238 protein-coding genes, 5 tRNA genes, 1 other RNA gene and 2 pseudogenes (1 of these 246 only partly in view) are annotated in these 223,593 nt (G+C 63.8%); 106 read left to right on the forward strand and 140 right to left on the reverse strand.

What is annotated here, in order from left to right:
• Positions 1-373, forward strand: a 373-nt coding sequence (locus B4400_RS10925) for an alpha/beta fold hydrolase (RefSeq protein WP_139361360.1), incomplete at its 5' end; no start/stop codon positions are given.
• Here the strand turns inward: B4400_RS10925 and marP are convergent.
• The 4 genes from marP to nth are packed head-to-tail and all read right to left on the reverse strand — an operon-like array spanning position 347 to position 3,712.
• A complete protein-coding gene (marP, locus tag B4400_RS10930; RefSeq protein WP_078311580.1) occupies positions 347-1,612 on the reverse strand; it encodes an acid resistance serine protease MarP in 1,266 nt (421 codons plus the stop codon). The two genes, B4400_RS10925 and marP, sit on opposite strands and share 27 nt — an antisense overlap.
• On the reverse strand, positions 1,609-2,373 hold the full coding sequence (locus B4400_RS10935; RefSeq protein ID WP_078311581.1) for an NUDIX hydrolase: 765 nt from the start codon (positions 2,371-2,373) through the stop codon (positions 1,609-1,611). The genes marP and B4400_RS10935 overlap by 4 nt, the downstream gene beginning before the upstream one ends.
• Before the next feature lie 3 nt (positions 2,374-2,376).
• The gene (locus B4400_RS10940; protein WP_078311582.1) at positions 2,377-3,030 is read right to left on the reverse strand and encodes a TlpA family protein disulfide reductase; all 654 of its coding nucleotides are present in this window, start codon (positions 3,028-3,030) and stop codon (positions 2,377-2,379) included.
• Position 3,031: 1 nt separating this feature from the next.
• On the reverse strand, positions 3,032-3,712 hold the full coding sequence (nth, locus tag B4400_RS10945) for an endonuclease III (RefSeq protein ID WP_078290137.1): 681 nt from the start codon (positions 3,710-3,712) through the stop codon (positions 3,032-3,034).
• A gap of 283 nt (positions 3,713-3,995) precedes the next feature.
• Between nth and B4400_RS10950 the strand changes: the two genes are divergently transcribed.
• Positions 3,996-4,334, forward strand: a complete 339-nt coding sequence (locus B4400_RS10950; RefSeq protein WP_078311671.1) for a hypothetical protein — start codon at positions 3,996-3,998, stop codon at positions 4,332-4,334.
• A gap of 91 nt (positions 4,335-4,425) precedes the next feature.
• On the forward strand, positions 4,426-5,100 hold the full coding sequence (gene crp / locus B4400_RS10955; protein WP_078311583.1) for a cAMP-activated global transcriptional regulator CRP: 675 nt from the start codon (positions 4,426-4,428) through the stop codon (positions 5,098-5,100).
• Positions 5,101-5,111: 11 nt separating this feature from the next.
• On the opposite strand, the gene B4400_RS10960 is transcribed toward crp, so the two are convergent.
• Genes B4400_RS10960 through sp36 form a run of 4 tightly spaced genes read right to left on the reverse strand, consistent with a single transcriptional unit; the run spans position 5,112 to position 7,383 of the window.
• A complete protein-coding gene (locus B4400_RS10960; protein WP_078311584.1) occupies positions 5,112-5,957 on the reverse strand; it encodes a DMT family transporter in 846 nt (281 codons plus the stop codon).
• Between the two features lie 6 nt (positions 5,958-5,963).
• Positions 5,964-6,752: an MBL fold metallo-hydrolase gene (locus B4400_RS10965; protein ID WP_078311585.1), complete on the reverse strand. Its 789-nt coding sequence runs from the start codon at positions 6,750-6,752 to the stop codon at positions 5,964-5,966.
• Entirely contained in the window at positions 6,752-7,225 is a 474-nt protein-coding gene (locus B4400_RS10970) for a RidA family protein (protein ID WP_078311586.1), read from the reverse strand. The genes B4400_RS10965 and B4400_RS10970 overlap by 1 nt, the downstream gene beginning before the upstream one ends.
• Positions 7,222-7,383 carry a Sp36 family protein gene (sp36, locus tag B4400_RS24375; RefSeq protein WP_005063257.1) on the reverse strand — a complete coding sequence of 54 codons (162 nt, stop codon included), beginning with the start codon at positions 7,381-7,383 and terminating at the stop codon, positions 7,222-7,224. The genes B4400_RS10970 and sp36 overlap by 4 nt, the downstream gene beginning before the upstream one ends.
• A 115-nt stretch (positions 7,384-7,498) precedes the next feature.
• On the opposite strand from sp36, the gene bagA reads away from it, so the two are divergent.
• A complete protein-coding gene (bagA, locus tag B4400_RS10975; protein WP_078311672.1) occupies positions 7,499-8,494 on the forward strand; it encodes an ATPase BagA in 996 nt (331 codons plus the stop codon).
• Positions 8,491-9,612, forward strand: a complete 1,122-nt coding sequence (bagB, locus tag B4400_RS10980; RefSeq protein WP_078290131.1) for an ATPase BagB — start codon at positions 8,491-8,493, stop codon at positions 9,610-9,612. Before bagA ends, bagB begins: the two co-directional genes overlap by 4 nt.
• A gap of 77 nt (positions 9,613-9,689) precedes the next feature.
• Here bagB and B4400_RS10985 read toward each other — a convergent pair whose 3' ends face one another.
• Positions 9,690-10,007, reverse strand: coding sequence for a WhiB family transcriptional regulator (locus B4400_RS10985; RefSeq protein ID WP_078311587.1), 318 nt, complete (start codon positions 10,005-10,007; stop codon positions 9,690-9,692).
• Between the two features lie 258 nt (positions 10,008-10,265).
• Here B4400_RS10985 and ponA2 point away from each other — a divergent pair, with 258 nt between their 5' ends.
• The 4 genes from ponA2 to B4400_RS11005 all read left to right on the forward strand — a co-directional run bounded on the left by ponA2 (position 10,266) and on the right by B4400_RS11005 (position 15,167).
• The gene (gene ponA2, locus B4400_RS10990) at positions 10,266-12,686 is read left to right on the forward strand and encodes a transglycosylase/D,D-transpeptidase PonA2 (RefSeq protein ID WP_139361361.1); all 2,421 of its coding nucleotides are present in this window, start codon (positions 10,266-10,268) and stop codon (positions 12,684-12,686) included.
• Positions 12,687-12,779: 93 nt separating this feature from the next.
• Positions 12,780-13,742 (forward strand): metallophosphoesterase, encoded by a 963-nt coding sequence (locus B4400_RS10995; protein WP_078311673.1) that lies wholly within the window; start codon positions 12,780-12,782, stop codon positions 13,740-13,742.
• Position 13,743: 1 nt separating this feature from the next.
• Complete coding sequence (cds1, locus tag B4400_RS11000) at positions 13,744-14,814, forward strand: L-cysteine desulfhydrase Cds1 (protein WP_078311588.1); 1,071 nt, start codon at positions 13,744-13,746, stop codon at positions 14,812-14,814.
• A gap of 279 nt (positions 14,815-15,093) precedes the next feature.
• Positions 15,094-15,167: transfer RNA gene (locus B4400_RS11005), tRNA-Pro, on the forward strand.
• 384 nt (positions 15,168-15,551) lie between these two features.
• Here B4400_RS11005 and B4400_RS11010 read toward each other — a convergent pair.
• Positions 15,552-16,151 carry an Eco29kI family restriction endonuclease gene (locus B4400_RS11010; RefSeq protein WP_286151356.1) on the reverse strand — a complete coding sequence of 200 codons (600 nt, stop codon included), beginning with the start codon at positions 16,149-16,151 and terminating at the stop codon, positions 15,552-15,554.
• 272 nt (positions 16,152-16,423) lie between these two features.
• Here B4400_RS11010 and B4400_RS11015 point away from each other — a divergent pair, with 272 nt between their 5' ends.
• The gene (locus B4400_RS11015) at positions 16,424-16,672 is read left to right on the forward strand and encodes a hypothetical protein (RefSeq protein WP_078311590.1); all 249 of its coding nucleotides are present in this window, start codon (positions 16,424-16,426) and stop codon (positions 16,670-16,672) included.
• Between the two features lie 14 nt (positions 16,673-16,686).
• On the opposite strand, the gene B4400_RS11020 is transcribed toward B4400_RS11015, so the two are convergent.
• Positions 16,687-17,289 (reverse strand): Eco29kI family restriction endonuclease, encoded by a 603-nt coding sequence (locus tag B4400_RS11020; RefSeq protein WP_078311591.1) that lies wholly within the window; start codon positions 17,287-17,289, stop codon positions 16,687-16,689.
• Entirely contained in the window at positions 17,286-18,467 is a 1,182-nt protein-coding gene (locus B4400_RS11025; protein WP_078311592.1) for a DNA cytosine methyltransferase, read from the reverse strand. The genes B4400_RS11020 and B4400_RS11025 overlap by 4 nt, the downstream gene beginning before the upstream one ends.
• Positions 18,468-18,556: 89 nt before the next feature.
• Here B4400_RS11025 and B4400_RS11030 point away from each other — a divergent pair, with 89 nt between their 5' ends.
• The 4 genes from B4400_RS11030 (at position 18,557) to B4400_RS11040 (ending at position 20,694) form a co-directional block, all read left to right on the forward strand.
• Positions 18,557-19,006 carry a very short patch repair endonuclease gene (locus B4400_RS11030; protein WP_078311675.1) on the forward strand — a complete coding sequence of 150 codons (450 nt, stop codon included), beginning with the start codon at positions 18,557-18,559 and terminating at the stop codon, positions 19,004-19,006.
• A 12-nt stretch (positions 19,007-19,018) separates the two neighbouring features.
• Positions 19,019-19,162: a hypothetical protein gene (locus tag B4400_RS24625; RefSeq protein ID WP_170914978.1), complete on the forward strand. Its 144-nt coding sequence runs from the start codon at positions 19,019-19,021 to the stop codon at positions 19,160-19,162.
• A gap of 69 nt (positions 19,163-19,231) precedes the next feature.
• A complete protein-coding gene (locus tag B4400_RS11035; RefSeq protein WP_078311593.1) occupies positions 19,232-19,816 on the forward strand; it encodes a hypothetical protein in 585 nt (194 codons plus the stop codon).
• Positions 19,817-19,977: 161 nt separating this feature from the next.
• The gene (locus B4400_RS11040; protein WP_078311594.1) at positions 19,978-20,694 is read left to right on the forward strand and encodes a GNAT family N-acetyltransferase; all 717 of its coding nucleotides are present in this window, start codon (positions 19,978-19,980) and stop codon (positions 20,692-20,694) included.
• 7 nt (positions 20,695-20,701) lie between these two features.
• On the opposite strand, the gene B4400_RS11045 is transcribed toward B4400_RS11040, so the two are convergent.
• The 3 genes from B4400_RS11045 to B4400_RS11055 all read right to left on the reverse strand — a co-directional run bounded on the left by B4400_RS11045 (position 20,702) and on the right by B4400_RS11055 (position 23,202).
• Entirely contained in the window at positions 20,702-21,184 is a 483-nt protein-coding gene (locus tag B4400_RS11045) for a hypothetical protein (RefSeq protein ID WP_078311595.1), read from the reverse strand.
• A 15-nt stretch (positions 21,185-21,199) separates the two neighbouring features.
• A complete protein-coding gene (locus tag B4400_RS11050) occupies positions 21,200-21,892 on the reverse strand; it encodes an Rv0518 family GDSL lipase (protein ID WP_078311676.1) in 693 nt (230 codons plus the stop codon).
• 71 nt (positions 21,893-21,963) lie between these two features.
• Positions 21,964-23,202: an acyltransferase family protein gene (locus B4400_RS11055; RefSeq protein ID WP_078311596.1), complete on the reverse strand. Its 1,239-nt coding sequence runs from the start codon at positions 23,200-23,202 to the stop codon at positions 21,964-21,966.
• Between the two features lie 951 nt (positions 23,203-24,153).
• On the opposite strand from B4400_RS11055, the gene B4400_RS11060 reads away from it, so the two are divergent.
• The 4 genes from B4400_RS11060 to B4400_RS11075 all read left to right on the forward strand — a co-directional run bounded on the left by B4400_RS11060 (position 24,154) and on the right by B4400_RS11075 (position 28,702).
• The gene (locus B4400_RS11060; RefSeq protein ID WP_078311597.1) at positions 24,154-25,557 is read left to right on the forward strand and encodes a Fic family protein; all 1,404 of its coding nucleotides are present in this window, start codon (positions 24,154-24,156) and stop codon (positions 25,555-25,557) included.
• A gap of 255 nt (positions 25,558-25,812) precedes the next feature.
• Entirely contained in the window at positions 25,813-26,418 is a 606-nt protein-coding gene (locus B4400_RS11065; protein WP_078311598.1) for a hypothetical protein, read from the forward strand.
• A 38-nt stretch (positions 26,419-26,456) separates the two neighbouring features.
• Positions 26,457-27,281: a DNA-3-methyladenine glycosylase family protein gene (locus B4400_RS11070; RefSeq protein WP_078311599.1), complete on the forward strand. Its 825-nt coding sequence runs from the start codon at positions 26,457-26,459 to the stop codon at positions 27,279-27,281.
• Between the two features lie 92 nt (positions 27,282-27,373).
• Positions 27,374-28,702 carry an HNH endonuclease signature motif containing protein gene (locus B4400_RS11075; RefSeq protein WP_078311600.1) on the forward strand — a complete coding sequence of 443 codons (1,329 nt, stop codon included), beginning with the start codon at positions 27,374-27,376 and terminating at the stop codon, positions 28,700-28,702.
• Here the strand turns inward: B4400_RS11075 and B4400_RS11080 are convergent.
• Positions 28,699-29,397, reverse strand: coding sequence for a class I SAM-dependent methyltransferase (locus tag B4400_RS11080; RefSeq protein ID WP_078311601.1), 699 nt, complete (start codon positions 29,395-29,397; stop codon positions 28,699-28,701). The two genes, B4400_RS11075 and B4400_RS11080, sit on opposite strands and share 4 nt — an antisense overlap.
• Before the next feature lie 308 nt (positions 29,398-29,705).
• Between B4400_RS11080 and B4400_RS11085 the strand changes: the two genes are divergently transcribed.
• The 5 genes from B4400_RS11085 to B4400_RS11105 are packed head-to-tail and all read left to right on the forward strand — an operon-like array spanning position 29,706 to position 34,828.
• Positions 29,706-30,734, forward strand: coding sequence for a glycerophosphoryl diester phosphodiesterase membrane domain-containing protein (locus B4400_RS11085; protein WP_078311602.1), 1,029 nt, complete (start codon positions 29,706-29,708; stop codon positions 30,732-30,734).
• Positions 30,734-31,381 carry a DUF4129 domain-containing protein gene (locus B4400_RS11090; RefSeq protein ID WP_078311603.1) on the forward strand — a complete coding sequence of 216 codons (648 nt, stop codon included), beginning with the start codon at positions 30,734-30,736 and terminating at the stop codon, positions 31,379-31,381. Before B4400_RS11085 ends, B4400_RS11090 begins: the two co-directional genes overlap by 1 nt.
• The gene (locus B4400_RS11095; protein WP_078311604.1) at positions 31,378-32,517 is read left to right on the forward strand and encodes a DUF4350 domain-containing protein; all 1,140 of its coding nucleotides are present in this window, start codon (positions 31,378-31,380) and stop codon (positions 32,515-32,517) included. The genes B4400_RS11090 and B4400_RS11095 overlap by 4 nt, the downstream gene beginning before the upstream one ends.
• Positions 32,514-33,479, forward strand: coding sequence for an AAA family ATPase (locus tag B4400_RS11100; protein WP_078311605.1), 966 nt, complete (start codon positions 32,514-32,516; stop codon positions 33,477-33,479). Before B4400_RS11095 ends, B4400_RS11100 begins: the two co-directional genes overlap by 4 nt.
• Entirely contained in the window at positions 33,479-34,828 is a 1,350-nt protein-coding gene (locus B4400_RS11105; RefSeq protein ID WP_078311606.1) for a DUF58 domain-containing protein, read from the forward strand. Before B4400_RS11100 ends, B4400_RS11105 begins: the two co-directional genes overlap by 1 nt.
• Positions 34,829-34,831: 3 nt before the next feature.
• Here the strand turns inward: B4400_RS11105 and B4400_RS11110 are convergent, their stop codons facing one another.
• The gene (locus tag B4400_RS11110; protein ID WP_078311607.1) at positions 34,832-35,824 is read right to left on the reverse strand and encodes a stage II sporulation protein M; all 993 of its coding nucleotides are present in this window, start codon (positions 35,822-35,824) and stop codon (positions 34,832-34,834) included.
• 125 nt (positions 35,825-35,949) lie between these two features.
• On the opposite strand from B4400_RS11110, the pseudogene B4400_RS24895 reads away from it, so the two are divergent.
• Positions 35,950-36,222 (forward strand): annotated as a pseudogene (locus tag B4400_RS24895) (RDD family protein); the annotation flags it as partial.
• Positions 36,223-36,590: 368 nt separating this feature from the next.
• Here the strand turns inward: B4400_RS24895 and B4400_RS11120 are convergent.
• Together B4400_RS11120 and B4400_RS11125 are read right to left on the reverse strand one after the other, a co-directional pair.
• Positions 36,591-37,862: a cation:proton antiporter gene (locus tag B4400_RS11120; protein ID WP_078311608.1), complete on the reverse strand. Its 1,272-nt coding sequence runs from the start codon at positions 37,860-37,862 to the stop codon at positions 36,591-36,593.
• A gap of 4 nt (positions 37,863-37,866) precedes the next feature.
• The gene (locus tag B4400_RS11125) at positions 37,867-38,241 is read right to left on the reverse strand and encodes a hypothetical protein (protein WP_078299536.1); all 375 of its coding nucleotides are present in this window, start codon (positions 38,239-38,241) and stop codon (positions 37,867-37,869) included.
• 138 nt (positions 38,242-38,379) lie between these two features.
• On the opposite strand from B4400_RS11125, the gene B4400_RS11130 reads away from it, so the two are divergent.
• Positions 38,380-39,105, forward strand: a complete 726-nt coding sequence (locus B4400_RS11130; protein WP_078311609.1) for a PadR family transcriptional regulator — start codon at positions 38,380-38,382, stop codon at positions 39,103-39,105.
• A gap of 36 nt (positions 39,106-39,141) precedes the next feature.
• On the opposite strand, the gene glpK is transcribed toward B4400_RS11130, so the two are convergent.
• The 8 genes from glpK to B4400_RS11170 form a co-directional block, all read right to left on the reverse strand.
• Positions 39,142-40,659, reverse strand: coding sequence for a glycerol kinase GlpK (glpK, locus tag B4400_RS11135; protein WP_078311610.1), 1,518 nt, complete (start codon positions 40,657-40,659; stop codon positions 39,142-39,144).
• Positions 40,652-41,464: an MIP/aquaporin family protein gene (locus B4400_RS11140; protein WP_078311611.1), complete on the reverse strand. Its 813-nt coding sequence runs from the start codon at positions 41,462-41,464 to the stop codon at positions 40,652-40,654. Before B4400_RS11140 ends, glpK begins: the two co-directional genes overlap by 8 nt.
• 91 nt (positions 41,465-41,555) lie before the next feature.
• Positions 41,556-42,434 carry an SDR family oxidoreductase gene (locus B4400_RS11145; protein WP_078311612.1) on the reverse strand — a complete coding sequence of 293 codons (879 nt, stop codon included), beginning with the start codon at positions 42,432-42,434 and terminating at the stop codon, positions 41,556-41,558.
• Between the two features lie 27 nt (positions 42,435-42,461).
• Positions 42,462-43,313 (reverse strand): MaoC/PaaZ C-terminal domain-containing protein, encoded by an 852-nt coding sequence (locus B4400_RS11150; protein WP_078311613.1) that lies wholly within the window; start codon positions 43,311-43,313, stop codon positions 42,462-42,464.
• A gap of 16 nt (positions 43,314-43,329) precedes the next feature.
• Positions 43,330-44,535 carry a lipid-transfer protein gene (locus tag B4400_RS11155; RefSeq protein WP_078311614.1) on the reverse strand — a complete coding sequence of 402 codons (1,206 nt, stop codon included), beginning with the start codon at positions 44,533-44,535 and terminating at the stop codon, positions 43,330-43,332.
• Between the two features lie 177 nt (positions 44,536-44,712).
• The gene (locus B4400_RS11160; RefSeq protein ID WP_078311677.1) at positions 44,713-45,342 is read right to left on the reverse strand and encodes a TetR/AcrR family transcriptional regulator; all 630 of its coding nucleotides are present in this window, start codon (positions 45,340-45,342) and stop codon (positions 44,713-44,715) included.
• Positions 45,343-45,380: 38 nt separating this feature from the next.
• Positions 45,381-46,526 (reverse strand): hypothetical protein, encoded by a 1,146-nt coding sequence (locus B4400_RS11165; RefSeq protein WP_078311615.1) that lies wholly within the window; start codon positions 46,524-46,526, stop codon positions 45,381-45,383.
• Positions 46,523-46,822, reverse strand: a complete 300-nt coding sequence (locus B4400_RS11170; RefSeq protein WP_078311616.1) for a hypothetical protein — start codon at positions 46,820-46,822, stop codon at positions 46,523-46,525. Before B4400_RS11170 ends, B4400_RS11165 begins: the two co-directional genes overlap by 4 nt.
• A gap of 195 nt (positions 46,823-47,017) precedes the next feature.
• Here B4400_RS11170 and B4400_RS11175 point away from each other — a divergent pair, with 195 nt between their 5' ends.
• Entirely contained in the window at positions 47,018-48,493 is a 1,476-nt protein-coding gene (locus tag B4400_RS11175; protein WP_078311617.1) for a glutamate-cysteine ligase family protein, read from the forward strand.
• Positions 48,494-48,508: 15 nt separating this feature from the next.
• Here the strand turns inward: B4400_RS11175 and B4400_RS11180 are convergent, their stop codons facing one another.
• The 9 genes from B4400_RS11180 to B4400_RS11215 all read right to left on the reverse strand — a co-directional run bounded on the left by B4400_RS11180 (position 48,509) and on the right by B4400_RS11215 (position 56,492).
• On the reverse strand, positions 48,509-49,336 hold the full coding sequence (locus tag B4400_RS11180) for a DUF5995 family protein (RefSeq protein WP_078311618.1): 828 nt from the start codon (positions 49,334-49,336) through the stop codon (positions 48,509-48,511).
• 79 nt (positions 49,337-49,415) lie between these two features.
• The gene (locus B4400_RS24630; protein ID WP_170914979.1) at positions 49,416-49,556 is read right to left on the reverse strand and encodes a hypothetical protein; all 141 of its coding nucleotides are present in this window, start codon (positions 49,554-49,556) and stop codon (positions 49,416-49,418) included.
• A gap of 341 nt (positions 49,557-49,897) precedes the next feature.
• Positions 49,898-50,449 (reverse strand): hypothetical protein, encoded by a 552-nt coding sequence (locus B4400_RS11185; protein WP_078311619.1) that lies wholly within the window; start codon positions 50,447-50,449, stop codon positions 49,898-49,900.
• Positions 50,446-51,516 carry an ergothioneine biosynthesis PLP-dependent enzyme EgtE gene (egtE, locus tag B4400_RS11190; RefSeq protein ID WP_078311620.1) on the reverse strand — a complete coding sequence of 357 codons (1,071 nt, stop codon included), beginning with the start codon at positions 51,514-51,516 and terminating at the stop codon, positions 50,446-50,448. Before egtE ends, B4400_RS11185 begins: the two co-directional genes overlap by 4 nt.
• Entirely contained in the window at positions 51,513-52,463 is a 951-nt protein-coding gene (gene egtD / locus B4400_RS11195; RefSeq protein ID WP_170914992.1) for an L-histidine N(alpha)-methyltransferase, read from the reverse strand. The genes egtE and egtD overlap by 4 nt, the downstream gene beginning before the upstream one ends.
• 2 nt (positions 52,464-52,465) lie before the next feature.
• Positions 52,466-53,146 carry an ergothioneine biosynthesis protein EgtC gene (gene egtC / locus B4400_RS11200; RefSeq protein ID WP_078311622.1) on the reverse strand — a complete coding sequence of 227 codons (681 nt, stop codon included), beginning with the start codon at positions 53,144-53,146 and terminating at the stop codon, positions 52,466-52,468.
• Position 53,147: 1 nt separating this feature from the next.
• A complete protein-coding gene (egtB, locus tag B4400_RS11205; protein ID WP_078311623.1) occupies positions 53,148-54,443 on the reverse strand; it encodes an ergothioneine biosynthesis protein EgtB in 1,296 nt (431 codons plus the stop codon).
• Positions 54,440-55,678, reverse strand: coding sequence for an ergothioneine biosynthesis glutamate--cysteine ligase EgtA (gene egtA, locus B4400_RS11210; RefSeq protein WP_078311624.1), 1,239 nt, complete (start codon positions 55,676-55,678; stop codon positions 54,440-54,442). Before egtA ends, egtB begins: the two co-directional genes overlap by 4 nt.
• Before the next feature lie 34 nt (positions 55,679-55,712).
• Complete coding sequence (locus B4400_RS11215) at positions 55,713-56,492, reverse strand: SDR family NAD(P)-dependent oxidoreductase (protein WP_005063198.1); 780 nt, start codon at positions 56,490-56,492, stop codon at positions 55,713-55,715.
• 59 nt (positions 56,493-56,551) lie between these two features.
• Between B4400_RS11215 and B4400_RS11220 the strand changes: the two genes are divergently transcribed.
• Entirely contained in the window at positions 56,552-57,007 is a 456-nt protein-coding gene (locus tag B4400_RS11220) for a nuclear transport factor 2 family protein (RefSeq protein ID WP_078311625.1), read from the forward strand.
• Here the strand turns inward: B4400_RS11220 and B4400_RS11225 are convergent.
• The gene (locus tag B4400_RS11225) at positions 56,976-57,863 is read right to left on the reverse strand and encodes an LLM class F420-dependent oxidoreductase (protein WP_078311678.1); all 888 of its coding nucleotides are present in this window, start codon (positions 57,861-57,863) and stop codon (positions 56,976-56,978) included. The two genes, B4400_RS11220 and B4400_RS11225, sit on opposite strands and share 32 nt — an antisense overlap.
• An 82-nt stretch (positions 57,864-57,945) precedes the next feature.
• Here B4400_RS11225 and B4400_RS11230 point away from each other — a divergent pair, with 82 nt between their 5' ends.
• The 4 genes from B4400_RS11230 to nagA are packed head-to-tail and all read left to right on the forward strand — an operon-like array spanning position 57,946 to position 62,159.
• The gene (locus B4400_RS11230) at positions 57,946-59,340 is read left to right on the forward strand and encodes a sugar porter family MFS transporter (RefSeq protein WP_078311626.1); all 1,395 of its coding nucleotides are present in this window, start codon (positions 57,946-57,948) and stop codon (positions 59,338-59,340) included.
• Positions 59,325-60,239, forward strand: coding sequence for an N-acetylglucosamine kinase (locus tag B4400_RS11235; protein ID WP_078311627.1), 915 nt, complete (start codon positions 59,325-59,327; stop codon positions 60,237-60,239). Before B4400_RS11230 ends, B4400_RS11235 begins: the two co-directional genes overlap by 16 nt.
• Positions 60,240-60,253: 14 nt before the next feature.
• Positions 60,254-61,267: an SIS domain-containing protein gene (locus B4400_RS11240; protein WP_078311679.1), complete on the forward strand. Its 1,014-nt coding sequence runs from the start codon at positions 60,254-60,256 to the stop codon at positions 61,265-61,267.
• Positions 61,268-61,274: 7 nt separating this feature from the next.
• Entirely contained in the window at positions 61,275-62,159 is an 885-nt protein-coding gene (gene nagA / locus B4400_RS11245) for an N-acetylglucosamine-6-phosphate deacetylase (RefSeq protein WP_286151354.1), read from the forward strand.
• Here nagA and B4400_RS11250 read toward each other — a convergent pair.
• The 4 genes from B4400_RS11250 to B4400_RS11265 are packed head-to-tail and all read right to left on the reverse strand — an operon-like array spanning position 62,144 to position 65,132.
• Positions 62,144-62,773: a sensor domain-containing protein gene (locus tag B4400_RS11250; RefSeq protein ID WP_139360339.1), complete on the reverse strand. Its 630-nt coding sequence runs from the start codon at positions 62,771-62,773 to the stop codon at positions 62,144-62,146. The genes nagA and B4400_RS11250 overlap by 16 nt on opposite strands.
• A gap of 18 nt (positions 62,774-62,791) precedes the next feature.
• Positions 62,792-63,454: a sensor domain-containing protein gene (locus B4400_RS11255; protein ID WP_078311628.1), complete on the reverse strand. Its 663-nt coding sequence runs from the start codon at positions 63,452-63,454 to the stop codon at positions 62,792-62,794.
• A gap of 41 nt (positions 63,455-63,495) precedes the next feature.
• A complete protein-coding gene (locus B4400_RS11260) occupies positions 63,496-64,422 on the reverse strand; it encodes a PfkB family carbohydrate kinase (protein WP_078311629.1) in 927 nt (308 codons plus the stop codon).
• A gap of 50 nt (positions 64,423-64,472) precedes the next feature.
• On the reverse strand, positions 64,473-65,132 hold the full coding sequence (locus B4400_RS11265) for a sensor domain-containing protein (RefSeq protein ID WP_078311630.1): 660 nt from the start codon (positions 65,130-65,132) through the stop codon (positions 64,473-64,475).
• A 152-nt stretch (positions 65,133-65,284) separates the two neighbouring features.
• Here B4400_RS11265 and B4400_RS11270 point away from each other — a divergent pair, with 152 nt between their 5' ends.
• Both B4400_RS11270 and B4400_RS11275 read left to right on the forward strand, forming a co-directional pair.
• A complete protein-coding gene (locus tag B4400_RS11270) occupies positions 65,285-65,854 on the forward strand; it encodes a hypothetical protein (RefSeq protein WP_078311631.1) in 570 nt (189 codons plus the stop codon).
• A 92-nt stretch (positions 65,855-65,946) separates the two neighbouring features.
• Entirely contained in the window at positions 65,947-66,561 is a 615-nt protein-coding gene (locus B4400_RS11275) for a methyltransferase family protein (protein WP_078311632.1), read from the forward strand.
• On the opposite strand, the gene B4400_RS11280 is transcribed toward B4400_RS11275, so the two are convergent.
• A complete protein-coding gene (locus tag B4400_RS11280; protein ID WP_078311633.1) occupies positions 66,545-67,870 on the reverse strand; it encodes an ammonium transporter in 1,326 nt (441 codons plus the stop codon). The genes B4400_RS11275 and B4400_RS11280 overlap by 17 nt on opposite strands.
• Positions 67,871-68,041: 171 nt before the next feature.
• On the opposite strand from B4400_RS11280, the gene B4400_RS11285 reads away from it, so the two are divergent.
• Complete coding sequence (locus B4400_RS11285) at positions 68,042-69,175, forward strand: nitronate monooxygenase (RefSeq protein ID WP_078311634.1); 1,134 nt, start codon at positions 68,042-68,044, stop codon at positions 69,173-69,175.
• Between the two features lie 102 nt (positions 69,176-69,277).
• On the opposite strand, the gene B4400_RS11290 is transcribed toward B4400_RS11285, so the two are convergent.
• From B4400_RS11290 to B4400_RS11315, 6 genes are all read right to left on the reverse strand, one after another.
• Positions 69,278-69,925, reverse strand: a complete 648-nt coding sequence (locus B4400_RS11290; RefSeq protein WP_078311635.1) for a sensor domain-containing protein — start codon at positions 69,923-69,925, stop codon at positions 69,278-69,280.
• Complete coding sequence (locus tag B4400_RS11295; RefSeq protein WP_078311636.1) at positions 69,922-70,536, reverse strand: sensor domain-containing protein; 615 nt, start codon at positions 70,534-70,536, stop codon at positions 69,922-69,924. The genes B4400_RS11290 and B4400_RS11295 overlap by 4 nt, the downstream gene beginning before the upstream one ends.
• On the reverse strand, positions 70,536-70,964 hold the full coding sequence (locus tag B4400_RS11300; RefSeq protein ID WP_078311637.1) for an organic hydroperoxide resistance protein: 429 nt from the start codon (positions 70,962-70,964) through the stop codon (positions 70,536-70,538). Before B4400_RS11300 ends, B4400_RS11295 begins: the two co-directional genes overlap by 1 nt.
• Positions 70,965-71,028: 64 nt before the next feature.
• Positions 71,029-72,489, reverse strand: coding sequence for a catalase (locus tag B4400_RS11305; protein WP_078311638.1), 1,461 nt, complete (start codon positions 72,487-72,489; stop codon positions 71,029-71,031).
• Between the two features lie 35 nt (positions 72,490-72,524).
• Positions 72,525-72,953, reverse strand: a complete 429-nt coding sequence (locus tag B4400_RS11310) for a Fur family transcriptional regulator (RefSeq protein ID WP_078311639.1) — start codon at positions 72,951-72,953, stop codon at positions 72,525-72,527.
• Between the two features lie 44 nt (positions 72,954-72,997).
• Positions 72,998-73,348, reverse strand: coding sequence for a DMT family protein (locus B4400_RS11315; protein WP_030095976.1), 351 nt, complete (start codon positions 73,346-73,348; stop codon positions 72,998-73,000).
• 56 nt (positions 73,349-73,404) lie between these two features.
• On the opposite strand from B4400_RS11315, the gene B4400_RS11320 reads away from it, so the two are divergent.
• Positions 73,405-74,238: an alpha/beta fold hydrolase gene (locus tag B4400_RS11320; protein WP_078311640.1), complete on the forward strand. Its 834-nt coding sequence runs from the start codon at positions 73,405-73,407 to the stop codon at positions 74,236-74,238.
• Here B4400_RS11320 and B4400_RS11325 read toward each other — a convergent pair.
• The 5 genes from B4400_RS11325 to B4400_RS11345 all read right to left on the reverse strand — a co-directional run bounded on the left by B4400_RS11325 (position 74,235) and on the right by B4400_RS11345 (position 78,784).
• Positions 74,235-74,720: a tetratricopeptide repeat protein gene (locus B4400_RS11325; protein WP_078311641.1), complete on the reverse strand. Its 486-nt coding sequence runs from the start codon at positions 74,718-74,720 to the stop codon at positions 74,235-74,237. The two genes, B4400_RS11320 and B4400_RS11325, sit on opposite strands and share 4 nt — an antisense overlap.
• Positions 74,721-74,783: 63 nt before the next feature.
• Positions 74,784-75,797 carry a DUF4185 domain-containing protein gene (locus tag B4400_RS11330; protein WP_078311682.1) on the reverse strand — a complete coding sequence of 338 codons (1,014 nt, stop codon included), beginning with the start codon at positions 75,795-75,797 and terminating at the stop codon, positions 74,784-74,786.
• 197 nt (positions 75,798-75,994) lie between these two features.
• Complete coding sequence (locus B4400_RS11335; RefSeq protein ID WP_139361364.1) at positions 75,995-76,390, reverse strand: hypothetical protein; 396 nt, start codon at positions 76,388-76,390, stop codon at positions 75,995-75,997.
• Positions 76,391-76,452: 62 nt separating this feature from the next.
• Entirely contained in the window at positions 76,453-77,490 is a 1,038-nt protein-coding gene (locus tag B4400_RS11340; protein ID WP_078311172.1) for an aspartate-semialdehyde dehydrogenase, read from the reverse strand.
• Positions 77,491-77,518: 28 nt separating this feature from the next.
• Entirely contained in the window at positions 77,519-78,784 is a 1,266-nt protein-coding gene (locus B4400_RS11345; protein WP_078290067.1) for an aspartate kinase, read from the reverse strand.
• A gap of 86 nt (positions 78,785-78,870) precedes the next feature.
• Between B4400_RS11345 and B4400_RS11350 the strand changes: the two genes are divergently transcribed.
• On the forward strand, positions 78,871-79,473 hold the full coding sequence (locus B4400_RS11350; RefSeq protein ID WP_078311173.1) for a nitroreductase family protein: 603 nt from the start codon (positions 78,871-78,873) through the stop codon (positions 79,471-79,473).
• Here B4400_RS11350 and B4400_RS11355 read toward each other — a convergent pair.
• The 3 genes from B4400_RS11355 to B4400_RS11365 form a co-directional block, all read right to left on the reverse strand.
• Complete coding sequence (locus B4400_RS11355; protein ID WP_078311174.1) at positions 79,470-80,114, reverse strand: maleylpyruvate isomerase family mycothiol-dependent enzyme; 645 nt, start codon at positions 80,112-80,114, stop codon at positions 79,470-79,472. The two genes, B4400_RS11350 and B4400_RS11355, sit on opposite strands and share 4 nt — an antisense overlap.
• A gap of 26 nt (positions 80,115-80,140) precedes the next feature.
• Positions 80,141-81,052, reverse strand: a complete 912-nt coding sequence (locus tag B4400_RS11360; protein ID WP_078311227.1) for a hypothetical protein — start codon at positions 81,050-81,052, stop codon at positions 80,141-80,143.
• Positions 81,053-81,162: 110 nt separating this feature from the next.
• Positions 81,163-82,203 (reverse strand): hypothetical protein, encoded by a 1,041-nt coding sequence (locus B4400_RS11365; RefSeq protein WP_078311175.1) that lies wholly within the window; start codon positions 82,201-82,203, stop codon positions 81,163-81,165.
• A gap of 186 nt (positions 82,204-82,389) precedes the next feature.
• Here B4400_RS11365 and leuA point away from each other — a divergent pair, with 186 nt between their 5' ends.
• Both leuA and B4400_RS11375 read left to right on the forward strand, forming a co-directional pair.
• Positions 82,390-84,222: a 2-isopropylmalate synthase gene (gene leuA / locus B4400_RS11370; RefSeq protein ID WP_078311176.1), complete on the forward strand. Its 1,833-nt coding sequence runs from the start codon at positions 82,390-82,392 to the stop codon at positions 84,220-84,222.
• 79 nt (positions 84,223-84,301) lie between these two features.
• The gene (locus B4400_RS11375) at positions 84,302-85,021 is read left to right on the forward strand and encodes an alpha/beta hydrolase family protein (RefSeq protein WP_078311177.1); all 720 of its coding nucleotides are present in this window, start codon (positions 84,302-84,304) and stop codon (positions 85,019-85,021) included.
• Positions 85,022-85,024: 3 nt separating this feature from the next.
• Here B4400_RS11375 and B4400_RS11380 read toward each other — a convergent pair whose 3' ends face one another.
• Positions 85,025-85,270 carry a type B 50S ribosomal protein L31 gene (locus B4400_RS11380; protein ID WP_078311178.1) on the reverse strand — a complete coding sequence of 82 codons (246 nt, stop codon included), beginning with the start codon at positions 85,268-85,270 and terminating at the stop codon, positions 85,025-85,027.
• On the reverse strand, positions 85,270-86,466 hold the full coding sequence (mrf, locus tag B4400_RS11385) for a ribosome hibernation factor-recruiting GTPase MRF (RefSeq protein ID WP_078311179.1): 1,197 nt from the start codon (positions 86,464-86,466) through the stop codon (positions 85,270-85,272). The genes B4400_RS11380 and mrf overlap by 1 nt, the downstream gene beginning before the upstream one ends.
• Positions 86,467-86,587: 121 nt before the next feature.
• On the opposite strand from mrf, the gene rpmB reads away from it, so the two are divergent.
• The 4 genes from rpmB to rpsR are packed head-to-tail and all read left to right on the forward strand — an operon-like array spanning position 86,588 to position 87,540.
• Positions 86,588-86,824, forward strand: a complete 237-nt coding sequence (gene rpmB, locus B4400_RS11390; RefSeq protein WP_005083638.1) for a 50S ribosomal protein L28 — start codon at positions 86,588-86,590, stop codon at positions 86,822-86,824.
• Entirely contained in the window at positions 86,824-86,988 is a 165-nt protein-coding gene (gene rpmG, locus B4400_RS11395; protein WP_078290061.1) for a 50S ribosomal protein L33, read from the forward strand. The genes rpmB and rpmG overlap by 1 nt, the downstream gene beginning before the upstream one ends.
• Position 86,989: 1 nt before the next feature.
• Positions 86,990-87,295 carry a 30S ribosomal protein S14 gene (gene rpsN / locus B4400_RS11400; protein ID WP_078311180.1) on the forward strand — a complete coding sequence of 102 codons (306 nt, stop codon included), beginning with the start codon at positions 86,990-86,992 and terminating at the stop codon, positions 87,293-87,295.
• The gene (rpsR, locus tag B4400_RS11405) at positions 87,295-87,540 is read left to right on the forward strand and encodes a 30S ribosomal protein S18 (RefSeq protein ID WP_078290059.1); all 246 of its coding nucleotides are present in this window, start codon (positions 87,295-87,297) and stop codon (positions 87,538-87,540) included. Before rpsN ends, rpsR begins: the two co-directional genes overlap by 1 nt.
• A gap of 7 nt (positions 87,541-87,547) precedes the next feature.
• Here the strand turns inward: rpsR and B4400_RS11410 are convergent, their stop codons facing one another.
• From B4400_RS11410 to B4400_RS11430, 5 genes are read right to left on the reverse strand one after another with little or no spacing between them, the layout of a single operon-like run.
• Positions 87,548-88,699 carry a serine hydrolase domain-containing protein gene (locus B4400_RS11410; RefSeq protein WP_078311181.1) on the reverse strand — a complete coding sequence of 384 codons (1,152 nt, stop codon included), beginning with the start codon at positions 88,697-88,699 and terminating at the stop codon, positions 87,548-87,550.
• Positions 88,699-89,682, reverse strand: coding sequence for a DEDDh family exonuclease (locus tag B4400_RS11415; protein WP_078311182.1), 984 nt, complete (start codon positions 89,680-89,682; stop codon positions 88,699-88,701). The genes B4400_RS11410 and B4400_RS11415 overlap by 1 nt, the downstream gene beginning before the upstream one ends.
• Positions 89,683-89,731: 49 nt before the next feature.
• The gene (locus B4400_RS11420; protein WP_078311183.1) at positions 89,732-90,913 is read right to left on the reverse strand and encodes an acyl-CoA dehydrogenase family protein; all 1,182 of its coding nucleotides are present in this window, start codon (positions 90,911-90,913) and stop codon (positions 89,732-89,734) included.
• Positions 90,910-91,977: a phosphotransferase family protein gene (locus B4400_RS11425; protein WP_078311184.1), complete on the reverse strand. Its 1,068-nt coding sequence runs from the start codon at positions 91,975-91,977 to the stop codon at positions 90,910-90,912. Before B4400_RS11425 ends, B4400_RS11420 begins: the two co-directional genes overlap by 4 nt.
• 24 nt (positions 91,978-92,001) lie before the next feature.
• Entirely contained in the window at positions 92,002-92,448 is a 447-nt protein-coding gene (locus B4400_RS11430; RefSeq protein WP_078311185.1) for a MarR family winged helix-turn-helix transcriptional regulator, read from the reverse strand.
• Positions 92,449-92,734: 286 nt separating this feature from the next.
• Between B4400_RS11430 and B4400_RS11435 the strand changes: the two genes are divergently transcribed.
• The 6 genes from B4400_RS11435 (at position 92,735) to B4400_RS11460 (ending at position 96,957) form a co-directional block, all read left to right on the forward strand.
• Positions 92,735-93,295, forward strand: a complete 561-nt coding sequence (locus tag B4400_RS11435; protein ID WP_078311186.1) for a hypothetical protein — start codon at positions 92,735-92,737, stop codon at positions 93,293-93,295.
• A gap of 111 nt (positions 93,296-93,406) precedes the next feature.
• The gene (locus tag B4400_RS11440) at positions 93,407-94,687 is read left to right on the forward strand and encodes a Mur ligase family protein (RefSeq protein ID WP_139360208.1); all 1,281 of its coding nucleotides are present in this window, start codon (positions 93,407-93,409) and stop codon (positions 94,685-94,687) included.
• Positions 94,684-95,394, forward strand: coding sequence for a type 1 glutamine amidotransferase (locus B4400_RS11445; RefSeq protein WP_078311187.1), 711 nt, complete (start codon positions 94,684-94,686; stop codon positions 95,392-95,394). Before B4400_RS11440 ends, B4400_RS11445 begins: the two co-directional genes overlap by 4 nt.
• A gap of 166 nt (positions 95,395-95,560) precedes the next feature.
• Positions 95,561-95,767 carry a hypothetical protein gene (locus B4400_RS24635; protein WP_170914980.1) on the forward strand — a complete coding sequence of 69 codons (207 nt, stop codon included), beginning with the start codon at positions 95,561-95,563 and terminating at the stop codon, positions 95,765-95,767.
• A 38-nt stretch (positions 95,768-95,805) separates the two neighbouring features.
• Positions 95,806-96,237, forward strand: coding sequence for a hypothetical protein (locus B4400_RS24900; protein ID WP_286151280.1), 432 nt, complete (start codon positions 95,806-95,808; stop codon positions 96,235-96,237).
• Positions 96,238-96,255: 18 nt separating this feature from the next.
• Positions 96,256-96,957 (forward strand): hypothetical protein, encoded by a 702-nt coding sequence (locus B4400_RS11460; protein WP_078311188.1) that lies wholly within the window; start codon positions 96,256-96,258, stop codon positions 96,955-96,957.
• 15 nt (positions 96,958-96,972) lie between these two features.
• Here B4400_RS11460 and recR read toward each other — a convergent pair whose 3' ends face one another.
• Both recR and B4400_RS11470 read right to left on the reverse strand, forming a co-directional pair.
• A complete protein-coding gene (recR, locus tag B4400_RS11465) occupies positions 96,973-97,581 on the reverse strand; it encodes a recombination mediator RecR (RefSeq protein ID WP_078311189.1) in 609 nt (202 codons plus the stop codon).
• Complete coding sequence (locus B4400_RS11470; protein WP_078311190.1) at positions 97,574-97,918, reverse strand: YbaB/EbfC family nucleoid-associated protein; 345 nt, start codon at positions 97,916-97,918, stop codon at positions 97,574-97,576. The genes recR and B4400_RS11470 overlap by 8 nt, the downstream gene beginning before the upstream one ends.
• Positions 97,919-98,083: 165 nt before the next feature.
• On the opposite strand from B4400_RS11470, the gene B4400_RS11475 reads away from it, so the two are divergent.
• Positions 98,084-98,836 (forward strand): Rv3717 family N-acetylmuramoyl-L-alanine amidase, encoded by a 753-nt coding sequence (locus B4400_RS11475; RefSeq protein ID WP_078311230.1) that lies wholly within the window; start codon positions 98,084-98,086, stop codon positions 98,834-98,836.
• Here the strand turns inward: B4400_RS11475 and B4400_RS11480 are convergent.
• Genes B4400_RS11480 through B4400_RS11490 form a run of 3 tightly spaced genes read right to left on the reverse strand, consistent with a single transcriptional unit; the run spans position 98,833 to position 101,334 of the window.
• Positions 98,833-99,279 carry an SRPBCC family protein gene (locus tag B4400_RS11480; RefSeq protein WP_078311191.1) on the reverse strand — a complete coding sequence of 149 codons (447 nt, stop codon included), beginning with the start codon at positions 99,277-99,279 and terminating at the stop codon, positions 98,833-98,835. The genes B4400_RS11475 and B4400_RS11480 overlap by 4 nt on opposite strands.
• A gap of 49 nt (positions 99,280-99,328) precedes the next feature.
• The gene (locus B4400_RS11485) at positions 99,329-100,141 is read right to left on the reverse strand and encodes an enoyl-CoA hydratase/isomerase family protein (RefSeq protein WP_078311192.1); all 813 of its coding nucleotides are present in this window, start codon (positions 100,139-100,141) and stop codon (positions 99,329-99,331) included.
• Positions 100,141-101,334: an acyl-CoA dehydrogenase family protein gene (locus tag B4400_RS11490; protein ID WP_078311193.1), complete on the reverse strand. Its 1,194-nt coding sequence runs from the start codon at positions 101,332-101,334 to the stop codon at positions 100,141-100,143. Before B4400_RS11490 ends, B4400_RS11485 begins: the two co-directional genes overlap by 1 nt.
• Before the next feature lie 90 nt (positions 101,335-101,424).
• Here B4400_RS11490 and B4400_RS11495 point away from each other — a divergent pair, with 90 nt between their 5' ends.
• The 5 genes from B4400_RS11495 (at position 101,425) to B4400_RS11515 (ending at position 107,072) form a co-directional block, all read left to right on the forward strand.
• Positions 101,425-102,096 (forward strand): TetR/AcrR family transcriptional regulator, encoded by a 672-nt coding sequence (locus B4400_RS11495; RefSeq protein ID WP_176112818.1) that lies wholly within the window; start codon positions 101,425-101,427, stop codon positions 102,094-102,096.
• The gene (locus tag B4400_RS11500) at positions 102,083-103,054 is read left to right on the forward strand and encodes a phosphotransferase family protein (protein ID WP_078311194.1); all 972 of its coding nucleotides are present in this window, start codon (positions 102,083-102,085) and stop codon (positions 103,052-103,054) included. Before B4400_RS11495 ends, B4400_RS11500 begins: the two co-directional genes overlap by 14 nt.
• Positions 103,054-104,328 (forward strand): phosphopyruvate hydratase, encoded by a 1,275-nt coding sequence (gene eno, locus B4400_RS11505; protein ID WP_078311232.1) that lies wholly within the window; start codon positions 103,054-103,056, stop codon positions 104,326-104,328. The genes B4400_RS11500 and eno overlap by 1 nt, the downstream gene beginning before the upstream one ends.
• Before the next feature lie 66 nt (positions 104,329-104,394).
• A complete protein-coding gene (locus tag B4400_RS11510; RefSeq protein ID WP_078311195.1) occupies positions 104,395-105,765 on the forward strand; it encodes an FAD-binding oxidoreductase in 1,371 nt (456 codons plus the stop codon).
• A complete protein-coding gene (locus B4400_RS11515) occupies positions 105,762-107,072 on the forward strand; it encodes a class I SAM-dependent methyltransferase (RefSeq protein WP_078311196.1) in 1,311 nt (436 codons plus the stop codon). Before B4400_RS11510 ends, B4400_RS11515 begins: the two co-directional genes overlap by 4 nt.
• Here the strand turns inward: B4400_RS11515 and B4400_RS11520 are convergent.
• Positions 107,069-109,081, reverse strand: coding sequence for a DNA polymerase III subunits gamma/tau (locus tag B4400_RS11520; protein ID WP_078311233.1), 2,013 nt, complete (start codon positions 109,079-109,081; stop codon positions 107,069-107,071). The two genes, B4400_RS11515 and B4400_RS11520, sit on opposite strands and share 4 nt — an antisense overlap.
• A gap of 284 nt (positions 109,082-109,365) precedes the next feature.
• On the opposite strand from B4400_RS11520, the gene B4400_RS11525 reads away from it, so the two are divergent.
• Genes B4400_RS11525 through B4400_RS11535 form a run of 3 tightly spaced genes read left to right on the forward strand, consistent with a single transcriptional unit; the run spans position 109,366 to position 111,362 of the window.
• The gene (locus B4400_RS11525) at positions 109,366-109,917 is read left to right on the forward strand and encodes a hypothetical protein (protein ID WP_078311234.1); all 552 of its coding nucleotides are present in this window, start codon (positions 109,366-109,368) and stop codon (positions 109,915-109,917) included.
• 29 nt (positions 109,918-109,946) lie between these two features.
• The gene (locus B4400_RS11530; RefSeq protein ID WP_078311197.1) at positions 109,947-110,672 is read left to right on the forward strand and encodes a hypothetical protein; all 726 of its coding nucleotides are present in this window, start codon (positions 109,947-109,949) and stop codon (positions 110,670-110,672) included.
• Between the two features lie 33 nt (positions 110,673-110,705).
• Positions 110,706-111,362 (forward strand): hypothetical protein, encoded by a 657-nt coding sequence (locus tag B4400_RS11535; RefSeq protein WP_078311235.1) that lies wholly within the window; start codon positions 110,706-110,708, stop codon positions 111,360-111,362.
• Here B4400_RS11535 and B4400_RS11540 read toward each other — a convergent pair.
• Entirely contained in the window at positions 111,359-112,642 is a 1,284-nt protein-coding gene (locus tag B4400_RS11540; RefSeq protein ID WP_078311198.1) for an aspartate aminotransferase type Ic, read from the reverse strand. The genes B4400_RS11535 and B4400_RS11540 overlap by 4 nt on opposite strands.
• A 47-nt stretch (positions 112,643-112,689) precedes the next feature.
• Positions 112,690-112,784, reverse strand: an RNA gene (ffs, locus tag B4400_RS11545) — signal recognition particle sRNA small type.
• A 125-nt stretch (positions 112,785-112,909) separates the two neighbouring features.
• Between ffs and B4400_RS11550 the strand changes: the two genes are divergently transcribed.
• Entirely contained in the window at positions 112,910-113,356 is a 447-nt protein-coding gene (locus B4400_RS11550; protein ID WP_078311199.1) for an acyl-CoA thioesterase, read from the forward strand.
• Between the two features lie 68 nt (positions 113,357-113,424).
• Here the strand turns inward: B4400_RS11550 and B4400_RS11555 are convergent, their stop codons facing one another.
• From B4400_RS11555 to B4400_RS11580, 6 genes are read right to left on the reverse strand one after another with little or no spacing between them, the layout of a single operon-like run.
• Positions 113,425-114,375: an amidohydrolase family protein gene (locus B4400_RS11555; protein WP_078311236.1), complete on the reverse strand. Its 951-nt coding sequence runs from the start codon at positions 114,373-114,375 to the stop codon at positions 113,425-113,427.
• 5 nt (positions 114,376-114,380) lie between these two features.
• Positions 114,381-116,237, reverse strand: coding sequence for an anthranilate synthase family protein (locus B4400_RS11560; RefSeq protein WP_078311200.1), 1,857 nt, complete (start codon positions 116,235-116,237; stop codon positions 114,381-114,383).
• The gene (locus B4400_RS11565; protein WP_078311201.1) at positions 116,234-116,869 is read right to left on the reverse strand and encodes an isochorismatase family protein; all 636 of its coding nucleotides are present in this window, start codon (positions 116,867-116,869) and stop codon (positions 116,234-116,236) included. The genes B4400_RS11560 and B4400_RS11565 overlap by 4 nt, the downstream gene beginning before the upstream one ends.
• A gap of 3 nt (positions 116,870-116,872) precedes the next feature.
• A complete protein-coding gene (locus tag B4400_RS11570) occupies positions 116,873-117,631 on the reverse strand; it encodes an SDR family oxidoreductase (protein WP_078311202.1) in 759 nt (252 codons plus the stop codon).
• Entirely contained in the window at positions 117,625-118,806 is a 1,182-nt protein-coding gene (locus B4400_RS11575) for a 3-deoxy-7-phosphoheptulonate synthase (protein WP_078311203.1), read from the reverse strand. The genes B4400_RS11570 and B4400_RS11575 overlap by 7 nt, the downstream gene beginning before the upstream one ends.
• Positions 118,807-118,822: 16 nt before the next feature.
• On the reverse strand, positions 118,823-120,448 hold the full coding sequence (locus B4400_RS11580; RefSeq protein ID WP_078311204.1) for a carboxylesterase family protein: 1,626 nt from the start codon (positions 120,446-120,448) through the stop codon (positions 118,823-118,825).
• A gap of 314 nt (positions 120,449-120,762) precedes the next feature.
• Between B4400_RS11580 and B4400_RS11585 the strand changes: the two genes are divergently transcribed.
• Positions 120,763-122,049 (forward strand): IS701 family transposase, encoded by a 1,287-nt coding sequence (locus tag B4400_RS11585; RefSeq protein WP_078311205.1) that lies wholly within the window; start codon positions 120,763-120,765, stop codon positions 122,047-122,049.
• Here the strand turns inward: B4400_RS11585 and B4400_RS11590 are convergent.
• The 8 genes from B4400_RS11590 to B4400_RS11625 all read right to left on the reverse strand — a co-directional run bounded on the left by B4400_RS11590 (position 121,945) and on the right by B4400_RS11625 (position 133,093).
• Positions 121,945-123,672, reverse strand: a complete 1,728-nt coding sequence (locus tag B4400_RS11590) for a helix-turn-helix domain-containing protein (RefSeq protein WP_078311237.1) — start codon at positions 123,670-123,672, stop codon at positions 121,945-121,947. The genes B4400_RS11585 and B4400_RS11590 overlap by 105 nt on opposite strands.
• Before the next feature lie 240 nt (positions 123,673-123,912).
• Positions 123,913-125,295 (reverse strand): lyase family protein, encoded by a 1,383-nt coding sequence (locus B4400_RS11595; protein WP_078311206.1) that lies wholly within the window; start codon positions 125,293-125,295, stop codon positions 123,913-123,915.
• Positions 125,292-127,232: an FAD/NAD(P)-binding protein gene (locus tag B4400_RS11600; RefSeq protein WP_078311207.1), complete on the reverse strand. Its 1,941-nt coding sequence runs from the start codon at positions 127,230-127,232 to the stop codon at positions 125,292-125,294. Before B4400_RS11600 ends, B4400_RS11595 begins: the two co-directional genes overlap by 4 nt.
• Positions 127,233-128,438, reverse strand: coding sequence for an FAD-dependent monooxygenase (locus B4400_RS11605; protein WP_078311208.1), 1,206 nt, complete (start codon positions 128,436-128,438; stop codon positions 127,233-127,235).
• Positions 128,438-130,003 carry an AMP-binding protein gene (locus B4400_RS11610; protein WP_078311209.1) on the reverse strand — a complete coding sequence of 522 codons (1,566 nt, stop codon included), beginning with the start codon at positions 130,001-130,003 and terminating at the stop codon, positions 128,438-128,440. The genes B4400_RS11605 and B4400_RS11610 overlap by 1 nt, the downstream gene beginning before the upstream one ends.
• The gene (locus tag B4400_RS11615) at positions 130,000-130,548 is read right to left on the reverse strand and encodes an SRPBCC family protein (protein ID WP_078311210.1); all 549 of its coding nucleotides are present in this window, start codon (positions 130,546-130,548) and stop codon (positions 130,000-130,002) included. The genes B4400_RS11610 and B4400_RS11615 overlap by 4 nt, the downstream gene beginning before the upstream one ends.
• A 124-nt stretch (positions 130,549-130,672) precedes the next feature.
• A complete protein-coding gene (locus B4400_RS11620; protein ID WP_078311239.1) occupies positions 130,673-131,647 on the reverse strand; it encodes an NADPH:quinone reductase in 975 nt (324 codons plus the stop codon).
• Positions 131,648-131,713: 66 nt separating this feature from the next.
• On the reverse strand, positions 131,714-133,093 hold the full coding sequence (locus B4400_RS11625; RefSeq protein ID WP_353615249.1) for an alpha/beta hydrolase: 1,380 nt from the start codon (positions 133,091-133,093) through the stop codon (positions 131,714-131,716).
• A gap of 153 nt (positions 133,094-133,246) precedes the next feature.
• Here B4400_RS11625 and B4400_RS11630 point away from each other — a divergent pair, with 153 nt between their 5' ends.
• The 4 genes from B4400_RS11630 to lucA all read left to right on the forward strand — a co-directional run bounded on the left by B4400_RS11630 (position 133,247) and on the right by lucA (position 135,876).
• Positions 133,247-134,410, forward strand: a complete 1,164-nt coding sequence (locus tag B4400_RS11630) for an MFS transporter (RefSeq protein WP_078311211.1) — start codon at positions 133,247-133,249, stop codon at positions 134,408-134,410.
• A gap of 48 nt (positions 134,411-134,458) precedes the next feature.
• Positions 134,459-135,037 (forward strand): hypothetical protein, encoded by a 579-nt coding sequence (locus B4400_RS11635; protein ID WP_286142074.1) that lies wholly within the window; start codon positions 134,459-134,461, stop codon positions 135,035-135,037.
• Between the two features lie 41 nt (positions 135,038-135,078).
• Positions 135,079-135,167, forward strand: a tRNA-Ser gene (locus B4400_RS11640).
• Positions 135,168-135,192: 25 nt separating this feature from the next.
• The gene (lucA, locus tag B4400_RS11645; protein WP_078311212.1) at positions 135,193-135,876 is read left to right on the forward strand and encodes a lipid uptake coordinator LucA; all 684 of its coding nucleotides are present in this window, start codon (positions 135,193-135,195) and stop codon (positions 135,874-135,876) included.
• Here the strand turns inward: lucA and B4400_RS11650 are convergent.
• The 3 genes from B4400_RS11650 to ligD are packed head-to-tail and all read right to left on the reverse strand — an operon-like array spanning position 135,873 to position 138,663.
• Positions 135,873-136,379 carry a hypothetical protein gene (locus B4400_RS11650; protein ID WP_078311213.1) on the reverse strand — a complete coding sequence of 169 codons (507 nt, stop codon included), beginning with the start codon at positions 136,377-136,379 and terminating at the stop codon, positions 135,873-135,875. The genes lucA and B4400_RS11650 overlap by 4 nt on opposite strands.
• Positions 136,376-137,635: a glycosyltransferase 87 family protein gene (locus B4400_RS11655; protein ID WP_078311214.1), complete on the reverse strand. Its 1,260-nt coding sequence runs from the start codon at positions 137,633-137,635 to the stop codon at positions 136,376-136,378. The genes B4400_RS11650 and B4400_RS11655 overlap by 4 nt, the downstream gene beginning before the upstream one ends.
• Positions 137,635-138,663: a non-homologous end-joining DNA ligase gene (ligD, locus tag B4400_RS11660; protein WP_078311215.1), complete on the reverse strand. Its 1,029-nt coding sequence runs from the start codon at positions 138,661-138,663 to the stop codon at positions 137,635-137,637. Before ligD ends, B4400_RS11655 begins: the two co-directional genes overlap by 1 nt.
• An 18-nt stretch (positions 138,664-138,681) precedes the next feature.
• On the opposite strand from ligD, the gene B4400_RS11665 reads away from it, so the two are divergent.
• The 3 genes from B4400_RS11665 to B4400_RS11675 are packed head-to-tail and all read left to right on the forward strand — an operon-like array spanning position 138,682 to position 142,099.
• A complete protein-coding gene (locus B4400_RS11665; RefSeq protein WP_078311216.1) occupies positions 138,682-139,746 on the forward strand; it encodes an ATP-dependent DNA ligase in 1,065 nt (354 codons plus the stop codon).
• Positions 139,743-140,609: a tRNA glutamyl-Q(34) synthetase GluQRS gene (gene gluQRS / locus B4400_RS11670; RefSeq protein ID WP_078311217.1), complete on the forward strand. Its 867-nt coding sequence runs from the start codon at positions 139,743-139,745 to the stop codon at positions 140,607-140,609. Before B4400_RS11665 ends, gluQRS begins: the two co-directional genes overlap by 4 nt.
• Before the next feature lie 44 nt (positions 140,610-140,653).
• The gene (locus B4400_RS11675; protein ID WP_078311218.1) at positions 140,654-142,099 is read left to right on the forward strand and encodes an ABC transporter permease subunit; all 1,446 of its coding nucleotides are present in this window, start codon (positions 140,654-140,656) and stop codon (positions 142,097-142,099) included.
• On the opposite strand, the gene B4400_RS11680 is transcribed toward B4400_RS11675, so the two are convergent.
• Both B4400_RS11680 and tgt read right to left on the reverse strand, forming a co-directional pair.
• Positions 142,096-143,325, reverse strand: coding sequence for a cytochrome P450 (locus tag B4400_RS11680; RefSeq protein WP_078311219.1), 1,230 nt, complete (start codon positions 143,323-143,325; stop codon positions 142,096-142,098). The two genes, B4400_RS11675 and B4400_RS11680, sit on opposite strands and share 4 nt — an antisense overlap.
• Before the next feature lie 47 nt (positions 143,326-143,372).
• Positions 143,373-144,608: a tRNA guanosine(34) transglycosylase Tgt gene (gene tgt, locus B4400_RS11685; RefSeq protein WP_078311220.1), complete on the reverse strand. Its 1,236-nt coding sequence runs from the start codon at positions 144,606-144,608 to the stop codon at positions 143,373-143,375.
• 54 nt (positions 144,609-144,662) lie between these two features.
• On the opposite strand from tgt, the gene B4400_RS11690 reads away from it, so the two are divergent.
• Both B4400_RS11690 and B4400_RS24905 read left to right on the forward strand, forming a co-directional pair.
• The gene (locus B4400_RS11690) at positions 144,663-145,214 is read left to right on the forward strand and encodes a DUF4334 domain-containing protein (RefSeq protein ID WP_078311221.1); all 552 of its coding nucleotides are present in this window, start codon (positions 144,663-144,665) and stop codon (positions 145,212-145,214) included.
• Between the two features lie 72 nt (positions 145,215-145,286).
• Complete coding sequence (locus B4400_RS24905; protein WP_286151289.1) at positions 145,287-145,820, forward strand: SRPBCC family protein; 534 nt, start codon at positions 145,287-145,289, stop codon at positions 145,818-145,820.
• On the opposite strand, the gene B4400_RS11705 is transcribed toward B4400_RS24905, so the two are convergent.
• Positions 145,799-145,889, reverse strand: a tRNA-Ser gene (locus B4400_RS11705). The genes B4400_RS24905 and B4400_RS11705 overlap by 22 nt on opposite strands.
• A 345-nt stretch (positions 145,890-146,234) precedes the next feature.
• Here B4400_RS11705 and B4400_RS11710 point away from each other — a divergent pair.
• Together B4400_RS11710 and B4400_RS11715 are read left to right on the forward strand one after the other, a co-directional pair.
• The gene (locus tag B4400_RS11710; protein WP_070951672.1) at positions 146,235-146,531 is read left to right on the forward strand and encodes an Mtp family mycobacterial-type pilin; all 297 of its coding nucleotides are present in this window, start codon (positions 146,235-146,237) and stop codon (positions 146,529-146,531) included.
• Positions 146,532-146,721: 190 nt separating this feature from the next.
• Entirely contained in the window at positions 146,722-147,054 is a 333-nt protein-coding gene (locus B4400_RS11715; protein WP_078311223.1) for an Mtp family mycobacterial-type pilin, read from the forward strand.
• Positions 147,055-147,113: 59 nt separating this feature from the next.
• On the opposite strand, the gene B4400_RS11720 is transcribed toward B4400_RS11715, so the two are convergent.
• Both B4400_RS11720 and B4400_RS11725 read right to left on the reverse strand, forming a co-directional pair.
• Positions 147,114-147,572 (reverse strand): nucleoside deaminase, encoded by a 459-nt coding sequence (locus B4400_RS11720; RefSeq protein ID WP_078311224.1) that lies wholly within the window; start codon positions 147,570-147,572, stop codon positions 147,114-147,116.
• The gene (locus B4400_RS11725; RefSeq protein WP_057967397.1) at positions 147,569-148,099 is read right to left on the reverse strand and encodes a tRNA adenosine deaminase-associated protein; all 531 of its coding nucleotides are present in this window, start codon (positions 148,097-148,099) and stop codon (positions 147,569-147,571) included. Before B4400_RS11725 ends, B4400_RS11720 begins: the two co-directional genes overlap by 4 nt.
• A 71-nt stretch (positions 148,100-148,170) precedes the next feature.
• Between B4400_RS11725 and B4400_RS11730 the strand changes: the two genes are divergently transcribed.
• A complete protein-coding gene (locus B4400_RS11730) occupies positions 148,171-149,130 on the forward strand; it encodes a prephenate dehydrogenase (RefSeq protein WP_078311225.1) in 960 nt (319 codons plus the stop codon).
• Here B4400_RS11730 and B4400_RS11735 read toward each other — a convergent pair.
• Both B4400_RS11735 and B4400_RS11740 read right to left on the reverse strand, forming a co-directional pair.
• Entirely contained in the window at positions 149,127-149,675 is a 549-nt protein-coding gene (locus B4400_RS11735) for a putative glycolipid-binding domain-containing protein (protein WP_078311226.1), read from the reverse strand. The genes B4400_RS11730 and B4400_RS11735 overlap by 4 nt on opposite strands.
• Positions 149,676-149,774: 99 nt before the next feature.
• Positions 149,775-150,584 (reverse strand): class I SAM-dependent methyltransferase, encoded by an 810-nt coding sequence (locus B4400_RS11740; protein ID WP_286151290.1) that lies wholly within the window; start codon positions 150,582-150,584, stop codon positions 149,775-149,777.
• A gap of 92 nt (positions 150,585-150,676) precedes the next feature.
• On the opposite strand from B4400_RS11740, the gene B4400_RS11745 reads away from it, so the two are divergent.
• Positions 150,677-151,339, forward strand: coding sequence for a winged helix-turn-helix transcriptional regulator (locus B4400_RS11745; RefSeq protein WP_078311242.1), 663 nt, complete (start codon positions 150,677-150,679; stop codon positions 151,337-151,339).
• Here the strand turns inward: B4400_RS11745 and B4400_RS11750 are convergent.
• The 5 genes from B4400_RS11750 to B4400_RS11770 form a co-directional block, all read right to left on the reverse strand.
• A complete protein-coding gene (locus B4400_RS11750; protein WP_078311243.1) occupies positions 151,271-152,029 on the reverse strand; it encodes an ABC transporter permease in 759 nt (252 codons plus the stop codon). The genes B4400_RS11745 and B4400_RS11750 overlap by 69 nt on opposite strands.
• Positions 152,026-152,679, reverse strand: a complete 654-nt coding sequence (locus B4400_RS11755) for an ABC transporter permease (RefSeq protein WP_057967406.1) — start codon at positions 152,677-152,679, stop codon at positions 152,026-152,028. The genes B4400_RS11750 and B4400_RS11755 overlap by 4 nt, the downstream gene beginning before the upstream one ends.
• 1 nt (position 152,680) lies before the next feature.
• Positions 152,681-153,787 carry an ABC transporter ATP-binding protein gene (locus B4400_RS11760; RefSeq protein WP_078311244.1) on the reverse strand — a complete coding sequence of 369 codons (1,107 nt, stop codon included), beginning with the start codon at positions 153,785-153,787 and terminating at the stop codon, positions 152,681-152,683.
• 4 nt (positions 153,788-153,791) lie between these two features.
• A complete protein-coding gene (locus B4400_RS11765; protein ID WP_078311245.1) occupies positions 153,792-154,724 on the reverse strand; it encodes an ABC transporter substrate-binding protein in 933 nt (310 codons plus the stop codon).
• Between the two features lie 63 nt (positions 154,725-154,787).
• A complete protein-coding gene (locus B4400_RS11770; protein WP_078311246.1) occupies positions 154,788-155,408 on the reverse strand; it encodes a TetR/AcrR family transcriptional regulator in 621 nt (206 codons plus the stop codon).
• A gap of 71 nt (positions 155,409-155,479) precedes the next feature.
• On the opposite strand from B4400_RS11770, the gene B4400_RS11775 reads away from it, so the two are divergent.
• The 5 genes from B4400_RS11775 to B4400_RS11795 all read left to right on the forward strand — a co-directional run bounded on the left by B4400_RS11775 (position 155,480) and on the right by B4400_RS11795 (position 159,930).
• Positions 155,480-156,262, forward strand: coding sequence for an SDR family oxidoreductase (locus tag B4400_RS11775; RefSeq protein WP_078311247.1), 783 nt, complete (start codon positions 155,480-155,482; stop codon positions 156,260-156,262).
• Positions 156,259-157,341, forward strand: a complete 1,083-nt coding sequence (locus tag B4400_RS11780) for an NAD(P)H-dependent amine dehydrogenase family protein (protein ID WP_078311248.1) — start codon at positions 156,259-156,261, stop codon at positions 157,339-157,341. Before B4400_RS11775 ends, B4400_RS11780 begins: the two co-directional genes overlap by 4 nt.
• Before the next feature lie 103 nt (positions 157,342-157,444).
• Positions 157,445-157,813: a LapA family protein gene (locus B4400_RS11785; protein ID WP_078311249.1), complete on the forward strand. Its 369-nt coding sequence runs from the start codon at positions 157,445-157,447 to the stop codon at positions 157,811-157,813.
• Positions 157,814-157,820: 7 nt separating this feature from the next.
• The gene (locus B4400_RS11790; protein WP_078311250.1) at positions 157,821-158,600 is read left to right on the forward strand and encodes a hypothetical protein; all 780 of its coding nucleotides are present in this window, start codon (positions 157,821-157,823) and stop codon (positions 158,598-158,600) included.
• Between the two features lie 46 nt (positions 158,601-158,646).
• Positions 158,647-159,930, forward strand: a complete 1,284-nt coding sequence (locus B4400_RS11795; RefSeq protein ID WP_286151292.1) for a threonine/serine exporter family protein — start codon at positions 158,647-158,649, stop codon at positions 159,928-159,930.
• On the opposite strand, the gene B4400_RS11800 is transcribed toward B4400_RS11795, so the two are convergent.
• Positions 159,920-161,155 carry an acyl-CoA dehydrogenase family protein gene (locus B4400_RS11800; protein WP_078311251.1) on the reverse strand — a complete coding sequence of 412 codons (1,236 nt, stop codon included), beginning with the start codon at positions 161,153-161,155 and terminating at the stop codon, positions 159,920-159,922. The two genes, B4400_RS11795 and B4400_RS11800, sit on opposite strands and share 11 nt — an antisense overlap.
• 48 nt (positions 161,156-161,203) lie before the next feature.
• Between B4400_RS11800 and B4400_RS11805 the strand changes: the two genes are divergently transcribed.
• Together B4400_RS11805 and B4400_RS11810 are read left to right on the forward strand one after the other, a co-directional pair.
• Entirely contained in the window at positions 161,204-161,887 is a 684-nt protein-coding gene (locus B4400_RS11805; RefSeq protein WP_078311252.1) for an SHOCT domain-containing protein, read from the forward strand.
• A 17-nt stretch (positions 161,888-161,904) separates the two neighbouring features.
• A complete protein-coding gene (locus B4400_RS11810; RefSeq protein WP_078311253.1) occupies positions 161,905-162,588 on the forward strand; it encodes a histidine phosphatase family protein in 684 nt (227 codons plus the stop codon).
• On the opposite strand, the gene B4400_RS11815 is transcribed toward B4400_RS11810, so the two are convergent.
• The 5 genes from B4400_RS11815 to B4400_RS11835 form a co-directional block, all read right to left on the reverse strand.
• Positions 162,585-163,094: a hypothetical protein gene (locus B4400_RS11815; RefSeq protein ID WP_139360202.1), complete on the reverse strand. Its 510-nt coding sequence runs from the start codon at positions 163,092-163,094 to the stop codon at positions 162,585-162,587. The two genes, B4400_RS11810 and B4400_RS11815, sit on opposite strands and share 4 nt — an antisense overlap.
• The gene (locus tag B4400_RS11820; RefSeq protein ID WP_078311255.1) at positions 163,091-164,989 is read right to left on the reverse strand and encodes an alpha/beta hydrolase; all 1,899 of its coding nucleotides are present in this window, start codon (positions 164,987-164,989) and stop codon (positions 163,091-163,093) included. The genes B4400_RS11815 and B4400_RS11820 overlap by 4 nt, the downstream gene beginning before the upstream one ends.
• Positions 164,989-165,282, reverse strand: coding sequence for a hypothetical protein (locus B4400_RS11825; protein ID WP_078290651.1), 294 nt, complete (start codon positions 165,280-165,282; stop codon positions 164,989-164,991). Before B4400_RS11825 ends, B4400_RS11820 begins: the two co-directional genes overlap by 1 nt.
• Positions 165,283-165,349: 67 nt before the next feature.
• Positions 165,350-166,939: a GMC family oxidoreductase gene (locus B4400_RS11830; protein ID WP_078311256.1), complete on the reverse strand. Its 1,590-nt coding sequence runs from the start codon at positions 166,937-166,939 to the stop codon at positions 165,350-165,352.
• An 89-nt stretch (positions 166,940-167,028) separates the two neighbouring features.
• Entirely contained in the window at positions 167,029-167,253 is a 225-nt protein-coding gene (locus B4400_RS11835; protein ID WP_078290653.1) for a hypothetical protein, read from the reverse strand.
• A 113-nt stretch (positions 167,254-167,366) separates the two neighbouring features.
• Here B4400_RS11835 and B4400_RS11840 point away from each other — a divergent pair, with 113 nt between their 5' ends.
• A complete protein-coding gene (locus B4400_RS11840; RefSeq protein WP_078311257.1) occupies positions 167,367-167,972 on the forward strand; it encodes a TetR/AcrR family transcriptional regulator in 606 nt (201 codons plus the stop codon).
• 37 nt (positions 167,973-168,009) lie between these two features.
• On the opposite strand, the gene B4400_RS11845 is transcribed toward B4400_RS11840, so the two are convergent.
• From B4400_RS11845 to B4400_RS11860, 4 genes are all read right to left on the reverse strand, one after another.
• Complete coding sequence (locus B4400_RS11845; RefSeq protein WP_078311258.1) at positions 168,010-168,507, reverse strand: DinB family protein; 498 nt, start codon at positions 168,505-168,507, stop codon at positions 168,010-168,012.
• A gap of 73 nt (positions 168,508-168,580) precedes the next feature.
• On the reverse strand, positions 168,581-169,012 hold the full coding sequence (locus B4400_RS11850) for an SRPBCC family protein (protein ID WP_078311259.1): 432 nt from the start codon (positions 169,010-169,012) through the stop codon (positions 168,581-168,583).
• 28 nt (positions 169,013-169,040) lie between these two features.
• A tRNA-Arg gene (locus tag B4400_RS11855) sits at positions 169,041-169,116 on the reverse strand.
• Positions 169,117-169,164: 48 nt separating this feature from the next.
• Positions 169,165-169,253: transfer RNA gene (locus tag B4400_RS11860), tRNA-Ser, on the reverse strand.
• A 135-nt stretch (positions 169,254-169,388) separates the two neighbouring features.
• On the opposite strand from B4400_RS11860, the gene hisC reads away from it, so the two are divergent.
• Positions 169,389-170,465, forward strand: coding sequence for a histidinol-phosphate transaminase (gene hisC / locus B4400_RS11865; RefSeq protein WP_286151294.1), 1,077 nt, complete (start codon positions 169,389-169,391; stop codon positions 170,463-170,465).
• Here the strand turns inward: hisC and B4400_RS11870 are convergent.
• The gene (locus B4400_RS11870) at positions 170,462-171,733 is read right to left on the reverse strand and encodes a thioester domain-containing protein (protein WP_078311261.1); all 1,272 of its coding nucleotides are present in this window, start codon (positions 171,731-171,733) and stop codon (positions 170,462-170,464) included. The genes hisC and B4400_RS11870 overlap by 4 nt on opposite strands.
• 417 nt (positions 171,734-172,150) lie before the next feature.
• Between B4400_RS11870 and B4400_RS11875 the strand changes: the two genes are divergently transcribed.
• Together B4400_RS11875 and B4400_RS11880 are read left to right on the forward strand one after the other, a co-directional pair.
• On the forward strand, positions 172,151-173,074 hold the full coding sequence (locus B4400_RS11875) for a family 2A encapsulin nanocompartment shell protein (RefSeq protein ID WP_078311262.1): 924 nt from the start codon (positions 172,151-172,153) through the stop codon (positions 173,072-173,074).
• The gene (locus B4400_RS11880; RefSeq protein ID WP_078311263.1) at positions 173,061-174,950 is read left to right on the forward strand and encodes a family 2A encapsulin nanocompartment cargo protein cysteine desulfurase; all 1,890 of its coding nucleotides are present in this window, start codon (positions 173,061-173,063) and stop codon (positions 174,948-174,950) included. Before B4400_RS11875 ends, B4400_RS11880 begins: the two co-directional genes overlap by 14 nt.
• Positions 174,951-175,026: 76 nt before the next feature.
• Here the strand turns inward: B4400_RS11880 and B4400_RS11885 are convergent, their stop codons facing one another.
• From B4400_RS11885 to B4400_RS11895, 3 genes are read right to left on the reverse strand one after another with little or no spacing between them, the layout of a single operon-like run.
• Entirely contained in the window at positions 175,027-175,362 is a 336-nt protein-coding gene (locus tag B4400_RS11885) for a cupin domain-containing protein (RefSeq protein ID WP_078311264.1), read from the reverse strand.
• A complete protein-coding gene (locus B4400_RS11890) occupies positions 175,344-176,021 on the reverse strand; it encodes a helix-turn-helix transcriptional regulator (protein WP_078311265.1) in 678 nt (225 codons plus the stop codon). Before B4400_RS11890 ends, B4400_RS11885 begins: the two co-directional genes overlap by 19 nt.
• On the reverse strand, positions 176,018-176,818 hold the full coding sequence (locus B4400_RS11895) for a class I SAM-dependent methyltransferase (protein WP_078311266.1): 801 nt from the start codon (positions 176,816-176,818) through the stop codon (positions 176,018-176,020). The genes B4400_RS11890 and B4400_RS11895 overlap by 4 nt, the downstream gene beginning before the upstream one ends.
• A 115-nt stretch (positions 176,819-176,933) precedes the next feature.
• Here B4400_RS11895 and B4400_RS11900 point away from each other — a divergent pair, with 115 nt between their 5' ends.
• Together B4400_RS11900 and B4400_RS11905 are read left to right on the forward strand one after the other, a co-directional pair.
• Positions 176,934-177,455 carry an OsmC family protein gene (locus B4400_RS11900; protein ID WP_078311267.1) on the forward strand — a complete coding sequence of 174 codons (522 nt, stop codon included), beginning with the start codon at positions 176,934-176,936 and terminating at the stop codon, positions 177,453-177,455.
• Positions 177,456-177,955: 500 nt separating this feature from the next.
• The gene (locus B4400_RS11905; protein ID WP_057966339.1) at positions 177,956-178,153 is read left to right on the forward strand and encodes a helix-turn-helix domain-containing protein; all 198 of its coding nucleotides are present in this window, start codon (positions 177,956-177,958) and stop codon (positions 178,151-178,153) included.
• 32 nt (positions 178,154-178,185) lie between these two features.
• Here B4400_RS11905 and B4400_RS11910 read toward each other — a convergent pair whose 3' ends face one another.
• The 3 genes from B4400_RS11910 to B4400_RS11920 form a co-directional block, all read right to left on the reverse strand.
• Positions 178,186-178,497 carry a hypothetical protein gene (locus tag B4400_RS11910; protein ID WP_139361368.1) on the reverse strand — a complete coding sequence of 104 codons (312 nt, stop codon included), beginning with the start codon at positions 178,495-178,497 and terminating at the stop codon, positions 178,186-178,188.
• On the reverse strand, positions 178,494-178,784 hold the full coding sequence (locus B4400_RS11915) for a hypothetical protein (protein WP_078311269.1): 291 nt from the start codon (positions 178,782-178,784) through the stop codon (positions 178,494-178,496). The genes B4400_RS11910 and B4400_RS11915 overlap by 4 nt, the downstream gene beginning before the upstream one ends.
• Before the next feature lie 148 nt (positions 178,785-178,932).
• Entirely contained in the window at positions 178,933-179,883 is a 951-nt protein-coding gene (locus B4400_RS11920; RefSeq protein WP_078311270.1) for a hypothetical protein, read from the reverse strand.
• Between the two features lie 302 nt (positions 179,884-180,185).
• Between B4400_RS11920 and B4400_RS11925 the strand changes: the two genes are divergently transcribed.
• The 4 genes from B4400_RS11925 to B4400_RS11940 all read left to right on the forward strand — a co-directional run bounded on the left by B4400_RS11925 (position 180,186) and on the right by B4400_RS11940 (position 184,417).
• Positions 180,186-180,644 carry a GNAT family N-acetyltransferase gene (locus B4400_RS11925; protein WP_078311271.1) on the forward strand — a complete coding sequence of 153 codons (459 nt, stop codon included), beginning with the start codon at positions 180,186-180,188 and terminating at the stop codon, positions 180,642-180,644.
• Positions 180,641-181,648: a hypothetical protein gene (locus B4400_RS11930; RefSeq protein ID WP_078311272.1), complete on the forward strand. Its 1,008-nt coding sequence runs from the start codon at positions 180,641-180,643 to the stop codon at positions 181,646-181,648. The genes B4400_RS11925 and B4400_RS11930 overlap by 4 nt, the downstream gene beginning before the upstream one ends.
• A 7-nt stretch (positions 181,649-181,655) precedes the next feature.
• A complete protein-coding gene (locus B4400_RS11935) occupies positions 181,656-182,603 on the forward strand; it encodes a hypothetical protein (protein ID WP_078311273.1) in 948 nt (315 codons plus the stop codon).
• A gap of 242 nt (positions 182,604-182,845) precedes the next feature.
• Entirely contained in the window at positions 182,846-184,417 is a 1,572-nt protein-coding gene (locus B4400_RS11940; RefSeq protein ID WP_170914981.1) for a DUF4132 domain-containing protein, read from the forward strand.
• A 408-nt stretch (positions 184,418-184,825) separates the two neighbouring features.
• Here the strand turns inward: B4400_RS11940 and B4400_RS11945 are convergent, their stop codons facing one another.
• On the reverse strand, positions 184,826-185,080 hold the full coding sequence (locus B4400_RS11945) for a hypothetical protein (protein WP_078311275.1): 255 nt from the start codon (positions 185,078-185,080) through the stop codon (positions 184,826-184,828).
• A gap of 145 nt (positions 185,081-185,225) precedes the next feature.
• Here B4400_RS11945 and B4400_RS11950 point away from each other — a divergent pair, with 145 nt between their 5' ends.
• The 3 genes from B4400_RS11950 (at position 185,226) to B4400_RS11955 (ending at position 186,987) form a co-directional block, all read left to right on the forward strand.
• On the forward strand, positions 185,226-185,795 hold the full coding sequence (locus tag B4400_RS11950) for a helix-turn-helix domain-containing protein (RefSeq protein WP_286151318.1): 570 nt from the start codon (positions 185,226-185,228) through the stop codon (positions 185,793-185,795).
• A gap of 337 nt (positions 185,796-186,132) precedes the next feature.
• Positions 186,133-186,297 carry a hypothetical protein gene (locus B4400_RS24640; RefSeq protein ID WP_170914982.1) on the forward strand — a complete coding sequence of 55 codons (165 nt, stop codon included), beginning with the start codon at positions 186,133-186,135 and terminating at the stop codon, positions 186,295-186,297.
• Positions 186,298-186,477: 180 nt separating this feature from the next.
• Positions 186,478-186,987 carry a hypothetical protein gene (locus tag B4400_RS11955; protein ID WP_170914983.1) on the forward strand — a complete coding sequence of 170 codons (510 nt, stop codon included), beginning with the start codon at positions 186,478-186,480 and terminating at the stop codon, positions 186,985-186,987.
• An 8-nt stretch (positions 186,988-186,995) separates the two neighbouring features.
• Here the strand turns inward: B4400_RS11955 and B4400_RS11960 are convergent, their stop codons facing one another.
• Positions 186,996-189,962: a methyl-accepting chemotaxis protein gene (locus B4400_RS11960; RefSeq protein ID WP_286151300.1), complete on the reverse strand. Its 2,967-nt coding sequence runs from the start codon at positions 189,960-189,962 to the stop codon at positions 186,996-186,998.
• A gap of 299 nt (positions 189,963-190,261) precedes the next feature.
• Between B4400_RS11960 and B4400_RS11965 the strand changes: the two genes are divergently transcribed.
• The 6 genes from B4400_RS11965 (at position 190,262) to B4400_RS11995 (ending at position 196,075) form a co-directional block, all read left to right on the forward strand.
• Positions 190,262-191,197 (forward strand): endonuclease/exonuclease/phosphatase family protein, encoded by a 936-nt coding sequence (locus B4400_RS11965; protein ID WP_078311277.1) that lies wholly within the window; start codon positions 190,262-190,264, stop codon positions 191,195-191,197.
• A 636-nt stretch (positions 191,198-191,833) separates the two neighbouring features.
• A complete protein-coding gene (locus B4400_RS11975; protein WP_078311278.1) occupies positions 191,834-192,154 on the forward strand; it encodes a hypothetical protein in 321 nt (106 codons plus the stop codon).
• 15 nt (positions 192,155-192,169) lie between these two features.
• Positions 192,170-193,990 (forward strand): hypothetical protein, encoded by a 1,821-nt coding sequence (locus tag B4400_RS11980; RefSeq protein ID WP_286151303.1) that lies wholly within the window; start codon positions 192,170-192,172, stop codon positions 193,988-193,990.
• Positions 193,991-194,102: 112 nt separating this feature from the next.
• Entirely contained in the window at positions 194,103-194,660 is a 558-nt protein-coding gene (locus B4400_RS11985) for a hypothetical protein (protein WP_286151304.1), read from the forward strand.
• A gap of 26 nt (positions 194,661-194,686) precedes the next feature.
• Entirely contained in the window at positions 194,687-195,289 is a 603-nt protein-coding gene (locus B4400_RS11990) for a hypothetical protein (RefSeq protein ID WP_078311280.1), read from the forward strand.
• A gap of 216 nt (positions 195,290-195,505) precedes the next feature.
• The gene (locus tag B4400_RS11995) at positions 195,506-196,075 is read left to right on the forward strand and encodes a hypothetical protein (protein WP_286151307.1); all 570 of its coding nucleotides are present in this window, start codon (positions 195,506-195,508) and stop codon (positions 196,073-196,075) included.
• 335 nt (positions 196,076-196,410) lie between these two features.
• On the opposite strand, the pseudogene B4400_RS24910 reads toward B4400_RS11995, so the two are convergent.
• Positions 196,411-196,629 (reverse strand): annotated as a pseudogene (locus B4400_RS24910) (hypothetical protein); the annotation flags it as partial.
• Positions 196,630-196,750: 121 nt separating this feature from the next.
• Between B4400_RS24910 and B4400_RS24385 the strand changes: the two are divergent.
• From B4400_RS24385 to B4400_RS12030, 4 genes are all read left to right on the forward strand, one after another.
• Positions 196,751-197,644, forward strand: coding sequence for a hypothetical protein (locus B4400_RS24385; RefSeq protein WP_139361369.1), 894 nt, complete (start codon positions 196,751-196,753; stop codon positions 197,642-197,644).
• A gap of 73 nt (positions 197,645-197,717) precedes the next feature.
• Complete coding sequence (locus tag B4400_RS12015) at positions 197,718-198,077, forward strand: DUF732 domain-containing protein (RefSeq protein WP_078311282.1); 360 nt, start codon at positions 197,718-197,720, stop codon at positions 198,075-198,077.
• Between the two features lie 746 nt (positions 198,078-198,823).
• On the forward strand, positions 198,824-199,516 hold the full coding sequence (locus tag B4400_RS12025; protein ID WP_286151308.1) for a hypothetical protein: 693 nt from the start codon (positions 198,824-198,826) through the stop codon (positions 199,514-199,516).
• A gap of 13 nt (positions 199,517-199,529) precedes the next feature.
• Positions 199,530-199,754, forward strand: coding sequence for a hypothetical protein (locus B4400_RS12030; RefSeq protein ID WP_286151310.1), 225 nt, complete (start codon positions 199,530-199,532; stop codon positions 199,752-199,754).
• A 113-nt stretch (positions 199,755-199,867) separates the two neighbouring features.
• Here B4400_RS12030 and B4400_RS12035 read toward each other — a convergent pair whose 3' ends face one another.
• From B4400_RS12035 to B4400_RS12075, 9 genes are all read right to left on the reverse strand, one after another.
• On the reverse strand, positions 199,868-200,641 hold the full coding sequence (locus B4400_RS12035; protein WP_078311285.1) for a hypothetical protein: 774 nt from the start codon (positions 200,639-200,641) through the stop codon (positions 199,868-199,870).
• Between the two features lies 1 nt (position 200,642).
• Positions 200,643-200,936, reverse strand: coding sequence for a hypothetical protein (locus B4400_RS12040; RefSeq protein ID WP_078311286.1), 294 nt, complete (start codon positions 200,934-200,936; stop codon positions 200,643-200,645).
• 74 nt (positions 200,937-201,010) lie between these two features.
• Entirely contained in the window at positions 201,011-201,424 is a 414-nt protein-coding gene (locus tag B4400_RS12045; protein WP_139361370.1) for a hypothetical protein, read from the reverse strand.
• Positions 201,425-201,561: 137 nt separating this feature from the next.
• A complete protein-coding gene (locus B4400_RS12050) occupies positions 201,562-202,101 on the reverse strand; it encodes an ankyrin repeat domain-containing protein (RefSeq protein ID WP_139361371.1) in 540 nt (179 codons plus the stop codon).
• Between the two features lie 540 nt (positions 202,102-202,641).
• Positions 202,642-203,355: a hypothetical protein gene (locus B4400_RS12055; protein WP_078311289.1), complete on the reverse strand. Its 714-nt coding sequence runs from the start codon at positions 203,353-203,355 to the stop codon at positions 202,642-202,644.
• Positions 203,352-204,614 carry a hypothetical protein gene (locus B4400_RS12060; RefSeq protein ID WP_078311290.1) on the reverse strand — a complete coding sequence of 421 codons (1,263 nt, stop codon included), beginning with the start codon at positions 204,612-204,614 and terminating at the stop codon, positions 203,352-203,354. Before B4400_RS12060 ends, B4400_RS12055 begins: the two co-directional genes overlap by 4 nt.
• A gap of 6 nt (positions 204,615-204,620) precedes the next feature.
• Entirely contained in the window at positions 204,621-204,941 is a 321-nt protein-coding gene (locus tag B4400_RS12065) for a hypothetical protein (protein WP_057965311.1), read from the reverse strand.
• A 47-nt stretch (positions 204,942-204,988) separates the two neighbouring features.
• Entirely contained in the window at positions 204,989-205,753 is a 765-nt protein-coding gene (locus B4400_RS12070) for a chymotrypsin family serine protease (protein ID WP_286151312.1), read from the reverse strand.
• A 254-nt stretch (positions 205,754-206,007) separates the two neighbouring features.
• A complete protein-coding gene (locus tag B4400_RS12075) occupies positions 206,008-207,252 on the reverse strand; it encodes an AlbA family DNA-binding domain-containing protein (protein WP_078311291.1) in 1,245 nt (414 codons plus the stop codon).
• A gap of 133 nt (positions 207,253-207,385) precedes the next feature.
• Here B4400_RS12075 and B4400_RS12080 point away from each other — a divergent pair, with 133 nt between their 5' ends.
• Positions 207,386-208,942 (forward strand): serine/threonine-protein kinase, encoded by a 1,557-nt coding sequence (locus B4400_RS12080; RefSeq protein WP_139361790.1) that lies wholly within the window; start codon positions 207,386-207,388, stop codon positions 208,940-208,942.
• A gap of 62 nt (positions 208,943-209,004) precedes the next feature.
• Here B4400_RS12080 and B4400_RS12085 read toward each other — a convergent pair whose 3' ends face one another.
• The 5 genes from B4400_RS12085 to B4400_RS12115 all read right to left on the reverse strand — a co-directional run bounded on the left by B4400_RS12085 (position 209,005) and on the right by B4400_RS12115 (position 212,808).
• Positions 209,005-209,604 carry a hypothetical protein gene (locus B4400_RS12085; RefSeq protein ID WP_078311293.1) on the reverse strand — a complete coding sequence of 200 codons (600 nt, stop codon included), beginning with the start codon at positions 209,602-209,604 and terminating at the stop codon, positions 209,005-209,007.
• Between the two features lie 152 nt (positions 209,605-209,756).
• Complete coding sequence (locus B4400_RS12090; RefSeq protein WP_078311294.1) at positions 209,757-210,158, reverse strand: hypothetical protein; 402 nt, start codon at positions 210,156-210,158, stop codon at positions 209,757-209,759.
• Positions 210,142-210,426 (reverse strand): hypothetical protein, encoded by a 285-nt coding sequence (locus B4400_RS12095; protein WP_070926324.1) that lies wholly within the window; start codon positions 210,424-210,426, stop codon positions 210,142-210,144. Before B4400_RS12095 ends, B4400_RS12090 begins: the two co-directional genes overlap by 17 nt.
• A gap of 13 nt (positions 210,427-210,439) precedes the next feature.
• Positions 210,440-212,626 carry a hypothetical protein gene (locus B4400_RS24390; RefSeq protein ID WP_139361372.1) on the reverse strand — a complete coding sequence of 729 codons (2,187 nt, stop codon included), beginning with the start codon at positions 212,624-212,626 and terminating at the stop codon, positions 210,440-210,442.
• On the reverse strand, positions 212,623-212,808 hold the full coding sequence (locus tag B4400_RS12115) for a helix-turn-helix domain-containing protein (protein ID WP_078311298.1): 186 nt from the start codon (positions 212,806-212,808) through the stop codon (positions 212,623-212,625). The genes B4400_RS24390 and B4400_RS12115 overlap by 4 nt, the downstream gene beginning before the upstream one ends.
• 293 nt (positions 212,809-213,101) lie before the next feature.
• On the opposite strand from B4400_RS12115, the gene B4400_RS12120 reads away from it, so the two are divergent.
• Together B4400_RS12120 and B4400_RS12125 are read left to right on the forward strand one after the other, a co-directional pair.
• Complete coding sequence (locus B4400_RS12120) at positions 213,102-213,590, forward strand: DUF4365 domain-containing protein (protein WP_170914984.1); 489 nt, start codon at positions 213,102-213,104, stop codon at positions 213,588-213,590.
• Between the two features lie 2 nt (positions 213,591-213,592).
• A complete protein-coding gene (locus tag B4400_RS12125; RefSeq protein ID WP_078311300.1) occupies positions 213,593-214,735 on the forward strand; it encodes a hypothetical protein in 1,143 nt (380 codons plus the stop codon).
• A gap of 121 nt (positions 214,736-214,856) precedes the next feature.
• On the opposite strand, the gene B4400_RS12130 is transcribed toward B4400_RS12125, so the two are convergent.
• The gene (locus B4400_RS12130) at positions 214,857-215,915 is read right to left on the reverse strand and encodes a hypothetical protein (protein WP_078311301.1); all 1,059 of its coding nucleotides are present in this window, start codon (positions 215,913-215,915) and stop codon (positions 214,857-214,859) included.
• Positions 215,916-216,141: 226 nt separating this feature from the next.
• Between B4400_RS12130 and B4400_RS24915 the strand changes: the two genes are divergently transcribed.
• Positions 216,142-218,100 carry a hypothetical protein gene (locus B4400_RS24915; RefSeq protein WP_286151313.1) on the forward strand — a complete coding sequence of 653 codons (1,959 nt, stop codon included), beginning with the start codon at positions 216,142-216,144 and terminating at the stop codon, positions 218,098-218,100.
• A gap of 7 nt (positions 218,101-218,107) precedes the next feature.
• Here the strand turns inward: B4400_RS24915 and B4400_RS12140 are convergent, their stop codons facing one another.
• From B4400_RS12140 to B4400_RS12160, 5 genes are all read right to left on the reverse strand, one after another.
• Positions 218,108-219,478, reverse strand: coding sequence for an RNA-binding domain-containing protein (locus tag B4400_RS12140; protein WP_170914985.1), 1,371 nt, complete (start codon positions 219,476-219,478; stop codon positions 218,108-218,110).
• Between the two features lie 323 nt (positions 219,479-219,801).
• Positions 219,802-220,593 (reverse strand): hypothetical protein, encoded by a 792-nt coding sequence (locus B4400_RS12145; protein ID WP_078311303.1) that lies wholly within the window; start codon positions 220,591-220,593, stop codon positions 219,802-219,804.
• A gap of 849 nt (positions 220,594-221,442) precedes the next feature.
• On the reverse strand, positions 221,443-223,071 hold the full coding sequence (locus B4400_RS12150) for an AAA family ATPase (protein ID WP_139361374.1): 1,629 nt from the start codon (positions 223,069-223,071) through the stop codon (positions 221,443-221,445).
• Between the two features lie 75 nt (positions 223,072-223,146).
• Positions 223,147-223,359 carry a helix-turn-helix domain-containing protein gene (locus tag B4400_RS12155; RefSeq protein ID WP_078311305.1) on the reverse strand — a complete coding sequence of 71 codons (213 nt, stop codon included), beginning with the start codon at positions 223,357-223,359 and terminating at the stop codon, positions 223,147-223,149.
• A gap of 155 nt (positions 223,360-223,514) precedes the next feature.
• Positions 223,515-223,593, reverse strand: partial view of a DUF2637 domain-containing protein gene (locus B4400_RS12160; protein WP_078311306.1) — the 3' end only. It continues 710 nt past the right edge of the window; only the last 79 of its 789 coding nucleotides appear in the window; its start codon lies off the right edge, out of view; the stop codon is at positions 223,515-223,517.

A 223,593-nucleotide genomic window follows, 5' to 3' on the forward strand; every position in this document is an offset into this window, starting at 1 on the left:
GGTGCGCTCGCGGGCCGGCGCACAGTGGACCACCACCGAGGATTTCACCGAGACCATGAAGCAGCTGCGCACCGCGATCTCCATCCCGGGGGTGGCCCATTGCGCGCTGGAGTATCAGCGGTGGGCGGTGCGCAGCCAATTACGCAGCGAAGGTTGGCGTTTCATGCGCTCGATGAACCGCGAACTGTCCGTCCCCGTGCTCCACATGCGCGGCGATACCGATCCGTACGTGCTCGCCGACCCGGTGCACCGGTCACTGCGATTCGCACCCCACGGACAGTTCGCCGCACTGCGCGGGGTGGGTCACTACGGCCACGAGGAAGATCCCGCCACCGTCAACGAACACCTACGGGGCTTTATTGGGCGCCGGTGACTGCGGCCCATTGACGGGCTGCTCCGGCGACTTGTTGGCCTCCGGCGAGGAGATGCAGCTGCCAGTACCGACGGGCTCGACAAGATCGGCCTTGGCGAGCTGATCCTTGACCTGTTTGGCGGTGAGCGCGAATCCGGTGTCGTCATCGTCGATGGCCGCCCCGAAGACCACGCCGAGCACCCGACCTTCCGTGTCGATCAGCGGACCGCCCGAATTGCCTTGGAGCACCGAGCCCCGGACGGTGTACACCTCGCGGGTGACCGTGGTGGACCGGTAGATGTCTGGGCCATTCAGTTCGATGATCTCGCGGACCCGCGCCGGGGTCGCCTTGTAGTTCCCACCGCCCGGGTAGCCCAGCACGATGGCATCATCCCCGGTCTTGGCAGGCTTGGGCGCGAAGACCAGCGGCGCCGCCGGCATATCCGGAACGGCGAGGATCGAGATGTCCGCGCTGGGGTCGTAGGCCACCACGCTGGCGTCGAAGGTCTGCCCCGCCGACTCCACGGTGACACTGTTCGTGCCGGCCACCACGTGGGCATTCGACATCACGCGGTGCGGGGCGATGACGAATCCGGTTCCCTCAAGCGATTTTTGGCAGCTGCGGGCAATACCCTTGATCTTGACGACGCTCGGCTCGGCTCCGCGCACCACCGGACCATCAACCAGTGATGAATCCGGCGCATCAACGGCCGCAATGGGGGTCTTGCCGAACGGCTGCAGCACACTGGTGACCCCAGAGGTGTCCAACAGCTTCGACAGATCGTTGGGCACCTTGCGGAGTTGGTCCGGGGCGTACTTGTCGACCTGGCTGAGCACCTTCGATTCACGTGCTGCCGCAGCGATATTCGGCTGATTCGAGCTTTGCATCGGGATGGACAGCAGCCATGCGGCCACCAGTACGGCGGCTACCTGCAGCACCACCCCCACCGCCGAATCACCGGCGCGCAACGCCCGATTCTTGATGGCGCCGCGCATGGCCCGGCCCAGCACCACGCCGGCGACCTCACCGATGACCACCAGCACGAGGATGAGCAAGAGTGAGGCGAACAGTCGGGTGCGCGCTCCATCCAGGTTGCCCACCACATGCGGAGCGAGCATGACGCCCGCCACCGCGCCCAGAATCACTCCGACGAAGGACATCAGGGAACCCAATGCGCCGGAACGCCATCCGGACACCGCCGCGATGAATGCGACAGCGATGACGCCGATATCAAGCCACTGCGATGGATTCAGGTTCATACCGACCCTCCCAGGTGCTCGGCCAGTAGCTCATCAAGATCACGAAGGTTACGAGTGTCCCACGGCTGCGCCCAGCCGGACACTTCCAGCATCGCCGCGATGATCTGCCCGGTGAAACCCCACACCAGCATCCCCGGAAGCAAGAAGGCCGGGCCGCTGTAACGAATACCAAAAGTCTTCTTGGTCACCATGATCCGATTTGCCGGATTGACGAGGTCGCCGATCTTCACGCGCGAAACCTCGGCGGTCTCGCCCGGATCGACGGCGAGGACCGGACCTGGATCGGGTGAATACGCAAGCACCGGCGAGACGTGAAAACCGGACGGAGGAATGAAGAGCGGCTCCATCACCGTCAGCGGTTGCACCCGGACGGGATCCAGCCCCGTCTCCTCGTGCGCCTCACGCAATGCCGTTCCCACCGGTCCCCCGTCACCGGGATCGGTGGCGCCGCCGGGAAACGACACCTGGCCGCTGTGCTGACGCAAGGTCGATGCCCGCACCGTCAGCAACAGATCTGCCTCGGTGGGGTCGGTGACCGTTCCGTCGGCGGATACCAGCACTAAAACCGCCGCCGGACGCCCGGAGGAAGGCAGCTTGCGCGCCCGAAGCACCGCCTTGATCGCGGGGTGCACGCCTCGGCCGTAGATATCTTTGACACCCGCGGCGTTGTCCACCAGCGGTCGCATCCAGTCAGGAGCGGCGCCGGGCGTCAACGGCGCCGTCGCCAATCCTCTTCGCGCAAGCGGCTCATCGGCAGTCACGACCTAGAACCTCACTCCCAACGCTTGCTCCACCTCGGCACCGATCTCATCCGCCGAAGTGAACGAACGCGGTAGCACTCGGGCAACGCTACCGTCCGCACGAATCAAAATTGTTGTGGGCATGACATTCGGTGACTTCAGCGCGGCCGCGATTCGGCGGGCTCCATCCTGGATCATCGGCAGCCGGACGTGGAGCTCGGCCAGCTTGGCCAGCCCGGCGGCCTCATTCTCGTCTTGGTGCACCGTCACAACGGTCAGCTTGTCGCCCGCGCGGCGCTGCACCTCGGCCATCGCCGGCAGCTCATCGGCACACGGACCACACCAGTAAGCCCACAGGTTCAGCACCACCGGACGCCCGGCGAGCGCGGCACCGACCGGCACGCTGACCCCACTGCATTCCAGAGTTATCCCGGCCAGTTCCGGCATGCCCGGGGCGCTACCAGCGGCCGGACAGGGCGGCAGTTGGGCCTGGCGGCGCAGTTCCGCCAGGGCCTCGGGGGTATCGGCGTCTCGGCGTTCCCGGGCGGCGACAGCTTCCTGGCCCCGCGGCCCGCGCTGCCGCTCATCGTGTTGTTGCGACAACATGACGGTGATCAGCGCGGCGACCAGCACCACCCCGACGATCGTCCACCGTGCCCCGGTGCTGAGCCGAGCCACGTCACAACCCGGCCAAGGCCAGCAAGTGCTCGGTTTCCGGGCCCTTCACCAGCGCGGCCGCCAGCTCCGGATCTGTCGGGCCCAGCCCATACGACGGGCAATCCTTGGCCAGGGTGCACACCCCGCAGGCCGGCTTGCGGGCATGGCATACGCGCCGGCCGTGGAAGATCACCCGGTGACTGAGCAGGGTCCATTCCTTGCGCTCGATGAGCTCGCCGACAATGTGCTCGACCTTGACCGGGTCTTCTTCCTCGGTCCACCCCCAACGCCGAACCAGCCGTCCAAAATGCGTGTCGACGGTAATGCCCGGGATGTCAAAGGCGTTGCCCAGGACAACATTTGCCGTCTTACGGCCAATGCCGGGCAGGGTGACCAAGTCCTTCAGGCGCGGCGGCACCTCGCCGCCGTATCGCTCCACCAGCTGGGTTCCCAGCCCGATGATCGAGTTCGCCTTGTTCCGGTAGAAGCCGGTGGTGCGGATCATTTCTTCGAGTTCGGTCCGGTTGGCCCCGGCGTAGTCCTCCGCCGTGCGGTACTTGGCGAACAATGCGGGGGTCACCATGTTGACCCGAACGTCGGTGCATTGCGCCGATAAGATGGTGGCGACCGTCAATTCCAGCGGTGTGGTGAAATCCAGTTCGCAGTAAACATGTGGAAATGCTTGCGCCAGAGTTCGATTCATCCGTCGCGCACGACGGACCAGTCCCGTGTGCGTCTCGGTCTTCCCGGCCCGGACCGGGGCTGACGTCTTCGCCGTCGATTTCGCTCTGGGCTTAGAGGCCGATCCGGTCACAGACACAAGCCCAGGGTAGCGGGAGCTTGCGACACCGCAGGGGCGAGCACGTCCACCGATTGCACCCTTGCGCAGGACAAACCGGTTGTTTTTCGTGACCTCGTCGAGATCTTGGGCGTGTTTACTTCAACCCGTGTCGGGCCTATTCGGTTTGTTGGTACCCGGACTTCTCATGCTTGCCAGCCTTGGGCTGGGCAGGCTGGAAGCCGGGTTGATGCGGCATACCTTGCAGCCAAGTGAGGTCGCCGATTTCCTGGACCAAGCAAGTCCATCGGATATGAATCGGCTCGCCCGTGACGGCATGCCGTCGGCCATCGAGGGTTTGCACCAGCGTCAGTTGCAACGCATCGAGCCGTCGTTGGAAGCGGTGTACGAGGCCACCACAAACGGCTATAACCAGCCACGAGTCAACGGTTTGTCCATGAATCGCCTGCGTGACGAGGGTGTGCCCTCCATGCGCTCACGGCATTCGGTGGTGGATTCACTGCGTGCCGGTGGGGCAGCGGTGTAGCTTGGATCACGTTCTTTAGCGACTTGGCCTCTAGACTCATGTCGAGCAGGCCAGCGCAAGCATGACCAACGAATTTGGGTAAGGGGCAAACGTGGACGAGATCCTGGCCAGGGCCGGAATCTTCCAGGGTGTCGAACCGAGTGCCATCTCGGCACTGACGAAGCAGCTGCAGCCGGTTGACTTTCCGCGCGGGCACACGGTGTTCGCCGAGGGCGAGCCAGGCGACCGTCTGTACATCATCATCACGGGCAAGGTGAAGATCGGACGCCGGTCACCCGACGGCCGTGAGAACCTGCTGACGATCATGGGCCCGTCGGACATGTTCGGTGAGCTGTCGATCTTCGACCCCGGGCCCCGGACGTCCAGCGCCACCACCATCACCGAGGTGCGCGCGGTGTCGATGGACCGGGACGCGTTGCGCGCCTGGATCGGCGACCGTCCGGAGATCGCCGAGCAGCTACTACGCGTGTTGGCTCGCCGCCTGCGCCGCACCAACAACAATCTCGCCGACTTGATCTTCACCGATGTGCCCGGTCGCGTCGCCAAGCAGCTGCTACAGCTGGCCCAGCGGTTCGGCACTCAGGAGGGCGGCTCGCTGCGCGTGACGCACGACCTGACGCAGGAAGAGATCGCTCAGCTGGTGGGTGCGTCCCGCGAGACCGTGAACAAGGCGCTGGCCGATTTCGCGCACCGCGGCTGGATCCGGCTGGAGGGCAAGAGCGTCCTGATCTCCGATTCGGAGCGTCTGGCTCGCCGCGCGCGCTAGCGGTTCGTGCATCAGCGTGACGCGCTGAACGCCACCACCGCGACGCACACCAGCGTCAACACCGCACCGGCTTGTTGAATCCGGCTGAGCCGCTCATGGAGCACCACGCGGGCGATAAGCACTGTCACCACTGGGTACAGCGAGGACAGCACCGCCGCCACACCCAGGCTTCCGCGCGATGAGGCGTACGTGAACAGCAGGATCGCGGACGTGTCCAGCACCCCTGCGAAGGGCACCACCCCGAACGGCGGGCGCAGGTTCCGCCGCAGGCTCGTCCAGTTGAACGCCCCCAGTACCAGGATCAGCATCACCTCGGTGGCGCGGGAAACCACCACCGCCTCAACGGGGTGATGCCGGCCTGCCTCGGCCAGCAGGATCATGCAGACCCCGAACATCACCATGCAGAAGAACGACCACACCAGCACCTGTCGCCCCGGGCGCTGTCCATCCAAGCCCTGCGAGGCAGAGGCCAACATGACGCCGACGAGTGTGCCGGCCAGCCCCAGATATGTCAGCCCCGAGAGTGACTGTCCGATCATCGCGCCCCAGATGACCGGTACCACTGCGCCCACCGCCGCGATGGGCGAGACGACCCCCATCGGACCGATGGCAAGCGCGCGATACAACGCGTAGAGAGCCGTGAAAGCCGCTGGGCCGGAAAGCGTTCCCAGCAGCGTGCGGCCGTCGAAATGCGTAGACGCGGTAAGCACAGCCACCAAACTCACCACGGCCAGCCCGACGGGCCGGCTCAGCGCAAGCACGGCGAGCGTGGAACGCCGCTTGCTCGCGTGCCCGCCAATGAAGTCACTGATGCCCCAGCTGAGCGACCCCGCGAGGGCCAATGGGATGGGGTTCACCGCTGACTAAACAGCGCGCAGGTAGTCCAGCTGCGCCTGCACCGACCATTCGGCGGCGCCCCACAGCGACGGGTCCACGTCGGTGTAGACGAACTCGACAACCTGCCGGGCCGAGGCATGCTCACCCAATGCGGCCAGCGCCCCGCGCACCTGGTCAAGACGCCGCTCGCGGTGCGCCAGGTACTCGGCCGAGATCGCCGACAAATCACCGTGCTCCGGACCGTGGCCGGGCAGCACGGTGCGCCTGCCCAGGCCCTCGAGGCGTTTCAGTGATTCCAGGTAGTCGCCCAGGCCGCCTCCGTCCTGTGCGATGACGGTCGTGCCCCGCCCGAGGATGGTGTCGGCGGTCAACACCGCGTCATCCAGAACGAAGGACACCGAATCATCGCTGTGCCCGGGGGTGGCGAGCACCGAGATCGACAATCCCGCGACGTCGATGCGCTCACCGTCGGACAGCGCCACCGAATCGCCGCGCAGCCACGCCGGGTCCGCGGCACGCACCGGCGCACCGGTCAGCTCGACCAGACGGTCGACACCACCGGTGTGATCGAAATGCCGATGGCTCACCAAAACCAGAGCCACCTTGCCGATCTTCGCCAGCTCCTCGACGTGCACATCGGGGTCACCGGTGGCGACACCCGGACCAGGGTCGACGATGACGACCTCGTCGCTGCCCGGCGCGCGCAGCACCCAGGTATTGGTGCCTTCGAGCGTCATCATCCCCGGGTTGTTGGCCAGCAGCACCGAAGCGGTCTCGGTGACCGGACGCAGTTGCCCGTAGGCGGGATGGGTCATCAGGCGGAGGCTTCCGCTCTGACTTCCACCACGATCTCCACCTCCACCGGGGCGTTGATCGGCAGCTCCGCAACACCCACGGCCGAGCGCGCGTGCACACCGGCATCCCCGAACACGTCGCCCAGCAGCTCCGATGCTCCGTTCACCACACCAGGCTGGCCGGTGAACCCAGGTGCCGAGGCGACGAATCCGACGACCTTGACCACCTTCACGACGTTGTTGATCCCGACGAGCGCGTCCACCGCGGCGACAGCATTGAGGGCACAGGTACGGGCCAGTGCCTTGGCATCCTCCGGCGTGACCTCGGCGCCCACCTTGCCCGCGGCGACCAGGTTGCCGTCCACAATGGGCAGCTGCCCCGAGGTGTAGACGTGGTTGCCGCTGCGCACCGCGGGTTGATACGCGGCCAAGGGCGCTGCGACGGCGGGCAGTTCGATTCCGAGCTCGGCGAGCCGGGCGCTATGGGTGCTCATTTCGACCTCTTCAGGTAGGCGACGTGCTGTTCACCGGTGGGTCCGGGTAGCACGCTCACCAGCTCCCAGCCGTCACTTCCCCACTGGTCCAGGATCTGCTTGGTGGCATGTGTCAACAGCGGGACGGTGGCGTACTCCCATGCGGTGCGTTCGGTCATACACGCAACCCTAGACAAGCACAGACGTTCTGACATCGGCTCGATCATGGACAGTTAGCATGCGTGCGTGGTGAACACTTCCCCTGACTCCCCCAGCGATGCGGCGGCGGGGCCCTTGTCAGATGCCTGGCCCGCACGAGTCGCGAATGCGCGACTGCACTTTGTGACCGGCAAGGGCGGGACGGGAAAGTCCACCATCGCCGCGGCGCTGGCCCTTGCGCTGGCCGCGGGCGGCCGCAAGGTACTGCTGGTCGAGGTCGAAAACCGGCAGGGCATCGCCCAGCTTTTCGACGTACCTCCACTGGCACCCAAGGAACTCAAGATCGCCACCGCCGAGGGCGGCGGGGCGGTGAATGCCCTCGCCGTCGAGATCGAAACGGCGTTCATGGAGTACCTCGAGATGTTCTACAACCTCGGACTGGCCGGGCGTGCGATGAAGCGCATCGGGGCCATTGAGTTCGCCACCACCATCGCGCCGGGTCTGCGGGACGTCATCCTGACCGGAAAGATCAAGGAGTGCATCGTCCGCGTCGATAAGTCCGGGCGGCATGTGTACGACGCCGTCGTGGTCGATGCACCGCCCACCGGCCGGATCGCCCGCTTCCTCGATGTGACGTCGGCACTATCCGATATCGCCAAGGGCGGCCCCATCCACTCCCAGTCCGAGGGAGTGCGCAAGCTGCTGCACTCGGACCAGACGGCCATCCACCTGGTGACCCTGCTTGAGGCGCTGCCCATGCAGGAAACCGCCGAGGCCATCGCGGAACTGAGCGAGATGGGCCTGCCGATCGGCAGCGTCATCGTCAACCGAACCGTGGTGCCACACCTCTCGCCCGCCGATCTGGATAAGGCCGCCGAGGGCGTCATCGACGCCGACGCGGTGCGTAAGGCATTGACCGATAACAACGTAACTCTCTCCGACGCGGACTTCGCCGGTCTGCTTACCGAGACGATCGAGCACGCGACACGGATGCGTGCGCGCGCCGAGAGCGAAGAGCTGCTTGGCGAGCTGCAGATACCTCGACTGGAATTACCCACGCTGGCCGACGGCGTCGACCTAGGCAGCCTCTACGAACTGGCCGAGAGCCTGGCCGAGCAGGGAGTCCGATGAGCAACACACCTGCCGTCTTGGACATGGCGGCCATCCTGGAAGATCGCAAGAATCGCGTCGTGGTCTGCTGCGGCGCAGGCGGTGTCGGCAAGACCACCACCGCCGCATCGGTCGCACTCCGTGCCGCGGAGTACGGCCGCACCGTCGTGGTGCTCACCATCGACCCTGCACGCAGGTTGGCCCAGTCGCTGGGCATCGAGGCACTGGGCAACACCCCGCAACAGGTGCACGTCGAAGGCATCAAGGGCGAGCTGTACGCGATGATGCTGGACATGCGTCGCACCTTCGACGAGCTGGTGGTCCAGCACGCGGGATCCGATCGCGCACAATCGATTCTGGACAACAAGTTCTATCAGACCGTCGCCACTTCCATGTCGGGCACGCAGGAATACATGGCCATGGAGAAACTGGGACAGCTTCTCCACGAAGATAAATGGGACCTGATCGTGGTGGACACACCACCATCCCGCAATGCCCTTGACTTCCTGGACGCGCCAAAGCGGTTGGGCAGCTTCATGGATGGACGCCTCTGGAAGATGCTGCTGGGCTCCAGCCGCGGCCTGGGCCGGATCGTCACCGGAGCCGTCGGGCTGGCGATGAAGGCGCTGTCGACGGTGCTCGGATCGCAATTGCTTTCCGATGCTTCCCTGTTCGTGCAATCACTGGACTCCACGTTCGGAGGCTTCCGCGAGAAGGCCGACCGCACCTACGAACTGCTGCGCCGGCGCAGCACTCAGTTCGTCGTGGTGTCGGCCGCCGAACCCGATGCGCTGCGTGAGGCGACCTTCTTCGTCGAGCGGCTGAGCCAAGAGGGCATGCCGCTGGCGGGCCTCATCCTCAACCGCACCCACCCCACGCTGTCGAGCCTGACCGTCGAGCGCGCCATCGATGTCGCGGACAATCTCGAGGAATCGGGCGAGTACAGCCTGCCCGGAGCGGTGCTGCGGGTTCATGCCGAGCGCGCGGCGACCGCCAAGCGGGAAATCCGGCTGCTGTCGCGGTTCACGAGTGCCAACCCCACGGTCCCGATCGTCGGAGTGCCCTCGCTCCCGTTCGATGTCTCCGATGTGGACGCGCTGCGCGCCATCGCCGATCAGATCACCGGCGTCGCTTCCTAAAAAACGCAACGAGCGCGCACTCAGGTGCTCCAATCCTCGCGGATCGGCGGGCCTGAGCGCGCGCTCGGCGCTAAGTGTTAGACGGCGCTCTTGTGCTTGCGCTGCGCGGCGAAGAAGTCCGCCCAGGACTCGACCTCGGGGTGAGCTTTGAGCATCGCGCGGCGCTGCCGTTCGGTCAGTCCGCCCCATACGCCGAATTCCACCCGGTTATCCAGGGCGTCGGCACCACATTCCATCATCACCGGGCAATGCCGGCAGATGACTGCGGCCTTGCGCTGTGCCGCTCCGCGGACGAACAACTCGTCAGGGTCGCCTTGTCTGCATCTGGCCTGCGAAACCCAGGCAATGCGTGCTTCTCCACCATCGATCGATCCCACTGTATGTAAAGCACTCATGGCAGGCCTTGAAGCTGACACGGGTTATCCCTTCTGTCACTAGTGGCCCACAAGAGGCGTGGGCCACAGTCCGCTCGGTGTGTAACTTGAATCACACCGTGAGATCAAGCTAGTGGTCAGGGATCTCCAACGCAACACCTGATCCGAATTTTTTGGGACGGTTGTGCCGACAACGTCTTTTCATCGCCCTTTCGGAGCCCCGCGTTACCGATCAACTACCCGCAGACACCCCCCTGGGACGCCAGTTACCCTGTGCGTATGTCAGAACGCCCGCCCGAGACGGTGACCCTCGCCAAGCTCGCGGGCTGCGGGCTTATCGCGGCGGTGGTCTTGGCCGGGCTGATGTTCCCCCTTGCGGGCGGATTCGGGCTCGCATCCAATCGGGCATCCGATGTGGTGGCCAACGGCTCCACCCAGCTGCTCGAGGGTGAGGTACCCGCGGTCACCACGGTCGAGGACGCCAGGGGCAACAAGATTGCGTACCTCTACACACAGCGGCGTTTCGAGGTGCCCGCCGACCAGATTGCCGACACCATCAAGCTGGCTCTGCTGTCCATCGAGGACAAAAGGTTCACCTCGCATAACGGTGTCGACTGGAAGGGCACGCTGGGCGGTCTGGCCGGGTACGCCTCCGGCGACGAGGACACGCGCGGTGGTTCGACCATCGAGCAGCAGTATGTGAAGAACTACCAGCTGCTGGTGGTGGCCAAGACCGACGCCGAACGCAAGGCAGCCATCGAGACCACCCCCGCGCGCAAGCTGCGCGAGATCCGGATGGCGCTGCGGCTGGACCGCACCTTTACCAAGCAGGAGATCCTGACCCGGTACCTGAACCTGGTGTCCTTCGGTAACAACTCCTTCGGCGTGCAGGACGCCGCACAGACCTACTTCGGGGTCGACGCCAAGGACCTGAACTGGCAGCAGGCGGCGCTGTTGGCGGGCATGGTGCAGTCCACCTCCGGGCTGAATCCCTACGTCAATCCCGAGCGCGCGCTGGCGCGCCGCAACCTGGTGCTCGACACCATGATCGCCAACGCCCCCGAGAAGAAGGCCGAACTCGTGGCCGCCAGGGCACAGCCCCTGGGTGTACTGCCCCAGCCCAACGAACTGCCACGCGGTTGTATCGCCGCCGGTGACCGTGCGTTCTTCTGCGATTACGTGCTCGACTACCTGGCCAAGTCCGGGATCAGCAAGGACCAGGTGATGAAGGGCGGCTACCTCATCCGCACCACCCTGGACCCCGACGTGCAGAACTCGGTGAAACAGGCGGTCTCGCACGTCGCCGATCCGGGCCTCAACGGCGTTGCCGACGTCATGAGCGTCATCAAACCCGGGCAGACTAGCCACCCCATCCTGGCGATGGCCTCGAGTCGCACCTACGGTCTGGATGGCGCGACCAACGAGACCATGCAGCCGCAGCCGTTCTCGCTTGTCGGCGACGGCGCCGGCTCGATCTTCAAGATCTTCACGATCGCCGCGGCCATGGATATGGGCATGGGTATCAACACCGTGCTCGACGTGCCGCCCACCTTTGCGGCCAAGGGCCTCGGCAGCAGCGATGGCACCAAGGGCTGCCCCAAGGACACCTGGTGCGTCAAAAACGTCGGCAACTACCGCGGGCAGATGAGCGTGACCGACGCCCTGGCGACCTCACCAAACACCGCCTTCGCCAAGCTTATTCAGTCGATCGGCGTGTCCAAGGCGGTCGATATGGCCGTGAAGCTGGGCATGCGTTCCTACGCGCAGGCGGGCACCGCCAAACCCTATGATCCCGAGGGCGACGAGAGCCTGGCCGACTACATCAAGAAGTACAACCTGGGCTCGTTCACGCTGGGCCCCATCCAGGTCAATGCCCTCGAACTGTCCAATGTGGCAGCCACTTTGGCCTCGGGCGGCAAGTGGTGCCCGCCCAATCCCATCGACAAGGTCTTCGACCGCCACGGCAAAGAGGTGCCGACGACCACCGAGTCGTGCGAGCAGGTGGTGCCCACCGGATTGGCCAACACTCTCGCGAACGCCCTGAGCAAGGACGACCAGCCCGGCGGCACCGCCGCAGGCTCGGCAGGTTCGGTCGGCTGGGGCCTGCCGTTGTCCAGTAAGACGGGAACCACTGAGGCACATCGGTCTTCGGCGTTTCTGGGCTTTACCAACAACTTGGCCGGGGCGAGCTACATCTTCGATGACTCCACCAGCCCGGGCGATCTGTGTTCGTTCCCGCTGCGCAAGTGCGGCGACGGAAACCTGTACGGCGGCAACGAGCCGGCACGGGCCTGGTTCGAGGCCATGAAGCCGATTGCCGAGAACTACGGCCCCACTGCCCTACCGCCCACTGAACCGCGGTATGTCGAAGGAGGCCCGGGCTCCAAGGTGCCCAGCATCAATGGGTTGCGCGAGAGCGAGGCGCGTGACGCCCTCAAGAAGGCCGGCTTCAAGGTGGCAGATCAGGCCAGCGTCGTGAACAGCACCGCGCCGTTCAACGAGGTCGTGGGCACCAGCCCGTCCGGGACCACCATCCCCGGCTCCACCATCACCATCTTGTTGAGTAACGGCATCCCGCCGGCGCCGCCGCCGATCGTCATTCCGGGCTTTGGCGGCCCACCAGGTGAGATGACCACCACGGTCGTCAACATTCCCGGCTTGCCGCCGATCACCGTGCCGGTGCTCGCGCCGCCCCCGTGATCTAGCGCGCGGGGGATCATCCACGACGAGAAATTCGCCACGTTTCGCGCCGGTGATCAGGGGCCACTCAGCTTTCGGAGTTACTCTCGGATGATGAACACGTCGTTCAACACGGTTATCAAGCGGGCCGCGGCGTACTCGGCAGGTTCGGCCGCGCTTGGTATCGGGTACGCCTCGATCATCGAACGCAACGCGTTCACCATCCGTGAAGCGACGATGGATGTACTCGATCCCGGCGCCTCCCCGCTGCGCGTGCTGCACATCAGCGACATCCATATGCGGCCCGGTCAGCGCCTCAAACAGGCCTGGTTGCGCGAGCTCGCGCAATGGCAGCCGGACCTGGTGATCAACACCGGCGACAACCTGGCCCACCCCAGAGCGGTGTCCTCGGTTGTCCAGGCACTCGGTGATTTGCTGTCGATCCCGGGGCTTTTCGTCTTCGGAAGCAACGACTACTTCGGCCCGCGGCTGAAGAATCCGGCCAAGTACCTCTACAAGAGCGACGAGCGCACGCACGGCGAACCACTGCCGTGGCAGGATCTGCGCGCCGCGTTCACCGAGCGTGGCTGGCACGACATGACCCACACTCGTCACGAGCTGGAGGTCGCCGGGGTGCGGATCGCGGCTGCTGGCGTAGACGACCCACATCTGCACCGGGACCGCTACGACACCATCGCCGGAATGCCGAATCCGCTGGCCACTCTGCGACTCGGCCTGACTCATTCGCCAGAGCCGCGAGTGCTGGATCGCTTCGCCGAGGATGGCTACCAGCTGGTGATGGCCGGCCACACTCACGGCGGCCAACTGTGCCTGCCGTTCTACGGTGCCATCGTCACCAACTGCGAGCTGGATCGGTCCCGGGTGAAAGGCCCGTCGCAGTGGGGTTCGCACATGCAGCTGCACGTGTCGGCGGGTATCGGGACATCACCGTTCGCGCCCATGCGGTTCTTCTGCCGCCCGGAGGCGACGCTGCTGACACTGGTGCCCGCACGCATCCGCGGCCAAGGGGCGGACGCCGAATCCGGCGACCGGCTGCCCAGCGCCACCGCGCAGTGACGTGAGCCGTGCGTGGGCCGATAACGCGGTCCGGTTGATCGAGGCGGACGCCCGCCGTAGCGCCGACACCCACTTGCTGCGATATCCGTTGCCTGCGGCCTGGGCCGACACCGTGGATGTGCAGCTGTATCTCAAGGACGAGTCCACGCACATCACCGGGAGCCTCAAACATCGTTTAGCGCGTTCACTTTTCCTGTACTCGCTATGCAACGGGTTCATCAGGGAAGGCACCACGATCGTGGAGGCCTCCTCCGGTTCGACCGCCGTCTCCGAGGCCTATTTCGCGCAACTGCTGGGGTTGCCGTTCATCGCGGTGATGACCGCCTCGACGAGCCCCAGCAAGATCGCCTTGATCGAGTCTCAGGGTGGCCGTTGCCATTTCGTCGATGAGGCACAGCAGGTGTACGCCGAGGCACAGCGACTCGCCGACGAGACCGGCGGACACTATCTGGACCAGTTCACCAACGCCGAACGAGCGACCGACTGGCGCGGCAACAACAACATCGCCGAATCGATCTTCAACCAGATGCATCACGAAAAACACCCGCTGCCAACGTGGATCGTGGTCGGCGCGGGCACCGGCGGCACCAGCGCGACCATCGGGCGGTACATCCGGTACCGGCGCTACCCCACCCAATTGTGCGTGGTGGATCCCGACAACTCGGCCTTCTACCCGTCATACATAGCGGGACATGAAGTGGTGACAGGTATTTCGTCGCGCATCGAGGGCATCGGACGCCCCCGGGTGGAATCCTCGTTCCTGCCGACCGTGGTGGACCGCATGGAACAGGTACCCGATGCCGCTTCGGTGGCGGTGATGAGACACGCCAGCAGAGTGCTGGGCCGTCGAGTGGGGGCGTCGACGGGAACCAACCTCTGCGGCGCGTTCCGGCTCATTTCTGAGATGGCACGTGATGGTGTCCCCGGGTCAGTGGTGACACTGCTGGCCGACACCGGCGATCGGTATGCCGACACCTATTTCAACGACGGCTGGGTCGCCGAGCAGGGCTTCGATCTAAAGGAGCCGTCACAGCGTCTGGCCGAGTTCGAGGACACCGGCCGGTGGGGTTAGGCCAGGCGACGTAATCGTCGCTACGCCGGGACGCGTAGGCGAACTGCCGCCCCTGGGCCGATCGTCTCCGCACGGCGCCGCCGAACCGGGCGTCGGGGCGAGCGCACCTTGGGGGATGTCTACGCCCGAGGCGAGATCACCGAGGCCGAGTACCGGGACCGTCTGACGGTGCTGCGCGGGCGCCCGGCGATAACGGCACGTCACACCCGCTTTGGGACCCTCGATTCAACGCATTCGCGACCGATGGCCTCGATGCGATACCCTTGCAAGGCTTCAAAGCGGGGTGTGGCGCAGCTTGGTAGCGCGCTTCGTTCGGGACGAAGAGGTCGTGGGTTCGAATCCCGCCACCCCGACTCGTTGGTTGAGACGACAGCAAGGCGCTGACCTGGGATTTCCTGGGTTAGCGCCTTGCTTGTATCTATGGTCGAAAGCCGCGCAGAATGCCCCGTTAAACACAGGCTAAACACGACAATGGGTTCAGTCCTCGAAAGGCTTCGGAGTGAGAGCCGCCGCGCGAGCTGAGTGGAGCCGTCCAACTACCTACGCGAGGTCCGAGTCGAATAGGTGCCGCGCGTACCGATCCAGCGTCATCGCCGCAGAGCTGATGACCAAGCGTCCTCTGCAGACCCTTCACGTTTGTCACCGATTACACGGCTAGGACGCTGCTGTGTGCCGTAACGCAAGCAGGGGCGCACGGTAGTCCCTGATGGGGACAACATGCTCCGTGACGCCTCGGGCTAGATGTTCGTCGGGGGCTCGGCAATGGACTCCAAGAAGTGCTCGATCACCGCGTTCCTGCTGGCGACGGGAGGCACCTGCTTGAAGTGCTTCGCGACCTGCGTCTTGAGTTGGGCGGAGGTCTTTTCGTTAGCCTTGAGTGATGCACTGCTGCGCCCTGTGTGGAGGGTGTCCCACTCTGATTGACTTCCAGGCGCACGCCCTGCTCCAGGGTTGTGGTTGCCGAAGCCATGAACTGGCTCAATCCCGTTCCCCTTGTTCCACACGGGCTTGAAATAGCGGATCAGCTCAAGCTCAGCGGGAGACTCCCAGCCCGATGCGACCACCAGAAATCGGAAACTGAATTCCGCGATGTCGAGGTTGCCGACCGCGCTGTTGATCGACAACTTGTGGTCCCGAAGTCGAGCCATGAGCACGTTGTCCTGTTCGATGACCGTGATGGCACCGTCGGGAGGCGAGGACTTGCCCACGTAGATCGGGCTCGCGGAGCCGCTGATCGGCGCATACAACGGAGACTTCCCCGAGTAATAGAGCGCGTAGATCCCAGACCCGTAAATGGATGTGTCGAGGTCGGCAAGTGGCGTCGGTTTTTGAGCCACCAGCGCCAAAGCGGCCACCCTGCCGAACACTCGCGTGTCAGATGGGTCGAAAACGGCAGGCGGGAGTTGCCTCGGATGCAGTGTTGGCCGAAGGTGAGTTCGCAGATCAGATGCTGCGGCTTTAACCTCAGCGCGCTGCCCTGGGGTGAGGGAGCGCCCCACGAGTTTGTCGACGGTCTGGCGGACGGTCGCAATCCCCGCCAGGAGGTCAGCGACATCCTTCTTCACTGTCACATCCCCGACACTAGAGGTGACCATGCGACCATCGACAGATGGGGGATGTAGCTGAGCCCGAGGACACCGATGACGTCACTGCTCTGCCCGTGCGGTCCGAGAAGATCATGTCCGACGCACGTGCTAGCTGGCGGGCGCTCCGCGATGGCGGCGTGATCACCGCCGAGCAAGGCTGGGAGATGGTCAGACAGCAGTGGGACGATGCGCAGTGTCCTTGGGACCCACGCCACCCCGAATGCGGATGGGCCAAGAACACGAGCCAGGACCAAATGAGCGGGCATCAATAAAAATGCGGTACTGATTACAAGCGCGAGCGAAGATACTGCGTCACTTCCTGTCCGATATGTTCGGGCAAATCGGCCCGTTCAGGGTACTTGTCTGCCCATGGACGCCCAGGGTGGAGCGTGTCCCACGCCGACCTCTTGCCATTAATTCGTCCGCTGCCAGGGTCATGATTTCCAAAGCCATCCAGCACGGCATTCCAAACCGGTTTATAGCGCCGAAGCATCGCAGATTCGCCTAAAGCAATCCAGATATCCTCCACGATGAGCCATCGCACCGCGAAGTCCGCGATGTCGATGTTACGGGCAGCCCGCACGCTCGACGCATGCTCACGGATTCTGTCTGCTAACGCCTTGGTGCTTGAGTGATCAGCCGACTCTAAACCACGTCGCCCACCTTTAGGCACCGCCTTGCCAACGTAGATAGGAATTCGAGAATTCTGTTTGTTCAAACAGGACATTTCCTGGTACAACTCAAATTCCCCAGAATAGTAGATCGCATATATGCCAGCTCCCACAAATCGTTTGACTGAATCGAGAGACTCGGGCTCCATCTCTTCGATTCTCGTCACAATCGATTGCGCCAAATTCTCCATACCGAGAGGATTGAACGGAGCAGTCATGCCGTGGCCTCCTTGCGACTACTTCGAGTGCGCCTAGCCCGAATGGACGCCAAATCGAGATGCTCGCGGACTGAGAACGCGACAGTCTCTGCTAGTAGCACCGGAACCGCGTTTCCCAACTGCCGCATCGCTTCACCCCAAGGACCGTGCAAGTGGTACCGATCAGGAAAGGTCTGCAGCCGTGCGGCCTCGCGAACGGTGAAGTAGCGAACCGCCCCGTTGCTATCGCGAAGCATGTTCTCGCCCCCGGGCACTCCATGCACGCCAGCCTTCAGAGCCTTTGCTGGGGCATCTATGTAAGAGCCTGTGTGGCCCGGATAGGAACGGGCACCGGGCTGCAGCACATGGTTAAGAAAAGCGGAGCTCCCAGACTTGGTCGGTGCTGGTAAGTCGCTAATTGCGTCACGCACCGTCCGCCACGGCCGCAGAAGTGAATCCGTACGCACAGCCGAACGCACAGTAGGCACTCGGAACTTCTTGGCGACTCTGTGGCGATCCCAGTAGTCACCTCGCTCCTGCGCTGACCGCAATGAGGCTCCAGAATGCGTTGGTTCAGGAAAGCTCCACTCCGCGTCCACATCTGACCGAAATCCCACAAAGAACACGCGCCACCGTTGTTGCGGTACTCCGTAATCAGCGGCGTTAACCAGAGTGGGAATCACCTTGTACTGGAGATCCGAACGTATCGACGTGTGTTCCGCCTGCAACCTCGCAAGATGTTCGCCCCACGACTCGCCTGGCCGACTGATTAGCTCCGGATGTTCAAGCCGAAGCTGGATGTAGGAGTAGTAGTCAGAGAAGGCGGACCGAGTTAACCCCCGAACGTTCTCAATAATGAACGCTCTAGGCCTTAACGCACGGATGACCTCGGCGGTAGCGGGAAACATGTCCCGCTTGTCATCGGCGGCACCTGCTTTGCCACCTGTGGAGAACGGTTGGCACGGTGGCCCTCCGCTCAGTAGGTCAACACCTTCCGGCACTTCCGACCAGTCGATGCTACGTACGTCACCCTCACGGACATCCATCCTTTGAACGAGGGGATGGCCCGCGTCTCGATTCTCACGCAATGTGTCGCACGCCCAGCGATCCCACTCAGCCACTAGCTCTGTCGTGAAGCCGGCCAGATGAGTTCCGAGAGCCAAGCCGCCGCCGCCCGCGAAAAGCTCGACACTGCGCATTGCCGGATTCTATCCACGCAGGCCGACAACCCCTGCTCGACACGTTGACAAGTATCGACCACAACGGACACACCCGTCACACTGAGGACATGACCGAGAGCTGGGCGTCTAGCGAGGCGACTCGAGCAGTCATGCAAGGCAACCGCAGACGTGACACTGCACCTGAATTAGCTGTTCGCCGCCTCGTTCACTCAATGGGGCTTCGATACCGAGTCGACTACGCCCCGTTGACCGCGCACAGACGCCTAAAGGCGGACATGGTGTTCGCCGGCGCGAAAGTCGCGGTCTTCCTGGACGGCTGCTTCTGGCACGGTTGCCCAGACCATCATCGTCCAGCCCGTGTTAACTCAACATTCTGGGCAAACAAGGTCAAGTCAAACGCGGAACGGGACCTTCGCACAGACGCCCTACTACGCGAATCAAACTGGCTGGTGCTCCGATTCTGGGAGCATGAGCCCCCAGAATCGATAGCTGAGACAGTGCGGCGAGCAGTTACTTCACGAGGAGCGACCGAACGCCGACCCGACCCACCACCGTGACATGGTGGAGGCATGGCCGTCTCTGAAATCGCGTCGAATCCTGTCGCCCTCGCGGCCATCGCCATCGGCCTGCTTCTCGTGTGGAAGCTGCGCAAGGCTGTGATGTTGATCGGTGTGCTGGCCGGGCTGGTGCTCCTGGTCGCGATGTACCGGTAACAGCTAAGCCCGGGCACGCGACATTTCATTCGGTAAGGTTTGACAAAACCCGACGATGGGAGCTTTCAGATGAAGAATCGCCTAGTGGGTGCCGCTGTGATCGCACTGGCAGCCGCACTCAGCGGACCGGCGCTGGCCGCCGCCGCACCTGCCGACGACCAGCAGATCCGGCAGATCATTTCCGGCGAGGCTTCGGCGATCAAGTCGCTCGACAACGCCACGCTCTCGACATTCTTCTGCGACAAGTACCGCGGCACGATCGCCTCGAAGTCTGCTGATGACCAGATCCCCCCGATCGGTCAGGTCGCTGGGTACGGGCCGGGCATGATCAGCGCCGTTGCGTCCGCGGCCGGGGTCTCCGCTCCCACCGCTCAGGCGCTGACCACCGCGATCCAGAACAATGACGACAAGGCCTACCGTTCGTCGTTCCGCGCAGCAGCCAAAGAGGTGCTGTCCGGCGTCACCTACGACGTCCACGACATCAACGTCACCGGACCGACTGCCACCGCCGGGGTCACCGCGCAGGGCCACGACGTGACCGCCAATCAGCAGCGCGAATTCGTGCTGGAGAACGGCAAGTGGAAGGACTGCACCGACCCCGAGAAGCGGGCCGAGACCTCGGGCAATCCGCTGCTCACGTCGTTGATGGGCTGACGCCCTAGAACTCCACACAGATCAGGCCGCCTGTGTCCTTCGGGACGTAGGCGGCCTGATCTGTGGTGACTCGCCGCAATATTTGGTGGCACCCCCTCAGAACGGTCTCTACTCTGGATCCGTTTGTGCCATAACCGATTACCTCACACAAGATACAGCCGATGCCTGACTCCTCCTCCATCATCACCGATTTCTGGCAGGGCTATCTTGGCCGGGGTACCATCCTGCACACCGATGACGATTTCCAACTCGCCGTCTACCCTCACCTCGACGAGGACAGTCGGCTGATGGTGCTACGCACGGCGGACGGCAAGACCAGCGTCGCGCTCGTTCCAGAACTCGCCAAGCGCACGGGAAATGATGGTGCACAACCGATTTCGAGATCCGAATTCTGGGCCAGACTGGACAACGCAGGCATCGCGATGCACGGTGCGGACAACCTGTTCTACTTCACCGACGAGGCCCGCGCCGCACTCGTGGCCGAGGTACCGACCGGAGATGTCCGTCGGCTGACGGCGGACGACGCGGCCATCTTCGCAGCGTTCGAATCGGCTGCCTCGGAACAAGACTTGGATAATGCCCAGGTGGAACTGGATCACTGGGCGGTGTTCGGTTCCTTCGACAGCGGCCGCCTCGTCGCCGTCTCCAGCATCTATCAGTGGGAGGACGCGGCGATCATGGATCTCGGGGTGCTGACGCTGCCGATCTTCCGGGGCAGAGGGCACGCCCGACTGCTGGTGCGTGCCGCGTTTCGGTATGCCTGCGCGCAGGGTTATGAACCGCAATACCGGTGCCAGGTGGACAACGTGGCGTCCAGCGCACTGGCTCCCGCCGCGGGGCTCACGCTGTTCGGCACCTTGGACGTGATCGCCGACTAACGCGCTCCTATTGCGCGGTCATGGGCATATCGATGGTTTCGGCCTTGCCGTCACGGTCCGTGATGATCAGCTTGGTGAACTGCCACCACCCACTGTCATCGGGGAGTGCCTGCGAGGCCACGAAAACCAGTGTTACGTCCCGGCGGGTAGTCCCACCCGTCGCGCAGTCCGGAGCACAGTCCTTCGTCACGCGGACAGCCTTCCCCGTCGCCCGCTGTTGCGCCCAGCTGTCCCAGGTGATGTCCACGAGCATGTCTCCGGCGTCGGCGGGAGTCAGCACGATCTCAGTGGGCTTCGCCTCCGGCTGCTGGGTCACCGGGTTCCAGTAGACACCGCCCGGCGGCACCACCTTGTGCGACGGTTCGGGGACCGATGTCGAGGATGGCGTGGCCGACATGGACCCGGGCTTTTGCTCCGTCGATGTTGAACCACAGCCTGTAAAAGTGAACGCTGCCAAGGTAATTCCGGCTAACCACGCGATCCGCGTCATGCCTGGACTCTACTCTCAGAGCCGACGGGTCAGCCGGGTACCGACGAGCGGGGCGATCTTGTCGGCCATGTACGCGTGCCCGGCATCGTTGGGGTGCACGCCGTCCGAGCCGATCAGCTCCGGGCGCCCCACGAACCAGCGCTCGGCCAGCGGATCCACCCAGGATGCGCCGATCGCACAGGCCTCGCCGTACAGAATGTCGCGCAGCTGCAACACCACGTCGGGCACATCAGCCGTCGGCCAGGGTGGGCCGATCACGAGCAGCTTGGCCGCGGGTGCCATCCGCCGCGCCGACGCCAACGTATTGCGGGTCACCTCGGCGTACACATCCGGATCGACGCCCTGGTCATTGCGTGAACCGAAGAACACCACCAGTTCGTCGTCGGGACGAACCACTCGGTTAGTGAGGTCGGCGAAGACGCTGCCGTGGTCACCGCGCACGCCGTACCCCGCGCGCCCTTCGGCGGCGACGTCGGCGTTGATGCGGACTCCTTCGCGTCCCAAGATCCGCCATGCCAGCGATGTCCACGACTTGGCGCCCAGGCCGCCTTCCTTGGTGCCGGTGGTGTACGAATCGCTGACCACCGCGACATGGTTCAGTCCGGAACCTAAGTAGGCGAGTCGGTAGGGGCGCACCGGCGCGGGCTGCGGGGCAGCCACACCGAAGAGAAACGCGAATGCGATGACGATCGCCGCCAGACGAACCACTACTACCTCCACTGTCCCCAGCATTTTAGGGGCCTCAAACCCGACTGCGGCACAGCGTTATTCGTTTGAAACTATCGGCTCGTTACACCGGTTGACACCGGCTCCCGATCGGAATCCGTCACGTCCGCGGGCACCTGGTGTTTATGGCGATTGTGCGGAACATGGTGATCGGTGATCGCTGGTTTGGTGACGCCGATCATGCGGCGCATCCAGCGCCGTCCGGGTTCCTCCACGCCGTGATACAGCGCCATGGACAGCACCACGGACAGTGCAATCAGGCCGAGCACGATCCAGCCCCCGCCGGGGTCGGTCAGTGAGAGTTCGAACTGCTTGGTGGTCCATGTCCAGGAGACGTGCACGAGCTCATGCACCATGTACAGCCCAAAGGAGATCTGACCGCCGTAGACCATGACGCGCGTAGAGAGCAGTGTGGGTAGCGGGCCGATGCCCACCGCCAGCGCCATCACCAGCGGCACGAAGAGGACATCCACCACCCCGCTGCTATCAGTCACTCCGGAGATCGGATGAGCGTCCAGGAAGTACAGCGCACCCACGATCGCCGCGATGATCGTGATCGCCACATAGCCGGCGATATGGCGAGAGCGGTGAGTCAGCCGCAGCCGACTCACCGCAGCGCACGCCAGCGCGCCCGCAGTGAACTGCATGACGATGCGCGGCAACCAGCTCCACGGGGTGTAGAACTGCCCAGTCAGCAGCAGGAGGATGACCGGTGGCAGCGAGGCCACCACGGCCAGAACCATCAGGCTGCGGGCGCGGGTCGCGCGCGCCATCCGGAAGATGACAAGGACCAGGCCGCCGAAGAGCAGGTAAGCCAGCCATTCGGCGCTGATTGACCACGCCGGACCGTTCCAGCTGGACAGGTCGAAGTACGGACGGAACCACAGCTGCACCATGAACAGCTGACGCACATAGCTCATGGCGTCGTATCCGTTGACGTCCTTCGGCGGTACGTGCCCAACGTGCATGGTGAAGATGACCCACAGCGCGGCCAGATGCATCGTGACCAGGTAAACGGGCCACACCCGGGCCAGGCGCAGCCACAGGAAGTGCAGCGTCTCCCTGGTAGACCAGCGATCGCCCATCCTGTCGAGGTAGTTCCAGGTCAGCACGAACCCGCTCAGAATGAAGAAAAGATCGACGCCCTGAGCGCCACAGTTCAGGACGGGTGCCAGCGCGGAGCGGAATCCGGGAACGGATTCCTCCAGCAGCGGGCGGAAGTGGAAGAGCACAACCCAGAGCGCGGCGATGATGCGAAGTCCCGTTAAGGCCTTGATCTCTCCGCCGCGCACAACTCTCATCTCTGCTCTACCGGGCATTTTTCGTTGCCGGCCGGTCGCGCGCCTCCCCTGCGTCCCCAACAGACCGTCTTCGGAGGGTATCAGCGCGGCCTGGATTCGACGGTATGTGACCGGGCTGCGCAGGCATCTGCCACCATCCGAGCCCAGGCTTCGTCAGAAGTTCTATCGTTGCGGTAATGGCTCTTCACCTGCGCCGGACGAGCGGACCGACACGCTCACCGATGGGTTGGCCGGTTGCTTAGCGCCGACTACGGTGAAGCACTCAGCAAATGTTTCTAAAGCACTAGGCAAGACGTGGTGACCCCCGCTCCCGACCCGAACCACTATGGCGATACCCCCGTATCGAGTCCCAAAGCCCGATCTTCGCGATTAACCCAACCCCAAACCGGCCTTGACCGCTAAGCGGCCTCCCGACGACCGATCCAACGAATACCAGGCAGTTAAGAGTCAACGAAACCAGCTCAATCACCACGCTGTTCGCCAACATCAAGCCGTCAGACCAACATCGTTGAAGCGATCAACATGATCCTTGCATCTACAACATCCGGCGGAGATGCGCGATTGGTCCGGCCTTTAAAGAAGTGAATCGCCACGACCCAGAACTTGCAAACTTAATCAGATACTCGCGCTAGCCTGCCAATGGATGATCGATTGACGTTGAGGGCGGGTGTGTGATGGACCGGATGACGTGGGGACAACTGGGTGGTGTATGGCACAAGTGATTGAGAATCCAATCCCTAATTCGCCACAGTCGCCGCCAGATGGCTACTACGAGATCGGACCAGGCAGTCCGGCTAGCGAACTCAAAGAAGCCTGGAGCACGCCTCGACCATTCAGGGTAATGGGCCAGGTCGTTTGTCCCCCTCTCCACACTCCGCCCGAGGACAGCCGCGTTGCAGATGCCCATAAACGACGACGGCAACCAGGTATTCGAGGTTCAATATGAAACGTCTGGGCCTGATCCGCGAGGGCCTAGAAGGATCACCGTATTCAGTCGACGACTCGATGATTGAAGAGCAGATCGTTGCACTGCTAGATAAAAGCGACGGATTCGAAGCACGATGCCATGCAGTCCGTGAGCACATTGCTTCCGGATTGGCAAGTAAATTGGCCCAAGCGAACCGAACTAGTGAGATCTACGAAAGCAATCGCATCGAAGGAAAACCGGCGACGCTTGAGGAGACCTACCAAATCCTCACGGATCGGAAAATGTTTGATGCAGACCGTGCTATCGCGAGCTATACGCTAACGCAGGCATTCACCGATGAAGCCAAGGTTCAAGATGTCGTCGGGTTGGCAGCGGCCCGCATCTTGGTAGATCAGTTCGTGCGCGATCCGAAACATCCGCTGACCGAAGCGGACCTACGAGCGATGCACGGATTGATAATGAATGGCCTGCCTGGGGCCGGGACATACAAACATGCCCCGAACGAGATTTCGGGGTCGACACACGTACCCGTCCCACCGCTCGAAGTACCGTCGCAGATGAATTCCCTTGTTTCATGGTTCCGAGAGACACCGATTCCGTTGCTGTGGAAGTCAGCGGTTGCACACGCTTGGCTAACGCATATTCACCCGTTCGACGACGGTAACGGTCGCATGGCACGTCTAATTGCGAACTACACCCTCGGGTTTGGAGCGTTTCCACCACTTATTATCAAATCCAGTTCTGACCGAGGCCGATATATAGACTCACTCGAACATAGCGATCAGGCTGGCGATATCATCCCACTGGCCCGGGTTTTCGTCCGTGCCCTCGCGCGTCAGTTGACAATTATGGAAAAGCCAGATTTTGTGTGGGAGCTCTTCCAGAAGGACCTACGGGTCCGTGAGCAGAGCCTCTACAAACGGTGGTCCCAAACTGTGGATGCGTTCATGCAGCAGGTCGAAGGTCAACTACTCCTGTCCAAAGTGGATCTAACTCGAGTCGGAGGCCTGTCGCCGAGTGATTTCGAACTACTCCAGAAAAGAAACATGTCAGGGAACTCCTGGTTTGCGAAAGTCTCACGAACAGGTGGCAGGGACTTGCTCCTTTGGTATGGGTATAGCTCGAACAAACTCACCCGATATCTTGAGCGCGATCAGATCTTTCCATCTGTCTTTATGTCCGAGCGAGACCCGAATCCAAAGCCCATTAGACCGTACCTATCGAGCGTACTTGGTAAACCGGAATTCTTTGACGAACTTTGTCTGATTGCAGATGAACGGCGGGCAATCATTAAACGGGGCGAAGTAATGCAGCGAGTACTGCTTCCGCAGGCAGCTGAACTATGGGCGGCCGTGATTACTAACTACATCGATAGACTCGACGCGACTGATGCCGAGCAAGCAACAAGGGGCACTTAGCCAGTGGGATTTTCCCGGATCAACGACTTAATACGTGTCCGACAGATTGTCGGCACCGACTCTGGCCAGAGGGCGCGCCTTTCCAAGATCGGCAGATGACCATGCTTACGTTCGCGCACATCGCCTGGCGTGCATTCTTGGCCAGCACACCCCCACTTTCACCCAACGGCTATCCGAACTGCACCCACCTCCGGCTCCTCCATCCGGCACACTGGCAGGGAACGCCATGACCGCAGCGCTAGGACAGACACACAGATGACGCAACCGCAGTACCCCCACGGCCAGTTCCAGCAGCCTCAGCCCCAGTTCCCGGGATACCCGCAGCCTGACCAGTACGGCCCGCCTCCTGGCGGGTACTTCCCGACCCCGAAGCCACCCCGGCCACCGATGTCCCCGCAGCAGAAGGCCCTGGCCGTCGTCGGCGGCTCGCTCGGCATCTTCCTGATCGCCCTGCTGGTACTCGGCCTCACCACCACCAACTCCAGCACCCAGAGCACCCGAACGTCCGCCAACGATCAGATCGTCGACGCGCCCCGCTCCTCGGGCGCTAACAAAGACGAGGACATCAAGCAGATCAAGCAGACCATCTCCGGGATGGCCGAGGCCGCCAAGGCGAACGACTTCAAGAAGATGCTCACCTTCTTCTGCGCCAAGTACCGCGAGGCATTCAAGGACATCGCGGGCAGCGGCCAGGCTCCCGATCTCAACGCCTTGACCAAGGCCGACAACGGCCCATCGAAAATCACTGGTCTCGAGATCGACGGCGACACCGCCGTCATTCACATCACCGACGCCAAGGGCAAGCACGACATCGAGTTCAAAAAGGAGACGGGCGGCTGGAAGTTCTGCCCGGGGGCCTAGCAGCGTCACTCACCCGCGAGTGGATTCCACCGTGGCCGTTGGATATTCGCCGCACGCTCGGCATCCATCGCCGCGGGTCAACTGACCCGACGTATCGCGTGTCTTCCGGAGGATCCATTACCCGGGGCTCCTACACTCCGGATGGCCCCGGCGTGCTGACGATCTCGCGTGAAGACAAGACAGTCGTCGGCCGCGCCTGCGGCGACGGGGCCGAATGGCTGCTGGATCGCCTTCCTCGCCTGCTGGGCGCCGACGACGAGCCCGAGGCACTCACACCGAAACACGACGTCATCACCCGGCTGGTCCGGGGCGCGAAAGGCGTCCGTCTCGGCGCTAGCGATCGCGTCTGGGAAGCCCTCGTCCCCGCTGTGCTGGAACAGAAGGTGCCCGGCGCGGAGGCCTGGCGCGCCTGGCGCTATCTGATCAACCATGTCGGCACCGACCTGGTCCGCGCCAAGGTCCCACCGCCCCAACGGGAATGGCTCGACATCCCGTCGTGGGAGTGGCACAGGTCCGGTGCCGAACCGGTGCGCATGCGCACCATCCGCACGGCCGCCACCGTCGACGTGGAAACCAAACCGGGGCACCTGACCTCGATCCACGGAATCGGGCCGTGGACCGAGGCTGAGATCCGAGCACGTGCGCTCGGCGATACCGACGCCGTCCCCGTCGGGGACTACCACATCGCCGGACAGGTGGGCCTCGCGCTCACTGGTCACAAAACGGACGACGCCGGCATGCTGGAACTCCTGGAACCCTATGCCGGGCAACGTTATCGCGTGATTCGGCTCATCGAGCTAGCGGCACCCAAGCCGGAGAGACGTGGTTCACGGATGCCGGTCCGGGACTACCGCAACTTCTGACATCCGACAAGCGGTTCGTCAAACTTGTGGATAGCCATCGCGGTTGTGGATAACCCAGGCCCGCTGTCGGTCGACGTCCATAACCTTCAGACATGAGTCCCATCGGCGATCTACTGACGACGGCCGCAGCCGTCGTCGAGTCGTCATTCGATGAGCTCAACAATCCTGAATTACTCTCGGCACTACGGCAACTGGAAGTCGCACAGCGCAAGATCACCGCGGCCTCACATACGCTGACCGCCCGGCTGGTGGAACGCGGTTCGCCAGTCGCGTTGGGCGGCACGTCATTCGCGGAGGTGCTGGCCCGGCACCTCTCGATAAGTACCGCAACCGCCCGGCGCCGCCTCGCAGACGCCGCACATCTCGGCCCACGGCGCGCATTCACCGGCGAGCCTTTGCAGCCCCTACTTCCGCATGCCGCCCACGCATTGCGAGAGGGCCGCCTCGGTGACGAGCACGTACGGATCATCCGCAGGTTCTTCGACGTCTTACCCGAGGCGGTCGACGCCGACACCCGCGAGGCCGCCGAAGAGCGGCTGGCATCAATGGGAACCGAGTTCGGCCCGGAACAACTCCGCGCTGGCGCCGAGCGGATCGCGGCTCTGATTAATCCCGACGGCCGCTTCTCCGACATCGACCGCGCCCGCAGGCGGGGCATATCGATCGGACGCCAGGGATCCGACGGGATGAGCGCCGTCAGCGGCCTGCTGGATCCGGAGACCCGCGCCTACCTCGACGCGGTGTTGAGCAAGCTCGCCGCGCCGGGCATGTGCGATCCTCGCGATGAATCTCCCATCACCGAGGGTGCACCCGACTCAGCGGCCGCCGAGCGAGACACGCGATCTACCGCCCAACGCAATCACGATGCACTGCGGGCCTGCCTGCGCAGCACCCTGACCTCCGGCAAGCTGGGCTCACACCATGGACTACCCGTCACCGTGGTGGTCACGGCGACGCTGAGCGAGCTGCAGAGCGCAGCCGGGCAGGCGATATCGGGTAGCGGCAACCTACTGCCTATCCCCGATCTGATCCGGATGGCTGCCCACTCCCTGCATTACCTCTCGATATTCGACGACGGCGGCCGTCCCCTCTACCTCGGGCGGTCTAAAAGGATCGCGACTCCCGATCAACGAATTGTCTTACACGCCAAGGATCGCGGTTGTTCGGCGCCTGGATGTACGGTGCCGGGTTATCTCTGCCAGGTGCATCACGTCGACGACTGGCGCGACGATGGGCCCACCGACATCGACAATCTGACCTTCGCCTGCGGCCCGCACCATCGGCTGCTACAACAGGGCTGGACTACCCGAAAACGCCGCAGCGACGGTCTCACTGAATGGATTCCGTCACCGCACCTCGACACAGGCCAGGTCCGCACCAATGCCTACCACCACCCTGAGCGGTTCCTCCTAGACAGCTAGCCCGCCAGGTGCGCCGACAGCAACCACGCCGCAACCGATGCCCGGCCATCGGGCTCGACCTGGTGCCGGGCGAAGCCTTGCGCCACACCCTGTTCGAACCCATTGAAGTTCGCGTAGATCTTCGCCGGACGAATCTCGTCGATGGACCAGTACTTCGAAACCACATCCCGGAGTTCGTTTTCGGTAACGGCCTTGACGGGTGATTCCGCCGGGAACGCGGCCCGATCGAAGACCAACACGTAGTAGCGAGCACCTGGTGCGGCCGCCCGAACGATTGAACGCTGATAGCCCTCGCGCAGTTCGACGGGCATCGAGTGGAACAGCGTCGAATCGATGATGGTGTCAAACCGCCCGTCGTACCCGGTGAAGGCCGAGATATCGGCGACCGCAAAGCTGGCATTCGTCAGACCGCGCTCGGCCGCATAGCCTTTCGCCAACTCAATGGCCTTGGGCGCGGAGTCGAGCCCGACGGTGCTGTGTCCCGCCTCGGCCAGATACAACGAGGTCGCCGCCTCGCCGCAGCCGGCGTCCAACACCTCGCCTCGCACCTTGCCCTCGGCGATCAGCGTCGCGATCTCCGGCTGTGGTTCGCCAATGCTCCATGGCGGCCTCACACCCAGACCGTCGGGACGCTCGCCGCGGTACGCGGCCTCAAACGCGAGATCAAATTCCTCTGTAGCGATCTTCTCAGTCATACATTCAGAATGTCAATCCGCTTGACATATGTCAAGGGTATTGACATGAGAATCAGGAGGCAATTGCCAGAAACTCCCTCAGCCGCCAAAATGGAGTCATGAGCAACGACGAGGGGGGCGTCACTCCGTCTCCGCTACCCCCGGGACCCCCGCCCGCCTACCCTCCTCCTGCACCTGGCTATGCCCCTCCACCGGCGTATGGATACCCGCCACCTGGGTATCAACCGCCGAGCGGATACCCGAGCCCGCCACCTGGGTATCAGCCACCGCCACCCGGATACCCGAGCCCGCCACCGGTTCCCTACTGGGTGACGCCGGTGCCGCCCGCCCTGAAACCCGGAGTCATCCCGTTGCGGCCGTTAGATCTGTCCGCCCTCTACAACGGAGCCGTCGCCGCCATCCGCGCCAATCCCAAAGCAACCATCGGGATCACGGCCGTCGTCGTGGTCATCAGCCAGCTGCTGACCTTCGCATTGCAGGCAGGCCCCATCATCGGGCTCCTGGGCGGCGCCGCCGGCTTCGACGCGAACAGTGACGACGCATTTGCCGCCGCATTCGGAATCGGGTACTTCGGAGGGGCACTCATTGGCTATGTGATCACCATTCTGGTCACCATTGTTCTCAGCGGCATGCTGACGGTCACCGTGGGCCGCTCCGTATTCGGCGAGCACACCACCCCCGCGGCAGCATGGCAGCGCGCCAAACCACGCATATGGGCCCTCATCGGGCTGGCATTCGCCTCGGGCCTACTGCTCGCCCTGCCCCTCGCGATCGGTATCTCCGGCGTAGTCGCGCTAGCGCTCACCGTCGGCCCCTGGGGCGCGGTACCGGCAGGTTTCGCACTCGGGTTCGGCTTCTTGGCGCTCTACTTCTACCTGATCCCGGTGTTCGCCCTCGCCTCACCAGTGCTGATCCTTGAGCGCCAGACCGTCTTCGGGGCGCTGAGCCGCTCGATGTCGTTGGTGCGCAAGAGCTACTGGCGCCTGCTGGGCATCCTGTTACTCACCTCGATCATCGTCGGCTTCGTGGCAGGCATCCTGGGAATGCCCTTCAGCATCGGCGGGCAGATCTCCATGGGCATGGGCACCTCGAACACCAGCAGTACGGCGATGATCCTGGGTCTGGCGCTCACGACTGTCGGTGTGATCATCGCCCAGATCATCACGCTGCCGTTCAACGCCGCGGTGAATGTGCTGCTCTACACCGATCAGCGGATGCGCACCGAGGCATTCGATCTGGTGCTGCAGACCGAGACCAGAACGCGAGAACGCCTCGGCCAGCCGGGCATCGACCCTGATGCGTTGTGGCTGCCCGCGTATCCCCCGGTTCAAGTGTAATGCCAGCCATCGACATCGACCGTGAATCCGCGGCCGAGGCAGCCCAGCACGAACTCGCGAAGCCGATTTACGAGCATCCGTCGCCGCTCGACCGTCTGATCAATTGGATCATCGAGCACCTGGATTACCTGGAGTTCCGGGCCAGCGAGCTTCCCGGCGGCTGGTTCACCATTCTGGTGACCACGCTGATCCTCATCGCCGCCGTGGTGCTGTTGATCCGCATTGCCCGCCGCGCGGTTCGAACCAAGGGCGGCGGCGACTTCGGACTGTTCGAATCCGGCGAGCTGACCGCGGCAGAACACCGGGCGGCCGCCGAACTTGCCGCAGCCCAGGGCGATTGGGCATCGGCCATCCGGCACCGACTGCGTGCAGTGGCACGTCAACTCGAGGAACGCACGATTCTGACGCCGGTGCCGGGCCGTACCGCCAACGAGCTGGCCGCCGACGCCGGGCGCGAATTGCCCTCGTTGGCAGCGGAATTCCGGTCCAGCGCGGAAATCTTCAACGACGTGAGCTACGGCGAACGTCCGGGCACCGAGAAGTCGTATCGCAAGATCGCCGAGTTGGACGACCACATCCGCGATGCCCCGGTCCTCGTCACCTCCGCGGATCCCGCTGTGACGACGGGTTGGGAGGCGGTGCGGTGACCACCAGCACCGCGACATCGCCACGCCTGCGGGACCGCTGGCGCACCTGGGCGTGGATACTCGCCGCCTTGACCGGCATCGTCGTCACCGCCCTGCTCGTCACCAAAACGCCTCGGCCTGAAGGCTACCTCGACCCGGATGCCGTCACCCAGCGTGGCGGGCACGCGCTCGCTCAATTGCTGCGCGACCGCGGCGTCACCGTCACACGCGCCACCACCATCTCCGAGGTCCGTGAAGCGATGCGCCCCGGCAGCCAACTCATGGTGCTGGACAACGGGAACATCTCCGACGAGATACTGGACGTCCTCGTCGAGATTCCGGGGGACCGCCTGCTGCTGGCTCCCTTTTCCGCCACCCGAGAACGACTGGCCGCACAGGTACGCATCACCTCGTATCAAGGCAACGAGATCACCGAACCACGCTGCGACCTACGAGAAGCCCAGCGCGCCGGGGTAATTCAGACATACATCGGCCCCACCTATACATTCACCCGCCCAGGACCGGGCCAGGTCAGCTGCTATGCGGGCACGCTGGTGCGCTATCAGGACGGCAACCAAACCATCACCGTGCTCGGTGATGACACCCCGCTGACCAACGTGCAACTGGCCAAGCAGGGCAACGCGGCGCTCGCCATGAATCTCGCCGGCCGCTCCTCCCACCTGGTGTGGTACGTACCCGAGCGGCCGAAGGTCGGCACCAGCGCCCAACCGAAATCAATGGGCGACCTGATCCCCAACCAGGTGAGCATGGCCATCTGGCAGCTCTGCATCGTCGTGCTGCTACTGGCCATCTGGCGCGGACGCCGCTTGGGACCCGTTGTCGCCGAGAAACTTCCGGTGATCGTACGTGCCTCGGAAACCACCGAGGGGCGGGGGCGGCTGTATCGTTCGCGCCGCGCCCGCGACCTCGCCTCCGACTCCCTACGCGAGGCGGCGCGGTACCGGATCGTGCGCCGGCTCGGCCTTCCCGTCGACGAGATACCACAGGTCATCACCGCCACGGTGGCAGAGCGAATCGGCAGGAATCCCGTGGAGATTCATCATGTGCTGTTCGGCCCCGTCCCGACGGACGACCAGCAGCTCAGCAATCTGACTCAGCAGCTTGACATCATCGAAAGGCAGGTCCGCGACTCGTGACACAGGCAACTTCCAGTGAGGACGCCGCACGCAATGCCCTCGCCGCGTTACGTGAGCAAATCGCCACCGTGGTCGTCGGACAGGACTCGGTGGTCAGCGGCCTGGTCGTCGCGCTGCTATGCCGCGGACACGTCCTGTTAGAAGGTGTACCGGGCGTCGCGAAAACCCTTTTGGTTCGCACACTCTCGGCGGCACTGTCCCTGGAGTTCAAGCGGGTGCAGTTCACCCCCGACCTGATGCCCGGCGACGTCACCGGGTCTCTGGTCTATGACGCACGCACCGCGGCATTCGAATTCCGCGCCGGTCCGGTGTTCACCAATCTGCTACTGGCCGACGAGATCAACCGCACCCCTCCCAAGACTCAAGCGGCGCTACTCGAGGCCATGGAAGAACGCCAGGTCACGGTCGACGGCACCCCACGCCCACTGCCTGATCCGTTCATCGTGGCCGCGACCCAGAACCCCATCGAGTACGAGGGCACCTACCAGCTGCCCGAAGCTCAGCTGGACCGCTTTCTGATGAAGCTCAATGTTTCCCTACCGGAACGTGATCAAGAGATTGCCATCCTGGAGCGGCACGCACAGGGCTTCGACCCCCGCAACCTGTCGCACGTCACCGCGGTGGCCTCGGCCGCCGACCTAGAGGCGGGTCGCGCCGCGGTGGGCCGGGTGCTGGTGGCTCCCGAGGTGCTCGCCTACGTGGTCGACGTCATCCGCGCCACCCGTCAGTCACCTTCGCTGCAGCTGGGCGCCTCCCCCCGTGCGGCGACGGCACTACTGGCGACATCCCGCGCGTGGGCCTGGCTGTCCGGTCGCAACTACGTCACTCCTGACGACGTCAAGGCCATGGCGCGCCCCACCCTGCGCCACCGCATCGGTCTGCGCCCCGAGGCCGAGCTGGAGGGCGCGACCTCGGACCGGGTTCTGGACGGCATCCTGGTCACGGTTCCGGTGCCGCGCTAGTGATTCTCACCGGACGCGCGGGATTGGCGGCGCTACTCAGCGCGCTGCTGATTCTGGTGTCGCCGTGGCCGGTTCGGCTGTTCTGGCTGCTGCTCCTGACGCTCGCGGTGCTGATTGTCGTCGATATCGCCGCCGCCGCCAGCCCACGCCGGCTGACATTTGTCCGATCAGGGCCCGATTCCATCCGACTTGGCGAATCCGCGGATATCGCCCTGCAGGTCCAGAATCCGGGGCGTCGGGCACGCGGATGGATCCGCGACAGTTGGGCACCGAGTATGCGCGCCACCCCGCGTGCGCATCGGTTGGATCTGCGCACCGGCGAACGCAGCCAGGTCGTTACCGCCTTGCGCCCCCTACGCCGTGGCGATCACAAGCCAGCGACCGTGACCGTGCGCACGGTGGGCCCACTCGGGCTGGCCGGGCGGCAGGGGCGTCACGACGTGCCGTGGCGGCTGCGGGTGCTGCCCCCGTTCCTAAGCCGCAAGCATCTACCATCCCGGCTAGCCAGACTGCGCGAGCTGGAGGGCGCCATCCCGGTCCTGATCCGTGGCCAAGGCACCGAATTCGACTCGCTGCGTGAATATGTCGTCGGCGACGATGTCCGTTCCATCGACTGGCGCGCCTCCGCCCGACGCAACGACGTGGTGGTGCGCACCTGGCGACCGGAACGAGACCGCCGCATCCTCGTCGTCCTGGACACCGGCCGCACCTCGGCGGGACGCATCGGCGTCGACCCCACATCGGGCGATCCGTCCGGATGGCCCCGGCTGGATTGGGCGATGGACGCCGCATTGCTGTTGGTGGCATTGGCATCTCGAGCCGGAGATCGCGTCGATTTCCTGGCGCACGACCGTGCGGTGCGCTCGCAGGTATCGGGGGCGTCGCGCAACGAGCTGCTTCCACTGGTGGTCAACGCCATGGCGCCGCTGGAGCCGTCGCTTGTCGAGTCCGATGCTCGCGATCTTGTGGCCACCATCCGCCGCAGGTCCCGCCATCGGTCATTTATCGTGCTCCTGACCGACCTGAACCCGACAGCGCTGGAGGAGGGTCTGTTGCCGCTGCTTCCACAGCTGACCAGCCATCACCACCTGATGGTGGCCGCGGTCAGCGATCCGCGGGTCGACGACATGGTGATGCCCGAAAATGCCACGGCGCCAGGAAATATTCGGTCACTCGATGTCGAACAGGTCTACGACGCGGCCGCGGCCGAACGTACCCGAGGAGAGCGACGGCGCATCGTCACGCTGCTGCGCCGGCAGGGTGTCGAGGTTGTCGATGCCCCGCCGGATGAGATCGCTCCGGCGCTGGCCGACCGGTACCTGTCGTTGAAAGCGTCCGGGCGCCTGTAACGCTCAGGACGCCGGCGCGTAGTCGGGAGCATTTTCGATATCGCCGGATTCATTGGCCGCGACCCCGCGCCTCCCCAGAATCACGACATAGGCCAGGAACAGCACCTCGGCGATCACACCGATCCCGACGCGCGCGAACGTCGGTAGCGGCGATGGGGTGACCAGCGCCTCGATGAGACCGCTGACCAGCAGCACCCCAACCAGTCCGCCGGCCACCGACATGACGGCACGTCCCTGTTCGGCGAGGACCTGTCCACGGGGGCGGTCGCCGGGGTCAATCACTTTCCATCCCAGGCGCATTCCGGCGCCCGCGGCCAGGAACACCGCAGTCAGCTCTAACAGACCGTGCGGCAGGATCAAGCCGAAGAACACGTCTCCACGGCCCGCCGCGAGCATCAGCCCGCCCGCCAGGCCCAGATTCGCCGCATTGAGGAACAGCACAAACGGGATCGGTATGCCCAGCAGCACGGCGAAAATGATGCACTGTGCCGCCACCCACGAGTTGTTGATCCACACGTGCAGCGCGAAGGCCGCCGCGGGATGTTCGCTGTAATAGTTTTCGAAGTCCTCATTCACCAGGTGCGCGATCTCATCGGGTGTCCCGATCACCGATTGCAGCTCGGGTGAATGCATTACCCAGATGCCGACCGCGATCGCCACCACCATCGACCCGACCGCCGCACCCAGCCACCAGCGCCAGCTGCGGTAAGCGACCACCGGAAAGGACACCGTCCAGAATCGGATGAAATGACGCCACAGCGGGGCATGCTCGCCCGTGACGGCAGAACGCGCCCGAGCAACCAATGTCGACAGCCGTCCGACCAAGGCCGGATCCCCCGAGGACGACCGCACGGTCGACAGATGTGTCGACACCGTCTGGTACAGGTCGACCAGCTCATCGATCTCTAGCCCACTCAGGCTCCGCCTGCGCTTGAGCAGCAACTCCAGTCGGTCCCATGTCCCCCGGTGAGTGGCGACGAATGCGTCCACGTCCATCTGGCAAATACTAGTAGTCTCGGGGCATGTCGGAGTTGGTGACGGGCGACGCGGTTGTCTTGGACGTCAAGGTTGCCCAGCTCCCGGTGCGGGTCGTCTCCGCGTTCATCGACATCTTCGTCCAGATGATCGTGCTGTACGCCGGCATCTTCGTCGTCGCGTTCTCGCTCTCGCAGTTCGACGAGGCACTGGCCGGGGCGCTCAGTATCGCCTATTCGGTGCTGGCACTCGTGGGCTATCCGGTCATCTGGGAGATGTCCACCCGGGGACGCTCCTTGGGCAAGATGGCCATGGGATTGCGCGTGGTATCCGATGACGGCGGCCCGGAACGCCTGCGGCAGGCCGTCATCCGCGCGCTCGCGGCCGTGGTGGAGATTTACCTGTTTATGGGCGCCCCGGCCGTCATCACCAGCCTGGTGTCGCCCCAGGGTAAGCGCCTCGGCGACATCTTCGCGGGCACGATGGTGATCAGCGAACGGGGACCCAAACTCCCTCCGCCCCCGGTCATGCCACCGCAGCTGGCTGCGTGGGCGCAGACGTTGCAACTGTCCGGGCTCACCACCGATCAGGCCAACCTGGTCCGCCAATTCCTCAACCGCGCAGGGCAATTGGCACCGCACACTCGAGACCAGATGCTCTATCAGATCTCCACCGACGTGCTCGCCAGCATCGCACCGCCCCCTCCGCCGGGTACTCCCCCACAGTTCATGCTTGCCGCGGTGCTGGCCGAACGTCACCTTCGTGCCCTCGAGCAGATGCAGCCGTCCTATCCCCCAGCCCCATTGCCGGAACCGCCGGTGGACTGGGCGGCACCATCCGCCCCGCCGCCCCCAGCATCAGCAGTGCCGGAGCCCTCCGAGTCACCCCGAGGGCCTTCGGGTTTCGCCACACCTGGCTGATTTCGAGCCGATGTCTTCGCATAGAGCCCGCCGCCCAGAGTCGCCGCGACGACCGTGACAAGCGCGCCCAGGATGAGCGCCGCGGCCTCACCGTGTATCAGTGACTGCTGCTGCTCACCGATCGCGGCCGCGGCGATGGGCACGCCGAGCTGAGCGGCGGCCAAGGCACCCAGCGACAACGGCTGTCCAAAGATCCGGCCCACCACGTGCGCCAACACTGCCGCGCCACCCAGACCCAGCCCGAGCAGCATGAGCTTGGGGTTCTCACCGAGCTCACGCACGTGCAGCGACGCCCCGAGCCAGACGAAGAACAGCGGCGAGAAGAAGCCCTCGGTGAATCCGAAGAGCTGCTTGGCAAGGCGGCGTGGCTCCCCGATACCCGAGACGACGAGGCCCAGGGCGAATCCGGCCAACATGATCGACACGTGGGTCTCCACGGCCAGCGCCGCGAGCCCAAAGACGATGGCCAGGCTGATCCGCAGCTCCATGGCGACCCGGCGCTGCTTCGAATAGTGGTGGAACCGATCGAGCGTTCCGGCTTGATCGAGCGCACGCAGGATCACGAACACAATGCCCGCACACGCTGCGACCGCCACCGCACCGACCGCCGCGCGGGGAGCGTGCTTGAGATCGATGACCAAGGGCAGCAGGATAATCGAGGCCGTATCGGCGATGGCCACCTGCGCGGTGGTGCTCAGCACCTTGGGGCCGTCAAGGCTCAGCGAGTCAATGATGGGCAGTACCAGCGCCGCCGACGAGGAGGCGATGAGCACCGCGTACAGCGGTGCATGCCCCGTGTGGAACGCGTTGGCCAGCAGCACACCCAACACCGCGCCGACCACGCCCACCACCACGGCGCGCAGCGCCGCCCTGGGCAGGGCCGCCACCATGGTCTTATCGCGAATCGGCACATGCGTGCCTGCCACGAACATGACCAACGCGAATCCGACGTCGGCGAACATCTTGAACGTTGGGTCGAAGGCATCGATCCAACCAAATCCGGTGCGGCCGATGACGATTCCGGCGAGAAGTTCGCCGATGACCACGGGGATCCGCAGTCGCGTATTGAGCGCTAACAGCGGCCCCACCATTCCGACGACGACGACGATCGCCAGCGTTGGGAAACCGAAGCCAGTCATGGAGTTACTGCCACGAGACCAGATGGCAGGGAATGTCGGTGTTTTCGTCGGATATGTAGCTCGCGCAGACCCGGTGGTAACCGTCCGCGATCTCCAGCCGCGCCCCGGCACGCGCGTCGCCCCGCACCAGCAAGATGGGGGACAGCGCCTTGTCCTTGGCGATCTTCGCGAGGTCGCGGGCCACGTGGGCATTGGTCTTGGGCAGCATGTCCAGGTGAGCCGCCCGCAGGATGTCCTTGGCCTTGCGGTACTCCAGCGTCGCATTGCGCAGCGCCTTCACGGTCCGCTTCACCACATCGGCTTCACCGACGAGCGTCAGGTAATCCACGGCCGCCGCATAGTCATGGTCCTCGGGTTGTTCCAGCCACTTCACCGTCATGGCGGTCACCCTACGGCGCATAGCTGGCAGCAGCTCGGAAAATCGTCGCCGAAAGTTGTCGTTGCATCACGATCGATTCCGATATATCGTTAACTATCGAGAGGCGATACCGCCTCCCCAAGTACTAAGGAGCAACACATGACTTCCCATGAGGAAAGGGCCGATCAGTTCCGGCCCGACACACCGTTTGGTTTCGGATTCGGTTTCGACCCCACACGTCGCGGACCAGGTCGGCGCCACGGCGGTCGTCAGCACGACTGCGATCCGCGCGGCGAGTTCCAGGAGCAAGCCTGGGCCGGTCGTCGCGGACCCGGCGCGTTCATGGAACGCGGGTTCGGACCCGGGTTCGGACGTGGATTCGGTCCCGGCTTCGGTCCTTTCGGATTCGGTTTAGGTGACCCGCAGCGTGGACGCGGACGGGGACGTGGCCAGCGCGGCGACGTCCGGGCCGCCATCCTGGCGCTGCTCGCCGAACGCCCGATGCACGGCTACGAGATGATCCGCGAGATCGCCGAACGCAGTAACAACATCTGGCGGCCGAGCCCCGGTTCGGTGTATCCGACACTGCAACTGCTCGTCGACGAGGGCCTCATCGTTGAGGCCGAGGGCAGCGGCAGTCGCAAGCAGTTCGACCTGACTGCCGAGGGCCGCGAGGCGGCCGAAAAACTCGACACCCCGCCCTGGGACAAGATCAACGAAGGCGCCGATCCCTCGGTGCTCGATCTTCGTTCGGCACTCGGCCAGCTGATGGGTGCGGTCGCGCAGTCGGCCCACGCCGCCTCAGCCGAGCAGCAGCAGCGGATCATTGAGATCGTCAACTCTGCCCGCAAGCAGATCTACGGCATCTTGGGTGAGACCGACTGAATGAGCCTAGGCCCCCCGTTATGGCAGGCGGGGGGCCTAGCTCACGTCGACCCAATCCAACGTGCGCTGCACGGCCTTCTTCCAGCCGGCGAATCCGTCGGCCCGCTGCTGTTCACTGATCGACGGGCTCCAGCGCTCGTCTTCCTGCCAGTTCCGCCGAAGGTCGTCGGGGTCCTTCCAGAAGCCGACGGCCAATCCCGCCGCATATGCCGCGCCGAGTGCGGTCGTCTCGGCGACAACGGGTTTGACGACATCGACGCCCAACGTATCGGCCTGGATCTGCATGCAGAGCTTGTTGGCGGTGATGCCTCCATCCACCTTGAGTACCTCCAGGTGCACACCCGAGTCCGCCTCCATGGCCTCAACCACTTCGCGGCTCTGATAACAGATCGCCTCGAGGGTCGCGCGCGCCAAATGCGCGTTGGTGTTGAACCGGGAAAGGCCCACAATCGCGCCACGGGCGTCCGAACGCCAATACGGCGCGAACAGACCCGAAAAGGCCGGTACGAAGTAGACACCGCCGTTGTCCTCGACCTGACGAGCCAAGTCCTCGCTTTGTGAGGCACCGCTGATGATGCCGAGCTGGTCACGCAGCCACTGGACCGCCGAACCGGTCACCGCGATGGAACCCTCCAGCGCGTACACCGGCTTGTTGTTCCCGAACTGATAACACACGGTGGTCAAGAGCCCGTTGCGCGAGCGGACCAATTCTTCACCGGTGTTGAGTAGCAAGAAGTTCCCGGTGCCATAGGTGTTCTTGGCCTCGCCGGGACTCAGGCACACCTGCCCCACCATCGCCGCCTGCTGATCCCCCAGGTCGCCGGCAATGGGCACCTCACCGCCGAGCGGCCCCATATGGGTCGTGAAGCCAAACGGCTCGACCGGCGACGACGCCTTGATCGGCGGAAGCATCTGGCGTGGAATGGAAAAGAAAGACAGCAGCTCGTCGTCCCAATCCAGGGTCTCCAGGTTCATCAGCATCGTGCGGCTGGCATTGGTCACGTCGGTGACGTGCACCCCACCGCGAATGCCTCCGGTGAGGTTCCAGATCACCCAGCTGTCGGGGGTGCCGAAGAGCGCATCACCGTTCTCCGCATCGCGGCGCACACCATCGATATTCTCCAGAATCCACTGCAGCTTCCCGCCGGAAAAGTATGTGGCAGGCGGTAATCCGGCCTTTTCTCGAATGACATCACCGCGCCCGTCCCGATCCAGTGCTGTCGCGATCTTGTCGGTGCGAGTGTCCTGCCACACGATGGCATTGCAATACGGCCTGCCGGTGTGACGGTTCCACACCAGGGTGGTCTCGCGCTGATTGGTCACCCCCACAGCCGCGAGGTCCCCGGCCGACAATCCGGTCACGTTGAGCGATGTGGCCAGCACCGACCAGGTGCGTTCCCAGATCTCCACCGGGTTGTGCTCCACCCACCCTGCCTGCGGTAAGAGCTGCTGATGCTCCAGCTGGTGGCGGCCGACCTCCTCGCCCCGGTGGTTGAAGATCATGGCACGCGTGCTGGTCGTGCCCTGGTCGATCGATGCCACGAAATCAGCCATTGGCGAACTCCTCGGTGTGCGACGGTGATTGGGTTTCAGGATCGTCTGCGTACAGGAATGCTTCCACGAGATAGCGATACAGCGCGGCCCCCAGCAGGCCCCCGACGAGCGGTCCGATGATCGGCACCCACCAGTACTGGGCACCGTGCTGGTCCAGAAAGGCCGTATCGAAGCCGGTGAGATAGGACGCCAGCCGCGGTCCGAAGTCGCGGGCCGGGTTGATCGCATACCCCGCGATGGAGCCCCACGCCATGCCCAGAGCGACGACCACCGCGCCGATCGCGAATGGCGAGAGACTCTCGGGCATGCGGATATTGCGCCGGTCCGAGATCGCGAAGATCAGGAACAGCAGAATCGCGGTGCCAATGATTTGGTCGCGCAGGCCGCCCCACAGACTGACGTCGAGCGCACCGTTACCCGGCAGGGTCGAGAAGACCCCTTGCGTCGCGATCGTGTGCCCGGGATCGACGGCGGACAGCACGCTCCCGTAGTTCCACCGAACCAGCAGGGCCGCCACGAACGCACCCGCGGTCTGGGCCACGATGAACGGAATCACCTGTTTCCATGGGAATCCACGAAACGCCGCCAACGCCAGCGTGACCGCCGGGTTGAGGTGCGCCCCGGATATCCGCCCGGCGGCGAAGATGCCGAAAGTGACGCCCATGCCCCAGGCCCAGGCGATCGAGTTGTGATTGCCGTAGTCCTCGTTCCCGGCCGTCACCACCTGCGCGACGACACCCACGCCGAACAGAATCAAGATCATCGTGCCCACGAACTCTGCGGCGAGTTGACCCGTCTGCCTCATACCATCGAATCTAGGGGTGGGTTGCCGTGGGCACACCTGAAAACGCCGAACGGTCCCCCGTTTTCGGAGGACCGTTCGGGTTAGAAGCTTCTTACTTCCAGGGTTCGACGCTCTCGCGCACCAGGTCGATGCTCCACGGTCCGTCGGTCTCCGCGGTATCGGTCACCGACCAACCCTTGAGCCGCTGAATCGAACCACCGGTCACCTTGAACACCTGGCCGGTCCACGGGTTCTTCTCGGTGCTCAGGTACGCGACCAACGGAGAGATATTGGCGGGGCTGAACATGTCGAACTGTCCCTCGTCCACCGGGGCCGCGAAGATCGCACCCATGCCCGGGGTGGCCAGCGTCAGACGTGTGCGCGCAACCGGCGCGATCGCATTCACCTTGACGCCGTACCGCTCCAGCTCGGCGGCTGCGACGCAGGACAGCGCGGCGATACCCGCCTTGGCCGCACCGTAGTTTCCCTGGCCCGGGTTCGGCAGTGTCACACCCGAATCCGATGCGGTGTTCACCACGGTGGCCTTGACATCGGCTCCGGCCTTGGACTGCGCCTTCCAGTACTCGGCTGCGTGCCGCAGCACCGCGAAATGGCCCTTGAGGTGCACCTGGATGACCGAATCCCACTGGTCCTCCTCCAGGCCGGCCACGAAGCCGTCCCGCAGGATGCCCGCGTTGTTCACGACGGCATCCAGCTGGCCGAAGGTTTCGACGGCCTGGTTCACCAGATTCGAGGCACCCGCCCAGGTGGAGATGTTGTCGGTGTTCGCAACTGCTTTGCCTCCGGCCGCCACGATCTCGTCGACCACTTCCTGCGCGGGCCCTGCATCCGACCCGGAGCCATCGTTGGCGCCGCCGAGGTCGTTGACGACCACAGATGCGCCTTCCCGGGCGAAGAGCAGCGCGTGCTCACGGCCGATGCCACGTCCGGCACCGGTGATGACCGCCACCCGTCCGTCAAGTTGTCCCATGTTGATTCCCTCTCCTTCTGCGATGACTTAGGCGATAACGGCGTGGCCGTTTTTGATGACGAGGTCGTCGCCGACGCTGGTCTCGTACGAGTAGGTGCCGGCGGCACCGTTCTTCCAGAAGCTGGTGGTGATGTCCTGGCCGGGCAGCACCGGCTTGGCGAACCGCACCGCGAGCTCCTTGAGCCGCTCGGTGCGCGAGTCGGCGAGCTCGGTCAGGGCCGCCCATGACGTAAATGCCATGGTGCACAACCCATGCGCGATGATGCCCGGCAGTCCGGCCGCCACCGCGGCATCGTTGTCGAGGTGGATCGGCATCGGATCGCCCGATGCCGGGCTGTACCGGAACGTCTGGTCGTCATCGACATGCTGCACCAGGGAGGCCGCCGGCCCGTTGGCCTTGATCGCCTCATCCAGCACAACGTTCGGACCGAGAACACCACGCGTCTCACCCACGTCGTACTTGCGGAAGAAGAACGTCACGTACTGCTCGTTGACCAGATCACCCGAGGCATCGCGTGTTTCGGCATACACCGTGCCGCGGGTGCCGTTCTCCATGCCCTCGTAGCCGGTCATCTTCGACTTGGCGACCAACGTGTCACCGGGCTTGATGGGCCGGTGGAACCTGAAGAACTGCTCGCCGTGCACGACGCGCGGAATCAGCTGGTAGGGGACAACACTCATCGTGGTTCCGACCAGAGACTGGAATATGGGCACCACCGCGAAAACCGGCGGCGCCACCTCTCCCTTCCGATGCTCCTCGATCGGGTCATTGGTGGCCTCGGCGTAAGCGATCAGGCGATCCTTGTCGACCTCGATGGTCTCCTCGGCACCCCACTGATCAAGGCCGTCGTTGTTAAACGGATACTTGTTGTCAGCCATTACTTCCCAGCCCCTTTCAGCGGTTGGCCGGGCGGTATGCGGTGACCACGCAGGCGCCACCGAGGCCGAGGTTGTGCTGCAACGCCACCTGCGCGCCGTCCACCTGACGCTTGTCGGCATCGCCGCGCAGCTGCCAGGTGAGCTCGGCGCACTGCGCCAGGCCGGTAGCACCGAGTGGGTGCCCCTTAGAGATCAGGCCACCCGACGGGTTGACCACCCAGCGGCCACCGTAGGTGGTGTCGCCGTTGTCAATCAGCTTTCCGCCCTCACCCTCGGCGCACAGCCCCAGCGCCTCATAGGTGATCAGCTCGTTGGCCGAGAAGCAGTCATGCAGTTCGATGACATCCACATCATCGGCCGAAATCTGCGCCTGCTCATACACTTTCTGCGCCGCGAGCTTGGCCATGTCGAATCCGACGAGCGTGATCGCCGACTTGGACTCCAGGGTCCCCGGGGTGTCAGTGGTCATCGCCTGGCCGACAATCTCGACGGCACGGTCACCGAGCCCGTTCTCCTCGACGAACCGCTCCGAGGCCAGGATGGCCGCACCCGATCCATCGGAGGTCGGTGAGCACTGCAGCTTGGTCAGCGGTGCGTAGATCTCCTTGGCGTCCAAGATGTCCTGCAGTGTGTATTCCTCTTGGAACTGCGCATAGGGGTTGTTCACCGAATGCTTGTGGTTCTTGTAGCCGATCTTGGCGAAGTGCTCGGCGGTGGTGCCGTACTTCTGCATGTGCTCACGACCGGCGGCACCGAACATCCAGGGCGCGGGCGGGAAGGCGAAATCGAACAACCCGGCGAGTGCTTCGATGTGCCGCTGCATCGGCTGCTCACGGTCGGTGAAGGTCGCACCCAGCGAACCGGGCTGCATCTTCTCGAATCCGAGCGCCAGCGTGACATCGGCGAGTCCGCCGCGGATGGCCTGCGCCGCATTGAACAGGGCGGTCGATCCGGTCGAACAGTTGTTGTTCACGTTGGTGACCGGGATGCCGGTCATGCCAAGCTCGTAGACCGCACGCTGGCCGGAGGTGGACTCGCCGGCGCAGTACCCGACATAGGCGGCTTCCACCTTGTCGTAGTCAATACCGGCGTCCGTCAGCGCATTGGTGCCGGACTCCTTGGCCATGGCCGGGTAATCCCAACCCTCACGTCGTCCGGGTTTCTCGAATTTCGTCATCCCGACGCCGATGACAAATACCTTTTCGGGGGCCTTAGGGGGCATCGTTCCAAGCTCCTTTTGCGCGCACTTCGATGGGGGCGCCGTCAACGTAACATACGTTCTATCCTGAATGTAAGGGTCCAGTACAGATGTATTGCCAGGCCATAGAACGGCCGGTTCATCGAACGAAGTACTTGGTGAACATGCGCCAAACTTGCCCGGAATACCCGGGACACTTACCTACAGTGCAGTTTGTTTCTGCGCATTGGGTGATGGCGCGCGAAGCCGCAGCTCCAGCATCTGCTTGGCCCGGGACCAGCGACGATCGCGGGTTTCCTGAGAAGCGGTCAGGCTGCTGACGAGGACGCCGCGGATGATGTCCATGGCGAGCAGTCCAAAGTCGCGGCGGTCTTTGGGCGAGGTCGGATCCTCGTCGTCGAGCACGTGAAGCGCCGACAGATTGTGCAGCACCATCTTTTCGAACTGGTCCAGGTGTACGCGTAGATCTGGCTCGGTGCGCGCCGCGATGAGCAGCTCCACCATCGCGATGAACAGCGGCCCCTGGTGAATCCGCCAGAGCATGTCGAGGTACCGCTCGACCGGGTCGGCGGACTGATCCATGGACATCAGCTCTTCGAGCACCGCCTGGGTGCGCTTGAACGCGAGATGACGCACCGATTCGGCCATCAGTTCCGACTTGGACTGGAAGTGGTGGATCAGCGCACCGCGCGTGGCGCCAGCGCGGCTCGCGATGCGCGAGGTGGTGGTGCCGGAATACCCGAACTCGACAAGACAGTCGATAGTCGCCTCAAGCAACCGGGACCGCATGGCTGCCGAACGTTCCTCCTGGGTGCGTCTCGGCGTGGGCATGCCCACATTGCACCACAGTCAGTCGAGACGAAGCGCGGCTATCGGCCGCTGATCTGATGGAAAATCTGCGCGGCCTGCGCCTCGTACTTCGCGTATGCGTCGGGGAAAGCCGACCGCTGAACCGCCTGTGCGGCTTGGGCAACGCTCATGTCCTGCCAGCCCGAAACCTTCACCAACTGGTCGTAGAACTTACCCGCCGACCTCGACGGATCCATCAAATCGGCTGTAGCGCCCCAGCTTTGACGCTGCTGAAATGGCCCTACCGAGTCGTGGTCATGTCCCACACCGTCATTGGCCAGCATCATCGAATCGGGCACCGAGGAGTTGGCGAGGCTGCGCAGGCCGGACTCGGTAAGTGCGGTCGCCAACGCAATCTGAATCGCCTCGGGCGAAAGCCCACGACGTAGACCTTCCTCGATGATCTTCCGGGCGACGTCCATCTGACCGGCGTCGAGATTCATAAAGACCGACGGACCCGACGGGCGCAGTGACGGAGCACCCGTGTTGGAGTAGCTCCCGTCGGGCACACTGTGGCCCCCGCTACCACCGCCGTGGCCTCCACCACTGCCGCCGCCGAAACCGCCGCCTCCACTGCCGCCACCAAACCCGCTGCTACCGGCCCTCATTGAGCCACTCGCCGCACCGCCACTGCTGGCCGGCATGAACGCTGCGGGCTGGGTGCTCGCCGCGTTGTGCTCAGCGTCCACTGTCTCCGATGCCTTACGCAGATCGTTCGACGAGGCGCGATCGGCCTCTTCCAGTGACTTCAGCGCCTGGCGAATCGCGTCGGTCAGTCGCCGGGCCTCGGCCTGCAGATCCCTATTGCCCTCGGGAGCGGTGACGGTGCCGTCGTCGGCAACCTGCAGGCCCTTCGCGTTGGCCTCGTCTACCAGCGCCATCACCTTGTCACGCGCCGCGGTGAGGGCCGAGTGCCCGCCGCGGACGGCCTCGGCGACATTGCCGATGGCATACGAAAGCCGGTTGGTCGAAGACTGCTCGCTCGATGCCTGGTCGTAGGCGGACTTGAAGGACTTGCCCTTCCAGAACGACTCTGCCGAGTCCAGATCGCGGACCACCCCGTCGATGGATAGGTCCAGGTTCTTGCTGGCATCCTCGATGGCCTTGGCGGCCGCGTCGAGGTTGCCGACGTTCCACCCCCGCAGCTGCGAAATCGTCGGTCTCACAGGTTGACCTCCGCAACCCTGGACACCTGGCGACGGTTGACGGCGTCCTGGCCCGTCAACGCGCCCGAGCTGCTCTGCACAAAGTTCGAAATGCTCTCGATGCGATCGGACGCGCCGCCCCCGGCACGCTTGAGTGCCGCACTGACCGCGCGCAGCACCTCCGCGAACTCGGTACCGGCGACCGAGTTGGCCGCCGCCTCGAAATCGACGTCAGGAAACGCATCCTTCGCACGTCCTGCCACGCGACTGGCCAGCCGTGACATCTCGGCACCGTTGGCCTTCATGATGTCGCTCATAGTTACCTCCCCAAGGAACCGGTCCTGCGCGCACGTGACGGCGCGGTTCGTCGCCAGATTGTGCCTCTGATCAGATACGACGGGCTTGGTGCTGATTTGGTTCCATGTTTTTCAACCTTTTTTCGCCGAATCGTCCTGCACGCCGTGCGGGCAAACCGCCAGGTCCGAGGCCCCGGTTGAGGAACAATACGACCCATGGGCGACGAGGTCGCACGCACCCAGTTCACCGGTGAGCACCGCCGGGCCTACCGCACCAAGGTGCAGAACTGTCTGGACGTGTTCGAGACCATGCTGTCGGAGTCCAGATTCGACTTCGAGCGACCGCTGACCGGCATGGAGATCGAATTCAACCTGGTAGACGGCGACTACCAGCCGGCGATGACGAATACCGAAGTGCTCGCCTCGATCGCCGATCCGGCTTTTCAGACAGAACTGGGCGCCTACAACATCGAGTTGAATGTGCCGCCCCGCGCGCTTCCGGGGTCGGCCGCCCTCGAACTCGAGCGCGATGTACGGGCCAGCCTCAATGCCGCGGAGCAGCGTGCCGGTGAGCGAGGCGCGCACATCGTGATGATCGGCATCCTGCCGACGGTGATGCCCGAACACCTGAACGGCGCGTGGATGAGTCCGTCCTCCCGGTACCGGGCGTTGAACGACGCCGTGTTCACCGCCCGCGGCGAGGACATGCAGATCGATATTGCCGGTGCCGAGCGCCTCAGCGTCAGGTCGCCCTCGATCGCCCCGGAATCGGCGTGCACCAGCATGCAGCTGCACTTGCAGGTGGCACCCGATGACTTCGCCGCCAACTGGAATGCCGCCCAGCTGCTGGCCGGTCCGCAGCTGGCGCTGGCCGCCAACTCACCCTTCTTCTTCGGCAAGTCCTTGTGGGCGGAGACGCGCATCGAGCTCTTCACGCAGTCCACCGATACCCGCCCGCAGGAACTCAAGGTGCAAGGGGTGCGGCCACGGGTGTGGTTCGGCGAGCGCTGGATCACCTCGATCTTCGACCTGTTCGAAGAGAACGTCCTCTACTTCCCATCGCTGCTACCGGAGATCTCCGACGAGGACCCCGTGGCCGAGCTCGCTGCCGGGAGGGCGCCACGGCTTCAGGAACTGCGGTTGCACAACGGCACCATCTACCGCTGGAACCGGCCGATCTACGACGTCGTCAACGGCACCCCGCATCTGCGCGTGGAGAATCGGGTGTTGCCCGCCGGGCCGACGGTCATCGACGTGATGGCCAACGCCGCGTTCTACTACGGTGCGCTGCGAGCGCTGTCCGAGGATGACCGCCCGGTGTGGACCAAGATGACTTTCGCTGCAGCCCATGACAATTTCCTCGAAGGTGCGCGGCGTGGCGCGGAGGCCCGGATGTACTGGCCCGGCGTCGGTGAGATCACCGCCGATGAATTGACGCTGCGACACCTGCTGCCCATGGCCCATGAGGGGTTGCAACGCTGGGGTGTGGCCACCGAGGTACGCGAACGCTATCTCGGTGTCATCGAGGCGCGTGCGACATCGGGCATCAACGGCGCGGCCTGGCAGACACACACAGTCGGCGCGCTGCAGGAGCGCGGGTTGACGCGCAAGGCGGCGCTCAGCGAGATGCTCCGGATGTATTGCGAGCACATGCATTCCAACGAGCCCGTGCACACCTGGAAGCTGATCTGAACGTGGCGTGCCGCATCACATCACGGTGCATATCGGCGCCGGTGTCGCCGCAATTCGGTCCAGCACCCGCAGGTTCTCCACCACATCGCGGCTCTCTCGTGCGGCGATTGCTTTGACAAACGCGGCGATTGGCGCAGGCGGGCTGTAGGCCAGCGCTCCTTGCTGTGCGACTTGCAGATCACGCGCCAGAATTACGCCTGGATCGAGAATATCCGGCATAGCGGCTAGCACTACGGCGAATCGCCATGCGCTATCACGAAACACTTTGACCGCCTCGTTGATCACTGCGATCTGCTGTTCCTGGAGCACCGCGTACAAGTCGGCCAGCACCGGAGAGAGCTCGTTGATGTCTGCTACCACACCGTTTACCTGACTGGCCAGTACCGCGTTGAGCCGATTGAAATCCTCACGTAACGACGGCAATTGCGTGCCGCCCGCGACACCCTGGGCGACGATTCCAAGATCGAGGCCGATATGTGCATTGACCCCAGCGAGCATGTGCTGCACCAGGATCGGCTGCTCCAGGTGAGCCGCCTCGAATGTCACCTGCCACGAGTGCGCTGGTTTTCCGTACTGGCCTGGGTAGAAGTAGCGATTCAGCGCAGCGAAATAGCGCCCGGCAAACTCCACATCAAACCGTTCCATCCGTGCGCCATCCTGGAACACGTGTTGCTCAATCGCGATGCCGACAGCGAGGGTTATCCGCTTGTAGAGCGCCGCGAAGTACCCGAGGCTGCTAGCCGCCTCCATGGACCACGCGATGATGGAGTCGATCGCCGCGACGACTTCGTCGATCGTGGTGCAGATGGGGAGGGGACTCAGAGGGGACGCATAATCGGGCACGGCTTTGCCTTTCGGGACAGGATGGTGCGATGTTGGATGAGCGACATGCACATAGCGCTATCTGGTTCCCCCGCCTGAGCTATCTGAGGAGATAGAGCCCGACAGTCCCGGCGTCGTTGGCCGCATAGACTGCCTCACCGGCGCCACAGCCCGACTGATTGGCTGCCTCGACCGCTGCGGGTGCGTCCGCGCAATTACCCATCCACTGCCAGTTACTCATGAGAAGTCCTTGCCTGTTCGATAGCTTCGCCCGCACTGCGCGGACGCCACCAACCATGGCATCGACCCACCGACCCCAGCACGAGTAGCGGGCTACCTACATTTCGGGGCTCTACCCAATCGCTGCTCCGGACAGCCCGGCTGTCGTTAAGCGAGAGCACAAAGCCGTGCGTCGTAGTCTGCGTCGGATCTGGCCCGAATCCCTGTGCCTGGCATGCGGTCAGCTGGTCTCGCACGCCGCACTGCATGGGGAGACCGATTCTTCGACCAATTTCATCCCTGAGGGAAGCGGCTTGTAGGCATCTGGACTAAATGTTCGGGTGGGGCCGCCGGGCCCGGAGCTTAGAAGAGCCGGCACCCCTCCGGAGACAGCACAAACCCATGTCGGTCACCATTGGTGGGGTTTTGTTCGGTGACGCACGCGGTCATGTGTGCGTCCACCACACAGGTAGCCGACGACGGGTCATAAATTCGTCCGCCTACAGGCAACGGTTTGTAGTCGCCAGGCTCGAAGGTCTTTTCGACCTCACGCCCGTCCGACCAGACCGAGTACTTATCGAACGTGGCAAGGTCGCGCGTCTCGAAACGAGCCTCCTGAAAATCGGACACGAGGACCACGTTCTCGGTGGTTCCGGGTAGGTTGCCCCAGCATTGCCCAAACTTGTCCGGGTATGCCTTGGCCACGTGGTAAATCCGGCAGCGGTACCCCGCAGGGGAGGTGAACTGATAGCCCTGTGACGTCCCGAGAAAGTCCAGGCCCACCCCGTAGTCCTTAAGTTCCACGGCTGCAAAGGAACTAACGTCGGGGAATTCCGGTTCGGCGTGTGCCGCGGGCGTAGCGGACGCGGCGACCAGAATAATGATCGGTATCACTACCCGCCAAGACCTCGTCATGTCCGGAGGGCCTTGGCCACCAATTCCAGCTCCTCGTCGGTGCCGTCGATATGCGCGCTGATCCGCAGCACCGGCGTGGTCATCTCGAACGGCGCGCGCACCGTCTCGGCAGCGGTCGTCACGATCGAGTGTTCCGCGATGAGGCGCGCCCGCACGGCCACGACGTCGATATCCCCGACGGGCTCCAGTGTCGTAATGGCGCTGGGCTCGTCCACGGATTCCACCACCCGCCAATCCGTGAGATCCCCCAGGATCTTTCGTGCCGATCGTCCCCGCTCGGCCAAGGCGCTCTGAACCTCGGCGGGACCGGCCGCCAGATGCTGCCCCACGGCGACCGACAGACCCACCCAGCCCGCCACATGCGCTTCCACATGGCCGGCCCACTGCGGAATCAGATGTGCAAGATCCGGATTGACGGCAAGCACGCCCACCCCGCGCGGCCCGGCCAACCACTTGCGTGACGGTGCGTACATGGCGTCGGCACCGTAGGTGCAGTCGACATGGCCAAGGGCCTGCGCGGCATCGACCACGACGGGCACCCCGGCCGCTCGCGCGCATGCGACCACCTCCGCACCGGGTTGCACGGTGCCACGGTGGCTGCCGACGACCGTGAAATGCACCAGGTCCACCTTCTCGCGGCGTAGAAACGCCTCGATCCCGTCGACATCGGCGCGGCCATCCCCGTCAACCGGCAGCCACACCGGCGTAAATCCGAAGTGGTTCATGATCATCAGATTCGGGCCGAATTCTCCTGGCAGACAGGCAACAACCCGTCCGGCATCGACCGGCCACGACTGCAGGAGCGTACGCAGAGCATCGGCGGCGCCCGTGGTGAACTGAACCTGCGCCTCGGGCATGCCCGTCAACTTCCGCACCGCGGCACGCCCGGCGTCGAGCACCGGTGTCGCAGCCTCCTGCGCCACGTAGCCGCCGATCTGCGCCTCATGTTCGGCATGCTGAGCCACCGCACGAATGGTCTCGATGCTCTGCCGCGAGCAGGCTGCCGAGTCCACGTGCACGCCGAGAACCGGCGGCCTGCCCTGCCTCCACTGCTCACCCAGGCTCACCGCTTCACTGCCAGCGATAGTCCGAAATCATGGGAATCGTCAGTCCACCAATGCGTCTGATCCAGACCCGCAGCGGCCAACTCGCGCGCGACGCCCTCCTTCCGGAACTTGCAGGACACCTCCGTCAGCATCATCTCGCCCGCCCCGAATTCGACGGCGAGATCCAGGGCCTCGATTCTCACCCGCTGATCACACACCGACCGCAGCCACATCTCCATGCGCTCCTCGTCGCCGTTCCACAGAGCGACGTGTTCGAAATCCTCGAGAGAGAAATCCGCGTCAAGTTCACGATTGATCACTGCCAGCACATTGCGGTTGAAGGCTGCGGTCACTCCGGCGCTGTCATCGTAGGCCCGCACCAGACGCTCGGTATCCTTGACCAGATCTGTTCCTAACAGCAGCATTTCACCGGAATCGAGTGCACCCGCGACATCAGCCAGGAATCGCGCCCGCGGTTCGGTGGTCAGATTCCCGATGGTGGAGCCCAGGAAGGCAACCAACCGCCGCCCTTCCCGCGGGATCCGCGAAAGATCCCTCTCAAAGTCTCCACACACCGCGCGGACCCGCATCCCCGGGTACTCATCGACGAGCGCATCTCCCGCCGCACGTAGCACACCGGAGTCCACATCGAAGGGGATGAAGGTACTGGGAGCCAACGCATCCAGCAGCATCCGGGTCTTCTCGGAGGTCCCGCTGCCGAGCTCTACCAGGGTGTCGGCGCCGGACACCTCAGCGATACTGCCAGCATGGGCGCGGAGCAGGCCCGCCTCGGTCCGCGTCGGATAGTACTCCGGCAGCCGAGTGATCTCATCGAACAGATCGCTGCCCACCTCGTCGTAAAACCATTTCGGGGGAAGCGATTTCGCGTCTGCGGTGAGGCCTCGCCGGACATCGCGCCGTAGTGCTTCTGCTGCCGCTCCAGAGGCTAAGTGATTCTCCAGGGTCATGGTCATAATGGCACCACCTCCACCTTCCCATCGCGTACCCGCACCACTTGCCGGTCCGGGATGTCGACCCAAGACGGGTCGTCGTCGTACGGTTCACTCGCCACCACCACACCGTCGGCAGCCGCCAAGATCGACAGGGTGTCGCCCCACGTCGTGGCGATCAACTCATTTCCGTTGGCCGCCAGAATGTTCAGTCGAGCCCCAGGATCTGCGGCCCCAACGCGACGCACCGTCTCCCCCAGGTTCTCGGGCCCCGCGGCGAAGACGCGTGCCGCCAGCACCGCACTGTCCACCACCGATTCAGCGCCAAAGACTTCACCCACCGCAGCGCGATCGACGATCCCGTTGTGCGACAACAGCCAGGTTCCGTCCGTGAATGGCGCGGCCGCGGACTCGTCGATGGGCATTCCGGCACTGGCGGAACGGACCGCCGCCACCACGCATCGGCTGCGTAGCACCGGGGCCACCGAGGAGAAGGACGCATCGCCCCACAGGGGCCGTGCACCGCGCCACCTGTGGGGCGCACCATCGGCGAAGAATCCGGCGCCCCAGCCGTCGGCGTTTACCAGACCATGCTTTTGACGCCGCGGCGAATATGACTGCACGAGAAGGCCATGCGGCGGTTCGAGTATCAGCGACGCAAGGCTGCGCGGCTCGCCCAGCCAGCCCAGATGACGGCACATGCTAGACGTCCCAGGCCAGACGAACGCCGCTGAATATTTGCCGCCGGATGGGATGATCCCAGTTCCGGAAGCTGGGCCGCATGATCGACGGTGCCACTGCCCACGAACCTCCGCGAAGCACCCGATAGTCGCCGGCCCCCGAACCTTCGAAGAAGGGCTCGCTGTACTGCTGATAGATCATCGGCGTGAAACCGGGCCACGGCCGCAGCGGGGATGTCGTCCACTCCCATACATCGCCGAGCATCTGCTCAGCACCGTAGGCCGATGCCGACTCGGGATACGCCCCGACCGGGGCCGGCCCCAGCGCACCCCCGCCGAGATTGGCCCGGTTTCGGCTCGGCGGATCTTCGCCCCACGGAAAACGCCGTCGCGCAGAAGCTTCCGGATCCCAGACGCAGGCCTTTTCCCATTCGGCTTCGGTGGGCAATCGTGCTCCCACCCAGGCTGCGTAGGCCTGTGCTTCGTGAAAGCTGACATGCTGCACCGGCTCGTCGGGCACGATCTCCACCTCACGACCGAACCGCGTGAGGGTTCCGCCCGAGTTCCAGAACTTGGGCACCGTGAGGTCTTCCGCACATCGGTATGCCCACCCAGCCTCGGTCCAGAATTCCTGGCGCCGGTATCCACCGTCGGCGATAAATGCCGACCACTCGGCGTTGGTCACCGGAACCCGGCCTATCCGGAAGCTCTTGAGATCCACCACATGCGCGGGCCGTTCGTTGTCGAGCGAGAACGGCTCGTCGCTCGCATCGACGCCCAGCACAAATGGGCCCGCCGGCACGAGCACCGAGGTTCCCGCCACCCCGGGACGTCCCGGCGGCAACGGGTCAACACGCTCCAGCAATGCGGCACCACGGCGAATCGACAAGGCCTGCAACATGGTTTCGTCATGTTGATGCTCATGGCTGAGCACCATGGAGTAGATGAATTCGTCCGACCGCGCGGAACCATCGGAGGGCAACGTCTCGAGCCGGTCCAAAACCCGGCCCCGCACCTCGTGACAGAAGGACCGCGCCTGGGCCGGTGAGAGCAGTGGCAACTGCACCCTGCTGGCTCGGGGGTGCTGGAAGGCGTCGTAGAGGGACTCGATGTCACCGGGCAGCATCCCCGGCCTACGCGGATCTCCACCCCGCAGCAGCCACAACTCTTCTTGCTGGCCGATATGGGCGAGGTCCCACACCAAAGGACTCATCAACGGGTCGTACTGACGATGCAGCTCCGCATCATCGTGGTCAGTGATCGTCAACGTGCGCACACGGGCCGCTTCAAGATCCCGCGCTAAATCCTCCCGGATCATCGCGCCGCCCCGGAGAAGGCCCGCTCCACCCCGTACTCGGTGACATTGTCCATGAAGTCGTCTGCTGGACAACGACCTTCCTCGACACGCTCAAGCAGGAACGCCATATCCGCGGCCAACTCGGCCGGCGCCACCGCACATGCCGCCGACACCAGCCGGCGCCCGGCCGCGTGCAGGGCGGGATCCGCCAGGCCGTCCCGCGCCGCTGCCTCCCAGGCGTCGCCAACCGGTTCAACCGTCTCCGCGGCGATATCGGCGACCCGCGGATAGTCCAGCGCCGCGACCGCTGTGAAGGCCAGCGCGGGCCACCACCAGTCCGGTGCGGCATCCAGGTATCGCAGCTCCAGCCAGCGGCGTGGCCGCACCGGCGGAAAGAGAGTGGTCAGATGATAGTCGAGGTCTTCGGTGGTGGGAGCGCGCCCTGCGAGGCGCACGCTCCCGTCGACCCAGGATTGGAACGGCACATGGGTAACAACCGCTTCGGCGCCGTCCTTGTTTCGCACCAACATGACGGGTGCCCGCAGCGCGTACCGGACCCAGGAATCGGTCGGGTCGGGGCCAATCTCAACCGGGGCGCACCGCCGCGGATCCAGGTTGTCCCAGATCCACTGCCTGGTGTTTCGCCGCCCCGTGCGGCGCCCCGCAAGCATGGGCGAGGCCGCCGAAAGCGCCACCATTGTCGGGCCGATCCGTTGTGCCAACGCGAACCTGTCTCGCCACTGACCTGATGTCCCGGATTGCAGATTGACCTGCAATGACGCGGTACAGGTCATCATCTGCAGCGCGGCCTCGCTGAAACCAGCGGCACCGAAATGACTGGCCATCGCGGCGTATCGCGCAGCGGGATTGACGCGCTCGGGGGTCCGCAACGGGTCGGTGCCCAGGCTGGCGAGCGCCACCCCCGCGTCGCGATATGTCGAGGTCAAGATCGCGTGATCGGCCCGCATCAACGAGATCGCGGACAATACATCGGCACGCGGGGGACCGGAGAGCTCGACGGCCCCACCCGGTTCAAACGTGATTGTGCTGGACCCGGGCAGATCGGGAACCGAGTCCGCGATCTCATGCAACCGATTCCAGCTGACCCTGCGGTGCGGGGCAGCCAGCTCGACGCTATGCGACTCCAGCTCCAGCCCGACCGTTCCAACGTGTGCGTCGACGAAGGCCTGCCGAGCGATGTGCTCGGCAGCCTCGTCCGCGTTCGACAGTGTCTCCACTGTCGAAGTGGTGGCCATCTCTCCAATGTTCCATAGGCCACCGACAAGTGGCCTACTTCGGCTGAAGCCTGGCCCCGCCGTCGATGCGAATCGTCTCGGCGTTCATGTAGCTGTTGGTGACGAGCTCGAGGGCCAGCGACGCGAATTCTTCGGGGTTACCCAGGCGCTGCGGGTACAGCACGTTCGGCGCCAGGCGGTCCTTGAACTGTTGCGCGGACTCGCCCTCACCGTAGATCGGGGTGTCGATCAGACCCGGTGCGATGGTGTTCACGCGGATGCCGACGACCGACAGATCGCGCGCGATCGGAAGAGTCATGCCGACGATGCCGCCCTTGGAGGCCGAGTAGGCGGCCTGCCCGATCTGGCCGTCGAAGGCCGCAACGGATGCGGTGTTGACGATGGCACCGCGCTCACCGAACTCGTCGACAGGCTCTTCCTGGCTGATCGCGGTGGCTGCGAGACGGATCAGATTGAACGAGCCGATGAGGTTGATGCCGATGACCTTGGAGAAGATGTCCAGCGAGTGCGCCGAGGCGTACTGGCCGTCCTTGCCGATGGTGCGACCGGGCCAGCCCACGCCCGCGCAGTTGATGAGCACGCGCACCGGGCCGAGCTCCTTGGCCGCGTCGACGGCGGCGATGCCGTCGGCCTCGCTGGTGACATCGGTGTGCACGAAAGCGCCACCGAGTTCCTTGGCCAGAGCCTCACCCTTTTCGTCCTGGACGTCGGCGATGACGACCTTGGCGCCCTGTGCGGCGAGCAGGCGAGCAGTTGCGGCGCCGAGACCCGAGGCACCACCCGTGACGATTGCAGACACACCATTGATATCCATGAGCCGCACCATAACCGATCGGTTGGTTGGGAGGTCCAGGCCCCATAGGCTTTGTATCCGTGACCGATGACCGACTCGCCATCCAGGATCTTGTCGCCCGGTATGCCCGTGCCGCCGACAGCCGTGATCTCGAGGAACTCGTGGCGCTGTTCTCTGCAGAGGCCGAGTTGGTGCGCCCGCCGGCCCTGCTGCGCAAGGGCGATGTGGCCGTCCTGTGCGGTCGGCAGGCCATCGCGGATTCGATTGTCGCCGCTCTCAAACCGCTGCACGCGACGTATCACCTGCTCGGGCAGCAGACGGCGACCGTCAACGGCGATACCGCGACGGGCGAGGTGTACTGCATGGCCCACCACATCTATGTGCGCGGGACGGACGGAAACCGCGACGCGTTTCACGACAATGTGATGGCCGTGCGCTATCTCGACACTTACGAGCGCGGACCCGCAGGCTGGGTCTTCTCCCGCCGCGAGCCGGTCGTGGTGTTCAGTGAGGACCGGCCAGTTCGAGTCGGCTAGCGCACTCAGCCATCTCGTCGAGCACTGCCTCCAGGGTGGTGGCGCGCCGCGAGGCCGAGAGCAACATGCGCCCCGCCCCGATCTGTTGAGCCTGGTCCAGCGCCGCCTGATCCACGCGATGCAGACCATGGCCGAGCACGAGATCGATCTCCGCGGGATCTCGGCCCCTGTCAGCTGCCTCCGCGCGCATGACGGCCACCGCGGCCGACAGGTCCTCACCGACCAGACCCAGCGGCTGAAAACCGTCGCCCAGTCGCCCCGCTCTGCGCGCCGCGGCCTTGCTGTGCCCGCCGATATACAGCGGGACACCCTGCGGCTGTACCGGTTTGGGATACGAATAGGCGTCCTTGAATCGATAGAACTCGCCATCGTATGCCGCGGGACCGTCCGTGGACCACAGCGCACGCATGACCACGATGGCCTCATCGGTGGCTCGGCCCCGACGATCGAAATCGCCGCCGCACGCCTCGATCTCCTCGCGCATCCACCCCACGCCCAGGCATATTCGCAGCCGCCCCCGGCTCAGCCGGTCGAGAGTGGCCAGGCGCTTGGCCAGCACCACGGGGTGGTGGTCCGGTAGCACCAGCACCCCGGTGGACAGCCCCAGGGTTGTGGTGGCGCCCGCGATGAAGGACAGCAGCTCAAGCGGGTCGGGGATATCGACGTCATCGGGCAGGTGCGACTGCCCGGTCGGCGAATAGGGATAGGTGCTCTGCGTATTTCCGATGACGACGGCATGCTCCACCACGGAGATCTCGCTGAATCCCAGGCGTTCCGCGGCACGCGCGAATTCGAGGATCTTGTCTGGTTCTGCGGTAATCCCGAGCTCCACGGGAGCGACAACACCGATCTTCACAGTCATCCAATCTGCTTCACGCAAGCGCTCATCGGCACCTAATCTTCTTCACGCAAGCGCTCATCAGTGTCTAATACGTGGGATGAGCCTGATCACCGACCTCCGCGCAACGTCGCGTCTGGGCCTGATGGTGGCCGTCACCGCCGCAGCGGTTGGCGTTATCTACGGATACGACTCCTCCAACATCGCGGGAGCGCTGCTGTTCCTCACCGATGACCTACACCTGTCCACCCACGACCAACAGGTGGCCGCCACCGCGGTGGTGATCGGCGAGATCGTCGGCGCACTCATCGGTGGGCCACTGTCCAACCGGATTGGCCGGAAGCGGTCAATGGTCTTGGTGGCCGCAACGTTTGGAATCTTCTCCCTGTTGTCCGCGCTGGCCATCGACCTGACAACGCTGGTCGCGGCCAGAACCCTACTTGGGGTGACGGTGGGAATCTCGGTGGTGGTGGTGCCGGTGTTCGTCGCCGAGTCCTCCCCCACCAAGATCCGCGGCTCCATGCTGGTGCTCTACCAACTGGCCTGCGTAACGGGCATCATCGCCGGGTACCTCATTGCCTGGGCGTTGTCGTCCACCGGCAGCTGGCGACTGATGCTGGGCCTGGCGGCCATCCCGGCCGCGCTGGTGCTGATCGCCTTGCGCAAGCTCCCCGACACCGCCCGCTGGTACATGATGCGTGGTGACCGTGCACGTGCGCGTGAGATCCTGGTCGCGGTGGATCCGGATATCGATATCGACCACGAGCTCGACGAGATCACTGAGGCGTTGCGGGCCGAGGGCGGCGGTTCGGTGCTGGCGCGGTTACGAGAGATGATCACTCCGCCCTATAACAGGGCAACGTTTTTCGTTGTCGGCCTTGGCTTTTTCATCCAGATCACCGGCATCAACGCTGTCGTCTACTACGGGCCTCGCATCTTCGAGGCGATGGGCATGTCGGGATACTTCGCCAAACTCGGGCTCCCGGCACTCGTTCAGGTGGCCGCACTACTGGCAGTGTTCGTATCCATGTCGACCATCGACCGGATGGGCCGCCGGCCCATCCTCATGATCGGTATCACCATCATGATCATTGCCGACGCGCTGCTGGTCGGTGTATTCGCAGTCGGCGGATCCTCGTTCGGAGGCGTGCTGACCGTCCTCGGGTTCCTCGGCATCGTGCTCATCGCGGTGGGCTTCACCTTCGGATTCGGCTCGCTGGTATGGGTGTACGCGGGCGAGAGCTTCCCGGCACGGCTGCGCTCCTATGGCGCTAGCGCCATGCTGACATCGGATCTCGTGGCGAACGCCATTGTGTCCATGTACTTCCTGACGTTGTTGACCGCGCTCGGCGGCGTGGTGGCGTTCGGCGTATTCGGCGCTCTCGCATTGGCGGCCCTCGTGTTCGTCTATCTGTTGGCCCCGGAGACCAAGGGCCGCGACCTCGAAGAGATCCGGCACTTCTGGGAAAGCGGGGGCAAGTGGCCCGAGACATAGCAGGCGGCGTGATAGTCGGAATCGACATCGGCGGATCTAAGACCCGCGCGCTGGCCGTCTCGGGTGGCAAGGTGATCGGCGAGGCGCTGGCCGGGAGTGCGAACCTGCAGTCGGTGACCGAAGAACAGGCGAAAACCGTATTCGCCGAAATCTTTTCCCAGCTGAACTACGGCGACATCTCCCGCGTGAGCGCCGGATCGGCCGGTGTGGATACCGAGGAGGGTGCGCAAACCCTGATTCGGCTGCTGCGACCGCACGCACCCCACGCCGACATCACCGCGGTGCACGACACACAGCTGATCCTCGCCGCGGGCGGTCTGACGGCAGGTATCGCGGTGATATCCGGTACCGGGTCAGTGGCGTGGGGAAAACGCGCCGACGGCACCGCGGCGCGGGTAGGGGGTTGGGGATACCTCCTCGGGGACGAGGGCAGCGGCTACGGCGTGTCGAGATCTGCTGTGCGGCACGCGCTCTCCCTGTCAGACAGAGGCGACCCGCCAGATGCGCTGTCGCGGAGGTTCGCCTCTGAGTGTGGCGTGACCGAGCCCGCTCAGCTACTCGACCATTTCTATGCCCACTCCGAACGGCGCTATTGGGCCAAGATGGCGGGGCTGGTTTTCGACCTCGCAGCGGCCGGTGACGAGGCCGCCAAGGTGATCACCAGACAAACAGCCGTCGACTTGGCCGCGTTGATCGAGGGTGTCTGCATACGATTGGGCCCTGGACTGCCCGTGGTGCTCGGCGGGGGCCTGCTGGTCAACCAGCCGGGCTTGGTCGCCGATATCATCGAACGCACACGGACCACCGGCGTTTCGGATATTGCTGTGCTGCAACGTGAACCGGTATTTGGAGCATTGGCCCTAGCCGGGGCCGATGTCGACGGATTGGAGAAGGCATGACCGCGGGGACGCATATGGCTGACGAGATCCGCCAACAGCCAGCCGTGTGGGGGCGGCTGCTCTCTGACGGCCGGGCCGCGATTGCGGAGGTGGCAGCGAAGATCGTCGAGTACCGGCCCCGCTTCGTGCTCTTCGTCGCGCGGGGGACCAGTGACCATGCGGCGCTGTATGGCAAATACCTCACCGAGATCATCCTGCAAGTCCCCGCGGGACTGGCCTCGCCGTCGACCATGACCACCTACGGTGCGCGCCCCGACCTTTCGGGTGTGCTGGTGATCGGGGTCAGCCAATCGGGCGGTTCCCCCGACCTGGTGCAGACGCTGTCGGTGGCACGCGAGCAGGGCGCGCTGACCGTGGCCGTGACCAACGCCCCGACATCCGCACTGGCGACCGCCGCCGAATACCACGTAGACGTGTTGGCCGGACCCGAACTCGCCGTTGCCGCCACCAAGTCGTACACCGCGCAACTGCTGGCACTGTATCTACTGCTCACCGATATTGCGGGCCGCGACAATACGGCAGTCAACCTGCTCCCCGAACGCGGCGAGGAGATCCTGCACAGCGCCGTCGTGCAGCAGCTGGCCACCCGCTACCGCTTCGCGTCACGCTTGGTCACCACCGGTCGCGGCTACTCATACCCGACGGCGCGTGAGGCCGCCCTCAAGCTGATGGAAACGAGTTATCTTTCTGCTCAGGCCTTCTCAGGAGCCGATCTGTTGCACGGCCCACTGGCGATGATCGACCCACAGGTACCGGTGATCGCGATCGTGCCCGACGGAGTCGGGGGACGTGCCATGAATGAGGTGCTGCACCGGCTGGCCGGACGCGGGGCGGACGTGTGCTGTGTGGGGTCGGCGGACGCTGTGGCGGCCACCGGTTTGGGCGTGACGCTGGAGCCGACGCTCGAGGAACTTTCGCCCATGTTGGCCATTCTCCCGCTGCAGCTACTCGCGATGCAGTTGGCGATCGGACGCGGCGAAAATCCAGATGTACCCAGAGGTTTATCCAAGGTGACCGAAACGCTGTGAAGCGACAGTGACCATGCCCGGGTTTTTTGATATGCACGTGCACGGCGGAGGCGGCGCGTCATTCGGAGACGACCCTGAGGCCAATCGTGTTGCCGCAGAATGGCATCAGTCTCATGGAACTGTCGGCATGCTGGCCAGCCTGGTGACCCTGGCGCCCGATGAGTTGCTTGGCGCCGTGCGTGTGCTTGCCGGGATGGCGGGTGCGGATGGCATCGCCGGGATTCACCTCGAAGGCCCCTGGCTGTCACCACGGTATGCCGGTGCTCATGATCCACGCCTGCTGCGCACACCGAATCTCGCCGAGCTGGAGCGGCTACTGGACGCCGGGGCCGGGCACATTCGGATGGTCACCATCGCGCCCGAACTTCCGGGCGCCATCCCGGCCATCGAGTTACTCGTCGCGCGAGGCGTGGTGGCCGCGGTGGGACACACCGATGCTACGTATGAGCAGACATTGCAAGCCATTTCGTCTGGCGCGACGGTCGCCACTCATCTCTTCAACGCCATGCGCCCGATCCACCACCGCGAACCCGGCCCCATCCCGGCGCTCCTGGAAAGCCCAGGGGTGACCATCGAGCTGATCGCCGACGGTGTCCACGTCCACCCCGCGATCTACCGAATGGTGCTGGCCACGGTGGGCCCCGACCGGATCGCTCTTGTCACCGATGCGATGTGTGCGGCCGGAATGCCGGACGGCGCTTATCACTTGGGCCAATTGCCGGTCACCGTCGCCCGCGGCGAGGCGCGGCTGCCGGATGGCACCATCGCGGGGAGCACCGCGAACATGGCCGACCTGTACCGGTTCGCGGTGACCCAGGCCGGTTCTGCGGTGGCCACCCTGCAGACATCGGTCAATCCCCGGCGTGCGGTGTGTGTTCAGGCGGCGTCGTAGCGCGGTCCGATGATCTTCGCGATCCCCAGCAGCCGTTGGTAACTTTCCGGGCCCGCCGAGCATCCGCGTAGATCGGTCGCGGTGTTGCGAACCCTGGCCAGCACACGCGAGCAGGACATGCGTGCTCCGTCGTTCGTAATCATCACGTAGGAACCAACTACCGCGTCATCGTCTCGGTGCAACGAGCCGATCACGTACCTCCATTGCGCGGAGTCGTGCACGGTGTGCTTCGCACACCTCAACCACATGTCCATCTCACTGGAGGCGAAGTTACGTGCCTCGGCATCCGTGGGGAAAACAGCGATGCGTTGTGCAACCTGCACGTTCCACGGTGAGCTGTCCTGCAAGTACTGCTCGTGCGCGGCCATGTACGGACCGCGGTCGTAGGTGGCCACTGACGGGCCGACTACGCTGCCGCAGTCCGGTCTGTCCGTCGTGAGGTCGGAGAGGGCGGTGCGCCGATCGACGACCGGAAAAGCTGCTCCCATAACAGAGGACGCCTCTTCCGGTGTCACCATCAGATCGTCGATCGCGGCGGGCGGTATCGGCGCGCCCTGCTCGGCGGAAGCGGGCGCCGCGAATGCCAGTGCGAGCACCATCAGCACGACCGTCATCGCCGACATTCTCATGACTCAGACCTCCCACACTCGCGGGCCGACAATTTTCATCAATTCGAAGGCGCGCTCACCACCACTCTTGGAAACCGTTGAGCAGGTGCGAATGTCAATGGCGACATTGCGTTCTCCGAGAAGCACGTGCTGGCATGCGGCATACGCGGCATCGTTCCTTCCGTAGACGACGGCCAGAACGTTGTCGACCTGTGTGACGCCCCGGATGTCCACCGTCGCCGTCAGAGTGGTGCCATCGATCGACTGCTCGGAGACGTTGATCGTCTGCTGTTCGCACTTGCGCCAGCGGTCGGCTTCACTCCGCGCGAAGTCTCGGGCCTCCTCATCCGTGCTGAACACCGCCACACTTTGATCGACCAAGGTGAACCAGCCCGGGTGATCCCACAGCGCTTGGGAGTGTGCCGCCACATAGGAGGACCGGTCGTAGCTCGACACAGAAGCCAACACAACGCTTCCGCAATCCGGCCGATCGGTGTCCGATGCGAAGGTCGCACTCTGCCGGTGAATGTTGGGGAGACCGACGCCCATCACCCGTTCCGCCTCGTGCTGCGTGAACATGAGTCGATCGATGGACGCGGGCGGCACGTGTGGTGAAGGTTCGGCGAGGGCGACGGCCGGGTGCACGGCGCCCAGTGCCACCGTCAGCGCCCCCACCACCGATCGCATGCGTTCCCCTCACCTAGGCCTCGGTTGTTCTGTATTGAACTCTAGGGCGCCAGCCGGCGCAGCTCCTTGGTCAGCTCGGCCGCATCCGGCGGTTGCGCCCCGGGCCGGGTACAGGTGATCGCCGCGGCCACCGCCGCGCGCCGCAACGCCTCAGGCAGATCGAGTCGACGCTGATAGAACCCGTCGAGGAAGACGCCGGTGTACGTGTCACCGGCGCCGACAGTGTCGACGACGGCGACCTCGTGGGCAGGGACGTGCAGTGGCGACGGTTCACCCCGCTGGAAGGCCAACGACCCCGCCGATCCACAGGTGACCACTGCGATCTCGAGGCGCGGGTGCTCGTCGAACCAGCGGCCAACCACGCCCTCGACCGACGCGCCCGGGTACAGGAATTCAAGATCTTCGGTGCTGGCCCGCGCCACCTCCGCAATGGACAACCAGGGGGCAATGCGCGCGACGTACGTCTCTCGGTCGGTGACGAGCGTGGGGCGCACGTTCACGTCGAAGGTGAGCGGAATGGCCGCATAGTGCCGCATGATCCACGCGCGTAACTCGTCGCGCTCACGCCAGAGCACGCTGGCGATCGACCCCGCCCAGATGGCCACCGGAACGCGCACCGGATCGGGAAGTGACGAGGGCCCAACATCATTGGCGGTTCCCTGCCAGTAGAACTGATACTGGGCCGCTCCGTGTTGGTCGACGTCGGCGACGGCCAATGTCGTCGGAACGTCATGGCGCATGACCAACGATTCATCGACACCTACCTCGGTCAGATTCTGTACGCACTGACGCCCGAACGCATCGCCGGACACATGGGTGAGAAGCGCGGTCCGAACACCCATCTTCGCGGCGGTAATCGCGGTGTTGTACGGGCCGCCTCCGGGCACCGGGCGCCACAATCCGCCAGCCGCCGGAACCAGATCAACGAGTGTCTCGCCGCAGACGATGAGGCCGTCTCTGTCGGGCACGTTCCCAACGCTACCTGGGACCGGTTTTCTCGCAGCGCCTTTCATTTCGCCTATGCCCGGGCCACCCGAGGCAGAAGACCCAGGATGAGATCGAGGGCTCGGCTGCCGTCCCGTTCCGCGCACGCCCGCACATCGATAGCCACGTTCCGCAGCGGCGCCAGCGCATGCTGGCAGTAGATCACTCCACCGAAATCCGTCGGCCACGCGTAGCCGACCACCAGAACCTCCTGCACCTGAACGATGTTGCGAAGCTGCACCCATTCACGACGCGTGCTTCCGTCCGGCTGCGGCAGAAGCGAAGTGACCCGCTGGTTCTCGCAGGCGCGCCAGCGATCCGCCTCACTAAGCGCGAAGTCCGTCGCATCGGACCACTCGGGAAAAATCACCATGCTCTGGTCCACCAGCCGCGTCCAGCTAGGACTGTCCACCAATGAGCGGTACCGCCCGGACAAGTAATTGGACGATTCATAGCTCGCCGTCGATGCGAAAACCACACTGCCGCATTCGGGCCTGTCGGTCCGATCCGACACCAGCCCTGCCCAATCGCCGGACACATGCATGCCGGCCCCCATAACGGGACTCACGTCCCTGGGCTCGAGCATCAGACCGGGCAGCGCGTCCACCAGCACGGGAAGCTCGCCGGGATCCGCGGATGCGGGTCCCACAGACACCGTCATCGCCATGGCCAGCACACAAAGGAACGACCCCACCCCCAGAACAGTCCTCATATCTGCAGGAGCCTAGAGGAGAGGTGTCACCGCCGAGTGGACAATCGAGACGAGCATTACCGCAGTACCTTTCAGCAACACTGCGGACAAAACTCGGTGGCCCGGCTCCGGGATCGGCGCCTAAGCTGCCACGCGTGCCCCAGTCGCGTATCGATGACGTTGTCGCCGGAGCGCTGGCTTGGACAGAAGTCGACCTCATCGACATCGACGATTCCTCTGCCCGCCCGCTGCGGGATGCGTTGGAGGAGTTTGGGATCAGGGTGCACTACCACCCTGTCGGACAGCCGCGGCATATTGTCGCGGCGCTGGGCAGTGATCGTCAGGTCGCGCCCTTTGCGATCCTGGGATGCCACGGTGACGACGGCCAGATCTTGCTCCCTGAACTCGGCGAGCCGATAGCTTCCGAACAACCGTTTACCGGGCTGATGGGTGCCGACGAGGTCCGCCGGCACCTGCGGCTTACCGGAAGTTTCGTGGTGTCCATCGGGTGCGAAACGGGGAGCCCGGAACTCGCGGATGCGTTCCTGGACGCGGGCGCGGCCGGCTACTTCGCGCCACAAGAAGCACCCGACGGGCATGCCGCATTTCTTGTCGCGGCGCTGTTCTTCTACGAGCTCACCGCGGGCCGAACCGTGGCCGAAGCAGCAGAGCGAGCACGCGGATACGACGCCGCGACCAGCACGTGGCGGCTGTGGCCGCGGTAGGCAGCTAGCCACCTAGAGCCCCCTTCATGGTGTTGACACTCGCGTTTAAATATTGTTCTATGCGAATGTATGCATTAATAGAAGGGAAGTCCATGGCCTCGGCGGCGCTCGTCCTGTATCTGATCTTCATCGCCGCTGGGCTTGGCTGGAAGAGTTACCGACAGTGGCGCGCAACCGGCTCCACCGGGATCCACGGATTCCATGGCCGCGCCGGCTCGCGCGAATGGCTCGCAGGGGCCGGATTCATCGCCGCGATAGTCATCGCCTTCCTAGCACCCATTCTGCAGCTGGCCGGGCTCATCACTCCCCTTGCCGCGCTTGACAACCGGCCTCTGCGGATCGCGGGAATCGCACTAGCCACGGCGGGAATCGTCGCTACGGTCTGGGCGCAACACACCATGGGCGAATCCTGGCGGGTAGGCGTCGACACCCGGGAGACCACCACGCTGGTGAGCACCGGCGTTTTCGGATGGGTCCGCAATCCGATCTTCACGGCAATGCTGACGTTCGCCGCCGGGTCTACCCTCATGACCCCAAACCCGTTGGCCCTCAGTGGTTTCGTGCTACTCGTCACGTCCATCGAGCTGCAGGTGCGCGTGGTTGAGGAGCCCTATCTCCTCGCGGCACACGGCAGGACCTACCGCGACTACGCAGCCCGGGTCGGACGATTCCTGCCCGGAATCGGCAGGTTCAGCGCCCAGGGTTGATGAGCCCACCACCGCGAGTGGTGGCCAGCTCGTAGGCCGATTCCGCATGCTCGGCATCGTCGAGGCCATCGGACTCGTGCTGCGGATGCGACCTGATGCCCATGGAATGCCGCAGGCCCAGCCCGATAAGCCCGGTCACCGCGACCGAGTAGGCGAGCACCGCAACGACCGCCACGAGCTGCAACCAGAATTGATGCAACCCGCCGCCGTACAGCAGCCCGTTGACACCGGCAGGCGCCGCGGCACTGCCGACAACGCCGATCATCAACGTGCCGACGATGCCACCAACCAGGTGCACACCCACGACGTCGAGCGAGTCGTCATATCCCCAGCGGTATTTCAGCTCGATGGCCAACGAGCTGAACGCGCCCGCTACCGCCCCGATGACCAGGGCGCCAATCGGGGTGACCGACGAACAGGAGGGCGTGATGGCCACGAGCCCCGCCACCACACCCGAGGCCGCACCGAAGGATGTCGGCCTGCCGTGCCGGATCTTCTCGACCACCAGCCAGGCCGCCATCGACATTGCTCCCGCACCAAGGGTGTTGGCAATGACAATGGCCGCGGTGCCGTCTGCTGCCAATGCCGATCCGGCGTTGAATCCGAACCAGCCGAACCACAGCAGCCCCGCCCCGAGCATGACCGCGGGCAAGTTATGCGGACGCATCGCCTCGCGCGGCCACCCGTGCCGCTTGCCGAGGATGATCGCCAGCGCCAAACCGGCGGCACCGGAATTGATCTCCACGGCGGTACCGCCGGCGAAGTCGATGACACCCAGATTCGCCAGCCATCCGCCCTTCTCGGCAGTGGTGCCCTTGACCGCGAACACCCAGTGCGCCACCGGGAAGTACACCAGGGTTGCCCACAGTGCCGTGAAGGCAATCCACGGGAGGAATCGCATGCGGTCGGCGACCGCGCCCGCGATGAGCGCCACCGTCACCATCGCGAACCCGGCCTGGAACATGACGAACACCAATGCGGGGATCTTGGTCGGCCCCCATAGCGGAACTGAGGACGCTTTGTAGTCGCCTTCAAACAGGTGCTGCAATCCGGCGAATTGGAACGGATCGCCAAGCAACCCGCCACCAATGTCGGTGCCAAACGCCATCGAGTATCCGAAAGCCACCCAGAGCACCCACACCACGGCGACGGCCGAGAAGCACATCATCATCATGTTGAGGACACTCTTGGCGCGCACCATGCCGCCGTAGAAGAAGGCCAATGCCGGGGTCATCAGGAGTACCAGTGCGGCGCTCGTCAGCACCCAGGCGGTATTGGCCGCGTCGGGCACTCCCATATGCGGAAACATGTGCTGGCTACTCCCGGATCGTGCGATTAGGTCAGCGTGAGTGTAGGGAAGCCGCCGCCCGTGCGCGCAAGACCTGATCTAAACTAGAACACGTTCCAGTTTTCTGGCGTACGATTTCCTTCTCATACCTGTCCTACCGACCGCTTCCCACCACCCACCCAAGGAATGGCCATGCATACCCCCATCTGCGACGAGCTCGGCATCGAGTTCCCGATTTTCGCCTTCACGCACTGTCGCGACGTCGTCGTCGCGGTGAGTAAGGCCGGTGGCTTCGGCGTACTGGGCGCCGTCGGATTCACCCCCGAGCAGCTCGAGATCGAGCTCAATTGGATCGACGAGCACATCGGTGACCACCCTTATGGCGTCGACATCGTCATCCCCAACAAGTACGAGGGCATGGACGCGAACATGTCGGCCGAGGAGCTCACCAAGATGCTCCAGTCGATGGTTCCTCAGGAACATCTGGACTTCGGCCGCAAGCTGCTGGCCGACCACGGTGTGCCCGTCGAGGAGGGCAACGACAACGCCCTGCAATTGCTGGGCTGGACCGAGGCCACCGCGACCCCGCAGGTGGAGATCGCACTGCGCCATCCCAAGATGACGCTCATCGCCAACGCACTCGGCACGCCTCCGCCGGACATGATCAAGCACATCCACGACGCCGGCCGCAAGGTCGCGGCACTGTGCGGTTCGCCGAAGCAGGCCCGCAAGCACGCCGACGCCGGAGTGGACATCGTCATCGCACAGGGTGGTGAGGGCGGCGGCCACTGCGGCGAAGTCGGCTCGATCGTGCTGTGGCCGCAGGTGGTCAAGGAGATCGCGCCGGTGCCGGTGCTCGCCGCCGGAGGTATCGGCAGCGGCTACCAGATCGCCGCGGCGCTGGCCATGGGTGCGCAGGGCGCGTGGAGCGGCTCGCAGTGGCTCATGGTCGAGGAGGCCGAGAACACCGCGGTGCAGCAGGACACCTACGCCAAGGCCACCAGCCGCGACACCGTGCGCAGCCGGTCCTTCACCGGCAAGCCGTGCCGAATGCTCAAGAACGACTGGACCGAGGCCTGGCAGACCGAAGGCAACCCCGAGCCGCTGGGAATGCCCTTGCAGTACATGGTTTCCGGAATGGCGGTGGCTGCCACCCACAAGTTCCCGGATCAGACGATCGACGTCGCATTCAACCCAATCGGCCAGGTCGTCGGCCAGTTCACCAAGGTGGAGAAGTCGGCCGCGGTCATCGAGCGCTGGGTGCAGGAGTATCTAGAAGCCACCAACACGCTCAACGAGCTCAACGAGGCCGCCGCGTCGGTCTAAAGGCTCGGGTCCAATGTGCGGATCCGGTCGAATTTCAACGAGATTTCGACCGGATCTGCACACTCGGCGAATCAACGAGCCTGCGCGGCCTGGTCCAATCCGCTACTGGCCCAGGCCGTTTTGCATCGTGTTGGCCAGCACGTTCACCGCAAGGCTGCCGTTTCCCGGCTGACAGACCTTGGCCTGCAGCAGCACATTCTCGCGCCTGCGGGTCTGGTTGAAGCAGCGTCGGTCGACGCCCGCCTCCTCCTTCATCCACGCGGCATCGGCGGCGCCGGCCGCTGGTCCGGTGAATGTCCACACCTCGCGTCGGCCGTCGTTCAGGATCAAGGTGGCCGTCTGCCCAGAACATCCTTGGGTGCGGTCCACCACCCGATGGAACGCGCGGTCGGCCGCATCGTTGTTGGCGAACACACCGATCGACTGCTTGACCAAATGCGTTGCATCCGTGCCGGAGTCTTGCGTCGCCGCGCCCCGGAACGAGGCCAGATCCGGATCGGCGTACACCTCGTCAAGCCCGATATCCGACCAGTTGTTGCATTCCGGAACATCGACGGAGAACGCCTGGAACGGCTGCGTGAACTCGCTATGCGACCCCAGCTGAGACCCAATGACATTGCTCACCGAACCACGCGCGAGCACCGCGTAATTGACAACCCCCGGATCGGACGGACGGGCGCCCGCCGCGGGGGCCAGCGCGAGCGCGACCACCGTCGCACTAGTCACGGCCGAGGTGATCTTGATGGTCATACTCGTCCCTCCATGGCATCGGCGAGGGCCGCGGCGATCTTCTCGCCATTCTTCGGCACACACGCCTTCACCTGCAATAACACCTCACGCTTGGCGCGCATCTGCACGTAGCAGCTGGTGCCGGTGGCGCTGGTCATCGACCAGGTGGCCGTGGTGTCCACCGACTTGCCCTTGGTGATGGTCCACGTTTCCCGCGCACCCTGGCCGTCGGTCACGTCCAGAGGTACGCCGTAACAGTTGTCCATGAACAGCAGCGCGACAACCGGATCCACCGCGGCAATTGGGCGCTGAAAGACCCCCACCGCCTGCTTCACGGAATACGTTGTGTCCGAATCTGTTTTCTGAGACGTCTGCGCGCGATACTCGGCCAACTCGCCATTACCGTTGAACACCTCGTCCAGCCCCACATCGACAAAACTGAGACAACTCGGTTCACTCACCTGATAACCGGCCGCCGGAGACTCGAGAGTCCGGGTCACGGGAAGTTCGGTACCGACGATCGAATTCACCACCTTGGGCTTGAGTAGGACCGCCTCCGGACCGACAGCCCACGCCGACGGCGCACAGGCCAGGGCTATCCCCGACACCGCCACAACGACAAGGGCACGCATCAGACGCGGGCCTTGACGGTCACCTCAATATTGCCGCGCGTGGCATTCGAGTACGGGCACACCTCATGGGCTTGTTCCAAGAGGTCCTCGGCGACCTCCTGAGACAAACCGGGCAGATACCCGTCCAGCTCGGCGGACAGGTCGAAACCTCCCTCGGCGGTTTTGAAGATTCCCACCTTGGCCGTGATCGATGTCGCGGGATCAAGCTGGACCTTCGCTATCCGGGCGACCAGATTGAGCGCGCTCAAGAAGCACGCCGAATACCCGGCCGCGAACAGCTGCTCGGGATTAGTGCCTTCCCCGTTGCCGCCCATCGACTTTGGGATTCGGGTGTCTAGATCTATCCGGCCATCCGACGAGCGAACATGCCCGTCACGGCCTCCCCCGGTCGACGTGGCTTCTGCGGTGTAGACGGCCTCATTGGACATATGACGAGCATACGGAAGGCGCCGGCTCCCTTGAAGAGAACCGGCGCCATCCCAGAACTGCCTACTACACGCCGAGACCCGCGCGAACGCCCTCTTCGACGGCCTTGCCGAGCTCGGGGTCAACGTTCTTCCAATAATCGAACACCCGGGACAGCACGGGTTCGCTGACGCCGCCCAGCACATGGCCGATGATGTTGCTCGCCAGACGCGCACGCTGATCGTCGTTCAGCACCTCACGCACCAAGGTTCCGGCCTGAACGAAGTCGCCGTCCTCGGCATGCTGGACATACCCGGCACGTACGGCGGTGCCGTCGAAATCCCACGCGCCGCCGTCGCCCGCAGCCTGCGGATCTGCATGCGGACCGCCAAAGGAGTTGGGGGCGTAAACCGGAACCTCGGGCTCATTGAAGTGATACCGCATCGCGCCCTCCTTGGAGTAGGAATTCACGGTGGCGGCCCGCGCCTCGTTAGGCGGCAACTGCGCGTAGTTGGTGCCAATCCGGTACCGATGCGCGTCGGCATAGGCAAAGACCCGGCCGAGCAGCATCTTGTCGGGCGAGAAGCCAATTCCCGGAACGATATTCGACGGTTCGAAGGCAGCCTGCTCGATGTCGACGAAATAGTTCCCTGGGTTGCGATTGAGCGTCCACTTGCCGACCTCGATCAGCGGGTAATCCTTCTTGGACCAGACCTTGGTCAGATCGAACGGGTTGAATCGGTATCCCTGCGCCTCAGCCACCGGCATGATCTGCACATGGAGGGTCCAGCTCGGAAAATTGCCTTGCTCGATCGCGTCCCACAGGTCACGACGATGCGCATCGGCGTCGGATCCGGCGAGTGCATCCGCCTCCTGCTGGGTCAGGAAATCCTGTCCCTGATCAGTCCGGAAGTGGTACTTCACCCAGAAACGCTCGCCCTCGGCATTGACCCACTGATAGGTGTGTGAACCGTATCCATTCATGTGGCGATAGTTCTTCGGGATCCCGCGATCACCCATCAACCAAGTGACCTGGTGCGCCGTCTCGGGACGCAGTGTCCAGAAGTCCCATTGCATGTTGTGGTCCCGCAACCCTGATCCCGGCAACCGCTTCTGCGAGCGGATGAAGTCCGGGAACTTGATGGCATCACGAATGAAGAAGACGGGGGTGTTGTTGCCGACGAGGTCATAGTTGCCGTCCTCGGTATAGAACTTGATGGCAAAACCGCGCGGGTCACGCCAGGTATCGGGGCTCCCCTGTTCACCCGCCACTGTCGAAAAGCGAACCAGCGACTCTGTTTTCACACCCGGTTGAAACAACTTGGCTTTGGTGTACTTCGAGACATCCGCGGTGACGACGAGTTCTCCGTACGCGCCTGCACCCTTGGCGTGCACGATGCGCTCCGGAACGCGTTCCCGGTTGAACTGCGCAAGCTTCTCGATCAGATAGTGATCATGCAGCAGGACCGGACCCTGGATGCCCGCGGTCAACGACTCGTCGTCGCTCTCCACTGCGATTCCGGTGTTCGTGGTTGTTCGGATGGACATGAAAACCTCCTCGATACCTGACTAACTGGGCTGAACTAATGGGGCTGACATTCGGGGCAGAGACCCCAGAAGACGATTTCGGCCTCGTCGACCACGAACCCGGCGGTGCGTGCCGGCTCCAGGCACGGCGCATGCCCAACGGTGCAGTCCACATCGGTGACGGCACCGCACCGACGGCAGACCAGATGGTGATGGTTATCGCCGATACGCGTCTCAAAAAGCGCTGCGGAACCGGCCGGTTCGATGCGGCGCACCAACCCGGCATTGACACAGGCCTTGAGCACGTCATAAACGGCCTGTGTGGACACCTTCCCAAGCTCGGCACGCACCACCATCGCGATGATGTCTGCGGTCGAATGTGGATGCGCCGCAATCGCGTTCAGAACCGCGACGCGTGGGGCCGTGACACGCAGTCCCGCCCGTCGCAATGCTGCGTCTGGGGCGGGGGGCTGTACTACGGTCACTCCACCAGTATGCGCCTTTTCTGGAATGAGTCAAGAAATGGTGTTCAGCCGAACGGGCCGTTGAACACGAAGTAGGCCCCGGCGGCGATCAACACGAACCCGACGAGGTGATTCAGGGTGAGCTTCTCGCCCAGATACCAGACGGCGAAACCAAGGAACACCGTCAACGTGATGACCTCTTGCATCGCCTTGAGTTCCGCGCCCGAATACACCTCACTGCCAAGGCGATTCGCGGGAACCGCCAGGCAGTACTCGAAAAACGCGATAAACCAGCTGACAAGGACAACCACCCACAACGGGTGATCCTTGAACTTGAGATGCCCATACCAGGCAAAGGTCATGAAGATGTTCGAGCAGATGAGCAGCACTGGCGGCAGAAACCGGGCGGCAATCATGTCCACATTCTGTAGATCTTCCCTGTCAACCGTCCACAGACGCTAGCCTGCTGCGCATGGGCGGCGCCGTATTGCATGACCGATACATCCAAAGCTGCCTCGGCGGACTGCACGTGCGGGTAGGCGGCGAAGGGCCTGCCATCCTCTTCTGGCCCAGCCTCCTGATGACGGGGTCCATGTGGGCCGACCAGGCAGAATACTTCGCCGGCCGGTACACGGTGATTGTCGTTGACCCGCCCGGTCACGGCGACAGCCAGGCCCTGCACCACATGTTCCGTTTTGAGGACTGCGCGCAGGCCGTCGAACAGATCCTCGACACGCTGGGCATCGAACGCACGCACGTCGTCGGCAACTCCTGGGGCGGAATGATCGGAGGAACCTTCGCCGCGCTATACCCGCATCGGGTGGGAGCGTCCGTGCTGATGAACGCCACCGCTTCGCGCGCCAACCTACGCCAGACGGTCGAGTTTCGGCTGCTCACCGAGATAGTCCGGCTTCTCGGCCGATTCCGTGAACCGCTCACTACCCGCGCGGTGAAAGCCTTCGTCGGGCCCACGATCATGCGTGAGCGCCCTCAAGTGGAGCAGGCGATCCGCGCGGAATTGCGCGAGCTCAACGTCGACTCGGTCTATTGGGCGGTCAACAGCGTGGTTCCGGCGCGGCCTGACCAACGTGAGCTACTCGGACGCATCACCGCACCCGTCCTGGTCGTGGCGGGCCGGGAGGATCCGACCTTTCCCGTCGCGGAGACGCAGCTCATGGCCGAGGCGATTCCCGGGGCCGAGTTCGTGGTCATGGAGAACACCGGGCATCTGGCCGCTCTGGAACGCCCCGGGGAAGTCAACGCCCTCATCGACGAGTTCCTGAAGCGTCATCCGCTGGAGGACTAGAGGGAGCGCGCCCTGCGCATATCGTCGATGGCCCCGGCCCGGTCACCCAACTCGTTGCGGATCACCGCGCGCAGCGCGAGCGCATCGGCGAACTCGGCATCGATCTCGAGGGCCTCATCGGCCGCCGCGAGCGCCTCATTCGGTTTGCGGGCACCATGGAGAGCCCATGCGTGTGTGTAGTGATTGATGGCGTCACGGCTGCCATATCGCACTGCCGAAAGCGCACAATCGATCGCGTCGAAATGCCGTCCCATGCTGCCAAGGCAGTAGGCCAAGATCCGCCACGACAACGAATTCTTGTGCTCCAGCTCCAGCGCATCATTGGCGAGACGCAGCGCCTCGCTATCGTCCCCGGACGCCAGAGCCTCGCTTGCGCGGGTTGCCAGCTGCTCAGCGTCCACAGAAACGAAGGTACGCGAACCCTCTCCGCCGGTTATCCACTCACCGGCCGCGATGTCGATCGAGGTTACGCTAGCAATCATTGTTACCCATCCTAACCAGCCAGCTCGCATGGGTCGATAACTCTGGTAACAACCGAGTGTTAGTTAGCCCACACTCGCCAGCAGCGGGTTCACCGCGAATTCGATCACCCGATAGGGGGCGTGATCGCGTGAGTCGGTGTTCCACTGGCTGACGTAGATGCTGAGTCGATCGAGCGTGGAGTCCGGTCCGATGTATCCGCCGTACGGCTGAGCCAAGGTGTTGTCCCAGGACTCGGGAAGTTCGTCCGCCATCGCCGGCCAGGCCCCGGCATTCACCACCGTGGTCGCGGGCACCGCACCCAGACGCGTCGGGTTGTCGGCGACCCGCACCTCGACGTTGCCCGTGGTCTGATTGAAGTAGGACAGCACCGCCTGTCCGTCCACCATCTTCATGCTCAGCTCGCCCAGGTGATCGTTGAACAATGGCGTCACGACGGCACCCCAGGCCCACTTCCCCCGCGCGTCTGTTCCCCAGCCCTGCCAGGTCGCACGGTCGGTGAACGTGTCGGGCTTGGCCCGGTACAGGACCGCGGGCCGTGAACGGTCGAAGGCGTCGCTGACGATGTACACCCAGCCCTTCGGCGACTCGGGTGTCCACAGCGGGTCGTAGTAGCCGCTGATCTGGGTCTGTTGGCCGCCCGCGTAGTCCCCAGGTCGGATCGATCCCGGCACGGTCGGCCATCCCGCGCGGAAGGGGTCGGGCTTCACCAGCCGTGTCGACTGGGGGATCAAGTTCTTGGTGACGGCGATGAACAGCCAGTTAGTGCCGTTGATATCGATGACGCCGGCGGGAAGTTGGGAGAAGCCCGGCGGCGTCGGGTCTTCCAGGAGCGGCCGGTCGGTGCCGAGGACACCGGAGTGACGCACGCCGGAGGTGTTCGGCACCGTATCCGTGTCGACGCGCAGCGCCACCGGGGAGTACCAGCCGCCGTATCCCACACCCTGGCCAGCGAAGCTGTCGCCGCAGATCTGCAGCATGCCGCCGGTGAAGACCATGAACTCGCACAGGTCGGTCGCACCGAGGTTGTAGTCAGAAGTCGCGGTGCCGGTGCCCGCGACGGGGCCGATCCGCAGCACCTCACCGGGATCGAGAGCCGGCGGAACGGGACGCAGCGGGTCGGCGAGTGCGACTGGGAGATAAGCCCATTGAAGGATCGTTAAGACCATCGCAGTCAACAGAGCCGCGATGCGCCGCACGCCTCATCTCCCATCCGACGCCACGGCGCCACTAGCCATCCCTGGACAGGGTAGCCAGTGGCGCCGCGGTGGGATCGCTATGGACGAGGTGCGGTCTGGGTGGGCGACTGCGGGGGCGGGGGCGGTTGGCGCCGCTCACCGGGGGCGGACGGGAAGTCCGGCGGCCCTACCTCCGGTCCACGCTGGATGATCACCGGGCCCCGCATCGGCGGCGCGTCGTCACGGTCGAACATCATCACGCGGCTTCGATCGTGCCCGCCGGGTCCGCCGTGTCCGCCATGCCCGCATTGCGAGCCGGCCAGCACGCCAAGACCAAAGGTGACGCCGAGGATCACGAAGGCACCCGCGACGATGCCGACGACGGCGGCGATCTTCACCAGCAGGGTGTTACTCGCCGAACGCGGCACGGGCGCAGGTGCCTGCGGTACAGACACCGGATTCGTGGGTGTATCGGGATTGTCTGGAGTTGTCATGCCCCGAGCATGGCCGAACCGACTGACCGTTACCCAGGGAAAACCCGTGAAGTTCCTGTGAGTCAGCTAGCGACGAGCAATTCGGCGATCTGAATCGTATTGAGCGCCGCACCCTTCCGAAGGTTGTCTCCGGAAATAAACAGCGCCAGACCGCGATTACCCGGCACGCCCGGATCCTGACGGATCCGGCCCACCAGCGAGTCGTCGGCTCCCGCGGCAGCCAGCGGTGTGGGCACATCGGCCAGCGTGACACCCGACGCCGCGGCAAGCAGCTCGGTGGCGCGCGCCGGAGTCAGCTCACGCTCGAATTCAGCGTTGATCGAGAGCGAGTGTCCGGTGAAGACCGGAACCCGCACGCAGGTACCGCTCACCAAAAGCTCTGGAATGCCCAGGATCTTGCGGCTCTCGTTGCGCAGCTTCTGATCCTCGTCGGTTTCGCCGGAGCCGTCGTCAACCAGCGATCCGGCCAGCGGGATCACGTTGAAGGCAATAGGTGCAACGTATTTCACCGGGTCCGGGAAGGTGACGGCGGAGCCGTCGTGTACCAGCCGCTCACTCTCGCCGATACCGGCGCGCACCTGAGTGGCCAATTCCTCCACACCGGCCAGGCCGCTACCCGAGACTGCCTGGTAGGTCGACACAATCAGCCGCTGCAGGCCCGCCTCGTCGTGCAGCACCTTAAGCACCGGCATCGCGGCCATGGTGGTGCAATTCGGGTTGGCGATAATGCCTTTCGGCAGCTTCACACCACGCACATCGCGATCGAAGTTGACCTCCGAAACCACCAACGGCACGGCCGGGTCCTTGCGCCAGGCCGAGGAGTTGTCGATCACGGTGACACCCGCCTCGGCGAACCGCGGCGCCTGCACCCGCGACATGGTCGCACCGGCGGAGAACAGCGCGATGTCCAGCCCGGACGGATCGGCGGTCTCGGTGTTCTCGACCTCGATCTCCTGACCGCGGAACGTCAGCTTCTTGCCCTCAGAGCGAGCCGACGCGAAGAACCGCACCGACGAAGCCGGGAAGTCACGCTCTTCCAGTAGCTTTCGCATGACGGCGCCCACCTGACCGGTGGCACCGACAACACCGATGGAGGTCATGTCCAAATCTCCCGTCGCTGCGCTCGCCTCATCGTCCGGTGCCCCCGTACACGGTGGCTTCCTCTTCGCCGCCGAGATCGAAGGCGTCGTGGATGGCCCGCACGGCCGCATCGAGCTCAGTGTCCTTGACCAGCACCGAGATCCGGATCTCCGATGTGGAGATGAGTTCGATGTTGACCCCGGCCTTGGCCAGCGCCTCGCAGAAGCCGGCGGTGACACCCGGGTGGCTGCGCATACCCGCGCCCACCAGCGACACCTTGCCGATGTGGTCGTCGTAGAGCACCTGCGAGAACCCGATCTCGTTCTTCAGCGAGTCCAGCTTCTCCACCGCGGTGGGTCCGTTCTCCTTGGGGCAGGTGAACGTGATGTCGGTCTTGCCATCCTCGACCTTGGAGATGTTCTGCAGCACCATGTCGATGTTGATCTCGGCATCGGCCACGGCACGAAAGACCTTGGCGGCGTATCCCGGAACGTCGGGAATCCCGACAACCGTGACCTTGGCCTCACCACGATCGTGTGCGACACCGGTGAGAATCGCTTCTTCCACAGGAATGTCCTCCATTGATCCGCTGACGATCGTGCCCGGCTTGTCGGTATACGACGAGCGCACGTGAACCGGAACGTTGTATCGCCGGGCGTATTCCACGCAGCGCAGCATGAGCACCTTGGCTCCGGCCGCTGCCATCTCCAGCATTTCCTCGAAACTGACCTTGTCGAGCCGGGCCGCATTCGGCACGATCCGCGGATCGGCGGTGAATACCCCGTCCACATCGGTGTAGATCTCGCAGACGTCGGCCTTCAGCGCCGCGGCCAGCGCGACGGCGGTGGTGTCGGAACCACCCCGTCCCAGCGTGGTGACGTCCTTGCTGTCCTGGCTCACGCCCTGGAATCCGGCAACCAACACCACCTGACCCTCGTCGAGAGCGGAGCGCAACCGGCCGGGGGTGACATCGATGATCTTGGCGCTGCCGTGCCTACCGGTCGTGATGACGCCGGCCTGCGAGCCAGTGAACGAGCGTGCCGAGGCCCCGAGCGAATGGATCGCCATCGCGACGAGGGCGTTGGACATCCGCTCACCCGCGGTGAGCAGCATGTCCAGCTCACGCGGCGGCGGCGACGGGCAGACCTGTTGGGCCAGGTCAAGCAGCTCGTCGGTGGTGTCACCCATGGCCGAGACGACCACGACGACGTCGTTGCCGTTCTTTTTCGTCTCGACGATGCGTTCGGCCACCCTGCGGATGCGTTCGGCCGTTGCGACCGACGATCCGCCGTACTTTTGGACGACGAGCGCCACGGCATACCTTCCTGCTGTTCGGCCAGGGTCGGGGGAGATCCAGTCATCAGGATAAGGGGTTACGACAACTCGATAACCTGGCCCGTATGGGCAACCCGACCGAACGTACCGCCATCACCTCGGTTCCTATCCAGCCGCTGATCGCCTCGCGCTGGAGTCCGCGGCATTTCGATCCCGGTGCAAACCTGGCTCCCGAGACCCTGACGGCCCTGCTCGAAGCGGGTCGCTGGGCCGCCAGTTGGGGCAAGCGCTTCCCTGTCAGATACATCGTGGGTCTGCGCGGTGACGCCACCTACGAAGCGCTGACTGAGCTGCTCAATCGGGGAAACTCTTACGCAAAAGTTGCGGCGGCACTCGTCCTGGTGAGCACCGATCTGGGTGATGACGACAACACCGCGGTGTATGCGGCAGTCGATGCCGGGCTGGCGATCGCCCAACTGGGTGTGGAGGCGCGCTCCCATGGTCTGCACACCCATCCAATGGCGGGTTTCCGGGTGGACGAGGCGCCTGCTGTGTTCAATATCCCCGAGAACGTGCGGCCCATCGCCGTCGTCGCGATCGGGCCCGTTCTCGAGGACTACGCCCAGGCCGACGAATCGACCGTCGAACGCGATCATGCCCCCCGTCAACGGCCAGCGCTCAGCGATATCGCCTTCACCGAGCGCTGGGGCAACGGCTTGGTCAGCTAGCTCGGGGGCAGAAAGGACACGCCCTCGCCGCTCAGTTGATCTCGGACAGCATCTCCACGGCCCGTCATCAGGAGCAGCAGAGCCGACACCGGCCCCTCGATGACCGCGGCGCCGGTCCCCGCCGACCAGTCAGTATCGGTTGCGATAAGGCGGTGCTCGGCGAACCGCGTGCGGGCTCCGAACAACCGGTCGCGTTCCCACACCCGCGCCGCCGCCAGCCGGGCGGCCCCCACAGGCATACCCTGCTGCCATCCGAGCGGTATCGCGATGTCCTGACCGTGCACTAGATGGTCCATCAGCCGGTCGATCGGCTGCACGCCCGGCGGCTTTCGCCGGGACCCTACGCTGGCGCGCACCAGCGCCAGCAGGTCGGCCGGCGGCACCGACCCCTCCCGCACCCCCGTCGCGGCGATGAATCGATTCAGGTCGCCGCGCGCCCGGATGACATCCACGAGCGTGCGTGGCAGCGAGAACTCGCTTGCGAAGAGGATGTGGCCGACCACGTCGCGGACCCGCCATTCACCACACAACGACGGCCGGTCCCAATCCTGGGCCGAGATCTGGGCCAACTGATCGGCAAGCGTCCCGCGCTCGGTGTCGATCAACTGCCAGATCTCGTCGGTGTCCATATCGCCGTCCATATCGCCATTGTGTCCCGGCTCGCGCGTCAGTCGAACGAACCGCGGAAGATCCGCACCGCTTTGTCGATCATCGCCCGGGTTGATGCACAGTCAGCGTTCTTCAGCGAGAAGCTGAGCACCTCGATGAAAATGCGCTCCGGGGTGCTGTTCTCCTGCATCGCACCGCCCGGAACCTCACGGGCATAGAGCGGCTTGCCCAGACGCACCATGCTGGTACACATGCTGCCGTCCTGGCCGTGGAAGTACTCGATACCGTCGCGGACTTCTTCCCGCAGCCTCGCCGGCGCATCGATACCGGTCCTGATAGACAACTCGAATTGAGTATCGCTGTCTTGCAACGAGAATCGGCATGAGAACGGATCGCCGAACAGTGATGGCCTCAGATCGTCCGCCTTGCCGGGATACTCACCGAGAATCTCACAGGGATCACGTTCGGCGATCTTGATCGGGTAGGCGCTCAGCGCATCGCGCACGGGCATGTCGGCTGGGTTCAGCTTGGCCAATAGGCCAATAACCGGTTGTGCCATTTTACAATTCGGCGCTAGCGCGCTCCGCGAGCCGTCGACGACCACGACGCGTAAAGCCGGCACCTTGGCCCCGTCCAACCTCGGAGCATCCGGAAGCTTGTCCAATGCGATCGGAAACTCGTACAGGCATGTGCCCGCGGTGTGAAACACGGGCGCGCCGCCGATCGTGAATTCGGGCTTCTCACGGGAATAGTCGCCCAACATCAGTGACAGGCCGACACTCGACGGGTTCGCCGTACCCGTCACCTTGATGGAGCCGAAGCAACCACCGATGTCCCCTGACACGTATTCGGGAGCACCAATATCCTTGAGCACCAACAAAAGGCCGCACGGATCTACCCGTCGCAGCGCCCGTAGGTAGGCCAGCAGCGTGGTCTGGTTCTGAGTGAAGGTTTGACCATATGTGGGCACAGCGCCGGAGAACAAGGTCTGGCCGGTGGGCGCGGGCAGCTTTCCGGTCGCGGTACCGGACACGACATCCGTACACCCCGCGATCGCCAGCATGGTGACGACAAGCACTGCTACCGAGCGGAGTTTGCGAATAGCCGCACCGCCTTGTCGAGGATCTCGCTCATCTGCCCACAATTCGATCGCCCCTGCCGGGTGAAGCCACTCGCCACGACTGCCGGGGTGTACGCCTCGGAATCATCGGTGTTCATCGCACCGCCGCCGATATCCTTGGGATACAACGGATCTCCCACCAATGCCAGAGCGTGGCATCCCGTCGGGGTGCTCGTGTCCTCGTTGTGGAAGTACGTCACGCCGTCACGATGCGATTCGACGTATTCATCGGGAAAGTCGTCGACACTGCTGGCGAGTTCCACCGAGTAGTCGATATCGGAATCCGCGAGCGTGAAGTCGCAGCCGAAGGGATCGCCCAGCAGGTCGACGGACACCTTGCGCGCCGTGCCCGGGTACTCCCCAAGGATCTCGCAGGGATCACGTTCGGCGAGTTTGATCGGATATGCACTGAGCGCGGAACGCGGCGGTAATCCCGAGGGAAGGCCCTTGGCGATCGCCGTCACCAATTGCTTGGCCAGTCGACAGTCCGGGTCCGAGTACTCGTCCGACCCATAGAGGTACGCGCTGACCGTCAACACGGCCTGCAGCGTGGGACTCGCGGGCGCTCCCGGTAGCCGTTCCAGGCCAAGAGGGACCTCATATTCACACGCTGACCCGGTGTCGTAGATCGGGACAGAACCCACCTGGAACGCCACGGCGGTATCGCGCTTGTCCTGCATGGAGTACTCGTAGGACACCTCGGTGAGGCCGGGATCACCGGTGACCTTCACGCTGGCATAACAGATCTGAAAGTCGCCGACGACCTGTCCCGGGTCTCCGTACTCCTTCAGGTTGGCCGCGAAACCGCAGGGGTCCACGCGCCGCAGCGCTCGCGCGTAGGTAAGCGTCGTCTTCTCCTGAGCGGTGAGCTTCTGGCCGTAGTCCGGCTGATCACCCCGAAAGAATGAGTCAGCCCCGGGCGCCGGTTCGCCTCCCCGCGCCTGCCCGGTAACGATGCGCGTGCAGCCGGTGGCCACCAGCAGAATCGCCAGCGCAGCCATCCCCCTCCGTACCCACATGCTCTGCGATCGTGCCAGATGATCGGGGTTCGCGCGGCTGGTAGAGTCCCGTCTATGCAGCGGGCGCTCCTCCTCCGACGCCGCGACAGGGTCTGATCCAGACCGGCTTCCTGTCGCGGGTTGTTGGCGTGCCGGTCGAGATACCCCTCAAACTCCCGGAGCCTTCCCATGACTAGCTTTTCCCCAGACGAGTTCAACTACACCCCCCGCAGCATCGTCACCCCGAACGGACCCATTCCGGGCGACCAACCGGCGTGGAACACCCAGAAGAACAGCTCGATGCCGGTACATCGGTACCGTCCCTTCGCCTCGGAAGTTCCCGGGGGAGAACCGACTGCGCCCTTCAACCGCACGTGGCCCGACAAGGTGATCACCCGCGCACCACAGTGGGCGGCGGTCGACCTGCGTGACGGCAACCAAGCCTTGATCGACCCGATGAGCCCCGCGCGTAAGCGCCGGATGTTCGATATGCAGATCCGGATGGGGTTCAAGGAGATCGAAGTCGGGTTCCCCTCGGCAAGCCAGACCGATTTCGATTTCATCCGCGAGCTGATCAGCGAGAACGCCATCCCCGAGGACGTGACCGTCCAGGTGCTGACACAGTGTCGCCCGGAACTGATCGAGCGGACGTTCCTGGCCTGTGAAGGCGCGGCGAAGGTGATCGTGCACTTCTACAACTCGACGTCGATCCTGCAGCGGCGCGTGGTGTTCCGGGGCGAGAAGGACACGATCCAGAAGATCGCCACCGACGGCGCCCGCAAGTGCGTCGAGGAAGCGGCCAAATACCCCGATACGCATTGGCGTTTCCAATACTCCCCGGAGTCTTACACCGGCACGGAGCTGCAGTATGCGCTGGAGGTGTGTAACGCCGTCGGCGACATCATCGAGCCGACACCGGACAACCCGATCATCTTCAATCTGCCGTCGACGGTGGAGATGACAACTCCGAATGTGTACGCCGACTCCATCGAGTGGATGAGCCGTAACCTGGCTCGGCGCGAATCGGTGATCCTGAGCCTGCACCCGCACAATGACCGCGGAACAGCGGTCGCCGCAGCGGAATTGGGCTATCAAGCAGGTGCCGACCGCATCGAGGGCTGCCTGTTCGGCAACGGTGAGCGCACCGGAAACGTATGCCTGGTGACGCTGGGGCTGAATCTGTTCAGCCGCGGCGTGGATCCCCAGATCGACTTCTCGAACATCGACGAGATTCGGCACACGGTCGAGTACTGCAACCAGCTGAAGGTTCCCGAGCGGCATCCGTACGGCGGCGACCTGGTCTACACCGCCTTCTCCGGCAGCCACCAGGACGCCATCAACAAGGGCCTGGACCAAATGAAACGCGATGCGGACGAGGCGGATTCCGACGTCGACGACATCCTGTGGCAGGTGCCGTACCTGCCCATCGACCCCAAGGACGTCGGGCGCAACTACGAGGCCGTGATCCGGGTCAACTCGCAGTCCGGCAAGGGCGGCGTCGCCTACATCATGAAGTCTGATCATGGACTGGTGCTGCCGCGGCGCCTGCAGATCGAATTCGCGCAGTCGATCCAGCGCATCACCGACGGCGAGGGTGGCGAGGTGAACCCCAAGGAGATCTGGGATGTCTTCGCCGAGGAGTACCTGGCACCGATCGTCCCGCTGGAGCGGATCCGCCAGAAGGTGACCGCGTCCGAGGAGGACGGTGGCACGGATTCCATTGCCGCCGTGGTGAAGATCGACGGTAAGGAAACCGAAGTCCACGGTACGGGCAACGGCCCGCTGGCCTCGTTCGTGGATGCGCTGTCCACCGTGGGTTACGCCGTCAACGTCTTGGACTACTCCGAGCACGCCATGAGCGCAGGCGATGACGCGCAGGCCGCCGCGTACGTGGAAGCCATGGTTGTCGGCCCCGATGGCGGTGAGGCACAGACGGTGTGGGGTGTCGGTATCGCGCCGTCGATCACCACCGCCTCACTGCGGGCAGTGGTATCGGCCGTCAACCGTGCTGCGCGCGCCTAGCCCAGCACTTCCCCCAGAATCCGGAATTAGTCTGGCTCCCAGGGAGATTCACATTGACTAATACCAGAGGTACACACCGGTGACGGTGAGCGGCTCCACGAGGTACCAGTACGGAGATGACGCGGGGCAGCAGTACGTGGACATGTGGACATCGCAGTCTGCACGTGGCCTGGCGATTCTTGTGCATGGCGGCTATTGGAGATCCACATATAGCGCGGACGTCATGGAGCCCTTGATCGCAGACCTGGTGGCGCGGGGCTGGGACGTGGCCAACGTCGAGTACCGACGGGTAGGTTCCGGCGGTGGCTACCCGATAACGCTGCAGGATGCGGCTGCCGGAATTGAATGCGCCGTACGAACGCGCGCGAACAGCGTCGAACGCACCGCACTGGTAGGCCACTCGGTGGGCGGCGAGCTGTCGCTACTCAATGCGAAACAGGCAGACCTGGTATTGGCGTTAGCGCCAGTGACCGACGTCCGACGCACGTTCGACGAAGACCTGGGTGACTCAGCCGCCGGACCGTTCATGGGTGCCACACCAGGTGAGAACCCAGCGGGCTACCAGCTCGCATCACCGCGGTGGCAACTACCCATCACCACTCCGGTACTCATCACGCATGGCGTGGACGACGATCGCGTTCCCATCGAGCACTCTCGCAGCTATCGTGATGCCGCCGTCGAATCTGGGTGTGATGTCGAGCTACGCGAGTTCGAGAACCTGCCGCACGGCGACGAAATCGATCCGAACGGCCCCCACTGGCTGGACGCCGTTGTCTGGCTAGCGACAAAGCCGCTGTGACATCTACTTTCTAGTCCCGTAACGCCTACGGAACTTCTCGACCTGGCCGGCGGTATCGACGATCCGCCGGTCTCCGGTCCAGAACGGATGGGAGTCCGCTGTCACCTCGGCGGTGATCAGCGGATACTCCTGGCCCTCGAACTCGACGGTGCGAGTGCTCGTCGCCGTCGAGCGGGTCAGGAACATCTTTCCGGTGGTGGTGTCCTGGAAGACGACAGAGTGATAGTCGGGGTGTATTCCGGGTTTCATCAGTGGTTCCCTTCTGTGTTGTATTCGCCGTAGGAGAGGAAATCCTCAAGCTCGGACCCGTGCTCGCACGGGTCCTCATGCCAATCGCCAAACGGATCGCTGAACTCTTCCCAGCTTGCGGGCCTTGCCATTTCGTCATCGGTGAGCAGCGCACCGCGCAGGGCGTCCAGCACCTCGGCACTCTCTGCGCCGCATACCAGCACCGTCATCGCGGTATGCCGGTCTCCAAACCGGTAATCCCACATGAGGTCGGCAAATGCCCGTCGCTCCAGATCTGCCTGCCGTACCTCCGCCGAATCCATGGCCGCTAGCCACTTCCCGGCCGCCGACACCCTGAGCCCACCACCCGCAGACTCCAGCCACATTGCCTGCCGATCCTGGGTCGCCAGCCACAATCGGCCCCGCGTACGGATCACGCCGTCCAGCAGTAGGTCGATCGCGGCATGCAGCCGCTCCGGGTGAAATGGCCTGCGCGCATTGAATTCCACCAGCGCGATCCGGCCGTCAACGGCCAGGGAGGGCTGCCCCGCGAGTAGCGCGCCATGTGGGTCGTCCGCCCGACCGCACCGCGCGTCGTCCTCCAGATGGTCGAGGGCTTGTTCGACTCGGCCAACACGGGCGGTGATGCGTGCGCGCGGCGCCAAGCGCCGCAGCACCGAAAGCACCTCGGGTTCGGGATTGCGTACCACCAGCACGTCGGCGAACTCGGCCTGACCGATCACCACCTGGGCCACCGTCCGGCCGTCGTCGAGCTCATCATCGCCGAGGGCCTGCTCCAGCCAGTTCGCGGTATCGACACAAGAGACCACCCCCGCGATTTCCACATCACGTGCCGCCGGTCCATCGATGTACCCCGGTCCCATGCGAACGGGCACCGCCTTGATCGCCCAACAGATCGGATCGGCTTCCAGCCATGGCTCCAGATGCAGCACGATCCGTCCCACATCTTCCCGGCGATGCAGCTTGCGCAGCAGCACGAGCAGATCGTCACGGACGGTGCAGGAAACGCAGCCGTGGGCCAGTTCCAGAACGGTCACCTGAGGGTCCCGGACTCCACCGCCGGATACGACGGACCGCTTGACGATGTGCCCGTCAAACCGGTGCGTGACGACGACGGTTCCTGGGTCGCGCGCCAAAACATCCACGACCGCGTCGGTATCGGTCTGTCCGGATACGAGTAGCACCGGCGTGCGCATGACTTCTCCCCCTTGGGGCCTATTGGAAACGATTTTCATTACTACGGGCTTCACGGTACAGTCCAGATCGGCACTTGTCGAAAACGATTCCCATTATCAAATGGGCATGAATGGAGGTCCGTTGTCCGCGCATTGCGAGGTGACCGGACGGTCGCCAGGCTTCGGTAACGCGGTATCGCATTCGCACCGCCGTACCCGTCGCCGCTGGTCACCCAATATCCAGCTCAAGACGTATTACCTGCCCTCAGAGGACCGGCGCATCAAGCTCCGGGTGAGCACCAAGGGCATCAAGGTGATCGACCGCGACGGCATCGAGGCCGTGGTGGCGCGGCTGCGCGCGCAAGGGCGGAAGTTCTGATGGCGCGCAATGAGATCCGGCCCATCGTGAAACTGAAGTCCACGGCGGGCACCGGATACACGTACGTGACCCGCAAGAACCGGCGCAACGACCCGGACCGGATGGTCCTGCGCAAGTACGACCCCGTTGTGCGCAAGCACGTGGATTTCCGAGAGGAGCGCTGAGATGGCCAAGAAGTCTAAGATCGCCAAGAACGAGCAGCGTCGCGTCATCGTCGAGCGTTATGCCGAGCGACGCGCGGAGCTCAAGGAGATCATCCGGCACCCCGCGAGCAGCCAGGAGCAGCGACTGGCCGCCCAGGCCGAGCTGGCCCGCCAGCCACGCGATGCCAGTGCGGTACGGCTGCGTAATCGCGATGCGGTAGACGGGCGACCCCGCGGCTATCTGCGCAAGTTCGGACTGTCCCGGGTGCGGGTCCGTGCACTCGTGCACGATGGGTCGCTGCCCGGCGTCCGGAAAGCGAGCTGGTGATGGCCACCAAGACACCTCGCAATCGTCGGGTCAAGGTCGCCGATACCAAGCCCAAGCCGAATCTCTTTGCCAAATTGGGTCTTTCATCGGTCGACTACAAGGACACCAATACCTTGCGACTCTTCATCTCCGAGCGCGGCAAGATCCGCGCCCGCCGGGTGACCGGTTTGACCGTGCAACAGCAGCGCCAGGTCGCCACGGCGATCAAGAACGCGCGCGAGATGGCGCTACTGCCCTACGCCTGAGCCCGAGTCAGCGCGGCTGCGGAATCGCGTTCTCCAACAGGAAGACGTGCTCCGGGCTGATCACCTTGGTGATCGCCGTGCCGAACAGCGTGCTGGGCTGCGCGGGCTGTTTGGCCACATCGGTGTTGAGCAGCGCCACCACCGTGGTCTGCTCGGCCGGCGAGTAGATGGCCAGTGTCTGGAAGCCGGGGATGCTGCCGTTGTGGCCGATCCATCCTCGCGCGTCGAAAATCCCTAAGCCATAACGGATATCGTCAGGGACTGGAGGCATCGCCACGGCCTGCAGGCGCTGCTCCTGGGTGGCGGGTGTAAGGAGCCTGCCGGTCGCCAGCGCGGGCACCCAGATCCTGAGATCTTCGAGTGTCGAGATCATCGCACCCGCCCATGAGGCCCACGACGGGCTCCAATCGGTGCTATCGACAAGCGGCCCGGTCGGCGTCAGCTGCGTGTAACCCTGCGCGTGCGGATCGGGAAGGGTATTGGTGTCCGGAAAGCTGGTGTGACTCAAGCCGAGTGGCTCGGCGATGTGCTCGCGCACGAACTCGGGCAACTTCTGTCCGCTGACCTTCTCCACCACTTGCCCCAGCAGTACCGCATTGGTGTTGCTGTATTCATAGCCCTGCCCCGGCGGGAAGTTCGGCGGCTGCGTGAAGGCGTAATCGAGTAGTTGTTGAGTGCCGTAGCGGCGCTTCGGATCGGCCTCGAGGTCGCGGTTGAAGGCTAGCGACATCGAATAGTTGAACAGTCCGCTCTGCATCCGGGCGAGCTCACGCAGGGTGATCTTGTCTCCGCCCGGAACCCGGTCCACATACTTGGCAATCGGATCGTCGAGTCCCAGTTTGCCCTCATCGACAAGCTGCAGCACTGCGGTGACCGTAAAAGTCTTTGTCACACTGCCGATTCGGTGATAGAAGTCGGGGCGCATGGGCGCACGGGTCGCCGTGTTCGCGACTCCAAATGCCCGCACATACTGGCCCTTGGGCCCCCACACCCCGACAATGGCGCCGGGCACCGACGCGCTCGACAACACCTCATTGATGGCAGCGTCGAGCCTGGCCGATGTCTCCGCATCCAGATCAGTGACGGTAATGCGCGAGCGCGTCGCACACCCGCCGATAAGCAGCACGAGCGCGAGTACCACGCAGAGGATTCGGCGCATCAGAACAGCGAGTACTGCGCTCCGGCGCGGCTGGGAACCGTGAACTGCTCGATGTCGGTACCGCCGGCCACGCGTCGCACTTCAGTCATGAACGTTTCGTCATCCAACAGCGGCACACCGAGCGACCGTGCATGAAATCCCTTACCTTGCTCAGGGTTTGGCTGATTGCAGATCACCAGCGAGGTGTCCTCGTCAACCGTATCGGCATAGGCGAGGCCAGCCTGCATGATCTGCTCGACCAGCTCCTCGTGGGTGCGAGCGAGCTCCGAACTCAGGGCCACTCGCATGCCCTGCACCAGCGGCTGACCCGCGATGAACGGGCCGGGATTGAGCCAGTGACACGGCTGGCGAGATGCCACGGTCTTGAGCGAGCGCAGCTCGTCGTGTGTCACCCGGCCGTTGGGCCAGCGCTTACGGGTGGTTTCGCGGATAGGAAGCCAGGTTCCGCGTTCCCGCGCCCGCTCAAGCACCTTCGGCAGCACCTCGGCAAGCACCCGGGCATCGTCATAGGCGTCGTGAGCCTTGAGCTGTTCGACGCCCCAGTGCGCGGCAAGGGTTTCCAGGCGCAGGTTCGGCGTCTCCAGGTCCAGACGCCGGGTCAGCTCGACAGTGCACATCACCGCCTCGGTAGGCAGCTCGGCGCCGGCCAGCTCGGCCTCCGCCGCTAGGAACGAATAGTCGAATCCGACGTTATGAGCGACCAATGTCCGGCCCCGCAGCAGCGCGATGAGATCGGGGACGACATCGGCGAACTCGGGCTGTCCCTCCAGCATCTCCGGGGTCAGGCCGTGCACATGCGTCGGGCCCGGATCAACACCAGGGTTGAGCAGACTCACCACACTGTCGGTGATGGTCCCGTCGGCGTCCAGCGCCAACGCCGCGACACTGATGACACGCGCCCGACCTGGCTGAAAGCCGGAAGTCTCCAGGTCAACGACCACCCACTTGGGGCTGTGGTCGGGCGTCTGCCCCCAGATCGGCATGACTCAGGATGGCATGTAGGACCGACAACATCGCGCCCGGCGCGCCGCCCTAGGCGCGCGGGGTGCGGAGAACCTGTCGCCCAATCGCATACTTGTGCACCTCGGTGGGGCCGTCGTACAGGCGGAAGGCGCGCATATCGCGGAAGATCATCTCCACCGGCGTCTCGTCGCTGATGCCGATACCGCCGAGTACCTGGACGCACCGGTCGGTGACCTTGAACAGCTCCTCGGACACGAATGACTTGGCCATCGAACTCTCGTGCCGGCCCTTGGCGCCGTTATCCATCATCCAGCAGGCGTGCCAGATGGTGAGGCGGCATTGATGCAGCGCGATCTCATTGTCGGCGAGCATGAAGGAGACTCCCTGGTGCTCGCCGATGGTCTTGCCGAACGAGGTCCGGGTGCGCGCGTAGTCGACCGCGATGTCCTGAGCGCGGGAGGCGGCCCCGAGCCACCGCATACAGTGCGTCAACCGCGCCGGCGCCAGCCGCAGCTGTGCGTACCGGAAGGCCTGGCCGGTCTCCCCGAGTAGCGCCTCACGCGGCAGGGTCAGATTGTCGAACCGCACCACCGCATGCCCTTCGGCATAGTTGCGGTCCATCGTGTTCATGATCCGTTCGATCACAATGCCTTCGGTGTCGCCATCACATAGGAACAGCGTGGGCCCCTCGGGCAGGTGGTCGTTGGCCTCCAGATTGGCCATGATGATCCACGTCTTGGCGCCGCGTGCTCCGGTGATGAGCCACTTGCGCCCGTTGATGACGAAGTTCTGGCCATCGAAGGTGGCCGAGGTCTTGAGCTGCGACGGGTCCGATCCGGCGCCGTCGGGTTCGGTCATCGCGAACGCCGAGCGCTGATGTCCCTCGATGACCGGGCGCAAGAACTTCTCGGACTGTTCCTCATTGGTGATCTTGCCGAGCAGGAACATATTGCCTTCGTCGGGCGCAGCGCAGTTCATGGCGATGGGTCCCAGGGTGGACCAGCCTGCCGCCTCGAAGATCACCGCTTGCCCGATATGCGAAAGACCCCAACCTCCATAGGATTCCGGCGCCTGCACGGTCAGCAGCCCGGCCTCTCGGGCCTTGCCGACGAGCTCGTTCCGCAGTTCGTCGGTGGGTCCGTGCGCGGTCAGACGAGGGTCGCGCTCGTAGGGAATCACGGTCTCGGTGACGAACTCGCGCACCCGCTGCGCCTTCGCGGCCAGCTCTTCCGGAATGCTGAAGTCGATCATATCTCTCCCTCGGTGAATTGTGTTGCCGCCCAATCAAGGACGGACATGGCAATGTTCTCGAAATCTGCGTATCCGGCGCCGATGAGATCACCGGACTGCCACTTGCGGTACAGCTGCATCCAGGCGACGGCGAGGCGGAGCCGCGCGCAGGCCACATGCCAGTGCAGCGGGCGCGGCTGCGTTCCGGCCGCGGCGAAGTAGGCATCGATAACGTCCCGGCGACTTCCGAATCCGGGTGTTGTGGTGGGCATCTGATGGACAGCACGCACGGCGGCCGGGTCACCCTGCTCCATCCAATACGAGACCAGAATCGCCAGATCAAATAGTGGGCAGCCACGGGTGGTCATATCCCAATCGATGACGGCGTTGGGAGACAACGTTTCCCGGTCGACAAGCATATTGTCGAGCTTGAGGTCCATGTGCAGCAGCGAAACTCCCGCGGGCTCGGGAATCTGCCGCTCCAGCTGTGAGGTCAGCTTCGTGACGACCCCGGGCAGGCCCTCGGGCCAGACGGCATGGGCCCGTCGAGTCCAACCGGTCAGCTGACGTTCCAGCAGGCCCTCGGGCTTGCCGAGTTCGCCCAATCCCACGGACTCGGGTTGCACCCGGTGCAGGGAGGTCATGGCTTCGATGAGGGTGGCGGTGATGCGTTCCGGGGCGTCTCCAGGTAGACCCTGCGGCAGCTCACCGCCGATCGCCAGTCCTTCCCGATACTCCAAAAACTGGAAGGGGGCACCCAGGACGTCCAGGTCGTCGCAGTACGACAGGCCTCGCGGAGCGAGTGTGAAGCCGTCGTTCAGACGCGAGAGCACTCGCCATTCGCGGGCCATGTCATTGGCGCCTTCGGCGATCGGACCCGCCGGCGGGCGGCGAAACACGGCCCGTTGGCCGTCGAGTGTCACCAGATAGTTGAGATTGGCCTTACCGCCGGCGAATTGTCGCGCCGTCGCCGTGTCGAGAGTGCGTCCCTGCCGCGTCGCCCACGCCGACAACGCAGCCCAATCCTGTGGCGTCGTCTCTGCTGTGGCGCGGAACACACGCGTTACCCTAGCCGCGTGCCCCAACCGGCTGGTTGGTTGGGTGGATGGTCACTCGTTTTCGCCGGTAGCGTCGATCAGCCGCCCCAGTATCCGCCGGAGTTCACGCTGATCATCGACACTCAGCCGGCCGAACATCTCGCCTTCCGCGGCCCAGATCGCCGACTCCACGCGTTTGAGTAACGCCTTGCCCTTGGCAGTAACCCGGGCCGGTAGCGCTCGCCCCGAGGCCGGCACCGTCGGCCTGGACACCAGCGAGACGTTCTGCAACCCGTTGAGAACCTGATTCATCGCCTGCGCCGAGACATTGTGCTCGCGTGCCAGCTCGGCACTGGTACGGCCGGGGCTCTCGTTGAGCATCCGCAGGCACATGAACTCCGGCATCCCGAGCCCGAGCGGCCGCAGCGCAGCAAGGACCTGCGGACGCATCACGGCACCGGCCCGGAACATCAGGTACCCCAGTGGCTCGGCCTCATCGGATTCAGTCATCGCAAGCATCCTGGCATGAACCGTCCAGGACGCACGCAGACTCGCGCCCATTGATGCGGCACACGCGAGCGGTGGGCCCGGCCGGAGCGCCCCGTTTGTCGGCCGCGCGCGAGAGCCCGGCGTCAACCGAGCGGGCGAGTCGTTGCCGGGCAATGGATTATCGCCCCACGCGAAATTCTCAGCGTACTCATATCAAGAACCTTGACATGCCTAATTCGGCGCCTGTATCAAGGGAGTTGATACAGATGCAGTCGGCGACAGGCCAGCTGCCTGATCATCAGAAAAGGAGAGTTAGATGTCTGATTCATTTGCAAGCTCCGAAGGTCGCGGCCCCGGTTTCGGTGGATTCGACGGACCTGGGTTTGGCGGACCCGGATTTGACGGACCGGGGTTCGGCCCCGGCGGTTTCGGTCTGCGAATCAAGCGCGCAGTCACCGCCTCACTGCTGCTTGACGGACCGGCCAGTGCCGCAGAGATCGTGCAGCGTGTCTCGGATACGACCGAGGGTGAGATCACCCTTCCCGAGCCCGTGGTGGCGCGAGTCCTCGAACGGCTGGCTCATCGCGGCGTCGTGAAGACCGATGACGGCGTAGCCGGCCTGACCGAGTTTGGCCGGAAGGTGCTCGCGAAGCGGGGCATCACCACGCACACCGCACAGGCGCTCCGAGCCAAGCTCTTCCCGAAACTCATCAACGTTCTCAAGCTCCGCTCGGGTCTGGCCGAAATCGCCGGACTGGCTCGCGTTATCGCCGTGACCGGAACGGACGAGCAGAAGGAAAAGCTGGCCGAGGCCAGCGCCACCCTCCTGACCACAGTCAACGAGGTCAAACGATCGCTACAGAGCGCTGTCGCCTAGGAGCCGTTCAGCACTGCCCGTGTGGCCGTCCCCGCTGGCCGCACGGGCAGTGAACGCCCCCTCGACGACGGTGACATCGTCCTCGATCGAGGCCTCCAATAAACTCCGCGAGTGACCCAAGACCACCTCTCGGTGCGCGGCCGGATCGCACTGGCCGCAGGACGCGCGGCGCGCTGGGCGTCCCGGATCAGCGGTCGCGGCGCGGGCTCCATGATCGGCGGGCTCGTCGCGCTCAAGTTGGACAGCTCGGTGCTGACGCAGTTGGGCCGCGGACGTCGCACGGTCGTGATCACCGGCACCAACGGCAAGTCCACCACCACCCGAATGACCACCGCCGCGCTCGCGACAGTGGGGCCGGTGGCCACCAACACCGAAGGCTCCAACATGGATGCCGGCCTGGTCGCCGCTCTGGCCGGGACCCGCGAGGCCGAGGTCGCGGTGCTCGAGGTCGACGAGATGCACGTGCCGCATGTCGCGGACGCCGTCAACCCAGCGGCCATCGTGCTGCTCAACCTCAGCCGTGATCAGCTGGACCGCGTCGGCGAGATCAACAACATCGAGCGCACCCTGCGCAAGGGGTTGTCCCGGCACCGCACCGCGGTGATCGTCGCGAACTGCGACGACGTCCTCATGACATCGGCCGCATACGACAACCCCAATGTCATCTGGGTGGCAGCGGGCGGCGGCTGGGCCGGAGACTCGGTGAGCTGTCCGCGCAGCGGGGAACTCATCGTCCGCGACGGAAACCATTGGTACAGCACCGGAACCGACTTCTCCCGGCCCGATCCGCACTGGTGGTTCGATGACGATCGAATCTATGGGCCCAGCGGAATCAGCCTGCCGATGTCTCTGACACTGCCCGGTACCGCTAACCGCGGCAACGCCACGCTCGCGGTGGCCGTGGCTGTCGAGCTCGGCGCCCGCCCCGGTCCGGCCGTCGATGCGGTATCCGCCGTCGATCAAGTGGCGGGCCGCTACCGCAGCATCCACCTGGGCGACCACACGGTGCGCCTGCTGCTGGCCAAGAATCCGGCCGGCTGGCAGGAGGCGCTGTCGATGGTCGATACCGACGCCGACGGACTCGTCATCGCGGTCAACGGACAGGTGCCGGACGGCGAGGATCTGTCCTGGCTATGGGATGTCAACTTCGAACATTTCGCGTGCGATAACCGTGCCGACGATGACATGACCACCGTGCCGCCTGTCGTCGCGTCCGGAGAGCGCGGCACCGATTTGGCGGTCCGGCTGACGTATGCCAGCGTCACACACACCCTGCACCATGACCCGGTACAGGCCATCAAGGCCTGCCCACCCGGCAAGGTCGACGTGATCGCCAATTACACGGCGTTCCTCAACCTCAACCGTGCGCTGACCAAAGGTGGTGCGGCATGAGCGAATCCACCGTCCGAGTCGGCCTGGTGCTGCCCGACGTCATGGGCACGTACGGCGATTCAGGCAATGCCGTGGTGCTCCGGCAGCGGCTGCGGATGCGCGGCATCGACGCCGAGATCGTGGAGATCACCCTGGCCGACCCCGTCCCAGACTCCCTGGACGTGTACACGCTGGGCGGAGCAGAGGATTACGCCCAGCGGCTCGCCACCCGCCATCTCATCGCGCATCCGGGATTGCAGCGCGCCGCTGAACGCGGTGCACCGGTGCTGGCGATCTGTGCGGCAATCCAGGTGCTCGGGCACTGGTACGAAACGTCATCCGGGGAGCGAGTCGAAGGCGTCGGGCTGCTCGACGTCACCACCAGTCCGCAGGAAAAGCGCACCATCGGTGAACTGGCCGGCGTGCCCATCATGGACGAGCTCGAAGACACCCTTACCGGATTCGAGAATCACCGCGGCGGAACGGTTTTAGGACCCGCTGCGGCTCCGCTGTCCAGAGTTGCCCGCGGTGCCGGGAACCGTGCCGGTGACGGTACCGACGGCGTGGTGCAAGGCAGCGTGATCGCCACCTACATGCATGGTCCGTGCCTGGCACGCAATCCCGAGCTGGCAGACCTGTTACTCGCTCGTGCCATGGGTGTGCCGCAGCTGACCGCGCTGGATCTGGACGAGGTAGCGCGGCTGCGTAAGGAACGGCTCAAGTCTTGAGCGGCGAGCGCACTCGCCTGTGCGGTTCCGCGGCCACGCCGATCTCCTAGTGCGCCACGTGCCGGATCGTGAATTCGAGTAGTCGATTACTCACGTAGGCACGGCCGTACGCGCAATACGTTCCTCGGGCATTCAAGGTTCATGCCGAACGCCCAAAGGAGCGATTGTGACAAGCGAATCAGTAACACGGTTCTTAAAGGCCGAACGGCGCAGTTTTACTGTGCCAGAAGAGAAATCGGTAATTGTCGATCCCAATGACCGCGAATGGGCGGAGGTGACACACCGCCTGGAAATCGCCGGATTCGACGACCTTCAGGCACTGCGGCTCGTCCCAGAGCGTTTGGGGAGGAGCGCACCGCACGCCAAGCCATAGCGGCCGACGACATCGAAGCACGCGAGATCGCCCGGCGTATGGCCGAAACCGTGGCCGAACACCCCGACGCCCAGGATTCTTGCTGTACACCGTGTGCCAGCAAGAGCGACGGGCGCGCGAGCTACCCAGCACGACTCGGTCAGCTCTACCGCGAAATCCGGCCGGTGACGCACACGAATCTGTCACGCGCAGTTGGCGATGCACTTGGGGTGCCGGTGGAGGTCGACAGTCTGGAGGCGAAGATCACCCATTCATTCGCCCAACGGTTCGCCGCACACGTCACCCACATACCGCTGGTAGTCGTGCTGTTCAAAGACATCGAGATCGGCAGAAACGCCACGCTGACATTGGGATCAAAGGCGAAGAGCCTGTGGGCCAACGACATCCGCATCCATTCCGGAGGGCGACTCGTTATCACTTCCAGCTACATCAAAATTCGCGCGACATCCGTCCGCGGCAACCTGGCCTAGACAGAAGGAAAAACAACCATGGCGAACATCATCAGCAATGGCCCAAACGGCGATGCCGGAGCAACAGGAGCGCAGGGTCCCCAAGGGCCCACGGGCGCGGCAGGGGCCATGGCGAACTGCAATTGGCTTGACGACGACTGTGCCACCCGAGGCGGGACCGGCGGAACCGGAGGCAACGGTGTGGCCGGCGGTCCAGGCGGACCGGGCGGCCACGGCGGCGTGATCGACTTCGAGGTAGAGACCTTCATGGACGGCGTATCGCTGCAAGCCAAGGGCGGCCGTGGTGGGAATGGCGGAACCGGAGGAGTCGGCGGAACCGGAGGCACCGGAGGCAAAGGCGGCGACGGAGACGACTGCGAATTCGGAAGAACTGGCGGCAATGGCGGGACCGGTGGTCGCGGCGGAGATGGAAATTTCGCCGGCCCCGGCGGCAATGGCGGCGTTATTCTCGTCAAGTGCCAGCACGACCTGTCCCTGGGCACTCATCCGATGGACGTGTCGGCGGGCACTGGTGGCAATGGCGGAATCGGTGGCGGCAGCGGTCCTGGCGGATCGGTGGGCGCGAACGGTGCGACGACCGGTGTGTTCTCGTCCTCATCGGACTGCAGTGGACCGGGACCTCAACCCAATCCGGGCGCACCCGGCGATCCAGGGACCTCGGTGACGGTGTCAGGAGCGCAAGGCAACCCCGGTCAGGCGCAATTCTTCATCGTCCCCTGAACGTAAGAAGGCACGTCAGAGGGGGCGGCGTCCGGCGAGGGCGCGCCCCAGAGTCAGCTCGTCGGCGAATTCCAGGTCCCCGCCCATCGGCAGACCGGACGCCAACCGGGTGACGGACAGCCCGGGGAAATCGCGCAGCATCCGTACCAGGTAGGTGGCCGTCGCCTCCCCCTCGGTATTCGGATCGGTGGCGATGATGACCTCCGAAATGGAGACCCCATCTTCTTCGGTTCCTATGCGCGTCAACAGCTCCCGAATGCGCAGTTGATCCGGGCCGACACCCGAGAGCGGGTCGAGCGCGCCACCGAGTACGTGATAACGACCGCGGAACTCTCGGGTGCGCTCGACAGCCTGCACATCCTTGGGCTCCTCGACAACGCAGACCAGTGCGAGATCACGTCGCGGATCCGAGCAGATACGGCAGCGTTCCTTATCGGAAACGTTCCCGCAGACCTCACAGAACTGAACGCCATCGCGCACCCGGGTCAGGGCCGCGGTCAGTCGATCGATATCGGGCGCCTCGACGCCCAACAGATGAAAGGCGATGCGCTGCGCGCTCTTAGGTCCTACGCCGGGCAGCTTGCCCAGTTCGTCAATGAGGTCCTGGACCGGCCCCTCAAACACCGGGCAATCCCAGCCCTCCACCAAGATCACCGAGACCGCCGGCGAGCGGGCCCAACCGCTGGCTTGCGAGTTCCTGCGTCTTCGCGGTCAGATCGGCGAGCGCACCGATGACCAGGTCCTGCAGCGTCTCGACATCTTCGGGATCGACGATTTTCGGGTCGATCTGCACGTTGGTCACTTCGCCGGTGCCCTTGCCGGTGATCCGCACCAGGCCGCCACCGGACTCCCCGGTGACCTCGGCCGCCGCGATCTGCGCCTGAGCAGCCATCAGCTGCTGCTGCATCTGCTGTGCCTGCGCGAGCAGGGCGGACATATCCGGGGCGCCTCCGGGTTGCATGTGTCTCCTTAAACGGCGGGTATCAAGTTGGTCACGCTCGCCGGGCCTCGGCGGGTCGTCAACAAGGGTAGCCGCCGCCCGGGCTACCGTGGCCAGGTGCGAGTGAGTTTTTGGCGTGCCGCGGGCCTGACTGGCGTGACGCTGCTAACGGCGGCATCCGTCACGGTGCTGCCCGCCGTCACACCGGCGGCCTCCACCAGCTTCACCGCCAGCGCGGCACCCGGTATCGCCGGACGCATCGTCGTGCTGGACCCGGGTCATAACGGAGCCAACGACGGCTCGATCAACAATCAGGTACCCGACGGGCGCGGCGGCACCAAGAGCTGCCAGACCAGCGGAACCGTCACCGACGGCGGATACCCCGAGCACACCTTCGCGTGGAACACCGTGCTGCTTATCCGTCAGCAGCTGACCCAGCTCGGCGTGCGCACGGCCATGACCCGTGGTGACGACGACAAGCTCGGCCCGTGTATCGACAAGCGTGCGGAGATCGAGAACAGCTTCAACCCCGACGCGGTGGTGAGCATCCACGCCGACGGCGGCCCGGCCGGCGGCCACGGCTTCCATGTCAACTTCTCAAACCCCCCGGTGAACGCCGTGCAAGGCGAGCCGACGGTGCGCTTCGCCAAGACCATGCGCGACAGCCTGCAAGCCGCGGGCCTGACACCGGCGACCTACATCGGCACCGGCGGGCTCTACGGCCGCTCCGACCTGGCGGGCCTCAACCTGGCCCAGCACCCGAAGGTGCTTGTCGAGCTCGGAAACATGAAAAACGCCCAGGACTCCGCGATGATGACCAGCCCCGAGGGCCGCGCCAAGTACGCGCAGGCCGTGGTTCAGGGCATCGTCGCCTACCTCAGCGGTACCGCACCGGCGCCGGGGGTAGACCCGGCGGCGGCGCCTGCACCCGGCGGTTAGGTCGCCGAACCTTCGACCGTCTTCTTCAGGTTGTCCAACACCTCGGCCTGAATTTTCTTGAGCCCCAACGGCGCAAAGGTCTTCTCGAAAAATCCCTTGATACCGCCGCCACCCGTCCACGCGGTCTTGGTGGTGACGGTGGAGCCGGTTCCGGCAGGCGCGACGGTCCAGCTGGTCACCAGCGTGGAGTTGGCGTCCTTCTCGATGACGGTATGTCCGGCCACGCTGACACTGGACTTGATGTCCCGCACCCGCGACTCCGTGGCCTGCAGCTTCCAGGCTGCGACGGTGCCCTCGCCCTGACCGCCTTCGAGCACCTGGTAGTCGCGGTAGTGACCGGACAAAATCTTCGGGCGCACAGTCTGGTAATCGGCAACCGCGGCGAGCACAGCCTCGGGTGCCGCGTCGATCAACACCGAACTGGACGCACTGACCTGACCCATGAGTTCTCCCTCGCTACGACTTGGTTCTACTACTGGTTGTAGTCGCAGTCTAAGGGTCGCCCACGAGATCGCCGAGGCGACGTTCACCGTCCACCGTCTGGCCACCCCGTTGCAGAAAGAGCGCGATTCTTTGGGTGCTGTGCACGTCGGCGAACGCCGCAACGATGGCTGCCCGCTCCGCGGCCAACCCCGGCTCCAGGTCGGTGACCAGCGCATCTACCGTGCTCTTGGCGCCAGCGATCAGTGCGAGCGGATTGACGGCGATGCGCCGGGCGAGTCGATTCACGAACCGCCACCCCTCATCGGGGTCCAGGGCACGATTCACCCAGCCGTATCGCTCCGCCAGGTCAGCATCGAAATCCTCGTGACCCAAAATCACCTCGAGTGCGCGCGCCCGACCCATGCCCTGGACCAAGTGCTGGGGGCCTGAACCCGCCGGCACGATGCCCAGACCCGTCTCCACCTGATTGAAGACGGCCTTGCCGCGCACCGCGAAGCGCATGTCCAGATTGAGGAGGAATTCGCTTCCCCCGCCCGCGACCCGACCCTCCACGAGGGCGATAGTGGCCTGGCGCAGCGCGCGAAACCTGCCGACCAAGCGTTGGAAGGATTCGACGGACTCGGCAGTACGGGCCGAATCCGTTTGCAGAATTTCGACATTCAGGTGCGCGATGAAGAAGTCGGGGTTGGCGCTGCCGAACAGCACCACCGTCACGTCGTCACGGTCGGCCAGCCATCGGGCCAGGCGCGACAGGCTCGCCATGAGTGGCCCGTCGAGCAGATTGAGTGGGCCGTTGTCGATTGTGACGGTCAAGATTCGGTCCGCGAGCACGCAGTGCAGACCGGTGAGCTCGGGTGGCATCAGAATGCGACGGATCCCGGCGGCAGCCCGAGTTCCACCCGTCCGAACAGCTCGTAGGCAGAATCGGTGTCGTAGACAACATGTGTGGACAGCGTGTTCACGTCACGCAGGTGACGCTGCAGTGGCGAGTCTTCGTACTGCGCGGAGGCACCGCACGCCTCGACGGCCTCGGCGATGGCCTGCTTGCAGACCTCGACAACGTAGGCGCAGTTGCGGCGCACCGCCACCCGATCCTCCGTCGTCAATCCCTCGCCGGAACGCAGCTTGCCCTCCACATCGCGCACTGTCTGCAATAGCAGGGCCCGCGCCGACTCTGCCTGCGCGGCAACATGCCCCATGCGGCGGTGCGCGGTGGCGAGTTTGGACTGCTCCTGCATCGAGTAGCGCATCACCCGGGTCTTGATCTTCTCGGTGAACAACTCCACCGTGCCCAACGCCATGCCCACCGCGGGCGCGGCCGCGACATTGGAGAGGGCACAGAACAGCGGTATGCGGTAGATCGCGGCGCCATGGAGGTCGGCGGACGGTGACTGTCCGCGCGCGAGCGGGCCGAACTCCTGCACCCGATGCTCGGGGACGAACACGTCATTGACCGCGATATCCATGCTTCCGGTGCCCCGCAGGCCGGAGGTGAACCAGGTATCGATGACCTCGAGATCATCTCGCGGAATCATGAAGGTGCGCAGATCCGGATATTTCGGCGCTTCCTCGTGCTGCACGACAGCGGCGACCGACGCCCACGATGAGTGCCAGACACCGCTGCCGAATTGCCAACGCCCACTTATCTTGTAGCCCCCCTCGATCGGTACGGCGACACCCGACGGCGACCAGCTGCCCGGAAACAGCAGGGGCGAGCCGGCGGGCACCGAGCCGAACATCTCGTCCTGCAGCTTCTCGGGGAACAATCCGGCGAGCCAGTTGTGAATTCCGTAGATACAGAATGTCCAGGCGGTCGATCCACAGACCTTGCCCACCTCGATGACCGCGCTGACCAACGTTTCCAGGCTGGCCTCGTCACCTCCGTAACGCCGCGGCGCCATCAGGCTGAACAGACCCGATTGCGACAGTTCGGCAATGGTCTCGTCGGGCATCCGGCGCAAGCGCTCCGCCTCGAGCGCCCGTGCGGCGATGTTGGGTGCCAGCTCGCGTGCCCGCTCCACGGCATCGGTCCGCACTGCTGTCGAACTCGTCATCAAAACCTCGCAACCTGCGTAATCATTAGGGGATGACACGCGATCGGACTGAAACTGAATCTCGATTCAGGTTTAATGTAGCCTTGGCTGGTGGTGATGTCTAGCGATTCCGCGATCCAGCCCGTCCCCGTCGAACAGCCCTCGACGCAACGTGGCCGCAGCACGCGCCGCGCCCTGATGGATGCGGCGCGTGAGGTCATCTCCAGGGTCGGGTACGCCGAGACCCGCGTCATCGACATCACCACCCAGGCCGGGAAATCCGTCGGGGTCTTCTACAACTACTTCACCGACAAGGCTGAGCTCCTGCGCACCATGGTCGACGAGTTCCGGGACGAGGCGTACACCCGCGGCGACACCGTCGAGACGGGTGATCGCGCACCGTACGAGGTGATCCGGGACATCGTCACCGTGTACTGGACCACCTATCGCGACCACGCACCGGTGCTCTCCGGGGTATTCCAGGCGGCGCAGATTGATCCGACATTCGTTGAGTACTGGCGGGACCTGCGTGCCCCGGCCCGCACGATGATCGCCAAAAACATTCGGCGGCTACAGAAACACGAGTACTGCCCGGGGATGGATCCCGATATCACCGCGTCGGCGATCGGGGCGATGATGGACTACTTCTGTTACGTCTGGCTGGTCGAGGGTGGCGAGACCGGGCGCAGCTCGATCACCGATGAGGAGGCCATCGATACGCTGGCCCGCATCTGGTTCAACGCGCTGTGGTGGAAATCCGAAGGCGCGCATGGTGCCACCTGACTGGGTGGTCGAACTTCTCTCCCGCGCAGAACTCGTGCCACTGGATGCGCAACCGGTGACCGGAGGGGTGTCCTCCGACGTGTGGCGCGTACGGCTGAGGTCGGGCGAATCGGTGGTGGCCAAGCGCGCCGTTGAACGGCTCCGTGTGCAGGCCCACTGGATAGCACCCCTGGAACGCAACACCTTTGAGGCCCGCTACCTCGTCCGTGCGTCACGGATCGTTCCGTCTTTCACACCTCGGGTTGTCACGTCCGCCGAGGATCTACACGCGTTCGCGATGACCGATCTGGGGCCAATCCCGTCCTGGCGGGAAGATCTGGCGGGCGGGCGCATCGACCCGGAGATCGGCGCGGTGCTCGGCGCACGCCTCGCCACCGTTCACGCCCAGACGGCCGGTGATGCCACGGTGGCAAGCGAATTCGCAGCCGACAATCTCTTCGAGGCGTTACGGATAGAACCGTACCTGCGCTACACCGCAGAGCGCCTCCCACAACACTCGACGATCCTGATGCGGCTGGCCGACGATCTCGCGGGCACGCACCTCGCGCTGGTTCACGGGGATGTGAGCCCGAAGAACGTCATCGTCACCGCGGACGGACCGGTGCTGACCGACGCCGAATGCGCCTGGTACGGCGACCCCGCGTTCGATCTGGCGTTCTGCCTTAATCACCTACTGCTCAAGCGAATATGGAAACCGCAGCACCGCGAACTGCTGCATGACACAAGCGTGCGACTCTTCGCCACGTACCTACAGGGGGTCTCCTGGGAGCCACCGGACGCGGTGGCCGCACGTACCGCACGCCTCCTGCCCGCTTTGGCTCTCGCCCGCGTCGACGGGCGTTCCCCTGTGGACTACCTATCTGCCGCCCAAAGGGATTCACTGCGCAACCGTGCGGGGCAGGCCCTCCATGAATCGGCCGCCGACCCGCTGGCCATCGCACAACAGTTAGAGGGATGATGACCGGAACACAAATCAGTGAAGTGCACGCACGGCGGGTGTGGGATTCACGGGGGCGGCCGACCCTCGAAGCGGAACTGCAGCTGGCCGACGGCAGCATCGGACGGGCGATCGCGCCCGCCGGAGCGTCCCGAGGCAGCGGTGAGGCCACCGATTTACGCGACGGCGGCCGGCCTTTCGCCGGCTACGACGTGACTTCGGCGGTCGGGGCCGCACGCGGCCTAGCAGAACATCTCGTGGGCGTCGACGCCACCGATCAGAAGGCCGTCGACACGGCGCTCACAGCGGCAGACGGGTCGGACGCGTTCTCCCACATCGGCGGGAACACCGCGGTCGCCATGTCGATGGCGGCCGCGCACGCCGCAGCCGCGTCCCATGGAATTCCGTTGTGGCGGTATCTGATCGGTGACCAAACCGCGGCGATGCCACTGCCGGAGATTCAAGTGATCGGCGGGGGCGCCCATGCCGCGCGCCGCACCGATGTCCAGGATTTCATGGTGGTACCGGCGGCCGCCGATAGCATCGAACAGGGACTCAACTGGGTGGCGGAGATCCATCGCGCTTGTGGGGCATTGCTTTCCGAGCGAGGCCGACTCGCCGGGGTGGCCGATGAAGGCGGCTGGTGGCCGGTGGTGGACTCCAACGAGGATGCTTTGGAACTGCTGGTCGCCTCCATCGAGCGGGCCGGCCTGCAGCCGGGCACCCAGGTCACCATCGCGTTGGACATCGCATCGAGCGAGTTCGGTAGTGGTGGCCGCTACCGCCTCGGGCTCGACGGCACCGAACTCGACTCCGACGCCTGGTCGGAGGTTCTGATCGGCTGGATCGATAAGTATCCGATCGCTTCCATCGAGGATCCCCTGGCCGAGGACGATCCGGCCGCCCTGGCCCAGTTCACCCAAGCAGTGGGACACCGCGTCCTGGTCGTCGGTGACGATTTCACGGTGACCAACGCCGGGCGCGTGCTCCGAGCAACCGCGGCCGGAGCATGTAACGGCTTGCTGGTGAAGCCAAATCAGGCGGGAACACTCAGTGCCGCCAAGTCTGCGCACGACACCGCTCACGACTGCGGATGGGACACCATCGTCTCCGCGAGATCGGGTGAGAGCGAGGACGTCACCATCGCGCACCTAGCGGTCGGCTGGGGTGCCGAGCAACTCAAGGTTGGCTCCATCACCAGATCTGAACGCACCGCGAAGTGGAACGAGCTGCTCCGCATCGACGAACAGCTTGGCGGAGCACCGATTCGGTTAGGACGATTGACCCTGGGTTAGTCGCGCTTGGTCGCCGAATCACGATCTCGGGTGCGCCTGGCCCGGAACCGGGCTAGCGTAGTAACTGTGCCTATCTCATTAGGATCGGCGCACGCCGAGGGAGTGAACCGGCTGCTACGGAGTTACCGGGCCATTCCCGCGACGGCGACCGTCCGCTTGGCTAAGCCCACGTCAAATCTGTTCCGCGCAAGGGCAAAGCCGACTACACCGGGCCTGGATATCTCGGGCCTCACCGGTGTCATTGACGTGGACAGGGTCAACAGGACTGCCGATGTGGCCGGCATGTGCACCTATGAGGACCTGGTCGCCGCGACACTCCCCCACGGTCTCTCACCGTTGGTGGTGCCACAGCTCAAGACCATCACGCTCGGCGGCGCGGTCACCGGACTCGGAATCGAATCCGCGTCCTTCCGTAACGGGCTTCCCCACGAGTCCGTTCTCGAGATGGACATCCTCACCGGCTCGGGCGAGATCATCACCGCATCGCCAGACCAACATGTCGATCTGTACCGCGGTTTCCCCAATTCGTACGGCACCTTGGGCTACTCGGTGCGTCTGCGTATCGAACTAGAGCCCGTGACACCGTTCGTTGCCCTGCGGCACATCCGATTCCACAATCTCGATGAATTGGTCTCGGGGATGGAGTCGATCGTGGACTCGGCGTCCTTCCAGGGCGAACGCGTGGACTACCTGGACGGGGTGGTATTCACGGCCGACGAGTCGTACCTGATCCTGGGCACCCAGACGGATGCACCGGGCCCGGTGAGCGATTACACAGGGCAACAGATCTACTACCGATCGATCCAGCACGCGAACGGAACCAGCAACGATCGCCTGACCATTCACGACTACCTATGGCGTTGGGACACCGACTGGTTCTGGTGCTCCCGCGCGTTCGGTGCGCAGAATCCGCGCATCCGCAGGCTTTGGCCACGAAAATACCGGCGCAGCAGCGTCTATTGGAAGATGATCGGCCTCGACCAACGCTACGACATCGCCGACCGTATCGAGAGATTCAACGGACGCGTGGCCCGGGAACGTGTCGTACAGGACGTCGAGGTGCCGATCACCAACACCGCGGAGTTCCTGCGGTGGTTCCTCGACGAGGTACCGATCGAGCCGGTGTGGCTGTGTCCGTTGCGGTTACGTGATAGCGAGGGATGGCCTCTGTACCCGATACGATCGGGACAGACATACGTCAACATCGGATTTTGGTCTTCAGTGCCCGCGGGCTCCGAAGACGGAGCCGCCAATCGGCTCATCGAATGCAAGGTCAGCGAGCTTGGCGGACACAAGTCGCTGTACTCCGAATCCTTCTACCCCCGTGATGAGTTCGAAGCCTTATACGGCGGCGAGCACTATCGGACACTCAAGAAGACGTACGACCCCGATAACCGATTGCTGGATCTCTATGCGAAGGCGGTGCGGCGACAATGACGACTACTCAGGCCAAGAATGAGCGCGGCGAGAACGGCAGGCTCTCGCTCGCCGAGATTCTGGAGATCATGGCGGCCGGGGACCTGCCGTTGCGCTTCAGCGCGTACGACGGCAGCAAGGCCGGTCCCGAGAATGCCGAACTGGGGCTCGACCTGTTGACACCGCGTGGGACAACATATCTGGCGACAGCTCCCGGCGATCTGGGGCTGGCACGGGCGTATGTCTCCGGCGATATCGAAATGCAAGGGGTGCACCCGGGTGATCCCTACGAACTGCTGAAGGCCATGGCCGACAAGCTGGACTTCAAGCGTCCACCGGCACGGGTACTGGCCAACATCGTCAGGTCGATCGGTTTCGAGCATCTGCGCCCCATCGCGCCGCCGCCGCAAGAGGCCCTGCCCCGCTGGCGTCGGGTGGTCGAGGGGTTCCGGCACAGCAAGACACGAGATTCCGAGGCCATCCATCACCACTACGACGTGTCGAACGCGTTCTACGAGTGGGTCCTCGGCCCGTCCATGACCTATACATGCGCGTGCTATCCAAATGTCGACGCCACCCTAGAGGAGGCGCAGGACAATAAGTATCGGCTGGTGTTCGACAAACTGGCGCTCCGGCCAGGAGACCGGTTGCTCGATGTGGGCTGCGGCTGGGGGTCGATGGTCAGGTATGCGGCGCGGCGCGGGGTGCACGCCATCGGTGTCACATTGTCGGCGGAGCAAGCCGCCTGGGCGCAGAAAGCCATTGCCGATCAAGGACTCTCGGATCTTGCCGAGGTTCGTCACGCGGACTATCGCGACACCACGGAGAGAGGGTTCGACGCGGTCTCCTCGATTGGACTGACCGAACACATCGGCATCGCGAACTATCCCGCCTACTTCCGGTTTCTGCAGTCACGCCTGAAGACCGGTGGCCTGCTGCTCAACCACTGCATTACCCGGCCCGACAACCGAACCTCTGCCGTCGCAGGTTATTTCATCGACCGCTACGTCTTCCCCGACGGCGAGCTGACCGGGTCAGGCAAGATCATCACCGAGATACAAAACGTTGGCCTGGAAGTGCTCCACGAGGAGAACCTGCGTCACCATTACTCGCTGACGCTCGCCGAGTGGTGCGCCAACCTCGTCGAACACTGGGACGAGGCGGTCGCCGAGGTAGGTGAGGCCACCGCGAAGGTGTGGGGGCTGTACATGGCGGGTTCACGACTGGGCTTCGAGCGCAACGTCGTTCAACTGCATCAGGTGCTGGCCACAAAGCTGGATGAACGCGGCGGATCCTCACTGCCGCTGCGCCCGTGGTGGCAGCCCTAACTGGGATCGATCTTGCGAGCGCCCAGCTCGTTCTGAAGTAGTTCCAGCGCAACCTCTTCGGGGTCGCGTCGCGGGCCGGTCTCGCCCTGTCCGGCCTCCGCGAGCATCTGCTCCTCCTCGTCCTCAGGGGACGACGGTTCCGGCTCGGGCTCGGGAGCTGCCTCCGGCTCGGGCGTGGGGCGGCTGGGCCGGGTCACCACCCGCGGCGGGGACTTGCTGGCCTTCTGAGCGGGAGCCGGAGCGCCGGCTTCTCCACTGCCCACCTCGCAGCGGATCTCCCAGTCCACACCGAGCGCGTCCTTCAACGCGTCCCGGATGACCTCGGCATTGCGCGACTCGGTGATGCGCTTGGCCAGCGGCGGCGAATCATGCGACAACACAAGGGTCTTACCCTCGATGGCGCGCACCGTGGCACCGGAGAGCATGACCTCGGTGGTGCGGCTGCGATCCCTCACCTTGGACCGGATCTCGGCCCAGGCGTTGCGGACAGCAGTGGTGTCGAGGGCGCCGGGCTGGTGCGGCGCAGGTGCCGGAGCGGGCTCCGGTTCTGGCTCTGGTTCTGGTTCTGGCTCTGGTTCCGGCGCAGGAGCAGGCGGTACTGGCTCCGGGGTCGGCTCAGGCTCAGGCGCCGGGGTGGGAGGGGGTGGCGCTGGCTCCGGAGTGGGTTCCGGTTCCGGAGCGGGTTCCGGTTCCGGTGCAGGAACGGGTGCCGGTGGCGCGGGGGCTGGTGTCGGCGCGGGAGGCTCAGGCGCCGGAGCCGGTGGCGCGGGTGCTTCCGCAGCCGGTGCCGCGGGGGCCTGCGACCTACGGACAAAGCGCGGCGCCGCGCCTCCCCCATCGGCCTCGGGTACCGACATGTCCAGACGCTTCTCGATGCGTTCGACGCGCTGCAGTACAGCCGATTCCGCATCCGCGGCTGAAGGCAGCAGTAGCCGGGCACACACCACTTCCAGCAGCAGCCGGGGTGCCGTCGCGCCACGCATCTCCCCGAGCCCGGCGTGCAGCACCTCGGCGTAGCGGGTCAGTGTCGCGGGGCCGATGCGCTCGGCCTGTTCACGCATCCGCTCCAGCACATCCTGCGGCGCGTCAACCACACCGCGCTCCGCGGCATCCGGAACGGCTTGCAGGACAATCAGATCCCGGAAGCGTTCCAGCAGATCTGTGCCGAATCGGCGCGGATCGTGTCCGGCATCCATCACGCCTTCGATGGCTCCGAAGACCGCGGCGCCGTCACCGGCGGCGAGGGCGTCGACCGCATCGTCGATCAGCGCGATATCGGTGACGCCCAGCAGCGCGAGTGCCCGCTGGTACGTGACGCGTTCCTCGTCCGCACCGGCAAGCAGTTGGTCAAGTACGGACAGGGTGTCACGGGGTGATCCGGCACCGGCACGGATCACCAGCGGATACACCGGATCGTCGACGGCGACGTTCTCCTGCGCGCAGATGTTCTCGACGAGTGTCCGCATCGTCTTCGGCGCCAGCAGGCGGAAGGGGTAGTGGTGAGTGCGCGACCGGATGGTGGGCAGCACCTTCTCCGGCTCGGTGGTGGCGAAGACGAAGATCAGATGCTCGGGCGGCTCCTCGACGATCTTGAGTAGCGCGTTGAAACCCGCGGTGGTGACCATGTGCGCTTCGTCGATGATGAAGATGCGGTAGCGCGACTGCGCGGGTGCGTAGAAGGCTCTGTCGCGTAGTTCACGGGTATCGTCCACTCCACCATGGCTGGCGGCGTCGAGTTCGATGACATCGACGTTCCCCGAGCCGTTGGGCGCCAGCGCGACACATGAATCGCAGATTCCACACGGCGTCGAGGTGGGTCCCTGCGCACAGTTCAGTGAGCGGGCCAGGATGCGCGCGGAGGACGTCTTACCGCAGCCACGAGGCCCCGAGAACAGATAAGCGTGGTTGATTCGGCCGGCGTCCAGCGCGGTGGTCAACGGTCCGGTGACGTGCTCCTGGCCGATAACTTCGGCGAAAGTCGCCGGGCGATACTTGCGGTACAGGGCCACGGGGAGCAAGGGTACCGGCGAACGCAGACGGTCACATGCGGCCGCCTCCCACACTCCGGTCGCCAAGTTAGAAAAAAGTTTGCTACTGTCCGCTCATGCCTACCTTCAAGGTGAACATCACCACTGTGCTGACTCTGGGCGTCAGCGTCATCTCCCTCGCGTTTACCTCTGCTTGTTCCGGAGAAACTGCCAACAAGCCGTCGGCGGAAAGTTCGCCTTCCGCCAGTGCCCCGACTTCGTCCACACCCGCAGTCAAGTTACCTGCTGTCCCGCTCGAGAGCCTGATGCTCACGCGCGCAGACTATCCCGAGGGGGATGGAAAGTTCGTCGTCCAGGACAAAGCGGACATCAAGAAGGACGACGCGGAACGGCCCGACCCGGTCGTCACCCCGGCGGTCTGCGATGAGGTGATCAACGAGGACAAGAAAAACGACGACAAGTTCGACAAGGCGCGCACCAAGTACTCCACCGATACCCTCGACGCGGACAGCACCGTGTCGATCGGCATAGACGGTTCGTTTGCCAAAGCCGAAGAGGGCGCGAAGAAATGCCCGTCAGTGACATTCGAAATCAACGGCATCACCGTCAACGCCGATGTCACCTTCACCGACGTCCCCGGAGCAGCGGCGGAGGCCAAGAAGCTGGTGCTCGTGGGCCACGCGACGGCACGTGGACAGCAGGTTCCCATCCAGAGCACCATTCTCGGTGCATACCCGCGCGGCACGTCGGTGAAGGTGTCGGTGACCCGTACAGCCGAGCCCTGGACTGACACCGACGATGCCTTTGCTTTAGCGCTGCTCAACAAGCAGATTGCCAAAGTGAAGGAAGCGCCGTAGCCACACGAAATGGCCGCTAAGGTCCGTACATGACGACACGTCGCGTTGATATGAACACTGTGTTGGCGGTTGGCGCGAGTGTCATCGCACTCGCATTCACCTCCGCTTGTTCGAAGGACTCGCCGAGTAATACCCCGGCACCGTCCTCGAGTACCCAGAAGGCCGACGAGCCGAGCGTGAAGTTGCCCGAGGGCCCGGCGACTGCGCTGTTGCTGACCCGCGAGGACTTCCCCGCGGGCAATGGGACGTTCAGCATCGAGGACAAGCTCAAACTCGACAAGGACAAGCAGGGCAAGTCCAAGCCTGAGAAGGTCAACCCGCCCGGATGCTACGAGTTCATTTCCGAGGGAGACGGCGATTACGACAGGGCGCGGGCCAAATACGACTCGGACACCGTGACGGCGGAGAGCAGTGTCGGGCTCGGGATCAAGCAGTCATTTGACGACCTTGCGAAGCGCGCCCAGGAATGCGCGTCGGTCCAGATGGAAGGTGATGGCGTGGCGATGAAGGCGCACGTCTCCATCACCGATTTGCCTGGCGCCTCCGTGGAGGCCAAGTTGGTGAAGGTCGGCGGCCTGCTCGGACCCGAGGGAGATCAGATCGGCGTCGAGTCTCATATCGCGATCGCCCATCCTCGGGGCACGACCGTCAGGATCGAGGTCGATCGATTCATCGATCCGTGGACACCTGATCAGGACACGCTGGTGTTGGATCTACTCAACAAGCAGATCGCCAAGGTACAAAAGGCGCCGTAGGCGAATCCGCACATAATGGATGGGGGATATCCCGTGGCTCGCATGCTGTCTATCGGTGCGATATCCGCTGTGCTGATCTTGGCGTCCGCGTGCACCAGCGTCGTCGAGGGCGAAGCGAAGTCGGATGGCTCGCCCGGGCTGCCCAAGGGTTCTCCCGAAACGCTCCTGCTGCCGCGCGAGGACTTTCCCGACGGCTCCGGCTCGTACGAAGTGGTCGAGCAGCCGGGCGATGACGGACCGAAGGTGAAACCGGTCGAGTGCAACATCTTTGTCAACCATGACACGGTCCCCTTTGAGCAGGCGGCCGCTCAGTACGAGGACGGGGCTCTTCGCGTGGACGTCGTGGTTGGCAAGGGCATTGCCGACTCGTTCCAGACGATCGAGGAGAAGGCCGGACGATGCGGGTCCGTCAAGCTGGATCTCGATGGGATCGACGGGACCGGCAGCGTCAAGATGGAGAAGGTGCCCGGGGCCTCCGTCGACGCGACGGAGACCGTCTTCACCGGCGGCCTGGGCATGGATGGTGAGCAGACCGTGGAAATCACCATCAAGACGCTCACCGCACATCCGCGCGGAACCACGGTGACGGTCAAAGTCCTTCACGCCATGGAGCCCTGGACCAGCGATAACGACAAACTGGCGCTGACGCTCCTCAACAAACAGATCGACAGGGTGCAAAAGGCACCCTAGTCGGCACGCTCCAGTAGCTTCTCCGTTGCCGCCAGCAGTGCGCACGTCGCAAGACCATCGACAGCAGCACCAACGGTCTCCAACGGGGGAAATGACGGCGCCAGTCGAATGTTCTTGTCGTTCGGGTCGTTTCGGTAGGGGAACGTGGCCCCCGCCTCGGTAAGCGCAATCCCGGCCTCCTTGGCCAGAGCCACCGTGCGCTTGGCCGTGCCGTCGAGAACGTCGAGGCTGATGAAGTATCCGCCCTTGGGCTCACTCCACGATGCGATCTTGCTCTCGCTCAATCGGTCGTCCAGGATTTCAAGTGCCAGTTGGAATTTAGGCGCGAGAATCTGCTGATGCTTCTGCATGTGCAGCTTGACGCCCTCGGCATCGCCGAAGAAGCGCAAGTGCCGCAGCTGATTCACCTTGTCAGGTCCGATGCTGCGCTTACCGGCATGCTGCAAGTACCACGCGATGTTGGCCAGCGATCCGCCCATGAAGCTGACACCCGCACCGGCGAAGGTGATTTTCGAGGTGGAGGCAAAGATCAACGGACGGTTCGGATGTCCGGCGGTTTCGGCGATGCCCAGCAGGTCCACATTCCGGACGAAATCATGCGTAAGGGTGTGCACCGCATATGCGTTATCCCAGAACAGCCGGAAATCCGGTGCGGCCGTGTTCATCTGGGCCAGCCGACGAACAACTTCCCATGAGTACACGGTTCCGGTCGGGTTGGAGAAGACCGGAACGCTCCACATGCCCTTGATGGCCGGGTCGGAGGCGACGAGTTCCTCGATGAGGTCGACATCGGGGCCGTCCTCGCGCAGCGGTATCGGAATCATCTCGATGCCGAAGGATTCGGTGATCGCAAAATGACGGTCGTATCCGGGCGCTGGGCACAGGAACTTCAATGTCGGCTCGTCGACCCAGGGCCGGGGCGAGTCGACGGTTCCATGGAACAGCGAGTACACGATCACGTCGTGCATGAGGGACAGGCTGGCGTTGTTGGCAGCGATCAGGTTGGGCGCGGGAACGCCGAGCAGCTCACCGAAGATTGCGCGCAGCTCCGGGAGGCCGTTGCCGCCACCGTAGTTACGGGTGTCGGTGCCATTGCCGTCAAGGAAGTCACCGTCACCGGGCAGCGCCAGCAGGCCGTTCGACAGGTCGAGCTGCTCGGGAGCCGGCTTACCGCGGGTGAGATCCAGCGATAGCCCCTTGGCCTTGAGCTGGCTGTAGTTCTCCTGCTGCAACCGATGCTGAGCTGCGAGTTCGTCGGGTCCGAGTGACAGGAACGACACGGCTTTCCCCTATTCGCCCTACGGGCATCTGGAGGTCGCGATCTTCGGAAAGGGGACCCCGCGCACCCGACAGAGCCCGTTGACCCTTGCTGCCTTCCAGCCCTGGGGGAGTTCACAGGATAGACGCCGCGCGGGGTCCGGCGACCAGTCTAGTGGGTGGGCCGTCCCGCCCCGAACCGTGGTAGGTGTTACCTTCCGATATCGTGAAATCGGATTGGGGCGATACTCTCCTTACCCTCGAATTCACAGCGGAAAGGACCAGCGGAAATGGCTGAAATTCCAACTCTTGCAGAGTTTCCGCTGCATTCACACGATAAGCTGCGTTACGCCGACACGGATCGGCAGGGCCACGTCAATAACTCCGTTTTCTCGACCCTGCTGGAAACCGGGCGAGTTGAGTTTCTACACGACAGCACTAGACAAATCCTGGAGCCGAACAGGGCATTTGTCATCGCGCGTTTGGAGATCGACTTTCTGGGCGAGATGCAGTGGCCAGGCCAGGTAACCATCGGTACGACGGTGGATTCTGTCGGACGCAGTTCACTCACACTTCGCCAGGCCATCTTTCAGGGAAATCGTTGTGTCGCGCAAGCCCGCTCCGTCATTGTTTTGATGGATGAAAGCTCACGCCTCTCGACACCATTCTCCGAGGGGGTTCGCGCCCGCCTCTCCGAGCTAACATCGTTGCTGGACGGGTCTGCTACCGAAAAATGACATAGTGCATGGCAATTATCACGCCAGCCTGACGAATAGCGCGCCGGAACACACTCCGATACAAACGTCTAACCGTCGTCCAGCCCCAGCAGTTCAGCCCCATTGCGGTCGAGGATCAACGACGCGTCCTCGGCCGACAGACCCTCCTGGATGTACGTCGCGGAACTGACGTACCGGGGACCGCCCTGGTACGGGAAATCCGATCCGAACACCAGCCGGTCGGCGCCCAGTGACGCGACAGCAGCCTGCAATGCGGGCGTGTGATCGTGCCCCACCGTGTCGTACCAAATCCGCCGGGCAGCATCCTTGGGAGCCTCCGGACAATGCGTGGCTTCCCATTCGGTCACCTGCCGGTTCGCCCTCTCCAGCACCATCGGCAACGCCCCACCCAGATGACACGTCACGATCTTCATATCCGGATAACGCGACGGGATCCCCGCGACGATGAGATGCATGATCGCGATCGTGTCCTCGATCGGGGCCCCGATGGACCAGGTGAGCGAGTGCTCGGTGATCAACGAGGAATCCGCTCCGCACCCGGCAGGGTGCACGAAAAGGATTGCCCCCCTGCGATTGAGCTCCTCGTACAGCGGATCGAAGATCGGATCGGCGATTGATCGACCTAGCACCGAGGTCGTGATGGCCGCACCGTACATCTCCAGATCGTCGATCGCGCGACTCAGCTCCTCCAGCGCGGCCGGGATATGCGGCAAGGGTAACGACGCCAGCGCCCGGAACCGTCCCGGGTACTCACTAGCGAGCTTCGCGTATTCATCGTTGACAAATCGGGCGCTCTCGACGGCGGCCGACTCATCCTCGAAATGGGGCGATGCCGGTGTCGCCGAGAGGATCTGCAGGTCTACACCCGCCTCGTCCATCAACGCGAAACGCCCATCCAAATCGGCGCGTACCGCCCCGGCCCCGAGACCACGATGGACGTCGGTACCGGCCCGTCCGTGCTCATCAAGCAGCGAGAGATAGTCGTCGGACCACAGGTGAGCGTGAATGTCTATGCGCACACTTGTCATGCTAGTACCGGAACCCCCGTCGCCAGCGGCGTCAGCAGCTCAGCGAAGATCCCTACTCCATCCCGCGTCAGGATGGATTCGGCGTGGAACTGGATCGACGCAAATCGCTTGGCGCGCACCGCGTGAACCTCACCCGTCACGGCATCCGAACTGATCTGCACTCGCCCCGCCGGAGTATCCACCCACTCGCCGCCTGTGACCGCGGCGAAGGTGTTGTAGAACCCGACATGCCGCTCAGTTCCGAACAAATCGATCTGCCGCTGGACACCCTGATTAGGCTGCTCCCGGCGACGGATGGGCAGACCCAATTGCCAGCACAGCACCTGATGACTCAGGCAAATCGACAGAAACGGAATGCGCTGGGTCAGTGCGGTCTTCGTCAACGCCGTCAGCGTCGCGATCTTCGGAACATCAATGGCCGTCGGATCACCCGGACCGGGACCGAGCACCAGAATGTCATGCGAACCGGGCCTGATGTCCTCGTCGAAGCGACGAATATCCACCCGCAAGCCCAAGGCCCGCAGCTGCAATCCGATCATCGAGGTGAACGTGTCCTCGGCGTCGACCACTAACGCGGTCCGGCCGACCAGATTCGCGGCGCTCGCCCCTGAATCGTGCCCCAGCCAGAAGGTCCCTATGCCGGAGTTGCGACTGGCGAGGGCCTCCGTCACGCGGGGATGACTGCGAAGTTCGCGACGTGTCGTCAACGCGGAGAGCAATCCTGCCGCCTTACTGCGGGTTTCGGCGGCCTCACTCGCGGGATTGGAATGCCGAACGATGGTGGCGCCGGTGCCGGCCACAAGTGCTCCATCAGGCGAAATCTCAGCGGTACGGATCAGGATCGCCGAATCCATCTGCCGCACGCCGGCAGTATCGGTACTGATCAGCGCGGCGACTCCGCTGTAGTACCGCCGGCCCTGTGGTTCATACCGCTGGATGACGCGGCACGCATTCTCCAGCGGGCTTCCCGTCACCGTCGGCGCGAACATCGTCTCGGCCAGGATCTCTCGCGGATCACGGTTCGTCACACCGGAAATCAAATACTCGGTATGCGCAAGCCGCGCCATTTCCTTCAGGTACGGCCCCTGCACCTGACCACCATCCGGGCAGATACGGGCCATCATCTTCAGTTCCTCGTCGACCACCATGTAAAGCTCATCGGATTCCTTGGTGTCGGCGAGAAACTCCATCACGGCATCCAGATTCGGGCCGTTGACACCGTACCGATAGGTCCCGCTGATCGGATTCATCACGGCCAACGAATCCTGCACGCTGATATGGCGTTCGGGTGTGGCACCGACGAACACCTGATCCCCGGTGCTCACCAGGAAGGTCCAGTACGCACCCTTCTCTCGCTCCAGCAGCCTGCGAAAGAGCGTCAGTGCCGTGTTGATCGAATAGTCATGCAACTGCACGAGCAGGTTCCGCTTGAGCACGAAGTTGGCGCCGGCACCCTGACCGATCTCCTCGGAGATGATTCCGGCCGCCAGACGTGCGTACTCCTCGTCATCGATGTCGAAATCGCTGTGACCCACCACCACCGGGTACTCAGGAATTCGATCCAGCACCGCAGACAACGGCGCCGGCTCTTGCTGTTCGATGGCAAGTGCCAGCAGCGGAGCACCATCATCGGGCGCCACGAATCCCCGCTCGACGATCTGGCGGTAAGGCACCAATGCCAGTAGCTCATGCCCAACCAATCCATCGCGCAACGGCAGGTCACCGATCCGTTCGACGGACGTCACCTCTCCGGTGAACACATCGACGACATCGGGAGCGCCGGATTCCGGCCGATGCAGCAGCGCGAATGGTCCGGTTTGTCCGGCCAAGACGCGCCCCAGGAGATCACTCATGTCAGCACCTCATCAGTAACGGTCAGCACAGCGCACCGCCGGGCCGCGTATTCGAGTGCCATCCAGTGCGATTCGTCATCGAAGTCGGCGATCGCATCGGCGACCAGGAAGGTCTCGATATCGTGAGTAAACGCGTCCACCGCCGTCATCAGCACTCCCACGTGCGCGTAGACACCGCAAATAATCAGCTGGTCTCGCCCTGCGGCGTGCATCCGCTCCAGCAGTGCCGAACGATGGAAAGCGCTGTACCGCCATTTGGTGAAGACCCAATCACCGGGATCGGGCGCGATCGGATCGACGATCTGGCGGTGCTCCTCGTCCACCCGCATCCCGGGGCCCCAGAAGTCCTTGAGCAGACCGCGCTGTTCCTGAGTCATGCTGCCGGGCTGAGCGGTGTAGGCGATCGGGATTCCCGCGGCCACAGACCGGTCACGGATGGCCGCAACGTTGCTCACCAGCTCCGCACGCAGCGAAGCAGGCAGTGGGGCAAGGAAGTAGCGCTGCATATCGTGGATGAGCAACACCGCGCGAGCCGGGTCGATCTGCCATGTCGCCGTGTTGGCGGGCAGCAGGTCCACTGTCGGCAGATCGTATTCGGCGATGATCGGGATACCGCGTTCAACGGTGGTCATGGGTCAAACCCCTAGCGTCGCGCCGCCGTCGACCACCAGCGTGTGCATGGTGATGTGGGCGGCTTGGTCGGAAAGCAGGAAGGCCACAGCGTCAGCGATGTGTTGTGGTTGGGCGACGCGCCCCAGGGGAATCCCCGGCTTGAAGTCATCCAGACTGCCGGAAACCAGTCCGGAGTCGGAGGAATCTCCCAGCATGGCGCGCAACATGGGGGTGTCCGTAGAACCGGGAGCGACAACGTTGCATCGGATTCCGTGCTCCGCAAGCTCCAACCCCAGACTCTTGGTGAAGGCGTTGGCGGCTGCCTTGGACGCGGCGTACGCCGTCATTCCCTTACGGGCCACCAACGCTGCGTTGGAGGCAATCGTCACGATTGAACCAGCGCGGCGGGGGATCATGTGTCGCGCCACCTCCCGGCTCAGCACAAATGGCGCCCGCACGTTGACATCAAAGGTCCGAGCCCAGTCGGAGTCGGAGAACTCCACCGCCGCCCCTGTTCTCAGCACCCCCGCACCGTTCACCAACGAGGTGATCGGGCCTATCCGAGATTCAATGTCGGCCACCCCCACCGCCACCGCGGTGTCATCGGTGATGTCGAGCACCTGTCCGATGATGTCCAGCCCCTCATCGGCGGCATATTCGACGAGCTGCTTGATGGCCACCTCGTCGATATCCACCGCGATAACTCGCTCGTCGCGGCGAGCCAGGGTCGTCACCACTCGAGAGCCGACTCCCCCGCCAGCACCCGTCACCACCGCTACCATGCCGACACCACCTCGGCGGCCTGAGCGGTGTTGAGACGCGGATCGCACAGCGTCGAATACCGCTGACCTACTTCGTGATTCTGGGAGTCGTCAAAGACGCACTCGACGACATCATCCGGCGTTGCTTCCAGGTGCAATCCGCCCGAGTGCACGCCCGCCGCATCGAGTACCTCACGGAAGCCGCGCACCTCGTCGATGGCCGTCTGGACATGCCTCGTCTTGTACCCGGAGTCGGTGGACACCGTGTTGGCGTGCAATGGGTCGCACAGCCAGATCACGGGGTGCCCGGATTCACGCACCTCCGCAACTAAATCTGGCAGCTTGTTACGCACTGCCGAAGCACCCAATCGCGCGATCAGCGTCAACCGGCCACTCTCATGCTCTGGATCCAGCTTGTCGCACAGCGCGAGCAGCTCCTCGGTCGTCATCGATGGGCCGACTTTGCACGCCACCGGATTGGCGATACGGGAGAACAATTCAACATGCGGGCCGTCCAGATGCCGGGTCCGGTCGCCGATCCAGGGCCAGTGCGTGGACGTGAGCACCATGCGGTTCTCGCCGTCGCGCCGCAACTGCGGTGCCTCGTAGTCGAGCAGCAGCGCCTCGTGAGATGTCCACACCGGCGGTTCGATGACCGACAGCGAGGATGGCACCCGCCACCCCAGGTGACCCATCACCCGGTTCGCGGCCCAGTATCCGGCAAGCATCCGATCCGGATTGGCACGCCGATGTACCGGGTGCGGCTGCGGACCATTGACGAGATGCCCACGGAAAGAGGGCAGTTCGACACCATCGATCATCTCGGTGGGCTTGGACCTCGGCTTGGCATACTGCCCGCCGATGCGGCCCACCCGCAGTACCGGCCGGTGGGTCTTCATCCGCATGGTGCCGGCGAGCACGTTGAGCAGCGCTACCTTGCGAGCCACGTGAGCATTGGTCGACTCCTGCGGATCCTCCGCGCAATCACCCGCCTGGATGATGGTGGCCCGGCCCTGAGCGACGGTGCTCAGCAGCGCACGCAAGGTCCTGATCTCGTCGGCGCCGACCAGCGCGGGCAGCTCGCTGAGCTCCGCCCGCACACGCTCCAGGTGCACGTCGTTCTCCCAGACCGGTTGTTGCACAGCGCGTCCGGTAGTGAGCAGCAGTGATGGCGCAGTCATTCTCGTGATCTCCATTCGATTGATTTCTGATTCACTTGCCCCACTGGACTGCGTCGAGAACGCCCAGCTGTGTGGTCTTGGCAGGAGTGGTGATTGTTCCGGCGCCGTCACGCAGCACAAGCTGCCGCAAGTCCTGGCCAACCGGATCCCATTGAGGAAGCCGCGAGCTCGCCGGTGCACGGCCGTGCGCGAACTCTGTCACCACATCCATAAAGGCGGCAGAGGTTTCACGCTCCTTGGGCCCGTCGCCGAACTTGGCCACATTGGACGGGTGCGCGTAGGTACCGAAGAGGAACGGTGACGTCGACTCATGAGGCACGCCGAAGTACGGCTGCTGTACCGGGTGGGCATATTCCATGAGGTACAGCGGCGCACGCCGTTCAACCGTCGCACGGCGGGTGAAGGCGAGGATGTCGTGGCGAATCAGAGCATCTCCCCACAGTTCGGTCCACAGCGAGAGCGGATCCGCCGGCCGGCCATCCTGCTTAGCCGAATCTGTGTACATGGCAACGGCATGAGCGACAGCCTCATCGGATATGGGCGCGGCTCCCTGCTCGAGAATGTCACGGAAGGCGGCGCGCAGTGAGTCAGCATCGGTCGGCTGCGGTTGCGGGTCGGGCGCATGAGGACCGGTAAAGAACGATCCCTCCGTGCTGGTGTAGATGGAGATGGCAGGGATGTCTGGCATCGGTTGATTGACATCGAAGGCCGGGAGCAGCACCGGGTCGAGGATGGGTCCGCGGTACTGGCGACCGCTCGTGACTATGCGTTGCGACCTCGGCAGAGCGAACTGCGCCACCCACCAGTCGCGTATCCGGTCCGCCGGTACGTCTTTGAGGTTCTTGACCGGCACCCCCTGCGCCGCGGCCAGCGCATCGAACACTGTGGTGGCGTCGGCGGGCGTCAGGCTCAGGTAGGGGCTCCAGACATGTGCCTGACTGATGCTGATGATTCGGCGCAGCAGCGGCCGCGTCTGTGGATGCAGCGACAGCTGCCAGGTGCTGGCACCGCCCGCCGAGGTCCCGACCAGCGTGATGTTCCCCGGGTCGCCACCAAACGCCTTGGCGTTCTCACTAACCCAGCGCAGCAGCGCGATTTGGTCCTGGAGGCCCCAGTTGGTGTGCAGTCCGGTGTCGGGGTCTTCGAGGGCGGGATGACCGCAGAAGCCGAAGGCACCGAGCCGGTAGTTGAAGTTCACGACGACGGCACCGGCACGCTCGGCGAGCGCCGCCCCGTCGTAGACCGGGAGACTGCCCGCTCCCCGGGACCAGCCGCCGCCGTGGATGTAGACGATCACGGGCAGCTTCGCGGCCCCGTCCACCGTGGGCGTCCATACATTGGCATACAGGGCGTCTTCCTGACGCACCGGATCCCCGCCAGCCGGCTGAATGAAGTCAGAGCCAAATCTTGTGGTGTCCAAAGTATTCCGCCAGGGAACTGGCGGCCGCGGGGACCGGAATCGATTCTCTCCGGTCGGCGGCTGCGCGTAGGGGATGCCCCGGAACACATGCACCTTGCCTGCGGTTCCCCCACGGATCGCGCCGCCGGTCACAGAAACTTGCGGATCCGCCGCGCTGGCCTGCGAGCCGCAACCAGCAAGTGCCGCCGCGCCAGCCAACGCAAATGTCGTTCCTAGCAACGCCCGCCGGGTAATCACCTCTCTATCTTCGAGATGGGGCGGCACGCACCAAACAATCGTGAATTCAGTTCGTCAGTTCGAAGGGAATCCGTCAAGTTGACCCCCCTGGTACCCCATTGCGCCACCTAATGACTCAGCCTGCAAACAATGATTTGCAGGTCACGGGGTTGTTCATCAATCCGTCATCTCGCATTAGTCCACCACGGTTGGTGTAGCGGGGCACCCGCATAGTCCGTCACTTTGTGTGGTGCCAATACCTGGCCCTCAGCGCGACTCTGGCCCATTCTTGGGTCGACTCCGAACATCCGCTAACTCATTGAGGTGCTTCAGACATGACATCTGCGACCAAGGCACAGGCCGCGACCGACCTGTTCGATACGCGGCCCCGCGTCAGCTCGGTCGACGCCATGGCTTCCGTGGCCTCGCATGTATGCCCCGAAGTGCTGCGATCCCTGCCGCGCTGCGATCAGCGCGCCAAGGGCGAGGACTACGTCACCGGCCTGCTGAAGGTGCGCGGACGTAAGTCGGCGCGGAACATGGCGGCCAGCATGGGCCAGTCGATGGGCCGCGAAGTGAGCGAGCAGAACCTGCACCACTTCGTGAACAGCTCCACCTGGGACTGGTGGGCGGTGCGCCGGGACCTGACCGCGTACCTCACCAGCGCGTACCACGCGGCCGCATGGGTGGTGACCCCGATGCTCATTCCTAAGGCAGGCGTGCACTCCGTGGGCGTGGACCGGCGCTACTGCCCTCGCGCCGGGCGCGCGGTCAACGGCCAGCTCGCCCTCAGTGTGTGGCTCGCCGCTGACGGTTTCGCGGTACCGGTGAGCTGGCGGTTGCACCTGTCGCAGCCCTGGCTGGAATCGGCCACCAAGAAGACCAAGACCTCGATCCCCGAGGATTACCCCCTGGAGTCGGTAAGCGGATGCGCGCTGTCGTCGTTCCAGGAATTCCTCAAGGTGGCCCGTCCCTCGAAAGCACCGGTGATCTTCGACCTGCTCGGTGCCAGCGGTGCGGACCTGACGCAGGTCTTCGGAACGCTGTCCCATCAGGTGGCGACCACGCGGGTACCTAGCGACCTGCAGCTTCAAGTAGTCGACCCGGCATTCGCCGGCTACCAGGGGCGCGTCCTGCCCGCCGCGCAGATCGTGCAGGCCACCAAGGGCTCGCGGCGCACCGAGCAGTACGTCTACCAGGGACGCCGACACCTGATCAGCATCGCCAAGGTTCAGCTGGCGGACCCGTCCGCAGTGCGGTCACGGACACCGTTGACGCTCGTCGGCATGACCCCGCTGGACCACTCGCGGGCGCGCACCGAACTCTGGTTGACCAACGACCCCGAGTTCTCCACCTCGTCACAGGCACATCAGGTGGCCCTGGCCGATCACGTGCAGCAGGGATACCTGCACCTGGCAAACCGCATGGGCATGCAGGACTTCGCGGGACGGTCGTTCACCGGATGGCATCGTCACGCCACTCTCGTGTCTATCGCCGCGGCGGTGGGATGCCTGGTGTCACCCGGTCTGGCGAGTGAGCAGCGAACCACGAACTTTCCACAACTTGATGGCGAGCTGCGTGTCCAGGAGCCGCTCGGCATCCTGCCACCCGTCACCGAGTAACTCATTCACCCGATCGAGACGACGCACCACCGTGTTGGGATGGGTGTGCAGGATCTTTGCGGCACGGGTGGGGCTGGCGCCCACGGTGAAGTAGACGTCGAGGGTCTGAAGCAGATCGGTATCGCGGTCTTCGTCGTAGTCGATGACGGGCCCGACCATGGATCTGACGAAACCCTCGATGTCCTGGTGACGCGAGAGCAGCACGCCGAGAAATCCGAGTTCGTTTGCGGCGGCTGCGGTTCCGAGAGCGCCCAGGGCACTCATCGCGTCCATGCAGCGCATCGCGTCCTGGTACGTCTCTTCGATGGATTCGACACGGTCCGACGGTCCGGCAGAGGACACCGTCACCGGCATGCGCAGGTGCGTGGTTGTTTCGTCCCAGACCGCCTGGGCGGTCCGCCCCGGGTCCGATCCCGGAACGAGCAGTACCACCACCTCGTCCTGGGTGGCCCGGAGCCCACCCACGCGTGAGGCGAACGACGCCGACCACAGCGACGCGCGGTCCAGTCCGCCACGTTCAGGCCTGAGAATCACCACGACATGGGGTTGATTGAGGTCCAAAGACAAACGACGGGCGTAGGTCTGAACCAACCGACTGTCACGCTGGCGGTAATCCAGCACGTCGTGGAGCAGGTCGTCACGCAGCTGGGCCACCGACAACGACATTCGATTGTCGCCAGACATGACCACCGCAGCCGTGGTGGTGAGATCCTGAATCTTTAACGGGTACACCGAGACTGGGTCGTCATTCAGGCTCGCGACGGACAGCTCGCCGTGGTAGTCATCGCCCACCGCGAGTGCGGTCGTCACGAAGTCTTCCGGATCGGATTCCCATCTGTACGAAGCGATCTCGGCGCCATCGTGGCCAGTAACCCGCATCGCGACACCGAGGTGCTCCCCCGCCGTGAGGACAAAGCTATCCATGCCACCGGGGCCGGCCCCGGCGTTGAGAAGCCTGGTCCGCAGCTCGAGGCGTTGCTCTAGCTCGCTGATTTGTGCTGTGTTGCTGGAGAATTCGTCGGCACGCGCCAACGCGATGCCCGCGAACGAGCAGAGGCTGGCGAAGAGCGCCCGCTCGGCGCCGGTAAAGCTGCGCACAGTGCGGGATCCGACATAGAGGTTGCCGAAGTGCTGCCCCTCATGCTCCATCGGCATGACCATCAGGCTGTGCACACCCTCGGAGCGCATGGCGGCGTCGCCATCGCTGGCCCGGCTAAACCTGGTGTCGGACGGGTAATCCGTGGTCCATACCGGGCCATGGCCGGGACGGTACTGACTGACCAATCCGACGTCGTCACCAATCGGGAAATACAGACCGCGGTTGATCGCAGTGGTAGACCCGTCGACGTAGCGGACGTGGTGCCGCACCTCAGGCCCGGAGTCATCGCGCACCGAAATGAACGCGAAGTCGGCATCGAGCATGATCCGCGCACGTTCCACCAAGGTCGTCGATGCCTCGTCGATATCGCGGCAACCAAGCAGTTCGATGGCCACACCCACGAGGTTGGACAGTCGCGCCTCCCGCTGATTCTGCCCTTCGATAAGGCCGTATATGCGCTCGGCATATCCGCGAGCGCGATGCAGATCCGCAGCGCTCCACGGGGGCGAGGATTCGCGGGCCATCTCCTTGAGCCGGGCCTCGAAGACATCGGGCGCCGTTCCGGAAGCCAACAGCCGCAGCACGGCTAACGCGGTGGGCCCCCCCTCGCGGGCCCCACCAACCTGTATGTCAGTCAATCCCAACTACCCGTCTGCCGTGTGTGCGTGGCAACGGTAAATGTGGGGTACGGCAGCGTCAAGACTCTTACGCGCGAACAGTTCGCAAAGAATCAGCCTGAACGAAAGTTCGCGCAGGTGACTTCCTCAGATCTGTCGCATCGCCGCCGCCTCAGCCAGCTGACCTGCCGCTCCGACATACGTGACGGGGTCCAACAGTTCATCGACCTCGGCCTCGCTCAACCACGCGATGACCTCCGGCCGGGCAAGACTCGCCTCGCGCAAACTCACGCCGCCCGCGACTGCCTCGTCGACGACGGCGGAGACGAGGGCCTTCGCCGGCGCCTTGCCCAACTGCGCGGACAGCGCCGCCGAAAGCCGCTCGGCCGAGGGCTGCCCGCCGAGCAACCCGAGGTTGTCCGACATGCGTTGGCCGCGCACCTGCAGTCCACGACTCAGATCGACGGCCGTCTGCGCCGCACCGCCGGTGAGGCGCAGACATTCGCGCAGGGCCAGCCATTCCGCGTGCCAGCCACCCGCGGACCGCTCGTCCTCGCTGAGCAACGAGTTGGTCAGGATGGTGCTGAGCGCCGGAACCTGCAACGCCGCCGACCTGATCATCGTGGCCAGCACCGGGTTTCGCTTGTGCGGCATGGCCGAGGAGACACCGCGACCCGGTGGTGCCGGTTCGAGTACCTCCCCGACCTCGGTGCGGCTCAAGGTCAGCACATCGATGGCGAACTTGCCCAATGCGCCCGTCGCAAAGGCCGTGGTGCTACCGATATCGGCGATCGGGGCGCGTAGCGCGTGCCAGGGCAGCCCCGAGGCGGCCAGGCCCGTCCTCCGCGCGAAGGCGATGTTCAGCGTCTCGACGAATGCCCCGGGATCTGCACGGTGCGATCCCGCATATTCGAGGTACCCGGCGAGGGTGCCCGCGGCACCACCCAGTGAGACCGGAAGTGCGCCCGCGACTGCGAGCACGCGTGCACGGGCCTCCAGGATCAGCTCCCGCCAGCCGGATGCCTTGAGCCCGAACGTGGTCGGAACGGCGTGAACCGCCAGGGTGCGAGCAGCCATGACAGTGTCCCGGTGTTCGACGGCCAGGATCGCAAGAGCCTCGGCTACGTAACCCAAATCCGTCGCGATGAGCGACAGCACCCGCTTGGCCAGCATCATCGCCGCGGTGTCCAGGATGTCTTGGCTGGTCGATCCGCGGTGCACGTAGTCGGTCGCACTCGGATCGATGTCCCCCACCACCCGAGTCAGTTCTTTGATCAGGCCGACGACGGGATTGGCTGTCTCCCGCGCCGACAACGCCACCGCACGGACGTCAATATCGTGTCCGGCCACAGCCTTGGCGATGACATCCGCGGCGGCCCTGGGCAGAACTCCGATATCTGCCTGCGCGGCTGCTAGCGCCACCTCCGCGTCGAGCATCGCCTGCAGCCACGCCGTATCGGTCAACTCACCCTCGGCGACGGTGCCGGCGCTGACCGGCGAGAGGAGTCCGGTCTCCAGGAAACCGCTCACACCAGCACTCCGTGATCACCCACATCTGCAACCGGAGAGGGTGCACTGGCCAATGCGGCACGCGCGATCGCATCCGCGTCGCCCAGTGTCACCGAATCCACTCCCGGCCTGATTCCCGCCGCGGTAACCCAGTGCACCGACTCAGTGGGCACCCCATAGGCGAACCGGCGCGGATGAACGCGCCCGTCGGCACCGATCAACCGGTACGGGCGTTCGGTGACTGCCAATCCCTTTGTCTGGTAGGCCTTGTGATCATCGGTAGGAATCTCATACGGGCGGCATTGACCGGTCTCCTGCAGGAAGATCAGCAGGGGGTCGCTGCTGCGGCGCAGGTCTGGTTCATGTAGTCGTGCCTCGATGAGGCTGCGCGTCCTGACGGCCGACCCCGGCACAAGTGGCGACTCGATGACCACGGCCGGGTCATGAGTATCGAAGCGCACCTGCATCTGTGGTCCCACCAGATGCATGACCCCGGCTTCCACCAGGGCGATGATCTCCTCGATCCGCTGAGCCGGCGGGCCGATGGACAGGAAGGCATTCAACGGCGTGTACCAGCTCTCCAACTCGTCGCGGTACGACTTACCGTCCAGCCCGCCGTGGTCCACCGCCAGCCGGATCTCATTGCGCAGGTCCCGCAACACATCCAGCGCCGCCTTCACCGGACCGTCGACATTGCCCTCACGTGCCATCACCACATCGGCGCGCAGGTGTTCGAGGATCCACGCGGTGAACTCCGAAGGGCCACTGAACTCGCGGTTACCCCAAGGACGGTCGAGATCATCCCATTCCCAGGCGATCTCGAGCAGGTTGTGATCCGACAAAATCGCCGGCAGGTCGCCCTCATCCGCGGCGAGGTACCGCGCGGCGAACTCTTGGATTGGCACTCCGCGCTGCGTCAAATGCCCTTCGTAGTAGACGCATTCGACTTCCCGAGCGATGAGCGGCCAGAGGTCGCGGCGGAACTGGAGGAGACCACCGAGGTCCTCGCGGAGCTGGGTGATGCGTTCCACGGTGAGCAGACGCGGGAAATAGCGACCGGAGGAACCCTTCTGGTTCTCGCCGCGTGCGTGGTACGGGATGCCACGTCGAGAGCTGGCGTACAGAATCGGCTCTTGCCCCGAGGGGCGGTACACCAGCCGCCCCTCTTCCGTTCCTTGCTCCCGTTCGAACTTTCCGCCACGGCCCACCGTCAACAGAGCCATGTAGTCAAAGAAGTTCAGCCCCAGTCCCCGAACAGCGACCGGTTCCCCCGGTGCGATGGCGGACAAATCGATATCGGCCGGGTTGGCCGGGGTGACGTAGGTCAGTCCGTGGATACGGGCCAGGGAAGCGGCGCGCGCCTCACCGGGGCGCAGGCCTGCGGGCACATGTCCGACGGCGAGAATGACGGCGCTCAGATCATGCAACCTCGTCCCGTTCTCCAGCCGAACCCCCTGTGGCCCATCGATATCGCCATGAGTGTCCGCCAATGCCACTGCACGGGAGCGGTGGACGAGCACGGTCACGTGATCGGGCGCCCACCCGACCACACGCGCGAAACTGTCGCTGAGGTAGTGCCCATAGAGGGCCCGCGTCGGGTACGAGTTGGACCGCAGCGTACGTGCCTCGGCGATCGCCTTCTCGCCGCTACGCGATGGATCACCCAGCAACGCAAGGCTTTGCGCCCACTCGTAGAGCGTCGGCCCCGGTTCAATGGGTCCCTCGATGGCCACGCTGTCGTCAGTGAACACGGTGATTTGCGACGCCACGGTGTTCATCAACAGATGCCAGGACTGATTGGTCCGCCAGACCGATCCGGCGCCCGGCGAGTAGGGATCGACGACGTGCACGACGATTCGGTCCGCGCTGGGTGCGTGGCGCTCATTGGCGCACAGGCGCTCCAGCACTGCCAGACCGCGAGGTCCCGCACCGATGATGCAAATCTGTTGGTCCGACATCTACCGCACCCCTACCGCCGACGTCACCGCGGCCAAGCCGAAATCGGTGTCGCCGTGCATCCACGCCAGCTCGTCATGCAGATCGGAATCTCGCATCGCGCCCAGCTTCTCGTTGCGCTCGACGGCCGCGTCACCCGCCGCATGCCAGATGCCGATGCTGTCCCTGGCCGCCAGCGTCACGTCGGCGGTGCGGTCACGACGTGCCTCGACATACCTGCTGAACCGGCCCGGAAGGCGGTCTGGATCGGCACCGATGATCGCGCCGAGGACCACGGCGTCCTCAAGTGCCTGGCTGGCGCCCTGCGCGGCGTAGTGCAGCATGGGGTGCGCCGCATCGCCCAACAGCACCACTCGACGATCCGACCACTGCCGTACCGGGTCACGATCCACCAGCGACCAGGATCTCCAGTCTTGCCCTAGCTCAAGCAGGCTGCGCGCCGTTCCACGCAATGGCGCCAACTCGCCGCGCACACGCGCCTCACTCACCGAGACCCCGGAGAACGCCTGGGTGACACCGTCCGTGCGGCTCGCCGCAAGATTCAGCAGCGAACCACCCGCGATCGGGTAGGTCACCAGATGGCATCCGGGCCCGGTCCACCAGGTGACCGAATTGGATTGCAGGCTCTCATCGACCTTGTCGATGGGCACCGTGGTGCGGTACACCGTGATCCCGGCCACCCGCGGTTCGCCGTCGTCGAGCAGCACCCGGCGGATCGAAGAGTTGATGCCGTCGGCACCGATGAGGCCGTCGCCGTCCACGCTGGTGCCGTCGGCAAGCAGCGCCCGCACTCCCTCGGCACCCTGCTGGTATCCGAATACCTCACTGCGGCTGAATAATTCAATGCGGCTATCCGAAACGCAGGCGTCGACCAGGATGCGGTGCAGTTCCGCGCGATGCACCACCAGGTAGGGGCTGTCGAACCGGTGCTGATAATCCGCACCCAGGCTCATCGTGTTGATCAGCCGGTCGATGGTGGCGTCGAAAAGCCGCAGCGAGTCCACCTGGACGCCGATGCTCTCGATCTTGTCGCCCACGCCGAGCACGTTGAGAGCATGTAATCCGTTGGGGGCAAGCTGGATACCCGCGCCGATTTCGGCGAACTCGCGCGCCCGCTCCAGGACAACCACCTCGTTACCCGAGGCGGCCGCGCTCAACGCGACGGCAAGTCCGCCGATACCACCACCGACCACAATGAGCCGGCTCATCAGAAGGCCCCCGAGCTGATTCGCGCCGACAGTTCCAGCCTCTTGATCTTCGTGGTAGCGGTCTGCGGAAGCTCATCGAGGCGCAGCTGAAGCGGCGGGGCCATCGGCGGCAACTGGGCCGCCGCGGTGTCCCAGGCGTTCAGATTGAGCGGCACATCGTTTTTGGTGCACACGACCGGCTGCGCGAGACCATTCGGGCCTGCCACGATGATCACCTCAGTGAGCTCGTCCACCGCCAGGAACAGGCGATCCTCGGCGGCCAGGGTGCTGCCGAAGCCTTCGATGAGATCGACTTCGCGGTCAAGGAGGTGAATGCAGCCCCAACGGGTGCGGTAGCCGACATCGCCCATCCGCCACCAACCGTCGTCGAGCTGATTGTCGTAGCGGTCTTGCTCCCCCAGGTAGGTACGAATCCGGCCGTCGGTTCGCACCTCGATGTAACCGGGGTTCTCCGACGACGGCGGCTGCCCGTTGCGGGAAACGATCCGGACGTCCGTCATGCCGGGGAAGGCGTAGCCGACACACCGCCCATCGGAGTCGGCGGACCTCAGGCGGCTGAAGCCGCGCGCGACGATCGGCCCCACCTCACTTTGACCGTATAGCTGCCCGAAAAGCGGGCGCCGGCGTTGTGTCGCCGCCAGCAGGGTGCGCACGGTGCGTGGGTGAATGGCATCGAAGGTGCTGCTGAAGTATTTGACCGAGGCCAGCGGGCGCCGCGGATCTTCGGCCAGCACTTCCCAGTTGATGAAGGTGTTGGGGTGGGCCTCAAGGATTCCCGGCTTCACACGCAGGAAGATCTCCGCCGCGTGTTCGGGTTCGTCGTCCACGAGCACCACCACGGGGAAGCCGCGCAGCATCGCGATCGCCAATGCCGTCACCAGGCGCGAATGCACGAAGGACACGTGGATGACCACGGGCTCGCGACGACGAACCAGCGCGGCGACGGCGGCCTGCGGCCGGTACCGCGCCTCGAAGGTGAAGTTGGTGTGCACGGCGAGCTTGGGTACTCCGGTGGTACCGGAGGTGTGGGTGATGAGTGCCGGATCGTGCGGGCTGGGGATAAAGGCGGGCGCGGGCGCGGCGGGAGTGAGCGCCGACAGCGTCACGGCCTCCGGGTGCTCGCCTTCGGCGAGCAGGATTCGCGAGGTGATTTCCGCGATCGGCTCTCCGGCGAGGTCACCCTCGAGCTTCGCGGCGTCCGTCAGCAAGGCCGGGTTGCCTACCCGCCCAATGAGTGTCGCCACTGTCGCGCCATCTAACTTGGGGGACAACAGCACTGGAACCGCGCCGACTCGGGCTGCGGCACAGGCCGCCAGAGTAATGTCAAATCCGTCGGACTTGTGAATAACCAGTTTGTCTCCGGGCGCGACACCGGCGGCCCGTAGCCGCCGCGCGATATCGTCAACGGCCGCGGCCACATCGACGATGGTCGACGTACCTTCCAGCTGCGGAGCCAACGACGGTCGATGGTCCAGTGTTAGCGTGTTGGAAGCGTGTCTACGCGCCGCGCGTTCGAAGAGTGAGCCGAGCTTGATGCCGCGATTTCCAATGCGCTGCAGAATCATTGGGGTATTCCAGCTTTCTGGGTAGCATGGGCTTCCTCGGTGATGCGCGAGATGGAGTCCACGGTGGCCTGCATATCGGCGCGGAGTTTGTCGCCCCATTCACGGACGAACCGCTCCTTACCTTCTGCGTCGAGATGCGACATGATTTCGGTGATGCCCTCCGTGGGCTTGCCCATCCGGTAGTGGTGACGCAGGATCGACCCACCCTCGGCAGCGTCCACGAAATAGCTCCAGACACTCTCCTGCCGCTCTCCCGAACGGTTCAGGATGGACCAGCTGAACTGCCTCGGAGCTTCGGCGGCCACGATCTCACTCTCGGTCTGCCAGCCTCCGCGCACCACCGGCGCCCATGCGACGACATCGGTCGCGCGATTGTTGTTGCCGCGGAACACCGCGCCAACCTGTCCGGGTTCACCGGATATCCATTGTCCACCAATGCATTCAGGGCTCCATCGACCACTCTCGGGGAGGTCGCTGACCAATGCGTACAGGTCGTCAGGCGATGAGGTGCAGAAGGCGCTGGTTTCGATTTCGAAGAGGCTCACGCATCAAAGGCTGGCACCGGCGACAGGGAGCAGCGATGTATCCGGAGAAGGTCCGTCAAGTTGGTTTTCGGGTCCGTCAAGTCGGTGCGCCGGTGCGGAGTAGACACCAGGTTGCGGCCGGAAATCACGCGGGAAGCAGCACCAGCCGGGTGCCGCCCATAACTTCCGTCTCGATGCGTCGGTGCGCCCGCGCTGTCTCTGAAAACTGCATCAAATCAATAGAATTCGGAACAATATCACCGCCGGCAAGCAGAACCGCCGTGCGCTGGGCCGCATCGGCGAGCTGGCGGGTGGACGCCCTGGACATGACAAATCCGCGAATGGACCCACTCTTGCGATACAACGGACCAAGGGGCACCGGCCGCTGGGTCTCCGGGGTTCCATCGCCGGATATCAGGACGATCCGACCGTGTGGTGCAAGCAGATCCACCGCCGTCATGACATCGTTGACGCCCGAGGTGTCCAAGTAGACATCGACGGCACCGGGGTGCTTCTTACTGACCAGCGGCACCCAATCGGAGGTGTAGTCGTACACCTCGTAGGCCCCGAGTTGCACGCATCGATCCAGGCTGCGCTGCGATGCCACGGCGATCACCCGCGCGCCGGCACCCGCCGCCAGGGAGACTGCGGCCGACCCGACGTTTCCACCGGCCCCGACGATCAGCACCGTTTCCCCGGCTCTGATGTCCCCGTACTCGACGGTCGCCAGATAGGCGGTCGAGGCGGGGTGAGCCACCGCGACAGCGACCTCCGGATCCACATCCGACGGCAGTTCATACAACCTCTCAGCCGGAACCGCAGCGAATTCTGCTGTGGCACCTTGTCTTCCGTCGTAGCCAAGACTGGTGCACCAGACCCGCTCACCGGTGCGGAATCCCTCGGATGCCTGGACAACTGTCCCGACCAGGTCACGCCCCACCACAAACGGCAGCGGAATCGCGGTGGCGTACGAGCCCGAACGCACAAAGGTATCCACCGGGTTGACCGCCACCGCGTCGACCTGGACGAGCACTTCACCGGGCGACGCCACGGGTTCGGGAAGCGTGCCGTACTGGATGTTTTCAGCGGGTCCCCGCTGCTCGATATAGGCGGCGCGCATACGCACATCTTGCGGTATGGCCGCCGCACCCACAACGTGACGGATTACGTTGCCAATGCTTGCAATTCACGACCCGCTGCTGGGCAGCGGCGTGCTCGGCACCCCGGGCGTACCGAGTCTGCCGGCGACCCAGGGAAAGGCCTGTGCGAACGCCTCCTGCGCGTACGCCCAGTCATGGTTGCCACCGCGCCGCACCACCGCGCAGTCGATGCCCGCGGGCAACGCCGCCTCACACAGTCGACGCGCCGCGATCGGACCGGTGAGCTGCTCCTGACCCGCCCTGATTTTCGCGGTCGTCGATACGTCCAGCCAACCCGCCACGTCCTGGTATCGACGATGGCCATGTATCACCGAGAGCGTGTCGAACAGCGCCCATTGCTTCTCATCACCGCCGTAGAGTCGCTCCACCGTCTGTTCCTTAGTGCCCGCATTGGGAGTGAGGTCGCCGGCCATGTCGACGAAGGTATGGAACAGTTCCGGGTGGGTGATGGCAAAATCCGCCGCGCACGTTCCACCCATCGACCAGCCGACGATACCCCAATTGGCGGGGCTCGAACTCGTCCCGAACTCCGAATTGACGTATGGGATAACCTCTTTGGTGACATGCGCGGCGACATTTCCGCGCGGACCATCCACGCATTCGGTGTCGTTGTTGAAGGTCCCGCCGGTGTCGACGAAGACCAGCACCGGAGTGACGCCATCATGCGATTGCGCGAAACGGTCCATGGCCGCAGCCGCGTTGCCCTGACGTACCCAGTCGGCGGGAGTCGACCACGCCCCGGAAATCATCACGACCACGGGAAGTTTCGGGGGTGCGGGCCGCGCGAACCAGGCGGGTGGCAGATACACGTACTCGGTTCGGTGCTGGAATCCAGAGACGTCAGCCGGGATCTCGACGGGAACCACACGTCCAGTTGCCGTGGCACCCTGGCCCTTCAGATCGCGTACCTCCGCCAGCTCCGCCTCGTCGGGTAGTGGCCCGGCGGTCACCGCGGCCCACGCCAGACGCAGCGTGTCGTAGTAGTCGATCCACTGATTGAGCACAGTCAGCGCCGCCACGAGGCATAGCGGCACCGCCAGGACCATCGCACCGCGACGCATCCATGCTGTCCGCATCCAGCCGGCTATCAAGACAACCAATGCCACTGCGGCAAAACCGATCCAGATCCACAGCATGAGCGGTGGCGGGTTGTCCGCCATTCCTTGCGAGGTGATGTACCAGTACGCCAGCGCACCCACACTCATGCCGCAGACAGCGGCACTGGGCACCCACACCCGCAGCCAGCTCCGGGGTCTGCGGTAGAGACCGGCCACCAACGCCAGCGCGGCCAGGACTTGAATCGTCACCGGGAGCCAGCCATGGATGAGCGAAGGGCCGGCGTACAGCGGATTGTTCCGCGCGTAAGCAGGCAGCTCGGCCAGTACCCAGGTCCCCGACGGCGGCACGCCCTGATTGTCCGTGGGATTCCTGTAAGGAGGTTCCGTGCATTCTGGAGAATCGCTGGGAATCGGCCTGTTTGGGTCATCACTGCCCCGAGAGGTGACGGACAACGACGCCGGCGGTTGCCGGTGGCCCCGCGCCCGGCCAATAGTGCAGAAATGACGCGGGTTGTCCTGATCGTGCTGTGTGCACTGCAGGTCACCATGCAGCTCTATGTGTGGATTCCGATTCACGCCGCCGTATCGGCGTCCTACGGCGGACAGAACATGACACCCGCGCTGTCCTCGGCGCTGTTCGGCTACGCCGCGGGGTTCCTGCTATTCGGTCCGATCACCGATCGTTTCGGTCGTCGGCATGTGCTGATCGCCGGGGTATCGGTGATGGCCGTCCTGACCTTGCTGGTGCCCTTTGCCCCCACACCCGCGCTGTTCGGATTGCTGCGAGTTCTTCAGGGCTTCGCCGGCGGAGCGTTCTCACCGTCCGCGCTGAGCTATCTCGGGGAGGCGCTGCCCCGCCGGACGGCGACGACGGCGATTGGCGCGGTGTCCACCGCGTATCTGATGGCCGGGGTGCTCGGGCAGGTGCTGGCCTCCCTCATCACCCAGGCATGGGGATGGCAGTGGCTGTTCTGGGTGAGCGCCGCCGGGCTCGCACTCAATGTGGGGCTGCTGGCGCTCGTCATGCGCGAGGAGCGCGGCGGGGATCCCTCGGCGCGAGTGGTTTCCGGTTTCGCCGCCCAGGCCCGCCTGCTCACTCGCCGGGATATCGCGGTGCCGCTGGCCGCGGTGTTCGTCCTGATGCTGTCGTTCGTCGCGATGTACACGAGCCTGGCGAATCAGCTGGTCGACGAGCTGCGGCTGCCGGAGTCCACCGTCACAACGATCCGGCTAGCGGGCATTCCCGGAATGTTGGTGGCACCGTTCGTCGGATCGTGGGTGGGCAAGGTCGGCACCGAGACCGGGGCGCTGGTGGGGTACGTGCTGGCGGCGGCGGGGTTGGCGGTCGAGGCCCTGGGCGCCGATTCGGTTCCTGTCATCGTCGTCGGCAGCAATATCTTCGTCGCCGGTATCGCCGTCGCGTCGACGGCGATGGTCACCATGTTCGGCGATCGGGCGGCTCCCCGGCGCGGTGCCGGTACCGCCCTGTACGGGTTCACCGTTTTCCTCGGCGCCAGCTCTGCGCCCTACCTCGCGCATGCCCTCGGTTTCCGGCCGCTGCTGGGCGTGCTGGTGGTCGCGCTGATCGGCGGCGCGGCCCTGGTGGCCACCACGCGGCGTGCATCGGGGCCGGTCAAGGCGACGGTAAGTTCCCTCGAGATCTAAGAACTCAATCGCCGTTCGCGCAGCTCAGGGCGTCGTAGGCTACCTCGCATGAGCATGCCGGCACCGCGGCGGCCGCTTCCCCGCTATTGGTATGGCATCGGCGCGGCACTGATCGCGACCGGTGTGATCGGCGGGATCGCACTGTTCATCGCGGGCATCGTCTCCGTTGTTCAGGGACCAACCCACGAATTCGACGGAAATACTTCGGCCACAGTCCCTTTCGCGGCAGGCACTTCGCAGATCATCTATGTCGCCGACGTCAAGGTCGGCACATCGGTAGCAGCGCATACGCGTTGCGCGGCCCGCGACGAGAACAATCGTGACGCGACGCTCCGACGCTACGGGGGCAGCATGTCGATCAACCGATGGAACGCCCTCTATGTAGTTACCGCACAGGAAGCGGGGAACTACACCATCAGCTGTGCCGGACCGGCGGATAGGTACTACGGGGTGGGCCCCAGAGCTGGCACCGCGGCAATCACCGCGACGATCGCGGGGCCGATCGGCGGCGTGTGTCTGGTCGTCGCCGGAATCATCGTCTTGATCGTCACCGCGTCGCGGCGCCGACCCGAATCACCGCCGCATCCCGGCCCTCCGCAGCACCCGTATCCGCACGGCCGCTGGTAGCGGGGCCAGAGCACTCAGCTCAGTCCGCTACCATGACCGACGGAGGATTCGCCTAGTGGCCTATGGCGCTCGCCTGGAACGCGGGTTGGGTTAATAGCCCTCAGGGGTTCAAATCCCCTATCCTCCGCCACTGCAGGACCGCATCAAGGAGGGCAATGGCTGCCGGACGCCGGACGGCGACCATCGTTCTGACCAGCAGCCATGCCGCTCTCTCCTTGATCGCGGGACTGCTTTTTTTCTTCTTCGTGCTGCCCCGCTGGCCCGAACTGAACTGGGCCACCAGCCACGCCTTCGGTACCGGGCTGCGCATCCTCACGGGCCTACTGCTGGCGGCGGCCGGTGTCCCGGCCCTGCTCTCCTGGCGGCGGACTCGTCAGCCCGAGTTCGCGACGCCACAGCTGGCGCTCACGCTGCGCGCGGCCGCCTTCACCGGCCATTTCCTTGCCGGCGCCCTCATCGTAGGAACGGCGATCGCCGAGGTCTGGCTGAACCTGGACCGATTCGGCATCTGGGAATTCGGGGTATACGGCGCGGCAGCGGCCATCGGAATACTGGCCTTCGCGGCGTATCACCTGGCATTCGTGGCCGAGGCCCCAGAAAAGGAACGCACGCCTCGTCCCGCCAAGAAAAAAGCCACCGAGGTCGCGGAACCCAGCACAGGCACCGACGAGACCAAGGCAGCCGACGAGACCCTGATCGAGGAGTCTGAGGAGTCCGAGGCAGTGGAGCCGCCTGTCGATGAAACCGCAGAGGACACCAAAGCCGCCCCAGACATCGAGGACAACGAATCCCTCGAGCCGGCGCGCGGCCTGCGGAACCGTCGCACCCGCAAGTCCTAGGTCACGTCCTTACCCTGAGCGGACAAGACAAGCACCGAACCGTCCTTGGGCGCGAAGGCCTTGACATCCCACCCGCCCTTCGCGGTATTGGTGGACAGCATCCGGTCGAGTTCGTCGCTGCGTTCGAACTGCGCGGAGGAGGGCACACCCGTATCGAGTGTCTTCCACAGACGCGGTCTGGTAGCGAGCACCATGCTGGAGCGGAAGGGCGCGATGTACGCGGACAGCTGTTGCGGCGGCATTTCGATGATCGCGTCGACCCAGTACGTGGTATTCGGACCGGGCAGGGGCTGGTCACCGAAGAAGCCCTGCACCCATTCACCGGTCACCGGTTTCGGGAGCTTGGAGAATCGCTGCTCCAACGGTCCGGAGTCGTAGCGAATTGGCGATGCTCCGGTCTTTTGCGGCGTGTAGGAGGCCTGGGTGGAATCGGGCTCGTTCCATGACGAGCAGCCGCCCACCGCGAGCAGCGCAATGACACAGGTCGCCGCCCACCGCTTCATTCCTGCACGGTACCGGCGCGCCGCGATGTGGTTGCGAGTATCCAGATCGCCATCGCAAAGAACAGCAACGGATAGATGGCCGAGTCGAAGACCCTTTCCGCACGCGACATCTGCGCGATCACGGCGTCCCACGCGGTGATGTAGGAGCCGAAATCGGGGTCTATCCGCATAGCGCGGACGTACAGCACCCAGTACCACCACATGGACACGGTCACTGCGGCGATGGCCGTCATCGCGATCCACTGCCCCCGCTGAGCACCACGAGTGATCAGAACCTGGTTGACCAACAACACCATCAGCGGCACCGTCCACACCCAGTGATGTCCCCACGCCAGCGGGGAGACAACACAGCCGACCATTCCCACCACGGTGACCGCCAGCAGCTCCCGGCCATTCCGGTGGGCCCGCCGTGCGGCGGCCATCCCCAGCAGCGCGGCCCCACCCGCGAGAAGAACCCACAGCCACGTTGGCATGGGTTGTGGTGCATAGATATTCGATAACGCGCCACCGATCGACGCGTTGGCCGGATGGTCCAGTGAGCCGATATGTCCGGTGGTACGCACGGCACCCAGCCAGTAGTCGGACGAATCAGAGGGCAGCAGAATCCATCCCAGCGCCACGGTGCCCACCGCCGTCACCATCGCCGTCACCGCGGCCCGCCACTGACGGGAAATCACCAGGTACGGAACGAAGATGATCGCCGTGAGTTTGACCCCCGAAGCAACACCCACCGACCAGCCGCGCCACCGTGCGCCCTCGGGCCGGGTGAGGTCCCAGATGATGAGCGCGGCCAGCACGAGATTGACCTGCCCTTGCCATAACGTTCCATGGATCGGCTGAATATCCCAGGCCACCAAGTTCATTCCCACACACGCGACGACCAGGCGACCATCCGCCGAGAATCCGGAAACCCGCCAGCATCGCCAGATAATGGCGAAGAGCGCTCCCAGATTCACCAGGAACCAGATGACCTTGGCCACCCCCAGCGGAACGAAACCCAATGGGGCGAAAAGCAACCCCGCGAAGGGCGTATACGTGAACCACCCCGCGTCCGGAATCTCCGTGGCATACAACGGCTCACCGTGCAGAACCCGCAGACCGCCGAACCGGTAGGTCATCAGATCGCCACCGTTGCTGAATAATCCGAAGCTGTTGGGGGCATTCAGCGGAATGAGCCAATGCTGCACCAGCACGGCCACGACCCCGGCCGCGAGCCATGCGCCGGCTGCCCGCCACGACATACTGCGGACCGTCACTACTGCTTCCTATCGGTATCCCGGGATGGCTGAACGCGTTTCGGCTCGCCCGGCATCTTCGGGTAGTTCGGCGGATAGGGCATATCGCCGAGTCCATCCGCCTCGTCCCGTTCTACCATCTCAAGCAGCGGCTCGATCGATTGCGGCGCATCGTCCATATCGGCCATGGGGTCTGGACGTTTCCGGAGCAAATTGGGCACGGTCGCGATGGTGAAGTCGTCGGGCTCGGCGTCGACCAGCTCTTCCCACGTCAACGGGGTGGAAACGGTGGCGATCGGCGTTCGCCGCACCGAATAGGCCGATGCCATGGTGCGATCGCGCGCGTTCTGATTGAAATCGATGAAGATGCGCTCGCCGCGTTCTTCCTTCCACCACGACGTGGTCACCTGCTTGGGTGCACGACGTTCCACCTCGCGGGCCAGCGCGATACCGGCACGACGCACCTCGATGAAATCCCATTGGGTTTCGATGCGCAGATAGATGTGGATGCCGCGGCCCCCGGAGGTCTTCGGGTAGGCAACGAACCCCAGCTCGTCAAGCAGTGGGCGCAGCACGTCGAGTGCCACCGACTTGGCTTCGTCGAATCCGGTCCCCGGCTGCGGGTCCAGATCGATGCGCAGCTCATCGGGGTGATCCAGATCGGGATATCGCACCTGCCACGGATGCAGCGTCACTGTGCCCATCTGCGCTGCCCACACGATCGCGGCGGGCTTGGTCACCCGCAGGACCTCGGCGGTGCGACCCGAGGGAAAAGTCACCTCGCAGCTGTCCAAATAATCGCGATAGTGCTTGGGCAGCCGCTTTTGGTAGATCTCCTCGCCGTCGATGCCGTCGGGAAAACGCTGCAGGTGGGTGGGGCGGTCGCGCACCGCGTTCATCATCGGGCCGAGTGCCACGGTCCGGTAGTACTCGGCGAGGTGACGCTTGGTGCCGCCATCGGGGCCCAACTGGGGGAAATACACCTTGTCAGGGTTGCTCAGCCGGACGGCGATACCGTCGACATCCAGTTCCTCGGCGGGCGTGGGCATTACCGTCATCATATGGGAATGGACCTGCCCGTCATGCCTCCAATCGCCCCAATGCTTGCCAAACCTGTCGCAAAAATCCCGGGCGACGCGTCGTACGAGCCCAAGTGGGACGGGTTTAGGTCGATCGTCTTTCGTGATGGCAACGAGGTGGAACTGGGCAGTCGCAACGAAAAGCCGCTGACCCGGTACTTCCCCGAACTGGTGACGGCGGTACTGGCTGAGCTGCCCGAGCGCTGCGTGGTCGACGGCGAGATCGTGATCGCCACCGAGTCCGGGCTGGACTTCGAGGCGCTCCAGCAGCGGATTCACCCCGCGGATTCCCGGGTGCGGCTGCTGGCCGAGCAGACGCCCGCCTCCTTCATCGCTTTCGATCTGCTCGCGCTGGGCGACGAGGACTACACCGGGCGACCTTTCAGCGAGCGCCGTTCGGCCCTGACGCAGGCACTGTCTGGGGCCGGGACGTCCGTTCATCTCACCCCCGCCACCACCGACCAGGTCCTGGCACAACGCTGGTTCGAGGAGTTCGAGGGTGCCGGTACCGACGGTCTCATCGCGAAGCCGCTGACCATCGCGTACCAGCCCGACAAGCGCGTGATGTTCAAGATCAAACCCGAGCGGACCGCCGATTGCGTCGTGGCCGGGTATCGGGTGCATAAGTCGGGCGATGATGCCATTGGGTCACTGCTGCTCGGCCTGTATCAGCACGATGGTGCGTTGGCTTCGGTCGGCGTGATCGGCGCGTTCCCCATGGCCGAGCGCAAGCGACTCTTCCAGGAGCTGCAACCGCTGGTCACCTCCCTCGAGGATCACCCCTGGAACTGGGCGGCTCACCAGGCCGGTGAACGCACTCCGCAGAAGAACGCGGGCTCTCGCTGGAATGCCGGCAAGGACCTGTCGTTTGTGGCGTTACGTCCGGAGCGGGTAGTGGAGGTCCGCTACGACCATATGGAGGGTGTGCGGTTTCGCCACACCGCGCAATTCAATCGCTGGCGCCCGGATCGCGATCCACATTCCTGCACCTACGACCAACTCGAACGGCCAATCGCGTTCAGCCTCAACAATATTGTTCCGGGCCTGGTGTGACCGGTGCCGGGCGATTCGCGCCGAGTCCATCGGGTGACCTGCACATAGGCAACCTGCGCACCGCGTTGTTGGCATGGCTGATGGCACGCTCGACCGGCCGCAGGTTCCTCATGCGGGTGGAAGACCTGGATATTCGCACCAGCACCGTCGTAGCGGAACGCCAGCTGGCCGACCTCGCCGCGATCGGCCTGGAGTGGGATGCACCCGTGGTGTGGCAGACCAATCGGACCAGTGCCTACCGCGAGGTTCTCGACTCGCTGGACTCTCGCGGCCTGCTCTACGAATGCTATTGCAGCAGAAGAGATATCGCCCAAGCGCCGACGGCGCCGCATGGACCGCCGGGTGCTTATCCGGGCACCTGCCGAGAACTGTCGGAGTCGCAGCGCGCGCAGCGCCGTGCCGAACGCCCGCCCGCGCTGCGGCTGCGAACGGAGAACTCCACCGTCACCGTGTCGGACACATGGCACGGTGAATACACCGGCCTGGTCGACGATTTCGTAGTGCGCCGCGGTGACGGTGTGACCGCCTACAACGTCGCAGTGGTGGTCGACGATCACGCACAGGGCGTCGACCAGGTGGTACGCGGCGACGATCTACTGGCCTCCGCGCCCAGACAGGCCTACCTTGGCGCGCTGCTGGGTTACCCGGTGCCCACGTACGCCCATGTCCCGCTGGTTCTCAATACGGCGGGCGCACGACTGGCCAAACGCGATGGTGCGGTGACCATCGCCGATCTGGGTGCCCAGCGGGCATTCGGCTTGATATGCGAATCGCTCGGATACACGGCCGCGGACGCCGCCGACCTGCTGGGCCAGTTCGGCGCGGAGCGCATCCCGCGCGACCCGTGGATATACCCGGGCTGATCCGAAGCAGCCTGGTTGGCACGAATTCGTGTTAGCCTCCCGCGGTGTTTCGTGCCGTCGCGCTCGCACTTCTGGCACTACTGGCAGTAGCCGGTTGCGGGGGCCCGGCACAGGAAACGCTGCGGGTTGGCACCGAGGGGGTTTATGCGCCCTTCAGTTTCCATGATGAGCGCACCGGAGAGCTGACCGGATATGACGTGGATGTGGCTCGCGCTGTCGGCGAGAAACTGGGCCGTCCGGTGGAGTTCGTCGAGATCCCGTGGGACGCGATCTTTGCCGGATTGGACGCCGAGCGATTCGACGTCGTCGCCAACCAGGTGACGATCACCCCGGAGCGTAAGGCCAAGTACGACCTTTCCACGCCGTATGCGGTGGGCGAGGGCGTGATTGTCACCCGGGCCGACGACCACACCATTCACACGCTGGCAGATGTCCGCGGCAAGGTGGCCGCCGAGAATGCGACAAGCAACTGGTCGCAGATCGCCCGCGACGCCGGAGCCCGCGTGGAGACCGTCGAGGGCTTTACTCAATCCATCACGCTGCTGAGCCAGGGCAGGGTCGATGTCGTCATCAACGACAGCATCGCCGTCTACGCCTACTTGGCCAGCACCGGAGACCCGGCGGTGAAAATCGCGGGGACCACCGGTGAACGCAGTGAGCAGGGGTTCGCGGCCCGGAAGAACAGCGGTCTGCTGCCCGAGCTGGACAAGGCGCTGGATCAGCTGTCGGCCGACGGCACGTTGACCCGCATCTCCGAGAAGTACCTCAAGGCCGATGCCAGCGGCGCCCAGAAACCACAAGCGGGCCAGGGGAATTCCGGCCCGGGAAGGCCCAACACCCGGCTGGTTCTGGACAATCTGTGGCCGATGGCCCGCGCCATGCTCACGGTCACCCTTCCGCTGACCGCCATCAGCTTCACGATTGGGCTGGTCATCGCCCTCGGAGTGGCGCTGGCCCGTATGTCCCATCGGCGCGTGCTCTCCGGCCTGGCCCGGCTCTACATCTCGATCATCCGTGGCACACCACTGCTGCTTCAGCTGTTTCTTATCTTCTTCGCCCTGCCCGAATTCGGACTGAAGATCAGTCCATTTCCGGCCGCGGTCATCGCGTTCAGCCTCAACGTCGGCGGCTATGCCGCCGAAATCATCCGCTCGTCCATCCTGAGCATCCCCCGTGGACAGTGGGAGGCCGCCTCAAGCCTGGGCATGAGTTACAGCACCACGTTGTGGCGCATCGTCATTCCGCAAGCCAATCGTGTCGCGGTACCCCCGTTGTCCAACACGTTGATCTCGCTGGTGAAGGACACCTCACTGGCGTCGGCGATTCTGGTGACCGACGTCATGCGCACGGCACAGGTCGCCGCCGCGCCGACCTTTCAGTTCTTCACGCTCTACGTCACCGCCGGCGTCTACTACTGGATCGTCTGCATGGCGATGTCGGTGGTACAGGACAGGCTGGAGGAACGCTTGGCCAAGTCGGTTGCGCGCTAGGCGATACGCACCGGAAGATCGGCGAGCCCGCGCAGCGTGACATGGGGCTTGTAGCTGGGTTCACCGATCAACCACGCATCAGGGAACCGCGCCGTGATCGAGCTCAACGCCAGCTTGGCCTCCAATCGGGCCAGCGGAGCACCCAAGCAGAAGTGTGGTCCGTGTCCGAACGCAAGGTGCTTGATCTCCGCGCGATCGGGATCGAAGACATCCAGATCCGGGCCGATCTCCGGATCGCGTTGCGCGGCAGCAAGCATCAACAACACCCACTCGCCGTCGGGCAAGGTGAAGTCGCGAATGGTCATGTCGCCGTCGGCGACCCGGGCCACCATATGCACGGGCGGGTCATAGCGCAGCGTCTCCTCGATGACCGCAGGCGCTCGATCAGCGTTCTGCCCCAGCAGTTTCCACTGTGTCGGCGTCTGCAGCATGGCCAATGACGCGTTGGCGATCAGATTGACCGTGGTCTCGTGTCCGGCGATGAGCAGCAGCGTGCAGGTGGAGATGATTTCTTCCTCGGTGAGCTGATCGCCGGCCTCCTCCACCTGGATCAGCGCGGACAGCAGATCGTCACCGAGGTTGCGCCGGCGGGCCGCGATGAGGCGGGCGAAGTAGTCCCACATCCAATGGGCCGCCTGGAATCGTGCGTCCATATTGGCAGGCGCCTGACCGGTCAACGCGAAAACCGGGTCCAACCCCTGCGCGAGCAGCGCTGAGGCCCTGCCGAATTCAGGCTCGTCTTCGATCGGCACCCCAAGCATTCGGCAGATTACCGCGACAGGCAGCGGATAGGCGAAATCCGTGACCAGGTTGAAGGTGTCATACAGGGCGATGTCGTCCAGAAGCCGGTCCACGAGGGCCTGGATATCGTCGGCCATCGCGTTGATCACCTTGGGTGCGAATGCCTTCGACGCCAGCTTGCGCAACCGGGTGTGGTCGGGGGCATCCAGCCCCAGGAACGAGGGCCTGGCGATCAGGTTGGGATTCTGTGCAAGCTGTCGCTGGACGATCTTCGACTTGCGACGATCCGAGGACGCCTGTGGGTGGCGCAGCACGGCATTGCAGTCCGCGAAGGTGGCCAGCACACTGACGTCCATACCCGGCGGGTGCACCGGACCGGCCTGCGTCTGCTCGACCAGCTGGCTGTAGACCGGGTAGGGATTCGCACGATTGGCCGGGTCGAGCACCTGAAGCAACAGGGTGCCCGGGTCAGTCGTAGTAGGCATGTGTCCAGTGTGCGCCGGAATTCTGAGATGTGCCTGAGCTTTTTGGCTCAGCTGTAGTAGCGGCCCAGGGTCTCTTCGCGCAGCTCGGCGAATCGGCCGTCCACGATGCTGGCGCGGATGCGGTCCACCAGTCCGATGGTGAATCGCTCATTGTGGATGGTGGCCAAGGTGGAGCCCAACATCTCCTTGGCCTTGAACAGGTGGTGCATATAGGCCCGTGTGTAGTGCGTACAGGTGTAGCAGTCGCACTCGGCGTCGATCGGGGTGAAGTCCCGGCGGTACCTGGCCCCGGTGATGTTCACCCGGCCGTCGCGGGTATAGACGGCGGCGTTACGCGCGACGCGTGACGGAGACACACAGTCGAAGGTGTCCGCCCCCGCGGCCACCGCGGCGAAGAGATCGTCGGGCTCGCTGATTCCGAGCAGGTGACGCGGTTTGTGTTCGGGCAGTTCGGATGTCACCCAGCTGACGATGGTGCCGAGATTCTGCTTCTCCAGCGCGCCACCGATCCCGTAGCCATCGAAGCCTCGGCCTTCTTCGCTGACAAGCGATTCCAACCCACGTGCGGCCTGACGCCGCAGATCCTCGTACTGTGCGCCCTGCACCACGCCGAACAATGCCTGGTAGGGCTTGTTGGCACGCTCGCGCGTCAGCTTCTCGTGTTCGTCCAGGCACCGCTGCGCCCACTCGTGGGTGCGCTGTACCGAATCTTCTTGATATTCACGGGTGTTGATCAGCGTGGTGAGCTCGTCGAAGGCAAAGATGATGTCGGCACCCAACTGATGCTGAATCTGCATGGACACCTCGGGGGTGAACCTATGCGCGGACCCGTCCAGGTGCGACGTGAACGTGACACCGTCGTCATCGACATGCGCGAGCTTGTCCTTCTTCGCCCCGGTGCCCAGGGCACCCAGGACATCGTCGGAGCGGGCCCGGTCGACGTCCATCGCCATGACCTTGCGCGCCCCCGACCCGAGCGAGAGCACCTGAAACCCGCCGCTGTCCGTGAACGTCGGGCCCGGCCAGTTCATGAACGCCCCAAGCCCCCCGGCCTCGTCCACGATGTCGGGGCCGGGCTGCAGGTACAGGTGGTAGGCGTTGGCGAGCACGGCCTGGGCTCCGAGCGCGGCCATGGTTTCCGGCAGCACCGCCTTGACCGTGGCCTTGGTTCCGACGGCAATGAAGGCCGGGGTCTGGATGTCACCGTGCGGGGTGTGGATCACCCCGGCCCGGCCCGCGGTTCCGGGCAGGGTGGCGTCGACGGCGAAGTACTGATCAGTCATCGGGGGTTATTTTGCCCTGGGCGGGTCGTACCCCTGGGTCGTAGGCTCAAGGCCATGACAACGACGTCGGATCTTCTCGCGCTGGAGCATGGCACCACCACCCCAGAAGCCCTGGCTTTCTTCGACAATCTGGCACCCGTGCGATCAGAGGAATTGATCGGCCAGCGCTGGCATGGCGGTGAGGTGCCCACTGGGCATTCGATGGACGGCATCCTGACCGTGTCGGGCTGGTACGGCAAGCAGTTCGACGACCTGGACCACGTGCATCCGCTGCTGTTCAGCGATGGTGGTGGCGACATCTTCGCGGTGGATCCGATGCTGGCACCGATGGGGCTCGCGGGCCGGATCAGCGGCCTGACCGAGTCCCCGATGGTCAAGCGGACCTCGCCGACAGCGTTGTCCGCGCTCAAGCCACTGATCAGGACCAACAAGCACCGCGCGCGGCTGCGCAACATCGAGTTCCGCGGCGCCGTCAGTGCGGCCATGGTCTACGACCACAAGGCGATCATCGACCACTTCCGCAAGGTCGACGACGCCACGCTGCTGGGCATCATGGACCTGCGGGACATGGAGCAGCCGTACTTCTTCACGTTGCGCCGAGACTGAACGCGGTTGCCCCATCGCCTAGGAGTCCTCGCGGCCTGATCGCGTCTAAGCTGCCTCGGTGAGGGCGCTGAAATGATCTTGTTCGAGCGGTCTTTCGCCTATACACCGCTGCACGTGTGGGGTGTGATGGTCGATCCCGATCTGTGGTCGCTACACACCACCGGGTTTCGGCCCGAGGTCGGTTGCGAGTACCGCATCACCCACCCAGCCATCCTGGGCACTCGGCTACTCGGCACCGGCGACTGCACAGTCGTCGCCGCGGATCCGGGTGCGCTGCTCTCTGTGCAGTTCGTCGGCGCGGTACGAGAAGGCGAATCCGCCCGCTGGACCATCAGCCACCGCCTCACCGCCGAGAATGGCGCGACCACTCTCACGACGTATCTGGAAGGGGTCGACATCAACGATCACTCCGAGAAGGTGCTGATGCGCATCGTGACCGAGAGCACGGCGCGATCCGCACACCTGCTCGGTGAACGGCTGGCGGACCGCTACCGGATACCGGGCAAGGGCACCGCCGCCGGTCAAGCGGCTCCACGCGGCGAGCAAGAAAATACCCCCAAACTGCGTCAACAGTCAGAGGGTAATGGCGGTGGCGGAGGGATTTGAACCCTCGGACGGGGGTTACCCGTCACACGCTTTCGAGGCGTGCTCCTTAGGCCGCTCGGACACGCCACCGCCGAAGAGACTACAGGCAGGCCGGCCCGATCCCCCAATCGGTTGACCCGGCCACCGGCGACAGGCGCGGCTGCCGCCGCAAGCGAAAGCGCTATATCGCGTTATCACCCGGCGGCGTTAGCAACGCGCCAGCCATATGCGTGAAGTCGCATGGCTGGCAGGAAACTCCCAGCGTGCTGTACGAAATCAGCGGCGTGGCTCCAAGGAAAGTGGCCTTCCATCTTGCTTGTGCAGGTTCTCGTTGGCATCGCGATATCCGCCTCTCGGGGCGGGCGGACGCCGCCGGGCCATCAGCGAGACCGGCACGAGGAGATCGACACCATCACGATGGGAAGGCCCTGACCAATGAAAATTCTTGTAGGAATCGCAGCATCCGCGGCCATCGCCGCGAGCACGCTCGGCCTCGCGGCGACGGCCGACGCGGCACCGGCGCTCCCAGCCCCCAACTACCACTGGTGCCCGGGCGAGTTCTGGAATCCGATCTGGGGATTCAACTGGGAATTCGGCGAATGCCACGACGACTGGCATCGCGACCGCGACGGAGACTGGCACGACCGCGACTGGCGCGGCGATCGTGGCGACTGGCATGACCATGACCGCGGCGACTGGGGGCATGGCCACGATCGCGACTGGAGGCCCTAGCCCAACGTCATCGAGAAGCAACCCCGCCCGCCGGACTCGCTCCAGTGGGTGGGGTTGTTTGCCTTGCACCGCCACAACGCAATGGGTGGGCAATAAGATCCATACGAAATATCTTGACTGACAGCAGGTTTACAGCTCACTGTACGCATAGCGCACGTTGATTGCCAGCAAAGAATGCTTTGCTTTCTTTATGAAAATTCTCGTTGGACTTGCCGCTTCCGCAGCCATAGCCGCAGGCGGGCTCGGCCTCGCCGCGACCGCCAATGCCGCCCCGGCTCCAGAGCTTCCGGCGCCCACGTATCACTGGTGTCCCGGCGAGTTCTGGAATCCGATCTGGGGCTTCAACATGAACTGGGGCGAATGCCACGCCGACGGCATCCTCGACCGCGACCGTCCTGGCGACTGGCGCGGCGACGACGGCCGCTGGCGCAACAACGGCCCCGGCCCGGGTGACAACCGCGGACCCGACCGTGGACCCGATCGCGGTCCCGACCGTGGACCCGGCAACGACTGGCACCGCTAAACCTCCTGAATCGGCCCGTCCGGCGTGCGACCCCGACTCATCAGCGCCGGGCGGGCCACTTACCTTTTCGCCGCGAAGAAGCTCTCGAGCAGGGCTGCACACTCGTCGGCAAGCACGCCGCCGCGCACCTCCGGGCGGTGCACCTGCCGACGGTCCCGCACCACATCCCACAGCGATCCCACCGCTCCGGTCTTGGGTTCCCAGGCCCCGAAGACCACCCGGCCAACCCGCGCAAGCACTAACGCACCGGCGCACATGGTGCATGGCTCGACGGTCACCGCCAGCGTCGTCCCCTCCAGCCGCCAGCCGTCACCATGCTTCGCGGCGGCCTCGCGCAACGCGAGAACTTCGGCATGTGCCGTCGGATCACCCAGGCGTTCACGAGCATTGGCGGTGCGGGCCAGCTCTGTTCCGTCTGCGGCATAGATCACCGCACCGATCGGCACGTCGTCGGCACCAGCCTCCCCGGCGGCCACCAGCGCCGCGCGAATCAGCGCCTCGTCATCCGGAAACGTCACCGATCTAGCTTGTCGAGCACCGCACCGAACTCGTCGGCGAAGCCCATGCGCGCCGCGATCATCCCGAGTTGCTCATCGGGATAGAGATCCGTCTCACTGAGGATCACGCTGAGTACCGGCTCGGGCAGCCCGATATCGGAGAGCAGGCCCAGATCGCCTTCCTCCCACGGATCGACCTCGTCCAGCTCATCGGAATCGAGCTCCGGGACAGGAATATTCAGCCGCTCTAACACCTCGGCGGCGATGTCGTAGTCGATGGCCGCCGTGGCGTCGGAAAGCAGCAGATGCGTTCCCGCAGGTGCCGGGCGGATAATGATGAAGAACTCCTCATCCACATCCAGCAGGCCGAACACGGCACCAGCGCTGCGCAATTCGCGTAGCTCGGTTTCGGCTGCCGCCAAATCGGTGAGCGCTCCAGCCTTCAACGATGTCACCCGCCAGCGGCCCTCTTCACGAACGACGGCCACGCCGAAGCCCTCCAGGCTTTCGGCGCTGGGCCCTGCGGCCTTGGCACGTTGTGCGTCCATGGGCAATACGGTAGTGCCCCACCCCGTGTTGTGACCACAAACAACTTGGTCACGTGTGCCAACCTGATGGGATGAACGCCGCCGAACACGACCACCAACGCCCCCCGATCTGCGTACTTGGCCTCGGGCTCATCGGCGGCTCTCTGGTCCGCGCGGCCACCGCCGCAGGGCGGCACGTCTGGGGATACAACCGTTCCGCGGAGGGCACAGACGCCGCACGGGCGGCCGGTTTCGACGCCACCGCCGACCTGGATCTGGCGTTGCGGCGCGCCCGCAACGCCAGGGCCCTCATCGTGCTCGCGGTACCGGTCCCAGCCCTGCCCGCGCTCCTGACGCGCATCGCGGAGCTGGCCCCCGAATGCCCGCTCACCGACGTCACCAGCGTGAAATCAGCTGTCCTACAACAGGTGTCCCAGCACGGACTGGCGCAACGATTCGTCGGTGGCCATCCCATGGCGGGCACCACGGAGTCAGGGTGGGACGCCGGTGACGCCAAGCTCTTCCGCGACGCGACCTGGGTCGTCAGTGTCGACGACGAGGTCGATCCACTGGTGTTCGCTCAAGTAACGCGGCTGGCCCTGGACTGCGGATCCGTCGTCGTCCCGGCACGCTCGGACGAGCACGACGCCGCCGCGGCGGCCATCTCGCATCTGCCCCACCTGCTCGCCGAGGCCCTGGCCGTCACCGCCGACGGGATCCCCCTGGCGTACTCCCTGGCCGCCGGATCGTTCCGGGACGGCACCCGGGTGGCCGCCACCGATCCGTCGCTGGTGCGCGCCATGTGCGAATCCAATCCGCATGGTGTGCTGCCGGCCCTGGAAGAGGCCATGGCGCTACTCGCGGCGACGTGGAACACCCTGAACGCGGAGAGCTCCGTGGAGCTGCTGGTAGAGGCCGGCCACGCCGCACGGCAGCGGTATGAGGCACACGAACGATTCGACATCACCGGCATCAGCCGGGAGGACCCTCCTTGGCGCGAGCAACTGGCCGAGGCCGGGCGGCAGGGCGGTGTGCTGCGGACCGTGCCCTAGATCCGGAGAGCCAAACCGGGGTATTCCAGCAGGAATCCCTCGTCATCGACGGTGACGGTGGTGTCGGCGACCGGCGAAACCACCTTGATGCCCTTGCCGTCGTTGCGGTAGCTAATGGTGGCCGGGCTGACGACCAAATCCGGGAGGGTCACGTAGACAACGGGCAGCACCGCGCTGCCTTCCTGCTGGTAAAGGCCGGTCCGGCGGATTGGCAGCGCGTTGAAGAAGGGGCTGAACACCACGTCGACGTCCAGAGCCCCGTCGAAGGAGGAACGCGTCGCGCCCTCATGGTTCTGCACGGTCCACATGCCCTCTTCGTCCCGGGCGATGGACAGCTGCCGTTCCCTTTCGGCAACGGTGGTCGACAGCGACAGGCGGTTGGTGGAGCCCGTCTCGTCGGTCACCAAGTCGTATGAGGCACTGAAAGCGGGATGAGCGTCGGACGCGCCGGCCACGAAACGGCCATGCGCACGGATGCGCCGGCCCGATAGTTGGACCCGGGTGGATTCCATACGCGACGCGTCATGGGCGCGCCAGGTCAGCACGGCAGGACCGGTCGCCGCGTCAGTCTGACTGGGGTTACTCACCCGTCTACCGTAGGCGACCGCGCAAATTGAGCCCCCGTGAGCCCTTTCTGTCTCCAATCACCCCCGCTTGCGCACGACGTAGAGCAGGTACTCCCAGTCCATCAGCAGTCGTCCGTCGCCGCGATCGTGTCGTCGTGCCAGCTCGACAAGCGCATCATCGAGTTCGGCGGTCCTGCCCGCGTCATCCGCGATTGCCGCGTAGACGGCAATCGTCGGCCCGTAACAGGCCTTGAAGAAGTCGCGGAACTCCTGCGCGGTGGCGAACCGGTCCACCGTCAGCATCCGCCGCTCCACGGTGACTTCGATGACCCGGTCCGCAAGGAGTGTTCGCACATGGGCCGCGTCTCCCCACAACGGAGGCGGTTGCGCGCCAGGCGGTGGAGCGGCCGCGAACGGTTTCATGGTCGCGAACATCTGGCCGATGAATCCCTGCGGTGTCCAGTTGATCAGGCCGATGGTTCCACCCGGCCGACACACACGGATCAGTTCATCCGCGCTGTCCTGGTGCCGCGGAGCGAACATCACCCCGACACAGGACACCACGACATCGAACTCGTCGTCGCCAAACGGGAGCGCCTGCGCGTCCGCGACCTGCCAATCAATGTCTGCACCGGCCGCGGCGGCCACGGCGCGCCCCGCCTCCAGCAGCTCGGGAGTGAGATCGGAGGCCACCACGTGCGCGCCGGCCCCCGCGGCGGGGATCGCCACGTTCCCGGATCCGGCCGCGACATCCAATACCCGGGCACCGGGGACAACGCCGGATTCCTTGACGAGGACCGGGCCGAGCGACGCGATCACCTCGGAAGCCACCGCGGCGTAGTTGCCCAGGGCCCACAACGAAACTCTTTGGCCTGTCTCTGCGTTCATGTACATACGCTAGAAGGATCACCGCCCCGGGGGCTAGTACAAGATCTGTACTGGGGCTGTTCACCGCGACGTCGGCGGCCTACCGTTCATCCATGGGTGCGTCGTACTACCAATTCTGCCCCGTCGCCAAGGCGATGGAGCTGCTCGACGAGCGCTGGACGCTGCTGATCGTGCGTGAATTACTGCTCGGCAGTGAGCATTTCAACGATATTCGGCGTGGAGTGCCGCGCATGTCTCCGACATTGTTGTCCAAGAGGCTGGATCGGTTGGTGCGTGCCGGAATCGCCGAGCGCCACGACAACCGCTACGTACCCACGGACGCCGGTCGTGAGCTGCGGCCCGTGGTCGAGATGCTGAGCCAGTGGGGAATCCGGTGGATCGGCGAGATCGGGGACGAGGATCTGGACCCCAAGCTGCTGCTCTGGGATATGCGCCGCCACGTCATCGGCAGCGCGGTCCCCGAGGGCCGTACGGTGCTGCATTTCCACTTCGGCGATGTCACGGTCGATAAGCGGCACTGGTGGCTGATCATCACGCCCGAGGCAGCCGACCTCTGCGATGCCGACCCCGGCTTCGACGTGAACATCGGCGTGACGGCCCAGTTGCGCAGCCTTACACGAGTGTGGCGCGGTGACGCCTCATGGTCGGATGCGTTGCGCTCGGGCGAGGTGGCCTTCAACGGGCCATCAGGGTTGTGCCGCGGGCTGCCGGCCTGGTTCGACCCGCCCCTCTACGCCGGTGTCCCCCGGCCCTGAGTCCCCGGTGAGATCGCGCGGAGCCGGGCGCAGCCTTCCGGTGCCCGGGGCCGACAGCCACACCGCAAAGGCAAGAACCGAGTCCAGCAGCAGGGCCAGCGCGGTCACCAGGAGGGCGCCGACCAACGCCAAGTGAAACTGCCGGACCTTGATGCCGTCGATGAGGTACCGGCCCAGCCCGCCGAGACTGGCGTAGGCGGCGACGGTCGCGGTCGCGACGATCTGCAGCGTCGCTGTCCGCAAGCCCGACAGGATGAGCGGTAACGCGTTCGGTATCTCGACACCGAGCAGCACCTGGCGTTCTGTCATCCCCATGGCACGCGCCGCCTCCACCACCGTGCGGTCCACGTTCGCGATCCCTGAATAGGTTCCGGCCAGCAGCGGCGGCACCCCGAGCAGCAGCAATGCGACCGTCGGCGGAACCAGACCCAGACCCCACAGCAGCACACCCAACAGCAGCACACCCAGCGTCGGCAGTGCGCGCAGCGCATTTACCGCGCTGACTACGAGAAACGTGCCGCGGCCGGTGTGCCCGATGATCAGACCTATCGGCACCGCGACGAGCACCGCGGCCAGCAGGGCGATCGCGGTGTACTGCAAGTGCTCACCAATCCGCGTGCCCAGCCCGCTGTTGCCCGTCCAATGGGACGCGGTGAATATGTAGCCGAGCGCATCGGAGAGGAAGTTCACACTGCACCAACGGCTTTCGTTGCTCTGGTCCATGGCGTCGCCGCGCGGCCGAGAACCACCAGGAGCGAATCCACGACGACGGCAAGCAGAAAGATGGCGATGATCCCGGCAACGATCTGGCTGCTCTTGTTGGCCTGGTAACCCTCAGTAAACCAGGTACCCAGGCCGCCAATGCCGATCACCGATCCCACCGAGACCATCGAGATATTGGTGACGGCAACGACTCTCAGGCCCGCCACCAACACCGGTATGGATAGCGGCAGCTCAACCCGGACGAGGCGGGCCAACGGCCGATATCCCACGGCGGTGGCCGCATCACGCACCTGTGGGGCAATGGCGTCGAGCGCCTCGGGCACGGCACGGATCAGCAGCGCGGTGGTGTACAGCGTCAGCGCGACCATCACATTGGCCTCGTCGAGTATCCGGGTGGGAATGATGAGGGGTAACGCCACGAACAGAGCCAGCGACGGGATGGTGAACACAATGCTGGCTATCACCGTGGTGATCCGCCGCGCGGTCCGGTGCCGGTGAATCAGTGCGCCACAAGGAATCGCGATGGCCAACCCGATGAGGATGGGGACCAGTGACAGCCGCACGTGGATCAGCGAGAGCTGCCAGGCGTCGCCGAGATGGGTAAAGAGATAACGCATCTCACCGCTGCCCGGTACGGCGTTGCCGATCCAGCGCGATGAGGACGTCATCCCCTCGGACGCCCCCGCGAACGCGGCCGTCCTCATCGGTGGCCACACCCAGCCCCGATGGCGAGGACAGTGCGGCATCGAGAGCCTGCCGCAATGTCCCGTCCGGGCCGAATAATGATCCGCCCGCTATCACGCTGTCGTATAACGATTTTCCCGACCGGTAGACCTCCGCCCCGGCATCGTCCATCCAGCCGAATGGTGTGCCATCGGGATTGCAGACAAGCACCCAGCTGCGCGGGGCGATGATGAGGTCAGGGACGTCTGTTTCAAAGATCTGCCTGATCTCGTACAGCGGCAACTCACCCGCCTCGCGGAACTGCAAGCTTCGATAGCCCCGATCACGCCCGATGAACCCGGCGACGAAATCGCTTGCCGGGTTGGATAACACCCGCTCAGGCTCGTCATACTGCTGCAACACCCCGCCGGGCCCGAAGACTGCGACCTTGTCCCCAAGCTTGACGGCCTCGTCGATATCGTGCGTGACAAAGACGATGGTCTTGTTGAGCTCGGCCTGGAGGCGTTGCATCTCGGCCTGCAGGTCATCGCGCACATTCGGGTCGACGGCGCTGAAGGGTTCATCCATCAGCAGGATCGGCGGATCAGCGGCAAGTGCACGCGCCACTCCAACACGTTGTTGCTGCCCGCCTGAGAGCTGTGCCGGGTACCGGCTGGCCAGTTTTGGATCGAGCCCCACCCGTTCCAAAACATCGAGAGCCGCCTTGCGTGCGGCACGCCGGGATTCGCCGCGCAACACCGGCACTGTCGCAACGTTGTCGACCACACGCTGATGCGGCATCAGGCCGGCGTTCTGGATGACATACCCGATACCCAGCCGCAGTTTGACCGGATCCACCGTCCTGACATCTTCTCCGTCGACGATCAGTACACCGGAAGTGAGGTCGGTCATCCTGTTGATCATCCGCATCGAGGTGGTCTTGCCGCATCCCGACGGCCCCACGAACACCGTGAATGACCCCTTGTCGACGTGCATGGTGAGATCGTCGACCGCGGTAGTCCCGTCGGGGTACTTCTTGGTGACATTCTCGAAGGTGATCACGCGATCAGTTCCCTATCGGTTTCTCGAAACCCTTGTCCGTCAACCACTTCTGCGCAGCCTCCTTGGGGTCGACGCCATCGTTGCCGGATACCGCAGCGTTGAGCCGGGTAAGATCCTCGGTGGTCAAGCGTGCGGACAGTGCGTCGAGCACCTTCTTCAACTTCTCGGATTTCTTCTGCGCGTTGACCAGCGGCACCAGATTGCCGGCCGGAAAAGTGAACTTGGGGTCGTCCAACACCACCAGATCATGCTCGGCGATGGCCGGCGATGTGCTGAATATGTTGGCCGCGGTGATCGTTCCGTCCAACAACGCCCTGACCGTCGCCGGTCCGCCACCATCGCTGATGGCCACGAACCGCGACTCCGGGATATCCAGACCGTAGTTGGCCTTGAGTCCGGCCAAGCCGACGCTGCGGTGCAGGAACTCCGAGGGCGCACCGACCTTTACCTCCTCCGAGTGGGCCGCGAGGTCGGCGATGGAGTGCAGATTCCAGGCGTCGGCGGTGGCCCTGGTGACGCAGAGCGTATCCGCGTCCGAGGCCGGAGAGGGCGACAGAATGTCCAGATCGCCGTCGAGCTTGCGCAGCAGCGCCAGCTCGACGTCGTCGGGCTTGGTGGCGGTGGCATCCGGATCGAAGTAGCGCAGCAGATTTCCGGTGTAATCGGCGATGAGATCGATCGAATGGTCCTTGACCGCCGGGATGTACGTCTCGCGGCTACCGATGCCCAGCTGTTTGGTGATGTGAAAGCCGTTGGTCTGCAATATCTGTGCATACAGCTCGGCCACGATCTTCGATTCGGGGAAGTCGGCCGAGCCGACGATCAGCGTATTAAGATCGCCCGAAAGCGGCCCTCCGCCCAGGGGATTGGCACTACCGCAGCCGCTGAAGACAACCGCGGCCATGACGGTGGCGAGGAGTCGTGCGGCCCTGCGCATCCTCCGACAGTAACCGGGCAACCGTCACCTCGCCCGGCTTTACCGTCACGAAGATTCCGGTGGCTAACCCGTAGGCGCCGTGGTTTCCGGACTTCCACCCGGCCCGGCCAAGAGCTCTGGCAAATATTTGATAACCGCCTCCGCCTGCTCATCGGGAAGCAGCTGACGCGCGAGCACATTCGCTCCGATGATCATCAACATCGTGGCGTTGGCCCGATCCCGCGCCTCGTGCTGCCCGATCTCCGGACGCTGTGCGCGCATCACCTGCGACAGGAGTTCGGCACCCGTCTCACCGAAGCTCGCCCACAGCGCCTGCCCTAATTCGGGATCGGTCCGCATCTGGCCGAGAAGGGCGGGGGCGGCCGCGATGACATCCGGCCGTTCGAAGAGTTCGGCTGTGTACGAGCAGGATTCCCGGACCCAGTCGCCAACTCCCGCGGCGGCACTCATCTCCCGGGTGGGAGCGGTCCAACCGAAAACCGCCTCGAACACCAGGTGCGCGCGCGAGGGCCAGCGGCGGTACAGCGCCGGCTTGCCTACACCGGCCCGCTCGGCGATCGCAACCATGGTGGTGGCATCCCACCCCTGCTCCACCAGGAGCTCACGCGCGGCAGCAAGCGCCTTGGTGTCGATATCGGAACTGCGGCGGCGACCCCTGCCCACGGGTAACTCGTCAGTAGTCATTGCAAATAACGGTACACCATGTTACGTATTAAGAAGGTTGGTGGCGTGGGTCACAGACAGAAGGGCAGCCGATGACAGGACTTCTTTCCGGAAAAACGGTGGTGATATCCGGAGTGGGCACCGGGTTGGGCCGGGAGGTCGCGCTCAAGGCGCACCAGGACGGCGCGAATGTGGTGCTCGGCGCGCGGACCCGGGAAAACCTTACGAGCCTCGCGGCCGAACTCGACGACACCGGAGGCACCGCCGCCTGGGCGGTCACCGACATCAACGACGCACAAGCGTGCCAGGGCCTCATCGACACCGCCGTCGAGAGGTTCGGCGCGGTGGACGCATTGGTGAACGTCGCGGCCAAGGAGGACGTGTTCGGCGGTATCGAGGGCGCGGATCTGGCGCAGTGGCAAGCGATGCTCAGCACGAACGTCGTCGGCACACTCCAACTCGTTCAGGTGGCCGTACCGGAGCTGAAGAAGAACGGCGGGTCGGTGGTCTTCATCGGTTCACAATCGGCGTTCCATCCACAGCTGCCCCAGGCCGCATATGCGACGTCCAAGGGAGCCCTACAGAACGCCATGTATCAGCTGGCGAAGGAGCTCGGGCCGCACAAGATTCGGCTCAACATGGTCGTGCCGACATGGATGTACGGGCCACCCATCCAGCTGTACATCGGTCTGGTTGCCCAGCAGCGCGGCATCACCGAAGCGGACGTGCTGGCGGAACTGACGGCCAAGTTCCCCCTGGGCGAGATGCCCGCCGATGAAGACGTCGCCGACGCGGTGGTGTTCTTCGCATCTGATCGGGCACGCATGGTGACCGGGCAGACCCTATTCGTCAACGCAGGAGAGTTCTTCGCATGAGTGATAAGTATCCCGTCATCGTCTGGGGCACAGGGGTTGTCGGCAAGCTGGTGATCCGCGAGCTGTTGGACCATCCGGTATTCGAGCTGGCCGCCGTCCTGGTGCACGATCCGGCCAAGGACGGTGTGGACGTGGGGACCCTGGTCGGCAGCCACCCGATCGGACTGGCGGCCACCACCGATATCGACACCGCGCTGGGCACCGAGGGCACCGTCGCCTACTTCGGGCCGACTGCGCAGTACGCGCTGGAAAACATCGACAACATGTCCCGGGCGCTGCGCAGTGGACACAACGTCGTCTCGACCGCGATGACGCCGTGGGTGTACCCGCAGGTGTGCCCGCCCGAGATGCTGACCGATATCAAGCAGGCCTGTGAGGATGGTCAGACCTCCTGTTTCACCACCGGTATTGACCCCGGCTTCGCGAACGATCTGTTCCCGATGACCCTGCTCGGCGTGGGCGGGCGGGTGGATTCGGTACTGGTGCAAGAGCTTCTGGACTATCAGTACTACAACGGTGATTTCAGCATGCCGATGGGACTGGGTGCGCCCATGGATCAGCCGGCGGTGCTGGAGATCCCCGAGGTGCTGATCCTGGCGTGGGGCCACACCATTCCGATGATCGCCGACGCCGTCGGGGTGAAACTCGACAAGATCGACACCGTCTACGAAAAGTGGGCCACCCCCACCGCCATCGCCTACGGCGCCGAGCCCAACACCGGCACCATCGAGGCCGGGCATTGCGCCGCGGTGCGATTCGAGATCCGCGGCTGGGTAGGCGGCCAGCCGAAGATCGTCATCGAGCACGTCAACCGGATCACCAACGACACCGCGCCGCACTGGCCGCGAGCGCAGTCGGTCGACAATGACGCCTACCGCATCGAGATCAAAGGCAGCCCCAACATCACCCAGGAGACCGTATTCCGTGACGAACGCACCGGTGACGGCGCGATCGGCGGCTGCCTCGCTACCGGGATGCGCGCCATCAACGCGATACCAGCGGTTATCGGCGCTAAACCGGGCTTCCTGACGCCACTAGATTTGCCGTTGATCGCGGGCCAAGGCACTATCCGCGCCTGACCTGCGCCGAGCGTCGGCCGTTCGCGGTATCCACGCGATCTTTTCCGCGAAAGGCCGACCCGGGGCGCTTGCAATCAGCGCCCATGTAGCAAATGATGAACTCATGACCAGCGACCCCGGTACGACTCCGGACTCTCCGGTTGCCGACACATCGATCGACATCCCCGTCGGAGAACAGCCACCGCTGCCCTCCACGAAGCCCACCAAGAAGGAAGACGCGGTCAAGCGGACCCGCGCGGCGGCGACCTGGACAGGCGTCATCCTCGGCCTGTTGATCCTGATTCTGCTGCTGGTGTTCATCCTGCAGAACCTGACGGACACGACTACCCACTTCCTCGCGTGGGAGATCCAGATGCCTCTGGGCATCACCGTGTTATTCGCGGCCATCACCGGTGCAGCGCTCACCGCCCTGGTCGGTGGGGTGCGAATCATCCAGCTGCGGCGCGCGGCGAAGAAGAACCTGAAGGCCTAAGAGCCGGTTGGGCCTCTACGACTGCAACTGTCAGGTCTCTGGAGTCAGTCTGCTGTATCAGGATGCCGTGTTGGTGATCCTGAGGCGAGCCGGTAAGCGCTTCACACCAATCACGTTGGGCCTCCGCGGCTCCTACAATATGGCGGGTGCGGTCAGCGCAAAGGAGGATCTGAATACCAAACTGGTCCTGAACTACTTCATCGACCGGTTTGAAGACGGAACCTTCCTCGCCGCGGATGACACCACGCGTCCCGAGTACCGGCTGCCACCCACACGAGACAACATCCAGTCACTTATCGACGTCATCGAGCGCACCACAACATGCTCTGAAGTGAACACCTCTTACGGGCCCAACGGTGGCGGGCATAAACCATCCACATTGCTCGATGATGATTTCGTCGTGCATGCACTGATCGCTCAACCCGTGTGGGATGCGATTTCAGCGCATCACAAAGGACCAGAACGACCCACCGAAGCACAATTCACAAGCGTCTTCACCGACCCTGCGGCCGGGCAGATTTATGCAGGCCATATTCCCGAGCTCAGCACAGAGATACACGAACTTGCCAGCGTCGACTTGTTTCTCGAAGAGCATGGGATGGCCTGGACGCCGCCCGGCTCACTGGCCTGTCGCTACCCCAGCAGCTATGACGACCACGAGGACGAGCAGGTACACGACTGGCTGAACCGCGCCCGCGCGGACTATCACGCCCTTCCCTGGATGCTCGCGGCGATCGATGAATGCTCTGCTGTGTTTGAAAGCCAGGTACGCGAGTTGGACGATTAGGCCGTTTCACCCAACGTTGATGAACGTCTGCCTGGACAATATGGCCGTGGCCACGTTCTCCGCGCTTGTCCGGAAAGCTCTCAAGGACAAGCCCATACCACTGGCTGACGCGAAGCATTTCGACGACGCCGAGGTTGTCACGATGCTGCGGATGCTCGGCATCGCGATGCTCGAGGTCGGTCAGCCCACAAACCTGGTGTTGGCCAAATTGCACGATATCGCACCGCAATACACCGATAAGGAGCTACGCGCCGTCGTCCTGCCCACGGTGCTGATCATCCAGATCGACGGCGTGACCGGGCAGCTGGAAGTGGAGGAATCCACCCGCAGCACAGCACAGTTGGACCAGGCCGGCCATATCGACACCATCGCCGACATGGCCTCCGCCGGGGCGATCGCACCAGCGGAGGCCATCGCAAGAATCTACGAGATCCGCTGTTTGAAACCACGTTTCGGGACCATCCTCACCGTCGTCGGGCACACCATTCTGACCCTCGGCTTCGGACTCGCGCTGGCGCCGACCTCCTCGGCACTGCCCGCCTACCTGGTACTGGGACTGATCGTCGGCGTGCTGATGTTGGCGACCAATCCCATGCCCACCCTGGCCGCCACGATGCCCGCCGTGGCCGCCTTTGTGGTGACGGTGATCAGCACCTTCATCGTCGCGAATGTGCCCAGCGAGGGTCTTGCCCGAGTGGTGGCGCCGGCTCTGATCGCCGTGCTCCCCGGAGTGACCCTCACCATCGGAGCGTTAGAGCTAACGAGTACCCAGCTGATGGCCGGGTCCACCCGCATCGTGTACGGCATCGCACAGCTGATGCTGTTGGCGTTCGGCGTGGTCATCGGTGTGAAAGTGGCTGGGCCCCTGGAGCCCTCTTCACTGGGGCCGCCGCTGGGCAGCTGGACGATCGCGCTGGCGGTACCGGTGATCGCGGTGGGGTTCTACCTGTACAAGTCCGCACCGCGCGGATCGCTCATCTGGCTGATTATGGCGATCGGCGTCGCCATGTTGGGACAGCGACTCGGCGGCCTGTTCCTGGCACCGGCGATGACCGGCTTCATCGGGGCGGTCGCCGTCGTTCCCTTCGCCCTGTTCGCGGCGCGATTCAAGGGCGCGCCTTCCGCAATCGTGTTGCTACTGGCCGCTTTCTGGTGCCTGGTGCCAGGCGCGTTGAGCTTCGTGAATGTCAGCGAGGTCGCTGCCACCGGACATGCCAACCTCACCGCGCTGCTCGACACCTGCATGGCGATCTTCTCGATCGCACTGGGACTCTTGGTAGGAGCGAGCCTGCACCGCGGTATGCGTTACGCGCTCACCATCAGTCGGTAGCGAATTTGGCCAGTTCGATCCGGGCCACCACACCGCGATGCACCTCGTCGGGACCGTCGGCAAGCCGTAGCGCACGGGCGTTCACCCAGGCCGCCGCCAACGGGAAATCATGGGAAAGCCCCCCGCCGCCATGGATTTGGATCGCCATGTCGATGATTTGTTGAGCCATATTCGGTGCGGCCACCTTGATCTCCGAGACTGCCGACAACGCACCCATGATGCCCACGGTGTCCAGCAGCCAGGCGGCGTGCAGTACCAGCAACCGGGTCTGGTTGATCGCGATCCGGGCGTCGGCGATGCGCTCGCGGTTTCCGCCCAGGTTCACCAACGGTTTTCCGAACGCGGTGCGGTCCAGTCCGCGCCGGCACGCGTGCTCCAGCGCCACCTCGGCCAGGCCGATCAGGCGCATCGCATGATGCACCCGGCCCGGTCCCAGCCGTCCCTGGGCGATCTCGAATCCCTTGCCCGGTCCCGCGATGAAGGCATCCACGGGCAGCCGCACATTCTCGAAGGACACCACGCCGTGGCCACCCGGCTCGTCGTAGAACCCCATCGTCGGCAGCATCCGTTCGATGGTGACGCCCGGGGTGTCCATCGGGACCAGCACCATCGAGTGGCGCGCGTACCGATGCGCGGCGGGGTCCGTCAGCCCCATGAAGATGATCACCTTGCAATCAGGATGACCGACGCCGGTGCTCCACCACTTGCGGCCATTGATCACCACCTCGTCGCCGTCGACGACGGCGGTAGCCGCCATGTTCGTGGCATCGGAGGACGCGACATCGGGCTCGGTCATGCAGAAGGCAGACCGGATATCGCCCTCCAGCAGCGGTTCGAGCCAGACCTCCTTCTGCTCCTGGCTACCGTATCGGTGTAGCACTTCCATGTTCCCGGAATCTGGTGCGTTGCAGTTGAATACGGTGGGCGCGAAGAGCGATCGGCCCATCTGCTCGGCCAGCGGCGCGTACTCGGAGTTGGACAGCCCGCCACCCAACTCCGGATCTGGCAGGAAGAGGTTCCACAGCCCCGCCGCGCGCGCCTTCGCTTTCAACGCGTTCAGCTCCGGAGGGACAGCCCAGAGCTCAGCCGTCGTGCCGGCGCGCGCACCCAGCAGCCGGTCATGATGGGCCAGCACCGCGCGCTCCACCGGCATGATCTCCGTGTCGACGAACCCCCGGACGGCGGCGGTCAGTTCAGCGGCGCGGGCAGAGGGGGCGAAGTCCATCTGTCCGATGCTAGGGCGGTTGGCGCGGCACGTGACAGACTTCGGCACATGAGCATGCGCCGGGCCTCGGTACTGACTCTCACCACGATGACCATCGGCGGGGTTATCGGCATCATCGTGTCCCTCATCCTGAACGTGTTCGTGTTCGATGAGTACGACGCCTACGGCGAGGTGAAGATCCCAGGCAACACGCGGCTGGAACTGCCGGCCGGCGAGGTGACCATCAGCTTCCACTCCTGGGTGTCCGGCGACAACGGGCTGCTCATCCCCCAGCTTGGCCTGTCCATCTTTCCTCCCGACGGGGTGGCAGAACCCCAGGTCCGCGAGAGCATTGGAAGTTCGACAACGGTGAACGGTGATGCCCACCGCCGGGTGTGGGTCGCGCAGATCTCCGCCGCCGGTACGTACGACGTGCAGGTCGAGGGCGAGGTCAACGGGTTCGTCAATCCACGCCTCGCCTTCGGCCACGGCAGCCCGTATTGGCCTCTCACCTGGGGCTTCGCCGGATTGTTCGGGGCCGCGGCGCTGGGCTGGATCGCCTATCTGCTGACGAGATCACGGACTGTCCGCCCATCACCCCCGGTAACCGCACAGCCGGGCACATCCTATGAACCCACTGATGATGGAATTCGCATTGAGCAACTCAAATCTCTTGCTGCCCTGCGTGATTCCGGCGCGTTGACCGATGCGGAGTTCGAGTCAGAGAAGCGGCGACTCCTCGACGGCGGCTAGTCGATACGATTCCCTGTATGGGCGTCATCTACCTGGTCCGGCATGGCCAGGCTGCCAACTACTCCAGCAGCCCCGATAGCCCGTTGACCGGCGCCGGACAGCGACAGGCCGACGCCGTGGCGGCCGAGCTGGCTCGCCGCGGCCTCAGTGGCGCCCGGCTCCTGCATGGCGGGATGAAGCGGCAACGGCAGACCGGTGAGGCCATCGCGGTCGCTCTGGGATCCGAGCCGCAACAGGACGAGCGTTGGGATGAGTACGACTACAAGGAGATTGTCGGCAACTCGCGGATGCGCCGCCTCGCGTCGGTCAACACCGTCAAGAGCCTGGCCAAAGGTGACACCCAGGCCATTCTGGAAGACGGCCTAGCGAAATGGGCAAGCACCGATTCATCCGGTGGCTACGCAGAGAGCTACACCCGCTTCCAGCAGCGCGTGCTGGCCGCCATGGCCGACGCCGCCAAGCGCGACGGTGACACCGTGGTGGCCACGTCCGCCGGAGTCATCGGGATGATCGTCGCGGACCTCTGGGCCACAGATAGCGGCGGGCGCGTATCGAATTGGCTTACCGCACAACGTGTTGTCATCAACTCGTCGATCACCTCGCTGGTCAACGGCAAGCGCGGCGTGAGCCTGCTCGCCTTCAACGACCACACCCATCTGATCGGCGATGGCGGCAACCGGGATTTGGTGACCTACCGCTAGTCCTCGTTGGCGCAGGGGGACGACGCGGTGACCACATACACGTGGACCCCATTGCCGCGCACGTCTTCACGTGCGCTCACGATGTAGCCGGCATCATCACGATAGGTCCGGCTGTTGTGCGGCTCGGGCTCCGGCCGCTTGCTTTCTTGGCGGCGAAATCCCTTGCCCGACAGTGATTCGAGGCGATCCAGCACGCCAGAGATCAGCTCCGGAGTGGGGTCTGCGAAATCGCGCTGCAGACGCAACCACCACGGCGGGCCCTCCGGGAGGGCCGAGTTGTAGCTCGTCCGGCAGCCCATCCGCTCGACGTCGTTGACACCCGGCTGCACCTTCTCCGCCGTGACGAACGCCAGATTCTCGGCCGTGACCCGCAGCGCTTCGGACATCTTTACCGACGTGGGTTCCATGCTCTTACTGCCTCCTTGCTCACTGTCCGCACCGAAATTGCACGAAACCGCAACCAGCATCGTCAATCCCGCCACTGCGGCCGTCCATGCGCGCCTCATCGAACCTGCACCTTCCGGCCAAGGCCCGGATTGTCCGTAACATGCGGATTGCCGTAAGGGTCTTCCCATTTGGGATTGGTCGGCAGCGTGAACGGGCCGATCTTGGCCCCGGACAGCCACTGATCGCCGTACGCCTTGGCGATGTCCTTCACCGACTCGTTCAAGCTGCTGTCGTCCCCGAGGTTGATGTCGACATTGTTCGACTCAATGCCGCGTTCGACATAGGAGGTCACCTCGCCGCCCTTGATCACATTCGCCATGTTCTGGAACGCATCGGACTTCGGATCATCCCAGTAGCTACCGTGCCCATTCGGGCCGAACACCACCTCACCGGGATGATTCTTGTTCTCGTCGCTGTAGTAGCCGGTATCGAGACGGGTGACTCCGGGAATCGAATCTGGGTCTCCGCCAAGCGGATTACCCGCATGCGGGTTACCGATATCGCCGTCCGGAGCCCGCGGAATCACCGGCGGAAGGTCCAGATTGACCCCGGGAAACGGAGAGAATCGAGTGGGGATATCGCTGTCTCGTGGCGCAAGTTGTGCGGCACCGATGAGGTCGCCGGGCGCGGTCATGGAGAACCGCTGGACATTTGGATTGGGGTTGTGCCACTCGGTGCTGAGGATGCCTGTGCCCGCGGACGATGCGTACAACACGCGGTCGGCGCGTAGTCCCATCTGTTCTGCTGTGCCGACAACGGATCCGCCGTACGAGTGCCCAATGTAGGTAGTGGGCGTACCGGGCGCCTGCCGGGCGACCTCCGCGTCGAGCTCCTTGCCGAACGAGACGAGCTGCGGTGCCATCGCCAATCCGTACGACGGGTCGGTCGCCTTGTCCAGCCCCTGTGGAAAATCGTTCTCCATATAGAGGAAGACCGGCGACCCGCTCTGTTTCGCCAGATTGACGGCCGAATCGTGGTTGTTTCTACTGCCGTTGAGGTTGGTATTGGTGCCAGGGACATAGACCCCGACACCCGGCGCCCCAGGTTTGAGGTCGCCGATCTGTTCGATCATCCGGCCGTTGCCCTCCGTGGAGAACATGACGAACTTGCGATCGACCTTGAAGTCGGCGGGGGAACCTCCGGCAGGAACCGTCGCGAACGGGTCATCCATGGGAGCGAGCATCGCCCTGAGCTGATCGACCCGCGCCTGATCGGGCGTGGGCCTCTGCAGTTCGTCGATGAGTGCGTTCCTGATATTGATCTCGTTGGCGTCCGCACGAACATCGAAGGGCACCCCGTTGGTGTTCCCCATGAACTCGGGGTCGGCGATGACCATCTGATGCACCGTCTCGGGGGGCAGCCCTTCCAGGAACGCACGACGCTCTTCCTCGGACATGCCACGCACCCGGTCGACGAGCGCATCGGGATCGATCTTCTCCCCCGTCGGCAACGTGACGTCCTGCTGCCCGTCGCGCATGGCGTCCAGATCGTTGACGGCTTCCCGCAGCTTCCTGCCGTACATCTCGTCCAGCCGAGCCACCTCGTCCAGACCCGCCTGAATCCTGCGCTGGTGGTCGGCGGCGGCCTGTGCCTTCGTCGAATCCGGGTGGCTGACCTCTCCGGTATCGGTAACCGTGAATCCCTCGGCGACAGCGGCGTCCACGTCCTGAAGCGTGTACTCCTTGGCGTGCTTGAGTGTTCGTCCCGCATCCTCGGCATCATCGGATAACCGGTTCAGGACATTCCGGACCTCCCGACCGTGGTCCAGCTCCTGGTCGACCTTGGACCGCGCCGCATCGTGCGTCTTGCCAAACCAGCCCGAGGCATCGTTGAACACACGGTCGCACGAGTCCAACGACGCGTCCAGCGTCTGGGCGTTGTCGCGAGCGATGTCAGCAGCCTTGCTGAGCGCGTCAAGATTCCAGCCCCGGAGTGCACTGATCGTCGGGCGCATCAGCGTGGCTTGAGCGCGTCGAACGACGTGGCGGTCTTCTCGTCTTGCGCCGTCACATTGGTGGCGAAGGTATCGACAAGCCCGGCCATATCCGAGAATCGGCGGGCAATCGAGGACATCGCCTTGATTCCCGGGGATGCGGTATCGCGGATGGCGGCCAGCACTTCACTTCCCGAACCCGAAGCGTCCTGAAATGAGGTCCACGGCATGTCGTTGATGTGCAGCGTCTCACTCAGCCACGTCTTGGAAATGGCCGCGAGTTCCTCGGTCCGGACACCGAACTCGTCGCTCATGATTTCCCTCCGCTAACTCCTCATCGATGACTCTATCCAGTCAGACGTTCGGAGACGCGGATCGGTTTCATGCTTGTGGAGAAAGAATCAAATCGGCAGCCTTCTCGCCGAGCAACACCGAGGGAGCATGCGTGTGACCACGGATGAGGCTCGGAATCACCGACGCATCGACCACCCGCAGTCCCCGCACACCGCGCACGGTGAGATCCGGAGCAACCACGCTGGCCTCGTCCGTCCCCATCCGGCAGGTAGCGACAGGGTGATACAGCGTGTGTGAGTTGTTCTCCAGCGCGGCCACGAGTGTCTCCTCCAGGTTGTCGCTGGGATTTCTCGGTCGCAGGATCTTGCCGAGTATCGCCCGCATCGACGGCGTCTCGGCGATGCGGGCGGTGGTCCGCAGTCCGAACATCATGGCGGCGCGGTCCTGTCCGGCGGCATCGCTCAGGTAGCGCGGATCGATGCGCGGCTTGGCCAGCGGGTCCGGTGAGGTCAGGGTGATCGCGCCGCTGCTCTCCGGTTTGAGCAGAATCGGGCCCATCACGATGGCGTGCTCGGTGGCCTCACCCAGGCCTTCGTCGAAGAACGGTGCGGGCGCGAAGATCAGCTCCAGGTCGGGTAGCGCGAGATCGGCCCGGCTGCGCAGGAATCCGTATGCTTCCCCGACATTTGAGGTGAGCATGCCGCGATGGCGCAGGAAGTAGTTGGCGAGCTGCAGCGGTTTTTCCGCGCCGTAGAGCGAGTCGGATTCCACCGCATAGCCCACCGGGCAACACAGGTGATCGAGCAGATTCTGGCCGACCTGCGGGGCATCGACAATCACGTCGATACCAAGCTCGGCAAGGCGCTGGGCATCACCGATCCCCGAAAGCATCAGCAGCTGAGGGGAATTGATGGCACCGCCGCTCAGAATCACCTCGCGCCGGGCTCGCACGGTATGGGTGATGCCGTCACGTACATACTCGACACCGATGGCTCTGGCGCCATCGAACAGCACCCGGCGTACCTGGGCCTCCGTGACCACATTCAGGTTGCGCCGCCGCAGGCCGGGTTTGAGGTAACCGTCCGCGGTGCTCCACCGGCGGCCGCCGCTCTGGCACACCATGGTTTCCGAGAACCCCTTGGGTTCAGGAGTATTGGCCCGCTCGACATCAAATCCGGCCTCTTTGACGGCCTCCAGCCACGCCGCGGTGCTGGAGCGGGGGCTGCGCTGTTTGGAGATCTTCAGCGCGCCCTCGGTGCCCTCGTCACTTTCGGTCGCGCCCTCCACCGTCTCGATGCGCTTGAAGTAGGGCGCGACATTCGCGAACGACCATTGATCGCCGGCGACAGCTGCCCAGTCGTCATAGTCGGCCGCGAATCCACGCACCCACATCATCGCGTTCATGGAGGACGAGCCGCCCAGCGTTTTTCCTCGCGGCCAATAGATCTGGCGGTTGTTCAGCTGGGGCTGCGGCTCGGTGAGATAGTCCCAGTCGACATCGCTGCGGAACAGCTTCGAGAATGCGGCGGGAATGTGAATTCCCATGTCCTTGTCCTTGGGGCCCGCTTCCAACACCAGCACCTGATCGTTGGTGCGTTCGGAGAGCCGGGTGGCCAGCGGCGCCCCCGCCGATCCCGCGCCCACGATGACGTAGTCAGCTGCCAAGTCCTCAACCATGTGGGGGACGGTAGCGGACTGGACACCGCGCCGGGAAGCTTCTGGTACGGGACGTCCCAGGTGCGACCGCCACGGTTACCCGCAGGCGTCTACGGGTACACCCGGTAACAGTTCGTCCCGCCGATGCCGAGCACATACACGGTGTCGCAGCGCGTGAAACTGCCGTCGGGCGCGTAGTCCGACTCGCAGACGCCGCCACCGTTACCCCACACCACAACGTTTCCGCACGGAGCCGCCGCGGCCGGACCTGCCAGCGCGACGCCCCCGGCCGCCAGCACGGCGGCGATACCCACTGAGGCCAGTAGTTTCCGCATGTCAGTTGCCTCTTCTTCATGCTCCCGGCCTCACCCTGACGCCGGATCTACCCTTAGAACGTTTCCTTTTTTGGAAAAGTTTCCCTAAATGGAAGGTTTGTTACTATGGCCACATGCCACCGACCAGCGGCCTGCGCGAGCAGAAAAAGTCCGAGACCAAGCTGGCGCTGAGCCGCGCCGCCCTGGAACTGGCACTGGACCGGGGCGACCTTGCGGCGGTCACGGTCGACGAGATCGCGGACGCTGCGCGCGTCTCGTCGCGTACCTTTCGCAACTACTTCACCAGCAAGGAAGACGCCGTACTGTTCTTGATGCGCCAGTACGGCGACACCGGAGTGGAGCTGCTGTGCTCACGCCCCGACGAGGAACCGATCATCGATTCACTCGAGGCAACCATGTTGGGCCTGGTCACCTCCGAGGCCATCGATACCGTTGTCGCGGTCACGCGCCTCGCCAAGCTGAGCCCCGGATTGGCCGCCCACGCCGCGGCAGAACCAAGCAACGAGGACGGCTCCGTGCTTGCCGAAGTCGCGCGGCGCACCGGCCTGGACCGCGACCTCGACCTGTATCCGCGCCTGGTCTGCAATGCCGCCTACGCGGTGCTTTCGACGATCATCCAGTTGGCAAGCACCGATACGGGACTGCAGGGAGAACCCGAAGAGATTGTCCGACAGGGCTTCCGACAGCTGCGCGGCGGGCTATCGACGCCTGGGGCCTAGGAATGGGTCACATGATGACGGGCCGGGGGGGACCGGACTACCGCTGCGTGATGATCTGCTCTCGCAAGATGTCGGCGTGGCCGCAATGCTGTGCCAACTCCCTGAGCACATGCAAGTACACCCAGCGCAAGGGCAATGGACCTCGCCTGTTGCCCATGACCAGATCGTCCAGGGCAAGTGGAGCGACCCGTTGCTTCGACGCGGCACAAGCATCGCGGTATCGGCGCTGGACAGACAGGATGTCATCTGCGGGTTCCAGAACAAACGACTCGTCGGGAGTCAAGGGAAGTCTCAGATCAGCGCGGGAGCGACATGTGATCGCCTCGTTGAACCACACCCCCTCCACAAACGTCACATGCTTGACCAAACCGAGGAGCGTGGTGCGGGAAGGAACCAGCGAGCGCCGGGCCTCCTCCTCGGTCAAACCATCGAGACAATCGTGGAGCAAGGACCTGTGCTCATCGAGGAACACATCGAACTGATCGCGAAGACTCGCGCCAAACGTAGCTAACTCCGTCGTACGCGCCGCCGTCATGCTGTAAGTCTATCGGCGCAGGTAGCGCCCCGTCTTGCGAGGCGCAGCGAACCCCTGCACCGCGCCCACGGGATCACGGGCGCGGCTGATCCAGCAGTTTGGCAATGCCGTACAACTCGGTCTCCTGGATCTCTTTGACGACCCGAAGCAGAATCCGTTCATCGACGTCGTCGAGATTGACACCTCTGTTTGTCACCGTCAGCAGCGTGCCGCCCTCGTGCTCACGAAAGGCCACGTGACGTGTCCACCGGGCCGACTGCCCCGTGCCGGCGTGGGCGTGAAGCCCCAGGGTCAAATGCTCGTAGGGGACGGCGTCGAGAAACTCGACCTCGAATACACCGGTGAACCGAGTTCCCACCACCTGAACGGTGGTCATCGTGAACGTGCTCCCCACGGTGACGTCCACCGGCGGGGTGTCAGGCTTGCCCCACCACGATGCCGGATCGACGAGAGCCGACCACACATCATGGGGAGGGTGCGGGAAATACCGTTGAACCTGTGTCATAGCTTCTCACTCACTCGAGAAGAAGTCCTGGTGCGCCCGAAGGGATTCGAACCCCTAACCTTCTGATCCGTAGTCAGATGCTCTATCCGTTGAGCTACGGGCGCGTGCTATTCAATTGTTGCAGGTCAACAGGTTTGGCCTGCAGACCGACGCGGAGGCGAGAGGATTTGAACCTCCGGTCCCCCGTAAAGGGGACAACTCATTAGCAGTGAGTCCCATTCGGCCGCTCTGGCACGCCTCCTGAACTTCCCGAGCGGTACTCCGAACCCATAAATGGATTCGGAACCGCCGAGGGCACAGAGTACAGGCCCGCGCGGCCGGAAGGCAAAGCCGTCGGTCGTCGTCCGGTCCAACATGCACCGATAGTCTGATGGCCGTGTCTGATCCTCGTCGCGCACGCGGCTCATCGGTCCCCGCGCGACTACGCCCCGAGCTGACCGAGCTGCCGGCGTACACCCCGGGCCGCACCGTCCCCGGCGCCATCAAGCTGGCCAGTAACGAGACCGTGCAGGGACCACTTCCCAGCGTCCGGGCAGCCATCGTCGAGGCCACCGCACGGATCAACCGGTACCCCGACAACGGGTACGCCGAGCTGCGCTCGCACCTGGCCAAGCACGTGGACATGGCGCCCGAACACATCGCGGTGGGATGCGGATCTGTGAGCCTGTGCCAGCAGCTTGTACAAATCACCGCGACGGTCGGCGATGAGGTGCTGTTCGGCTGGCGCTCCTTCGAGACGTACCCCCTGGTGGTGCGTGTGGCCGGCGCCACCCCGGTCCAGGTGCCGCTGACCGACTACACCTACGACCTTGATGCCATGGCCGCCGCCGTGACAGACGCCACGCGGCTGATCTTCGTCTGCAACCCGAACAACCCGACCGGCACCGTGGTGCCGCCCGCCGATCTGCGGCGGTTCGTCGAGACGGTGCCGGCTCATATCCTCATCGCGATCGACGAGGCCTACATCGAGTACGTACGCGAGGACTTCACCGATGGCATCGCACTGGTGCGCGATCACCCCAATGTGGTTGTGTTGCACACCTTCTCAAAGGCCTATGGCCTGGCGGGTCTGCGCGTGGGCTATGCGATCGGCGATCCTGACGTGATCGCCACGCTGGGCAAGGTGTACGTACCGTTCAGCGCATCCAGCCTCGCCCAGGCCGCCGCCGTGGCCTCGCTCGGTGCCGCGGAAGAGCTCCTCACCCGGACCAATGATGTTGTCGCCGAGCGTATCCGGGTAACCAGTGCACTCCGGGAGGCAGGGTACGACGTGCCACCATCGCAGGCGAACTTCGTATGGTTACCGCTGGCCGAACGCTCGACAGAATTCGCGCAGGCCTCCGCAGAGGCTCGAATCATCGTGCGCCCTTTCGGAACCGACGGTGTACGGGTAACCATTGGGGCGCCCGAGGAGAACGACGCATTCCTTGAATTCGCGCGCGCCTGGCGCTAGCTCACCCGCGAAAGTTGTGCTGCTTCGGCCCACTCGACGGTGAGCTCGACGACCTCCCGCGCATCCGGGAGCACCAATGCCAGCGGGGTCAACGGCCCCGCAGCCACTCCGGTGAGTACGCGGGCGCTCGCTACCGGGTCAACCACCGAGACCGTCACCGCGGCAACGCACTCCGCGGGACGCACATAGAAGCGCGTACCTGAGTCCACCAGTCCCGTGAGCTCGGCCCCGGAGATGTCCATTGCCTTGGCGCCGTCGGAGAGTGAAAGCAGAACCGGGCGCTGCGAATCCACCACAAACGGACCCATCAGGCCCGCGGCCATGACCGCCTGCGAGTCATCGACCACGGGGGGATGGCCCACCTGACCGGCGGCGATCAGCGACTGCTCCAATAGGTACTGGTACAGCTGCACGACACGGTCGGCGTTGCGGTGGTTGCGCGCATCATGCAGCCAGAACTCGACACCCTCGACGTCATCGGTGCCGCCCTGCACATACAGGCGATAGAAGCGATAGCCAAGATCCGGTGCACCATGCTGAGTTTCGGCGACCGTTGCACCCACGCCCAATGTCTTGACGTATCGCGCCTCACCTTCAGCGAAGCTCAACTCCGAGGAGGACACCTCACGCCATACAGCGCCATTGACAGATGCGTGCAGCCGAACGCTGGCCGACTTCTGCCCCACACCGGTACGCACTGTGAGGCCGCCCAGCTGCGGGCGTTCCTTGAATTCAAACTCGATGAAGGACGGCGACTTTCGGGTGGCTGTGGGCACGTTGCGCGCCACGGTGTCCAGCTCCACCCCGTTGGTGAGGAACCAGATGGCCGCCTGCGTTCCGGCGATGGCCTCGTGGTCCTTGATATTGGCCTCACTCAGGTATCCGGCCGCGCGCAACCGGCGACTCAGCTGCGCCGTCGACAACGCAGGGAACGAGTTGGCCAAGATCCAGGCGACCTGCGATTCGCGGGTGCGAGCCCGCAGGTTCGCCACCGACAGCCAGTCCGCCACCGCGTAGCCCGACGGCAGGTTGGGTGCGATCCCCGCGATATCCAGCGAGTACGCCGCGATGGTGGGGTTGAGGCGAATTAAATCTGTGCGAGCCGAAGTGCCGTCAGTGAACACGACCTCGTCCACGGTGGACGAATAGGTGCCCCCGCGGTACCTAGTCAGGCGCTGTGGGAGCACCTCGGCGTTGTGGCCGTGACGCCTCCCAGTGATGCGGGCAGACGGCCATTCGACGAGCGATAGCAAAGAATGAGTAGTCATGGGTTGGTTGATCCTTGTGCCGGCGGATTGCAGCCCAGAAGCTCGATAACGTCGAAGGACGTTCTGCTGGGATGCCAGGGGCGGGGTTAGGGAATCAACAACAACAGCAACACACGGCGGCGCTGCGCGCCCCGAAGGTGTCGGCGCGCAGCCCGCTGATCGCCCGAAGTCGGTGCGATGGTGCGACGTGCTGCATGCATCCAGTCTACGTACGTCTGGCCAGGCGGCCGGATTTTTGCCGGCCCTCCACCCCACCGCGGGCACCCGCGCGGCGAACCCGCCGCTCTACCGCGGGTCACCCAAACCCCGTCCTGCGGAGTTTGGCGCACGGGTGTTCGTTACCTGATGCGCCGACCCAATCCCGATTAGGATTTCAGACATCAGGTCTTAATCCCATTCGCCCAGGAGGAAACCGCTGTGCCCGCTGCCAAGAACGAATCCCAGGCCCTCGGCGATCTCGCCGCACGGCAGCTAGCCAATGCCACCAAGACCGTCCCTCAGCTGTCGACGATCACCCCGCGGTGGCTACTGCACCTGCTGAACTGGGTCCCCGTCGAGGCCGGCATCTACCGCGTGAACCGCGTGATCAACCCCGACAAGGTTGCGATCCACAGCGAAGAGCAGGGCGAGGGTGAGGCCCCGCTGCCGCAGACCTACGTCGATTACGAGACCAACCCGCGCGAGTACACGCTGCGGACCATCTCAACGCTGCTCGACATCAACACCCGGGTCTCTGATCTGTACTCCAGCCCGCACGACCAGATCGCCCAGCAGCTGCGCCTGACCATCGAGTCCATCAAGGAACGTCAGGAAAGCGAGCTCATCAACAACGCCGAGTACGGCCTGCTGGCCCAGGCGACGCCGGAGCAGACCATCAAGACCCTCGGTGGCGCCCCCACCCCCGATGACCTGGACGCCCTGATCACCAAGGTGTGGAAGACCCCCGGCTTCTTCCTGACCCACCCGCTGGGTGTGGCGGCATTCGGCCGCGAGGCCACCCGCCGCGGCGTGCCGCCGGTTGTGGTGAGCCTGTTCGGTGCGCAGTTCATCACCTGGCGCGGTATCCCGATCATCCCGTCGGACAAGGTTCCCGTGAAGGACGCCAAGACCAAGATCCTGCTGGTGCGCACCGGCGAGGAGCGCCAGGGCGTCGTCGGCCTGTTCCAGCCCGGTCTGGTCGGAGAGCAGGCGCCGGGTCTCTCGGTGCGGTTCACCGGCATCAACCGGTCGGCCATCGCCTCATACCTCGTCACCCTGTATTCGTCGCTGGCTGTGCTGACCGATGACGCACTTGCCGTTCTCGACGATGTGCAGGTGGACAGGTTCCATGTCTACAAGTGACGCGATCCCGGTAACCGACAGCCCACCTGGCTTCCCATCCGCGGCGGAGCTGTCGGCCTTGGCCACTCAGCTGTTCTGGGAGGCAACACCTTCCGGAGCACCGGGTATCGACACTCCGGGACCGGCCGTACCCGTGGCGCCCCGGGGCAACGTCCCGGACGCGACCGCGGGCTCGTCCGCCGCAGCCACGGCGGGCTCGTTGGCCAGTCCGTATGCACCGGCACCGGTGGCGGACGCCCTGTCGACGGCAACGGTGGCTCCTCCGGTTACGGCCTTCGGTTCGGCGACCCCCGACGGAATTCCCGGAGCGGTGCCGGTGGCTCCGCGCGGTGGTGGCGGTGACCTGACATCGGGTACATCCGCCGCACACACCGCCGCAACCGGTTATCCGGCTTATCCCACGACGGGGTTGGCCGATTTCGCCGTTCCCTCGGGGCTGGTTCCGACGATCCCCGGGGTGCTCGCAACCCCTTCGGTGAACTCCGGCGCACCAGCCGCCACCTCACCTCGCGTGGCTCCGTACTCGGATGCACCCGGGGTGCCGAACCTGGGTTGGACGACCCCGGTGGCGCCGACCGGCGGCGACGAGGCGAACTACTACTTCCTGGGCGGGGCGCCGGCTGCGGCACCAATTCACGAGGACGCGCGCGCCTTCGATGTCGCGTCGATTCGGGCGGATTTCCCGATCCTGTCCGAGACAGTGAACGGTAAGCCACTGATCTGGTTCGACAACGCCGCGACCACGCAGAAGCCGCAGTCGGTGATCGATCGGCTGGTGCACTTCTACCAGCACGAGAACTCGAATATCCACCGTGCCGCACACGAATTGGCGGCACGGGCCACCGACGCGTACGAGGATGCCCGCGGCGCCGTCCGCAAGTTCCTGGGCGCCGAGGCGGACGAGAACATCATCTTTGTGCGCGGGGCCACCGAGGCCATCAACCTGGTGGCGCACGCCTGGGGCGGCAAGCACCTCGGGCACGGGGACGAGATCGTCATCACCCACTTGGAGCACCACGCCAATATCGTTCCGTGGCAGCAGATCGCGAAGAAGACCGGCGCCGTCATCAAGGTGGCCCCGGTGGACGACGCCGGTAACCTGCTGTTGTCCGAGCTCGAAGACCTGGTCGGTCCGCGTACCAAACTGGTTGCAGCCACCCAGGTTTCCAACGCGCTGGGCACGGTGACACCAGCCAAGCAGATCGTCGAGATCGCGCACCGCTATGGCGCACGCGTACTCATCGACGGTGCGCAATCGGTACCGCACCTCACGGTGAACCTGCAGGAACTCGGCGCCGATTTCTTCGTCTTCTCGGGTCATAAGATCTACGGCCCCACCGGGATCGGCGTGCTGTACGGCAGCGAGGACGCGCTGGCCGAGACACCTCCGTGGCAGGGCGGGGGCAACATGATCGCCGATGTCACCCTGGAGCGCGCGGTGTTCCAGGGTCCGCCCAACAAGTTCGAGGCGGGCACCGGCAACATCGCGGACGCCGTCGGACTGGGTGAGGCACTGCGGTATGTGGAGCGCATCGGCATCGACCGGATCGCTGAATACGAACATGCGCTGCTGGAGTACGCCACACCGCAGTTGGCCGCGATCCCCGGCGTAACGCTGGTCGGAACGGCCGATCACAAGGCGTCGGTGCTGTCGTTCGTGCTCGACGGACACGATCCGGTGGAAGTTGGCAAGGCGCTCAACGCCGACGGCATCGCGGTGCGCGCCGGGCACCACTGCGCGCAGCCGATTCTGCGCCGGCTGGGGCTGGAGCAGACGGTGCGGCCGTCGTTCGCGTTTTACAACACCTTTGACGAGATCGACGTCTTCATCGACGCGGTGCGGCGCCTGGCGGAAAGCGGCGGGCCCAAGGCGTAGAGCAGCGTTCGTCGGGTGCATACCGCGCGCAGGCATCTCATCGAAATGCCCTGCACCTGATATGCACTCGGCGAGCTCAGCCCGCCCGGCCCACCACCGTCAGCAGCACCGCCGAGTCTTCGACCGCGGTGAGGTCATGCCGCTCTCGCGGGATTACCACGTAATCGCCGGCGGCCAGCGCGGCCGTCGCCGTCGCCGTCGCGAGCTCCACCCGCCCACTGAGCACCAATAATGTTGCTTCGCCGGGGTTTTCGTGTTCGGCAAGCTTATGGCCGGCACCGAGGGCCAACACCACCTGCTTCAGTGCGTGGTCCCTGCCACCGTGCACCGTGTGCGCGGACCGACCACTGTGCGCGTTCCGCGCTGTTTCGGCCTGCTCGTCCCCTAGAGCAGTTATCGAGATGACATCCATGACTTATCTCCCTTCACCTGTGGATCCAGAGTCAGGCTGACCGTGCAGTCCCCGTGACCGGCATCCGGTGCGACAGTCACCTGGAACTGCCCGCCGACCGCCTCGGCGTTGACATCGAGAACTTCTTGGATGAGACCCCGCTGGATTCCGCGAACCACTTCCGGGGCAGTCTGGGCGATCTCGGCAAGTGGACAGGAACAAATCTGCACAGTGGTGCGCCCAAAGGACATCAGCGACGAGTGCACTGTAAACCCCAATTCTCCAAGGGTTTCCACGACCAAATCGGCCGCAGGGATCGCGGCCCGGTGCCGCGCCACGTTTACCCGGTGTGCCAGATCGGCCCCCACCAGCGCCGCTCGTGATTCGCGCTCGGCGGGGGTGCCACCGAGATGGACTGCGAACAGTGACACGACATCGGCGTAGTCGAGCCGTGGGGCGATCGCGTAGGCGAGGCTGGGCCTGCCCGCCTTCTGGCCTGCACTGCCACCGCGCCGGACGATCTGCCCCTGCTCTTCCAGGGTCTTGAGGTGGAAGCGCGCCGTGGTGATGTGGATCCGCAGACTATCGGCGATGTGCTGCGCACCGACCGGCTGCGGCGCCTCCCTTAGCAGCCCCAGGACGCGTTCCCGCTGTTGACCCGCCCCGCGGTGAGCCGTCATTCGGGCCGGACTCCCACCACGGCGACCGCCGTCAGCGCATCTCTGTGGTGCCGAAACGTACGACGCATCGCGAGCACTCGCTTGCGCGCGGCGCCATGCAGCAGAACGTTTTTCAACAGCCGTAGAGCTCCAACAATGCCCTCATCGGCGACGACGCGTCGCGGGTTGAGCAGCGCCATCGGCGCCCGGTCGGTGCTCACCACCTCGAATCCGGACGCCCTCAACAACTCGCTCCACTCGACCACGGTGAGCGGCCGGGCGTTGACCTTGATCGAGCGGGCTAGGGCCCGGCGAATGTCGTCCTTAGTGGCGGTGTCCACGGAGTCCGGTGTCAGCCCAAGCTCGTGGATCGCGTACCGCCCGCCCGGCCGCAACACCCGATAGGCCTCGTCCACGATGGCCCGCTTGGCCTTATCGGTCTGCATCGTCAGCATTGCCTCGCCGACCACGACATCGGCGCTGGCATCGGGCAGCCCCGTACTGGCGGCGTCCGCGACGATCACGCGGCCACCACACGGTGCGACAACGTCGCGCACCGATGAGGTAGCCGCCGCGGTGTCATCGACACCGACATAAGACCGCGGGTGCAGCGCCACGATGTCGCGCGCGGTCCGGCCGAGCCCCGGCCCGAGCTCCACCACATCGGCGTCAGTCACCTTTCCGGCGGCCAGGAGACGGGTGGTCAGCTCAAGCCCGCCCGGACGCAAGACGCGCTTGCCCAGTCGCGCGAGCAGCCAGTGCCCGGGAAGGTCTTCGTCCCTGCGCCCGGCCAGTGGAAGCGTTTCGCTGTCAGCCATAGTTCCAATTTAGAGGATACTTCTCCTTTTAAATAGGCCCACGCCCTCGGAGGGTTGGATTCACCACGGAAGCAAACCTCCCTTCGCGGCGGTGATCGGACTAACGTCACCGTGCGTGACTGCCTCGACAACATCCCTCAATGCGATCACCGATGCGACCCGAGCGGCGGTCGCCGACAACCCGAGCGCCGCGACGGTGGTGTTCAAGGCGTCCGCCCGTCCGGAGGGCACCGTCGGCAGCGAGATCACCCTCGGCAAGTACCGCGTCCACGTCGACGAGCCACCGAGCCTCGGCGGTCAGCACACGGCACCCAACCCCGTCGAGTACTACCTGGCATCGCTGCTGTCCTGCCAGGTCGTGACCTACCGCTTCTGGGCCGAAAGGCTGGGGATTCACGTCGACACGCTCAGCGCAAGCGCCGAGGGAGACCTCGATGTCCGCGGATTCTTCGGCCTGGACGACAGCGTCCGGCCAGGTTTCCAGCAGATCCGCGTCACGGTGACGGTCTCCGGGCCGGACAGCGACGAGCGGTACCGCGAACTTCAGGAAGCCGTGGACGCACATTGCCCGGTGCTGGACCTGACCACCGGCTCCACTCCTGTGCGCACGCAACTGATCACGCGGCCGCAGTCGTAAATCTATTGCCGGGCGAGGGGCCTCGCTGAGAGGATCACCGGCGCCCCGCCCTAGACCGTGCTAACCGGTACGCGCGGTCCGCTGCTGACGCAGCTGGTGAGGGAGGCAGCCCGTTCGAGCCGGGCCGGGAACCGGAACATCCGCAGCTGCGCACGGTCCAGCTGCGGCGTTAAGAGCGGTGGCGGAGGGATTTGAACCCCCGGACGGTGTTAGCCGTCTCTCGCTTTCAAGTCAGCGCGAACTGGGTAAACAGGATCGTAGCTGACAATCCCGGTGTGCACTGACGTGCACTGCGACCTTCCCGGGCGACCATCCGCAGGTGGCGATTGTGTCAAAGCGGTGTCAACTTTGAGTGCCTGGTCGAAGGCACCGAGGTCGCCGACGCTGCCGTCGACTGTGCACTCGCGTAAACCGAGCCTTCTGACGAAACACCGATCTGCTTCGGCGTGTCGTGACGGCTCACTCGTGAATTCGCGGCACTCCGTAAATCATCACTCGTCATGAGCGAAAACGATGCAACTCCCTCGCGACCGGTGTTGTACACCATGGAGGAGACAGCCGAGATCCTGCGCGTCTCAAGAGAGTATCTGTATCGGATGCGTCAGCGCGGCCAACTGACCGTCGTGAAATTTGGTAGACGCACGTTGGTCGAGGCAGCGGAGATCGAGCGGGTGGTCGCCGCCGCCCGCGCCGCATGAACCTCGCCATGACAGTCTCCGCAACGAAACGGCTACTCCCCCTCTGTAGCGTGGCCACCACATAGCGGCGGCCACACACCGCGAGAACCGTCGCTGAGCTCACCGCAGACCACGCAGCTGATTTCCGCTAAGCGTTCGGCCTTCTCGATCCGGTCGAACACCGCATCACCCTCCGTAGAGGTCACGACATGACCGATCAACAGCATCCCGCCGTCCCATACGTTGTCGACGAAAAGATCGGGGTCCATGACGCGGAGGTCACGAATTAGGTTCGCGTACAACAATGCCCAGCCTGGCCAGTAGCACGCGGGCCAACGGTGCGGTTCAGGGTCAGGTTCGCTCATGACGAATCTTCCTGAACCAGGATTGAATCCGGCTCTCCAGCGATGCGTGCGATCGTTGCCTGCTGCTGCTCGCTGAGCATATCCGCCGTGTATCCGTCGAGCATGATCGCTGCCCAAACTGTTGCACTTGCGGGGCAGTTCGGGCAGATGCGCGGGCCGACCACACCGAACTGCCCCATGCGCGGTGGGTAATCCCAACCCTCGTCGAACGCATCATCCGCGGTCAATACTTCGTCACGACCGCAGACCTCGCAGATGTGATGGAGCTGGCCCTCATCAGTCGACACAAGTGCAGTATCACTGACATCCCGACGGCTTGTCGACGGTGGTTATGTTGCCTTGCAATAGTTTACGGCAAAAGAACCGGCAATTTTCGGGAAGAGGTGGAAATGGCCGTAATCAGGAGCCGATATGCCTGCATCAAATCCACGAGCTTCACCACTCATGACTTCTGAAGATGTCGTTGGCGTCGACATCTTTCCAACTCCGATTGGGTTCGCTACATATCTTGCAGCCGGAGTCTTGCCAGATATAGGGGTTCTGCCGATGCAACTTGGCACGTAAACGTTTGCTGTATGTAGTGCCTGGTAGCCCAGATATGCGAGGCCCTCGTTCTATGAGCCGCTCCTGGGTCTCAATCTTGACTAGCGCCAAGTCCGCAACACGCCGAGCATCCTTTGCCGCCTCACTCGCTAACCGCAGCGTCTCCCCTGCACGCCAGACCTCCAACTCCCCTTTGTCGGCTCGGCTGCGTACCTGATCCGCGAGTCTCATCGCCTCCACTGCCTCTTCTTCAGCTTCTGAGTACATCTCTGGCGCGACAGCATCTGCGGCCTTCCGCGCAGATGCTGCAACTTGAGCCGCATACACGGCTGCATAGGCCTTGTCATAGAGGCGCTCACCAATCCCCAGTCCAGCGTATCGCGAAGTAATCAGCGAAGTGTCTTCCTGAATAACTCCCACCGGTGGGTTCGCGCAACCATGCGAACCACAGATTCTCGAGCGCTCGATTTGACTGGCTTTGGCGAGCACCGCCGTAACGAATGCGGTGCTTGTGTCCAGATCCATCTTGACCCTCAAGCCCGAGTAACAGTGACACACCAACACGACCGCTCTGTCGTTGAATCCCCATTCAGTGACGGTACAGAACGCCGAGGACTGCATCACTTTCTGACGTTCTTGGCGAACTGTTCGCGCCAGTTCGTCTGTAAGGTGCGCGTACGGCTTCAAATATCCAACGCGCCAAATGATCTGCTCGATGTCGGCGATAGTTTCTTCGATCGGCCGACGGGTATCGAAGACGTTTCTCATCAGCGGACCACAATGCGAACTGATCTGGTCACCGAGCAAAACTGCTTCTTCATAGCCCAAGGAAATCTCCCCCATCGGGCAATGCTATTCCTCTCCACAGCGGGCTGCTCCCCCGGTCATTTCACTTTCAGCTGACTCACTGCGGGAATGGAAATTCTCGTCGGTCATCGCGCAGAGATGTGTCGTGACTGTGATGAGCTGTGAGACAGCCGGATTCGACCCAGAGAAACGCGGGGATCGAGAGGCTGGGGAATGGCGGAATGAAGGTCTCATGCGTTTCGTCTGGTTACCAGGATCTGGATTTAATCAGGTCTGTGAGCTGCGCCGATAAGGGTGCGGGGCCCCACCCGTCGGGGTTCAGCCGTAGGCTGCTCGCCATGGCTCTGGAGTTCGTCGACTATCGGCGCGGCTCCGCGGACAAGTACTCGTGGGCTCCGCGATTCGACACGGCAATCACTTACGAGCACCCACACTGGTGGGACGAAGTCCGGTATTACGTCAACGATCCGTGGTTCGTTCAGGTGGTAGACGAGAATGGCGTGGAGGTCGCCCGGGTTGAACTCGACGACCCCGGCGGTATCAACCCCAAGTACACGGACGTACCTGACCTCGGGGACGACCGGCTAGAGATCCAGTTCATCGAGGTGTCCACCGCCGACCGTCGGCGGGGAATCGGCACACGCGTGGTGCAGGGCCTCACTGAGCGGCACCGGGATCGCCGACTCTTCGCCTACAGCGAGAACGCGGACGAATTCTGGACGCGCCTCGGCTGGGATCGCTTCAACCACCCCGAAGGCGGTTGGCGCCCGCTGTTCATCCAACCGGTAGACCGATGAAGCGCACCCACAACGAGGACAGCACAGCGACGTTCGACAGGACAGTCGACTTCTCCTACGACGCTTGTTGGTTCGAGTGCCCCGAGTGCGGTAACCGCGTGGTCATGACGTTCGAGGACCGCATCAAAGGCGAATCCCGGAGCTGTCGCTGCGAGCAAGAGGTTTCCGCACAAGAACTGCATCCGGTGCTCACAGACCTATCCGACCCCGCGACCGACCCCGCCCAGATCGAGCGGATGGCCTGGTACCACAGCACCACTCGCACGGACTGGCCGCCGACCGACGAGTCTCCCGAAGTGAACGCGACGCACCTGGGGACGTTCGAGTCCGCAATTGAGAACATGTTCCGCCGGATGAATCACGAGTCCGACGCGGAGAGCCAGTTCTACCTCTACCGGGTTCACATCACTTGTGCCGACTCCGAGGTGTCCCCTCTCGGCGAGGAGCCGACAGACTTCCTGGGCAACGTCCGGCTCGGTCTGTTGTCCGAGAAGGGGTTCCGGGTGGTGCGCTACGTGAACGTGCACGAGCACCCCGGATCGATCTCGCTCGCGGTGGTGCCATCGGTCATCACGCACGTGCAGACCCTCGCCATACCGCTCAATCTGAACACGGAGGAGTCGATCGCTTCGCGAGAGATCTTGGCTAGGTACACCACTGAGCTCGAAGAGGTGGAAGCCCAGCGACCCTGCACTGACGGAATAGGCCGCATCGACCTGTTGACGCAGCGGAACCCGGAGACCGCGGCGACCGCCAAGGCGAACCACGCCTGCGATCAGGCGATGTGGGCGGCCCAGCGTAGGTACAACCAGGCGATGGAGCAGGAACACACACCCGCCGTGGGCTTTCGGACGCGCGACAAGCTGCTGGATGCGGTCCGCAGCATTCACGGCACCGCCGCGCACGTGCACGACCGGTTCCGGTCGCTGGCGGAGCTGGTGCAGAACCCGGCCCGCACCCTGGCCGCCACGCAAGCGCAACCGGTGCGTGAGGTCAGGACCTAAGCGCCTGATGACAATCCCACCGCCCCCCAGTGGGCGCCTGACACCGCCAGAGTTCGACCACTTCGCCGACGTGGTGATGCAGTTCGCTGACGCGGCAGAGGACCTACTCAAACGGGAGCTGGCGTACCCGTTCAACTTCGGGAGTGAGGCGCTGCGAGACACCGCCGCGCGCGATGACCATCCAGGGACGCGGTCCAAACAGACCTTGCTGACCCTGGCAACGCAGCAGGTCGTCGCGGGCCATAACCAGTGCGACCTTCTCCGCGGCGTCGCCGGGCTGCTGCGCACCGACCGGGTCACCCTGGCCCCGTTCCCATTGGCACGTACATGTGCCGTCATGGCCGCCAAGGCGTGGTATGTCCTCACCGCAGAGTCCAAGGAAGAGCGGCTACGGCGGTACCTGAACGAGGAGCTGGCCGCGCTGTACGGCCTACCGTTCCCGTCGGACAACAAAGAGGCCACAACTGAACGCGACGACCGCACCGCCGACTACCTGGCCGTCGGCTCGACGGTGGGGCTCGAAGCGGCCTACCGCAAGAGACCGCGGCCGTGGGACGCCCCGGTCCTCGCTCGTGCGGGTCAAGGCCTCGACGACGCGCCGCCGCCAGAGACACAGCAGGTGAAGGACCTTTACCTGGCGTCGGGGTTGCAGCAAGATGAGCTGGCGGGGATGCCGTATTCGCTGCTGTCCGCGGCGACGCACGGTCGCTTCAGCCAGGCAGGGCTCATCGGGTACGCGGCTGTCGGCCCTTCAGTGGGAGGCGTTTCGACAGCGGAGATGCACGTGACGTTAGAGATCACCTCGCAAACCACCATTTATGCGGCGATTGCGATGCGTGCCTATCTGTGCGCCCTCGCGCGGTACACATCCGTGCCTGAGGCGGTGGTGCTGGGTCGCCTACAAGAGCCGACAGCGGCGTGGTGGGCAATCGCACACCCATCGACGGGTTCGTAGTGGTCGCTCCGCGGACCACCTTGTCCGCGGCAAGCATTTACGCCGGCGGCCGCGACACCGCGAACAGTTCAGCGAAGTTGTCGGTCCCAAATCGGGCTCGAGTTCGCGGGGTGGTGTGCGAATGAGGTCTCGCGGTCATCGACTGGTGACAGCACCGTGTTCGAGGAACGGCCGTCCAGGCGATGACCGTCGCCCGATGGTGTGTCGTCGTCTCCGTCAGGCCGAGCCGTACCCTCTCCAGCATGACCGACGGGTTCCTCGAGGAACTGGAAGCCCATGGCGAGGTCCGTCTCGGATTGCCCGCCGCGAATGCGTTGGGGATGCTGCGCGATCGGTGGGTGTTCATCGGGGAGGACCACCATGTCCTGCGCGCGCTGATCGAGCAGCTCAGCAAGGATCCCGAGTACCTTGGGTTCGCGCGGCAGATTCTGACGATATCGGATTCGCGTCTGACGGCCATCCATGATGGAACAGAGCCGTTCATCGCGGATAAAGCCTTCAGCGCCGATGATGCGCGGGTGATCGAGCGTGCCGCGCTGGTTGCGCTCAGCCTGGACGCCGACTGGGCGGAACCGATCCCTCGAATTCTGCGACGAGCCGCCATCGCACCCCAGACGGCGGCGAAATCGGCTCCGTCCCAGGCGGCGGCTTTCGCGCTTGCGCGCGCGATCATGGTGGCGCCGACTCCGGAGAGCGTGGCGGGTCTGGCGGACACAACCCGGGAGGTACGGCACGCGGGGATCAAGAAGAAGTTCGCCAGGTACATCAAGGAGGCGCGGAGGGCCCTCGCCAGCCGCCCGGACGTCGCCTTGCGGCTGCCGTTCGAAACCTCGCCCACCAAGGCGCAGTTGACCACGTGGACCAAGTCGTTGGAGGCAGGCTGGCTCACCTGCGCGTCGTGGTCGTATCAGACCTGGATCGATGCTGCGTTCGCCGTTCCAGTCGCCCCGATCAGCGCCAATCTGGTCTGGCAGGTCGTGGACGGACCGACGTTCCTCGGCAGTCCGGGCGACTTCGCCGACTCTGCCGGACATCCGGTCAACGTCTCGACCGCCTCCAGGATCCGACTGTGGCATCCCGCAGCAGCAACGCCCGGCGAACGAGACGCATGGCGCCTGCGTGTCCGAAACCACCACCTGGTGCAGCCGTTCGCGCAAGTGTTCCGCGAGCACTACGCCAGTGCCGACGCGGACCGGCTGGTCAAGAGTGACGCGGTTCTGAGCGTGCGACAGCTGACCGGTCTGTATCGAGCAGAAGGGTGGACATCCGAAGGCCACGAGACCATCAGCCGACGAGCGGGAGCGGTAGGCGCGGAGATGTGGTTCGACGGCTCGGTGTATCCGGGTTCGGGACTGCAGACTTGCAGTGCGGTAGGCCTGCGCGTCGGAGCGCTGGGGGTGGCCGCGGACGGCTCCGTCACAATTACTGCCGATGGATGCGACGACCTGCCCGCAGTGTCCGAGATCATCCGCTCAGCCGACCTGATCCTCAGCGCCTCCACAGTCGCGATCGAGAGTGCGTCCGAATCCGGCTCCTTCTCCGCCCAGTCACCGGCGGGAGTGCTCGCAACACGACGCGTAATCCTCGAACATGTCCTGGCCGAGCTGAAGTCAGCAGAACCGGTTCGAATTGCCCAACGACACGTCGAGGTCAACGGATTCAGAATCAGCATCGCCACGGGCCGAGTCACGCGCGACGGCGACCCCGTCGACATCACACCGAAGAAACGCCACGCCGTGTGGCAACCAGCATCAGATCGACTGCTGACAACGATCGTCGGAACCGTCGCGGCCATTCTCGATCGCGACGTCTAACCGCGTCCGGGTTTGCACAGCCCAACCAGTGGTGTGCCCGACTCTTACGTATTTAGAGTCATGCCGAACGTACAGACCCCCTGTAGATCCGGGGGTCTAGCTGTTTCCCGAGGGACCTTGCGTCCGAGACTCGGGCCCAGAATCGCGCAGTGCGGCATTTACCGAAAATCTGCGGCGAGAAGGCAAGAAGCCCATCGCAAGTGGCATACTTGTCGGTGAGCAAGGTACGGGTTCTGCGGCTTCGGCCCCACGATCCGTCTGACCCCGGTTGATGGCTACGGCGCGCCGGGGTTGCTCTGTTTCTGAGGGCAGTCCAGTAACTCCACTATGTGGGCGATGGGATTCAAGATGTCCTGTTCCATGGTCTAGACGCGCGAAACGACGTGCATGTCGGTGCGCGCGGATGCGTCAGGCGGCGTAGCCAAGTCGAGCGAGTGCGTCCTCTGGACCCGTCGCGCCATCCACAGTGGATAGGGCATCAAAATCGGCGATCTCCCCATCTTGATCGGCGCGGAATACATAGATGCGGGCACAGTCGGAGCTCGGTGCCAGCACAACATCCGAGGCTCCGCGCAGCGCATGGCTCAAGCGAAAGTGCCTCTGAGTAGTCCCAATCCGGCTCTCGCGTTGATGTGCCTCGATCTCGGTGGCGGTATAGCTCATGACAACCCCTTCAATTGTTTAAATACAGATATCTGTTGCGCAGACCGTAGGCGCACGCAGCTCGCATGTCAACAGATCTTCAAATTTGAGCTTTTGAGATAACGTCTGGGCTGTGGAGCATTTCGACGCTGCAGTGGGCAGGCGAGTGCGTGCCCTACGAGAAGAGTTGGGGCTCAGCCAGGACCAACTCGCCCGCGCGGTAACGCGCGCTGGATTAGACTGGCGCACAAGCCGTATAGGCCAACTTGAAACATCTCGCATGAGCGCAAGCGTGTCCGTGCTCCTCGCACTTGCTGCTGCCCTCAGCGACGTGACAGGCAGACCTCACCGTCTCGCCGACCTTCTTCCCTCTGACGGCGAAGTCGTGATCTCCGATCGTCTGAGCATCCCTGCGATGCAACTACGTCGGGCACTACTCGGTGAACCTGTACATAGCTCCACGCCAAGCGATTCCATTGATCCGCGACTCGACCCGGGCTGGGGACAGGTGGAAGACCGAGTTGCAGTTGAGCTGCCTGGGCATGAGGCCGAGATCCTCGCCAGCGGTCGCGGCCTGTTCGGCCGCACAGGCACCCAGGAGAGAGATGCTCGCGCAGGCGACGACGCCACAGCGCAGAAGCGTGGTCGTCTCACTCGCGTGGTGGTGGACGAGGTGCTGGAGGTGCTGCGGACCAATGATGGTCACGCGCCGCGTTCGATGCCTCGTAACAGATGAGGTTGCCACTGCGGAAACGCAGGCGGCGCAGATGAATCAAAGGCGTAGCCGGCGCAGGAGCATCACGGTTCTAGCCGAATAGCTTTGACGCATGACCGTTCGTCGAATCGTATAGATCGAGCGGCAGCACATCTGCCGATCACCGGTGAGCTTAACTCGCAGGGGCACAAGTTCTTTGACAGCCTGCTTGTAGCAGGTAATTGTCGAGACCGGCGCCCCGCTCACTACTCCAGTCCACCACGGTGGCGCGACGACGCTGTGAAATTCTAGACAGTGCACCTGGATACGGCCCAGGAGCCGGGATGGAAACAGGAACCACGGGGTCGATGACCCGCATGTGGCTGTCGCGGTTCACGATGGACAGATCGTCTACATCGGGATCAGCGATGGGATGCTGCGAGTGCCGCTCGACCAGCTCCAGGACGTCCTGAACACCTGCATTTTCAACGCGTTTGCGATGTGGCGGTCGCAGGTGAGCGCGCCTGTGACCGTCGCGGCCTAAGCGTGCTGCCCGAACCGGGCCCCACGGAGCGCATGTATGTAGCCGAACGCACAGGCAGCCGCTTCGCCGATGTGTCCACAAAGACACCCAGACACGAGGTCATAGGGATTGCTATCCGCCGAATGCTCGCTGGCTGGAGACGCCAGAGCATTTAGCAGGACGAGGGGCTAGGATCAGCGCATGGGTGTTCCGACGCATGTGATGATCTACAGCGGCCGCAATGTCGCGGAGATGGACGGCGGCGCTGGTCCGCTGCAGTTCCTAGGCCCACTGGGAGCGTTCGGACAAGACGGCAACTGGAGCTTGCTGCTGTACGCGCTCCCGGTCGGCAGGGAGTACAAAGACGTGGCCAACGAGGCCACAACCGAATACCTGCAGGCAGCCGGGCACAGCGCATCAGCGATTGCCATCGAAATTCGTAAGCCCGGCGGCGAACAGTGGGGCGCGCAGTGGGTCCGGTATGCGATCGGACATCAGCACCACGGAGACGCACCTCTCGATGTGGCGATCCAGTTGCCACACGGCGCCGAATATGTCAGCCGCCCAGAGGTTTTCACATCCGAAGAAGCCGCTGAAATTTTCGCCTCATATTACGAGACCGGCGCAATTCCGGACGGCTACGCATTGCGCCCCGTTGAGGGCTACGCCGCTGATGGGACCCTCGTGGACCTCCGCGGAGTGATCGCTTAGTTTCATAGCTAGCCGTGATGTTGGCCGTCGATCTCGCTGACCGTGGAGCCACCCGAAATACTCGGGTCCGCGGGGTAGACCTCCAAACCATGACCTGGCATTGAGGACTCCTCAGGTGGGCCGATCAGCGTTCCACCGAACCCGCCGAAACGTAAACCGCCCTCTCCAGGTTGCACGGGCGCAGGTGCAGGTGGTCGTGGCGCAGCGGGTGCCGGCGCAGCGCCTCCTCGGCCCGGGCCTGCTTCGGCAGGCACGCCACCACCACCAGAATTCAGTTCGGGATACAGCAGCTGGGTGCCAACAATCCTGATGGGTTCACCATTGAGCGTCGCCCTCGCTGGGTTTTCCGGTGTGACCAGGCGATCGAATGATTTCTGCGGTCCGGTTCGAACGCCACCGTCGCCCTTAGCCTCAAGCCCAAGATATTCGCCTGTGCGCCCCGTCGGCTCCAATCCGTCGTAGTAACGCCACTGCTCAGACCCGTCGGGGTTCGTAGCACCAGGAACGGTCGCCCGCACCTGATCCCGAGTGATCGGGATACGGGTCTGAGCCTCACGTTTATCCAGGGCTAGCTTTTCTTCCAGCTTGCCGTCGCGGCCGTCGTTGCCGCCCCGATAGGTCCCGTCATTGTTGCGGTTCGGATAGTTCGGGTTCGGGTCTTTCGGGTTGGGCGGGTCACCTGGCTTCGGGGTGGGAGTTTCGTGGTCAACGGCCGTAGCGGTTCCCGACAGAGGATCCGATTCACCCGCCGCGTCAGTTGGTGCGCCGCCCGACCCCATGCTGCTCACCGAGTTCACCGCACCAGAAGCTTGTGACGTCAGCTCTGCGCCCTGACCCACCATGTCCGTCACCTGCGAAGCCTGGTCATTGAGCTGGGTGAACTGCTCGGTCTGGGGTTTGAGTTGGGGGTTGGCGTCCCCGACCGCTTGAGCGACTTGATCTGCTTCTCCCTGAGCAGTTTTCACGATCTGACTGCCCGCATTGACCGCATCGGCCGTGCCCTGAATGCCTTGTGAGACACCCTGAACCACGGTGATGGCGTCCTGCGGATTCACGGCACCAGACTGCGCCGACGACGCCAGCGAGGCACCGGCCTGCGCTGCCGAGCCGAAGCCTTGCGCGGCCTGACCTGATGATTCGCCGATCTGTTGGCCGGACTGTACGTATGTCTGCACATCACCCGGAAGACCTTGCACCGCTTGAGATGCATCCTGACCGAGCGCCTGAGTATCCGGGCCCTGCTCCTGCTCATCCTGCTTACGCCGCCGCGTCGACGCGGCACCGAGTAGCAGCGAAGCCAGGTCGGTGTTCTGCGACTGATCGTCGCGGTCGTCCTGCTCGTCCTTGTCGTCCTTCTTCTTGTCCTTCGACGGGAACTTCGTCGACTGCTGTTGCTTCTGGTTCTGTTTGTTCTGCTGCAACTGCTTGGTCAAGTCGTCGAGGCGCTGCCGGTCCTGACCGGACTGTTGTTGTTTCTCCTGCAACTGCCGCGTCAGGTCATCGATCTTCTGCTGATCCGACTGCTGCGGCTGCTGATCAGGCTGCTCCCCCGTATCTTGTTGCGGCGGCTGATTCTGGGTCGCCTGTTGCGGTTCTTGTGCAGGCTGCTGCACACCCTGATTCGACTGTCCACCCTGCGATCCCGCATTGTTGCCCGGGCTAGTTTGTGCGCCTTGCGATCCCGGGTTGAAATCCGGGTTAGGACGCCCGGGCCCCTGGGTATACGGAGTCGCGTTCTGGTAATCCGGGGGTTGGGTGCCGTGCGCGGGCTGATCCCACCCTTGCTGAGGACCCTGCTGCGCGCCCTGGGAGCCAGTGCTGTTGCCCACCGAGGGAGCCTGAGTGTTGTAGATCGATATCGAGCCGTTTTGATCCATCGGCGGCTGATTGATACCGCCCTGATAGTCCGGCATCTGCGGCCCACCCTGACTGGGAGGCTGGAACATCTGACCGCCCCCAGGAGGTCCATCACTACCGCCCGGGCCGCCGCAGTCGGGTGGGCACGCCGCATGCGCTTGCGGCACCGTCGCCGGAGTGAACCAGCCCAAACCCAGCCCGCTGGCCGAAAACATCAACACCGCAACCACACCCGCGGTCGCGGTGGCCTTCTGGGAAGCGTCGGTGGCCCATTTATAGAGCCCCACAAGGCCTTTCCACCAGCCCAGGTTGGACCCGATCGCCCACAGCAGCACCGCTGCGATGGCACCCACAGCGGGCAGTACATCCGGGCCGGTGATCCACACATACAACCGCGGCGTGATACCAACGGTCAGTAGCACCAACCCCAAACCGCCCCCGATCAGGGCGGCCACTAGGCCCGGATGCCACAGCCCCTCCGGCGCCCGCCGTCTGCCGCCCGCGCGGTCACGCTCGATGAATAGACCTGAGTCGGTGAGAGCTTCCTTGGCCAGGCCGGTCACATACCGGCCTCCGGTGAACAACGCAGCGCCGGCCAACACCGCGGTGAGCATCTGCCCAACCCCAAGCGACAGCGACCACCGGCTCTCACCGGTCAGGTGCTGCCACCAGATGGCGTACCCACCACGGAACGTCCACCACATGCCCAACGCGCCAACGATGACCGCACCCGATGCGACTATTGCGAGCACAGGCTCCGAGAGGCGCGCCTTCGCCTCGTCGGACACCGCTGCGGTGACCGGCCGGACGCCCCACATCGCGAGCTTGATTCCGCCACCGAGCGCGGTCAATGCCAGCAGCAACAATCCAGCCCAGCCGGCCAGATCACCGGCACCATCCCCGGTGCGGTACAGCGTGTGCAGCGCAATCACCGCGCCGATAACCAGGACGCTTCCACCAGCGAAAGCAGCCAGGCGGCGACCCGGGTCCCGATCGGGGCTGGATTGGGGAGCACGATCACGCGCGGGCAACTCTCGCGTCACCGCACTTGAACGCGCCAAATCGCGGCATTCTGTTACCGCTGTCAGCGCTTCAGTTGATCGTTCGGTCCCCGACACATCGCCTCCGTCAACCTCTGCAAAGCCCTCAGGGACGTGACACTACGCCTACCCGCGGATCACTGTCCACGCGGATAGCAAACATTTATTCACGTGTCACCATTGTCGCGCACTCCCTACGGGTGTCCGATGCCACGAGCTTTCCAGGAGCCGTGAATAGCAACTTCAGCTGCGGCGGACTGCTGGATCAACCTGATCGCCAGAAGGCCGCGGCGAACCTCAACTTGCCACAAGCAAGTATTTGGATGAGATCAACAACTCAGGCCCAAGAGCGACCCGTTCTGTGCTGCGATGCACCCATGGCTTCCGTGCCGCCCGATGTCGTGACGCAGCGCACCGCGCTGCGCAGTGCCGTCGCAGGCACAATCCCGCCTCAGACCGACACCAATCTCGTCGTTGGCACATGGAATCTGCGCGCCTTCGGTGGCCTGAGCCCGACTTGGCAAGCCAGTTCCGGTGATTCACCCAAACGCGACTGGCGGTCCATCACCTTCATTGCCGAAGTGATTCGGCGATGCGACGTCGTGGCGTTGCAGGAAATCCGCCGCGACCCCACCGCTCTACGCTTTCTACTTACAACCCTCGGACCCGAATGGCGCGCCGTCGTCTCCGATGTCAACGAAGACGATGCCGGCAATGGCGAGCGGTTGGCCTTTGTCTACAACACCGAGCGAGTCCAACCATCCGGGCTCGTAGGCGAACTGGCGCTACCAGAAGTAAGCGATAAGCCGGTACGCCAGTTCGCCCGCTCCCCCTACGCTGCCAGCTTCCAACGCGGCGACACAGAGTTCATCCTGACCACCGTTCACGTGCTCTGGGGCGATGCACCTGAAGACCGGCTGCCGGAACTCACCGCTTTCGCACAGTGGATGCTCGCCTGGGCCAAACGCAAATCCGACTGGAACACCAACCTGCTGGTGCTGGGCGACTTCAACCTGGACCGTATTGGCGATCCCCTATTCGATGCGTTCTTATCGACGGGCCTGTGGCCACCAGCGGAGCTAAATAATATCCGCCGCACCATCTTTGACAACGACCACACCCGCCACTTCTACGACCAGATCGCCTGGTTCTCCACACCCACAGGCACCCAACTCTTACAGTCTCTGACCTACGCCAAACAGGCTGGATCGTTCGACTTCGTACCCCACTGCTACCCCAACCTCACCAAAAACGAACTCTCATGGCGGATCTCCGACCACTACCCGCTCTGGGCCGAATTCACGATTGGGTAAGCAGAACCTCCTCATTACTTAACCTGTGTCACTTATCAGTTCACCGGTATCGCGTCGGATGGGATGGGGTCGAACAAGATGATTCGGCCGTCTACGTAGCGGGCCCGAAACTGCGGCTTGGCCGACTTGCCGTTCCTGATCAGATCGAGGCTCAGGTGGATGAGAGTGGGATCCCTGACGGCGCACCAGGCCCGGAGGGTGTAGGCGAGATTTGAGTCCCGCCGACACTCCAGCCATTGCCGTGCGGCATTCGAATACGCAGACCGTCGAAGTATCGGCACGGTCCGATCTCTCTGCCGATAGTGCAGAAGAACAAGTTTCGACCGGCTGCGATCGCCCGAGTTGTGAGAACTCGGTGATAACCGATTGACCACAGTGGCTGAAGGTGCCGCCCCCTTGCGCAGGGTGGGGTTAGACCGAAGGGGACGGCACCGGCTCTGCAGAACCCGGCGCGCGGGGTGTCCAGGTTGTGAGGGCGCCACCCCCCGGCTTCGCAACCATGATGGCCTGCGGGCGGCGCCCTCTACGAGGATGCTGACAGATTGCTGGCCGGGGGCCTAGGTTGTTGCCCGTAATAGGCACTACCTGTGTAGTGTGCTGTGAATCACCGGGGGTGTTCGTAGGAGGGGGTGTGCTGTGGCGGGCGATGAGAACGTGCTCCAGGTTGATCTTGCGGCGTTGGGCAAGCTCGGTCCGCATCTGCGCACACTTGCCGGTCAGATCAGAGACAGCGTTGCCGCTGGTGTTTCGGCTCCCGCTGGTGCTGATCCGGGGCTGGCGGCGCTGCATGGGGTGTCGAAAGCTATCGCGGATGTGAAGCGGATCGGGGCTGCCCGGTTGACCACGGTCGCTGACCTCAGTGACGAGGCACAGCACGTCATCGCCATCACCGCTGGTGGACTCGAAACCGGTTTACGCAGCCTGCCCAGCATCTATCAGCCGCCGCTACGCGCATAGCAGGTCGGTCCGCTTGTGACGACGCTCGATGAGTTCATGGCGATCAACCCCAACGCCTATATGGCTGTGGTGGATACCTGGCGTCCGCAGACCACACAGTTCAAGGAAGCCTTCGACGACTACAAACGCTGGGCCGGGGCACCCGCAGGCACAGAGTGGACCGGGCGCACCGCCAACGCAGCCTATGAGGCAGCCTCCCTCGATTGCCACGGCTCCGATAACGCCGATGATGCCGCCGAAGACATCGTCACGCTAGCTTCGGCCACCATCACCCATGAAGTACTGCCGCCGCTGAACAACGGCAAGACGATGATCGAAAACGCTTTGCGCGCCAAGGATCAGGGCGTCTCGATCGACCAAAACTTCAACATGAGCTACACCCCGCCGGAAGGCATGAGCGAAGAGACCGCCGCCAAGAACCGACAGCACGTTGAAGACGCCGAGCGACAGATCAAGGAATATGTCGCCAAGTGGGAGAAGGGCTGCCAAACGCTCAAAGGCCAAGCCGATACTGCGGCCCAGAAGATCACCGGCTACATCAACCCAAAAACCTCCCTAGTGGACGGGCGCAAGGTTCTGCGCGACGCCGCCACACCCAAGCCAGGCGACCCGACCGCCGCCACCACCATCGACTACAAAAAGCAGTACCCCAAGTCCACCGATCCGGCCAGCACGCAGGCCGCAGCCGCTACCGCTACCGATCCACACGCACCCGTGCTAGGTCCGCCCTCTCCCGGCGACAAGCCGTTCCAACCCGATCCACGCGCTGGAGGCCTCACCGACAAACTGGGCGTTATGGGCATCACCGAGCCCAAAAGCCCTTTGGACAAGCCGCCGCCCGCGCCAGATGCCCGCACCGCGCCGGCGCCCAAGCTGGACCCCAACACCCCGCAAGGCAAAGCGGCCATCGACACCATGCGCACATACCTACAGCGCACGGTGCCGCCAGATCAGGTCGAGGCCAAGCTATCCGAGGCCATCAAGGGCGCGCAGCAAGACCGCCCCATCGTCGCAACACCCGAACCAGGCACACCCGAGCGTGTCCGGCAAAGTGGCGGGGAGGCATTCGCCGAGGCATGGGACAAATCCGGCCGCGCCGTTGATGACCTGTTGGGTATCAACGGTGGCGACCATGCGAAAGAGGCGTGGAAGGGTGTCGCTAAAGGGCTGTGGGATGTCGTCAACCCCGATCCCGTCCACCAAGTTGAACGTGGCATCGACCAGGCTAAGGGCGCTATTGATGAGGTCAAATCCGGCATCGACAACCCCAAAGCTTTCATCGGTAAACACGGCATCGAAATCGCCGCAGGCATCGCAACAGCACCAGTCGGCGGCGAAGGCGCACTACTCGGCACCGAAGGCCGCGCGATCACCCACGGACTTGATGACGGTGCTGGTGGGCATCATTCGGTGGAGCACCCCGCACCGGCAGGCGATTATGTCCAAGGCGGTGACCATGGTGGCGGCAGCAACTTGCCGCACGTCGAGATCAACATGAAGGACGGCTGGTCCGAGTTCCAGCAGTCCCAGATGCAGCTCAAGATGCAGCAGTTCAATGACGCTGTCGGAGATGGCGGGTTCAGCCAGACTCCACCTGGTGTGCGTGACCCCGCGGTCCGCCAGCTGTTCCTGGACACCCTTGGCCTTGACCGTGTACCGCCGGGCTTCCACGTTGATCACACGCGCGACCTGCAAGCTGGCGGCACCGACACGGTGGGCAACATGGGACTGCTCGATGGCAGCGTGAATATGAGCTTCGGATCGCAGCTCAACTCGAGGATGAACGAGTTCCCGCCAGGCACCATATTCGGTGGTGTACGCCCGCCGGATCCCTGACCTACGCTATGAATTAGGCACATCCGCAACGACAACAGGAAGATTCATGGAGTTCGCATTCGATCCGCCGACACGGTCAAACGCTGTGTGGCGCCCGGGTCTGGTTGGCGGCGTGTTCGCCGATCGCGGGCTGTGCGGGCGTTCCATGAATAGCGGTCTGCTTCGTTTCCATGATGCTGCTTCTGCTCCAGTAGCTCAGGCGACCGTAAACGCGATGTTCCGGTCGCGTGGGCTGGATGCGGAGGTGTTCGGGTTTGACTGGTTGGCACGTCAGTTCGCGGTCACGAGCCGGCTCACCCCGGAAGGATTACCCGATAATGCGCAGACCTCGCGCACTGTGGTCGTTCTCGATCCATTCGACGGCTCGGTCACCCCGTGGGTGGATGCGCACTCGTTCGAGCGGGCACTCAGCGTGCCGCTCGCGCAAGACTTCCTGACGCCCGAACTGTTCCGCGAATGGATGGCCGCGGCCGGGCTCAACCAATTGCCGTTCGATGCGTGCGCGGGAGCGAGCGTACCGGGGTTCTACGGCGGCAAACGCGAGATATCCAATCTCAGCCTTGATTCCATCGAGGTGTATTTGACTTTCACGCAACAGCTCTGGGAGCACGGACAAAAGAACGGGCCCGGGTCACGGCCGCCGCACTTAGTATCAACGAAGGGGCAGTAGAAATCGCCCGCTTCTCCCCGACACAGATGGCCGAAATCAACGGCGAGATCAAGCCGCGCCTATCCGACTTGTACGAACAGTCTTCATGGCTCCTGAGCAAGCGCGGACACCAGATCGTCGATCGGGCAATCAAGAAGGGCACCGTCGGCGGGGATGTCGGCATGCAGCTCCTCTTTGAACCAGCGATGCTGCTCAGTCTTGTTGCAACACAGGATGTCCTCTACGGTCTGGCGGTCGTGGCCAAGGACATCCCGTTCATCGGCAACTACGGCCTGTGGAGTCCATGCGAGGCGACAATCGCCGCTGTCCACCGTCTTCTCACGATCGGCGGCGACCCGCGCGCCGCCGACGTCGAACTGTGGCTGTCCCTACCCGAAAACGGCGGGCACCCCGGGCCGCCAGTCATCCACCAAGCGATGACGAACCGACTGAACGGCTTACTCGTAGAACAAATCCGGTCAGACACCTACACGCCGCCGTTGAAACTTCCCCAGTTCTCATACGTGATCGCCAAGCTGCGCGAGTTATCGGTCATGTGGGCTTTCGGGGGTTCCGATTCTTGGCCGCGCACGAGGATCGATGGCGAGATCGCCCAGGTTCTTCACCAGGTCTCCGATTTCTTAGCCTAGGCGTCTGACACCACGAAACGCCCCTGACTCCTCCACTTTGGAGGGAGTTAGGGGGCGCCGTCGACCACGGTGGACCGCGGCCGTGGGACTGTGCCGCGTAACCCTGCGGTGGGTCCGTTCCCAAGACACGCGGGCACGGAGTTAACGCCGGACCGGCACTTCGCGTCACCAGCTCCATGCGCGCCCGATGCTTTGCTGCATGCCTATACTCACCTTGTGAGGCTCCGGTTAGAGATTGCTCCGTGGTGGGTGCACTTGGTGTTGCACTCCCAGTTGGCGCTCGGAGTGCTGGCAGTGGCCTTCTGGGATGGCGAGCTGTCCGCCACCAAAGTTGCTGTGAGCGTCTCCGTTTCGGCCGTGCTGGGAGTGTGGTTCGCGCTGGCTGGCCGCAAGCGGGCGACTTTCGTTCGCGAGACTCTTAGCGCGGTGGAACCAGAGCGTCGAGCCGAAGCGTTCAATGCACCTCTATTTGGCCCGATCCCCACCGATCCAGCCGTACTGCGCGCCGCGGCAGCGCTGGCGCAACCCAATCTTGGCAGCACGCCGACCAAGTGGATGGCTGTCTATGCCGCGTTGCTGATCCTGACCAATCTGAACGCACAACCCAAGGTTGGTGATCTATTGATGGTCGCCTTCTTTACCGCGATGGGGGTCTACACCTGGATCAGCCCGATCCGCTTGGACGCTCGCGCTCAACTACTCATCCAAGCCACCGAACTGCAGGAGATCGCCGACGGCCACAACGACGGCTCACCCATAACCAAGCCGCTGCGAGTACAGCGATGAACCGCCGAGCAAACGTCGCTTCGCAGCCCTCGATGCCGCCAATTGATTGGTCGTGTGCAGATTGCGGAGTCGACACCGACAATGTCGATGGGCGGGGTCACGACGAGTACTACATGCTGCATCACGATCTCTGGCTTGCGATCAATCCCAACGATGCTGGCCACCTGTGCATCGGATGCGTCGAAAGTCGACTGGGTCGACGGCTAATTCGCGCGGACTTCACCGATGCACCCGTCAACACCAACCCACGAAGGGCAACCGCGAGGTTGACGTCGCGTCTCGCACATCCGAATTAGGGCTGGACCACACCTCATACCGCAGTTCGGGCGGTAGGGCGGTGGCGGGGCGCCGGGTACATGGTGTGTCGCCCCGCCCATCCAGTCGCGGATATGCCGCACAGCGGCCCGGAACTTGGCGCGGAAGGTGTCTCGCTCCAACTCGACTGCCCGCAGCCGGGTTTCTAGATCGCGAACCTTGCGCGAGGTCAACGCTTGCCACGCAGCGAGGATCGCAGCAACGGCAACACCAACGGCTTGGATTATTTCGGGTGCCACACGGCCGACCCGCCACCCCCCGCAAGCCATGGCGATCGACGCTCTAGCCGTGAACCGCCTCCGTCGCATCCGCACCAAGGCGTAATATCCGCTGATCAATTTCAGACCTGGGGAGGGATCCATGGGCGGTGCCACCGAACCACAAGAGCTCGGGATTGACGAATCCCCGGGAAAATCCGTACGCCCAGCTACCGCAGTCATGATCGGTTTCACAGGTGCGATTGTGATCGCTGCCATCGGTATAGGCGCCTTCATGTTGTACTCCCACCTGACGACGCCCCGCTCATTCACCATCAACGGCAGCATCACGATCTACGACGACAACGTCTCGGTCCCACCCGGCTCCAGCTGCCGCGGCATCGGCGGTTATCGAGACATCGGGCCAGGAACCGCCGTCACAGTGTCCGACGAGTCAGGAACTCTGCTCGCTAAATCACAACTACAGTCCGGCACCAGCGCGCAAGGCACATGCTCACTTCCGTTCGAAATCCCCGATGTGCCAACCGGAAAAAAGTTCTACAAGGTAGAAGCCTCGCATCGTGGCGAGGTCAACTACACCGAGTCAGAAGCAAGGCGAGGCATCACCCTCCAGATCGGACAAGACGCGGACCGTTCAAACCCGACCGTGTCATCGCGACCCACGAGCACAACGACCACCGCACCCGCTCCATTGGCCACACCCCTTTATCCAGGCGCAAGCGGAATGGTGTACATATCCACCAAATCGGGCGCAACGCGTTGCCAGATAAGCGAATTCGAAGTCGACTGCCAGAGCCGGTTTCAGAATGCACCTCACGTGGACGGGTACCCTGCGAACGGTATCCGCTTTACCTCTAGCGGTACACGGCAATGGGTTTCCGGCGACTTGGGTGATATCCACCCGGTCACTCTCGACTACAGCACCTACAGCGCCATGTCATGGACGATAGAAGCGTCCGCCTCAGGCACCACCTTCACTAACACGACAACTGGCCACGGTGTGTTCGTCAGCGTCGAAAAAGTCTCATCGTGGTGAGAGCTTCCAACTTCGCCGCGCAACTGTAGGCTTCCCTCACGGTTGGGGCGACCACTTATGGAGGGGATCCCGAATGGCTGATGCGCCGAGACTGTTCGCAGTATGGAAACTAGCCATTGCGATTCTCGTGTTCGCGGGACTGTCCGTGGTCCTCGCGCCGCAATCATCCGCCGATGAGGCGGGATTCATCGCCGCGATCGACTCGCTCGATCACTATGCGACCACCTGCGCCGGGTGCGCACAGGACGCGATCAACGTTGGATATCGCGCATGCCGAGGCTTCGATACCGGCGGTACCGCGGCCGCGATCAACGCCGTGAAGAACGCCTACGACCGCGATGACAACAGCGCCGAGTACTACGCGACGCTGTTCGCCCAGTACGCAGCAGTCCAACTCTGCCCGCAACACCAAGGGAAGATCGGACCGATCTAGACCCTCAGAGTCTTTCTGCTATGAAAGTTGTACGTTGCGAACAGGGGTGACGATGATCGAGGGGACCAAACTGGCGGAGACACGCTGGCGTTCCGCTAACACGTTCCGCGGAGCGCGACCACAAAGAATCGCAGCGGCACTAGCAGTAACAGTACTGCTCTCCGGCTGCACCCCGTCGGCAGAATCCCTGTCCGAGACATCAACCAATTCGGGAGCTTCCGTGCGGGGTGACAGCAGCGAAAGATGGAATCCATTCGCAGACAAAGGATTAGCAAGGATTGCTGTCGACTTGCTCATCATGGGGGTTTCACGATCTCAATCGATCGACTCTTACCTGTCCGATGCGCTACTCGCGAAGGTTCGAGCACTGCCGGAGGCGGAGGCCCGAAACTATCTCCGGAACATGATCTTTCGGGACGGGATGGAGCCGAACCTATCAAGCATCAAAACAACACTGGATCTCAACCGGGGAGAGCCCAGCTACATCGAAAGTGTCGCGTACTACGACCGCGACATACGCCCAGGTCTTAACCATGAGAAAGTCCGGATAACCATGCTCTTCGAAGACGGAGCGTGGCACGTTGACGGATGGACTCGGTGGAGTTAACTGAGCAGATGGAGTCCACCACGCTGTTCAGATCGAACCCGGCACTCTTGGCAATGCTTCGCGCGATTCTCGCGGTAGTGCTCACTGCGGCGGCAGCGCTCGCAGGTACGCCAACCGCCCAGGCTGATCCGATGGCGGTGTGCCCAGCGAACCAGCCGAGCGGCTGGAACGGGCAGCCATGCCTCCCGCAGCCGTGTACGCCCCCGTACGTGCCGGGCACCCCACCGTGTTTCATGCCGTCGCCGCATATTGGGCCCAATGGTGTCTGGGTAATCGAGTGAGCCTCGTCGAGCTGACCAGTGGGCGCTACCTCATCGCCAGGGTCGCTCGCGTCACCGGGGACGTCTTGTGGTGGGTCTTTGTCGTCGCTCGGCTCATATCCGAGATGACCCCGTTCGGGTTGCCGCGACGCTATGCCGATTACGACGAATCGATCTTCGGTGTCGGATTGGGCCAGGGCGACTTCGGCTGGGCCGCTTACAAGCCGCTGACCGATCAGCCGCCGCCGGGGTTGGCCGACCCGTTCTACAGCGCGAACATCATCGCAACCGTCGCGGCAGTCGCGCTTGCAGTGACCCTGCTCGCCGCAGTTGTCGAAGCTGTCGCAGTAGGTCGGTGGCTGGCCGGGGTCGCAACGGCTCTCACCCCGGCCGTGGGCGCTGGCGTGATCCTCACCGCACTCTACTACCGGAGCGGGGCTGCGCTGAACCTCGTCGCAGTGTTGGTGCTGGTGCTGTTCGGCGTCGGCGTGCGCGAGGTGTGGAGCCGCGCATGGGCGCCGCTGGCCTCGCGCGCGTTCGACGAGCGGCCCCGGGAAGAAGGATGGGGCTGACCTGAAGAGAATCATGATCGTCACCGGCATAACCGTCGCCCTGCTGATCGCGGGGCTCGCTGTGCCGACCAAAGTGATATGTCCGAACGGCCCCTGCACCACAGCACCTGACGCACAGGGCAAGGTTCACCGGTACTACGAGATGAAGCCACTGGGCGCGATGCTGATCGAGGAGGTGACCGGCTTCCCGGTCACGATTCACTACGAGTCGGGACAGGACGTCGAGTCACCCGGCTAGCTTCCCGGGCTGCTCCAAGCTGGGCGCCGCACCACCCGCAATGGCTAGTCCCCGCCGTCGGTGTAGTGGATCGATTGCCCATTCACGTCGATGTGCGGCATATCGGCAGCAGCTTAGAGACCCAGGGGGCGGAGCATTAGTTGGTCAAGTTCGGCGCCGAGGTCTGAGATGTCGATGTCGTTTTCGAAGACCACCGCTAACTGACCAACTTCTAGATGCGGTGAGGTACAGAGAGCGGTGTCGCCCCCGTTGGTGGTCAGCCACAGCATGTCGGCGGAAGCGATGACCTCGGGGCGATCCCAGTCCGGGATACCAGTGGGCCAGCCCGCCCAGACCGCGAAAGTGGACATGTACGAGGGTTGGGCCAGGCCAAACGACTCCCCATCCAAGATGGTGAACCCTGGATGCACATCGCGGAGAAACTCGCGCGCCGGCGTCGGCAAGGTCTGCCACAACGGCGGTGTTGATCCGGTGAAGGTTCGTGGATCCCAGCCAACCCAAACCACCACCTCACCGTCGGCGGCCTCAACGAAGTAGAGCAGCGCCGGGCCTTCATCACGCCAATAACACACCCGCACATCACGCAGGCGGCTGTGCAGTGCGGCAGCGAACCCCGGAATCATCTCCAGAAAACCGGGATTCCAACGCGCCAACGCCAGCTGCACACGCTGCGCTGGATCGGCTGATGCCGCGATAGCTCCCAGAGGCCCCGCCATATCGACGACCGGTGAATCCAGCACCGCGACAAGGCCGTACCCGCCGCCGAGGAGCTCGTCGAGCTTGGCCAAGTTTGACGCTGGTGACGGCGCCCCAAACTCCAGTTCGTCAAGTAACCGGTCATCACCCGCCGCAGCGGCGGCGATGACATGACGCAACTTGACGCGCACCCTATCTTCTAGCTGCACTTGCTCGATCTTCTAGCTGCACTTGCTCGGTTTGGTACTCGCCACTGATTCCCCGCAGTGTTGCGGCGCTACGACCACGCTGCATCCAATACACAGGCCGAGACACCCACTGAAGATTCATCGGCGTGAACGCCACACGCCGGTTCTGCTCCATCGTCAAATCTGTAAACCCGGGCATCATCACGATCTCGGCCAACGAAATGATCCGCGCAGCCACCACAGCCGCCTCAAACTTGCCTCGACCAATCGTCGCGGGAATCACGGGCTCATCATGCATCGAGGCATTTTCCCATCCGGATGGGATCTGCGGGCACGCACCCGATCTCACACAGCTCAATGCTGGCAGAGCTGCTAGCGATCTTCGCCCGGGTCTTGCAATTGTTGGAGTTCCCCACGCAGCGTTTCCTCCAATTTGGGACCAGGGGTGGCGGCGCCGCGGCTTGCGAGGACTTCCCGCACCGCCTTCAGCAGAGATAGCTCGGACTCGATGTCAGCTGCGGTGCGGTGGCCGATCTGCACGCACCCCTCGTGCGCGCAGCAGCCATCGCACTCATGCACCGCGAACCTCTCCCAACCCCGAGCAACCCACAACGCGAATTGATCCGGATCAGGATGGGCCTGCCCGTGCACACAGATACGGTCCAGAACACCGTTAGCCCACCAGCGTTGCGGCCAGTCATGCATGTGGTGGCTGCTGGGGTTATGGATCACGCAGTCCATCCCCACGCAATCATCGCGCGGATGCCCAGCAGCAAACCCACTCACCCAGCCATAATGAATCCGACAGCCTGGGTGCAGCAAGTGTGATCACACACGCAACCGAAACAAACCACTACAGGTGTCGTATTAGACATCCAAGGTTTCCATGGAAACGCTTGCCCGATAACAGGATTGACTCGACCTCAGGTCGCTCCGAATTTTTCATCGCGCAAACGAAGCTTCTCACCAAGCAATGGTCGAGTATGCGCACCCATGTACTCCAGACCTTCACGGACGGTGCGGGGTTTGCCGTACTCCAGCGGCAGCGATAAATCCAACTCTGGCCGTTCCAGGAAGACGTCATAAAACGGCGCGGCATCCTCGCCGGGTAAATGATCATTCGACAGCATCAAAATAAGCGGCGTTGGCGTACGCCGCGAATACAAGTTCACGTCAGCACCGGCCTCAATCAACCGACGCACCATCGGTGCCTCCAGCTCGGGATGCCGCTTGTCAAGACGTCCAAACATTGCGTGCAATGCATTGATGCTGCCCTCTTGATATGAGGGATCACCTCCATCGTCAAGCATGCGGATGGTGATCGCCACTCGCAGCCGCACATCGCTGTTGGAGACTGAACCTATAAAAGCCTCCGGCTGACTCGCTACCTCCCCCGGGTCATACTGCGTCAAAAATTCATCCAAAGATGACGCGTACTGCGTGAAGTGCCTCAAAAAGACCACTGACCTCACCCTTCGCTTCGTCCAGCTGTCCCACTCAGGCAGGTTGGCCGGCGGCGGTCAGTCTGCACGCTCCCCTCCTAGCAAACCCATTCACGCAGCCATACTGAATGCCACGCCCAGATGCAGCAAGTGCGGACACACATGCAGCCGAAATATGCCACTACACCTGTCGTGCCCGGAACGAGATCTCGACATGCACTGGACGCGACCATCGACTAGCCAACTGGCACAAGCGTTTCAACGTACGGACCGGTAGCCGAATCGTGACGCTCCGGTCACGTAGAGCGCCCGGAATGTCTGATGAATTCGATCCGGCAGCCATCTGGCGTGCAATCCCCAAAAGCCTGCAGTCCGATCTGCTCCGATCCGTAGTCGTCTCAGCTACGCGTTCATAGTCCTACCTCGTAGTCAGCCACTCGCCGACTACGGTTGGGTTCGCACCGCGCGAATCTGCGGCTCAACCCTTTTTGTCGAAATCAAGGCTCCACGCGATTGTTCTGCCTCATTGAAGAACGTTCGCGCATCGAATTGCCGATGAGCTCATAGCGCTGCGGGATCCAAGATCACCGAGACCGCCTCCAGCGTCTCGGCCCGTTCGCGAATCGAAGGCCAGTCTTCGTCAACGATTCCGGCCGCGGCGCGGCGCCAAGGATCCGACAGTGACGCCTCAGCTGAACGAGCAATTGGGTCGGCGTCGATGAGATCGCGCAACACAGCCCTTGCCGCCGCATCGGCATCGCCGTCATGACAGGCGGTGAGCTCAAATCCCCTGTCGTTCCACCGAACGCGTGAGGCGGCATACACCTCGACGAACGCCGGCACTGCGGTTTTCGGCGGAGGCGATTCATCGGACTCGCCGGCGACAAGCGTGCATTCCTCGATGGTGTATTCGACTGCGGCCCGGCGGTAACACCGCTCGGTATCGGGATACCTTGGCACGCGTAGACCCGCCGCGCGTTCGGAGATACGTTGCCAGGTCGGGATTGCGGTTACCCACATCTCGTTGCGCACACAACCAAGCACACCTAGCTCGTCGGCAGCGACCACCGCGAGCGGATTCGTCGCCAGTATTTCGTAGAAGACTTCGAGGTAAGTGACCGTGCCATCGAAACCGCCGCCGAGATGCCATGTACGCATTGCTTCGGCCGTGGTGCCGCAGTGAACCAGTGACGCCACCGCTGGCTGGAATTCGTCCCATGCGAGATGTAGAGCGGCGAGACCGTATGCCGCAGCGTCGGGTTCGGCGTTACTCATGGCTTGCGGCCGTTCTTGTTCTCGTTGTCACGGTCAGGTCGGTTCTGTGCAATCGTCCCGCCTGGCACGACACCCTGCTCGTATTCGATCGCGGGGTGGGCTGCGTGAATTTTCGGTGTTCCTTTGGCTGCACCTGGCCCGCCAGCCGCGGTGAAAGGCGGAACCATTCCCGGCTGGCCCATGCTTGTTTGAGCTGTGCCGGCCTGAGACTGCGCGGCGTTGAAACCAGTGGCATTGGCAAGTCCGGTTGCCCCGGATGCCCACGTGCGTAGGCCCCCGGGCCGTCCCCCGACTTCGGCCTCGGTGTGCAGACCTTTGACACTTGTCCCAGAGACGTCACGGGGCGTCTGAGCAGTGGCCGTCGTTGTCGCAGCGGTCGGCAACTGCGTCGACATGGGCACTGCGACTGGAACATTGGGAATGTCACTCGCACTAATGGCGTCCTCGGACTTGCGGTTATCCGGCCGCGCAGACGCTGCGGCCGGCGACTGTTGACCGGTCGTCGCGGCTGGGGCAACCTGGGGCTGCTGTTGAAAAGGTGTCTGATTAAGAGATTGCATTTCCCGCTGCGGCCGAAGCTGACCCGTTCGGACAAGGAGATCACTCAGCGAATTGTCTGGAACAGAGGCGCTGGCGTTGAGCGCACGGCTGGTAGATGTTGCCGGAGCGGGAGCGGCGGCTGAAGGTTTAGCAGGCGCTGCGGGTCCGGGCGTGGATCTGGTCTGAGAGGTTGGGTTGGGCCCGGGCGTCTTCTTACCGTGATTCTCGCCGTCTTTGCCCTTCTTGCCTTTAACTTCTGACAGTTTGGCTCTGGCGCGCTTTTCGGCACGCTCGTAGTCCTCGTCGGCTTGCTTACGGCGCTCGTTCAGATCAGCTGAATGCTGTATCGCTGCTTTCATTTTCGCGTCAGCAGCGATCACCGCGACCCCCTCTACCCGTTTGAGTTCCTCGCTGGCCGCGCCTATCGCCTTTCGGGCGTCGGCCAGCTCTGAATCGCGAGGGGCGTTGCGGTTCCAGATTCGAGCCGCATCCTCCCGCATTTTCAGCGCCTCGCACACCAGGTTCAGACGGTCGGCCTTCTGCTCGTTGGCCTGGGCTTGCGCGATGAGCCGTTCGCAGGCCTTGTTGATGGTCTTGCCCTTGTTTTCCCCCGAGAGTTCGGTGCAGCGACGCCGTTGTTCGGTAGCGCGGCGCGAGAGTGCGAGTGCTTCCGCATGTGCGCTTGCCGAACCCAGATCGGTGGGTTTGTCTTCGCTCATGCCTGATCAGCCTTCCGTCGCTTTGATTTCCGCGCTGGCCTGCTGATCAGTGCCTACCTCGGCTGTGGCCCACTCGCGCAGCTCCTCGACGATCCCGCGTAGTTCCTTGGTGCGGGCGGAGGCCTCGTCGGCGATCTCTTTCACGATTTCGATGACAGCTGTATTGGTGGACGAGCCGTCGGTGGCCGCCGGCAGTTTCAGCAGTTTGAGGATGCGCGGGGCGGGGTCGTCTTTGGCCAGGGCATCAAAGGCGTCGATTGTTTCTGCCAGGGCTTGTGGGTCGCGGATGGCGACGGTGTCTTCGCCGCCACGCTCTTCAGTAGTCATGCGGGCATGTTGCGCTGTGCGGACAGGCTCGACCGAAGGCGGCGCGATCAGGGAGCAGTGAGTGCCGTTGCGCCCAGTCGTTGTAGGGCAGGCTCAAGGAAAGTTGCTTCGTCCTGACCGTTCTCAAATCCGCTGTGGATACCGACCAGACGAGCTTCGCCCTTTTGGTCGACCACAAAGACGGCCGCGCCAGAGTCTCCGCCTTGCGCCAGGCGTGGGGTGCGGACATATTGATCGTCCGCGGCGATCAGCGGACTACACACCACACCGCTCCAGGCTCCGTTGATGCAAATCGGAGTTCCCGCCGGCAATCTGCGGACCTCGGACGCTGTCATCACCCCGACCACAGGCCAACGTCTGGCGATTCGAGTGACGCCGGCATCGACCGCTCCGGTCCAGATCACCGCCGAGTCGCTGTAACCCTGCGGGGTCGGCTTGTCTTCTGCCCCGGTGATCACGCTGATCGAAACAGGTTCGGCCGCATTGGCATCGGCGAAAACGAACACTTCGCCGCCGGGCGTCTGGTCACAGTGACCGGCCGTGATAAAGCCCTTCCCTCGCGCGCCGATGACCGCGGGGCCCAGAGTGCAGTCTTTTGTCGAGCCATCAGATTGGTGTTGCCCGATAGCGATTCCGGGATATGGCTGAGTTCCGTATTGGCTGCCATACGAATCCCGGGGCACCACCACCTTTCCGCTCACGTCTACGTACCGTGACTCGGACGGCACGAGGATGTCGGCTTTCTGGGTGATCGGTGAGCCGGTCGCCAGCACCGCGTCACCGGCGACGCCTGTGGTAGAGCACGCCGACATAGCCGCCGCAGCCAAGGCTGCAATAGCTGTCAGAGCGAACCGGCGTTTGCACATGCATCGATACTTGCACGCAGCCGCGAGATAAGCCGCGATGCAGCCCATTGTCTTTCGATGAAGCGCAAGAAACAGGGAGCCTCGGGGGCTGTTCGATCGCACATCTGCGGGTATCTGCCTAAATGAACCTGTACCTAGCCATGTTTGTTGGCTCTGCAAAGCCAAAACCGGCCGTAGATACGCGACGTACCCGAAAACGGCTAATCCCCTTCTGTCTCAGGCTGTTCTATGACGTGTAGATGTGTGATCCCTCCTTGGTTCACACAATCCTGCGCAAGTTCGTAGACCTGTTGATGGAACTCTGCGTCGGACGCGACGGCGTTCAGCGTTGAGCGCACCGGCGAGTAGGAAGCCAGTGGAGTCGACGCCCCTTCATAGGTCTGACCAAAACTGTCGATTGTCAGGATGAGCAGGTGGTCCGCCCCTGCCCACTCAATCCCGACACACACGTCATACTCGCCGTGGTGCAACGCCGCAGCGGTCGCACGGACCATGGCCGTGAAGTCCGCGACAACGGCCTCAATCCCCCGGGCTTCGATCTCCCAGCCCTCGAAACTACCGCCGTAAGTCCGGGGGTAGCCACCAACTGCAGCGGCCATCGTCACCGAGCCATCGTGGTGAACGCTCGCCCACGCTTCGCGCCACCTCAAGCCCTGGCTGGTCGCCGAATTGGGTGCGACCCATCGTCGCAGACCTGGCCTGGGGTTGAGGCGGTCCACACTCTCAATTGGGTGCACGGCATCGCGCTTCGAGTACGTGAGGGTGATCGTCCCCGCCCGCTTCACGATGTCTATGACGTCGTCACGTGTGGGGCGAGCAAGCCCAGGCAGTCGCGGATGAGCGACGGCGATCAGCCAGGCACGGTCGGCAGAGTCGCGGCCTGTGGCGGTCTCGACGTATAGGCCCTCGACCGCTTCCACGGCTCGGCGGCGCTCATCGAATCGCGCTCGGTACATAGCCTCGATCTGCCGTTCCTTCATCCACACGGTGTCGGCATCGTTGCGGATCGGAGCGCCGAAGTAGTCATTGCGATATATCAAGTGCGGCCCATCAACACTGGCCGGGACGACCACCGCAACCGCGCGAGGGCTAGTGCCAAGGCGCTGGATCTCGAGCCCAAACACCGGCGGCGAAATCGCTGTGACAGCTGCGCTCCGGAACGCGCGCTCGTGCTCCTGGGAGAACTCACCGACATCGCAACGCACTGTGGCGGCTTTTTGCTCCTCCTCAACCCCGTACACAATCACCCCGCCGCCGCTGTTAGACATCGCTGCGATGTCCTTCGGAACATCGCCCTGCGGAAGTCCCTTTATTGCCGGAAGCTCCGATTTCCAATCCAGATCATCGGTCTCGGTTACGGCTGCCGCGATCGCCTCATCGAGAAGCTCATTGGTCAGTGGACCAGGCTCCCGACCGAGTATGCGATGCAGCGCAGTGAAGGTCACAGGACAAGAGTAAGTATCGGAAGCACAATCTCCCGATACTGCTGACTCACCCAGGTGAAGCACCTTAGCGTCAGCGCATAACTCTGACCGATATGAGCTGCCGTTGCCGGTTGTTTTGCGTACTGTCCTATCCGTGGTCTTGGAGAACGGGACAGCTTTCGAAGGTTATGCCGTTCAGTCCCTCCTGGGCAGCGGCGGGATGGGTGATGTGTACCTGGTCCGAAACACCCGACTGGACCGTCTTGAAGCGCTGAAGGTACTGCGGACGCAGATCAGCGAAGATGACGACTACCGCGACCGATTCATGCGTGAAATCAAGCTGGCAGCCAAGTTGCGCCACCCCAACATCGTGCAAGTCCATCACAGCGGCGATCATGACGGTCAGCTATGGATGTCGATGGACTACATCGACGGCGCTGATTGCACTCAGCTGTTGAAAGAACGCGGTTCAGACGGCCTAGCTCCGATCGAAGTACTGCAGATCGTTTCGGCGATTGCCGATGCGCTGGATTACTCGCATGGTCAGGATCTATTGCATCGTGACGTCAAGCCCGCAAACATATTAGTGACCACCGACGCCCGCACAGGGCGCAAGTCAATGTTCCTTGCAGACTTCGGCATTGCCCGCCCTCTTGATGATCTGCTGAGCAGTCTGACTGCCACCAATATGGTGCTCGGCACTGTTGGTTACGCCGCACCTGAACAGATCACCGGACAGACGTTGGATGGGCGTGCCGATCAGTATGCGTTGGCGGCCACGGCATTTCAGCTGTTCACCGGATCGGCAATCATGTCGAACCCCAGCCTTCCTATGTTGATTCAGCGTGTCCGGACTCCGGCGCGCAAACTCTCGGACGTCAAACCAGAACTGGCCGCGTATGACGCAGCCATGGCGAAAGCTTTGTCGATCGATCCCGCTGATCGTTTTGGCACCTGTCGGCAATTTGCCGACGCGTTGGCCGGCAATACCGATACGCAGCTTCGTTCCGGCTACGCGCCAACCGATATGAGCCAAACACAGCTCAACCCGGCCAATCAGCGCGTATACGGCCCTCCGCCTACGCAGATTCGGCCGCTCGCGCAACCCGTGGTGTCCGCCCAGGGCCGTTCGGCCCCGGCGCAATCCGGTTCACACACGGCGCTCATCGCTGCCATTATTGGCGGCGCACTGATTCTGGGATGCCTTGTAGTGGGCGCGGCATGGCTGATGCGTCAGCCCGACGCAGGGCAAACCTCTCGGGCTATTGAGTCAACGCCAACTGTGCCAATGGTGACCGACGCCGTTTCAGTCACACTAACGCCGTCGCAGGCTCCGTATCGTTCATCGAGCCGGCCACCTGAACCACCCACAATGGTCCTGCCGGACGCCGACACAAGAGGATTTACCGGCTACAACGGGCTCGCGCGCTGCGTTTCCGGGGCGCGGGCTGAGTTCATATTGCGGACCACAGAATCTGCGGTAGTTATCTGCAGATCCGCCTCTGGCAGTCTGTCGTATCGTGGATTACGGCTCAGCGACAACGCCACGCTCACACTGTCCAACGTTAAAGTCGCTACCGATGGATGGTTTGTCACCAACACCACTGAGGCCACCTACTACTACCTGGTGAACAGCGCAGGACTTCAGATATTCAAGGAAAGCAACCTGATCGGAGACGAGCCCGCTGTCGAAAGCGCGACTCCAAACTAGGAAGGCAGCGACCTAGCACTCACCGCTTCGCTCCGTGAGGCACGGGTCCGGTGTTCCATCGTCTACTCGGGGCTGCTGATTTGGTTACCGACCGCTGGGGGCGGAGACACCGCTTTGGGTAACTTCCTGATGCGTTCGGCGTACTCGAATTCGATCTCTTGGATAGCGGCATCCATGCGTTCTAACCGCTGCTGGTACTGGGCTGCTTGTTCCGCGCGGGCGATCTGCTCAGCATCTAGCTGAACCCGGACTGCCGGGCTGTCCAGTTCGTCAACCGACCAGTCGTGACCGTCACTTACCTGGGTGTACCTGGTCCCATCGACTTCGTAGCCTTCGGACTCGATACGCCGAATCAACCGTAGGAACGGTTGTTTGCGTTCGTGAACAATGTTGCCGCATTCCTGAATGAGACGGCTCAAATCGCGTAGTGCAGTCTCCACGAACACCGAGACTCGTATCCAGTCCTCCGAATCATTCATCAGCATGCTTGTCGTCATAGGCGCATCGGCAGGAATCACATCCGTGATCGTTCGAAGCTGCGCATCCAAGGCGTCCAGCAGCTCGCGAGCGGCTAACCCTGTCGGCTTTTGGCCTAATTCACGCTCAATCTCCCGATGCAGGGAAACCAGTTTGTCGCGTAATCCGTGCAGAACCTTGATCATGACCCCACCCCTCTCGTGCAAGCGCCATGATAGGGACCTCAATGCATCGGCGGACGTAGATGCCTGCACCCATGTGGAAACTGGGTGCCGCGGTTGGCTGCAGTCGATCGCGGCGGCCGCATCGTCATGCGTCAAAGCTATTCGACGAGAAGCTAGCAGCCCTCTGTGTCCGCTTTCATGAGCGTGGCCTGCGTCTGCGCAGTGGCAACCTCATCCGCCACGAGGGCAGCCAGGTAAGCCGCGAACCCAGGCCCCGGCGTGTAAGTGCGATTGACCGCGTCGTATTTCTCGCCGCGCTCGATCAGCCGGCGCCCGAGCGTGGCTACCGGAATGTCGGTCGGTGGGAGTTTTTTGGACCGGATCACGGCATCGAGCGAGGCCATCGCCGCATCAAGTAGTGCCGCCACCTTCGCCTTCTGCGCGGCCGGGCTTGGCTCCCGCGTGTCGCCGAGCTCAAGCGCGACAGCTTTGGTCTGTGACGAGCAGGCGATAGATGACGAAAGAGCGTGCAGGTAAAGCTGCATCTCACGGCCTGCGTTAGGAATCGTTGTCATTGTCTAGCCCTTCCCTGGATTGTTTCTGCCACATGCTGAATGCGTTGAAGATGCATGCGTTGAGCGCGTCCTGGAGCTGGTCAAGCGGTATGCGAAGCATCCCGTCACTGATACCGATGTAGACGATCTGCTGGTCCTGCACGGCTACGGCGACGTGTGGGTCGTCGGGGTCATCGATCGCGATGCCCACGGCCTCTGCCGCGCTAAAGGCCGCTTTGGACCATACGTTTTCGATGTCGGTAAAAATTTCGGAAAGTTTCCTTGCCATCGCTGATCACCCATCACTTCACTGCTGCGGGGTCGAGGTTGTGCACCGTCGATGACGGCACTGACGAGCCGCCGCCGGTGTCCGTGGCCGCCGCGTTGGCCGGAGCCGAACCACCGGACTTGGGCACGCCGGGGCTTCCCGTGGAGGGCACCGACTGCGCGGCGCTGGCCGGTGGGTGAGCAGCTGTCGGCTGCGCCGCGGGCCCGCCGGCGGCGGATGTGTCGGCCGGTGCAGTGGGAGCGTCGGTGGCCCCAGGCACCGAGAACGGCACACCGGAGGTCGGGCCCGATACCGGGCCCGCGGCCACCGCGCCCGGGTCAGGGAGACGGAAGTAGCCTGCGCGCGAACCCATGTCATGCGGTAGCTCGGATGCGTCGATGTTCTTGTACTGGCTCAGGTCGTAGAACTTGCCGTCGCCGAGCACCATGTAGTGCTTGTCCCCAGCGACCACGAAATCGCCGGGCTTGGCGTCCGCCGGCGGGATCTGCTTGCCGGGGTCCTGGCCAGGAACCGGCGGAGTCAGACCCGACTGCGCCGCGGCATCGGCCAGCGATACCGGGTGGTTCGGGTCGGCCGCCGCGAGCAGCTTGGCCATTTTGGCGGTCTTGGCGTCGGGGAACTTGGTCTTCTTGCCCTTGACGTCGACGGTCGTGTCTGTCGGGCTAGCAGCGGGTTTGGGCGCACCCGGTGCCGGAGTGCCGGGCGCGGGTGTGGTGGGTGCCGGGGTGACGGGCGCAACGGGGTTGTTGGTCGGCAGCGGCTTGGGAAGCGACTTCTCCTCGCGCTTCTTGGTGTCGTCCTTCTTGTCCTCGACGAGTTTCTTGGGCTCGGTGTCGGCAGGCTTGGACGTCGGGGTCGTCAGCGGAGTACCGCCGCCGTGTCCGCCGCCGAGAGGGCTGCCGCCCAAAGGTGATCCGCCAGGAGCGCCGCCAAGTCCCTTGTTTCCCAGGCCTGAGAGCAGCTTGCCCAGATCGTCGCCCTTGTCTTTGGAGACGGGTGCGATGGCTGGGGCAACGACAGGCGGGAGCGTGGCCGACATCGGCAGTGGCGCAGGTCTGGTGCTGGGAGCCGCTGGAGCATTCAGAGTCGGCGACTTCGCGGTGATGATCGGTGCCGGTGCGGTGTCGAAGAGCTTGCCGATCTTGTCGTTGGCGGCATCGAGTTGAGTCTGCGCGGCCGCGGACTTTGCCTTCATCGCCGTCGCGGGCCCCTGGTCCGACAGATGCCCGTCATTGGCAAGCTGTTGGCGCGCAGACTTATTGGCATCCAATACCGCCCTGTACATGTCGGCGCCGCTCTTACTCGCAGCCGATAGTTGTGTCATTAACGGCTTGACTTGGCTCTTGAGTTCGGCCATCGCCGCCAAATGTGGTGCGAGCTCCTTGCGATACTGGTGCAAGTACGGCTCATCGGACTGGCTCATAGTTCTATCGACCTCGGCGAACAATTCCGAGACGCCCCGCAGCCAGTTGGTGAACGCCTTCTCCACCTCCGGGGTGTCCAACTTCAGCGCTTTCGGGGGACTTGCGTTCCAGACGGCGCCTTCTGGCCCATCTTGGAAACCGAACACCTGCTGTTGTTGGGCTTCGCACAAAAGCGCATCCAGTTCCTTGATGCCAGAGCAATCTTTGGCCGAGGCCGGCAGCATGAATGTCGTTACGCCATCGGGGGCCTCCCACACGCCTGGATGCCCCACACCGCTCAAATCCCAGGCTGCGGCGGCACCCATCCCGAGCCAGCCAATCGGACCAGGGATCACACCGATCAGGTTGAGCACGCTTGCCACATAATCGCCGTCCTTGAACGACTTCCACGCAGCGAAACCCGCGACAATCGAACCGACACCAGGAATCAGCCGGGCAGCCCCCTTGACCAGGGCCTTGCCACCTGCAGTCGGCATCTTCGTGGCCACGGTGCCGCCCAGCTTGCCCGCCCAATGTTGGCCAGCGTTCCACTGCGCCTTGCCCAGGCCCTTGATACCCGCGACCGGCTCAGTTTTGAGATTCCGCAACGCTGAGGGAGGAACACCCATCTGGGTACCCACCCGGCCAGCGGTCCAGCTCCTACCGCCACCCTTGTGCGCACCCTCGCCGCTCACCGATGCAGCCTTTTGCGCGCCATCGGATTTCTCGGCAGCCTTCGGCTCGGCTGCGGGCTTCGTCTCATCGACGGTCTCGACATCCAACGGTTCCTCGCTCACTGGTCGCCTCCAAACTCGGCAGTGCATCGCCGAAAAGCGGCCGTCGAGATGCCGTAGCGGTCGGCGGCCTCGGGCACCGACAGTTGGCCGCTGGCGACCAATACCGCGACGTGCTGACGGACTTCGGGGTTGGCGATCTTGTGCTTGAAAGCTCGGCCTTGGATGCCGCGTGGAGTGGTCATGTACGGCGGTCTATCACGCGGCGTGCAAGCCCCTGGGGCTGCGGCGCGAAGTCGGGTTGACACGGCCGTACATTGGGCGATTGATCGTCACGCAGACCGAAGAAGTCCAGGACGGCCGAACGTTCCGTCAATGCAGGCGGCGGCACTAGACCGCAGTTCGCCTCACCGAAGTGGTTCTCTAGTTATAGAGAATTGGTCAGTTACTCTGCCCTGATGGGAGTAAGCAGTCGTCGCTATCGACGCGCTGCAATGGGCCGATATCGCCCGACCGGTCAGCTACCGGGTGTACGCCCGTGAGTCGTCTCGGTCTTGGGCTGGATGGGGCGAAATCTAGATACAGCCAGTCGTACCTCTCCGCGGTCTGTTCGCAGTCCGGACATACGCTGCAGGAGGGGCGTCAAGATGAAGATTGTTGGGCTGTGGATACGACTGTCGACCTCACCGCCGCATCAGTGTTTGTCCAACTCAAGTGCACATCGTCCCCAACGGCGACACACAAGGGCGACTACCGGATTCCACTCAAGCAGCACTGGGTAGACAGTTGGTCGGTGAAGGTGGTGCCGGTGTACGTGCTGCTGGTTGTCGTACCTTCACTGCAAGATGAGTGGATCGAACAGGTGAGCGAACAGACGCTGCATAGGACACACGCATACTGGGAGAGGTTTGACGCCAAGGCTCACACTAAGTCCATCGTTGTGCCGAAGAGTCAGCGCTTCCAAGCATCCACGCTCGCGGCCTGGGAGACCCAGCTAAATGACGTCTTCTCCGGAGGCGCACCATGAATATGATCGGACCAGTACGTCTTGACGACACAAATGCCTGGCTGACCGCGAACGGGTGGCATCAGGCGTCGGAAGGCCGCGGCGGGTGGATGTGGTACAACGACGAACTCGACCGCAATGTTGGCGTCGTCAGGAATCTCGACAGCGACCTACAGGCGCAAGCAGGTCTCGTTAGCCGACTCGCTGACGCACACAGCCGACAGGCTTCTGATGTTCGTCGGGAGCTTCAGTTCTGGGGCATTGACGTGACCTATGTGCGCGCGGCGAACGACGTCGTCGTCGCCGATACCATCCCGCTGAACGCTGGTGCCACCATGACGGAGTCTGCGCGCCTGATGTTCAGGTCCGCGGCGTCAGCGGCGCTGCGGCTGCGCCCGGTTATCAAGGGTGGGTACTCCGTTATCGGTGATCGTGTCGCCGATTCCGTGCGCATGGGCCACACCATCAAGGGGTCGTACATCATTCCCGTCGAGGTGCGTGTCGGAGACGCCGAGCCAGCCGACGACGAGGAGGGGACAGACACCGCTATCGGCCAGGATCCCCTCACTGGGTGGGAGACAGTGGCGACGGTTGAGTCTCTGGAACGGCGCATGACCCGGACATTCGCTCAGGCGATGGCCGCGGTGCACGAGGAGATCGTGGAGCAGGAGAAGCTCCCCCAAGGGGAGGCACTCATGCGGCTGGTCTCTCAGGGAGTGACCGCCGAGTTCGTCGACGCAGTTGCCCGGGTCCTAGATCACACCGAGGTCGGACAATTGGATACCACGTTCCAATGGGCTCAGGCTCAACCCGCCCCTCAGGACGTCCGCGCGACGGTGGCGATCCCCGCCGATGCGAGAGACAAGATTCATCGCACCGGCCTGGAACTCAGGTCTGGCAAGGTGCCACGCGCAGAGGTTTTTACCGGCCCCGTGGTCCGCGTATCCCACGAACCGGAGGAGCACACCACTGCATTCGCCATCCGCACTGTTCGGGGAGGGCGGCTCTGCCGCATCGAAGCGCTAACAACTATCCCGATCGCGGAAGTTACCCAGTGGATGCGTGACGGGACAACGATCCAGTTGCAGGGAGCTGTGCAGCGAAGTAGCCACGGTCTCTACATCCCGAAGGCAAACGTGGCAGCACTCGTCCACCTGCCCAGTTAGATGGAAATCAACGGTTGATAGCTGCAGTAGTCACTGTCATCGTCAATTTCTGGTTCAGACCGGACCTACATGACCCACTCGGCTGATCGACGGTGGCACCACCGCCTGTAATTAAAGACTCTTAGGTGCCTCCGAACTGGCTGGGAGCGTGAGAGAACTCCGGGAAGACATCTGAAACCACCTCGGTAGCAACCTCAAGTGCAGATTTCGCAACCTTGCGAGGAATGTCTTTGTTTATGTGACTGGCGTGGTTTCGCGGAGTAGCCAGGCGGATCTGAAGTCGCTCTTTGTCGACGGGCCGGGCCAGATCGCGATCAGCTTGCAGCTTCTTCACGAGGCTCGTGCGCCCCATGACGTTCTGATACCCATCAAGGAGCACTTCTCGTGCGGCTCCGGCACCAGCATCGGCAAGCCATCGATCAACGAGCGCCGTCAATGCCAGTTCAGTTGCTGTGCAGGCGTCGATAACTGCCCGGCGGTACTGCTTTCGCCCAAAGAGGGCTCGTGCGTGTCTTAACAACAGCCAAGGCTCCGGTGGAGTGCCGCTCGTCGCTTTTGTGATGGCCCACTGGAATGCGCTCGCGGTAATGAGCTTGCCTTGTCGGTAGTAGTAGCCCGACGATGCGAAATCATCGTCACCACGCCAGTCATCCATGTGCTGGTGCACTTGCTCTGCGAACGGCGAAGTGGACACCGATCGCCAGTCCAGGCTTTCGATGTCATGGGTTGTCGCAAGACCCAGCCATTGCGACAGATCGAACAGCCATGCGTTCAACGCTTGAAGTAGATGACCTGCATGCTCAGCGGTGTATTGCCCCGCAGCGAGAGGGGATTCAGCCAAGAAGTGACACTTCTGAAGGCTGGCTGAGACGGTGCTCAGGTCCCTACCGTAGGGGGTAATTCCTGGTGTAAGACTCAGATAGCCCCACGATAATGCCTGCGTCATGAGCACGGCACGGGAGTTCTGTAATCGATACTCGGGACCGAGTTGCCAAAGAACAGGGTCCAGCTGTTGACTCCGCCCAAGCCAAGTTGCCGACAAATCTGCACCCACAGGGACGCCTGGGAATGTCAGTCGAATTCGGTGGTCGGCCAGCTCCATATCGAACGCCCGGCCAAGACAGTCGGCCGCGAAATAGAGCGGCGGTGCCCCAAGCCACTGAACCCCCTCAACCTGCATAGACCTGACCGTAGCGGGGTCGGAGGGCGGGACGCTACGGCGTTTTCGGTTCTACGTCGCTGTCAGAGTTTCGCGGTTGCGCCGCAGCTGAGGCTCAACTGCCTCTTCGGAACGGGAGGATGTGGCCGCCCATATGACACGCGGAGCGCGAGCCAGGATGCCGTGCCCCACGCCTACAGTCACCGACATGCTCATCGCGATAACTCGCCTCCGGACAGCCTGACCCGTGTTCGAGCAGCATGATCGCTGGCTAGAGGAACTACTCCACTACATCGACCGCGAAGAGTCGATCACCTGTACATCGGGCCATTTGCCGCTGCCCGCGATCCTCCAAGAGATCGCCGACGCATGCGCGGACCCGCAACAACATGATCGGACGCAGGCATACGACTGGCAATCCAGGGCCTCCGACCTCAGAGAAACTCTCGACTGGTTGGGCCCCGAGCTGAGGGCGCTTGTCGATGCACCAGCACAGGGGATCCTGCAGGCGATCACCACCCAGCTGCTGTACACCAACAAAAAAAGAAAGCTAGACCTCAACGACACCAAACGCTCATTGGTCGATGCGGCCGCCGCAGCACTTTCCGCGGTCATCGGCCGAGACGACATACTCGTGGCAGCGTGGCGTGACCTGCTCACTGCTTGCCGCGACAGCGATCACATCGCGTACCCGCACGAACGGGTCGCGTTCCTACGCGACACCCTCACCGCTCTAAGCGGACACCGCAAGCAGGATCCCGGGCATTGGAATTCTGCCTCCTCCGCTGCGAATGTCCTCGTGGGATACCAGGGCAGTGTGTGGGTGGCAAAGGCGATGGTCGGCGACCCGCCGGACGCGACGGAGCCTTACGACCCCCAGGCAAAGTCGACTCTGACCGAGGCCGAGCTCGCAGACCTGGCTGAGCGCTGCGTCGTAGTGTCGCCGGCGACCGGGGACTACGTGGTCTGGTTTCGGCTCGCTCCGGCCTTCGTGCGCAGTGTGTCGTGTGTCAGCCACGGTGACGTCACCTTCTACGACGCACAGATGCTCGCGAGTGCCCTAGCAGCAGGCCCACAGAGGGTTCGTGAACTGTTCGGCGTCGTTCCGGAGGAACTGCTGACCGAGGAGATCCGAGAACTCCAGCAGTCGGGACCGATCACCGACCACCGTGGGTTCGAGTACCAGCCGCAGCTCGTATACGCGCGTGTACTCGTCCACGGTGTCCAACGTCATCACGCCACCGCCACGGCCCGCGGCTACCTTGATGCAGTTTTAGCCGTGGTGGGTGTGCACGAAGACATGTGGAAGGTGCTCGGGGGGACACTGTTCTTTGACGGGAAGCCATCACACTTCCTGCCGGCCGAATGGGGCTTGAAAGAGCCGCGCCCGGAGCCGATCTTCTACCAGAATGACCACTTCACCACGGACTTGACCGAGATGACTACCGCCGGGCACATGATTACCGCGGCGATCGCACTACGGCTGCAACCCGTCTTACGTCTGCAATCAGCTCTCACATCCACGCCACGATCCGATCCGGAGGCAGTGGTCATGGCTGCGGTCCGGGCTATCGAGCACTGCAACAAGTGGGCCGCGCCTCTCGCAGACCACAAGTGGTACGCGTTCGCCGCCGAGTACTTCTTCGACGAGTACACCGTCACGGCGTTCGCCCGCCGCGCCGTAGGCGACGTCTTCGCCGCGGTAGCGCAGTACGTCCCGGATCGCTCACCAGGTGCACGGATTCCGGCTGAGCTGTCGACAATCATCAAGGAAGTCACCAAATCCGGTTGGGGCCCGCGCATGGATCGTCAGAACGCGTTAGATCACGTGGCCGCGCTGAAACAGATCTATGCGGGGCACTGGTTGGTACGCCAGCTCAACGAGACCGACGACATCCTGTCTTCAAGCACCGCACTCAGTTCCGCCTTTGCTCTCGAACGACAGCGACTTGAGGGGCGAGTGGCGCGGCTCACCCGGTCCCGCAACGCAGCGATTCACGGCGGGCCACTGTCGACCGCTGCTTGCGACAGCATCGCCGACTTCGCAACGGTCATCGCACGAAAGGCGCTCAACACGGCGGTGCGAGCCACAGTCGCCGGGCAGGCGGTAGACGTCTACGCCGCCGCTCAGCGGAATGAGTACCTCCAGCGCAGTCAAAACCTCACGTCAGGCGGCGATCTCAAGAACCTGTTCGCCCTCACCTAGACGCGGGTCAACCCTGGGGCTCCGCGTCGTAGAAATCGTCGAGGGTCCACGTGTCTGGATCGATGGTCAACAACTGCGTCTTCGTGCATGTCCCACGACGGTCCATGGCGCTGGCGACCATCTCCACGCTGATCTCCTCCGGCGCCCCGGTACCGGCGACGACCGTGAGAGTGAAGTCGCGGGACGGCTCACGTGGCCGCAGGTCACCGACGTCCCACGTGACCTCGAAAGCATCACCCGTGTCGGAAACGGACCCTGCATGCGGGAAGAAGTCGGGAATCTGAGTCCGAACCAGGCCTGCGATGTGCGCGTTCGGCAGTACTTGGTCCAGCGGGTCTGGCCATTCCGGGAGCGGCGGAAGATCCTTGACGCCCGGTGGGTATGTGCGGACGAGAACGCCGCCCTTGTCGATTCGGACCTTCAACTGCACGCCCGACACTGGATCGTCTGTGTCGTTGCAGACCCGGAAGTGCACAGTGTTCGCATCGTCGTCGTTGACGATCTCCCGAAGGACATAGTCCAGTAGCCGCCTGCGCATCTTGGCGAGGTAGTCGACAACCCTCCGGTCAAACTCCTTGGTGTCCTCGGGGCTGGCGTAGCGGCCGAACAACGCCATCGAGTCCAGCGCCGTCAACCGTGCGAGTGTCGTCGAGCCACTCGCGGTTGAACTCGGTGGTGGAGGCTCCGGTGGTTTGCGGCTGTGCGCGCGGACATAACCTTCGTGCCGCCGCAACCAGTCGTCGCGTTGCTCCCGGTCAGCGCTGAGCCTGATGAGCGGCTCCGCTGCACAGTCGAGAGTCAGATCCAGTTCCGGCCGCTGCGTGCCCTGCACCAAGCGGCGGCCGAGCATTTCCACCTCCTTAGGCCCCGCTGGTGCGGTGCGCGCAGACCCGCGGTGGAACACCATCCCGGCGTGGAACTTGTCGTACTGCTTCTGCAGCGTGTGTTGCGGGTCCCCGGGCTCGGGCGGTTCCACCACGACTACGAGCACCTCGACTCCGGAGATCTGGATCGTGCGCGGCGTGAACCGGGGCGTCTCAGCGTAGGTCTTGATCCCCGGCGTGAGATCGGCGTGATCGATCGCAGGGATACCAGCCACCCTTCCGGGTTCCACGCCCACCACCACGTAGGCGACGCCGCCGCAGTTGAGCCTCGCGTCTTCGACGGACCGGTTAGCGAAGCCGAGGACCGCCTTGGCTACGGCGAACTTGCCCGCGGCGGTGTTTAGATCGAGGGAGCTCTTCCATTCCAGCCAGTTGGTCTCCTGGGCCTCGAGCCGAGAGCCGTGAATCGCGGTGGCGAGTCGGAGAAGCTCATCGTCGGTGCGGAGCGCACGGGTCGTGTCGATGTCGCTCAGTGTGATGGGCTCCGCGTTCACCGGTTCAGCGTATTGCTCAGCGGCGACATCACCGCGCTCGCAGCGAGTCTGCACCTCAGGGAGTCCGTTTCGGTGTTACGACATGCCGTAGCCACGGTGCTCTATCCCAGACACGCTCGGCAAGGGGCCTCCCCCACTTTTGTATCTGTTGTAAATGCCGTAATTCCCACTCAGGCATCCGAATTGGCTCTTATAGGCATCTTGTATTGCTGTTGTAATTCCAGCGCGATGCGAACGTCCCGGATCTTGCTTCGGTGACCTGCGGTTCACACTCCTTTTCTGTGGAATGCCTTGACATGCATGTCACGAGGTCCGGCCGGGGTTCACCTGCGATCCGTGCTTGCGGCTCGGAGGTCTTTCAGGAAGTTGCGATGGCCGGGAACCCAGCGAAAGCGGATTTGTAGTTGCTGCTGTGATGGGCCGTGGCGGGGCGCCAGGTAATAGATGCAGGCGGCGCCGAATCCGAAGGGCTGATCACAGATACAGCACTCGGAGTCGATACGTAATGCCAGCCCCAGGTGCTCGTCACAGAGCCGAGCAAGGAACTCGTCATGTCGGATTTTAAGGTCAGGTGAACAGGATGACACGTCGTCGGTCGTCAGCTCGAGTATCCATGTGCCGGGATTAATCCAGCCGTCGACGCCGTACAGCACTCCTCCTTGCTGGAAGATCGCGAGCCGCCGCAACAGCGCTGACCCCAGTTCCGCCCAGGAGGCGTGGATGTCAATGAAGGTGTCCTCGTATTCCAGCGGGCACGCAGGATCCCAGCGTGGTCTAAAGCCATCGGGTTCGAACTCTTGTTGCCATAGCGATAACACTGCACGCCACGAGACAGCGGCCCGAATGGTCAGTGCCGCTGAGGTTCCCATAAGCCCAACGGTCAAGTCTCGGCCCGCGACATTGAACACTCGCAACGCTGGCACTCCATGCTCAATAGGGCCGTCAGGTCCGCTGATGGGCAGCAGTACCTCGCACACCCGCTGCGCGGTCTCTTGGCCGATCGTTGGACGCTCATCGAGGTGAATCACCGGTGTCCCGTGCTCAGGGATCCTGATACGGGACGCGCCGAGGGGGTACGTCTCATCTCCCAGCGGCCCCCACTGCAAGCGACGCATCACCCAGGATTCCAGCAATGCCTGATCACCGACAGCTGATGGAATGAGCGCGTGTGGCGAGGACTGCTGTCCAATTCGTTGGTGGAGTAGCTGGCGTGGCGATTCACCGGTGAGTAGGCACCGCTTTTTCCACGATTGACGAAAGCGCAACACGGTCATCCCTTCGGGCACTTGCCACCGAAGCGCCGCGGGGGTTGCCGGCTGTAATTCATGATTGAAGGCTTGTGTACTGGTGCAGTCGAATCACCTGCTTGAGCCCCGTATGGCGCCGTGAATGCGGTGGCCCGGCACCGGGGATAGGCCTCCAACACGGCCATCGCAATGGATATTGCCGTGCAACAACCAGATTCGCAAGCTTTTCACCGGAGTGTCGATCGCGTATCGGCGGCGCCTGAAGGGTGTTGTGAATCCCCGCTTGGGGAGTAGCGGTTCAGCAACCGATGCCATTATCCGACAGCGGCCTACCCGCTGCCATTACGGCGGCGAGTGGCTTCTCGGCGATTTTGCAATGGCCGGAGACCTCGCCGCGTCCCTGGCCGTTCGCACGCGACCAGCTAGCTGATCTCTCGCCTCACCGAGGGATGTGACAGTCCCCGTCGAGGTGAAGTGATATCACCGCTTGGATCGCAGCTCAGCACACCACCAGGCAGCTATTGATTTCTTTCTCCCAGTCATAGGGGTCGCGCAGGCCCCCTCTTAAAGGGGGGGCCTGCGCGTGACCCCCTCACGCGTAACGTCACGGCAGATCACGCCGCGATCAAAAGTGCAGTTCAGTGGGTCACGCTGTGAGTCACGGGGGTCACGTTCTCTGTTATAGAGAAAAAGCTCTCGTGACCCCAGCCGTGACCCTCAGAGCGGTGTAGCACCGGTCGGTGCGTAGAACACGGCGGCGGTCTCGGGGTGTTCGCCGTTGCGGCGGAGACGGAGACCCTTGACGTGACCCTCAAGCTTTCGACGCGCCTTCTCGACTTGGCTCTTGATCGGGCGGTCCGTTTCGTACATGCGTGCCGCCACGGCAGCCGCGACGGTGCCCGTGCCGTGCTGGTGATATGCCTCCCGGGCCATTGCAATCAAATCGACTTCACCCTGCAGGCTCATTGAGCCAGTGGATCCGTCGTGCAGAACTTCGAGCGGGCCGACGTCGTTCGCCGGTTGTTTGAGGTGGCGCAGCTTCACAATCGGGTCACCCGGCTCTCCGGCTAGATGGATGATGGAGCCCAGGCCGCTGGTCAGCCAGGTGCTGCCGTAAATCATGTCTACCGCTGAGCTCGAATCACCACCCGGCGTTGACTTCCGGGTGTGATGAAGCTCCAGAATTTGGCCGCCATCCGCTATTAACGCCTGGCGTGCCCGGTTCCAACCAGCTCCAACCTCGTCGTTCGACAGACCGATAGCTGCGTCCTTGAGGCTGTCCACTACGACCACATTGGCGCGAGCGGAGTACGCCATGCCAAGGAGGAGCTGAGGTTGCTTGGCCAGATCGGACAGTGGCGGCCCCTGCCATACGACGAGCTTTTCCGCCAGAACCTCGCGGTCGAGGTCGCCAAGCTGACGACGCAGCGCTCTTGCAATCTGGCGTGGGCGGTCCATGGCCAAGTACAGAACTCGGTATCCGCCCTTAACCTGGTAGCCGAGCACCTCGCCGCCAACAAGAAGGCCACGTACTAGCAGGCCAGCGAGCGTGGTCTTGCCGACGCCCTGCGGCCCGGCGATCATCGCGCCTTCGCCCTCTGCCCAGAGCACGTCATCGCCGCATCCCCATATTGCGGGTGTTGTGTCCGGAATATCGAGTACGAACGATCCTCCATCGACGTAACGGTCGCCAACAAGCCCGATCGACGCGTCGGCGGTAGCAGGTATCTCGACCTTCAACGGACCCGCAGTTAGAAGGTGGCGGACTTGCTGCGCCGCAGGTGCCGGCACAGCCGCGTAGTTTGTCTCCGCTGCAATCTCCGCCACCTTGGCCTTCAACCGCTTGGTCACCAAATCTGGATCAGAGAGCGGGAGGTCATCGAGCAGCGAGTCATACTCAGCCACGGTCAAGTTCTGTCGCAGCGTTTCAAAAAGCGCCTCTCCCTCAGCTCGACCTTCTTGAACTCCCTTCTGCCATATGGGATCTGTTGAGTCATCAGGTTCGACGGGCACACGGCTGAGCACCGCGTTCAGTTCAGCTCGATTGAGCTGATGCATGGGAGCATCAACAGGTACCGGTGGATGCGTGTACACGTCGTAGCGGTCGGGACGTCGGTAAACGTCGGCGACGTCCCGACCCCCATGGCAGGTGTCAGCGTCGTGGGTCACTACGACCATGCGCTCATCGCGGTAGCTCTCATATGCAGGGCAGCCGCATTCGACTCTGACAGCCTGACCACTATCGCAATCGGTGACCCGCGTCATGTACGGGTCTACGATGTCGCCCCAAGTCGGAGTGTCGCTGTCGGCAACGCTAGTGGGGATCGGCGGTTCAGATACACTCACGGCTATCTCCTTGGCAGGGGGATGAATTCAATACGAGGCCCGGCGTTCCTGCGCCGGGTTTTCTCGTCTCAGGGATCAGGCAACCGCTGCTGCGCGGTCGAGGTACTCGTAGATCCAGCGACGTCGGATCCTCCACTGACGGCCAACCCGGGCAGCTTGTAGGTCGCCGGATTTGATCAGATCCATCAGCACCGGCAGACTGATCTTGAGCTCTCTGGCTGCGGCGTCGGGCCGCAGCACTTCATTGACGCTGGAATGCCCTGTCTCTGTTTCGTTTTCAGTAAACATCGCGCGACCCTTTCAGATTTGGTTGGATTACGTTCGCCTTCAATTGAGTAGACCACCGATTTTTCGGGATGCAAATTGCGCGATGCTCGCGACTTTCGGCGTGTCGCGCAGCGCGCCAACGGATTTGATTCTCTGTTTTAGAGAATCGTTAGCCGTCAACAGTTTCCCTTCGGCACCCCGGCCACTTCGCTCTTGAGTCGCGCCACGGTCGTCCGATGGAGCCCAGAGGCGGCC

This window comes from Mycobacterium sp. D16Q13 (assembly GCF_002013375.1).
Taxonomy (GTDB): Bacteria; Actinomycetota; Actinomycetes; order Mycobacteriales; family Mycobacteriaceae; genus Mycobacterium.

What these genes read in the sequence shown, in the direction of transcription:
- egtA (WP_078311624.1), bottom strand. Translation starts at nt 55,678, where the DNA reads ATGGCCACCACTTCGACAGTGGAGACACTGTCGAACGCGGACGAGGCT.
- B4400_RS11470 (WP_078311190.1), bottom strand. Translation starts at nt 97,918, where the DNA reads ATGCAACCCGGAGGCGCCCCGGATATGTCCGCCCTGCTCGCGCAGGCA.
- B4400_RS11515 (WP_078311196.1), top strand. Translation starts at nt 105,762, where the DNA reads ATGACGACTACTCAGGCCAAGAATGAGCGCGGCGAGAACGGCAGGCTC.
- B4400_RS11840 (WP_078311257.1), top strand. Translation starts at nt 167,367, where the DNA reads ATGCCACCGACCAGCGGCCTGCGCGAGCAGAAAAAGTCCGAGACCAAG.
- B4400_RS10995 (WP_078311673.1), top strand. Translation starts at nt 12,780, where the DNA reads ATGAACACGTCGTTCAACACGGTTATCAAGCGGGCCGCGGCGTACTCG.
- B4400_RS11295 (WP_078311636.1), bottom strand. Translation starts at nt 70,536, where the DNA reads ATGCGTGCCCTTGTCGTTGTGGCGGTGTCGGGGATAGCCCTGGCCTGT.
- B4400_RS11420 (WP_078311183.1), bottom strand. Translation starts at nt 90,913, where the DNA reads ATGATCGACTTCAGCATTCCGGAAGAGCTGGCCGCGAAGGCGCAGCGG.
- B4400_RS11170 (WP_078311616.1), bottom strand. Translation starts at nt 46,822, where the DNA reads ATGAGCGACATCATGAAGGCCAACGGTGCCGAGATGTCACGGCTGGCC.
- rpmG (WP_078290061.1), top strand. Translation starts at nt 86,824, where the DNA reads ATGGCGCGCAATGAGATCCGGCCCATCGTGAAACTGAAGTCCACGGCG.
- B4400_RS12125 (WP_078311300.1), top strand. Translation starts at nt 213,593, where the DNA reads ATGATCGGACCAGTACGTCTTGACGACACAAATGCCTGGCTGACCGCG.
- B4400_RS11805 (WP_078311252.1), top strand. Translation starts at nt 161,204, where the DNA reads ATGAGCATGCGCCGGGCCTCGGTACTGACTCTCACCACGATGACCATC.
- B4400_RS12115 (WP_078311298.1), bottom strand. Translation starts at nt 212,808, where the DNA reads ATGACCACTCCACGCGGCATCCAAGGCCGAGCTTTCAAGCACAAGATC.
- B4400_RS11785 (WP_078311249.1), top strand. Translation starts at nt 157,445, where the DNA reads ATGACCAGCGACCCCGGTACGACTCCGGACTCTCCGGTTGCCGACACA.
- rpsN (WP_078311180.1), top strand. Translation starts at nt 86,990, where the DNA reads ATGGCCAAGAAGTCTAAGATCGCCAAGAACGAGCAGCGTCGCGTCATC.
- B4400_RS11155 (WP_078311614.1), bottom strand. Translation starts at nt 44,535, where the DNA reads ATGCCCCCTAAGGCCCCCGAAAAGGTATTTGTCATCGGCGTCGGGATG.
- B4400_RS12060 (WP_078311290.1), bottom strand. Translation starts at nt 204,614, where the DNA reads ATGAGCGAAGACAAACCCACCGATCTGGGTTCGGCAAGCGCACATGCG.
- B4400_RS11890 (WP_078311265.1), bottom strand. Translation starts at nt 176,021, where the DNA reads ATGACGGCTCACCGCGGGGCGGGTCAACAGCGGGAACGCGTCCTGGGG.
- B4400_RS11160 (WP_078311677.1), bottom strand. Translation starts at nt 45,342, where the DNA reads ATGCCCACGCCGAGACGCACCCAGGAGGAACGTTCGGCAGCCATGCGG.
- B4400_RS11895 (WP_078311266.1), bottom strand. Translation starts at nt 176,818, where the DNA reads ATGGCTGACAGCGAAACGCTTCCACTGGCCGGGCGCAGGGACGAAGAC.
- B4400_RS11800 (WP_078311251.1), bottom strand. Translation starts at nt 161,155, where the DNA reads ATGGACTTCGCCCCCTCTGCCCGCGCCGCTGAACTGACCGCCGCCGTC.
- B4400_RS11550 (WP_078311199.1), top strand. Translation starts at nt 112,910, where the DNA reads ATGGCTGAAATTCCAACTCTTGCAGAGTTTCCGCTGCATTCACACGAT.
- B4400_RS11680 (WP_078311219.1), bottom strand. Translation starts at nt 143,325, where the DNA reads ATGCCTACTACGACTGACCCGGGCACCCTGTTGCTTCAGGTGCTCGAC.
- B4400_RS11365 (WP_078311175.1), bottom strand. Translation starts at nt 82,203, where the DNA reads ATGGCTGCGCTGGCGATTCTGCTGGTGGCCACCGGCTGCACGCGCATC.
- B4400_RS11230 (WP_078311626.1), top strand. Translation starts at nt 57,946, where the DNA reads ATGAGCCTGATCACCGACCTCCGCGCAACGTCGCGTCTGGGCCTGATG.
- B4400_RS11825 (WP_078290651.1), bottom strand. Translation starts at nt 165,282, where the DNA reads ATGAGCGACGAGTTCGGTGTCCGGACCGAGGAACTCGCGGCCATTTCC.
- B4400_RS12040 (WP_078311286.1), bottom strand. Translation starts at nt 200,936, where the DNA reads ATGCATGATGAGCCCGTGATTCCCGCGACGATTGGTCGAGGCAAGTTT.
- lucA (WP_078311212.1), top strand. Translation starts at nt 135,193, where the DNA reads ATGGCTGCCGGACGCCGGACGGCGACCATCGTTCTGACCAGCAGCCAT.
- B4400_RS11905 (WP_057966339.1), top strand. Translation starts at nt 177,956, where the DNA reads ATGAGCGAAAACGATGCAACTCCCTCGCGACCGGTGTTGTACACCATG.
- B4400_RS11485 (WP_078311192.1), bottom strand. Translation starts at nt 100,141, where the DNA reads ATGCCACCCGAGCTCACCGGTCTGCACTGCGTGCTCGCGGACCGAATC.
- B4400_RS11035 (WP_078311593.1), top strand. Translation starts at nt 19,232, where the DNA reads ATGAAGAATCGCCTAGTGGGTGCCGCTGTGATCGCACTGGCAGCCGCA.
- B4400_RS11410 (WP_078311181.1), bottom strand. Translation starts at nt 88,699, where the DNA reads ATGCGCCGAATCCTCTGCGTGGTACTCGCGCTCGTGCTGCTTATCGGC.
- B4400_RS11320 (WP_078311640.1), top strand. Translation starts at nt 73,405, where the DNA reads ATGGGCGGCGCCGTATTGCATGACCGATACATCCAAAGCTGCCTCGGC.
- B4400_RS12015 (WP_078311282.1), top strand. Translation starts at nt 197,718, where the DNA reads ATGGCTGATGCGCCGAGACTGTTCGCAGTATGGAAACTAGCCATTGCG.
- B4400_RS11350 (WP_078311173.1), top strand. Translation starts at nt 78,871, where the DNA reads ATGGGCAACCCGACCGAACGTACCGCCATCACCTCGGTTCCTATCCAG.
- B4400_RS11110 (WP_078311607.1), bottom strand. Translation starts at nt 35,824, where the DNA reads ATGGACGTGGACGCATTCGTCGCCACTCACCGGGGGACATGGGACCGA.
- B4400_RS11965 (WP_078311277.1), top strand. Translation starts at nt 190,262, where the DNA reads ATGGCTTCCGTGCCGCCCGATGTCGTGACGCAGCGCACCGCGCTGCGC.
- B4400_RS11830 (WP_078311256.1), bottom strand. Translation starts at nt 166,939, where the DNA reads ATGGTTGAGGACTTGGCAGCTGACTACGTCATCGTGGGCGCGGGATCG.
- B4400_RS11690 (WP_078311221.1), top strand. Translation starts at nt 144,663, where the DNA reads ATGACAACGACGTCGGATCTTCTCGCGCTGGAGCATGGCACCACCACC.
- B4400_RS12090 (WP_078311294.1), bottom strand. Translation starts at nt 210,158, where the DNA reads ATGACAACGATTCCTAACGCAGGCCGTGAGATGCAGCTTTACCTGCAC.
- B4400_RS11480 (WP_078311191.1), bottom strand. Translation starts at nt 99,279, where the DNA reads ATGGGTCAGGTCAGTGCGTCCAGTTCGGTGTTGATCGACGCGGCACCC.
- B4400_RS11280 (WP_078311633.1), bottom strand. Translation starts at nt 67,870, where the DNA reads ATGTTTCCGCATATGGGAGTGCCCGACGCGGCCAATACCGCCTGGGTG.
- B4400_RS11815 (WP_139360202.1), bottom strand. Translation starts at nt 163,094, where the DNA reads ATGAGGCGCGCATGGACGGCCGCAGTGGCGGGATTGACGATGCTGGTT.
- B4400_RS24625 (WP_170914978.1), top strand. Translation starts at nt 19,019, where the DNA reads ATGGCCGTCTCTGAAATCGCGTCGAATCCTGTCGCCCTCGCGGCCATC.
- B4400_RS11060 (WP_078311597.1), top strand. Translation starts at nt 24,154, where the DNA reads ATGAAACGTCTGGGCCTGATCCGCGAGGGCCTAGAAGGATCACCGTAT.
- B4400_RS11635 (WP_286142074.1), top strand. Translation starts at nt 134,459, where the DNA reads ATGAGCATGCCGGCACCGCGGCGGCCGCTTCCCCGCTATTGGTATGGC.
- B4400_RS11340 (WP_078311172.1), bottom strand. Translation starts at nt 77,490, where the DNA reads ATGACCTCCATCGGTGTTGTCGGTGCCACCGGTCAGGTGGGCGCCGTC.
- B4400_RS24385 (WP_139361369.1), top strand. Translation starts at nt 196,751, where the DNA reads ATGGGCGGTGCCACCGAACCACAAGAGCTCGGGATTGACGAATCCCCG.
- B4400_RS11530 (WP_078311197.1), top strand. Translation starts at nt 109,947, where the DNA reads ATGACGACACGTCGCGTTGATATGAACACTGTGTTGGCGGTTGGCGCG.
- B4400_RS10965 (WP_078311585.1), bottom strand. Translation starts at nt 6,752, where the DNA reads ATGACCCATCCCGCCTACGGGCAACTGCGTCCGGTCACCGAGACCGCT.
- B4400_RS11835 (WP_078290653.1), bottom strand. Translation starts at nt 167,253, where the DNA reads ATGCGGAAACTACTGGCCTCAGTGGGTATCGCCGCCGTGCTGGCGGCC.
- B4400_RS11045 (WP_078311595.1), bottom strand. Translation starts at nt 21,184, where the DNA reads ATGACGCGGATCGCGTGGTTAGCCGGAATTACCTTGGCAGCGTTCACT.
- B4400_RS11145 (WP_078311612.1), bottom strand. Translation starts at nt 42,434, where the DNA reads ATGGGACAACTTGACGGACGGGTGGCGGTCATCACCGGTGCCGGACGT.
- B4400_RS11150 (WP_078311613.1), bottom strand. Translation starts at nt 43,313, where the DNA reads ATGGCTGACAACAAGTATCCGTTTAACAACGACGGCCTTGATCAGTGG.
- B4400_RS11075 (WP_078311600.1), top strand. Translation starts at nt 27,374, where the DNA reads ATGAGTCCCATCGGCGATCTACTGACGACGGCCGCAGCCGTCGTCGAG.
- B4400_RS24900 (WP_286151280.1), top strand. Translation starts at nt 95,806, where the DNA reads ATGGCCGAAACCGTGGCCGAACACCCCGACGCCCAGGATTCTTGCTGT.
- B4400_RS11315 (WP_030095976.1), bottom strand. Translation starts at nt 73,348, where the DNA reads ATGATTGCCGCCCGGTTTCTGCCGCCAGTGCTGCTCATCTGCTCGAAC.
- B4400_RS11025 (WP_078311592.1), bottom strand. Translation starts at nt 18,467, where the DNA reads ATGCGCAGTGTCGAGCTTTTCGCGGGCGGCGGCGGCTTGGCTCTCGGA.
- marP (WP_078311580.1), bottom strand. Translation starts at nt 1,612, where the DNA reads ATGAACCTGAATCCATCGCAGTGGCTTGATATCGGCGTCATCGCTGTC.
- sp36 (WP_005063257.1), bottom strand. Translation starts at nt 7,383, where the DNA reads ATGACCGAACGCACCGCATGGGAGTACGCCACCGTCCCGCTGTTGACA.
- B4400_RS11140 (WP_078311611.1), bottom strand. Translation starts at nt 41,464, where the DNA reads ATGAGGCAGACGGGTCAACTCGCCGCAGAGTTCGTGGGCACGATGATC.
- B4400_RS11125 (WP_078299536.1), bottom strand. Translation starts at nt 38,241, where the DNA reads ATGACGGTGAAGTGGCTGGAACAACCCGAGGACCATGACTATGCGGCG.
- eno (WP_078311232.1), top strand. Translation starts at nt 103,054, where the DNA reads ATGACCGGAACACAAATCAGTGAAGTGCACGCACGGCGGGTGTGGGAT.
- B4400_RS11870 (WP_078311261.1), bottom strand. Translation starts at nt 171,733, where the DNA reads ATGACTACTCATTCTTTGCTATCGCTCGTCGAATGGCCGTCTGCCCGC.
- B4400_RS11460 (WP_078311188.1), top strand. Translation starts at nt 96,256, where the DNA reads ATGGCGAACATCATCAGCAATGGCCCAAACGGCGATGCCGGAGCAACA.
- B4400_RS11845 (WP_078311258.1), bottom strand. Translation starts at nt 168,507, where the DNA reads ATGACGGCGGCGCGTACGACGGAGTTAGCTACGTTTGGCGCGAGTCTT.
- B4400_RS10970 (WP_078311586.1), bottom strand. Translation starts at nt 7,225, where the DNA reads ATGAGCACCCATAGCGCCCGGCTCGCCGAGCTCGGAATCGAACTGCCC.
- bagB (WP_078290131.1), top strand. Translation starts at nt 8,491, where the DNA reads ATGAGCAACACACCTGCCGTCTTGGACATGGCGGCCATCCTGGAAGAT.
- B4400_RS12145 (WP_078311303.1), bottom strand. Translation starts at nt 220,593, where the DNA reads ATGCGTCGCTTGCAGTGGGGGCCGCTGGGAGATGAGACGTACCCCCTC.
- B4400_RS11355 (WP_078311174.1), bottom strand. Translation starts at nt 80,114, where the DNA reads ATGGACGGCGATATGGACACCGACGAGATCTGGCAGTTGATCGACACC.
- ligD (WP_078311215.1), bottom strand. Translation starts at nt 138,663, where the DNA reads ATGCCCACGCCCGCCGAGGAACTGGATGTCGACGGTATCGCCGTCCGG.
- B4400_RS11080 (WP_078311601.1), bottom strand. Translation starts at nt 29,397, where the DNA reads ATGACTGAGAAGATCGCTACAGAGGAATTTGATCTCGCGTTTGAGGCC.
- B4400_RS11765 (WP_078311245.1), bottom strand. Translation starts at nt 154,724, where the DNA reads ATGCGCAGGGCCGCACGACTCCTCGCCACCGTCATGGCCGCGGTTGTC.
- B4400_RS11490 (WP_078311193.1), bottom strand. Translation starts at nt 101,334, where the DNA reads ATGACGAGTTCGACAGCAGTGCGGACCGATGCCGTGGAGCGGGCACGC.
- B4400_RS11910 (WP_139361368.1), bottom strand. Translation starts at nt 178,497, where the DNA reads ATGAGCGAACCTGACCCTGAACCGCACCGTTGGCCCGCGTGCTACTGG.
- mrf (WP_078311179.1), bottom strand. Translation starts at nt 86,466, where the DNA reads ATGCGCACGCCGGTGCTACTCGTATCCGGACAGACCGATACCGACGCG.
- B4400_RS11255 (WP_078311628.1), bottom strand. Translation starts at nt 63,454, where the DNA reads ATGCGATCGGTGGTGGGGGCGCTGACGGTGGCACTGGGCGCCGTGCAC.
- B4400_RS12030 (WP_286151310.1), top strand. Translation starts at nt 199,530, where the DNA reads ATGATCGTCACCGGCATAACCGTCGCCCTGCTGATCGCGGGGCTCGCT.
- B4400_RS11030 (WP_078311675.1), top strand. Translation starts at nt 18,557, where the DNA reads ATGACCGAGAGCTGGGCGTCTAGCGAGGCGACTCGAGCAGTCATGCAA.
- egtD (WP_170914992.1), bottom strand. Translation starts at nt 52,463, where the DNA reads ATGACCCTGGAGAATCACTTAGCCTCTGGAGCGGCAGCAGAAGCACTA.
- B4400_RS11940 (WP_170914981.1), top strand. Translation starts at nt 182,846, where the DNA reads ATGACCGACGGGTTCCTCGAGGAACTGGAAGCCCATGGCGAGGTCCGT.
- B4400_RS12065 (WP_057965311.1), bottom strand. Translation starts at nt 204,941, where the DNA reads ATGACTACTGAAGAGCGTGGCGGCGAAGACACCGTCGCCATCCGCGAC.
- nth (WP_078290137.1), bottom strand. Translation starts at nt 3,712, where the DNA reads ATGAATCGAACTCTGGCGCAAGCATTTCCACATGTTTACTGCGAACTG.
- B4400_RS11525 (WP_078311234.1), top strand. Translation starts at nt 109,366, where the DNA reads ATGCTCACGCGCGCAGACTATCCCGAGGGGGATGGAAAGTTCGTCGTC.
- B4400_RS11435 (WP_078311186.1), top strand. Translation starts at nt 92,735, where the DNA reads ATGTCTGATTCATTTGCAAGCTCCGAAGGTCGCGGCCCCGGTTTCGGT.
- B4400_RS24630 (WP_170914979.1), bottom strand. Translation starts at nt 49,556, where the DNA reads ATGAGTAACTGGCAGTGGATGGGTAATTGCGCGGACGCACCCGCAGCG.
- B4400_RS11885 (WP_078311264.1), bottom strand. Translation starts at nt 175,362, where the DNA reads ATGGATGTCATCTCGATAACTGCTCTAGGGGACGAGCAGGCCGAAACA.
- B4400_RS11565 (WP_078311201.1), bottom strand. Translation starts at nt 116,869, where the DNA reads ATGACCACCGTTGAACGCGGTATCCCGATCATCGCCGAATACGATCTG.
- B4400_RS11275 (WP_078311632.1), top strand. Translation starts at nt 65,947, where the DNA reads ATGGCCTCGGCGGCGCTCGTCCTGTATCTGATCTTCATCGCCGCTGGG.
- B4400_RS11715 (WP_078311223.1), top strand. Translation starts at nt 146,722, where the DNA reads ATGAAAATTCTCGTTGGACTTGCCGCTTCCGCAGCCATAGCCGCAGGC.
- B4400_RS10950 (WP_078311671.1), top strand. Translation starts at nt 3,996, where the DNA reads ATGCTTGCCAGCCTTGGGCTGGGCAGGCTGGAAGCCGGGTTGATGCGG.
- B4400_RS11020 (WP_078311591.1), bottom strand. Translation starts at nt 17,289, where the DNA reads ATGACTGCTCCGTTCAATCCTCTCGGTATGGAGAATTTGGCGCAATCG.
- B4400_RS11850 (WP_078311259.1), bottom strand. Translation starts at nt 169,012, where the DNA reads ATGACACAGGTTCAACGGTATTTCCCGCACCCTCCCCATGATGTGTGG.
- B4400_RS11325 (WP_078311641.1), bottom strand. Translation starts at nt 74,720, where the DNA reads ATGATTGCTAGCGTAACCTCGATCGACATCGCGGCCGGTGAGTGGATA.
- B4400_RS11725 (WP_057967397.1), bottom strand. Translation starts at nt 148,099, where the DNA reads ATGGACGCACAACGTGCCAAGGCCGCAGGGCCCAGCGCCGAAAGCCTG.
- egtC (WP_078311622.1), bottom strand. Translation starts at nt 53,146, where the DNA reads ATGTGCCGTCATCTGGGCTGGCTGGGCGAGCCGCGCAGCCTTGCGTCG.
- B4400_RS11770 (WP_078311246.1), bottom strand. Translation starts at nt 155,408, where the DNA reads ATGACTACTGACGAGTTACCCGTGGGCAGGGGTCGCCGCCGCAGTTCC.
- B4400_RS11730 (WP_078311225.1), top strand. Translation starts at nt 148,171, where the DNA reads ATGAACGCCGCCGAACACGACCACCAACGCCCCCCGATCTGCGTACTT.
- B4400_RS11630 (WP_078311211.1), top strand. Translation starts at nt 133,247, where the DNA reads ATGACGCGGGTTGTCCTGATCGTGCTGTGTGCACTGCAGGTCACCATG.
- B4400_RS11130 (WP_078311609.1), top strand. Translation starts at nt 38,380, where the DNA reads ATGACTTCCCATGAGGAAAGGGCCGATCAGTTCCGGCCCGACACACCG.
- B4400_RS11215 (WP_005063198.1), bottom strand. Translation starts at nt 56,492, where the DNA reads ATGGATATCAATGGTGTGTCTGCAATCGTCACGGGTGGTGCCTCGGGT.
- B4400_RS11380 (WP_078311178.1), bottom strand. Translation starts at nt 85,270, where the DNA reads ATGAAACCCGGAATACACCCCGACTATCACTCTGTCGTCTTCCAGGAC.
- B4400_RS11335 (WP_139361364.1), bottom strand. Translation starts at nt 76,390, where the DNA reads ATGACAACTCCAGACAATCCCGATACACCCACGAATCCGGTGTCTGTA.
- B4400_RS11620 (WP_078311239.1), bottom strand. Translation starts at nt 131,647, where the DNA reads ATGCGCGCCGCCTATATCGAGCAGCGGGGACCCGCTGAAAACATCCAG.
- B4400_RS11590 (WP_078311237.1), bottom strand. Translation starts at nt 123,672, where the DNA reads ATGGCCCGCGAATCCTCGCCCCCGTGGAGCGCTGCGGATCTGCATCGC.
- leuA (WP_078311176.1), top strand. Translation starts at nt 82,390, where the DNA reads ATGACTAGCTTTTCCCCAGACGAGTTCAACTACACCCCCCGCAGCATC.
- B4400_RS11650 (WP_078311213.1), bottom strand. Translation starts at nt 136,379, where the DNA reads ATGAAGCGGTGGGCGGCGACCTGTGTCATTGCGCTGCTCGCGGTGGGC.
- B4400_RS11880 (WP_078311263.1), top strand. Translation starts at nt 173,061, where the DNA reads ATGTCTACAAGTGACGCGATCCCGGTAACCGACAGCCCACCTGGCTTC.
- B4400_RS11810 (WP_078311253.1), top strand. Translation starts at nt 161,905, where the DNA reads ATGGGCGTCATCTACCTGGTCCGGCATGGCCAGGCTGCCAACTACTCC.
- B4400_RS11745 (WP_078311242.1), top strand. Translation starts at nt 150,677, where the DNA reads ATGGGTGCGTCGTACTACCAATTCTGCCCCGTCGCCAAGGCGATGGAG.
- B4400_RS12070 (WP_286151312.1), bottom strand. Translation starts at nt 205,753, where the DNA reads ATGTCGGCGTGCTCTACCACAGGCGTCGCCGGTGACGCGGTGCTGGCG.
- B4400_RS12055 (WP_078311289.1), bottom strand. Translation starts at nt 203,355, where the DNA reads ATGAGTAACGCCGAACCCGACGCTGCGGCATACGGTCTCGCCGCTCTA.
- B4400_RS11585 (WP_078311205.1), top strand. Translation starts at nt 120,763, where the DNA reads ATGACATCTGCGACCAAGGCACAGGCCGCGACCGACCTGTTCGATACG.
- B4400_RS11120 (WP_078311608.1), bottom strand. Translation starts at nt 37,862, where the DNA reads ATGACTGGCTTCGGTTTCCCAACGCTGGCGATCGTCGTCGTCGTCGGA.
- B4400_RS11740 (WP_286151290.1), bottom strand. Translation starts at nt 150,584, where the DNA reads ATGAACGCAGAGACAGGCCAAAGAGTTTCGTTGTGGGCCCTGGGCAAC.
- B4400_RS11015 (WP_078311590.1), top strand. Translation starts at nt 16,424, where the DNA reads ATGGGGGATGTAGCTGAGCCCGAGGACACCGATGACGTCACTGCTCTG.
- B4400_RS11820 (WP_078311255.1), bottom strand. Translation starts at nt 164,989, where the DNA reads ATGCGCCCGACGATCAGTGCACTCCGGGGCTGGAATCTTGACGCGCTC.
- B4400_RS11775 (WP_078311247.1), top strand. Translation starts at nt 155,480, where the DNA reads ATGACAGGACTTCTTTCCGGAAAAACGGTGGTGATATCCGGAGTGGGC.
- tgt (WP_078311220.1), bottom strand. Translation starts at nt 144,608, where the DNA reads ATGACTGATCAGTACTTCGCCGTCGACGCCACCCTGCCCGGAACCGCG.
- B4400_RS10985 (WP_078311587.1), bottom strand. Translation starts at nt 10,007, where the DNA reads ATGAGTGCTTTACATACAGTGGGATCGATCGATGGTGGAGAAGCACGC.
- glpK (WP_078311610.1), bottom strand. Translation starts at nt 40,659, where the DNA reads ATGGCTGATTTCGTGGCATCGATCGACCAGGGCACGACCAGCACGCGT.
- B4400_RS11600 (WP_078311207.1), bottom strand. Translation starts at nt 127,232, where the DNA reads ATGTCGGACCAACAGATTTGCATCATCGGTGCGGGACCTCGCGGTCTG.
- B4400_RS24905 (WP_286151289.1), top strand. Translation starts at nt 145,287, where the DNA reads ATGATCTTGTTCGAGCGGTCTTTCGCCTATACACCGCTGCACGTGTGG.
- B4400_RS11175 (WP_078311617.1), top strand. Translation starts at nt 47,018, where the DNA reads ATGGGCGACGAGGTCGCACGCACCCAGTTCACCGGTGAGCACCGCCGG.
- B4400_RS11090 (WP_078311603.1), top strand. Translation starts at nt 30,734, where the DNA reads ATGCCAGCCATCGACATCGACCGTGAATCCGCGGCCGAGGCAGCCCAG.
- B4400_RS12095 (WP_070926324.1), bottom strand. Translation starts at nt 210,426, where the DNA reads ATGGCAAGGAAACTTTCCGAAATTTTTACCGACATCGAAAACGTATGG.
- B4400_RS11610 (WP_078311209.1), bottom strand. Translation starts at nt 130,003, where the DNA reads ATGATTCTGCAGCGCATTGGAAATCGCGGCATCAAGCTCGGCTCACTC.
- B4400_RS11935 (WP_078311273.1), top strand. Translation starts at nt 181,656, where the DNA reads ATGACAATCCCACCGCCCCCCAGTGGGCGCCTGACACCGCCAGAGTTC.
- ponA2 (WP_139361361.1), top strand. Translation starts at nt 10,266, where the DNA reads ATGTCAGAACGCCCGCCCGAGACGGTGACCCTCGCCAAGCTCGCGGGC.
- B4400_RS11065 (WP_078311598.1), top strand. Translation starts at nt 25,813, where the DNA reads ATGACGCAACCGCAGTACCCCCACGGCCAGTTCCAGCAGCCTCAGCCC.
- B4400_RS11305 (WP_078311638.1), bottom strand. Translation starts at nt 72,489, where the DNA reads ATGTCCATCCGAACAACCACGAACACCGGAATCGCAGTGGAGAGCGAC.
- B4400_RS11755 (WP_057967406.1), bottom strand. Translation starts at nt 152,679, where the DNA reads ATGCGTTATCTCTTTACCCATCTCGGCGACGCCTGGCAGCTCTCGCTG.
- B4400_RS11560 (WP_078311200.1), bottom strand. Translation starts at nt 116,237, where the DNA reads ATGAGTGATCTCCTGGGGCGCGTCTTGGCCGGACAAACCGGACCATTC.
- rpsR (WP_078290059.1), top strand. Translation starts at nt 87,295, where the DNA reads ATGGCCACCAAGACACCTCGCAATCGTCGGGTCAAGGTCGCCGATACC.
- B4400_RS11665 (WP_078311216.1), top strand. Translation starts at nt 138,682, where the DNA reads ATGGACCTGCCCGTCATGCCTCCAATCGCCCCAATGCTTGCCAAACCT.
- B4400_RS11990 (WP_078311280.1), top strand. Translation starts at nt 194,687, where the DNA reads ATGGCCGAAATCAACGGCGAGATCAAGCCGCGCCTATCCGACTTGTAC.
- B4400_RS11945 (WP_078311275.1), bottom strand. Translation starts at nt 185,080, where the DNA reads ATGAGCTATACCGCCACCGAGATCGAGGCACATCAACGCGAGAGCCGG.
- B4400_RS12130 (WP_078311301.1), bottom strand. Translation starts at nt 215,915, where the DNA reads ATGCAGGTTGAGGGGGTTCAGTGGCTTGGGGCACCGCCGCTCTATTTC.
- B4400_RS11780 (WP_078311248.1), top strand. Translation starts at nt 156,259, where the DNA reads ATGAGTGATAAGTATCCCGTCATCGTCTGGGGCACAGGGGTTGTCGGC.
- B4400_RS11920 (WP_078311270.1), bottom strand. Translation starts at nt 179,883, where the DNA reads ATGGGGGAGATTTCCTTGGGCTATGAAGAAGCAGTTTTGCTCGGTGAC.
- egtB (WP_078311623.1), bottom strand. Translation starts at nt 54,443, where the DNA reads ATGATCCGGGAGGATTTAGCGCGGGATCTTGAAGCGGCCCGTGTGCGC.
- B4400_RS11925 (WP_078311271.1), top strand. Translation starts at nt 180,186, where the DNA reads ATGGCTCTGGAGTTCGTCGACTATCGGCGCGGCTCCGCGGACAAGTAC.
- B4400_RS12085 (WP_078311293.1), bottom strand. Translation starts at nt 209,604, where the DNA reads ATGATCAAGGTTCTGCACGGATTACGCGACAAACTGGTTTCCCTGCAT.
- B4400_RS11605 (WP_078311208.1), bottom strand. Translation starts at nt 128,438, where the DNA reads ATGAGCCGGCTCATTGTGGTCGGTGGTGGTATCGGCGGACTTGCCGTC.
- B4400_RS11430 (WP_078311185.1), bottom strand. Translation starts at nt 92,448, where the DNA reads ATGCTTGCGATGACTGAATCCGATGAGGCCGAGCCACTGGGGTACCTG.
- B4400_RS11250 (WP_139360339.1), bottom strand. Translation starts at nt 62,773, where the DNA reads ATGACGGTCGTGCTGATGGTGCTCGCACTGGCATTCGCGGCGCCCGCT.
- B4400_RS11285 (WP_078311634.1), top strand. Translation starts at nt 68,042, where the DNA reads ATGCATACCCCCATCTGCGACGAGCTCGGCATCGAGTTCCCGATTTTC.
- B4400_RS11300 (WP_078311637.1), bottom strand. Translation starts at nt 70,964, where the DNA reads ATGTCCAATGAGGCCGTCTACACCGCAGAAGCCACGTCGACCGGGGGA.
- B4400_RS11575 (WP_078311203.1), bottom strand. Translation starts at nt 118,806, where the DNA reads ATGGAGATCACGAGAATGACTGCGCCATCACTGCTGCTCACTACCGGA.
- B4400_RS11570 (WP_078311202.1), bottom strand. Translation starts at nt 117,631, where the DNA reads ATGGTAGCGGTGGTGACGGGTGCTGGCGGGGGAGTCGGCTCTCGAGTG.
- B4400_RS11710 (WP_070951672.1), top strand. Translation starts at nt 146,235, where the DNA reads ATGAAAATTCTTGTAGGAATCGCAGCATCCGCGGCCATCGCCGCGAGC.
- B4400_RS12155 (WP_078311305.1), bottom strand. Translation starts at nt 223,359, where the DNA reads ATGTTTACTGAAAACGAAACAGAGACAGGGCATTCCAGCGTCAATGAA.
- B4400_RS11415 (WP_078311182.1), bottom strand. Translation starts at nt 89,682, where the DNA reads ATGCCGATCTGGGGGCAGACGCCCGACCACAGCCCCAAGTGGGTGGTC.
- B4400_RS11290 (WP_078311635.1), bottom strand. Translation starts at nt 69,925, where the DNA reads ATGACCATCAAGATCACCTCGGCCGTGACTAGTGCGACGGTGGTCGCG.
- B4400_RS11040 (WP_078311594.1), top strand. Translation starts at nt 19,978, where the DNA reads ATGCCTGACTCCTCCTCCATCATCACCGATTTCTGGCAGGGCTATCTT.
- B4400_RS11445 (WP_078311187.1), top strand. Translation starts at nt 94,684, where the DNA reads ATGAGCGAATCCACCGTCCGAGTCGGCCTGGTGCTGCCCGACGTCATG.
- B4400_RS11185 (WP_078311619.1), bottom strand. Translation starts at nt 50,449, where the DNA reads ATGACGAGGTCTTGGCGGGTAGTGATACCGATCATTATTCTGGTCGCC.
- B4400_RS11500 (WP_078311194.1), top strand. Translation starts at nt 102,083, where the DNA reads ATGGTGCCACCTGACTGGGTGGTCGAACTTCTCTCCCGCGCAGAACTC.
- B4400_RS11930 (WP_078311272.1), top strand. Translation starts at nt 180,641, where the DNA reads ATGAAGCGCACCCACAACGAGGACAGCACAGCGACGTTCGACAGGACA.
- B4400_RS11240 (WP_078311679.1), top strand. Translation starts at nt 60,254, where the DNA reads ATGGCTGACGAGATCCGCCAACAGCCAGCCGTGTGGGGGCGGCTGCTC.
- B4400_RS11955 (WP_170914983.1), top strand. Translation starts at nt 186,478, where the DNA reads ATGGGTGTTCCGACGCATGTGATGATCTACAGCGGCCGCAATGTCGCG.